This is a genomic window from Microbacterium murale (assembly GCF_030815955.1).
Classification (GTDB): domain Bacteria; phylum Actinomycetota; class Actinomycetes; order Actinomycetales; family Microbacteriaceae; genus Microbacterium; species Microbacterium murale_A.
The window spans coordinates 2,944,038-3,174,723 of record NZ_JAUSXK010000001.1 but is presented as its reverse complement, the minus strand read 5'-3'; the positions used below and the strand labels follow the sequence as shown (position 1 = coordinate 3,174,723).

The 230,686-nt window shown below is 66.7% G+C and carries 202 protein-coding genes, 1 tRNA gene, 5 pseudogenes and 2 riboswitches (2 of these 210 only partly in view); of the genes and pseudogenes, 119 read left to right on the top strand and 89 right to left on the bottom strand.

Annotation, left to right across the window (positions count from 1 at the left end; translation table 11 throughout):
* The 5 genes from QFZ46_RS15310 to QFZ46_RS15290 all read left to right on the top strand — a co-directional run.
* Positions 1–30 carry the 3' end of an exodeoxyribonuclease VII small subunit gene (locus QFZ46_RS15310; protein WP_307363068.1) on the top strand. Its footprint begins 240 nt before the window's first position, so the window shows 30 of its 270 coding nt (coding positions 241–270); its start codon lies off the left edge, out of view; it ends in the stop codon at positions 28–30.
* Entirely contained in the window at positions 27–668 is a 642-nt protein-coding gene (locus QFZ46_RS15305) for a DUF4245 family protein (RefSeq protein WP_307363067.1), read from the top strand. The genes QFZ46_RS15310 and QFZ46_RS15305 overlap by 4 nt, the downstream gene beginning before the upstream one ends.
* The gene (locus QFZ46_RS15300; RefSeq protein WP_307363066.1) at positions 665–1,342 is read left to right on the top strand and encodes a carbonic anhydrase; all 678 of its coding nucleotides are present in this window, start codon (positions 665–667) and stop codon (positions 1,340–1,342) included. Before QFZ46_RS15305 ends, QFZ46_RS15300 begins: the two co-directional genes overlap by 4 nt.
* Positions 1,339–2,760: a class II fumarate hydratase gene (locus tag QFZ46_RS15295; protein ID WP_307363065.1), complete on the top strand. Its 1,422-nt coding sequence runs from the start codon at positions 1,339–1,341 to the stop codon at positions 2,758–2,760. Before QFZ46_RS15300 ends, QFZ46_RS15295 begins: the two co-directional genes overlap by 4 nt.
* Positions 2,761–2,959: 199 nt before the next feature.
* Positions 2,960–3,796, top strand: a complete 837-nt coding sequence (locus tag QFZ46_RS15290) for a type IV toxin-antitoxin system AbiEi family antitoxin domain-containing protein (RefSeq protein ID WP_307363064.1) — start codon at positions 2,960–2,962, stop codon at positions 3,794–3,796.
* A 135-nt stretch (positions 3,797–3,931) separates the two neighbouring features.
* Here QFZ46_RS15290 and QFZ46_RS15285 read toward each other — a convergent pair whose 3' ends face one another.
* From QFZ46_RS15285 to QFZ46_RS15275, 3 genes are all read right to left on the bottom strand, one after another.
* Entirely contained in the window at positions 3,932–5,206 is a 1,275-nt protein-coding gene (locus QFZ46_RS15285) for a PhoH family protein (RefSeq protein WP_307364627.1), read from the bottom strand.
* A 277-nt stretch (positions 5,207–5,483) separates the two neighbouring features.
* Positions 5,484–6,593 (bottom strand): aminotransferase class V-fold PLP-dependent enzyme, encoded by a 1,110-nt coding sequence (locus QFZ46_RS15280; protein WP_307363063.1) that lies wholly within the window; start codon positions 6,591–6,593, stop codon positions 5,484–5,486.
* Between the two features lie 42 nt (positions 6,594–6,635).
* Positions 6,636–7,418, bottom strand: a complete 783-nt coding sequence (locus QFZ46_RS15275) for an isoprenyl transferase (protein ID WP_307363062.1) — start codon at positions 7,416–7,418, stop codon at positions 6,636–6,638.
* A 98-nt stretch (positions 7,419–7,516) separates the two neighbouring features.
* On the opposite strand from QFZ46_RS15275, the gene trhA reads away from it, so the two are divergent.
* From trhA to QFZ46_RS15260, 3 genes are all read left to right on the top strand, one after another.
* Entirely contained in the window at positions 7,517–8,251 is a 735-nt protein-coding gene (gene trhA / locus QFZ46_RS15270) for a PAQR family membrane homeostasis protein TrhA (RefSeq protein ID WP_307363061.1), read from the top strand.
* A 106-nt stretch (positions 8,252–8,357) separates the two neighbouring features.
* Positions 8,358–8,831: an S-ribosylhomocysteine lyase gene (locus QFZ46_RS15265; protein WP_307363060.1), complete on the top strand. Its 474-nt coding sequence runs from the start codon at positions 8,358–8,360 to the stop codon at positions 8,829–8,831.
* A complete protein-coding gene (locus tag QFZ46_RS15260; RefSeq protein ID WP_307363059.1) occupies positions 8,831–9,598 on the top strand; it encodes an SDR family NAD(P)-dependent oxidoreductase in 768 nt (255 codons plus the stop codon). The genes QFZ46_RS15265 and QFZ46_RS15260 overlap by 1 nt, the downstream gene beginning before the upstream one ends.
* 7 nt (positions 9,599–9,605) lie before the next feature.
* Here QFZ46_RS15260 and QFZ46_RS15255 read toward each other — a convergent pair whose 3' ends face one another.
* Positions 9,606–9,929: a hypothetical protein gene (locus tag QFZ46_RS15255; RefSeq protein ID WP_307363058.1), complete on the bottom strand. Its 324-nt coding sequence runs from the start codon at positions 9,927–9,929 to the stop codon at positions 9,606–9,608.
* 68 nt (positions 9,930–9,997) lie between these two features.
* Between QFZ46_RS15255 and QFZ46_RS15250 the strand changes: the two genes are divergently transcribed.
* Positions 9,998–10,384, top strand: a complete 387-nt coding sequence (locus QFZ46_RS15250; RefSeq protein WP_307363057.1) for a DUF4307 domain-containing protein — start codon at positions 9,998–10,000, stop codon at positions 10,382–10,384.
* Positions 10,385–10,475: 91 nt separating this feature from the next.
* On the top strand, positions 10,476–10,967 hold the full coding sequence (gene greA / locus QFZ46_RS15245; protein ID WP_307363054.1) for a transcription elongation factor GreA: 492 nt from the start codon (positions 10,476–10,478) through the stop codon (positions 10,965–10,967).
* Here greA and ilvA read toward each other — a convergent pair.
* Together ilvA and QFZ46_RS15235 are read right to left on the bottom strand one after the other, a co-directional pair.
* Complete coding sequence (ilvA, locus tag QFZ46_RS15240; protein WP_307363052.1) at positions 10,964–12,193, bottom strand: threonine ammonia-lyase; 1,230 nt, start codon at positions 12,191–12,193, stop codon at positions 10,964–10,966. The two genes, greA and ilvA, sit on opposite strands and share 4 nt — an antisense overlap.
* Positions 12,190–13,383 carry an AI-2E family transporter gene (locus QFZ46_RS15235; protein WP_307363051.1) on the bottom strand — a complete coding sequence of 398 codons (1,194 nt, stop codon included), beginning with the start codon at positions 13,381–13,383 and terminating at the stop codon, positions 12,190–12,192. Before QFZ46_RS15235 ends, ilvA begins: the two co-directional genes overlap by 4 nt.
* An 80-nt stretch (positions 13,384–13,463) precedes the next feature.
* On the opposite strand from QFZ46_RS15235, the gene QFZ46_RS15230 reads away from it, so the two are divergent.
* Positions 13,464–14,726 carry a winged helix-turn-helix domain-containing protein gene (locus QFZ46_RS15230; RefSeq protein ID WP_307363050.1) on the top strand — a complete coding sequence of 421 codons (1,263 nt, stop codon included), beginning with the start codon at positions 13,464–13,466 and terminating at the stop codon, positions 14,724–14,726.
* A 13-nt stretch (positions 14,727–14,739) separates the two neighbouring features.
* Positions 14,740–15,642 (top strand): hypothetical protein, encoded by a 903-nt coding sequence (locus QFZ46_RS15225; RefSeq protein ID WP_307363049.1) that lies wholly within the window; start codon positions 14,740–14,742, stop codon positions 15,640–15,642.
* 77 nt (positions 15,643–15,719) lie between these two features.
* On the opposite strand, the gene QFZ46_RS15220 is transcribed toward QFZ46_RS15225, so the two are convergent.
* From QFZ46_RS15220 to QFZ46_RS15210, 3 genes are all read right to left on the bottom strand, one after another.
* Positions 15,720–16,286 carry a LemA family protein gene (locus QFZ46_RS15220; RefSeq protein WP_206476778.1) on the bottom strand — a complete coding sequence of 189 codons (567 nt, stop codon included), beginning with the start codon at positions 16,284–16,286 and terminating at the stop codon, positions 15,720–15,722.
* Between the two features lie 69 nt (positions 16,287–16,355).
* On the bottom strand, positions 16,356–17,669 hold the full coding sequence (locus tag QFZ46_RS15215; protein WP_307363048.1) for a D-arabinono-1,4-lactone oxidase: 1,314 nt from the start codon (positions 17,667–17,669) through the stop codon (positions 16,356–16,358).
* Complete coding sequence (locus tag QFZ46_RS15210) at positions 17,666–18,904, bottom strand: alanine racemase (protein ID WP_307363046.1); 1,239 nt, start codon at positions 18,902–18,904, stop codon at positions 17,666–17,668. The genes QFZ46_RS15215 and QFZ46_RS15210 overlap by 4 nt, the downstream gene beginning before the upstream one ends.
* A 57-nt stretch (positions 18,905–18,961) precedes the next feature.
* Here QFZ46_RS15210 and QFZ46_RS15205 point away from each other — a divergent pair.
* From QFZ46_RS15205 to QFZ46_RS15190, 4 genes are all read left to right on the top strand, one after another.
* A tRNA-Leu gene (locus QFZ46_RS15205) sits at positions 18,962–19,034 on the top strand.
* A gap of 93 nt (positions 19,035–19,127) precedes the next feature.
* Positions 19,128–19,490 (top strand): ArsR/SmtB family transcription factor, encoded by a 363-nt coding sequence (locus QFZ46_RS15200; protein ID WP_307363044.1) that lies wholly within the window; start codon positions 19,128–19,130, stop codon positions 19,488–19,490.
* Positions 19,487–19,957 carry an SRPBCC family protein gene (locus tag QFZ46_RS15195; RefSeq protein ID WP_307363043.1) on the top strand — a complete coding sequence of 157 codons (471 nt, stop codon included), beginning with the start codon at positions 19,487–19,489 and terminating at the stop codon, positions 19,955–19,957. Before QFZ46_RS15200 ends, QFZ46_RS15195 begins: the two co-directional genes overlap by 4 nt.
* A 4-nt stretch (positions 19,958–19,961) precedes the next feature.
* Positions 19,962–20,402, top strand: coding sequence for a VOC family protein (locus QFZ46_RS15190; RefSeq protein ID WP_307363042.1), 441 nt, complete (start codon positions 19,962–19,964; stop codon positions 20,400–20,402).
* A 65-nt stretch (positions 20,403–20,467) separates the two neighbouring features.
* Here QFZ46_RS15190 and QFZ46_RS15185 read toward each other — a convergent pair whose 3' ends face one another.
* The 6 genes from QFZ46_RS15185 to QFZ46_RS15160 all read right to left on the bottom strand — a co-directional run bounded on the left by QFZ46_RS15185 (position 20,468) and on the right by QFZ46_RS15160 (position 26,776).
* Positions 20,468–21,970, bottom strand: coding sequence for an NAD(P)/FAD-dependent oxidoreductase (locus QFZ46_RS15185; RefSeq protein ID WP_307363040.1), 1,503 nt, complete (start codon positions 21,968–21,970; stop codon positions 20,468–20,470).
* 36 nt (positions 21,971–22,006) lie between these two features.
* Positions 22,007–23,299 (bottom strand): S8 family serine peptidase, encoded by a 1,293-nt coding sequence (locus QFZ46_RS15180; RefSeq protein WP_307363039.1) that lies wholly within the window; start codon positions 23,297–23,299, stop codon positions 22,007–22,009.
* 11 nt (positions 23,300–23,310) lie between these two features.
* The gene (locus QFZ46_RS15175; RefSeq protein WP_307363038.1) at positions 23,311–23,832 is read right to left on the bottom strand and encodes a DUF501 domain-containing protein; all 522 of its coding nucleotides are present in this window, start codon (positions 23,830–23,832) and stop codon (positions 23,311–23,313) included.
* Positions 23,833–23,895: 63 nt separating this feature from the next.
* Entirely contained in the window at positions 23,896–24,423 is a 528-nt protein-coding gene (locus QFZ46_RS15170) for an FtsB family cell division protein (protein WP_307363036.1), read from the bottom strand.
* A gap of 50 nt (positions 24,424–24,473) precedes the next feature.
* On the bottom strand, positions 24,474–25,754 hold the full coding sequence (gene eno, locus QFZ46_RS15165) for a phosphopyruvate hydratase (RefSeq protein WP_307363035.1): 1,281 nt from the start codon (positions 25,752–25,754) through the stop codon (positions 24,474–24,476).
* Between the two features lie 92 nt (positions 25,755–25,846).
* Positions 25,847–26,776, bottom strand: a complete 930-nt coding sequence (locus QFZ46_RS15160) for a sugar-binding transcriptional regulator (protein WP_307363034.1) — start codon at positions 26,774–26,776, stop codon at positions 25,847–25,849.
* A gap of 91 nt (positions 26,777–26,867) precedes the next feature.
* On the opposite strand from QFZ46_RS15160, the gene QFZ46_RS15155 reads away from it, so the two are divergent.
* Positions 26,868–27,560: an HAD-IA family hydrolase gene (locus QFZ46_RS15155; protein WP_307363033.1), complete on the top strand. Its 693-nt coding sequence runs from the start codon at positions 26,868–26,870 to the stop codon at positions 27,558–27,560.
* Between the two features lie 11 nt (positions 27,561–27,571).
* Complete coding sequence (locus QFZ46_RS15150; RefSeq protein WP_307363031.1) at positions 27,572–28,270, top strand: MgtC/SapB family protein; 699 nt, start codon at positions 27,572–27,574, stop codon at positions 28,268–28,270.
* Positions 28,271–28,320: 50 nt separating this feature from the next.
* Here the strand turns inward: QFZ46_RS15150 and QFZ46_RS15145 are convergent, their stop codons facing one another.
* The 9 genes from QFZ46_RS15145 to QFZ46_RS15105 all read right to left on the bottom strand — a co-directional run bounded on the left by QFZ46_RS15145 (position 28,321) and on the right by QFZ46_RS15105 (position 36,649).
* Complete coding sequence (locus QFZ46_RS15145) at positions 28,321–29,070, bottom strand: glycerophosphodiester phosphodiesterase (RefSeq protein WP_307363030.1); 750 nt, start codon at positions 29,068–29,070, stop codon at positions 28,321–28,323.
* The gene (locus QFZ46_RS15140; RefSeq protein ID WP_307363028.1) at positions 29,067–30,455 is read right to left on the bottom strand and encodes an ABC transporter substrate-binding protein; all 1,389 of its coding nucleotides are present in this window, start codon (positions 30,453–30,455) and stop codon (positions 29,067–29,069) included. The genes QFZ46_RS15145 and QFZ46_RS15140 overlap by 4 nt, the downstream gene beginning before the upstream one ends.
* 44 nt (positions 30,456–30,499) lie before the next feature.
* Complete coding sequence (locus tag QFZ46_RS15135) at positions 30,500–31,429, bottom strand: carbohydrate ABC transporter permease (protein ID WP_307363025.1); 930 nt, start codon at positions 31,427–31,429, stop codon at positions 30,500–30,502.
* Positions 31,429–32,271 (bottom strand): carbohydrate ABC transporter permease, encoded by an 843-nt coding sequence (locus tag QFZ46_RS15130; RefSeq protein ID WP_307363023.1) that lies wholly within the window; start codon positions 32,269–32,271, stop codon positions 31,429–31,431. The genes QFZ46_RS15135 and QFZ46_RS15130 overlap by 1 nt, the downstream gene beginning before the upstream one ends.
* Positions 32,272–32,375: 104 nt before the next feature.
* Positions 32,376–33,404, bottom strand: a complete 1,029-nt coding sequence (locus QFZ46_RS15125; RefSeq protein ID WP_307363022.1) for an NAD(P)-dependent alcohol dehydrogenase — start codon at positions 33,402–33,404, stop codon at positions 32,376–32,378.
* A 158-nt stretch (positions 33,405–33,562) separates the two neighbouring features.
* Positions 33,563–34,231: an O-methyltransferase gene (locus QFZ46_RS15120; protein WP_307363020.1), complete on the bottom strand. Its 669-nt coding sequence runs from the start codon at positions 34,229–34,231 to the stop codon at positions 33,563–33,565.
* A 113-nt stretch (positions 34,232–34,344) separates the two neighbouring features.
* Positions 34,345–35,295, bottom strand: coding sequence for a CPBP family intramembrane glutamic endopeptidase (locus QFZ46_RS15115; RefSeq protein WP_307363019.1), 951 nt, complete (start codon positions 35,293–35,295; stop codon positions 34,345–34,347).
* The gene (locus QFZ46_RS15110; RefSeq protein ID WP_307363018.1) at positions 35,292–36,302 is read right to left on the bottom strand and encodes a DUF1648 domain-containing protein; all 1,011 of its coding nucleotides are present in this window, start codon (positions 36,300–36,302) and stop codon (positions 35,292–35,294) included. The genes QFZ46_RS15115 and QFZ46_RS15110 overlap by 4 nt, the downstream gene beginning before the upstream one ends.
* Positions 36,299–36,649, bottom strand: coding sequence for a GntR family transcriptional regulator (locus tag QFZ46_RS15105; protein WP_307363016.1), 351 nt, complete (start codon positions 36,647–36,649; stop codon positions 36,299–36,301). The genes QFZ46_RS15110 and QFZ46_RS15105 overlap by 4 nt, the downstream gene beginning before the upstream one ends.
* Before the next feature lie 104 nt (positions 36,650–36,753).
* Here QFZ46_RS15105 and QFZ46_RS15100 point away from each other — a divergent pair, with 104 nt between their 5' ends.
* Both QFZ46_RS15100 and QFZ46_RS15095 read left to right on the top strand, forming a co-directional pair.
* Entirely contained in the window at positions 36,754–37,227 is a 474-nt protein-coding gene (locus QFZ46_RS15100) for a DUF4442 domain-containing protein (RefSeq protein WP_307363015.1), read from the top strand.
* A 94-nt stretch (positions 37,228–37,321) separates the two neighbouring features.
* Positions 37,322–38,495: pseudogene (locus tag QFZ46_RS15095) on the top strand (APC family permease).
* A gap of 148 nt (positions 38,496–38,643) precedes the next feature.
* Here the strand turns inward: QFZ46_RS15095 and QFZ46_RS15090 are convergent.
* Positions 38,644–39,417, bottom strand: coding sequence for an AraC family transcriptional regulator (locus QFZ46_RS15090; protein WP_307363014.1), 774 nt, complete (start codon positions 39,415–39,417; stop codon positions 38,644–38,646).
* Positions 39,418–39,498: 81 nt separating this feature from the next.
* Between QFZ46_RS15090 and QFZ46_RS15085 the strand changes: the two genes are divergently transcribed.
* Entirely contained in the window at positions 39,499–40,011 is a 513-nt protein-coding gene (locus tag QFZ46_RS15085; RefSeq protein WP_307363013.1) for a VOC family protein, read from the top strand.
* Here the strand turns inward: QFZ46_RS15085 and QFZ46_RS15080 are convergent.
* The 4 genes from QFZ46_RS15080 to nhaA all read right to left on the bottom strand — a co-directional run bounded on the left by QFZ46_RS15080 (position 39,986) and on the right by nhaA (position 44,270).
* Positions 39,986–40,795, bottom strand: coding sequence for an SGNH/GDSL hydrolase family protein (locus QFZ46_RS15080; protein WP_307363012.1), 810 nt, complete (start codon positions 40,793–40,795; stop codon positions 39,986–39,988). The genes QFZ46_RS15085 and QFZ46_RS15080 overlap by 26 nt on opposite strands.
* 161 nt (positions 40,796–40,956) lie before the next feature.
* Positions 40,957–42,216, bottom strand: coding sequence for a histidine--tRNA ligase (locus QFZ46_RS15075; RefSeq protein ID WP_307364625.1), 1,260 nt, complete (start codon positions 42,214–42,216; stop codon positions 40,957–40,959).
* 197 nt (positions 42,217–42,413) lie between these two features.
* Positions 42,414–43,079: a MazG family protein gene (locus QFZ46_RS15070; RefSeq protein WP_307363011.1), complete on the bottom strand. Its 666-nt coding sequence runs from the start codon at positions 43,077–43,079 to the stop codon at positions 42,414–42,416.
* Positions 43,080–43,103: 24 nt separating this feature from the next.
* Complete coding sequence (nhaA, locus tag QFZ46_RS15065) at positions 43,104–44,270, bottom strand: Na+/H+ antiporter NhaA (RefSeq protein WP_307363010.1); 1,167 nt, start codon at positions 44,268–44,270, stop codon at positions 43,104–43,106.
* Between the two features lie 163 nt (positions 44,271–44,433).
* Here nhaA and QFZ46_RS15060 point away from each other — a divergent pair, with 163 nt between their 5' ends.
* On the top strand, positions 44,434–47,022 hold the full coding sequence (locus tag QFZ46_RS15060) for a phosphoenolpyruvate carboxylase (protein WP_307364622.1): 2,589 nt from the start codon (positions 44,434–44,436) through the stop codon (positions 47,020–47,022).
* Positions 47,023–47,164: 142 nt separating this feature from the next.
* Positions 47,165–48,532 carry an NADP-specific glutamate dehydrogenase gene (gdhA, locus tag QFZ46_RS15055; RefSeq protein WP_307363009.1) on the top strand — a complete coding sequence of 456 codons (1,368 nt, stop codon included), beginning with the start codon at positions 47,165–47,167 and terminating at the stop codon, positions 48,530–48,532.
* Between the two features lie 117 nt (positions 48,533–48,649).
* Here gdhA and QFZ46_RS15050 read toward each other — a convergent pair whose 3' ends face one another.
* The 3 genes and pseudogenes from QFZ46_RS15050 to mfd form a co-directional block, all read right to left on the bottom strand.
* Positions 48,650–49,246, bottom strand: coding sequence for a gamma carbonic anhydrase family protein (locus QFZ46_RS15050; RefSeq protein WP_307363007.1), 597 nt, complete (start codon positions 49,244–49,246; stop codon positions 48,650–48,652).
* A gap of 43 nt (positions 49,247–49,289) precedes the next feature.
* The gene (locus tag QFZ46_RS15045) at positions 49,290–50,045 is read right to left on the bottom strand and encodes a methyltransferase domain-containing protein (RefSeq protein WP_307363006.1); all 756 of its coding nucleotides are present in this window, start codon (positions 50,043–50,045) and stop codon (positions 49,290–49,292) included.
* 143 nt (positions 50,046–50,188) lie between these two features.
* Positions 50,189–53,753: pseudogene (gene mfd, locus QFZ46_RS15040) on the bottom strand (transcription-repair coupling factor).
* 75 nt (positions 53,754–53,828) lie between these two features.
* On the opposite strand from mfd, the gene QFZ46_RS15035 reads away from it, so the two are divergent.
* The 7 genes from QFZ46_RS15035 (at position 53,829) to QFZ46_RS15005 (ending at position 59,466) form a co-directional block, all read left to right on the top strand.
* On the top strand, positions 53,829–54,395 hold the full coding sequence (locus QFZ46_RS15035) for a GNAT family N-acetyltransferase (protein WP_307363004.1): 567 nt from the start codon (positions 53,829–53,831) through the stop codon (positions 54,393–54,395).
* A 116-nt stretch (positions 54,396–54,511) separates the two neighbouring features.
* Positions 54,512–55,375 carry an Fpg/Nei family DNA glycosylase gene (locus QFZ46_RS15030; protein ID WP_307363003.1) on the top strand — a complete coding sequence of 288 codons (864 nt, stop codon included), beginning with the start codon at positions 54,512–54,514 and terminating at the stop codon, positions 55,373–55,375.
* A gap of 54 nt (positions 55,376–55,429) precedes the next feature.
* Positions 55,430–55,574, top strand: a riboswitch (FMN riboswitch).
* 52 nt (positions 55,575–55,626) lie between these two features.
* Positions 55,627–56,685, top strand: a complete 1,059-nt coding sequence (gene ribD, locus QFZ46_RS15025) for a bifunctional diaminohydroxyphosphoribosylaminopyrimidine deaminase/5-amino-6-(5-phosphoribosylamino)uracil reductase RibD (protein WP_307363002.1) — start codon at positions 55,627–55,629, stop codon at positions 56,683–56,685.
* Positions 56,685–57,314 (top strand): riboflavin synthase, encoded by a 630-nt coding sequence (locus QFZ46_RS15020; RefSeq protein ID WP_307363001.1) that lies wholly within the window; start codon positions 56,685–56,687, stop codon positions 57,312–57,314. Before ribD ends, QFZ46_RS15020 begins: the two co-directional genes overlap by 1 nt.
* The gene (gene ribA / locus QFZ46_RS15015) at positions 57,311–58,585 is read left to right on the top strand and encodes a GTP cyclohydrolase II (protein ID WP_307363000.1); all 1,275 of its coding nucleotides are present in this window, start codon (positions 57,311–57,313) and stop codon (positions 58,583–58,585) included. The genes QFZ46_RS15020 and ribA overlap by 4 nt, the downstream gene beginning before the upstream one ends.
* Entirely contained in the window at positions 58,582–59,058 is a 477-nt protein-coding gene (gene ribH / locus QFZ46_RS15010; RefSeq protein WP_307362998.1) for a 6,7-dimethyl-8-ribityllumazine synthase, read from the top strand. Before ribA ends, ribH begins: the two co-directional genes overlap by 4 nt.
* A 48-nt stretch (positions 59,059–59,106) precedes the next feature.
* Complete coding sequence (locus tag QFZ46_RS15005; RefSeq protein WP_307362996.1) at positions 59,107–59,466, top strand: Fe-S protein; 360 nt, start codon at positions 59,107–59,109, stop codon at positions 59,464–59,466.
* Positions 59,467–59,474: 8 nt separating this feature from the next.
* Here the strand turns inward: QFZ46_RS15005 and QFZ46_RS15000 are convergent, their stop codons facing one another.
* Positions 59,475–60,464 carry a LacI family DNA-binding transcriptional regulator gene (locus QFZ46_RS15000; RefSeq protein ID WP_307362994.1) on the bottom strand — a complete coding sequence of 330 codons (990 nt, stop codon included), beginning with the start codon at positions 60,462–60,464 and terminating at the stop codon, positions 59,475–59,477.
* Positions 60,465–60,619: 155 nt separating this feature from the next.
* Between QFZ46_RS15000 and QFZ46_RS14995 the strand changes: the two genes are divergently transcribed.
* From QFZ46_RS14995 to QFZ46_RS14975, 5 genes are all read left to right on the top strand, one after another.
* Positions 60,620–61,537 (top strand): carbohydrate ABC transporter permease, encoded by a 918-nt coding sequence (locus QFZ46_RS14995; RefSeq protein ID WP_307362992.1) that lies wholly within the window; start codon positions 60,620–60,622, stop codon positions 61,535–61,537.
* A 46-nt stretch (positions 61,538–61,583) separates the two neighbouring features.
* Positions 61,584–62,429: a carbohydrate ABC transporter permease gene (locus QFZ46_RS14990; protein ID WP_307364621.1), complete on the top strand. Its 846-nt coding sequence runs from the start codon at positions 61,584–61,586 to the stop codon at positions 62,427–62,429.
* 57 nt (positions 62,430–62,486) lie between these two features.
* Positions 62,487–63,845 carry an ABC transporter substrate-binding protein gene (locus QFZ46_RS14985; protein WP_307362990.1) on the top strand — a complete coding sequence of 453 codons (1,359 nt, stop codon included), beginning with the start codon at positions 62,487–62,489 and terminating at the stop codon, positions 63,843–63,845.
* A gap of 60 nt (positions 63,846–63,905) precedes the next feature.
* Positions 63,906–65,660, top strand: coding sequence for a glycoside hydrolase family 35 protein (locus QFZ46_RS14980; protein ID WP_307362988.1), 1,755 nt, complete (start codon positions 63,906–63,908; stop codon positions 65,658–65,660).
* 78 nt (positions 65,661–65,738) lie between these two features.
* Positions 65,739–67,121, top strand: coding sequence for an MFS transporter (locus QFZ46_RS14975; protein ID WP_307362986.1), 1,383 nt, complete (start codon positions 65,739–65,741; stop codon positions 67,119–67,121).
* Here QFZ46_RS14975 and QFZ46_RS14970 read toward each other — a convergent pair.
* The gene (locus tag QFZ46_RS14970; protein WP_307362984.1) at positions 67,079–68,140 is read right to left on the bottom strand and encodes a S66 family peptidase; all 1,062 of its coding nucleotides are present in this window, start codon (positions 68,138–68,140) and stop codon (positions 67,079–67,081) included. The genes QFZ46_RS14975 and QFZ46_RS14970 overlap by 43 nt on opposite strands.
* A gap of 85 nt (positions 68,141–68,225) precedes the next feature.
* Here QFZ46_RS14970 and QFZ46_RS14965 point away from each other — a divergent pair, with 85 nt between their 5' ends.
* From QFZ46_RS14965 to QFZ46_RS14950, 4 genes are all read left to right on the top strand, one after another.
* Positions 68,226–68,432 (top strand): AsnC family protein, encoded by a 207-nt coding sequence (locus tag QFZ46_RS14965; RefSeq protein ID WP_307362982.1) that lies wholly within the window; start codon positions 68,226–68,228, stop codon positions 68,430–68,432.
* Positions 68,433–68,458: 26 nt separating this feature from the next.
* Positions 68,459–70,357: an ABC transporter ATP-binding protein gene (locus QFZ46_RS14960; protein WP_307362980.1), complete on the top strand. Its 1,899-nt coding sequence runs from the start codon at positions 68,459–68,461 to the stop codon at positions 70,355–70,357.
* 55 nt (positions 70,358–70,412) lie between these two features.
* Positions 70,413–71,306, top strand: coding sequence for a formylglycine-generating enzyme family protein (locus QFZ46_RS14955; protein WP_307364620.1), 894 nt, complete (start codon positions 70,413–70,415; stop codon positions 71,304–71,306).
* A gap of 84 nt (positions 71,307–71,390) precedes the next feature.
* On the top strand, positions 71,391–72,890 hold the full coding sequence (locus QFZ46_RS14950; RefSeq protein WP_307362978.1) for an arylsulfatase: 1,500 nt from the start codon (positions 71,391–71,393) through the stop codon (positions 72,888–72,890).
* A gap of 120 nt (positions 72,891–73,010) precedes the next feature.
* Here the strand turns inward: QFZ46_RS14950 and QFZ46_RS14945 are convergent, their stop codons facing one another.
* Positions 73,011–74,819: a phosphoenolpyruvate carboxykinase (GTP) gene (locus QFZ46_RS14945; protein ID WP_307364618.1), complete on the bottom strand. Its 1,809-nt coding sequence runs from the start codon at positions 74,817–74,819 to the stop codon at positions 73,011–73,013.
* Between the two features lie 166 nt (positions 74,820–74,985).
* Between QFZ46_RS14945 and QFZ46_RS14940 the strand changes: the two genes are divergently transcribed.
* Positions 74,986–76,428, top strand: a complete 1,443-nt coding sequence (locus QFZ46_RS14940; RefSeq protein WP_307362975.1) for a helix-turn-helix domain-containing protein — start codon at positions 74,986–74,988, stop codon at positions 76,426–76,428.
* Between the two features lie 25 nt (positions 76,429–76,453).
* Here the strand turns inward: QFZ46_RS14940 and QFZ46_RS14935 are convergent, their stop codons facing one another.
* From QFZ46_RS14935 to QFZ46_RS14900, 8 genes are all read right to left on the bottom strand, one after another.
* On the bottom strand, positions 76,454–78,430 hold the full coding sequence (locus QFZ46_RS14935) for a hypothetical protein (protein WP_307362974.1): 1,977 nt from the start codon (positions 78,428–78,430) through the stop codon (positions 76,454–76,456).
* Between the two features lie 52 nt (positions 78,431–78,482).
* Positions 78,483–79,361, bottom strand: coding sequence for a carbohydrate ABC transporter permease (locus tag QFZ46_RS14930; protein WP_307362972.1), 879 nt, complete (start codon positions 79,359–79,361; stop codon positions 78,483–78,485).
* Positions 79,358–80,311, bottom strand: a complete 954-nt coding sequence (locus tag QFZ46_RS14925; RefSeq protein ID WP_307362971.1) for a carbohydrate ABC transporter permease — start codon at positions 80,309–80,311, stop codon at positions 79,358–79,360. The genes QFZ46_RS14930 and QFZ46_RS14925 overlap by 4 nt, the downstream gene beginning before the upstream one ends.
* Positions 80,308–81,612: an ABC transporter substrate-binding protein gene (locus tag QFZ46_RS14920; protein WP_307362969.1), complete on the bottom strand. Its 1,305-nt coding sequence runs from the start codon at positions 81,610–81,612 to the stop codon at positions 80,308–80,310. The genes QFZ46_RS14925 and QFZ46_RS14920 overlap by 4 nt, the downstream gene beginning before the upstream one ends.
* Before the next feature lie 37 nt (positions 81,613–81,649).
* Positions 81,650–82,981 (bottom strand): FAD-dependent oxidoreductase, encoded by a 1,332-nt coding sequence (locus QFZ46_RS14915; RefSeq protein WP_307362968.1) that lies wholly within the window; start codon positions 82,979–82,981, stop codon positions 81,650–81,652.
* Entirely contained in the window at positions 82,974–83,792 is an 819-nt protein-coding gene (locus QFZ46_RS14910) for an IclR family transcriptional regulator (protein WP_307362966.1), read from the bottom strand. Before QFZ46_RS14910 ends, QFZ46_RS14915 begins: the two co-directional genes overlap by 8 nt.
* A 197-nt stretch (positions 83,793–83,989) precedes the next feature.
* Complete coding sequence (locus QFZ46_RS14905; protein WP_307362963.1) at positions 83,990–85,063, bottom strand: winged helix DNA-binding domain-containing protein; 1,074 nt, start codon at positions 85,061–85,063, stop codon at positions 83,990–83,992.
* Positions 85,064–85,098: 35 nt separating this feature from the next.
* Positions 85,099–85,506: a VOC family protein gene (locus QFZ46_RS14900; protein ID WP_307362961.1), complete on the bottom strand. Its 408-nt coding sequence runs from the start codon at positions 85,504–85,506 to the stop codon at positions 85,099–85,101.
* A gap of 82 nt (positions 85,507–85,588) precedes the next feature.
* On the opposite strand from QFZ46_RS14900, the gene QFZ46_RS14895 reads away from it, so the two are divergent.
* Positions 85,589–86,551, top strand: a complete 963-nt coding sequence (locus QFZ46_RS14895; RefSeq protein WP_307362959.1) for a helix-turn-helix transcriptional regulator — start codon at positions 85,589–85,591, stop codon at positions 86,549–86,551.
* 4 nt (positions 86,552–86,555) lie between these two features.
* Positions 86,556–87,206, top strand: a complete 651-nt coding sequence (locus QFZ46_RS14890; protein ID WP_307362958.1) for an HAD-IA family hydrolase — start codon at positions 86,556–86,558, stop codon at positions 87,204–87,206.
* Here the strand turns inward: QFZ46_RS14890 and murQ are convergent.
* Both murQ and QFZ46_RS14880 read right to left on the bottom strand, forming a co-directional pair.
* Positions 87,199–88,149 carry an N-acetylmuramic acid 6-phosphate etherase gene (gene murQ / locus QFZ46_RS14885; protein WP_307362956.1) on the bottom strand — a complete coding sequence of 317 codons (951 nt, stop codon included), beginning with the start codon at positions 88,147–88,149 and terminating at the stop codon, positions 87,199–87,201. The two genes, QFZ46_RS14890 and murQ, sit on opposite strands and share 8 nt — an antisense overlap.
* Complete coding sequence (locus QFZ46_RS14880; RefSeq protein WP_307362955.1) at positions 88,139–89,038, bottom strand: N-acetylglucosamine kinase; 900 nt, start codon at positions 89,036–89,038, stop codon at positions 88,139–88,141. Before QFZ46_RS14880 ends, murQ begins: the two co-directional genes overlap by 11 nt.
* 159 nt (positions 89,039–89,197) lie before the next feature.
* On the opposite strand from QFZ46_RS14880, the gene QFZ46_RS14875 reads away from it, so the two are divergent.
* The 6 genes from QFZ46_RS14875 to QFZ46_RS14850 all read left to right on the top strand — a co-directional run bounded on the left by QFZ46_RS14875 (position 89,198) and on the right by QFZ46_RS14850 (position 95,072).
* The gene (locus QFZ46_RS14875; protein WP_307362954.1) at positions 89,198–90,055 is read left to right on the top strand and encodes a MurR/RpiR family transcriptional regulator; all 858 of its coding nucleotides are present in this window, start codon (positions 89,198–89,200) and stop codon (positions 90,053–90,055) included.
* A 127-nt stretch (positions 90,056–90,182) separates the two neighbouring features.
* Positions 90,183–91,169 (top strand): GNAT family N-acetyltransferase, encoded by a 987-nt coding sequence (locus QFZ46_RS14870; protein WP_307362952.1) that lies wholly within the window; start codon positions 90,183–90,185, stop codon positions 91,167–91,169.
* A complete protein-coding gene (locus QFZ46_RS14865; protein ID WP_307362950.1) occupies positions 91,166–91,858 on the top strand; it encodes a PIG-L deacetylase family protein in 693 nt (230 codons plus the stop codon). Before QFZ46_RS14870 ends, QFZ46_RS14865 begins: the two co-directional genes overlap by 4 nt.
* Positions 91,859–91,905: 47 nt before the next feature.
* A complete protein-coding gene (locus QFZ46_RS14860) occupies positions 91,906–93,222 on the top strand; it encodes an extracellular solute-binding protein (RefSeq protein WP_307362948.1) in 1,317 nt (438 codons plus the stop codon).
* A 66-nt stretch (positions 93,223–93,288) separates the two neighbouring features.
* A complete protein-coding gene (locus QFZ46_RS14855) occupies positions 93,289–94,224 on the top strand; it encodes a carbohydrate ABC transporter permease (RefSeq protein WP_307362944.1) in 936 nt (311 codons plus the stop codon).
* Positions 94,221–95,072 carry a carbohydrate ABC transporter permease gene (locus tag QFZ46_RS14850; RefSeq protein ID WP_307362941.1) on the top strand — a complete coding sequence of 284 codons (852 nt, stop codon included), beginning with the start codon at positions 94,221–94,223 and terminating at the stop codon, positions 95,070–95,072. Before QFZ46_RS14855 ends, QFZ46_RS14850 begins: the two co-directional genes overlap by 4 nt.
* On the opposite strand, the gene QFZ46_RS14845 is transcribed toward QFZ46_RS14850, so the two are convergent.
* Both QFZ46_RS14845 and QFZ46_RS14840 read right to left on the bottom strand, forming a co-directional pair.
* A complete protein-coding gene (locus QFZ46_RS14845; protein WP_307362939.1) occupies positions 95,062–96,156 on the bottom strand; it encodes a DUF998 domain-containing protein in 1,095 nt (364 codons plus the stop codon). The genes QFZ46_RS14850 and QFZ46_RS14845 overlap by 11 nt on opposite strands.
* Before the next feature lie 23 nt (positions 96,157–96,179).
* The gene (locus QFZ46_RS14840; RefSeq protein ID WP_307362936.1) at positions 96,180–96,689 is read right to left on the bottom strand and encodes a phosphoribosyltransferase; all 510 of its coding nucleotides are present in this window, start codon (positions 96,687–96,689) and stop codon (positions 96,180–96,182) included.
* A gap of 148 nt (positions 96,690–96,837) precedes the next feature.
* Here QFZ46_RS14840 and QFZ46_RS14835 point away from each other — a divergent pair, with 148 nt between their 5' ends.
* A complete protein-coding gene (locus QFZ46_RS14835; RefSeq protein WP_307362933.1) occupies positions 96,838–98,574 on the top strand; it encodes a thiamine pyrophosphate-binding protein in 1,737 nt (578 codons plus the stop codon).
* A gap of 21 nt (positions 98,575–98,595) precedes the next feature.
* Here QFZ46_RS14835 and QFZ46_RS14830 read toward each other — a convergent pair whose 3' ends face one another.
* Together QFZ46_RS14830 and phnF are read right to left on the bottom strand one after the other, a co-directional pair.
* Positions 98,596–100,362, bottom strand: a complete 1,767-nt coding sequence (locus QFZ46_RS14830) for a Na+/H+ antiporter (protein WP_307362928.1) — start codon at positions 100,360–100,362, stop codon at positions 98,596–98,598.
* 153 nt (positions 100,363–100,515) lie between these two features.
* Positions 100,516–101,268: a phosphonate metabolism transcriptional regulator PhnF gene (gene phnF, locus QFZ46_RS14825; RefSeq protein WP_307362926.1), complete on the bottom strand. Its 753-nt coding sequence runs from the start codon at positions 101,266–101,268 to the stop codon at positions 100,516–100,518.
* A 179-nt stretch (positions 101,269–101,447) separates the two neighbouring features.
* On the opposite strand from phnF, the gene phnG reads away from it, so the two are divergent.
* The 10 genes and pseudogenes from phnG (at position 101,448) to phnN (ending at position 108,542) form a co-directional block, all read left to right on the top strand.
* Positions 101,448–101,933: a phosphonate C-P lyase system protein PhnG gene (phnG, locus tag QFZ46_RS14820; RefSeq protein ID WP_307362923.1), complete on the top strand. Its 486-nt coding sequence runs from the start codon at positions 101,448–101,450 to the stop codon at positions 101,931–101,933.
* Positions 101,930–102,568: a phosphonate C-P lyase system protein PhnH gene (gene phnH, locus QFZ46_RS14815; RefSeq protein ID WP_307362920.1), complete on the top strand. Its 639-nt coding sequence runs from the start codon at positions 101,930–101,932 to the stop codon at positions 102,566–102,568. The genes phnG and phnH overlap by 4 nt, the downstream gene beginning before the upstream one ends.
* Positions 102,568–102,669 (top strand): annotated as a pseudogene (locus QFZ46_RS20015) (hypothetical protein); the annotation flags it as partial. The gene phnH and the pseudogene QFZ46_RS20015, both read left to right, overlap by 1 nt.
* Before the next feature lie 110 nt (positions 102,670–102,779).
* The gene (locus QFZ46_RS14810) at positions 102,780–103,688 is read left to right on the top strand and encodes a carbon-phosphorus lyase complex subunit PhnI (RefSeq protein ID WP_307362917.1); all 909 of its coding nucleotides are present in this window, start codon (positions 102,780–102,782) and stop codon (positions 103,686–103,688) included.
* Complete coding sequence (locus QFZ46_RS14805) at positions 103,685–104,575, top strand: alpha-D-ribose 1-methylphosphonate 5-phosphate C-P-lyase PhnJ (RefSeq protein WP_307362915.1); 891 nt, start codon at positions 103,685–103,687, stop codon at positions 104,573–104,575. The genes QFZ46_RS14810 and QFZ46_RS14805 overlap by 4 nt, the downstream gene beginning before the upstream one ends.
* Entirely contained in the window at positions 104,572–105,384 is an 813-nt protein-coding gene (gene phnK, locus QFZ46_RS14800; RefSeq protein WP_307362912.1) for a phosphonate C-P lyase system protein PhnK, read from the top strand. The genes QFZ46_RS14805 and phnK overlap by 4 nt, the downstream gene beginning before the upstream one ends.
* A 5-nt stretch (positions 105,385–105,389) precedes the next feature.
* Positions 105,390–106,133: a phosphonate C-P lyase system protein PhnL gene (gene phnL / locus QFZ46_RS14795; RefSeq protein WP_307362909.1), complete on the top strand. Its 744-nt coding sequence runs from the start codon at positions 105,390–105,392 to the stop codon at positions 106,131–106,133.
* Complete coding sequence (locus QFZ46_RS14790) at positions 106,130–106,810, top strand: DUF1045 domain-containing protein (RefSeq protein WP_307362906.1); 681 nt, start codon at positions 106,130–106,132, stop codon at positions 106,808–106,810. Before phnL ends, QFZ46_RS14790 begins: the two co-directional genes overlap by 4 nt.
* Positions 106,810–107,988, top strand: a complete 1,179-nt coding sequence (locus QFZ46_RS14785) for an alpha-D-ribose 1-methylphosphonate 5-triphosphate diphosphatase (RefSeq protein WP_307362902.1) — start codon at positions 106,810–106,812, stop codon at positions 107,986–107,988. Before QFZ46_RS14790 ends, QFZ46_RS14785 begins: the two co-directional genes overlap by 1 nt.
* The gene (gene phnN / locus QFZ46_RS14780; RefSeq protein ID WP_307362901.1) at positions 107,985–108,542 is read left to right on the top strand and encodes a phosphonate metabolism protein/1,5-bisphosphokinase (PRPP-forming) PhnN; all 558 of its coding nucleotides are present in this window, start codon (positions 107,985–107,987) and stop codon (positions 108,540–108,542) included. The genes QFZ46_RS14785 and phnN overlap by 4 nt, the downstream gene beginning before the upstream one ends.
* A gap of 34 nt (positions 108,543–108,576) precedes the next feature.
* On the opposite strand, the gene QFZ46_RS14775 is transcribed toward phnN, so the two are convergent.
* Positions 108,577–108,948: a VOC family protein gene (locus QFZ46_RS14775; protein ID WP_307362898.1), complete on the bottom strand. Its 372-nt coding sequence runs from the start codon at positions 108,946–108,948 to the stop codon at positions 108,577–108,579.
* Between the two features lie 165 nt (positions 108,949–109,113).
* Between QFZ46_RS14775 and QFZ46_RS14770 the strand changes: the two genes are divergently transcribed.
* Positions 109,114–110,328, top strand: coding sequence for a hypothetical protein (locus QFZ46_RS14770; RefSeq protein ID WP_307362895.1), 1,215 nt, complete (start codon positions 109,114–109,116; stop codon positions 110,326–110,328).
* Between the two features lie 25 nt (positions 110,329–110,353).
* On the opposite strand, the pseudogene QFZ46_RS14765 reads toward QFZ46_RS14770, so the two are convergent.
* From QFZ46_RS14765 to QFZ46_RS14740, 6 genes and pseudogenes are all read right to left on the bottom strand, one after another.
* Positions 110,354–110,927 (bottom strand): annotated as a pseudogene (locus QFZ46_RS14765) (response regulator transcription factor).
* 44 nt (positions 110,928–110,971) lie between these two features.
* Positions 110,972–112,144, bottom strand: a complete 1,173-nt coding sequence (locus tag QFZ46_RS14760) for a sensor histidine kinase (RefSeq protein ID WP_307362892.1) — start codon at positions 112,142–112,144, stop codon at positions 110,972–110,974.
* Between the two features lie 10 nt (positions 112,145–112,154).
* A complete protein-coding gene (locus QFZ46_RS14755; RefSeq protein WP_307362889.1) occupies positions 112,155–112,916 on the bottom strand; it encodes an ABC transporter permease in 762 nt (253 codons plus the stop codon).
* A 2-nt stretch (positions 112,917–112,918) separates the two neighbouring features.
* Complete coding sequence (locus QFZ46_RS14750; RefSeq protein WP_307362887.1) at positions 112,919–113,872, bottom strand: ABC transporter ATP-binding protein; 954 nt, start codon at positions 113,870–113,872, stop codon at positions 112,919–112,921.
* Between the two features lie 93 nt (positions 113,873–113,965).
* Positions 113,966–115,831, bottom strand: coding sequence for an FAD-dependent monooxygenase (locus QFZ46_RS14745; RefSeq protein ID WP_307362885.1), 1,866 nt, complete (start codon positions 115,829–115,831; stop codon positions 113,966–113,968).
* A 65-nt stretch (positions 115,832–115,896) separates the two neighbouring features.
* Positions 115,897–117,270, bottom strand: a complete 1,374-nt coding sequence (locus tag QFZ46_RS14740) for an MFS transporter (RefSeq protein ID WP_307362882.1) — start codon at positions 117,268–117,270, stop codon at positions 115,897–115,899.
* Positions 117,271–117,397: 127 nt separating this feature from the next.
* Between QFZ46_RS14740 and QFZ46_RS14735 the strand changes: the two genes are divergently transcribed.
* The 8 genes from QFZ46_RS14735 to QFZ46_RS14700 all read left to right on the top strand — a co-directional run bounded on the left by QFZ46_RS14735 (position 117,398) and on the right by QFZ46_RS14700 (position 125,989).
* On the top strand, positions 117,398–118,870 hold the full coding sequence (locus tag QFZ46_RS14735) for a fumarylacetoacetate hydrolase family protein (protein ID WP_307362879.1): 1,473 nt from the start codon (positions 117,398–117,400) through the stop codon (positions 118,868–118,870).
* Positions 118,867–119,544 (top strand): GntR family transcriptional regulator, encoded by a 678-nt coding sequence (locus QFZ46_RS14730; RefSeq protein ID WP_307362878.1) that lies wholly within the window; start codon positions 118,867–118,869, stop codon positions 119,542–119,544. Before QFZ46_RS14735 ends, QFZ46_RS14730 begins: the two co-directional genes overlap by 4 nt.
* A gap of 13 nt (positions 119,545–119,557) precedes the next feature.
* Entirely contained in the window at positions 119,558–121,054 is a 1,497-nt protein-coding gene (gene hpaE / locus QFZ46_RS14725) for a 5-carboxymethyl-2-hydroxymuconate semialdehyde dehydrogenase (protein ID WP_307362875.1), read from the top strand.
* Between the two features lie 34 nt (positions 121,055–121,088).
* Complete coding sequence (gene hpaD / locus QFZ46_RS14720) at positions 121,089–122,252, top strand: 3,4-dihydroxyphenylacetate 2,3-dioxygenase (protein ID WP_307362873.1); 1,164 nt, start codon at positions 121,089–121,091, stop codon at positions 122,250–122,252.
* 8 nt (positions 122,253–122,260) lie between these two features.
* Positions 122,261–123,046, top strand: coding sequence for a 2-keto-4-pentenoate hydratase (locus QFZ46_RS14715; protein ID WP_307362871.1), 786 nt, complete (start codon positions 122,261–122,263; stop codon positions 123,044–123,046).
* Positions 123,031–123,840 carry an HpcH/HpaI aldolase family protein gene (locus tag QFZ46_RS14710; RefSeq protein ID WP_307362868.1) on the top strand — a complete coding sequence of 270 codons (810 nt, stop codon included), beginning with the start codon at positions 123,031–123,033 and terminating at the stop codon, positions 123,838–123,840. Before QFZ46_RS14715 ends, QFZ46_RS14710 begins: the two co-directional genes overlap by 16 nt.
* 137 nt (positions 123,841–123,977) lie before the next feature.
* The gene (locus tag QFZ46_RS14705; protein ID WP_307362865.1) at positions 123,978–125,063 is read left to right on the top strand and encodes a M24 family metallopeptidase; all 1,086 of its coding nucleotides are present in this window, start codon (positions 123,978–123,980) and stop codon (positions 125,061–125,063) included.
* A gap of 50 nt (positions 125,064–125,113) precedes the next feature.
* The gene (locus tag QFZ46_RS14700; RefSeq protein ID WP_307362863.1) at positions 125,114–125,989 is read left to right on the top strand and encodes a glycoside hydrolase family 43 protein; all 876 of its coding nucleotides are present in this window, start codon (positions 125,114–125,116) and stop codon (positions 125,987–125,989) included.
* Between the two features lie 24 nt (positions 125,990–126,013).
* On the opposite strand, the gene QFZ46_RS14695 is transcribed toward QFZ46_RS14700, so the two are convergent.
* From QFZ46_RS14695 to QFZ46_RS14685, 3 genes are all read right to left on the bottom strand, one after another.
* Positions 126,014–127,657, bottom strand: a complete 1,644-nt coding sequence (locus QFZ46_RS14695) for an MGH1-like glycoside hydrolase domain-containing protein (RefSeq protein WP_307362860.1) — start codon at positions 127,655–127,657, stop codon at positions 126,014–126,016.
* 78 nt (positions 127,658–127,735) lie between these two features.
* Positions 127,736–129,052, bottom strand: a complete 1,317-nt coding sequence (locus QFZ46_RS14690; RefSeq protein WP_307362858.1) for an ABC transporter substrate-binding protein — start codon at positions 129,050–129,052, stop codon at positions 127,736–127,738.
* A 176-nt stretch (positions 129,053–129,228) separates the two neighbouring features.
* Positions 129,229–130,245 carry a LacI family DNA-binding transcriptional regulator gene (locus tag QFZ46_RS14685; RefSeq protein ID WP_307362855.1) on the bottom strand — a complete coding sequence of 339 codons (1,017 nt, stop codon included), beginning with the start codon at positions 130,243–130,245 and terminating at the stop codon, positions 129,229–129,231.
* 161 nt (positions 130,246–130,406) lie between these two features.
* Here QFZ46_RS14685 and QFZ46_RS14680 point away from each other — a divergent pair, with 161 nt between their 5' ends.
* The 7 genes and pseudogenes from QFZ46_RS14680 to QFZ46_RS14650 all read left to right on the top strand — a co-directional run bounded on the left by QFZ46_RS14680 (position 130,407) and on the right by QFZ46_RS14650 (position 138,038).
* Positions 130,407–131,348, top strand: coding sequence for a carbohydrate ABC transporter permease (locus QFZ46_RS14680; protein WP_307362852.1), 942 nt, complete (start codon positions 130,407–130,409; stop codon positions 131,346–131,348).
* Positions 131,338–132,250: pseudogene (locus tag QFZ46_RS14675) on the top strand (carbohydrate ABC transporter permease). Before QFZ46_RS14680 ends, QFZ46_RS14675 begins: the two are co-directional and overlap by 11 nt.
* Before the next feature lie 16 nt (positions 132,251–132,266).
* Positions 132,267–133,616, top strand: coding sequence for a Gfo/Idh/MocA family protein (locus QFZ46_RS14670; RefSeq protein WP_307362850.1), 1,350 nt, complete (start codon positions 132,267–132,269; stop codon positions 133,614–133,616).
* Positions 133,613–134,560 carry an NAD-dependent epimerase/dehydratase family protein gene (locus QFZ46_RS14665; protein WP_307362847.1) on the top strand — a complete coding sequence of 316 codons (948 nt, stop codon included), beginning with the start codon at positions 133,613–133,615 and terminating at the stop codon, positions 134,558–134,560. Before QFZ46_RS14670 ends, QFZ46_RS14665 begins: the two co-directional genes overlap by 4 nt.
* The gene (locus QFZ46_RS14660) at positions 134,553–135,464 is read left to right on the top strand and encodes a 5-dehydro-4-deoxyglucarate dehydratase (protein ID WP_307362844.1); all 912 of its coding nucleotides are present in this window, start codon (positions 134,553–134,555) and stop codon (positions 135,462–135,464) included. Before QFZ46_RS14665 ends, QFZ46_RS14660 begins: the two co-directional genes overlap by 8 nt.
* Positions 135,464–136,534: a mandelate racemase/muconate lactonizing enzyme family protein gene (locus tag QFZ46_RS14655; protein ID WP_307362842.1), complete on the top strand. Its 1,071-nt coding sequence runs from the start codon at positions 135,464–135,466 to the stop codon at positions 136,532–136,534. The genes QFZ46_RS14660 and QFZ46_RS14655 overlap by 1 nt, the downstream gene beginning before the upstream one ends.
* Positions 136,535–136,595: 61 nt before the next feature.
* Positions 136,596–138,038, top strand: a complete 1,443-nt coding sequence (locus QFZ46_RS14650) for an aldehyde dehydrogenase (NADP(+)) (protein ID WP_307362840.1) — start codon at positions 136,596–136,598, stop codon at positions 138,036–138,038.
* Here QFZ46_RS14650 and QFZ46_RS14645 read toward each other — a convergent pair.
* From QFZ46_RS14645 to QFZ46_RS14625, 5 genes are all read right to left on the bottom strand, one after another.
* On the bottom strand, positions 138,028–139,245 hold the full coding sequence (locus tag QFZ46_RS14645) for an ROK family transcriptional regulator (RefSeq protein WP_307362837.1): 1,218 nt from the start codon (positions 139,243–139,245) through the stop codon (positions 138,028–138,030). The two genes, QFZ46_RS14650 and QFZ46_RS14645, sit on opposite strands and share 11 nt — an antisense overlap.
* A 79-nt stretch (positions 139,246–139,324) precedes the next feature.
* Positions 139,325–141,751 carry a beta-xylosidase/alpha-l-arabinosidase gene (locus QFZ46_RS14640; protein WP_307362834.1) on the bottom strand — a complete coding sequence of 809 codons (2,427 nt, stop codon included), beginning with the start codon at positions 141,749–141,751 and terminating at the stop codon, positions 139,325–139,327.
* A gap of 6 nt (positions 141,752–141,757) precedes the next feature.
* Positions 141,758–142,648 (bottom strand): carbohydrate ABC transporter permease, encoded by an 891-nt coding sequence (locus tag QFZ46_RS14635; protein ID WP_307362829.1) that lies wholly within the window; start codon positions 142,646–142,648, stop codon positions 141,758–141,760.
* Positions 142,645–143,661, bottom strand: a complete 1,017-nt coding sequence (locus QFZ46_RS14630) for a carbohydrate ABC transporter permease (protein WP_307362826.1) — start codon at positions 143,659–143,661, stop codon at positions 142,645–142,647. Before QFZ46_RS14630 ends, QFZ46_RS14635 begins: the two co-directional genes overlap by 4 nt.
* 8 nt (positions 143,662–143,669) lie before the next feature.
* Positions 143,670–144,968, bottom strand: a complete 1,299-nt coding sequence (locus QFZ46_RS14625) for an extracellular solute-binding protein (protein WP_307362824.1) — start codon at positions 144,966–144,968, stop codon at positions 143,670–143,672.
* Positions 144,969–145,121: 153 nt separating this feature from the next.
* Between QFZ46_RS14625 and QFZ46_RS14620 the strand changes: the two genes are divergently transcribed.
* From QFZ46_RS14620 to QFZ46_RS14595, 6 genes are all read left to right on the top strand, one after another.
* Positions 145,122–146,120: a LacI family DNA-binding transcriptional regulator gene (locus QFZ46_RS14620; protein WP_307362821.1), complete on the top strand. Its 999-nt coding sequence runs from the start codon at positions 145,122–145,124 to the stop codon at positions 146,118–146,120.
* Between the two features lie 92 nt (positions 146,121–146,212).
* Positions 146,213–147,403, top strand: coding sequence for a xylose isomerase (xylA, locus tag QFZ46_RS14615; protein WP_307362819.1), 1,191 nt, complete (start codon positions 146,213–146,215; stop codon positions 147,401–147,403).
* Between the two features lie 21 nt (positions 147,404–147,424).
* Positions 147,425–148,840 (top strand): xylulokinase, encoded by a 1,416-nt coding sequence (gene xylB / locus QFZ46_RS14610; RefSeq protein WP_307362816.1) that lies wholly within the window; start codon positions 147,425–147,427, stop codon positions 148,838–148,840.
* Positions 148,841–148,953: 113 nt separating this feature from the next.
* Positions 148,954–150,186 (top strand): MFS transporter, encoded by a 1,233-nt coding sequence (locus tag QFZ46_RS14605; protein ID WP_307362814.1) that lies wholly within the window; start codon positions 148,954–148,956, stop codon positions 150,184–150,186.
* A gap of 63 nt (positions 150,187–150,249) precedes the next feature.
* Positions 150,250–150,972, top strand: coding sequence for a DUF6882 domain-containing protein (locus QFZ46_RS14600; RefSeq protein WP_307362812.1), 723 nt, complete (start codon positions 150,250–150,252; stop codon positions 150,970–150,972).
* Positions 150,973–151,016: 44 nt separating this feature from the next.
* A complete protein-coding gene (locus QFZ46_RS14595; protein ID WP_307362809.1) occupies positions 151,017–151,583 on the top strand; it encodes a hypothetical protein in 567 nt (188 codons plus the stop codon).
* A gap of 1 nt (position 151,584) precedes the next feature.
* Here QFZ46_RS14595 and QFZ46_RS14590 read toward each other — a convergent pair whose 3' ends face one another.
* Complete coding sequence (locus QFZ46_RS14590) at positions 151,585–152,472, bottom strand: bifunctional methylenetetrahydrofolate dehydrogenase/methenyltetrahydrofolate cyclohydrolase (RefSeq protein WP_307362806.1); 888 nt, start codon at positions 152,470–152,472, stop codon at positions 151,585–151,587.
* The gene (gene glyA / locus QFZ46_RS14585; protein WP_307362803.1) at positions 152,469–153,743 is read right to left on the bottom strand and encodes a serine hydroxymethyltransferase; all 1,275 of its coding nucleotides are present in this window, start codon (positions 153,741–153,743) and stop codon (positions 152,469–152,471) included. The genes QFZ46_RS14590 and glyA overlap by 4 nt, the downstream gene beginning before the upstream one ends.
* A gap of 44 nt (positions 153,744–153,787) precedes the next feature.
* A riboswitch (ZMP/ZTP riboswitch) is annotated at positions 153,788–153,871 on the bottom strand.
* 74 nt (positions 153,872–153,945) lie between these two features.
* On the opposite strand from glyA, the gene QFZ46_RS14580 reads away from it, so the two are divergent.
* From QFZ46_RS14580 to QFZ46_RS14555, 6 genes are all read left to right on the top strand, one after another.
* Entirely contained in the window at positions 153,946–155,445 is a 1,500-nt protein-coding gene (locus tag QFZ46_RS14580; protein ID WP_307362801.1) for a family 20 glycosylhydrolase, read from the top strand.
* The gene (locus tag QFZ46_RS14575; protein ID WP_307362798.1) at positions 155,442–156,590 is read left to right on the top strand and encodes an N-acetylglucosamine-6-phosphate deacetylase; all 1,149 of its coding nucleotides are present in this window, start codon (positions 155,442–155,444) and stop codon (positions 156,588–156,590) included. The genes QFZ46_RS14580 and QFZ46_RS14575 overlap by 4 nt, the downstream gene beginning before the upstream one ends.
* A gap of 363 nt (positions 156,591–156,953) precedes the next feature.
* The gene (locus QFZ46_RS14570) at positions 156,954–158,975 is read left to right on the top strand and encodes a sigma-70 family RNA polymerase sigma factor (RefSeq protein ID WP_307362795.1); all 2,022 of its coding nucleotides are present in this window, start codon (positions 156,954–156,956) and stop codon (positions 158,973–158,975) included.
* Positions 158,976–158,984: 9 nt separating this feature from the next.
* Positions 158,985–159,356 carry a YrdB family protein gene (locus tag QFZ46_RS14565; RefSeq protein ID WP_307362792.1) on the top strand — a complete coding sequence of 124 codons (372 nt, stop codon included), beginning with the start codon at positions 158,985–158,987 and terminating at the stop codon, positions 159,354–159,356.
* Positions 159,353–160,714, top strand: coding sequence for an FAD-binding oxidoreductase (locus tag QFZ46_RS14560; RefSeq protein ID WP_307362789.1), 1,362 nt, complete (start codon positions 159,353–159,355; stop codon positions 160,712–160,714). Before QFZ46_RS14565 ends, QFZ46_RS14560 begins: the two co-directional genes overlap by 4 nt.
* Positions 160,707–161,111 (top strand): NUDIX hydrolase, encoded by a 405-nt coding sequence (locus QFZ46_RS14555; protein ID WP_307362785.1) that lies wholly within the window; start codon positions 160,707–160,709, stop codon positions 161,109–161,111. Before QFZ46_RS14560 ends, QFZ46_RS14555 begins: the two co-directional genes overlap by 8 nt.
* Positions 161,112–161,134: 23 nt before the next feature.
* Here the strand turns inward: QFZ46_RS14555 and nagB are convergent, their stop codons facing one another.
* The 4 genes from nagB to QFZ46_RS14535 all read right to left on the bottom strand — a co-directional run bounded on the left by nagB (position 161,135) and on the right by QFZ46_RS14535 (position 167,494).
* Entirely contained in the window at positions 161,135–161,914 is a 780-nt protein-coding gene (nagB, locus tag QFZ46_RS14550; protein ID WP_307362782.1) for a glucosamine-6-phosphate deaminase, read from the bottom strand.
* Positions 161,907–162,872: an ROK family protein gene (locus QFZ46_RS14545; protein ID WP_307362780.1), complete on the bottom strand. Its 966-nt coding sequence runs from the start codon at positions 162,870–162,872 to the stop codon at positions 161,907–161,909. Before QFZ46_RS14545 ends, nagB begins: the two co-directional genes overlap by 8 nt.
* On the bottom strand, positions 162,872–164,059 hold the full coding sequence (locus QFZ46_RS14540) for an ROK family transcriptional regulator (RefSeq protein ID WP_307362777.1): 1,188 nt from the start codon (positions 164,057–164,059) through the stop codon (positions 162,872–162,874). Before QFZ46_RS14540 ends, QFZ46_RS14545 begins: the two co-directional genes overlap by 1 nt.
* Positions 164,060–164,134: 75 nt before the next feature.
* The gene (locus tag QFZ46_RS14535; RefSeq protein WP_307362775.1) at positions 164,135–167,494 is read right to left on the bottom strand and encodes a family 20 glycosylhydrolase; all 3,360 of its coding nucleotides are present in this window, start codon (positions 167,492–167,494) and stop codon (positions 164,135–164,137) included.
* Positions 167,495–167,519: 25 nt separating this feature from the next.
* Between QFZ46_RS14535 and QFZ46_RS14530 the strand changes: the two genes are divergently transcribed.
* From QFZ46_RS14530 to QFZ46_RS14520, 3 genes are all read left to right on the top strand, one after another.
* A complete protein-coding gene (locus QFZ46_RS14530; RefSeq protein ID WP_307362773.1) occupies positions 167,520–167,927 on the top strand; it encodes a RidA family protein in 408 nt (135 codons plus the stop codon).
* 114 nt (positions 167,928–168,041) lie between these two features.
* Entirely contained in the window at positions 168,042–168,515 is a 474-nt protein-coding gene (locus QFZ46_RS14525; protein ID WP_307362770.1) for a hypothetical protein, read from the top strand.
* Between the two features lie 140 nt (positions 168,516–168,655).
* Entirely contained in the window at positions 168,656–170,116 is a 1,461-nt protein-coding gene (locus QFZ46_RS14520; RefSeq protein ID WP_307362768.1) for a L,D-transpeptidase family protein, read from the top strand.
* An 80-nt stretch (positions 170,117–170,196) separates the two neighbouring features.
* Here the strand turns inward: QFZ46_RS14520 and QFZ46_RS14515 are convergent, their stop codons facing one another.
* The gene (locus QFZ46_RS14515) at positions 170,197–172,413 is read right to left on the bottom strand and encodes an NADP-dependent isocitrate dehydrogenase (protein WP_307362765.1); all 2,217 of its coding nucleotides are present in this window, start codon (positions 172,411–172,413) and stop codon (positions 170,197–170,199) included.
* A gap of 119 nt (positions 172,414–172,532) precedes the next feature.
* Here QFZ46_RS14515 and QFZ46_RS14510 point away from each other — a divergent pair, with 119 nt between their 5' ends.
* The 6 genes from QFZ46_RS14510 to QFZ46_RS14485 all read left to right on the top strand — a co-directional run bounded on the left by QFZ46_RS14510 (position 172,533) and on the right by QFZ46_RS14485 (position 180,426).
* Positions 172,533–172,991 carry a GNAT family N-acetyltransferase gene (locus QFZ46_RS14510; protein ID WP_307362762.1) on the top strand — a complete coding sequence of 153 codons (459 nt, stop codon included), beginning with the start codon at positions 172,533–172,535 and terminating at the stop codon, positions 172,989–172,991.
* A 378-nt stretch (positions 172,992–173,369) separates the two neighbouring features.
* The gene (locus QFZ46_RS14505) at positions 173,370–174,674 is read left to right on the top strand and encodes an ABC transporter substrate-binding protein (protein ID WP_307362759.1); all 1,305 of its coding nucleotides are present in this window, start codon (positions 173,370–173,372) and stop codon (positions 174,672–174,674) included.
* Positions 174,675–174,729: 55 nt separating this feature from the next.
* Positions 174,730–175,692 (top strand): carbohydrate ABC transporter permease, encoded by a 963-nt coding sequence (locus QFZ46_RS14500; RefSeq protein ID WP_307362757.1) that lies wholly within the window; start codon positions 174,730–174,732, stop codon positions 175,690–175,692.
* Positions 175,692–176,579 (top strand): carbohydrate ABC transporter permease, encoded by an 888-nt coding sequence (locus QFZ46_RS14495; protein WP_307362755.1) that lies wholly within the window; start codon positions 175,692–175,694, stop codon positions 176,577–176,579. The genes QFZ46_RS14500 and QFZ46_RS14495 overlap by 1 nt, the downstream gene beginning before the upstream one ends.
* Positions 176,579–178,816, top strand: coding sequence for an alpha-xylosidase (yicI, locus tag QFZ46_RS14490; RefSeq protein WP_307362752.1), 2,238 nt, complete (start codon positions 176,579–176,581; stop codon positions 178,814–178,816). The genes QFZ46_RS14495 and yicI overlap by 1 nt, the downstream gene beginning before the upstream one ends.
* On the top strand, positions 178,813–180,426 hold the full coding sequence (locus QFZ46_RS14485; RefSeq protein WP_307362750.1) for a GH1 family beta-glucosidase: 1,614 nt from the start codon (positions 178,813–178,815) through the stop codon (positions 180,424–180,426). The genes yicI and QFZ46_RS14485 overlap by 4 nt, the downstream gene beginning before the upstream one ends.
* Positions 180,427–181,209: 783 nt before the next feature.
* Here the strand turns inward: QFZ46_RS14485 and QFZ46_RS14480 are convergent.
* The 4 genes from QFZ46_RS14480 to QFZ46_RS14465 all read right to left on the bottom strand — a co-directional run bounded on the left by QFZ46_RS14480 (position 181,210) and on the right by QFZ46_RS14465 (position 187,179).
* On the bottom strand, positions 181,210–183,024 hold the full coding sequence (locus QFZ46_RS14480) for an ABC transporter ATP-binding protein (protein ID WP_307362748.1): 1,815 nt from the start codon (positions 183,022–183,024) through the stop codon (positions 181,210–181,212).
* Entirely contained in the window at positions 183,021–184,922 is a 1,902-nt protein-coding gene (locus QFZ46_RS14475; RefSeq protein WP_307362746.1) for an ABC transporter ATP-binding protein, read from the bottom strand. Before QFZ46_RS14475 ends, QFZ46_RS14480 begins: the two co-directional genes overlap by 4 nt.
* A 272-nt stretch (positions 184,923–185,194) precedes the next feature.
* Positions 185,195–185,689, bottom strand: coding sequence for a methylated-DNA--[protein]-cysteine S-methyltransferase (locus QFZ46_RS14470; RefSeq protein WP_307362743.1), 495 nt, complete (start codon positions 185,687–185,689; stop codon positions 185,195–185,197).
* On the bottom strand, positions 185,686–187,179 hold the full coding sequence (locus QFZ46_RS14465; protein ID WP_307362741.1) for a DNA-3-methyladenine glycosylase 2 family protein: 1,494 nt from the start codon (positions 187,177–187,179) through the stop codon (positions 185,686–185,688). Before QFZ46_RS14465 ends, QFZ46_RS14470 begins: the two co-directional genes overlap by 4 nt.
* 126 nt (positions 187,180–187,305) lie before the next feature.
* Here QFZ46_RS14465 and QFZ46_RS14460 point away from each other — a divergent pair, with 126 nt between their 5' ends.
* From QFZ46_RS14460 to QFZ46_RS14440, 5 genes are read left to right on the top strand one after another with little or no spacing between them, the layout of a single operon-like run.
* Positions 187,306–188,430, top strand: coding sequence for a FecCD family ABC transporter permease (locus tag QFZ46_RS14460; RefSeq protein WP_307362740.1), 1,125 nt, complete (start codon positions 187,306–187,308; stop codon positions 188,428–188,430).
* Positions 188,427–189,242 (top strand): ABC transporter ATP-binding protein, encoded by an 816-nt coding sequence (locus QFZ46_RS14455; RefSeq protein WP_307362737.1) that lies wholly within the window; start codon positions 188,427–188,429, stop codon positions 189,240–189,242. Before QFZ46_RS14460 ends, QFZ46_RS14455 begins: the two co-directional genes overlap by 4 nt.
* Positions 189,239–190,255: an ABC transporter substrate-binding protein gene (locus tag QFZ46_RS14450; RefSeq protein WP_307362734.1), complete on the top strand. Its 1,017-nt coding sequence runs from the start codon at positions 189,239–189,241 to the stop codon at positions 190,253–190,255. Before QFZ46_RS14455 ends, QFZ46_RS14450 begins: the two co-directional genes overlap by 4 nt.
* Before the next feature lie 3 nt (positions 190,256–190,258).
* On the top strand, positions 190,259–191,953 hold the full coding sequence (locus QFZ46_RS14445) for an ABC transporter ATP-binding protein/permease (RefSeq protein WP_307362733.1): 1,695 nt from the start codon (positions 190,259–190,261) through the stop codon (positions 191,951–191,953).
* Positions 191,950–193,629: an ABC transporter ATP-binding protein gene (locus QFZ46_RS14440; RefSeq protein WP_307362730.1), complete on the top strand. Its 1,680-nt coding sequence runs from the start codon at positions 191,950–191,952 to the stop codon at positions 193,627–193,629. Before QFZ46_RS14445 ends, QFZ46_RS14440 begins: the two co-directional genes overlap by 4 nt.
* Here the strand turns inward: QFZ46_RS14440 and QFZ46_RS14435 are convergent.
* The 3 genes from QFZ46_RS14435 to QFZ46_RS14425 are packed head-to-tail and all read right to left on the bottom strand — an operon-like array spanning position 193,595 to position 197,546.
* Positions 193,595–195,043 (bottom strand): aldehyde dehydrogenase family protein, encoded by a 1,449-nt coding sequence (locus tag QFZ46_RS14435; protein WP_307362727.1) that lies wholly within the window; start codon positions 195,041–195,043, stop codon positions 193,595–193,597. The two genes, QFZ46_RS14440 and QFZ46_RS14435, sit on opposite strands and share 35 nt — an antisense overlap.
* Positions 195,040–196,224, bottom strand: coding sequence for an acyl-CoA dehydrogenase family protein (locus QFZ46_RS14430; protein ID WP_307362725.1), 1,185 nt, complete (start codon positions 196,222–196,224; stop codon positions 195,040–195,042). Before QFZ46_RS14430 ends, QFZ46_RS14435 begins: the two co-directional genes overlap by 4 nt.
* A complete protein-coding gene (locus tag QFZ46_RS14425) occupies positions 196,221–197,546 on the bottom strand; it encodes an aminotransferase class III-fold pyridoxal phosphate-dependent enzyme (protein ID WP_307362723.1) in 1,326 nt (441 codons plus the stop codon). Before QFZ46_RS14425 ends, QFZ46_RS14430 begins: the two co-directional genes overlap by 4 nt.
* An 88-nt stretch (positions 197,547–197,634) precedes the next feature.
* Here QFZ46_RS14425 and QFZ46_RS14420 point away from each other — a divergent pair, with 88 nt between their 5' ends.
* Entirely contained in the window at positions 197,635–198,987 is a 1,353-nt protein-coding gene (locus tag QFZ46_RS14420; protein ID WP_307362722.1) for a PucR family transcriptional regulator, read from the top strand.
* Here QFZ46_RS14420 and QFZ46_RS14415 read toward each other — a convergent pair.
* Together QFZ46_RS14415 and QFZ46_RS14410 are read right to left on the bottom strand one after the other, a co-directional pair.
* Positions 198,984–200,135 carry a CaiB/BaiF CoA transferase family protein gene (locus QFZ46_RS14415; RefSeq protein WP_307362719.1) on the bottom strand — a complete coding sequence of 384 codons (1,152 nt, stop codon included), beginning with the start codon at positions 200,133–200,135 and terminating at the stop codon, positions 198,984–198,986. The two genes, QFZ46_RS14420 and QFZ46_RS14415, sit on opposite strands and share 4 nt — an antisense overlap.
* Positions 200,132–201,154, bottom strand: a complete 1,023-nt coding sequence (locus QFZ46_RS14410; protein WP_307362716.1) for a LacI family DNA-binding transcriptional regulator — start codon at positions 201,152–201,154, stop codon at positions 200,132–200,134. Before QFZ46_RS14410 ends, QFZ46_RS14415 begins: the two co-directional genes overlap by 4 nt.
* A gap of 140 nt (positions 201,155–201,294) precedes the next feature.
* On the opposite strand from QFZ46_RS14410, the gene QFZ46_RS14405 reads away from it, so the two are divergent.
* Genes QFZ46_RS14405 through QFZ46_RS14360 form a run of 10 tightly spaced genes read left to right on the top strand, consistent with a single transcriptional unit; the run spans position 201,295 to position 211,835 of the window.
* Positions 201,295–203,322 carry a primary-amine oxidase gene (locus QFZ46_RS14405; RefSeq protein ID WP_307362715.1) on the top strand — a complete coding sequence of 676 codons (2,028 nt, stop codon included), beginning with the start codon at positions 201,295–201,297 and terminating at the stop codon, positions 203,320–203,322.
* A gap of 38 nt (positions 203,323–203,360) precedes the next feature.
* Positions 203,361–204,971 (top strand): ABC transporter substrate-binding protein, encoded by a 1,611-nt coding sequence (locus QFZ46_RS14400; protein WP_307362713.1) that lies wholly within the window; start codon positions 203,361–203,363, stop codon positions 204,969–204,971.
* A gap of 1 nt (position 204,972) precedes the next feature.
* Positions 204,973–205,938 (top strand): ABC transporter permease, encoded by a 966-nt coding sequence (locus tag QFZ46_RS14395; protein ID WP_307362712.1) that lies wholly within the window; start codon positions 204,973–204,975, stop codon positions 205,936–205,938.
* Positions 205,935–206,819 (top strand): ABC transporter permease, encoded by an 885-nt coding sequence (locus QFZ46_RS14390; protein WP_307362710.1) that lies wholly within the window; start codon positions 205,935–205,937, stop codon positions 206,817–206,819. The genes QFZ46_RS14395 and QFZ46_RS14390 overlap by 4 nt, the downstream gene beginning before the upstream one ends.
* Positions 206,816–207,793 (top strand): ABC transporter ATP-binding protein, encoded by a 978-nt coding sequence (locus tag QFZ46_RS14385; protein WP_307362708.1) that lies wholly within the window; start codon positions 206,816–206,818, stop codon positions 207,791–207,793. The genes QFZ46_RS14390 and QFZ46_RS14385 overlap by 4 nt, the downstream gene beginning before the upstream one ends.
* Complete coding sequence (locus QFZ46_RS14380) at positions 207,790–208,560, top strand: ABC transporter ATP-binding protein (protein ID WP_307362706.1); 771 nt, start codon at positions 207,790–207,792, stop codon at positions 208,558–208,560. Before QFZ46_RS14385 ends, QFZ46_RS14380 begins: the two co-directional genes overlap by 4 nt.
* Entirely contained in the window at positions 208,557–209,576 is a 1,020-nt protein-coding gene (locus tag QFZ46_RS14375) for a P1 family peptidase (protein ID WP_307362704.1), read from the top strand. Before QFZ46_RS14380 ends, QFZ46_RS14375 begins: the two co-directional genes overlap by 4 nt.
* Before the next feature lie 2 nt (positions 209,577–209,578).
* Complete coding sequence (locus tag QFZ46_RS14370; protein WP_307362702.1) at positions 209,579–210,223, top strand: FMN-binding negative transcriptional regulator; 645 nt, start codon at positions 209,579–209,581, stop codon at positions 210,221–210,223.
* Positions 210,220–211,305, top strand: a complete 1,086-nt coding sequence (locus tag QFZ46_RS14365; RefSeq protein WP_307362699.1) for a C45 family autoproteolytic acyltransferase/hydolase — start codon at positions 210,220–210,222, stop codon at positions 211,303–211,305. Before QFZ46_RS14370 ends, QFZ46_RS14365 begins: the two co-directional genes overlap by 4 nt.
* Positions 211,302–211,835, top strand: a complete 534-nt coding sequence (locus QFZ46_RS14360) for a hypothetical protein (RefSeq protein WP_307362697.1) — start codon at positions 211,302–211,304, stop codon at positions 211,833–211,835. Before QFZ46_RS14365 ends, QFZ46_RS14360 begins: the two co-directional genes overlap by 4 nt.
* A 34-nt stretch (positions 211,836–211,869) precedes the next feature.
* Here QFZ46_RS14360 and purH read toward each other — a convergent pair whose 3' ends face one another.
* From purH to QFZ46_RS14345, 3 genes are read right to left on the bottom strand one after another with little or no spacing between them, the layout of a single operon-like run.
* The gene (gene purH, locus QFZ46_RS14355; RefSeq protein WP_307362695.1) at positions 211,870–213,477 is read right to left on the bottom strand and encodes a bifunctional phosphoribosylaminoimidazolecarboxamide formyltransferase/IMP cyclohydrolase; all 1,608 of its coding nucleotides are present in this window, start codon (positions 213,475–213,477) and stop codon (positions 211,870–211,872) included.
* Between the two features lie 48 nt (positions 213,478–213,525).
* Positions 213,526–214,107: a phosphoribosylglycinamide formyltransferase gene (gene purN / locus QFZ46_RS14350; protein WP_307362693.1), complete on the bottom strand. Its 582-nt coding sequence runs from the start codon at positions 214,105–214,107 to the stop codon at positions 213,526–213,528.
* A gap of 9 nt (positions 214,108–214,116) precedes the next feature.
* On the bottom strand, positions 214,117–215,508 hold the full coding sequence (locus tag QFZ46_RS14345; protein WP_307362690.1) for a cell division protein PerM: 1,392 nt from the start codon (positions 215,506–215,508) through the stop codon (positions 214,117–214,119).
* A 90-nt stretch (positions 215,509–215,598) separates the two neighbouring features.
* On the opposite strand from QFZ46_RS14345, the gene QFZ46_RS14340 reads away from it, so the two are divergent.
* Positions 215,599–217,023: an NCS2 family permease gene (locus QFZ46_RS14340; RefSeq protein WP_307362688.1), complete on the top strand. Its 1,425-nt coding sequence runs from the start codon at positions 215,599–215,601 to the stop codon at positions 217,021–217,023.
* Between the two features lie 186 nt (positions 217,024–217,209).
* On the opposite strand, the gene sucD is transcribed toward QFZ46_RS14340, so the two are convergent.
* Positions 217,210–218,112, bottom strand: a complete 903-nt coding sequence (gene sucD, locus QFZ46_RS14335) for a succinate--CoA ligase subunit alpha (protein ID WP_307362686.1) — start codon at positions 218,110–218,112, stop codon at positions 217,210–217,212.
* A gap of 27 nt (positions 218,113–218,139) precedes the next feature.
* On the bottom strand, positions 218,140–219,306 hold the full coding sequence (sucC, locus tag QFZ46_RS14330) for an ADP-forming succinate--CoA ligase subunit beta (RefSeq protein WP_307362684.1): 1,167 nt from the start codon (positions 219,304–219,306) through the stop codon (positions 218,140–218,142).
* 217 nt (positions 219,307–219,523) lie between these two features.
* On the opposite strand from sucC, the gene QFZ46_RS14325 reads away from it, so the two are divergent.
* Positions 219,524–220,804: an HNH endonuclease signature motif containing protein gene (locus tag QFZ46_RS14325; RefSeq protein WP_307362683.1), complete on the top strand. Its 1,281-nt coding sequence runs from the start codon at positions 219,524–219,526 to the stop codon at positions 220,802–220,804.
* A gap of 63 nt (positions 220,805–220,867) precedes the next feature.
* Positions 220,868–221,530 (top strand): TetR/AcrR family transcriptional regulator, encoded by a 663-nt coding sequence (locus QFZ46_RS14320; RefSeq protein ID WP_307362681.1) that lies wholly within the window; start codon positions 220,868–220,870, stop codon positions 221,528–221,530.
* A gap of 53 nt (positions 221,531–221,583) precedes the next feature.
* On the opposite strand, the gene QFZ46_RS14315 is transcribed toward QFZ46_RS14320, so the two are convergent.
* Entirely contained in the window at positions 221,584–222,072 is a 489-nt protein-coding gene (locus QFZ46_RS14315; protein WP_307362678.1) for a hypothetical protein, read from the bottom strand.
* Positions 222,073–222,200: 128 nt separating this feature from the next.
* Between QFZ46_RS14315 and QFZ46_RS14310 the strand changes: the two genes are divergently transcribed.
* Positions 222,201–223,244, top strand: coding sequence for an ATP-dependent DNA ligase (locus tag QFZ46_RS14310; RefSeq protein WP_307362676.1), 1,044 nt, complete (start codon positions 222,201–222,203; stop codon positions 223,242–223,244).
* 28 nt (positions 223,245–223,272) lie between these two features.
* On the opposite strand, the gene ligD is transcribed toward QFZ46_RS14310, so the two are convergent.
* The 3 genes from ligD to QFZ46_RS14295 all read right to left on the bottom strand — a co-directional run bounded on the left by ligD (position 223,273) and on the right by QFZ46_RS14295 (position 228,034).
* A complete protein-coding gene (gene ligD, locus QFZ46_RS14305; protein ID WP_307362674.1) occupies positions 223,273–224,325 on the bottom strand; it encodes a non-homologous end-joining DNA ligase in 1,053 nt (350 codons plus the stop codon).
* Positions 224,326–224,363: 38 nt separating this feature from the next.
* A complete protein-coding gene (locus QFZ46_RS14300) occupies positions 224,364–225,512 on the bottom strand; it encodes an SseB family protein (protein WP_307362671.1) in 1,149 nt (382 codons plus the stop codon).
* 80 nt (positions 225,513–225,592) lie between these two features.
* Entirely contained in the window at positions 225,593–228,034 is a 2,442-nt protein-coding gene (locus QFZ46_RS14295) for an ATP-dependent helicase (RefSeq protein WP_307362669.1), read from the bottom strand.
* A gap of 115 nt (positions 228,035–228,149) precedes the next feature.
* On the opposite strand from QFZ46_RS14295, the gene QFZ46_RS14290 reads away from it, so the two are divergent.
* The 3 genes from QFZ46_RS14290 to QFZ46_RS14280 all read left to right on the top strand — a co-directional run.
* Complete coding sequence (locus tag QFZ46_RS14290) at positions 228,150–228,524, top strand: DUF6507 family protein (RefSeq protein ID WP_307362666.1); 375 nt, start codon at positions 228,150–228,152, stop codon at positions 228,522–228,524.
* Positions 228,521–230,473, top strand: coding sequence for an alpha/beta hydrolase (locus QFZ46_RS14285; RefSeq protein ID WP_307362664.1), 1,953 nt, complete (start codon positions 228,521–228,523; stop codon positions 230,471–230,473). Before QFZ46_RS14290 ends, QFZ46_RS14285 begins: the two co-directional genes overlap by 4 nt.
* Before the next feature lie 74 nt (positions 230,474–230,547).
* Positions 230,548–230,686, top strand: partial view of a hypothetical protein gene (locus QFZ46_RS14280; protein ID WP_307362663.1) — the 5' portion only. It continues 428 nt past the right edge of the window; 139 of the gene's 567 nt are visible here — the first part of the coding sequence; the start codon lies at positions 230,548–230,550; its stop codon lies off the right edge, out of view.

The following is a 230,686-nucleotide window of genomic DNA, read 5'->3' as shown; positions in this document are numbered from 1 at the left end:
GGCACGTCCGCAGACGGGGCCGAGTCGTGAGCAAGAGCGCTCCGATCGTCGCCGAGCTCGGCCGCCCCGAGACGCCTGAGGAGACCGCAGCGCGCAAGGCGGAGTTCAGCAAGAGATATCGCGCGAGTCAGAATTTCCGCAACCTCATCGCTGCGCTTCTCGTCACCCTGGCAGTGGTCGCCGTCGTCATCTTCGCCGTCCCGCGGGGAGAGCGTGCTTCTGAGACAACGGTCGACGTCGCCGCAATCGCGCAGGATGTCGAATCGACCATGGACAGGCCCGCGATCGTCCCCGAGTTGGATGACTTCTGGCGTGTGAACGCCGCAGAACTGCAGAGTGGCGCGACCGTCGTCTGGAACATCACGCTGGCACCGGCCGCCGAAGACGAGCGCGGCTTCATCCGCATCGCGCAGGCGTTCGACGACGACGCGTCCTGGGCGCCGCAGATGCTGGGCGGCACGGCCGCCACAGACACCACCCGCATCGGCGGACTCGAATGGGACGTCTATGAGCTGGGCGGCGACACGGACGACAACGTGTCGTACGCCATCGGCACGCAGGCGGGCGACGATTACGTCCTGCTCTACGGATCACGCTCTGCCGAGTCGACGGCCGAACTGGCCGAATTGCTCGTTCCCCAGATCAACGACATCGCGGAGGCCTCATGACGACGCTCACGCCCACAGAAGCATGGCAGCAGATGCTCGACGGCAACCGTCGATTCGTGAACGGGGACCCCCGGCATCCGAACCAGGACGTTGAGCGGCGGCACGACCTCGCCCACCAGCAGAACCCGGTCGCGACGCTGTTCGGATGCTCGGACTCCCGCCTGGCGGCCGAGATCATCTTCGACCTCGGGCTCGGTGACCTCTTCGTGGTTCGCAACGCCGGGCAGGTGATCGGCGAGTCGATCGTCGGGAGCCTGGAGTACGCCGTCGAGATCCTCAAGGTCCCGTTGATCGTCGTCCTCGCCCACGACGAATGCGGTGCTGTGCGCGCGGCGATCGACGGCACGGCAATCGATGCCGCCCCGCTTCCGCCGCACATCTGGAAGCTCATCGCCCCGATCATCCCTGCTGCCCGCAAGGTGCTGGCGGAGAACGGCGGATCATCGCCCGCAGACATCGACGCCGAGCAGGTCGGGCGCGAGCACCTGCGCAACACGGTCGCGAACCTGCTGCAGTCGTCAGAGCTGATCAGCGACGCCGTCGCCGAAGGCCGACTGGGCATCGTCGGCGCCAACTACCGACTTGCCGAAGGAACGGCCGTGCCGGCCATCGCAGTGGGAATCGACACCAAGGGGATCGAAGAGGTCCCCGCAACCGAGGAGGGATCGCAGTGACCGATACACACCAGCGCAGCGGCGAAGAGTCGCAGGGCTACCGCATCGAGCACGACACCATGGGCGAGGTCCGCGTGCCCGTGAACGCACTGTACGGTGCGCAGACGCAGCGCGCAGTGGAGAACTTCCCGATCTCGGGCAAGGGGCTGGAATCGGCGCAGATCGCCGCCCTCGCGCGCATCAAGAAGGCCGCAGCGCTGGCGAACAAGGAACTCGGCACGCTCGACGGTGCCATCGCGGATGCGATCGCCGCCGCCGCCGATCGCGTGGCATCCGGTGCACACGATGGCGAATTCCCAGTGGACACGTACCAGACAGGGTCCGGTACTTCCTCGAACATGAACATGAACGAGGTGCTGGCGTCCATCGCCTCCAGCATCCTCGGCTCCGCCGTGCACCCGAACGACCATGTGAACGCATCGCAGTCGTCGAACGACGTGTTCCCGACCTCGGTGCACATCGCTGTCACCCAGGCGCTCATCGACACGCTCATCCCCTCGCTCGATCACCTCGCCGTCGCCCTCGAGGCGAAGGCGGTGCTGTGGAAGGATGCCGTCAAGTCCGGCCGCACGCACCTCATGGATGCGACGCCCGTCACCCTCGGCCAGGAGTTCGGCGGCTACGCCCGCCAGATCCGCCTCGGTATCGAGCGTGTGCAGTCCGCGCTCCCCCGCGTCGCCGAGGTGCCGCTCGGCGGCACGGCCGTCGGCACCGGCATCAACACTCCACTCGGCTTCCCGCAGAAGGTCATCGCCCTGCTCGCGGAAGAGACCGAGCTGCCGATCACCGAGGCGAAGGACCACTTCGAGGCTCAGGCGAATCGTGATGGCCTGGTCGAGGCATCCGGCGCTCTGCGCACCATCGCCGTGTCGCTGACGAAGATCAACAACGACCTGCGCTGGATGGGTTCCGGCCCGAACACGGGTCTCGGCGAGCTGCACATCCCCGACCTGCAGCCCGGATCGTCGATCATGCCGGGCAAGGTCAACCCTGTCGTGCCGGAGGCCGTGCTGATGGTCTGCGCCCGCGTGATCGGCAACGACGCGACCGTGGCATGGGCGGGAGCATCCGGTGCCTTCGAACTGAACGTCGCCATCCCTGTCATGGGAACGGCGCTGCTCGAGTCGATCCGCCTGCTCGCGAACGCCTCGCGCGTCCTCGCGGACAAGACCATCGACGGGCTCGTCGCCAACACGGAGCGTGCCGCTGCGTTCGCGGGCATGAGCCCGTCGATCGTGACGCCGCTGAACAAGCTCATCGGCTACGAGGCCGCGGCGAAGATCGCCAAGCACGCCGTCGCTGCCGGAATCACCGTGCGCGACGCTGTGATCGACCTCGGCTACGTCGAGCGCGGCGAGCTGACACTGGATCAGCTGGACGAGAAGCTCGACCTGCTGAGCATGACCCACCCGGGCTGAGGCCCGGGCCGGCCGCCGACACTTCGGGGGCTGAATACACGAATGTCGGACGGTTCTCGGGAATCGATCCGACATTCGTGCATTCGGCCCCCGTTCCGTGGGATCGACCCGGCCTGCACAGGATGCCGCGCACCCGGAGTTGTCCACGAACATGGGTTTCCGACACCGGATGACGCAGCCGATCCGTCACGGTGGGGTGATGTTCGATCCAGCCTCACTCATCTCGCACCTCGGCGGAATCGCCCGTGGAGTGCAGCTCCAGCAGTTCGGCGTCACCAGACACCGTCTGGCGGCCGCCGTCTCTTCCGGTGAGATCCAACGCCTGCGTCCTGGTACCTTCGCCTCATTCGATGCGAACGCTGCAGATCTGGCCGCGGTCCGTCACGGCGGCGCGCTCACCTGTTCGGCGGCACTGCGCAGACACGGGGTATGGGTACTCTCCGCAGAGGGTCCGCCGCATGTGTGGGTCGGTCGGCGTGGACGCGTGCATCAGCATCCCGGCTGCGCATGCGTGAGTCACTTCTTCCGCGGCATCCCGCCCCTCAGTCTCGCTGAGGTCGAGCACGCACTTCTCCACCTGCACAGATGCGAGGGCGCCGAATCGTTCTTCGCCTCCTTCGAATCCGCCTGGCGCCTCGGCCTCCTGTCACGCCCTGCTCGGAATCGCATCAGAGCTGCGCTTCCCGCTTCCGATCGTTGGCTCGTCGATTTCGCTCGTCACGACGCCGACAGCGGACTCGAATCGCTGCTCCGCCTCCGACTGCATCTGCTCGGCATCGCTGTGGAGTGCCAGGTCACCATTCCGACGGTCGGGAGGGTGGATTTCGTCGTGGGTGGCCGACTGATCATTGAGGCGGACGGCAAGGAGAATCACGATGGGCCGTCGATGCGTCATAAGGACCTGACACGGGATGCCGCGGCATCCGCTCTCGGCTACGAGACGCTCCACTTCGACTACGCACAGGTCATCTACGACTGGCCGACCGTCCAGCAGGCGATCCTCGGGGCTCTCACCCGACTGCGCGACCACGCGTGAGCGACGGTCTGGGGGCCGGGGCGACGGATGTCGGACCAACTTCCCCGATCGGTCCGACATCCGTGCTCCGGTCCCCCAAAGTGTCGCGTCGCAGCCCGCCAAGCCGGCAGCAACCCGGCCCAACCCGGCTCCGACCTAGTTGAGTTCCCCGCCCTCCAGCAGCTCCGTGACCAGCGCGGCGATCGCCGAACGCTCCGAACGCATCAGGGTCACGTGGGCGAACAGATCGTGCCCCTTCAGCGTCTCGATCACCGAGGCGATGCCGTCGTGACGTCCGACGCGCAGGTTGTCGCGCTGTCCGACGTCGTGGGTGAGCACGACGCGGGAGTTCTGGCCCATCCGGCTCAGCACCGTCAGCAGCACGTTGCGCTCCAGCGACTGAGCCTCATCCACGATCACGAACGCGTCGTGCAGCGAGCGTCCGCGGATGTGCGTCAGCGGAAGCACCTCGAGGATGCCGCGCTCGACGACCTCCTCCATCACGTTGCCCGAGACCACCGATCCGAGAGTGTCGAAGACCGCCTGACCCCAGGGCCCCATCTTCTCGCCCTGATCTCCGGGAAGGTATCCGAGCTCCTGCCCGCCGACGGCGAACAGCGGCCGGAACACGATGATCTTCTTCTGCTGCTGCCGCTCGAGCACTGCCTCCAGCCCTGCGCAGAGCGCGAGCGCCGACTTGCCGGTGCCGGCACGACCGCCGAGTGAGACGATCCCGACGTCCGGGTCGGTGAGCAGGTCGATCGCGATGCGCTGTTCCGCCGACCGACCGTGCATTCCGAACACCTCGCGGTCCCCGCGCACCAGCCGGTATTCGCCGTCGCCGGAGATCCTGCCGAGCGCCGATCCACGCTCGGAGTGGATGATGAGACCCGTGTTGACCGGAAGTCCGCGGGCCTCCTCACTGATGCCGACCTCGCTCTCGTACAGGTCGCTGATCTCATCGCCGGAGAGGTCGAGATTCGCGATGCCGGTCCAGCCGGAGTCGACGGCCTGCTCTGCGAGGTATTCCTCGGCGGAGATGCCGAGGGATGCCGCCTTGACCCGCATCGGCAGGTCCTTGGAGACGATCGTGACGTCCTGTCCGTCCTCCGCCAGGTGCATCGCGACCGCGAGGATACGGCTGTCGTTGTCACCGAGACGGATGCCGCTGGGCAGCACCGATCCGTCGGTGTTGTTCAGCTCGACACGGAGGGTGCCTCCCTCGCCGATGGGCACCGGAAAGTCGAGTCGCCCGTGCTCGATACGCAGCTCGTCCAGGTGCCGCAGCGTCTGCCGTGCGAAGTAGCCGATCTCCGGATCGTGCCGTTTGCCCTCCAGTTCCGTGATCACGACGACCGGAAGCACGATCGAGTGCTCGGCGAAGCGGAAGAACGCCTGCGGATCCGACAGCAGCACCGAGGTGTCGAGCACGTAGGTGCGAAGGTCCTGATCCGGCTTCCCTGAGGATGCCCGACGCGAGGACTGACGGGTGGACTGCTGTGCTGTACGTGTGGTCACGACCCACTCCCGACCCGGGATGTATCCCGGCTATGCCACGAGTCGACCAGGGGGCCACGAGTCGCGATCCGGAAGGCCGACTCGAACGGGCACCGTGCCCGATGCCTAGAACGTACGACCGGGCCGACGGCTCGCGCACGCGACACGCCCTGCGGGCATGTTAAGCGCAGGTGAACTCTCTGCGGATGCTCTAAACGCCGAGCGTGCCGATTGCGTCGTCGAGCATACGCAGCGTCTCGTCGCTCGTGCCGGCGTGCGCCGCGAGACGCACGGTCGTGCCGCGCGTCGTGGCCACGATTCCCGCGTTCGTGAGGGCTGCGGACAGCGCGGCCGGCTCCTCCGGCGCGAGCGTGACGATGCCGGCGCGCCTGTTCCTCTCGCGCGGAGTCAGCACCGCGATGCCATGACGATCTGCGATCTCGAGAATGCGATCGACGTGGTCACCGATGGCCGCGTCGATCGCCGGCACTCCGGCGTCGTGCACGTCGCGCAGGCCGACAGCCAGGCGCGCGACCGCGAGCTGGTCGGGGTTGCCCACGGCATAGGCGCGAGCGGATGCTGCGGGTCCGGGCAACTCGTCGACGGGAAGCCCACCCTCCACACCTGCGAAGCCCGACAGTACGGGCGCGATGCGTTCCCTGGCCTTCGCGGAGAACGAGGTGAAGCCGGTACCTCGCGCGGCGCGCAGCCACTTGTAGCCGTGCCCCGTCACGACATCCGCCACGGAATAGTCGTCGTCCACGACGCCGAACGACTGCACGGCATCGACGATGAGCAGGCGGTCCGGACCCAGCACTTCGCGAAGCGCGGCGAGATCCACCCGGTAACCGGTGCGGAAATCGACGTGGCTGACGGCGAGCGCGGTCACGTCATCGTCCAGAGCCTCGGCGACCGCATCCGGAGTCACGAAGGTGTGCTGCGGTTCGATCCAGCGCGGGGCGAGTTCGCCCGCCGACGCCTGCGAGGCCCGCTCGAGCGTCATGGCGATGCTGGGGAACTCCGCCGAGGATGCGATGACCGTTCCCTTGAGCCCGTAGAAGGCGTGCATGAGGCCGTACGTCGCCGAGGGCTGCAGGGTCACCGTGTCGGCATCGACGTCGAGCAGCTCGGCGGCGAGCTCACGTGCTTCGCCGTACCGCTCGCTGACCAGTGCCAGCGACGATGGGCGGCCGCTGCCCAGCAGGTCCGCATCGGCGAAGACCTCGGCGCGGACCGTCGGCGAGATCGGGCCGAATGCCGCCCAGTTCAAATAGCCGGGGTCGCCGTCGAACGTCGCGACATAGTCATCGAAAGTGCTCACCCGAGAATTCTCCCATGCGACTGCATGAAGTGCCGCGTCGGGTCAGCGGCCGAAACGCCGATCCCGGTCGACGAAGTCGCGGATCGCGCGCAGGAAGTCGACCTGACGAAGGTCGGGGCCGAGCGCCTCGACGAAGTAGAACTCGCTGTGCGCACTCTGCCAGAGGAGGAAGTCACTGAGTCGCTGCTCTCCGCTCGTGCGGATGACGAGATCCGGGTCGGGCTGGCCGCCGGTGTAGAGGTGCTCGCCGATCATCTCAGGGGTGAGGTGGGCCGCTAGATCCTCCATCGTGCCACCCGACGCGTCGTGTTCGGCGATGATCGAGCGCACGGCGTCGACGATCTCATTGCGTCCGCCGTAGCCGACCGCGAGGTTCACGTGCAGCCCCGAATGGCCGGTGGTGCGCTCCTCCGCGTCTCGCAGCACACGCGCCAACTCATCGGGCAGGATGTCGGAGCGGCCGACGTGCTTGACCCGCCAGTCGCCGTTCTGCGCGAGAGACTCCGCGAGTTCGGCGATGATCTCGATGAGGTCGGCGATCTCCTGCGAGTCCCGCTTTCGCAGATTGTCACTGGAGAGCAGATACAACGAGACGACACGAACCCCGATGTCATCGCACCAACCGAGGAACTCCCGCATCTTGGCCGCGCCCGCCCGATGCCCGTCGGCAGGGGAATCAAGACCCAGCTGACGCGCCCAGCGCCGATTCCCATCGATCATCATGGCGACGTGATGCGGGACGGATGCCGGATCCAGCTGTCGGCGGAGCCGCTTGCCGTACAGCCGGTACAGCGGCCCCCGACCTTCGCTCGAACGTGCATTCACCTGCCTACGTTATCGCGCCGACGAGTGTCTGCCCTGTGAGCACGCGGGTTCGTCCGCATGTACATCTAATGGCATGGAGCGCGGCCTAGAGTGAGCACGTGAGCACTTCAGATGCCGACGCCGACTCCGTTCCCGAGCTCCCGTTGCTGGAGGACGCACGGGCAGACGCCGAAGTCGAGATCAAGCCGACCTGGCGCGGCTGGCTGCATGCCGGCACCTTCCCGGTGGCGATCGTGGCGGGCATCGTGCTCATCGTGCTCGCCGACGGTGCCGCCGCGAAATGGGCCGCCGCCGTCTTCATGGCGAGCTCGCTGCTGCTGTTCGGCAACTCCGCGCTGTATCACCGCATCAATTGGAGCCCGAAGACGAAACTGGTGCTCAAACGGATCGATCATGCGAACATCCTGCTGCTGATATCCGGCACCTACACTCCCCTCGCAGTCAACGCCCTGGTGCCGGAGAAAGGCACCCTCCTGCTCATCCTGGTCTGGAGCGGCGCTCTCCTCGGCATCCTGTTCCGGGTGTTCTGGATCAATGCGCCGCGCTGGCTGTACGTCGCCCTCTACCTCGTGCTGGGTTGGGCAGCGGTGATGTACATGGTCGACCTGCTGAACGCGAACGTCGCGATGATGGTGCTGGTCTGCGTAGGCGGTGTGCTCTACACCGGCGGCGCCGTCGTGTACGCGATGAAGAAGCCGAACCCGTGGCCTGGCCACTTCGGATTCCACGAGATCTTCCATCTCTGCACGGTGCTCGCTTTCCTGTGCCACTGGACTGCATGCCTGCTGATCTCAATGGCGCCGTACTCCCCGTCGCTTGGGCTGCCGGGCTGATCGCGGGCAACAGTTCGCAACAGGATGTGATCTCGGCGGCATCCGCAGATAGGTTCGCTGTGCACCCTCGAGCACTGTGCACCCCAGAACGACGAAGGAGAACACCATGGCTGATGTCGAGAGCTTCACCCTCGATCACACCGCTGTCCACGCGCCCTATGTCCGTCTCATCCAGACCGAGCACGGACCCAAGGGCGACGCGATCTCGAACTTCGACGTGCGCTTCGTGCAGCCGAACGAGGGCGAGATCCCGACGGCCGGGCTGCACACGATCGAACATGTGCTCGCCGGCCTGCTCCGCGACCACCTCGAGGGCGTCATCGACATCTCTCCGTTCGGCTGCCGTACCGGCTTCCACCTGATCACCTGGGGAGAGCCGGGTGTCGCGGAGGTCGTCGCGGCCGTCCGCGTGGGCCTCACCGCGATCGCGGAGGACATCACCTGGGACGACGTGCCGGGGGTCGACGCGATCAGCTGCGGGAACTACCGTGATCACAGCCTTCACAGCGCACGGGAATGGTCGAAGCGCATCCTCGAACAGGGCATCAGTCTCGACGCGTTCGAGCGCGTCGGAGTGTGATGTTCGACGAGCTCGCATCCCGGGTCGTCCTCGTCACCGGTGGTGGCAGCGGCATCGGCGCCGGCGTGGTGGACGCGTTCCTCGCCGAGGGCGCAACAGTCGTCAGCGCCGATCTGAGCGCGCCTGAGGGCCTGAATCAGACCGGCGACCGTGCGTGGTCCGTGCGACTCGACGTCAGCGACGAGTCTGCGGTGGAGCACGTCCTGGATGCCGTCACCGACGCCGTCGGCACTGTCGATGTCGTCGTGACAGCGGCAGGCACATCGACCATGGTCTACGCGACAGAGACGACGAGCGCCGAGTGGGACCTCAACCTCGACGTCAACGCGAAGGGGTCCTTCCTCGTCGCACGCGGCGTCGCACGCAGGCTCGTCGCCGCGGAGCGCACCGGACGCATCATCTTCATCTCATCGCAGGCCGGCAAGAACGGCTACCGAGGAATGACCGCGTACGTCGCCTCCAAGCACGCTGTACTCGGCGTCACGAAGACTATGGCCGTCGAACTCGCCCAGCGCGGCATCACGGTGAACGCGATCTGCCCCGGCATCATCGAGACCCCCATGAAGCACCGGGAGCGCATCGAGGGCGGCGCGATCCGCGGAATGACGGCCGACGAGGTCGCCGCCGAAGACCGCTCACAGGTGCCGTTGGGCCGAACCGGCACGACTCAGGACGTCGCCGGTGTCGCGCTCTTCCTCGCCAGCGACCTGGCGAGCTACATGACCGGACAGGGGCTCAACGTCACCGGCGGCATGACCATGCACTGAGCCGGACTCAGCGCCCTGGATCGTCTTTCTCGGATGCTGCGTCGCCGTTCGTTCCCGGCGCCGCGCCGTCCTGGCCAGAATCCTCGGCGGAGCCGGCATCCGGGGCCTGCGTATCCCTGCCCGCTGCTTCCTCGGCGTCGAGCTCTTCACGCACCTCTTCGCGGTATCGCACGCGGCGGATACGACGATTCATGTCCCAGATCAGCAGCACGACGGCGATCACGACGACCACGATCACGATGAATCCGGCGGGGCCGGGTGTGACGGACTCCGGCTCGACGGTCATCGTCGGCGTCGGAATCGGGGTCTCAGTTCCGAACAGCACGAGCATGTGTCCGCCTTTCCTGCGCAGGTCGCATAACCTGGAACCACAAGCCTAACGACCGAAAGCCCCGCCCCGTGACGACAGCACTCGAGCTCGATGAACGATACGGTCGCGGACGCCGCAAGCGCACGTCGTGGATCGTCGGCGGCGCGATCGCTCTGGTCGTGATCGTCATCGCTTCCTGGATGACCGTCTCCCAGTCGATCAACGCGGTCGATGCCGATGATCTGAGCTACGAACTCGTCGACGAGCACACTGTCACGGTGCGTTTCCAGGTCATCGCGCCCCAGGGAAAAGACCTCGCCTGCGCGATCGAAGCACTCGATGAGGAGTTCGGCGTCGTGGGCTGGAAGATCGTCGAGATCCCCGCCGGGGACAGCCACATGCAGCAGTTGACGGCGACTGTGCCGACCGTCGCAGAAGCCACGACAGGTTTGGTGAACTCCTGCTGGGTCGCATAGACTCCCCTGAGAAACCGACGCCCTGGCCACTTGCCGGGGCGTCTTGGCATATCCCCACCGCCCTGAAGGGCGTTCGACAAAGGAGCACGCTGTGTCCACAGACGCTCAGGTACCGTTCCTCACTCAAGACGCCTACGATCGGCTGGTCGCTGAGCTCGAGAACCTCTCCACCACGGGTCGCGACGAGATCGCGAAGCGCATCGAGGCCGCCCGCGAAGAGGGCGACCTCAAGGAGAACGGCGGATACCACGCCGCGAAGGACGAGCAGGGCAAGCAGGAGGCGCGCATCCGCACGCTCGAGCAGCTCCTGAAGACCGCGAAGGTCGGCGAGGCTCCGGCCAGCCGCGGAATCGTCGAGCCCGGCACCGTCGTCACGGCGCTCGTCGCCGGTGGCGAAGAGATCTTCCTCCTCGGCAGTCGCGAGATCGCGGCATCCGGAAGCGACGTGGACGTCTACAGCGAGGCCAGCCCGCTCGGGCAGGCGATCCTCGGCCTGAAGGTCGGCGAGAAGACCAGCTACGAGGCGCCGAACGGCAAGTCGATCTCCGTCGAGGTCACGAACGTCGAGACCTACGCCGGCTAGTCCGGAACGACGACCGGGTCGTAGCCTGCCTGGCGGAGCGTGTCGAGCGTCAGTTCGGTGTGCTCCGCCCCTCTGGTCTCGATGCTCATCTGCAGGATGACCTCGCTGATCTGCAAGCCCTGGCCGTGGCGGGTGTGCATGACTTCCATGACGTTCGCGCCTGCCTGGGAGACGAGCTCGGAGACCCTGGCGAGCTGGCCAGGACGGTCGGGCAACGGAATGCGGATGGTCAGGTAGCGACCGGATGCCGCGAGCCCGTGCGACACGACGCGCTGCAGCAGCAGCGGGTCGATGTTGCCGCCCGACAGCACGGCCATGGTCTTTCCGGTGCCGGAGATCTTGCCTGCGAGGATCGCGGCCACGCCGACGGCACCTGCGGGCTCGACGACGACCTTCGCCTGTTCCAGCAGTATGAGGATCGCGCGGGCGATGTCATCGTCAGTCACAGTGACGACATCGTCGACGAGATCCTTGATGATCTCGAATGGCACCGCTCCCGGCTTCGCGACCAGGATGCCGTCTGCGATGGTCGGCAGCGTCACGATCTCGACCGGATGACCGTCCGCCAGCGAGGGCAGCATCGCGGCGGCGTTCTCCGCTTGCACGCCGATCACGCGCACCGTCCGACCTGCTTGCGCCGCCGCCGCCTTCGCCGCCGCCGCCACGCCGGCGATGAGTCCCCCGCCGCCGATCCCCACCAGTATCGTGTCGACGTCCGGAGCATCCGCGATCAACTCCAGACCCAGCGTCCCCTGACCGATCACCACGTCGCGGTGGTCGAAGGGGTGGATCATCACCGCACCGGTGCGCTCTGCGAACTCGGCGGCGAGCCGCAACGACGTGGCGACGGTCTCACCTTCCAACACGACCTCGGCGCCGTACCCACGAGTTGCGAGGAGTTTGGGCACAGGCACCCCGAGCGGCATGAAGATGGTTGCCGGAATCCCGAGCGCCTGGGCTGCCAGGGCGACCCCCTGCGCATGGTTGCCGGCGGATGCCGCCACCACTCCTCGCCCGCGTTCCTCGGCCGTGAGACGGGACAACCGGTACGCGGCGCCGCGGATCTTGAACGATCCGGTGCGCTGGAGATTCTCCATCTTCAGCACGACGGGTTCGCCGAGGATGTCTGAGAGCGCCCTGGACGGCAGCGTCGGCGTGTGCGAGATCACTCGCTCCAGCCCCCGTGCGGCTTCCTCGAACTCGGCCAGGCTGGGGACTTCACTCATGTATTCCTCCGACGCCGCTCGCGCGGCACTGTACTCCAGATCAGATCACCGGCTGGTTGTCTGCCGGTCCGCCACGAACCGCTGCTGAGCGTCACGGCGACGACGTTCGCGAACGCCGCCAGCGGCACCGCGAACAGCGCACCGGGAATACCGGCGATCATCGATCCTCCGGCGACCACCAGAACGACGGCGAGCGGATGCACCTTGACAGCGGACCCCATCAGGATCGGCTGCAGAATGTGACCCTCCAGCTGCTGGACGCCGATCACGACGACCAGCATCCAGAACGCGTTCCACGGATCGTTGTAGACGAGCGCGAGGAACACGGCCACCGCTCCTGTTGCGACAGCACCGACGATCGGGATGAACGCACCGAGGAACACGAGCACGGCGACCGGAATCGCCAGCGGGACGCCGAGCAGGAAGGCTCCGAGGCCGATGCCGATCGAGTCGATCGTCGCGACCAGCAACTGGGTCTTCGCGTAACTGACGACCGTTCGCCAGCCGTTGCGAGCCGCCGCATCGACGGCAGGACGAGCGGCGCGCGGGAAGAGCTTCGTCGTCCAGCGCCAGATGCCGGCACCATCAGCGAGCAGGCAGATCAGCACGAACAACGTCAGCAGTGTGCCGACGAGGACATGACCGGCGGTCGAGCCGATGGCGAGCGCACCGGACCAGAGCAGTTGCGCCTGCTCCTGGATGAGCTCGAAACCCTGGTTCAGGTAATCCTGGATCTCCTTCTCGGAGAGATGCAACGGCCCGTCGATGAGGTACTGGCGGAACTGCTCGACCGCCGCCATCGACTTGGCCTGCACGTCGTCCCATTGCTGAGAGACCTGCCAGCTGACGAGCCAGACCAGCCCGGCCACGATCGCGAGTGTGCCCAGCAGAGCGATAAGGATCGCGAGCCATCGTGGGAAGCGACTTCGCAGCATCAGCTCGAAGGCCGGCCAGAGCAGCGCAGTGATGAGGATCCCGATCAGCAGCGGGATCACGAGCAGTTTCAGCTGGATCACCAGCCAGATGATGACACCGGCGGCTGCGGCGATCAGCAGCAGTCGCCAGGCGTATCCCGCCGCGACGCGCAGCGACAGAGGCACCGCGTTGTCGGCTTCGGTCGTGACCGTGCGATCAGTCGGCATGCGACCCCACAGGAGATCGCGCTTGCGAGGGCGCTGCTCATCCGTCATGTCGTCAGTCTAGTTGCGGGGCTGGGGGATGCTGCGACGTGCGCGGTGTCCATGTCCGGAGCTGGCGATACGCTGACGACGTGACCGAGACTCTCAGCGCCGCGCAGGCTCGACGTATCGCCCTGGCTGCTCAGGGGTTCACCCGGCGCCGCCCGACAGCAGCCGTCTCTGCGCGTCATGTGCATCGCGCCATGGAGCGTCTCGGCGTGCTGCAGATCGACTCAGTGAACGTATTCGCACGCAGTCATTACCTGCCATTGTTCTCGCGGTTGGGCTCCTACGATCCCGCGCTTCTCGATCGGGTCTTCCTGTCGCGTACCACGCACTACGTCGAGTACCTCGCGCACGAGGCGACGTTCGTGCCGGTCGCCGACTGGTCGCTGTGGCGATTCCGCATGGAGGCGTTCCGCAAGAGGTGGGAGTCCGATCCCGAATCGTGGTTGAGTCAGAACACGCGCACGGTCTCCTGGGTGAAAGACGAACTGCGCACTCGAGGGCCGTTGAGGCCGGCGCAGTTGCGGGCGGACGCGCCACGTGAGCGCGGAACCTGGTGGGACTGGGACGACGTGAAGCTCGCCCTCGAGCATCTCTGGCGCACCGGCGACGTGGCGATCAGCGGTCGTCGCGGGTTCGAGCGGCACTATGCGCTGGAGGAGCAGGTGATCCCCGCCCAGGTGCGCGAACGCGTGGTGCCCAGAGAAGAGGCGATACGCGAGCTCGTGCACCGTGCAGCGCGTTCTTCCGGTGTGGCGACGGAGTCCGATCTGGCCGACTACTACCGCATCAAGGATCGCAAGGCCGTGCGCGCGGCCATCGACGACCTCGTCGACAACGGTGATCTTCAGCCTGTCCGAGTACGCGGGTGGGAACGCGGCGGTCGTCAGGTGCCCGCATGGCTGCATCGCGATTCCGTGCTCCCCCGGCGGGTGGACGCGGCGGCGATCCTCACGCCGTTCGACCCTGTCGTCTGGTTCAGGGAGCGAGCGCTGCGGGCATTCGACCTGGACTACCGCATCGAGATCTATGTTCCGGCCCACAAACGGCGCTACGGCTACTACTCGTTGCCCGTGCTCGTGGGAGACAGGATCGTGGCGCGTGTCGATCTGAAGGCCGATCGGGCATCGTCGACTCTGCAGGTGCAATCAGCCTGGTGGGAGCCCCAGGCTCGTACGGCAGACGCCGAGCCGATCGCCCGCGAGCTCGCACTGGCGGCGACCTGGCAGGGGTTGGAGCATGTGTCGGTTTCAGGTTGGGGCGACGCCGCGGACGCCGTTGCCGGCGCACTGCACGTCGAACGCGGCGGCGTACGACGACACGTGCACACCCGTCAGGAGTCGGCGTGAGGCGGCACAGCTCGTGAACGCGCAGGCGGCGAAGCGACGTGCGCCGTGGATCATCGGCGGCGCGATCGCGGCCGCGCTGCTGATCGCGGCCGCGATCGTCTGGTTCCTCATCCCGCGCGGCAGTCCTGAAGACCAGGCGCTGGCCTATCTGCAGGCGCTGGCCGACGGCGACGTCGCCGCGGTGGAGGCCACGGGTGTCGACATCCCGGCGGCGACGGCATCGGCGTTCGCGGCCGCGAGCGATCACCTCACACAGGGCACCGTCGAGTCTTCGACGGCCGATGACGACGCTGCGGCTGTCGTGGTGTCGTTCGAACTCGCGGGTGCACGGCACGAGAGCACGCTGAGCCTGTCGCGCCTCGAGGGACGCTGGGTGCCGGAGGCCGCCGCCGCGCTCGGTTCGGTTCAGTTCTCCGTTCCGGTCAGCGTCGACGACACGATGCTTCCATCAGACGAGAAGGCTCTGCTGCTTCCCGCGGTGTACGACGTGAACGCCGTGCCGACGTCGTTCCTCGACGGGAGCGCAACCGTCGAGGTGATTCCCGGCGGGTCCCAGGAGGTCGACGTCGACGCGATCCTTCGTCCCGAGGCGACCGTCACCGCGCAGACGCAGCTCGACGAGTACCTCGCGACGTGCACAGCACCTGCACCAGCGCCCCCGTCGTCCTGCGGAATCGTGATCCCCTGGGCGGCGGACTTCACCGCAGTGAGCGAGATTCGCTACCGCATCGACCAGACGCCGACCGTCGCTCTGACGCCGACCGCGTTCCGGGCAGACGGTGGCGCGCTCACCGCGACGGTGACCGGCACCGCGCCCGACGGAGCAGCCAAGACTCTCACCTATCGCACGGCGAGCTGGAGCGTGCGCGGCGAGGTGACGTTCACCGACGACGACGTCGTTCTGAGCGTCTGGTGAGGTCGCGAACCCCTCGCTCGCTCAGACATGACATGCAGAAGGCTCGACGCGCCTGCGGCGCATCGAGCCTTCGCTTGTCAGAACTGCACGCGTGGAGGCTCTGAGATCGCGGCATTGTCCGCGACCTCGAAGAACTCCCGCTCGGTGAACCCGAGCCCGCGGGCGAACAGGTTGTTCGGGAACACCTTGATCTTGGTGTTCAGCTCACGCACGCCGCCGTTGTAGAAGCGACGGGCCGCTTGGATCTTGTCCTCGGTGTCGACGAGCGCATGCTGAACCTGAAGGAAGTTCTGACTCGCCTGCAGCTGCGGATACGCCTCAGCGACCGCGAACAAGCTCTTCAACGCCTGCTGCAGGTGGCCTTCCGCGATTCCCGCCTCACCGGGGCTCGTCGCCGAGAGCGTCTCCGCACGGGCGCGTGTGACGTTCTCGAACACGGCCTTCTCATGCGAGGCGTAGCCCTTGACCGTCTCGATGAGATTGGGGATCAGGTCGGCTCGCCTCTTGAGCTGCACAGTGATGCCGCTCCAGGCCTCGTCGACACGGACGTTCAGTTGCACGAGGGAGTTGTAGGTCGCCCAGAAGTAGATGCCGATGAGCACCAGCACGGCGACGACAATCAGAACTGGAATGAGCCATTCCATGGCACATGACCCCCTTCATGAGTTTTATTCATACTAACCACGGTGCCTGCGCGTGAACTGGGCGACGCGTCATTCTCCGAGCACTCGATCAAGATACCGATTCGCGAATCGCCGTTCGGGGTCAAGCCGGTCGCGCAGTGCCACGAAGTCGCCGAACCGCGGGTAGCTTTCCCGCAACTGCTCGGCGTTCAGCGTGTGGATCTTGCCCCAGTGCGGGCGCCCGCCGTGTTCGAGGCAGATGCGTTCGACGGCCTCGAAGTATGCCGTGGGGTCGGCGCGCCAGTAGCGGTGCACCGCGATGTAACCGCTCTCACGGCCGTGCGCGGTGGAGAGCCAGCGATCGTCCGCCGCAGCGAAGCGCACCTCGACCGGGAACTCGATCCGCCATCCGCGTTCTGCGATGAGGTTCCGGATCGCCTGAAAGGCAGGGATCACTTTCTCGGACGGCAGGGCGTACTCCATCTCGCGGAACCGCACGTTCCGGCTCTGCGTGAGCACTCGATGCGACAGGTCGGTGTACTCGCGGTCTCCGGTGAGCTTCACGGCGAGTCGGCTGAACGGTGGTGTGACGGCAGGAACGATCTGCCCCGCGGCGCACACCATCCGGTACACGCCGTTGGAGAGCAGCGTCTCATCGATCCACTTCCCCGCCGCGGGCAGCGGTCGCCGTGGTGTCGACTCCGGCAAACGCGCCTGTCGCTTCGTCAGCGCCACGTCAGTGTGCGGGAACCAGTAGAACTCGAAATGGTCAGACGCTGCGACGCGCTCCCCCAACGTCTCCAGCACCTCGTCGAGCGGCACCGGCTCGTCTATCGCGTGCATCACGTACGCGGGTACGCACTGCAGCGTCACATCGACGAGGATGCCCAACGCCCCCAGCCCCAGCGCGATGGCCGGCAGCAGGTCTGCGTTCTCGGTGTCACTCACCCGGAGGAATTCTCCGTCCGCCGCAATGAGTGTCGCTCCGACGACCTGCGTCGCCAGCCCGCCGAACCGTACCCCTGTTCCGTGAGTGCCGGAGGAGATCGCACCGGCGATCGATTGGCGATCGATGTCGCCGAGATTCTCCATCGCGAGCCCGTACGGGGCGAGCAGACGGGGGATGCGGTGCAGCCTGGTGCCCGCGAGGAGTGTCACGCGTGCGCGGTCGATATCGACGGACACCAGCCCCTGCATGTCATCGAGTTCGAGCAGCACACCGGGAGCGACGGCGATGCCGGTGAAGCTGTGGCCAGCGCCGACGGCCTTGATCTGCAGATTGTGAGCGATGGCCGCGTGCACGGATCGCTGCACGCCCTCAGGTGTACGGGGCCGTTCCACGCTGGCGGGCCTGATCGAGGCCGTTCGTGCCCAGTTCTGCCACGTGCCTCCGGGTCGAGTCACAGGAACGCCCTTCCCTCGCCCCGATACGTGGGCACCTCGTCGATCACCTCAGTGCCGGACACCAGGTGATACGCGTCGATCCGCTCGGCGGGCTCCCCGCTCTTCGCATGACGGAACCAGACGCGGTCGCCGATCTGCAGCGCTCGCGCTGTCGCACCCTGCAAGGGCGTCTGCACCTCGCCCGCCGCCTCGCGCGGCATCGTTCTCAGCCCCTGAGGCCAGACTGGGAGAGGCTGACGCGAGCCGACGGCGGGTCCTGAGGCGATCCAGCCGCCACCGAGCACGGTGGCGATGTCATGGGCAGGACGACGTACGACATCGAACGCGAAGGCGGTGGCGGGCGCCGGCCGGAAGGAGCGGTAGCCGTCGAACAGGTGCCCGCCGAACAGTCCGCTGCCCGCCGATGCCTCGGTGACAGATTCGTCGCTCCCAGTGAACTCCAACGAGCCCGTACCACCGCCATTGAGAAACTCCAGCGGCGCGATATCCGTGAGTGCGTCAGCGATCGCAGCCCGACGGCCGCGAAGTTCGGCTCGCGATCGCGCCTGCATCATGCGGCGGATCACCGGCGCATCCGCGCCGTTGTCTCCCTGACCCGCGATCTGCGCCTCATACATCTGCAGGCCGACCAGTCGGAACCCGGGTCTCCGCACGATCGCACGAGCGAACCTGACAGCATCCGCGGCGGTGAAAAGCGGAGAGCGGCGCACGCCGATGTGCCCAAGGGCCGCAGACCGCCATGAGGCGTCGACGTCGATCGCGACCCGTATTTTCTCGCGTCGATCAGGCGCCGCGATGGCGTCGATGAGGTCGAGGTGCGCGAGGTCGTCGACCATGAGTGTGATCCGGGATGCCGCGACCTCGTCGTGCACCAGCCTCTCGATGCCCGCTCTGTCGACGGTCGGATACCCGAGCACGATGTCTCCATGCGTCTCGGCGAGCCAGAGCGCTTCGGAGAGCGAGTAGGAGAGGATGCCGCGATAACCGGGAATGCGCAACACGGCGTCGAGCACAGCGCGCACGCGTACAGATTTCGTCGCGACGCGGATCGGGATCCCGCCGGCACGTACCAGCAGATCCATCGCGTTATGTCGCAGTGCATCGACGTCGATCACGGCGACGGGCGCCGGAAGATGAGCGGTGGCATCCGACAGCCTCGGCCACCAGAGCGCAGGGTTCTCCCATTCTCGCGGGCGGGCGGCAGTACGGCTCAGGTCAGCGGTGAGGTCGAGCACTCCCCCACCCTACGACGTCGGCTCGCCGACGACCGCGAAGCTAGGCTGAGAGGGCACGCCCCCATAGCCCAATGGCAGAGGCAGGCGACTTAAAATCGCTTCAGTCTGGGTTCGAGTCCCAGTGGGGGCACTCCCTTTGCGCTGCTCTTCGCGCGACACCCGTTGACAGCCGGATCATCCGGTGCACATAATGAGTCATCTCATTAATTAAGGGTGTGATTAAATGGCTGCGAGCGATCCTCTGAGTCTTGTGTTCGGGGCCCTCGCAGACCCGACGCGACGCGATATCCTCACGACGCTCTCCCGCGGTCCCGCGACCGTCGGCGAGGTCGCCGCACCGTTCGCTGTGAGCGCCCCGGCCATCTCGCAACACCTGAAGGTGCTCGAGCGCGCCGGACTCGTCACCCGCACCACCCAGGCGCAATGGCGCACTCTGTCGATACAGGCCGAGCCCCTCGACGAGGCTTCCGCCTGGGTGGAGAAGCACCGGCGCGAGTGGAACCTCAACCTCGACGCTCTCGCGACTCACCTCGAAACCATGAAGACCAGGACAAGAACCCCAGACGAGCAGGAGAAGGACACATGAACACGACCGCTGCATCAGACTCAGATGCCCCTGAATTCTCGATCACCCGTGTGTTCCCGGCGCCACGAGAGCTCGTGTGGCGGGCCTGGACAGAAGCGGAAGAGCTGGCGCAGTGGTTGCATCCGTTCGGAGTCTCCGCCGACAGCGTCTCGTTCGACGTCCAGGTCGGAGGTCGGTACCGCTACACGATGACGAACGACGAGACCGGCGAGAAGTTCCCCACCGGAGGCGAGTACATCGAGGTGGAACCGTTCGACCGCCTCGTCTTCACCTGGGGCGAGCCCGACGCGCCCGCTGATGCCGCGCCCGTCATCACGCTCACGTTCGCGGAGCATGATGAGCGCACGGAGCTCGTGTTCCACCTCCGAGGACTTGAGGGCAAGCCGGGCGACGGATTCGTCTACGACGGCTGGGACGAGGCTCTCACCAACTTCGGTCGGCACCTCGCCGGCGAGACGCTGGGCTGAGCACATGACCATTCGAATAGATAACATCGGCATCGTCGTCGAGGACCTCGGCCCCGTGATCGAGTTCTTCACCGAGCTCGGTCTCGAACTCGAGGGACGCGCGATGGCAGAGGGCGAGTGGGCCGGACGTGTCACCGGTCTCGGCGATCAACAGGTCGAAGTCGCGATGATGCGCACGCCCGACGGCCACGGACGCGTGGAACTCTCGCGATTCCTCAAGCCGGAAGTGATCGCGGACAACCGCAGGGCTCCCGTGAACGCGCTGGGCTACCTCCGTGTGATGTTCGAGGTCGACGACCTCGACGACGCTCTCACCCGACTCGCTCGGCGTGGCGCGGAACTCGTCAGCGACGAAGTGGTGCAGTACGAGAACATTTACCGGCTCTGCTACATCCGCGGCCCGGAGGGAATCCTCATCGGGCTTGCTCAGAGCGTCCGCCAGTAGCACCATGAACGCAGAAACCGTCCAGCCCCATCATCGGGCCGGACGGCTTCTGCGTTTTTGTGCGGTTACTTCGCCGCCGGAGCCTTCTTCGCCGCCGGCTTGCGCACCGGGGCAGCCTTCTCGGCCGTGTCAGCCGCGGCGTTGTCAGCCGCAGCCTTCTTCGCTGGAGCCTTCTTCACCGGGGCCTTCTTCTCTTCGGCCTTGACCTCAGCGGGCTTTGCAGCGGCAGCCGGCGCAGCATCCGCCGCCGGACGCGGACGCGCAGCGAACTCCTCGAAGACGTAACGGGGGTTCTGGACGGTCTGCAGGTTCACGAGGTCGCGACCGAGCCACAGGTTGTTCCACCAGTCCCACAGAACACGCCACTTGCGCTCCCACGTCGGCATCGCGAGCCCGTGGTAGCCACGGTGCGCGATCCAGGCGACGAAGCCCTTGAGGGCGAGGTTGCCGGACTGGAAGACGCCGTTGTAGAGGCCGAGACCGGCGACCGCACCGAGGTTCTTGTGGAAGTAGTCCTTGGTTCCCTCGCCGCGGATCACGGCGACCAGGTTCTTCGCGAGAAGCTTCGCCTGGCGCACGGCGTGCTGGGCGTTCGGCACGCAATTGCCGCCGACGCCACCGCCCGAGAGGTCAGGGACAGCCGAGACGTCGCCTGCCGCCCATGCGCCTTCGATGAACTCCTCAGCCGTACCGACGCGCAGGTCGGCACGAGTCTGGATGCGCCCGCGCTCTTCCACGGGAAGGTCGCCGCCGCGCACGACGGTCGGGTTCGCCATGACACCGGCGGTCCAGACGATCAGGTCGGTCGGGATGATCTCGCCGGTGGAGAGTGCGACGTTGCCGTCGATGGCGCCCTGCACCTGAGTGTCGAGGTGCACGCTGGCGCCGCGCTTGGCGAGGTCCTTCAGAACCCACTCGCTGGTCTTCTGCGAGACCTCGGGCATGATGCGGCCCATTGCCTCGATGAGGTGGAAGTGCGTGTCTTCGAAACGCAGCTGCGGGTACTTCGACAGCAGCGAGGATGCGAGTGAACGCAGTTCTGCGAAGACCTCGATGCCCGCGAAGCCACCGCCGACGACGACGGTGGTGAGCAGACGGTCTCGAGCGGGGCCGGCAGGCAGCGAGGCCGCCTTGTCGAAGTTCGACATCAGCTTGTCGCGCACGGCGACCGCCTCTTCGATGGTCTTCAGCCCGATCGCATTGTCTGCGATCCCGGGGATCGGGAACGTGCGGGACACGGCGCCGGCAGTGACGACGATCTGGTCGTACTCGAGCTCGTACGGGTCCCCCACCGGAGGCGTGATGGTCGCGACCTTGTTCGCGTGGTTGATGCCGGTGACCTTCGCGGTGACGACGTGCGTCCGCTTCAGGTGACGGCGATGCGCGACCACTGCGTGTCGCGCCTCGATCGAGCCGGCCGCGACCTCCGGGAGGAACGGCTGGTAGGTCATGTACGGCAGCGGGTCGACCATGGTCACGTCGGCTTCGTGCTTTCGGAGGTGCTTCTCGAGCTTCCAAGCCGTGTAGAAGCCCGCGTAGCCGCCACCGACGATCAGAATCTTGGGCACAGTGCTGTTCTCAGGCACAGAAGGGACAACTCCTCGTCAGGGTGCTGGCGTGCTTTGCTTGCGCGCCGATCGGATGCGCCGGGCAGCAGCGGTGACGCCTAGCGCGATAAGAATACCAGGCGCAGTGAGTGCGATGAGCGGAAGCGTGCCGTAGCGCAGCGAATCCGCGCTCGGAAGCAACGGAGAACCGGGCTCGGTGGGCGGATCGGCCGCAGGCAGAGGCTCGATCTCCACGGGTGTGACCTCGGGATCGGGCGCCGGCTGCGCTTGGGCCCGACGATACAGCCGCACCCATTCCTCGAGATCACCCATGGGGTTCTCGTCGACGAGCGGAACGGATGCCGTCACCGCCGCTGACGCGTCGAGGAGACCGTACCCGTACAGCGGATCTGGCACCTCGGTCACCCCCGGCACCGGCAGTGCCGTCTTCACGATGCGATTGATGACATTCGCCGCATCCAGGTCGGGATGGGCCGATCGGATCAGCGCCGCGACACCGGCGACGATCGGCGACGCTCCACTGGTGCCGCGCCACATGCTCAGCTCTCCGTCTGCCGAGACGCCGAGCAGTCCTTCGCTCGGCGCCGAGATGCCGATCGTGATGCCCTGCGTCGAAGCCTCGACGCTGGCGGTGCCGGTCTGGTCGACGCCGCCGACCGTGAGCACGCCGGGGATCGTGGCCGGCGCGCCGATGACGTCGGTGCCGCTGCCTCGGTTTCCCGCCGCGACGACGACCACCACATCGTGCTCGTAGGCGTAGAGGAACGCATCGTCCCAGCTCTCGTCCCAATCCAGCGTGTTGGTCGTGAACGACATGTTGATGATGTCAGCGCCGTGATCGACCGCCCAGCGGATGCCGGTGGCCACCTGCTCGACGAAAGGCACAGCGGCGGCGGCGCCGAATCCGACCGAGACCGAGAGCAGCTTCGCCTCCGGCGCCACACCGATCATTCCGGTGCCATCGGCTTTACCCCGACCGGCAGCGAGCGAGGCGACCCACGAGCCATGATCGCCGTCGACCGCGCCGACCGGAGTGCGTCCGTCCGATGATCCGTTGCCGGACACGTCGGTTCCGTCGACGACGGCGTTGCCGAACACCGACGGCACTTTGCCGATGCCGGTATCGATGATCGCGATCGTCACGCCCTCACCGCGCGTGGTCTTCCATGCCTCACGGATACCGGCTCCGTCGAGCCAGTATTCCGACGCTCGGACCGGATCGGTCGGGTTGTCGGGAACGGGGCCAGGAGTCGGCGTCGGCGTGGCAGTGGCGCCGGTGAGCAGAACGGATGCCGCCACCGCCGCCGCTGCGACGGTGCTGCGCAGCATCGCCTTCAGCTTCATTCGGTCGCCGCTCCCGGCTCTTCGCACTGGCAGCGCTGGGGGGACCAGGAAGATCGCGCCAACGCGGCATCGCCGATGGGGTTGACGCCTGGCCCGGCGGCGAGGGCGTGTCCGGCGAGGGCGTGCAGGCACTTCACACGCGTCGGCATGCCACCGGCGGAGATCCCATCGATCTCCGGCACGTCGCCGAACTGCGCGCGATCGGCGATGTACGAATCATGCGCCGCCCGATACGCCTCGGCGACGGCCTCGTCCTCTTCCAGCATCGCCGCGAGTTCGGGCATCACCAGAGTCGCCTCGAGAGTCGACATCGCGGCGGTCGCCGCCGGATGCGTCAAGTAGTAGAACGTCGGAAACGGTGAGCCATCGGGCAGACGAGGGCTGGTCGCCACCACGGTCGGGTTGCCGCAGACGCAGCGCGCCGCGATGCCGATGACACCGCGCGCCGAACGACCCAGCTGCGCGGAGACGACGTCGATCTCGGCGGACGTGGGCGGGGCGAAAGGCGGGGTCGTCACGCGTTCAGCCTACGGGAGTGAACCCTGAGGAATCCCTCAGTGACTGCGTCTGCGGTCGTGCGCCTACTCCCCCGCGCTGGCGTTCTGGGCGAGTCCGGCTCCGGCGATGGTGCGCAGCAGCTGCGGCATCCAGTCCGCCGGTGTCTTCGTGAGCTCATCACTCACCGGTACCTGCTCCTGCGGGAGCGACGCCGGGTCGAGGTCGTTGTCGATCAGATAGACGACTTCACCCGGTTTCACGTAATAGAGCCGTTCACGCGCCTGGGTGGTGATGTAGGCCGGATCCTCCCAGCGATCCTGCTCCTGCTCGAGCGATTCGATCTCATCGGCGCTCACCTGCACCGATGCTTCGAGAGCGGCGATCTTCTGCCGCTGGTCGATGTACGTGCCCAGCGTCGGCACCAGAACCCACGCCCCCAGTACGACGAGCGAGAGCATGATGACCATGAATCCCGAGAGCCGGATGCCGGAGGCCCATTCGCGTACGTCGACCTCTCGTGCGACCGCGCGGGATGAGCGCGGCTTCGCCGCGCGCGAGGTCGGCTGAGTGCTCGAACGGGATGCGGAAGGGGGAGTCGGACGTCTCGCCATGACTCCCCCTTCCGTGGTTCTCTCTCAGGTGCGCTCGACCCGATGAATGCTCAGCCCTGGAGGCGGGGGAACGCCGAGCGACCCGCGAACACCGCGGCGTCGCCGAGCTCCTCTTCGATGCGCAGAAGCTGATTGTACTTCGCGACGCGCTCGCTGCGAGCAGGCGCACCAGCCTTGATCTGACCGGAGTTCGTCGCGACCACGAGGTCGGCGATCGTCGTGTCCTCGGTCTCACCCGAGCGGTGCGAGAGCATCGCCGTGTAACCCGAGCGATGGGCGAGGCTGACCGCGTCGAACGTCTCCGTCAGCGTGCCGATCTGGTTGACCTTGACGAGCAGCGAGTTCGCGACGCCGCGCTTGATGCCCTCAGCGAGGCGAGCCGGGTTGGTGACGAACAGGTCGTCGCCGACGAGCTGCACCTTCGAGCCGAGCGCATCGGTGAGCGCCTTCCAGCCGTCCCAGTCGTCCTCGGCGAGGCCGTCCTCGATCGTGATGATCGGGAAGTCGTTCACGAGGCCCACGTAGTACTCGGTGAGCGCGGCTGCGTCCCAGTCCTTGTTGTCGAGGCGGTAGACGCCATCGTTGTAGAACTCGGTGGCGGCGGCATCCAGGCCGAGGGCGATGTCGGTGCCCGGGGTGAATCCGGCCTTCTCGATCGCCTTGATCAGGAACTCGAGGCCGTCGCGGTTGCTGGGCAGGTCGGGGGCGAAGCCGCCCTCGTCGCCGAGGCCGGTGGCGAAGCCGGCGGCCTTGAGCTCGCCCTTGAGGACGTGGTAGGTCTCGACGCCCCAGCGAAGCGCCTCGCTGTACGTCTCCGCACCGATCGGCGCGAGGAAGAACTCCTGCATGTCGATGCCGTTGTCGGCGTGCGAGCCACCATTGATGACGTTGAACAGCGGGACGGGCAGCACGTGCGCGTTCGCGCCGCCGAGGTAGCGGAACAGCGGCAGGTCTGCACTGTCGGCAGCTGCCTTCGCGACGGCCAGGCTGACGCCGAGGATGGCGTTCGCGCCGGTGCGCTGCTTGTTCTCGGTGCCGTCGGTCTCGTTGAGGATCTCGTCGACGATGCGCTGCTCGCTCGCCTCGACTCCTTCGAGTGCCGGGCCGAGTTCGTCGATGATGGCGTCGACGGCCTTGAGGACGCCCTTGCCGCCATAACGGCTCTTGTCGCCGTCACGCAGCTCGTACGCTTCGAATGCGCCGGTGGATGCGCCAGAGGGGACGGCTGCACGCTGGACGATCCCGTCGTCGAGGAGCACCTCCACCTCGACGGTCGGGTTGCCGCGTGAATCCAGAATCTCGCGTGCGCCTACAGCCTCGATGAGTGCCACGTATGTGCTCCTTGCTCAGGGAAAGGGTTGTGGTGGAGCGTCGTCGATCCATGGCCAGTCTAGTGCGCGGCATCCGCCGTCCACATGCCGAGTCAGTCCTGAAGAGCGAGCTGCGCGGAGCGCACATCCGTGATGATCACATCCGCCATACCGGAGCGCAGTACCGCACTGACCGCCCGCTCCTTGCCCTCGCCTCCGCCGATCGCGATCCGCAGGTCGATGCGTCGCAGTTGCTCTTCCGAGATGCCGACGAAGCGATCTCCCAAGCCGGGCACGGTGCGGCCGTTCGCATCGAGCAGCGACGTGCCGTACTCGGCGATGACGCCCTGCTCGGCGAAGCCTTCCAGCTCACCGGTCTCGATCAAGTGATCTGCAAGCAGTGACGCACCGGGCCAGCCGCCGATCGTGAGAAAAGCCTTGGTCACGTGATCGAAGCGTGTGAGCGTGTGCTGGATCGCAGGGTGCTTCAGGATCACCCGCGCCTCTGGTTCGATCACCAGGGGCGCGTACAACGGGTACGTCGCCCCTCCGGCTGCACGCCCGATGTTGGAGATCACTTCGATGCCGTCCTCGAGTCGCGGCCAACCGATGCCGGTGAGCTGCACGACGTCCGCACTCGGCAGCTGAGTGATGGCACGGGATGCCAGCACCAGGGTCCGTCCAGGTGTGAATCCGACGACGTCGTCCTCCTCGATCGTCTCGACGATCACTCGAGCCGTGACCGAGGCGATCGCCTCGCGCACCTTCAGCTCGTCGGTGCCATAGGTCGCGACGACGAGTGCCGACTGCAGGCCGAAACGCTGCGCCAGGCGGGCCGACAGCTCCACGTCGACCGGATCGGCGACTGTGGCCCTCACCTCGACGAGCCCGAGCTCGCGCGCCCTGCGAACCATGCGGGCGGTCGCGAATCGGGAACGACCGATCTCCTCGGCTATGTCGTTCACAGCACGTCCGTGCGCAAGGTTCTGCAACGCGACGTAGACGTGAAGAACCTGTTGGTCCAGCGGCAACGTTTTGCTCATACGAGCACTATATGGGGACTTATGAGCGGTTCGCCATAGCCTTGGAGGGATCGCCGGCACGTCTGTCGGAAGCCACAGGAACGGATGCCGGATGAATAGCCTCGCCACTCTCGCTGCCGCACTGCGACGGGGACAGTCGATCACCATCGCCGGCGCGCTCTTCGACATGGACGGCACCATCGTCGACTCGATCCCCGCCGTTGAGGACGCATGGCGGATCTGGGCCAGCGAGCACGGCATCCCCGCACCACCGGCGACCATGCACGGCAAGACCGCCAGGGCCGTCGTGACAGCGTCCGGACTGGCCGTCGGCGATCACGAGCGGGCAGAGAGCCGGCTCGCGGAGATCGAGGCACGACCGGGCCAGCAGCTCAATTCCCTGCCCGGCGCGCGACAACTGCTGGAAGCGTTGCCGCACGATCAATGGGGTGTCGTGACCTCCGCCGCACGGCCCGTGGCCGTCGCACGATTCAGCGCGACCGATCTCCCGGAGCCGGCCTTCCGGATCACCGGAGGTGACGTCGTCCACGGCAAGCCTGCGGCCGAGCCCTTCCTTGCCGGCGTCCAGCACCTCGCCGATCGCGGTCACGTCGGCGTGGTCATCGCATTCGAAGACACCGTGGCCGGGGCGACATCGGCGACATCGGCGGGATGCCTGGTCGTCGGCGTGCTCGGTACGGATTCACGCCGACTGCTGGAGAGCCGCGCCCACATCGTTCTCGACTCACTCGAGTCGGTCCGCGTCGAACGCAGCGACGGCCGGCTGCTGATTCGCCTCACCTGAAAGAAGTTCCCGTGTTCATCGAGCTGTACTCAGAGACGACCCTCACCGAGATAGCCCTGCTCGCGATTGCGTTCGTGCTCTCGGCGATCATCGGCGTCGAACGGCAGCGCAAGCTCAAGAGCGCGGGCCTGCGCACGCACACCCTGGTCGGACTCGGCTCGGCCGTGTTCACGCTGGTGTCGGCCTATGGATTCAGCAACGTCGTCGGCACGGATGTGGTCCTCGATCCCTCGCGCATCGCCGCACAGATCGTGTCGGGCATCGGCTTCCTGGGCGCCGGCGTCATCTTCGTGCGCAAGGGCGCCGTCAGCGGTCTCACGACCGCAGCGTCCATCTGGGTGACCGCGGCGATCGGCATGGCGTGCGGCGCGGGCATGCCGATCATCGCGGTGGCCGCGACCGTGCTGCACCTGGTGACGGTCGGCGTGCTCACGTTCGTGGGGCGACTCATCAGTCCAGAAGTTCCCGATCCTGTGCTCACCATCCGCTACCGCCGAGGCAACAACGTACTGCGGCAGGTGCTGGAGATGTCGGCGCAGCAGGGCTACCACTCCGCCTTGGAGGAGGCGACGAGCGATGATGATTCGAAGCTGCGCGAGCTGACACTGCGCTTCACCGGCGACTTCACCGAGTTCCCCGCACTGGTGGGCCAGCTCTCGGAGATCGACGGCGTGGAGTCGGTGGTCTCAGCCGGGGACGACGACGACTGAATCACAGGGGGAAGGCGGGGACCGCTCGCGGCCCCCGCCTTCCCCATCACTCAACGGACGGTCACGCCGTTCTCCGCGAGGATCTGGTCCCGCCACTGGATGGCCTGCGCCGGATCGTCCGAGGTCGCACCGTCGACGCCGAGGCGGAGCGCCTCGCGCGTCTGCTCCATCGTGCGCAACGGCCACACGTGCACCTCGATGTCGCGAGCATGAAGCTGATCGACCAACTCGGCAGTGAGGCCCGAGAATCCGCTGGCGAAGCGCGTCACCTTGGCGTGATCCATGAGCGCCCAGAGGCCGCCCTCGAAATCCTCGGCCTTGCTGATCTCGGTGACGATGACCTGTCGCCCGATCTGCGGCATCATCTCAGCGGCATGCCGTACGGCATCCGCATCGAATCCCGTGAGCACGGTGCGCGCGGCATCATCCGGGCGCTCTTCGAAGAAGCGAGCGAGATGCGGGACGACGGCCGGGTCCTTGATCTCGAGCTGGATGAACGTATGCGTCGCGTCGTACATCTCCGCGAGCGTGACCACTCCCCTGCCCGAGTCCAGCGTCGCCGCCTGCAGCTGGGCGAGCGTGAGCTCTGCTGCCGGTCCGAGGTCGCGTGCCGAATCATCACCGGCGGTGCGGTCCAGCGTCGCGTCATGAAGCAGGAACAGCTGCTCGTCCTTGCTGAGGCGCACGTCGAGTTCGATCTCATCGACGCCGACCTCCTCGGCGAGCGCGTACGAGGCCAGACTGTTCTCGGGCAAATGGGCCATGGCACCGCGATGCCCCACGATGAGCAGACTCATCATGCACCCACCTTCGCGTCGTACTTCGCACGGACCTTCTCGAGCGCCGGCTCGAGGTTGGCCTGCACCGTCTTGAGCGTCTTCTCCGCATCCGCGTTGCCCGAATAGACCGCCTGGATGGCGCCCTTCATCTCCGGCACGGCCTCCGGAACGAACTTGCGCACGACATCCGGCCCCTGCGCGATCTCGAGCTGGTCGATCGCGACCTGGTAGTTGGGATTCTCGCTGGCCTTCGCCTTGACCTTGTCCGACTCCAACGCCGCCTTCGTGGTCGGCATGTAACCGGTGCCGAGGGTCCACTCGATCGCCGCATCCCCGGACGAGAGGAACTTCAGCACCTCCCACGCCGCCTTCTTGCGGTCATCCGAGGCATAGCCCAGGATCGACAGTCCGCCGCCACCGGTGGGAACGCCAGTGCCGTCCTCCTTTGGGAGGAAACCGCAGCCGAACTCGAACTCTGCAGACGCGGCGATGCCCGTCAGCGCCCCGGTCGACTCGGTGATCGACGCAGTGGCGCCGGCGATGAAGTCACCACCGGGATCGGCCGAGAGATAGCCGGATTTGTCATCGTGGATGAACGCCCGATCGAACTCCAGCGCCTTGATCGTCCCTTCAGACGTGAATCTCATGTCCAGGCCGTCCGAGTAGCCGCCGCCGAATGCCCACGACGACCCCTGGAAGTACCAGTCGTCGTTGCCGGTGTAGCCCCGCATCGCGACCTTCGTGCCGTTGCGCGAGTACCCCGCCAGCGCTTTGCCCCACTCGCGATATTCGGAGTACGTCTTCGGAGAACGGTCGGGCAGACCGACCTCGGCGAAGATGTCGCGGTTGTAGTAGAACAGTGGCGTCGAGCGACCGAACGGCACCCACCAGATCTTGTCCTTGAGAGTGCCCTCCTTGAGGAACTGCTCGTGGAACGAATCCGTGCCGAACGAATCGTCGAAGTAGCCCGAGAGCGGCTCGAGGGCGTCGTTCAGATAGAAGCGGTTCCAGACGATGTCGCTCATCACCGACAGATCAGGGACCTGCTTGGCCTGAAGGCTCGCCGCGAGCTTCGACTCGACCTTGTCGTAGCCCTCGAAGATCTGGACCTCGCAGAAGATCGCATCCTGCGACTCGTTGAACGCATCGATGTTCGCCTGCAGGATCTCGGCGTTGTGCGCGGTGAAGGGACTCCACATCACGACGCGCTGGCGGTCCTTGTACTGCTTGGGCGTGTCACCGCTGGGCTGTCCGTAGACCGTTCCCGAGCTGCCACCGCCGCCGAAGCAACCGGCCAGCAGAGGCGCGCTGGCAAGGAGCAGGCCTCCGGCGAGCGCCTGGCGGCGAGTGATGTTGAGGGAGGCGAGTCTGCTCTGCGGCGAAGACGGCCGATCGAACAAGTGCATGATTCTCCTTTAGATGGGGGTGGAGGGTGGGGACGGAGGAAGTTTCAGCGCCCGCTGCCGGCAGCGGCGCCGGTGAGACCGGTGACGATGAAGCGCTGGGCGAACAGGAAGACGATGAGCATCGGCAGCACGACGACGAGCGTGCCCGACATCAGCACGCCCCAGGACGTGAGTCCGTCGTTCGCCTTCAGATACATCAGGCCGATCGGAAGTGTGCGCATGTTCACGGAGTTCGTGATGATCAGCGGCCACACGAAGTTGTTCCACTCGTCGATCACCGCGATCAGGCCGACCGTGGCGACGGCCGGGATCGACATCGGCAGCGCGAATGAGAACAGCTTTCGCAGATGCCCCGCACCGTCGACCTCTGCCGCTTCGAACACCTCTTTCGGCAGCGACAGGAAGTGCTGTCGCAGTAGAAAGGTGCCGAACGCCGAGGCGACTCCCGGCAGGATGAGGCCGGCATAGGTGTTGATCAGCCCCATGTTCCCGATCGTGATGTAGTTCACCAGAAGCGTCACGTGACCGGGCACCATCAGCGCACCCAGCATGACGAGGAACAGCACGTTCTTGCCGGGGAACGGCAGGTATGCGAACGCATACGCAGTGAAGACGGCGAGCACGATCTTCGCTGTCGCGCCGATCACCGTGACGATCACGGAGTTCGTGATGAAGGCATCGAACGGCGCGAGCTCCCACGCGGCGACGAGATTGTCCCAGGTGAATTCCGACGGCAGCCACTTCATGGGCCAGGTGTAGATCTCACCATTGGTCTTGAACGCGGTCGTGACGAGGATGTAGAGCGGCAGCACGAATGCCAGACCTGCAGCGATCAGCAGCAGGTATCCCCACCAGTTCCGCGCCAGGTTCGCCTTGCGGCGATGCCGTTTGCGGTCGCCGGTCGTGACGCCTCTGGTGCTCGCGGTGTCGTCGGTGGCCGGCTCAACCTGAAGCGCAGTCATGATCGCGGCCATCAGTAGTGCACCTTCTTCTCGATGAACTTGAACTGCAGCGCGGTGATCACCATGAGGATGACGAACATGACCGTTCCGGCCGCCGCGGAGTACCCGACGTTCGAGCGTTGGAACGCCTGGTCGTAGATGAACCAGCTCAGTGTGGTCGTGGCGGATGCCGGGCCACCGCCGGTCATCACCGCGATGATGTCGAACGCCTGGAACGCGCTGATCGTCTGCGTGATCAACAGGAAGAATGTCGTCGGCGACAGCAGCGGCAGTGTGATCCGGGAGAACGTCTGCCACCTGTTCGCACCGTCGATCCGTGCGGCTTCCAGAACTTCAGACGGAAGCCCCTGCATCGCGGCCAGGTAGACGATCGCGACGAAGCCGACGCCTTTCCAGATCGAGACGATCAGCAGCGCGGCGAGCGCCCAGTTCGCATCGGTCGTCCACGCCGGCGAATCCAGCCCGAACATGTTGAACGCGACTCTGGCGAGGCCGTAGTTCTGATCGAAGATGAACAGCCACACCGCAGCGATGGCGGCACCGGAGATCACGTGCGGCGCGAAGACGACGCCGGTGACCGCTGTCGTTCCTGGCAGCTTCATCGAGAACAGCGCGGCCAGGGCGAGGCCGAGCACCAGGCTCACGCCGACGACGACCACCACCCACACGACGGTGATCCACAGCACGTTCTGAAAGGACTCCGAGGCGAACAGCGCCGTGTAGTTCGAGAAGCCGACGAAGAACGGCTCCGGTGAGATGAAGTCCCAACTGGTGAGGCTCAGATAGAGGTTCTCGATGATCGGCCAGTACGCGAAGACCGCGATGAGGGCGAGATTGGGGAACGCGAACAGCACGAAGAGGGCGTATCCGCGTCGGCGACGGCGACGAAAGGCAGGAGAACTCCGCTTCGAGGAAACGCGGGGCGAAGTCTCTGGGGAGGCGATGGTTGCGGAGGACATCAGCGAGTGGGGATGCCGTTCGGGTAGACGACCGCTTTCAGCGAGTCGGGTACGTCTGCGGCAAGGGTGAGGGCTGATTCCGTGTCGGCGAGCTCGAAACGGTGGGTGACGAGGGACTCGACGTCGACCCGTCCACTCGAGACGAACGCGATGGCGGTCGGCCAGGTGTGCGCATAGCGGTTCACGAGCGAGATCGAGATCTCCTTGACGTTGAGCCTCGACAGCGCGAGGGTGACGTCCTGCTTGGGCAGGCCGACCATTGCGGCCCTGCCCGCATTGCGCAGACGCCAGAGCCCCTGAGCGAGCGCGCCGGGCGCACCGGAGCATTCCAGAAGCACGTCGGCGTCCTCATGACCGGGCCCCTCGGGGACCTCTCCTGCTTTCTCGGTGCGGAAGCCGAGCTTCGCGGCGACGCCGAGGCGGAAATCGGAGATATCGGAGACGACGACGTCTGCGGCGCCCTCCGCGCGGGCGACCTGCGCGGCGAGAATGCCGACGGGGCCCGCGCCGGTCACGCGCACTCGGTCGCCGGGGAGGAGGCCGGCACGACGGCACGCCCACAGGCCGACGGAGAGGGGCTCGCACAGCGCCGCCGCCTCGAACGACATCGAGTCGGGGATCGCGAACAGGTTGCGTGCGTCGATCGCGAGGTTCTGCACCAGCGCACCGTCGTACGGCGGGGTTGCGAGGAAGATGAAATCCGGACACAGGTGGTAGCGCCCGGCCAGGCACTCCTCGCAGTTCCGACACGGTGTTCCTGGTTCGATCGCGACTCGATCGCCGACCGACACGTTCGTGACGCCGTCACCGGTCGCGACGACCGTGCCGGATGCCTCATGCCCAAGGATGATCGGCCCATCGACCTTCCAGTCGCCGATGTATCCCACCCGGTAGTACGCGGTGTCCGACCCGCAGATCCCGACGGCTTCGACCCGAACGACCGCCTGACCGGGGAGCGGATCCGGGAGCGGCACCTCCTGCACTTCGATCGCTCCGAGAGCGGGCATGACCGCTGCGAGATTCGCCATCGTTGGTGTCCTTCCGTGCGGCGCCGGGGCGCCCGTTCGTGATCAGAAGTCACGCTAACGGGGGAACACGCACGGGAACCAAGCTCGCTCATAGGAGCACTGCCTGATCACATAGGAGCAAGATTTCACGCGAAATCAAGCATCAGGACATCTGTCGTTCAGACAATCACTGCAAGAGCCACGCCATCCCAGCCCTTGATTCCGACGGTCTGCAGCGCAGTGGCGTCGAAGCGAGGGTCCTCGCCGAGCATGCGGAGCGCATCACGCGTTCCGATCACGCGCGGGTCGGTCGTGTCGTCGCGCACGATCTCGCCTTCTCGACCGATGTTGTCGAGAATGATCACCGTGCCACTGCGGCCGAGTCGCGCGGCCCAGTCGAGGTAGACAGTGTTCGACTCCTTGTCGGCGTCGATGAACACGAGGTCGAACGGCTCTGAACCCTCGAGCGTCGGCAGCACGTCGGCGCCGCGACCGATACGGATCGCGACCCGCTCCCCCACCCCCGCAGCGTCGATGCTTGCGCGGGCGATCGCGGCATTGGCCGGTTCGGCCTCGATGGTCGTGACCGTTCCGTCTTCGCCGACCGCGCGTGCCAGCCAGATCGTGGAATAGCCGCCGAGCGTGCCGATCTCGAGCACGCGGCGCGCACCGCTGATCCGGGCGATGAGGCTCAGGAGTTTTCCGCTGACCGGGGCCACTTCGATGTCGGGCAGGCCCGCAGCGCGCTGAGCGGCGAGCGCCGCCTCCAGTGCGGAGTCATGCCCGACGAGGGTCTCGGCGAGGTACTCGTCGGCACGGCGCCAGTTCTCAGCGGTCGATTCAGCCATGGCTCCAGACAACTCCCCCGGCACGGCGGCGTCAATAGCCGGACGTTCCCGGTACGCGTCATTGCTGGCCGATGACGAGAGCCGCCTCCTGGCCAGCCGGCGATCGCTACGCGTCAGTCACGGGCCTGACGAGGCGCGGACAGCATCCTCCCCACAGCACCATCCAGTTCGGGCTGCCGACGGAACTGCCTGGTCAGCACCAGCATGACCACGACGACCGCACATGTGATCCATCCGGCCGCGCCCAGCATTCCCGCGAGTGCCAGATCGACCTTCGTCCCGGCGGCGTAGAACCAGAGGACCATCCCGCCTCCGGCATTCATCGCTCCGTGCGCGAACACCGCCGGCCACAGCGACGCGGAGCGCAGCCGCAGCCAGCCGAGCAGCACACCCCATGCCACGCATCCTGCCGTCATCAGCAGCACCCCGGTGATGTCGGTGATGCCGAAGTTGTAACCGAGCAGGATGAGCGGCGAGTGCCAGAGGCCCCAGACCACGCCGCTGATGAGCAGGGCGGGCCAGGTGCCGTACTGGCGCAGCGCCGGTACGAGGAAACCTCGCCAGCCGAGTTCCTCGCCGAACGCGAGCACCGCGTTGATCGTCACAGCCGCGAACGGGATCAGCGCCAGTTGGGAGAGGATCACGACTATCGCGGGCGGCGCCGGCACGCCGGCCGGCATCGAGGATTCGAGCTGGTCCGCGAAGCCCGAGAAGTGGACGAGGTCCAACGTCACCCAACCGCACAGCGCAGCCACGCCGATCGACAGCGCGATGAGCACGATCGGGCCGAAGAGCCCGAGCACCGTCATCCAGATCACGCGCTTCGCCGGCCGCAGCGGCCAGATTCCGAGGAAACGGAGCCGCTCCCCCTTCGGCACCGGGCGCAGGACGAGCATGACGACCAGAACCGCAACGGCCGGTGTGAACATCATCACCGGGATGAGAGTGCCGGTGAGCGGATTGCCGAGTCCGCTGCTCAACCAGAGAGGCAGGGCCACGATCCAGGCCAGGCCGCAGGCGAGCAGGACGAAAGCGACCGTGGTGGTAGGGCGGATGCGGATCATGAGCTGCTCTCCTTCGCTGCGGTGATCAGAACTGAAGCTGCTGTACGAGCATCATCGATGGTCACGACGAACACGCGCCCGGTGTTGCGCGTCACCTGCAGCGCTTCACCGGTGCGAAGAACGATGCCAGTGCGCCCGTCGACGGCGAACCGCAGGCCGCATCCGCCGAACTCGGCCATGGGGACGACCTGCACGACCTTCACATCCGCGATCTCCGATGCGGCGATGTTCCAGCGGGGCCAGCCGATAGCGGATCGCACGCGCAAGCCCACCGAACTGACTCGGACGCGGAAGACCAGAGTCGTCGCGATGAGCGCGACCACCAGCAGTGTGACGAGTGCGAGGATCCACCAGGAACCGTCGCCGATCATGAACACCCACACCGTGGTGGCGCACAGGATGAGCACGGACACGGCGAGACTGATGATCCCGGGGCGTCCCATCGCCGCTGTCCCGAACCAGGCGACCTTCTCGCCAGGCGCCAGCCTGAGGTGCGGCGACGCCTCGTCCGAGATCCGCGCGGTCGACGTCGTCACGTTCGGCTGCACGAACCAGCCGATGAGCCCGAGCAGAATGAGCGCTCCGAAGCCGAGCGCGAGCACTGGGCCGATGCCCCACGCTGCGCTGACCGACTCGCGCTGCATCGCCACGGAGCCGACGAATGCGACGCACAGCAGCGCCGATGTACCCAACGAGACGGCGGCGAGCAACCGGCATGTGACACCCCATGAGTTCTTCATCAGAACGAGGATCGGCAACGTCAGGAGCAGCGGGATCGCCAACCCCAATACGGCCTGGACCCAGACGAAGACCGTGGGGCTCGAGTATCCGTTAGGACCCTCTGGACCCCAGTGAGTGGTGATCTGATCCGGCAGATCCGGTAGCCACGCGGCGATCAACGCGGTGGCGACCGCCGTGATCACAATGGGCACGACCAGTCCGACGACCAGGAACGCCCGCCGAGCGCGACGCACATCGGGGGTGGAGGCGCTGACGGTTGCATTCATGATTCGATCTCCGTGACGAGGGCGGCAAGGGTGGCGGATGAGATGCCGAGCGAGGCGGCGCGGTGCACGAGGGCGGTGACATCGCTGGCCAGTTCGGCGAGGGGTGCGGCCGACGCCGATACCATCGCTCCCCGCCCTCGACGCAGGTCGATGAGTGCCTCTTCGCGCAACTGCTGGTAGGCACGCAGCACGGTGTGCAGGTTGATGTCAAGCGCCTCCGCGACCTCGCGGGCCGATGGCAGCCGGTCGCCAGGGACGAGGCGCCCCGCGAGGATGTCTCCGCGTACGGAAGACGCGACCTGCTCGAACAGCGGTCGCGCACTCTCCGCATCGATTCTGATCAGCACTTCGCACCATTTTCGTATTTAAGGTAATTCTAGTTAAACTAGAACAGTTGTCGCAACTCTCCAGTCGGCTTTGTGGGCATGAAGGGCTGGACGAAACTGGCGTCATGCGCATCACGCCCCGTCGCCTCGCCATCGGTATGAGCCTGTGGGCTCCGAATCTGTTCAGCGGCATCCGCATCCGTCGATTCAGCGAGGACTGGACGCACGCGACCGTCGAGCTGCACGTGAACTTCATCACCCGCAATTACGTGAAGACCGCGTTCGGCGGCTCGATGTCGGCTATGACCGACCCGTACTTCTTCATGCTCGTGATGCATCAGCTCGGCCGCGACTACGTCGTGTGGGACACCCGTGGCGAGATCGAATTCATCAAACCCGGTCGCGGGGTGCTCACCGCGGAGTTCCGCGTCTCACCCGAGAAGGCGGTCGAGCTCCGCGAGCGCGCGAAAGGCGGGGCCAAAGTACTCGAGTGGTTCGAGACCGTGATCACAGACCGCGACGGCGACATCGTCGCGAAGGTGCGACGCGAGGTGTACATCCGCGAGAAGAAGCGCGTCACCACGGCGCGCCAGGCGTGAGCACCATCCGTTCACCGTTGCGTGTCACGATGACCGAGTGGAACTCGTACGCCGACTGACCCTCACGGATGCCGTCGCGATCGGCCTGGGATCGATGATCGGCGCCGGCGTCTTCTCGGTGTGGGGCCCGGCCACCGAGGTGGCGGGCTCCGGGCTGCTGATAGCACTCGCCATCGCCGCGGTCGTGGCGTTCTGCAACGCCACCTCATCCGCACAGCTCGCCGCAGTGCATCCGGTCTCCGGCGGCACCTACGCGTATGCGCGCGCCGAGATCGGGCCATGGTGGGGGTTCATCGCCGGGTGGTGCTTCGTGATCGGCAAGATCGCCAGTTGCGCCGCGATGGCACTGACGTTCGCCGCCTACGCCGCACCGGAGGGCTGGCAGGTGCCGGTCGCGATCATCGCCGTCGCCGCCCTCGCCACGGTGAACTGCTTCGGTGTGACGCGGACGGCGCTTCTCACCCGCATCCTCGTGGTCGTCTCGCTGATCGGACTGGCCGTGGGTGGTGGCCGGAGGTTTCACTGCGTCCTCGGCCGCCACTCCTGCTCCCCTCCCCGATCTCACCGCATACGGCGTGCTGCAGGGCGCAGGGCTCCTGTTCTTCGCGTTCGCCGGCTACGCGCGCATCGCGACGATGGGCGAGGAGGTCGTCGACCCCGCACGCACGATCCCCAGGGCCATCGCGCTTGCACTCAGCGGCGCGGTCGTCGTCTACGCGCTGGTCGCCGTCATCGTGCTGCTCACACTGGGAGGGGATGCCGCGTCCACGACCGCGCCGCTCGCCGCCGTGGTCGATGTCGCCGGGTGGTCGGCGCTCGCGCCTGTCGTGCGGGTGGCGGCGGCTGCAGCATCCCTCGGAGCACTACTGGCCCTTCTCACCGGAATCGGCCGCACGACGCTCGCGATGGCGCGGGAGTCCGACCTGCCGACGTTCCTCGCCGCCGTTCATCCCCGCTGGAAGGTGCCGCATCGAGCCGAGATCGCGATCGCGCTGATCGTCATCGTCATCGTGCTGTTCGCGGATCTGCGCAACGCGATCGGGTTCTCGTCGTTCGGAGTGCTGCTGTACTACCTGATCGCGAACGCCGCGGCGTTCCGGCAGTCCGGCGACGCTCGGCGCTACCCGCGCGCCCTGCAGGTGCTCGGCGCGCTCGGCTGTCTGGTGCTGGTGAACACGTTGCCCATCCTCGCCACGCTGATCGGCACCGGCGTCGTGCTCATCGGAGTGGCGTACCGGATGCTGCGGCTGCGCGCGCTTCGTCGCTGAGATGACGCTGCACACCTGCAGGGTCGGAACACGGATGCAGGGCGACACGCCGTCGGATGGACCTGCATCCGTACGATCGCCCTGCATGTGTGCGGGCAAAGAAGGTCGACGTGCGGGCCCACCGGTCGACGGGTCAGGACGGCAGGCGTCAGGACGCCCGATAGGTGCTCGGCGCGATGCCCAATACCGTGCGGAAGTCGTTCGTGAGATGGGAGTGGTCGGCGTAGCCGAGGTCGGCGGCAAGCGTCGACAGGTCGACATCGGGCTGCTCCCGAACTCGCTGGGCCGCCTCCTGCAGCCGTCGACGCCTGATCATCGCGGCAGGCGGCAGGCCCACGTGCCGATGTGCCAGACGCTGCAGCGTGCGCACTGACATGGACAGGCGCACCGCCGCATCCTCCGCGCGCGTGATCGCGGCATCCGCCATCAGCAGTGTCGCCATCTCGTTGGCCTGCCGCGCTGCCGGCCCCACCAGTCCGACCTTCTCGATGAGCCACTCTGAGAACACCAGCGCCGCACGTTCGCGACGCGAGTCGTCACCGGATTCCATCGCCTGTCTCACAGCGGCGAGCAGATCAGGAGCGTCGAACGGCGTCGAGTCGTCGCGGAGCACCGAAGGATCATCGACGAGCACCGCCACGGATGCGGGCTTCAGCAGCGCGCCGACCGCCCACCCTCGACCGACCAGATCTCGATGCGTCGCCGTGGTGGAAGCGCCGACGAGCTCGACGCCTCCAGGATCGACGACGAGGTTGAGCGCGGGATAGGCGACGACATGCTGACGTGATGTGCGACCGGGTTCGATGCTCCACTCCGGGACCCAGAACCATTCGACGAGCTCCCCGGCCTGAGTCGGCGGTGGCAATCGGTGAAAATCCGGCATCCGGGCCGGGTACAGGATCCCCCGCTGAGCGTCGATCATGCTCTGACGATAGTCACGGCATCCGACATCTTGTCGTGAATCTCCAAGCACCACCCTGCGCGCGCTTCGTAGCGTGAAGGCATGAACACGACATCAGCCCTCACCGGCATCCACACCACGAACGGCCGCCCGAACAACGCGACCTCTCTCACCCCGTTCCTCGCGATCGTCGGGGCGGCCGACGCGATCGGGTTCTACCGAGACGTCTTCGGCGCGACGGTCATCGACGTCACGGAGATGGGCGGAGTCGTCGTGCATGCGGATCTCGACTTCGGATTCGGACTGCTCCAGCTCGGTGAGCCCAGCCCGGACTACCACCTGGTTCCCCCACCAGCCGGCGAGAGCGACTGCTACTCACTGGGCCTTTACGTGCCCGACGTCGACGCGGTCTGTGCGCGCGCAGAGGCTGCCGGAGCGACCGTGCGCGAAGCGCCGTCCGACTTCGTCTCGGGAGATCGCTTCGCAAGCATCCGCGATCCCTTCGGCGTGCGCTGGTCGCTGATGAGCCGCGTCGAGGACCTGTCTCCGGCTGAGAGCGCCGAGCGCGTGGAGGCGTGGGCGGCCTCGTTCAGCGGGAATCAGCCAGAGGGGTGAGTGCGGCGCGCGACTCGAGTGCTGTGAGCACCGCCGGCAGCAGGGCGTCGGCTGTGGCGCGATAGCCGGCAGCGCTGGGGTGGAACCGGTCGAGGCTGAACATGTCTTCGGGTTGATCGTGAAATGTCGGGCCGAGAACCTGTCGCAGGTCGACAGGAACGGCCCCTGTGCGCCACGCGACCTTCGTCTGCTCCAGGGCGAGCCGCCGCGACATCCGCGACAGCAGGGCCCGCAGCGGCTGCGGCACCGGCTGCAGCGTGCCGAGGTCCGGGCAGGTGCCGATGACGACCGCGGCGCCCGTGGCGCGGAGCCGGATGATCGCCTGTTCCAATCGTTCGGCCGCCGCGGACGGCGAGATCGTATGGGTCACGTCATTCCCACCGACCACGATCACTGCAACGTCGGCCCGATAGTCATCAGGGAGCGCGTCGAGCTGACCGGCGAGCGCGGACGACTCAGAACCGACGACCGCCGCGGTCCGCAGCCGCACAGGAGACTGCATCCGTTTCGCCAAGCCCTTGGCAACCCGCCCGCCGAGCGTCTCTTTGCGGTGCTCTGCGCCGAGGCCCGCCGCGAGGGAGTCCCCCATCAGCAGCAATTCGATCGGCCGCCCCTCGAGTGAGCGCTTCCACACGCGGTCGGCGACCAGAGATTGTTCTCCGAGCGGTTTTCCGATGCGCCGCCGCGCGATCGCGGCCTGATGGGCGAGCAGCGAACGCCCTCCCAGCACGATCGCCGATGCGACCGCCGTCGCCACGGCGATCGAGGTGCGCACCCGGGCCATGAGCACCATTCCACCGCGCGAGCATGAACGCGGCGTGAACGCCACCCGCCGGCTCGGAAACGCGGACAGATGGCTGGAGGAAAGCACGGATGCATGGCGAAACGCCGTAGTTTCGCCATGCATCCGTGCTTCTGACGTGCAGGTGTGCCGAGAGGACCAGCTCAGGTGAGCGGCTTGATCTCCAACGACCCGAGTTCGGCCCCGGCGGAGACCGTCGCGAACGCGGTGTACCCGTCGGCGGCAGAGCGCTCGAGCAGCGCCTTGAAGTTCTTCACCCTGCGCTCCAGTCGCACGCGTGAGCCCGAACGGATCAGCCCAGCCTTGTGCGCGACGAGCTCTGACACCGGCACATCGGCGTCATGCACGAGCACGACGGCCTGAGCATCAGCATCCGCTCCGAGGTCGACGAGGTCGACGAGGCGTTCGAACCCGAGCGAGAAGCCGACTGCAGGCACCTGCTGGCCGAGGAACCGACCGATCATGCCGTCGTATCGCCCGCCGCCGCCCAGTGAATACGGCACTGACGGATGCGCGAGTTCGAAGATCGTGCCGGTGTAGTAGCCCATCCCCCGCACCAGGAACGGGTCGAAGACGAGGGGGATGTCCCCCTCGATGCCGCGTCCGGCCGCCACCGCCTCGCCGATCCCGACGAGGTGTCCGACGATCTCATCCGGAGCGTTCTCCGGCAGCGCCTTGCGGATCTGGCGTTCGCCGAACGGATTGAGTTCCATGGTCTGCGGGCGGCGCAGGAACGTCTCGAAGGCGTCGACCGCGGATGCTGTGGCACCGCGATCTCGCAGTTCCTGGACGATCCCGTCCGGGCCGATCTTGTCGAGCTTGTCGATCGTGATCAGCACGCCGGGTCGCTCGTCGGCGGTGAACCCGAAGGCATCCAGCATCCAATCGAGCACGCGACGGTCGTTGATGCGCACATTCGCGCCCTCGAGACCGAGCGCGTCGACGGCGTCGAGCGAGGCGACCATCAGCTCGGCTTCGGCGCGCGAGGAATCGTCGCCCATGATGTCGATGTCGCACTGCACGAACTGGCGGTATCGACCCTTCTGCGGACGCTCAGCCCGCCACACAGGGCCGATCTGGATGGAGCGGAAGACACCGGGAAGCTGTCCGCGGTTGCTCACGAAGAACCGGGCGAGCGGCACCGTGAGGTCATAACGCAGGCCGAGGTCGCTGAGCGCGGCTGCGTCTTCTGCGCCCTCGCGGATCGCGTCGGCATCCAGTCCTCTGCGCAGCACGTTGTAGGCGAGCTTCTCGTTGTCGCCCCCCATGCCGGAATGCAGACGCGAGTACTCCTCGAGCGCCGGGGTCTCGATCTCGTCGAACCCATGAGCGAGGTAGCGCTCGCGGATGCCGGAGAGCACACGTTCACGGCGCGCCTTGTCGGCGGGGAGGATGTCGCGCATACCGCGCGGCGCATTCACAGTAGCCACGCGTCTATCTTTCCAGGTCTTGCAGGCTTTCCAGATCGGCAACGTCGCCGATGCGCCTCATGACGCACCAGTGGGGAAAACCCAGACCGTGTGGCGTGTCGGTGGCGTGTCAGCGCGCGACGCGCCACCGACACGCCGGATCATCCCGGTTTCCCGATGGATAGGCGTGTTCAGCCGCCCTCAGCCGTGCGGACGTCGTCCTCGAGCAGGCGCAGGCGCTCACGCAGTGCGCGTTCGGCATCCCAGCCGTTCTCCCGGGCCGTGGCTGCGAGCATCAGCAGCAGGTCACCGAGCTCCTCCTCGGATTCCGGTGCTGCCCCGACCTCGGCGGCATCGTGAGCGGCGAGCGCGACGTCGTCGCCGGCCCCGACCCGCGCCGCCCGACCAAGCACTTTCTGTGCGAGCGCGAGCGCCGGCATCCCCCGGGGCACGCCGTCGAGCACGCTGGTGCGAGTGCGCTTCTCTGCGGCCTTCGCGGCATTCCAGTGCACGAGCACCTCTTCGGGAGTGTTCGCCACCTCGTCGCCGAAGACATGCGGATGCCGACGCACCATCTTCTCCGTCAGCGTCTCGGCGACATCGTCGATGTCGAAGGGGTCATCCGGGTCCTGGGCCGCGATCGCCGCATGGAACAGCACCTGCCAGAGCAGGTCTCCCAGCTCCTCGCGAAGATCCGCGCGGGAGCCGTCCTCGACGGCGTCGATCACCTCATGCGACTCCTCGATCAGGTACGGCACGAGATCACGATGAGTGATCTGCTGCGACCACACGCATCTCTCCCGAACGGCGCGCATCGTCTCGACCGCCGCCCTCAGCGGATCAGGATGCTCTGTCATGGTGCTCCCTCGTCGATTCAGAGATCAGGTGCCGACGGCCGCCGCGCGGCGGTGCCACGCGGCCCGCCACGAGACGACGATTCCGGACAGGACAACGGCGATCAACGACCCCACGAGCACACCGAGAATGGCCTGATCTCGGATGCCGGCATCGTCAGTGAAGGCGAGGTTGGCCAGGAGCAGCGACACCGTGAACCCGATACCACCCAGCGTCCCGGCCGCGAGGAGGTCGACGATGGTCAACGCCGGCTTCTTCCCCCGTGACCCGAGCCGGATAGCGAGCCAACCGAACGTCATGATCCCGATGATCTTCCCGACGGGCAGCGCGATCGCGATGCCGAAGAACGCCGGCGACAGCTCCGAAGCTGAGACAGCGGGAATGACGACGAATGCGGCCGTGAAGGCGAAGATCGGCAGGATCGCGCCGTTCACCCACGGCTCCAGCGCATACCGCGTCTGCATCGCGGGCGACTGCGTCATGGCCAGGCCCAGCATCACGCCGGCGATGGTGGCGTGGATCCCCGACAGAAGGACCAGACCCCACACGAGCGCGCCCACGACGATCATCGCGGTGACGATCGGCCAGGAGCGCTCGGTCGGCAGCTGGCGCGCCAGCGCGCCGAACACGACCACGCCGACCAGCGCGATCACCAGGTAGAGCCAGTTCAGGTCGTGCGCGAAGAGCACCGCTATGAAGATGATGCCGATAATGTCGTCGAGGATCGCCAGCGCGAGGAGGAAGACCCGCACGGCGGCCGGCAGGCCCTTGCCGAACACCGCGAGCACTCCGAGCGCGAAGGCGATGTCGGTCGCGGTCGGGATCGGCCAGCCCGATGCGGTCTGCTCTCCCCCGGCGATCATCAGGTAGATGACGATCGGGACGATCACCCCGCCGGCGGCGGCGATCGCGGGCTGCACCGCCTTGCGGAAGGAATTCAGTTCCCCCCTGGTCAGTTCGTACTGCAGTTCCATCGCGACCACGAAGAAGAAGATCGCGAGGAGGCCGTCCGAGATCCAGTGCGCGACAGACAAGTCGATTCCGACGCCGGGTACCGCGATGTGGAATCCGAGCGCCGCGTCGATCGGTCCGTACGTCGGCAGATTCGCCAGCAGCAGGCCCAGCGCCGCCGCCAGGAGCAGGAGCACTGCGGGGAACTGCTGGCTGCGCAGAAGGTTCTTGGAATCAGACATCGCTCCCATGCTATGCCTGCGATCCGCGTCGTCTCGGGCCGTCACGTGGTCAGGAGCGCCCCTCGCCCGCGGCTAACCTCGAATGGTGACTCCTGAGCCCACCAACACAGAGGCCATCCGCGTCATCGGTCGTTTCGAAGCCGGACGCGGGATCCCAGACGAGATGCGTGCCGATGTCCGCATGCTCGGCGCCCTGCTCGGTCAGGTGCTGCGCGAATGCGGCAGCGCCGGACTGTTCGAAGACGTCGAGCGGCTGCGGCTGGCCACCATCCAGGCGTACGAACACGAGAGCGTCTACGCATTCGAGCGCGCCAGCGAGATCGCTGATTCGTTCACCGTCGAGCGGGCCGACGAGGTCGCGCGCGCCTTCACGTGCTATTTCCATCTGGTGAATCTCGCCGAGGAGCACCAGCGCGTGCGCATCCTGCGCGAGCGCGCAGGCCACCCTGGACGCGAGGATGCGGTGGACACGGTCGCCACCGCATACGCGCAGCTGCGCCGGGAGATCGGCGATGAAGAGGCCACCCGGCGCCTGAAGGACCTGCGTTTCCATCCGGTGTTCACGGCTCACCCCACCGAGGCTCGACGTCGCGCGGTCTCCGCCAGCATCCGTCGGCTCTCCGAGCTCCTCACGCAGCACGACGGCGCGAGCGACGGCGGCGCAGAACAGCACCGCGCGCACCGGCGCATGCTCGAGGAGGTCGATACGCTCTGGCGCACCGCGCCGCTGCGCGCGCAGAAGCCTTCGCCCACCGACGAAGTGCGCACGGTCATGTCGGTGTTCGACGAGACCCTGTTCACCACGGTTCCGCACGTCTACCGCCGCATCGATGATGCTCTGCGCGGCGAGGACTCCGGGGCGAGCGCCCCTGTCGTTCCCGCGTTCGTGAGGGTCGGTTCGTGGGTCGGTGGCGACCGCGACGGCAACCCCTTCGTCACGGCATCCGTCACACGCGAAGCGGCGCAGATCGCGTCCGACCATGTGCTTCGCGGCCTCGAACGTGCGATCGAGCGCATCGGCCGCGGTCTCACGCTCGATGCCGAGGGCACTCCGCCCAGCACCGCTGTCGTGGCTCTGTGGGAGGCGTTCGTCGACACGGATGAGGCCACTGCGGCGGATATCGCGGCCCGGTCGCCGGAAGAACCGCACCGCCGCGTTCTGCTGGCTTTCGCGAACAGAGTCGCGCAGACGAGACTGGGCGGCCCCGGCGCCTACAACGACCCGGAGCACCTGCTCGCCGACCTGCGTGCCGTGCAGGACTCGCTGGCCGCGTCCGGCGCGAACCGGCACGCGTTCGGCGGCATCCAGCATCTGATCTGGCAGGTCGAGACCTACGGCTTCCATCTCACCGAACTCGAGGTGCGTCAGCACTCGCAGGTGCACCGCGAGGCATTGGCCGAGCTCGATGCCGGTGCAGAGCTCAGCGAGAAGACGCTCGAGGTGCTCGAGGTCTTCCGTGCGATCGCCGACATCCAGCGCACCTACGGACCCCGCGCGGCCGGCCGCTACGTCGTGTCGTTCACGCAGTCTGCCGAAGATCTCGCGAACGTGCACCGCCTCGCGCGCCATGCACTGGGCGATGACGTGCCGGTGCTCGACGTCGTGCCGCTGTTCGAGACCTTCGCCGATCTGCAGGCCGCGCCGGAGATCCTCGCGGAAGTCGTCGATTACCCGGAGTTCCGGGCACGCATGGCTGCCACCGGCAATCGGCTCGAGGTCATGCTCGGATACTCCGATTCGTCGAAGGACGTCGGCCCTGTCGCCGCGAACCTCGCGCTGTACGAAGCGCAGGCCAAGATCGCCCTCTGGGCGAAGGATGCCGGTATCGCGCTGACGCTCTTCCACGGTCGGGGCGGCGCGCTCGGACGAGGCGGAGGCCCGGCGAACTCCGCGATCCTCGCGCAGCCGCCGCATTCCGTCGACGGACGTTTCAAGCTCACAGAGCAGGGCGAGACGATCTTCGCGCGGTACGGGGAGCCGGCCATCGCGATGCGACACATCGATCAGGTCGCCGCCGCTACTCTGCTGGCGTCTTCGCCGGGTGTCGAACAGCGGACCAGCAGTGCAGCGACGCGCTTCGCAGAGGTCGCACGGGTGATGGACGCGACCTCACGCGAGAAGTTCTTCACCCTCGTCAAGGCCGAGGGCTTCGCACCATGGTTCGCCACCGTCACGCCTCTCGAAGAGATCGGACTGCTCGCGCTGGGCTCGCGCCCCGCACGCCGCGGCCTCTCGGTGGAATCGCTGGAAGACCTCCGCGCCATCCCCTGGGTCTTCGCCTGGACGCAGGCGCGCATCAACCTCGCCGGCTGGTTCGGACTCGGAACGGCTCTCGAGAGCGTCGGAGACGAAGCACTCCTCAAGGACGCCTATCGCGACTGGCCGCTGCTCCAGACGATGGTCGACAACGTCGCGATGAGCCTGGCCAAGACCGACGAGCGCATCGCACGTCGATACCTCGCTCTCGGCGACCGCGACGATCTCGCGCAACTGGTGCTCGACGAGCTCACCCTGACGAAGGAATGGGTCATCCGTCTCACCGGCGGCAGCGGACTGCTCGAGAACAAGCCGATCCTGCAGCGAGCCGTCGCATTGCGTAGCCCGTATGTGGACGCGCTGTCGTTGCTGCAACTGCGTGCCCTGCGCGAGCTTCGCTCGACGGCATCCGGCTCAGGGGCAGACGACGAACAGCGTCGACTGCTGCTGCTTTCGGTCAGCGGGGTCGCCGCCGGCCTGCAGAACACCGGGTGACCCCGGGCGAATTCGCATGACGTCGCTCGTGTCAGGCCTCACAAACGCTGCGAGGTAAAGTGAGAACTCGTGCCCGACCCGGCACGCCCTCTCACGCGACACGATCGCCGCCTCAGCCACACTCTTCAGAAAGCCGTCCCGCGTGACCGCAACTCACACTGATTTCCACCCGCTCACCGCGTCGGTACAGCCCGTGTTCGACACGGTACTGGCCCGCAGCCCGCACGAACCTGAATTCCAGCAGGCAGTGCACGAGGTGCTCGGCACGATCTCCCCCGTTCTCGAGCAGCACCCGGAGTACGTCGAGGCCGGCATCCTGGATCGCATCGTCGAGCCGGAACGCCAGATCATGTTCCGTGTTCCGTGGGTGGACGACGCAGGGAAGATGCAGGTCAACCGCGGCTACCGCATCCAGTTCTCGTCGGTGCTCGGCCCCTACAAGGGTGGACTGCGTTTCCACCCTTCGGTGAACCTGTCGATCATCAAGTTCCTCGGCTTCGAGCAGATCTTCAAGAACGCGCTCACCGGCCAGGGCATCGGCGGCGCCAAGGGCGGGTCGGACTTCGATCCGCATGGCCGCTCGGATGCAGAGGTCATGCGCTTCTGCCAGTCGTTCATGAGCGAGCTGTACCGGCACCTCGGTGAGCACACCGACGTGCCTGCGGGCGACATCGGCGTCGGCGGCCGCGAGATCGGGTATCTGTTCGGCTCGTACCGCAAGATCACCAACCGCCACGAGTCCGGCATGTTCACCGGCAAGGGCACCGGCTGGGGTGGCGCAGAGGTGCGCACCGAGGCCACCGGGTACGGTGCGGTGTTCTTCGCGCAGGAGATGCTCGCCGTGCACAACGAGTCGCTCGACGGAAAGCGGGTCGGCATCTCCGGCTCCGGCAACGTCGCGATCTACGCCATCCAGAAGGCCACCCAGCTCGGTGCGACGGCGGTCACGGCATCCGATTCCTCCGGGTACGTCGTCGACGACGCCGGTATCGACCTCGATCTGCTGCGACAGATCAAGGAGGTCGAGCGCGGCCGCATCGTCGAATACGCGAACCGACGCGCGAGTGCGCGCTTCGTCGAGAGCGGAAGCGTGTGGGAGGTTCCGGTCGACATCGCGGTTCCCTCCGCCACCCAGAACGAAGTCAGCCTCGCCGACGCCGAGGCCCTCATCGCGAACGGCGTGCGCGCCGTCTCCGAAGGCGCCAACATGCCCTGCGTGCCGGACGCGGTCGCCGCGTTCCAGCAGGCGGGCGTGCTGTTCGCGCCGGGTAAGGCGGCAAACGCCGGCGGCGTCGCCACGTCTGCGCTCGAGATGAGCCAGAACGCGTCGCGCCAGCGTTGGAGCTTCGGCGACAGCGAGAACAAGCTGCGCGAGATCATGGCCGACATCCACGACGCCGCGTTCCAGGCCGCCGAGAAGTATGAGGTGCCGGGCGACTATGTCACCGGCGCCAACATCGCCGGCTTCCAGCGGGTCGCGACGGCGATGCTCGCTCAGGGCGTCATCTGAGCTTCGTCCCCGTGCGTTCAACCGCAGTTGTGCGCTTCGTTCGCAGGTTTTCGACGAATTCCTGCGAATGACGCGCACAACTGCGAATGTGCGAGCGGCTGCGGCTGGGGGCAGTTCTCAAGCAGGCCGATCGTCAGCGTGCCGTGCCAGTGAACGACCGTAGCGCTCCGTGAGCTGCACCATGACGTCAGGGGTATCGCGATCCACCCCGAACACGTAGCCGGGGAAGTCGAGCTCCCGCTGCGCGGCGGCGATCTCCTCATGCCTGTCGGGTGGGAGGACGAGCAACGGATCACCGACGGCGACCCACCCGATCGGCACGATGGCGTCCTCCGGCAGAGTGGTACGCAAATGCACGACGGCGTTGATCCGCACCTCGGCGCGATCGCCGATGTGCGCACCGTTGAATACGCGCGTTCCTGTGGCGAGAAACACCTCGTTCCCGATCACGGCGCCGGAGATGGATGCCCCTGGGCCGATCAGCACGTGGTCGCCGACGTGCACGGGGTTCGCAGAACTGGCGCGCACGATCGCATTCTCCATCACGATGACGTTCTCACCCAGTGTGATCGGACCGCCCTCCGCAGTGATCACGGCGCCGTGAAGCACTTGGCAGTCCGCACCGATCTCCACGTCGCCGGAGACGACGGCAGTGGGAGCGATGACAGCGGTCTCATGGATCCGGGGCCGGGCCCCGAGGTGCTCGTACAGCATGCGGCCAGCGTAGCCCCACGCCCGGCTGCGCTGCTCGGCAATCTCACCCGGATCGGCGCGCCTCGATCAGGTGCCTCGTGGAGTGCGTGACGAACGCCCCGTCCGCGACGATCAGCTCATGCAGCTCCGCGAGCCGTTCGCGGTACCGCTCGACCGTGAAACCCGGCACCCACCAGACCAGCTTCCGCAGCAGGTAGACCACGGCGGCGATGTCGAAGATCTCGATCCGCAGCGTTGCCTCGCGCAGATCGACGACTTCGAGTCCCGCCGCCTCCGCGGCGGCGACCTCATCGTCAGGGTGACGCCCTCGCCGCGCCTCCGGCTGTGGGCCGAGGAAGAACTCGATGAGCTCGAACCCGCTCGCAGGTCCGACGTGCTGGGCGAAGTACGATCCCCCTGTCTGCAGTACCCGCGCGATCTCCGCCCAGCGCGGAGCGACCGGATGCCGACTCGTCACGAGGTCGAACGCCCCGTCGGCGAACGGCAGCGGACCATCCTGCTCGGCGCGCACGACGACGACCCCGCGGGGATACAGCAGCGCAGTCGCCCGCGCAGCGTTCGGCGCCCAGGACTCGGTGGCGACAGCCACCGGCGGGAACGTGTCCGCCTCCGCCAGCACCTCGCCGCCGCCGGTGTCGAGGTCGAGTGCGGCCGACGCGGTCCTCAGCCGTTCGGCGAGCAGCCTGGCGTATCCCCACGGCGGACGCTCCTCGGTCGCACGATCCGCGACCCAGTCGAAACCCCATCCCGTGACGTCGGCAGCGGAACCCAGCTCGATGAGTTCTTCGAATTCAGCCATACCGCACAGTCTCTCAGTCCGCTCCGCAACACATCAGCCGACGCGGTGACCGTGCACGACTTCGGACGCGCGAGCCGACGCGCCGCAGCACCCGTCCGCATCCCGGCGTGTCGGATGCGAGATCCGAGGCTGTGCTCAGGCGATCAGGAGGCGGCGGGCGCCGATCCGGCCTTGACCGGTTCGGGAAACAGCGCGGTGAACAGCTGCGCGACCCACTCCAGCAGACCCGCATCCGTCGGCGCTTCGCCGCTCGGGCGGGGCAGCGGCACGACCAGCGCCTCTCCCCCGCCGACGAGCTTCGCCGCGGGGTACAGGCGCTGCAGACGCACCTTCATCGAATCCTCGAGGCGGGCCGGCGCCACCCGGAGATTCGAACCCATCGCCACGACATCCTTGAGTCCCGCCTTCGCGGCACGTCGACGCAGGCGCGCGATCGCGAACAGACCGTCGACCTCCTCAGGCGGCGTTCCGTAACGGTCGGTGAGCTCCTCGATCACGAGGTCGATCGCGTCGTCCTTCGCCGTCGCGGCGGCCGCGGCCGACAGTTTCTGGTAGGCCTCGAGGCGCAGCCTTTCGCTGTCGATGTAGGTTTCAGGGATGCGCGCGTCGACCGGCAGTTCCATCCGGAGCTCGTCGCCTGTCTCGACGTCCTCGCCGCGGAAAGTCGCCACGGCTTCGCCGACCATGCGCAGATAGAGGTCGAAGCCGACACCGGCGATGTGTCCGGCCTGCTCACCGCCGAGCATGTTGCCGGCGCCACGCAGTTCGAGGTCCTTCAACGCCACCTGCATGCCGCTGCCCAGGTCATTGTTCACTGCGATCGTCTGCAGCCGATCGGCCGCAGTCTCCGAAAGCGGCTTCGAGTCGTCGTAGAGGAAGTAGGCGTAGGCGCGTTCGCGCCCACGACCGACCCGCCCGCGCAGCTGGTGCAGCTGGCTGAGGCCGTACTTGTCCGCCTTGTCGATGATGATGGTGTTGGCGTTGGAGATGTCGAGCCCCGTCTCGACGATCGTCGTCGACACCAGCACATCGAACTTGCGCTCCCAGAAGGCGTCGACGACCTGCTCGAGCTGGTGCTCGCCCATCTGTCCGTGGGCGACCGCGATGCGTGCCTCCGGCACCAGCTCGGCCAGCTCCGAAGCGACCCGCTGGATCGACTGCACCCGGTTGTGGACGAAGAAGATCTGTCCCTCGCGCAGGATCTCGCGCCTGATGGCCGCCGCCATCTGCTTGTCGCTGCGCGGACCGACGAACGAGAGGATCGGATGCCGGTCTTCCGGCGGCGTGGCGAGTGTGGACATCTCGCGGATGCCGGTGACGGCCATCTCGAGCGTGCGCGGGATCGGTGTGGCGCTCATCGCGAGGATGTCGACGTTCGTCTTCAGCTTCTTCAGCTTGTCCTTGTGCTCGACGCCGAAGCGCTGCTCCTCGTCGATGATGAGAAGCCCGAGATCCTTGAACATGATCTGGTCGGTGAGGATGCGGTGGGTGCCGATCACCATGTCGACCGAGCCGTCGAGGAGCCCCTCGAGAGTGAGGCGAGCGTCCTTGTCGGTCTGGAAGCGCGACAGGGCCCGCACCTTCACCGGGAATCCGGCGAAGCGCTCGGCGAAAGTCTCGAAGTGCTGCTTCACCAGCAGTGTCGTCGGCACGAGCATCGCGACCTGCTTGCCGTCCTGGATCGCCTTGAACGCGGCCCGCACCGCGACTTCGGTCTTTCCGAAGCCGACATCACCGCTCAGGAGCCGATCCATCGGGATCGGTCGCTCCATGTCGGCCTTGATCTCATCGATCGTCTGCAGCTGGTCCGGCGTCTCGGCGAATGGGAACGCCTCTTCCAGTTCTCTCTGCCAGGGCGTGTCGGGGCCGAACGCATAGCCCTTCGCCGACATCCGTGCCGAATACAGCTTCACGAGTTCGACGGCGATGTCCCGCACGGCGCGGCGCGCCTTGCCCTTCGCCGCCGACCAGTCGCTGCCGCCCATCTTCGAGAGCGTGGGCGCTTCACCGCCGACGTACTTCGAGAGCAGATCGAGCTGGTCCGTCGGCACGTACAACTTGTCGCCCGGATAGCCGCGCTTGGACGGCGCGTACTCCAGAACCAGATAGTCGCGGATGGTCTTGGTGGCGTTGCGTCCGCCCGACGAGACCTCGCGCTGCGTCATCTCGATGAACTTCGCGATGCGCGTGCGTGGAGTGCACGACGAAATCACCGTTCTTGAGCTGAAGGGGGTCGACGACGTTCTTCCGACGCGACGCGAGTTTCTTCACCACCCGCTGGTCACCGCCGATCGTGCGCCCGTAGAACTCGTTGTCCGTGAGGACCGCGAGCTTCGCCTCCGGCACCTGGAACCCCGACTCGAGCGCGCCGAGCACGAGCGTCGCGACACCGGCCTCCGGAGCGTCGACGAGCGCATCGACGACACGAGCGGCGAGGCCGCGGTCGGACAGCACGTCTCTCGCGCGGTCGACGAGGCCTGCACCGGATGCCGCGATGACGAGGCGCCATCCGTCTGCGAGCTTCCCCTCGACGAAATCGATCGCGCCGTCGACGTTGCCGTGGAATGACGGGATGATCGAGGCGTCGATGTTGGCCGCGTCGTCATCGTCGGTCGCGAACGGGCTGAACCGCCACCAGACACCGTCTCGTTCACGCACGATCTCGCGCAGTCTGGCGACGCTGAGGAAGTCGCCGGCGCCGAGGTCGATGGGCGCGGAAGCACCAGAGGTGGCCGCGCTCCATGCGGCGTCGAGGAACTCCCGGTTCGTCTCACCGAGGCTCTGCGCCCTGGCGCTCGAGCGCTCAGGATCGACGAGCGCGACGGCGGTGCCTTCAGGGAAGTACTCGGCGAGCGCCTTCAGCGGACCGGACACCGCAGGCAGCAGCGATTCCATCCCCTCTACCGGAATACCCTCGGCCATCTTCTCCAGCATCCCGGCGATCGCGGGGAAACCGGAGATCAGCGAGCGCGCACGATCCCGCACGTCGGCGGTGAGCAGGAGCTCACGGGTCGCCGGCAGCTCGACACGGTCGACGTCGCCCGGAAGGGAGCGCTGGTCGGCCACGGAGAACGCACGGATCTGGTCGATCTCATCGCCGAAGAACTCGACGCGATACGGATGCTCGGACGTCGGCGGGAAGACATCGAGGATGCCGCCGCGCACTGCGAACTCACCGCGGCGCGAGACCATGTCGACACGCGAGTACGCGCGCTCGACGAGCTGCTCGACCGCACCGTCGAGTTCGAGTCCTCGGCCGCCGAGCACGAGCGCGAGTGGGGCGGTGTCGCCCAGGTTCGCGGCGATCGGCTGCAGCGCCGCACGCACGGAGGCGACGATGATGAGCGGTCGCTCGCCGGCCCAGGTGGTGATGCGACGGAGTGTCTCGAGGCGCCGCCCGACCGTGTCAGGACTCGGGCTCAGACGCTCATGCGGCAGTGTCTCCCATGCGGGAAACGTCAGGATCTCGGCATTCGGCGCATAAGAGCCGAGTGCCCCTGCAAGCGATTCCGCGCGGCGCCCGGTGGGCGCGATGACGAGAAGGGACGCCGGATGGCCGGAGCTCGCACGCTTGTCGAGCAATCCAGCGATCGTCGGGGCATCGAGGCCGTCGACAAGGCCGAGATCGGCATCGGTCTGCGCCCAGGTGAGGGCGTCGTGGTAAAGAGTCGCCTCTTCCAAGGCGCGCAGAATCCCCGGAACAGTCACCTGATGAGCTTAGTCCGGCCCACCGACACTGAGGGTTGTTCTTCACAGGCGTGGGCTCGGCCATAGGATCTCGGAATGGAACGCGTCATCCTTCGTACCGACCGCCTTGTTCTCCGTGCCCCGACGGCGGCGGATCTCGATGCGATCACGGCCGCGTGCCAGGATCCGGAGATCCCGCGCTGGACGACGGTCCCCAGCCCGTACACGCGGGAGGACGGCGAAGACTTCGTGAGGCGGGTCGCCGAGTGGTGGGAATCCGGCGAAGAGACCGTGTGGGGCGTTTTCCAGGATGACGTTCTCATCGGAATGATCGGCCTGCATCAGATCGCGCCGCACGCCACCGGTGGATCGGCTGAGATCGGCTTCTGGGCGACGAGTGGCGCGCGTGGGCAGGGCTTCATGGTCGAGGCCGCTCGCGCGGTGATCGACTGGGGGTTCGCCGATCTCGATCTCGCACGCATCGCCTGGCGCGCTGTTGCGGGGAACATTCCTTCCGCCCGCACCGCGCGTGCGCTCGGATTCCGATACGAGGGCCTGCAGCGGCAAGCCCTCACCAGCCCCCGCGGCCGCGACGACGGCTGGTTCGCCGGGCTCCTGCCCACCGACGATCGCGTCCCTGTCGAGTGGTCCGTTCTGGAGTGAGGCGGCTCGAGAAGGTGTCTGCAGCACGAGACGGGCGCTACTGAACCAAGTCTCGTGCTGCAGATCGATTCTCGCAGGCACCACCGCGTGTCGGATGCGGGTGGCAGGATGGGCACATGCCGGAGATGCCTGAGGTGCAGGGGCTGGTCGCGTTCCTCGGCGAGCGCGCTGTCGGGCGCTCGATCACGCGCACGAACGTCGGCGCGATCGCCGCGCTGAAGACCTACGATCCGCCTGAGACCGCCCTGCACGGGGCAGAGATCACGGCGTCCACGCGCCGAGGCAAATTCATTCTGCTCTCCTGCGGCGATGACCTGCACTTGGTGTTCCACCTCGCGAAGGCGGGCTGGCTGCGCTGGTACGAGATGCTGCCGACGACGCTCATCAAGCCGGGCAAGTCACCTATCGCTCTGCGCGTCGCGCTCAACGACGACAGCGGATTCGATCTCACGGAGGCCGGCACGAAGAAATCGCTCGCGGTCTACGTGGTGCGTGATCCGAACGATGTGCCCGGCATCGCACGGCTCGGCCCCGATCCGCTGGAGAAGTCGTTCGACCGCTCCGCGTTCTCCGCGTTGCTGGAGGGCCGCCGCACGCAGATCAAAGGGCTGCTGCGGGATCAGTCGGTCATCGCAGGCATCGGCAACGCGTACTCGGACGAGATCCTGCACGCAGCACGCATGTCTCCGTATGCGATCGCAGCGACGCTCAGCGACGACGAGGTCGATCGGTTGTTCGACGCGATGAGGACGACGCTGACGGATGCGGTGACCGAAGCGTCGGGCAAACCACCTGCCGATCTGAAGGATGCCAAGCGCGGTGGAATGCAGGTGCACGCGCGCCGCGGCGAGGCCTGCCCTGTGTGCGGCGACACCGTACGCAGCGTGTTCTTCGCGGACAGGTCGCTCGAGTACTGCCCCACGTGCCAGACCGGCGGCAAACCGCTCGCCGACCGACGGCTGTCGCGACTGCTCAAGTAGTCGCGCAGGTCACGGAATGAAATGCTCGTGCGTGCGTTGACTACACTGAGCATCAACGTGCTCCGGGGTCGGTGTGAATCCGAACCGGCGGTGACAGTCCGCGAGCGTCGAGGGAAACCGAGATGCCGATCCGGTGGAATTCCGGTACCGACGGTGATGTGAGAGAGATCTCACTAGTCCGGAAGGGAGGCAGCACGATGCGCGAAAGCGCGCCGTCTGGCATCCCCGGAGCGAAAGCAGAAGGACGACGGATGGCAGTGCACGAGGCGGAACGCCGCGCGATGGCGCGTGCGCTCGAACTCGCAGCGCACGGACCGCGAGGAATCAATCCGCAGGTCGGTGCCGTCATCCTCTCCCCCGCAGGCGAGATCATCGCCGAGGGCTGGCACCACGGGGCGGGCACACCGCACGCCGAAGTCGATGCCCTGTCGAAGCTCCACGACGGCGACGCACGCGGCGCGACCGCCGTCGTCACTCTGGAGCCCTGCAACCACACCGGTCGCACGGGCCCGTGCGCGGTCGCACTGATCGAGGCCGGGATCTCGCGCGTCATCTACGCCCTTGACGACCCGGGTGCCATGTCCGGTGGCGGCGCTCAGCGACTGCGCGGCGCCGGTGTCGAGGTCGAAGCCGGTGAACAGGCTGACGGCGCTCGAGCATTGATCGCCGATTGGCTGACCGCGCTGCGCCTGGGGCGCCCCCACATCACGGTGAAGTGGGCGCAGAGCCTGGATGGCCGCGCCGCCGCCGACGACGGCACGAGCCAGTGGATCACCGGACCCGCTGCGCGCGCCGATGTGCACCGTCGCCGTGCCGAGGCGGACGCGATCCTCGTGGGCACCGGTACCGTGCTCGCAGACGACCCCGCGCTCACCGCACGTGACGGCGACATGCTCTACGAGCATCAGCCGATCCCCGTGGTGATCGGCTCGCGTGCGACGCCGGCGGATGCCGCGGTGCGCCGCCACCCGCACGAGGCGCTGTTCTACGACACCGACGACCTGCATTCGGTGGTCGCGGATCTGCACGAGCGCGGCATCCAGAACGCCTTCATCGAGGGCGGGCCCACGCTCGCCAGCGCGTTCATCACCGCCGGCCTCGCCGACCGCGTGCTCGCGTATGTGGCCCCCGTGCTGCTGGGCGGCGGCCGCCTCGCGCTCACCGATATCGGCGTGCCGACGATCGCTGCCGCACGTCGCCTCACGATCGAGGAATGGGTGCCGCTCGGCGCCGACATGCTGGCCATCGCCCGTTTCGAAGACGACGAGTCCGACGACGACGAATCCGACGACAACGAAGGAGTCCGCTGATGTTCACTGGGATCATCGAGGAGATCGGCGAGATCGCCGCCATCGCGCCCGCCGGCGACGGGTGGCGACTGACCGTCCGTGCGCCGAAGGCCGCGCTCGATGCGGTGCACGGCGAGTCGATCGCCGTCTCCGGCGTCTGCCTCACCGTTGTCGGGTCGACGGTAGATGCATTCGATGCCGATGTGATGAAGCAGACGCTCGATGTGTCGGCGCTGGCGACCGCATCCGTCGGCACCGCCGTCAACATCGAGAAGGCCATGCCGGTCGGCGCACGTCTGGGCGGGCACATCGTGCAGGGCCACGTCGACGGCACCGGCGAGGTCATCGACGTACGGCCCGGCGCCGAGTGGAGCGTGCTTCGCGTCTCACTGCCCGCGGATCTCGCTCCCCTGGTCGTGGACAAGGGCTCGATCGCGGTCGATGGGACGTCCCTCACCGTCAGTGCGGTCAGCGATGCCGCCGCCGAGTCCGCATGGTTCGAGATCTCGCTCATCCCTGAGACGCTCGTCGCCACCACGCTCGGATCCCGCACCATCGGCGATCGCGTCAATCTTGAAACCGACATCCTCGCCCGTCACGTCGAGCGCCTGCTCGCGTTCCGGGCTGTCTCGGAAGGAGGCTCACGATGAGCCTTGCCACCATCGAAGAAGCTCTCGAGTCGCTGCGAGCCGGCCGTCCGGTCATCGTGGCCGACGATGAGAACCGCGAGAACGAAGGCGATGTCATCCTCTCGGCCGAACTCGCCACCCCCGAGTGGGTCGCGTGGACGGTGCGCTGGTCCTCAGGCTTCATCTGCGCGCCGATGCCCGCTGATCTCGCCGACAGTCTGAACCTGCCGCCGATGGTCGAGGCGAATGAGGATGCTCGATCGACCGCGTACACGGTCAGCGTCGACGCGGCCGAGGGGGTCACGACGGGTATCAGCGCATCTGACCGCGCGCACACGCTCAACGTGCTCGCGAATCCTGCATCCACCTCGACGAGCGTGATCCGTCCTGGCCACGTGCTGCCGCTCCGGGCCGTCGACGGCGGCGTGCGTGAGCGCAGTGGACACACCGAGGCCGCTGTGGATCTGATGAAGCTGGCGGGCCTGCAGCCTGTCGGCGCGATCGCAGAGGTCGTCGCCGAGGACGGCAGCATGATGCGTCTGCCGGGACTCAAGGATCTCGGTGCCCGTGACGGTGTGCCCGTGATCACGATCGAGCAGCTCATCGCGCACCTCAACAAGATCGACCCGCAGGACGGACCGGTCGTTTCTTCACGCGCAGGCAAGCGTCGCGTGAGCCTGCGAGCGGATGCCACCGTGCCCACCGACCACGGCACGTTCCGCTTCCTCGCGTACAAGGATCGAGTGACCGGCACTGATCACATCGCGGTCGTCTCCGGCGAGCTCGAAGAGACCGCCCTGGTGCGCGTGCACTCCGAGTGCCTGACCGGTGAGGCGTTCGGATCACTCAAATGCGAATGCGGACCGCAGCTCGATGCTGCGCTCGACGCGATCGCGAAGGAGGGCGGCGTCGTCATCTACATGCGTGGTCACGAGGGTCGCGGTATCGGCCTCATCAACAAACTGCGCGCGTACAGCCTGCAGGAGGATGGCCTCGACACCGTCGACGCGAACCTCGCCCTCGGCCTTCCGGCAGACGCCCGTGAATACGCGGCGGCAGCCGGCATCCTCAGCGATCTCGGCATCTCGAAGGTGCGTCTGCTGACGAACAACACCGACAAGGTGAAGCAGCTGCGCGAGCTCGGACTCGACGTCGCGGAGCAGGTGCCGCTGATCGTCGGCGTCGGACCGAACAACCACCAGTACCTCGAGACCAAGCGCGACCGCATGGGCCACATCATCGGCGAAGCCGAACTGGCCGAGGCGCTCGCCCACGGAAAGGACAACGCATGAGCGGCGCAGGAGCCCCCGCACCCGGCGAACCGATCGACGCGACCGGATTGAACGTCGTCATCATCGCCGGCACCTGGCACGAAGTGATCACGAACGGCATGATCGCGGGTGCGGAGCGCGTGCTCAACGCCGCGCACGCGACTCATCGACTTGTACGCGTGCCTGGATCGTTCGAACTGGCGGTCGCGTCGCAGGCGGCGTTCGCCGGTGGTGCGGATGCTGTGGTCGCCCTTGGCGTCATCATCCGCGGTGGGACTCCGCACTTCGAGTACGTGGCGGCCGCGACGACCGACGGTCTCACCCGAGTTGCGCTGGACGCGGGCAAGCCGGTCGGCTTCGGCGTCCTGACCGTCGACGACGAGCAGCAAGGCCTGGATCGCGCCGGCATCGAGGGCTCGAAAGAAGACAAGGGCGCAGAGGCGGCGGATGCCGCGCTGCGGACGGCGCTTGTCATCCGGGACCTGCGGGGCTGAGGCTCACCTACCTAGCGGCGGGACGACGACGGAGCTACCGTAAGCCGCATGGAGACTCTGCGTCACGTCGTCTTACTCGTCCATCTCATCGGCTTCGCCGTGCTGTTCGGTTCCTGGGCTGTCCAGGCATTCGGCGGCCAGAAGCAGTTCGGCAAGATCATGGAGTACGGGCTGCTTATCGCCGGAGTCGCCGGACTCGCCCTCGCTGCGCCTTGGGGTCTGCCGGAAGGCGCCGAGCCGAACTACATGAAAATCGGCACCAAGCTCGTCATCCTGGTGGCGATCGGCGCCCTGGTCGGCTCCGGGTTGAGTCGGCAGAAGCGCGGAGCGTCGGTTGCGCCGGCGGTGTTCTGGCTCGTCGGCATCCTCACCGTTACGAACGCCGCAATCGCTCTGCTCTGGCGCTGACGCGCGACCTAGCGTGACGTGCGCGGCGGCGCCGTGCTCTCTCGGATGATGAGTTCGGTGCCGACCAGCGGCGTCTGCGTGCGCTCTCCGCTGCCGAGCTCGGCGAGCAGGGCGTCCACTGCGAGCGCACCGACCTTCTCCGGATGCTGCTGCACAGTCGTCAACGGCGGCCAAAGCTGTGCGGCATCCGGCAAGCCGTCGAAACCGACGACGCTGACGTCGCCCGGAATGTCCCGTCCGCTCTCACGGAACGCACGAACGACCCCGATCGCCATCTGGTCGTTCGCGGCGAAGACCGCCGTGACCTCGTCGATGTCTCGCAGCCGAGTGCCCGCCTCATACCCGGACGCGGCAGACCAGTCCCCCTGGATCGGCTCCGGCACCGCCCGCTCCCTCGATTCGAGCGTCTTCTGCCACGACTCGCGGCGACGTTCCGCTGAATACGACTTCGCCGGCCCTGCGACATGCCAGACCGTCTCGTGGCCCATGTCGAGCAGGTGCTCCGTCGCCAGCTTCGCGCCCTGCGCTTGATCCGTGTCGACGAACGGATGGCTCGTTCCCCGGTTCGAGTCGACGAAGACCACAGGCAGTCCGTGTGGCATCTCGACCTCGGCCTCGTCGAGCTGATGAGCCTCGATCACGATGATGATGCCGTCGACCGCGTGCTCCTCGATCCTTCGGAATGCGCCGGCAACGGTCTCGCGCGCACTCGATTCCACCGGGATGAGGGTCAACGCGTAGCCCATCTCGGCCGCCCTGACGGCGATCGCGTCGAGCGTGCGCTGGTTACCGTAGGAGCTGAACGAGAACATGATCACACCGATGGCGCGGAACCGCCCGGAACGTAGTGCTCTGGCCGCGCTGTTCGGCCGATATCCGAGGTGCTGCATCGCCTGCTCGACGCGCGTCCTTGTCGTGGCGCCGACGTATCCGCGTGCATTTACCACTCGGGAGACCGTCTGACCGGACACACCGGCCTCACGCGCGACGTCCTCCATGGACGGCTCTCTCCGCCGCTGCGGGACTGCCGGTGACTCAGAGGACACGATCATCGATCCATTCATGTGTTGACGTTGACACACTAGCAGTCGGTCGCATATGTTGACGTTGACACATTGCGCGGCATGCGCACAATCTAGAGAAGGTCTCGTCGATGACGACTGATTTCACTGCGACGCCCGGCCGCTCCGGCATCCGGCGCCGCGAGAAGCGCGACTGGAAGGGATGGGCCTTCGTCGGCCCGTTCATGGTCGTGTTCGCGCTTGTTTTCCTCACGCCTCTCGCCTACGCGATGTACCTGAGCTTCTTCCAGGAGAAGCTCATCGGCGGGACCGCGTTCGTCGGAGTGGACAACTATGTGCGCGCACTCACCGATCCGCAGTTCTGGGAGGCATTCGGGCGCGTCCTGATCTTCCTCCTGATCCAGGTGCCGATCATGCTCGTGCTTGCACTGGGCGCGGCGCTCGCACTGGACAGCGCACGTCTGCGCGGTGCCTCGTTCTTCCGCATCCTGATCTTCCTGCCTTATGCGGTTCCCGCCGTCGTCGCAGTGCTGATGTGGGGATACATCTACGGCGATCAGTTCGGGCTCACCGCGAACGTCAACGACTTCCTCGGATTCGAGGCGCTGACGCCGTTCGCCAAGGAGTGGATGCTGGTCTCGATCGGCAACATCGTCACCTGGGAGTTCGTCGGCTACAACATGCTGATCTTCTACTCGTCATTGAAGACGATCCCCACCGATATGTATGAGGCCGCATCGCTCGACGGTGCAGGCGCGTGGCGCACGATCTTCTCGATCAAGATCCCCTCCGTCCGCGGTGCACTCGTGATCGCCAGCATCTTCTCGATCATCGGCAGCTTCCAGCTCTTCAACGAACCCAACATCCTGCGCCCTCTCGCGCCGAACGTGATCACCACGTACTTCACCCCCAACATGTACGCGTACAACCTGTCGTTCGCCGGCCAGCAGTTCAACTACGCAGCAACGATCGCGATCATCATGGGCGTCATCACCGCCGTGATCGCCTATGTCGTGCAGCTGCGCGGCTCGAAGACGGAGGTGCGCTGAGATGGCGCTCGCATTCACCCGCCAGGCGACGAAGCGCCATGACCCGATGAACCCGCGCAGGTCGAACACGCTGCTGATCGTGATGATCGTCTACGCGCTGTACACACTGGTTCCGCTGGTCTGGCTGCTGTTCAGCTCCACCAAGACCCAGGCAGGACTGTTCTCCTCCTTCGGCCTGTGGTTCTCCGACGACTTCGCGTTCTTCGACAATCTCGTGGCGACGTTCTCGTACCGTGACGGCATCTTCCTGCGTTGGCTCGGCAACACGCTGCTCTACGTCGTGGTCGGGGCCGGTGGCGCGACGCTGCTCGCGACGATGGCCGGATACGGACTCGCGAAGTACCGCTTCCCCGGCCGACGCGCGGTCTTCGCCGTCGTCCTCGGAGCGGTGGCCGTGCCCGGCACCGCGCTCGCGGTGCCGACGTTCCTGCTGTTCAGCGAGTTGGGCCTGACGAACACACCGTGGGCGGTGATCATCCCCTCGCTCATCAGCCCCTTCGGCCTCTACCTGATCTGGGTGTTCGCATCCGAATCCGTGCCGACCGAGCTCTTGGAAGCGGCTCGCATCGACGGCGCGGGTGAGTTCCGCACGTTCTTCACGATCTCGATGCGCCTGCTCGCACCCGGCATCGTCACCGTCGCGCTCTTCACCGTCGTCGCGACGTGGAACAACTACTTCCTTCCCCTGATCATGCTCTCCGATCCTGCCTGGTACCCGCTGACCGTCGGGCTGAACCAGTGGAGCAACCAGGCCATCGGCGCCGGGTCACAGCCGATCTACAACCTCGTGATCATGGGCTCGCTGCTCACGATCATCCCGATCGTCATCGCGTTCCTGCTCCTGCAGCGGTTCTGGCAATCCGGTCTCACCGCCGGAAGCGTAAAGCAGTAGCACCAGCCGACGAGCACCACCCGAACACTCACAGCATCACCCGAAAGGAACACAGCAATGAAGCACATTCCCTCACCCGCGAAGCGCAGGGCACTCACGGCGCTCGCGGCCGGAACCGTGGCGGCCATCGCCCTTGCCGGCTGCAGCGCCGGAGCCGGCGACACAGGCGGCACCGGAGCCGGCGACGGCTCGTTCGACTCCGTCGAAGCTGCCCTCGAGACCGGCGGCGAGATCACGTACTGGTCGTGGACTCCGTCGGCCGAAGCGCAGGTCGCCGCGTTCGAGAAGGCTTATCCGAACGTGAAGGTCAACCTCGTCAACGCCGGCACGAACAACGAGGAGTACACCAAGCTCCAGAACGCCATCAAGGCGGGCTCCGGCGCTCCGGATGTCGTGCAGGTCGAGTACTACGCTTTCCCGCAGTTCGCGCTCACAGAGGCGTTCGTCGATCTCTCCCAGTACGGCTTCGCCGACTTCGAGGACGACTACACGGCATCCACCTGGAACTCCGTCACCGACGGCGACGCGATCTACGGGCTCCCTCAGGACTCGGGCCCCATGGCGCTGTTCTACAACAAGACCGTCTTCGATGCAGCCGGCGTGGCCGTGCCGACCACGTGGGACGAGTACTACGAGGCCGCCAAGACGATCCACGCCGCGAACCCGAACGCGTACATCACCAATGACACCGGCGATGCGGGCTTCGCAACGAGCATGATCTGGCAGGCCGGCGGACAGCCGTTCACGACGGACGGCACCGACGTCACGATCGACCTGCAGGATGCCGGGTCGAAGAAGTGGGCGGACAATTGGAACCGCCTCGTCGAGGAGGACCTGGTCGCCCCCTACGGCAGCTGGAGCGACGAGTGGTTCCGCGGTCTCGGCGACGGCAGCCTCGCCTCACTGGTCATCGGCGCCTGGATGCCGGGAAACCTGATCTCCGGCGCCCCCGACGGCTCAGGCGACTGGCGTGTCGCGCCGATGCCGACCTACGACGGCACCCCGGCGACCGCAGAGAACGGTGGCGGCGGCCAGGCAGTCACGACGCAGAGCGAGAATCCCGAGCTCGCAGCCGGATTCCTGTGGTGGCTGAACAACAGCGAGGAGAGCATCTCGACGTTCCTCGAGAGCGGCGGCTTCCCGTCGACCACCGCCGAGCTGTCCAGCGAGGAGTTCCTCAGCGACGCGCCGGAGTACTTCGGCGGGCAGAAGATCAACGAGGTGCTCGCTGCTGCGGCCGACGACGTGGTCGAGGGCTGGAACTACCTGCCCTACCAGGTGTACTCGAACAGCATCTTCGGCGACACCGTAGGACAGTCGTACCAGAACGGCACCGATATCAACGAAGGTCTCACCGCCTGGCAGGACGCGCTGGTCGAGTACGGCAACAGCCAGGGCTTCAGCGTCAACAAGTAAGAGAGTCAGGGGCGGGCGGGATCGATTTCCCGCCCGCCCCTCCCAGCGAAAGCGCAGTTCGTGAGCACCTTCTCCATCGGCGACACCGAGTTCCTCCGTGACGGCCGGCCGCATCAGATCATCTCCGGAGCCATCCACTACTTCCGGGTGCACCCCGACCAGTGGCAGGACCGCATCCGCAAAGCCCGCCTGATGGGATTGAACACGGTCGAAACGTATGTCGCATGGAACGCGCACGAGCCGCGCCGAGGTGAATGGGACGCCACCGGCTGGAATGACCTCGGGCGCTTCCTCGATCTCGTGCGCGAGGAGGGGATGGATGCGATCGTCCGTCCGGGTCCATACATATGCGCCGAATGGCATAACGGCGGCCTGCCCACTTGGCTGGCAGCGGACGAGAACACGCTGCGCACTTCCGACCCCGCGTACCTCGCCGATGTGGCCGACTACCTCCGCCGCGTCTACGAGATCGTGGCCCCGCGGCAGATCCAGCATGGCGGCCCTGTCGTCCTCGTGCAGATCGAGAACGAGTACGGCGCGTACGGCTCCGACCGGGAGTACCTCGAAGAACTCGTGCGCATCACGAAGGACTCTGGCATCAGCGTGCCGCTGACGACCGTCGACCAGCCAGTCGACCGGATGCTCGCGGACGGCAGCCTCGCGGGGCTCCATCGCACCGGGTCCTTCGGATCGCGCATCCCCGAACGTCTCGCCACGCTCCGCGAGCATCAGGCGACCGGTCCGCTCATGTGCTCGGAGTTCTGGGACGGCTGGTTCGACTGGTGGGGCGGTGTCCACCACACCACCGAAGTCGCGACCGTCGCGGAAGACCTCGATGCTCTCCTGGCGGCCGGCGCATCCGTGAACATCTACATGTTCCACGGCGGCACGAACTTCGGCCTGACCAACGGCGCGAACCACAAGGGGCGCTATCTCCCACTGGTGACCTCGTACGACTACGACGCACCGCTGGACGAGGCCGGCAACCCGACCGAGAAGTACTACGCGCTGCGTGATGTGATCGCGAAGCACGCTCCAGTGCCGGATGAGTTGCCGGAACCGGCCGTACCGGCGCCGTCGTTCACGGTGCCGCTGCGGAACATCGGAACGTGGACGGATGCCGGAACCGCCGCCCCCGCGTCCGCGGAGCACCCCGCGACGTTCGACGCGCTCGAGCACTTGAGTGCACTCGTGCGGTATGACGTCGAGCTGCCCGAACTCTCCGCGCCCGCGACGCTGACCGTCGAAGATGCCCGCGACCTCGCGTGGGTGCGCGTCGACGGTCAGAGCATCGGCATCCTGGCCCGCACTCGCCACGATCACACCATCACTGTCCCACCGGGCAAGATCCTCAGCATCCTCGTCGAAGATCAGGGTCGGGTGAACTACGGACCTCGTCTCGGCGAGGAGAAGGGTCTGATCGGCACGCCGCTCCTCAACGGCGACCCGCTGCGCGGTTGGCGCTCGACGCCACTGGATGTCGCGGCGACAGCCGCGGTGATCACCGCCCGCGACACCGAGGCCTCCGCGGAATCGGAGGCGGGCGCCGCACCATCCGCCTGGATCGGCGAGTTCGAGCTGCCGGACGCGTCCGATCTCTTCCTCGACACGGCGGGTTGGGGAAAGGGCTACGCGTTCATGAACGGCTTCTTCCTCGGCCGCTACTGGCGAAACGGTCCGCAGCGCACGCTGTACATCCCAGCACCCGCGGCGCGGCGGGAAACGAACCGGCTCGTCGTGCTGGAGCTCGAACATCTTCTGAAGCCGCGAGCGCAGTTCCTTCCTGGCCTCGAGCTCGGCGACCGCGAGGAATGACACACAGGCAATGCTCAGGAAGGCGTAAACTCCCGTGGGTGCTCACTCAGTCATGAGCACGCCGAACGCTAGGAGATCATGAGTACCGCTGTGAAACCCGCCAATCCGCGCTCGCGCGTCATTCTCGCCAGCCTGGTCGGCACGACGATCGAGTTCTACGACTTCTACGCGTACGCCACTGCCGCGGTCCTCGTGTTCCCCGTGCTGTTCTTCCCCAGCGACAACGCCACCGCGTCGCTGCTGGCGTCCTTCGCCGTCTTCGGCGCGGCCATGGTCGCCCGCCCCATCGGTGCGATGGTGTTCGGGCACTTCGGCGACAAGTACGGGCGCAAGGCGACGCTCGTCGCCTCCCTCCTCACGATGGGCATCGCGACGTTCATCATCGGCCTGCTGCCGACGTTCCAGCAGATCGGGTGGGTGGCGCCGCTGCTGCTGCTCATCCTGCGTCTCGCTCAGGGATTCGCCCTCGGTGGCGAATGGTCCGGCGCCGCACTCGTCGCGACCGAGAACGCGCCGAAGGGCAAGCGTGCCTGGTACGGATCGTTCCCGCAACTGGGCGCTCCCCTCGGCTTCATCATCGCGAACTTCATCTTCCTCGGCATCAACTGGGCACTCCCGCACGGAGAGAACCCCTCGCTGCAGTCGGAGGCCTTCCTCGCCTGGGGCTGGCGCATCCCGTTCCTGTTCTCCGCCGTCATGGTCATCATCGGTCTCTGGGTCCGGCTCAAGCTGGTCGAGTCCGACACCTTCAAGCGGGCGGAGCAGAAGGGCGTCATCCGCAAGATGCCGCTTGCCACCGTGTTCCGCCACCACTGGAAGCACCTCATCCTCGGCACGTTCATCATGCTGGCCACGTACGTGCTGTTCTACCTGATGACGAACTTCACGCTCGCATACGGCACGGCCGCGACCGACGCCGATGTGCCAGGAGCGGGCTTCGGTTACACCGACTTCGTGCTCATGCAGATCGTCGGCGTGGTCTTCTTCGGTATCTTCACGCTGCTCTCCGGCCCCGTCGCCGACGCGATCGGGCGTCGCAAGCTCCTGCTCTGGGTCACCGGAGCGATCATCGTCTTCGGGCTCACCTTCAACGTCTTCCTGATGCCGCAGATCGACCCGCAGTTTACCGGTGCGCTCACACAGGCATTCCTCGTGTTCGGCTTCATGCTGATGGGGATCACATTCGGCCCGATGGGTGCGATGCTGCCAGAGCTGTTCCCGACGAATGTGCGCTATTCCGGTTCCGCCATCGCCTACAACGTCTCCTCGATCCTCGGCGCCGCGATCGCCCCTCTCATCGCCCTGAAGCTGTGGGAGTTCGCGGGGGGCGAGCCGTGGCTCGTCGGACTGTACCTGTCGGCGATGGGCGTGCTCACCTTCGTCGCGTTGATCCTGACGAAGGAGACGAAGGACAACGACTACGAAGACGACCTCGGACTCGCTGCGGCCGTCGAGCTGTAGTCGGCTGTGACCGTGCGGCGGACGCCGTCCAAGATGATGCGTCCGCCGTACGGCACGATCCACTGCGGCCGCGTGTGCCCGAATGGCACCCCGACACACACCACGGCATCCGGGTTGTAGCGCGCGACCGTCTCGATCACGACATCGCGCTGGGCGTCGCGGAGCGCCTGCGCCTCGCTCTCGGACGGGTGGAACTCGAAGTCGCTCACCGGCGGCCGAGCGAAGATCACGCCCGCTGCGGCCTGGAGTATTCCGCGCTCCCCCAGACCACGCAGCCAGCGGGCGACCCACCCCGCGGGCGGACGCTCCTCGCTCGTCTCGAGCATCAGGATCGCACCGTCGAGGTCGGATGCCGTGGGGAGGCGATCCGCGAACGCCAAACCGTCGATGGTTTCGAGACAACCACCCCACGTGCGACCCTCGACGCGGCGCTCGGGCCCGCCCCATGTCCACGGCGTCGTCTGCGCGCGATCGCCGTACTCGGTGAGGGCGCGGTGGTCCTCCCACCGGCGGCCGACGTCTTCGGATTCGCCCGGTTCGGTGAGTTCCAGCTCGCCGCCGTCCAGCAGCGCCGCCCGCAGCGAGCGCAGGTGGATGTCATCGACGGCGGGACCAGGGCCGAGGTGCACGGCGGTCGAGCCGCCGTAGAAGCCGGGGACGCCGTGCTGCCACAGCCAGTTGAGGATGTTCGTGTTGTCGCTGTGCCCGAGGAACGGCTTGGGATCGGCCTGCGCGAGCGCAGCATCCAGGTGCGGGACGACGAGAATCTGATCGTCGCCGCCGATCGTCGCCAGGATCGCCCGGATGCTCGGATCGGCGAACGCTGCGTTGACATCGGCTGCGCGCGCCTCTGGACTCGCCCCGAGCTCACGTGTCGTCGGGTACTCCACGGGGACGAGTCCGGTGAGCTCGGTCAGTCGCCGCAGCGCCTGCTCGTGCAGCGCCGGTGCGACGGCGGGGGCGGCGAAGGACGGGGACAGGACAGCGATACGGTCACCTGGGTCGAGCTTCGAGAGCATCCCGCCATTCTGCCCGATGGGTGCAGGCCTCCGGATTCGTCAACTTGAGTTGACATCCCATCGGCGTCAAGTTATGTTGACGATCATGAGCATTCCCACCGCACAGGCGCTCGACCCGCAGGGCGAGCCGCTCGCCGAGCTGCACCGCCTGACCGAACTCCGTCGCGAGATCTCGCGCATCGAGGAGGCGCAGGTGCGCCGCGCGCGCAACACCGGCTACTCCTGGCAGGCGATCGCCAGCGCCCTCGGCGTGACCAAGCAGGCCGTCCACAGGAAGTACGGTCGTAGGTAACCCTTTTCTTCAGATCGAGGTCATAGATGTCTCGCATGGCGCCCACTCGCCGCCGCGGACGCGGTGCACCGCAGGATGGTCCGCGCGCCACGTTCCGCCAGTTGCTTCCTTTCCTCTTCGAACACAAGAAGACACTGATAGTCGTGGCGATCCTCAGCATCTTCGGTGCCGCGACATCGCTCGTTCAGCCGCTGCTGGTCGGACAGGTGATCGCGGCCGTGCAGTCCGGCGGCACTTTGGGGATGCTGGTGTGGCTGCTGGTCGGCTTCGTGCTCATCTCCTCCGTCATCTCCGGCTATCAGCACTATCTGCTCCAGCGCACCGGCACCGCGGTCGTGCACTCCAGCCGCCGCCAGCTGATCGCACGCATCCTGCATCTGCCGATCCGCGAGTTCGATGCCCGCCGCACCGGTGACCTGGTCTCGCGAGTCGGCACCGACACGACGCTCCTCTACGCCGTACTCACTCAGGGCCTTGCGGATGCGGTCGGAAGCGCCATCCTGTTTCTCGGAGCCCTGATCGCGATGCTGATCATCGATCCGATCCTGCTACTGCTCATCGTCGTGGTCGTCGGAGTCTCCCTCACCGTCGTCGTGATGCTGAGCGGGCGCATCCGCACCGCCTCGAGCGCACAGCAGGTCAAAGTCGGCGAGCTGGCCTCGGCGGTCGAGCGCGCGGTCGGATCGATCCGCACCGTGCGCGCCTCAGGCGCCACGGAGCGTGAGACGGCAGCGGTATCGACGCTCGCCGGTGAGGCGTACGGCCTCGGCGTGCGCATCGCCAAGGTCTCCGCACTGGTCGTGCCGATCTCCGGCATCGCCATGCAGCTGTCCCTGCTGGCTGTGCTCGGTGTCGGCGGGTTCCGCGTCGCGGCCGGAGCGATCACGGTGGCTTCGCTCATCACCTTCGTGATGTTCCTCTTCATGCTGATCATGCCGCTCGCGACGACGTTCGGAGCGATCACCTCGGTGAACCAGGCGCTCGGCGCGCTGGGACGCATTCAGGAGGTGCTCGACCTTCCGACCGAGGACCAGGAGGATGCCGTCATCGCCGCGTCTGTGCCGGTCGACGCCACGGGCACGGCATCCGATATCCCCGCGCTCTCTTTCCAAGACGTCCGCTTCCGCTATCCCGACGCCGTCGTCGCCGCGCGCGAAGCGGCGGCGGCCGAGGCTCGCACCGTGCTCGTCGACGCGCACCTCGAGCGCCGCACGAGCGACCCGGATGCTGATACCCATGCCGACCGGGACGTGCTCCGTGGCGTCTCCTTCGCCGTTCCACGGGGATCGCGCGTCGCGCTCGTCGGTCCCAGCGGCGCCGGCAAGAGCACGATCCTCTCGTTGATCGAGCGGTTCTACGACCCCACGGGCGGCTCGATCCGCCTCGACGGTCACGACATCCGCACCTATCCGCGCGCCGAACTGCGTGCGCAGTTCGGGTACGTCGAGCAGGACGCCCCGACCCTCGCAGGCACGCTCGCCGACAACCTGCGCCTCGCCTCGCCTGATGCGACGGATGCGGATTGCGAGCGCGTGCTGCGCGCCGTGAATCTGGGGGATGTGCTCGATCGCGGCACGCTGGGGCTTCAGACTCCGGTCGGCGAGGACGGCGTGATGCTCTCCGGCGGTGAACGCCAGCGTCTCGCGATCGCCAGGGCGCTGCTCACCGAGGCCCCGATCCTGCTGCTCGACGAATCGACCTCGTCACTCGACGGCGTGAACGAACAACGCATGCGCGAGGCGATCGATGCCGTCTCCGCCGACCGCACGCTCGTGGTGATCGCGCATCGTCTGTCGACGGTCGTCGACAGCGATCTGATCGTCGTGCTGCAGAACGGTGAAGTGGTCGGCCAGGGCACGCACGGCGAGCTCGTCGAGCAGGTGCCGCTGTACCGGGACCTGGCGCGGCACCAACTTCTCGTCTGATTCCTCAGAATGCCTCACACGTCACTACGCTGAAGCCGTGACGAGCATCCGCGATATGGTCCCCATCCCCGGCGGCACGTTCCGAATGGGTTCGGACGAGTTCTACCCGGATGAGAAGCCTGTTCATGAACGGGAAGTCGCGTCATTCTTCATCGATCGCTACGAGGTGACGAACAGGCAGTACGCGGAGTTCGTCGAGGCGACCGGCTACGTGACGGTCGCGGAGCGGGAACTCGATCCGGCTGCATTTCCCGGCGCGGACCCCGCCGAACTCGTCCCCGGGTCAATGGTGTTCACGCCGACGACGGGACCGACGGATCTGCACAACTGGCGCAACTGGTGGCGTTGGCAGCCCGGTGCGTGCTGGCGACGCCCGTTCGGACCCGACTCCTCAGTCGACGATCGAATGCAGCATCCCGTCGTGCACATCGCATTCGAGGATGCCGTCGCCTACGCCGATTGGGTCGGCCTGCGACTGCCCACCGAGGCCGAGCACGAGTACGCGGCTCGTGGCGGAGTGGACAGTGCCCGCTTCGCGTGGGGCGAGGAGGCATATCCGGACGGCATCGCCCAGGCGAACTCCTGGCTGGGGCACTTCCCCTACGACAATCAGGGCGTCGGCGATGCGGCCCCCGTCGGCTCGTACCCGGCCAACGGCTATGGGCTCTACGACATGATCGCCAACGTGTGGGAGTGGACCTCCGACTTCTATACCCCTCGGCACCTGCGGCTGTCGGACAAGCCGGTCGATGCGGGCAAACGCACGAACCTTCTTGCCGCAGCGAGCGCCCAGGAAGCATTCCCGGACATCCCGCGGCGGGTGCTCAAGGGCGGATCGCATCTGTGCTCGCCGGATTACTGTCTACGGTTCCGGCCGGCCGCTCGATCGCCGCAGGCCGAGGACACCGGGATGTCGCACATCGGATTCCGTCTCGCCCGAGATGAATGACCCCTCCTGGTTTTCCGGTTCCAGGCCTGCTTGAATCCGGCCGGGGCATCCGCCCGATCCGACCGGCCGAACCAAGGAGCGTCCATGTCCGAGAAGCCCAACATCCTCATCATCTGGGGTGATGACATCGGCATCACCAACCTGAGCACATACTCCGACGGCGTGATGGGGTATCGAACGCCGAACATCGACCGGATCGCCGCGGATGGCGTGAAGTTCACCGACTATTACGGCGAGCAGAGCTGCACCGCAGGTCGAGCGGCGTTCATCACCGGGCAGAATCCGTACCGCACAGGACTGACCAAGGTCGGGATGCCAGGGGCGAAGCTCGGCCTCCAGCCGGAGGACCCGACGATCGCCGATGCACTCAAACACCACGGCTACGCCACAGGGCAGTTCGGCAAGAACCACCTCGGTGATCGTGACGAGCACCTTCCGACGGCGCACGGCTTCGACGAGTTCTTCGGGAACCTCTACCACCTCAATGCAGAGGAGGAGCCCGAGCATCCCGACTACCCCACCGACGAGGAGTTCCCCGGGTTCAGCGAGAAGTTCCGCCCGCGTGGCGTCATCCACTCCTGGGCCGAGGAGGATGGCGCGCAGCGGATCGAGGACACCGGTCCACTGACGAAGAAGCGCATGGAGTCGGTCGACGAGGAGTTCCGCGATGCCGCATCGGACTTCATCCGCCGCCAGGCCGACGACGACACACCGTTCTTCGTCTGGTTCAATTCGACGCACATGCACTTCCGCACGCACACCAAGGAAGAGAGCAAGGGACGCGCCGGACGGTGGCAATCCGAGTACCACGACACGATGCTCGATCATGATGATGTCGTGGGGAGCCTGCTGGATCTGCTCGACGAACTGGGGTTGGCCGAGAACACGATCGTGATGTACTCCACCGACAACGGACCGCACATGAACAGCTGGCCTGACGCCGGGATGACCCCGTTCCGCAATGAGAAGAATTCCAACTGGGAGGGCGCCTACCGGGTACCGGCCATGGTCCGCTGGCCGGGCCACATCCCGGCGGGCACGACGCTGAACGGCATCGTGAGCCACAACGACTGGTTCGTGACGCTGCTGGCCGCGGTGGGCGACAGCGACATCGCCGAGCGTCTGAAGACCGGCACCGAATTGCACGGCAGCCAGTTCAAGGTGCATCTGGACGGTCACAACCAGCTCGAATACATCACGGGGGCCACCGAGCAGAGTCCTCGCCGTCACTTCTTCTACGTCTCCGACGACGGCGATCTCACGGCCCTGCGCTTCGACAACTGGAAACTCGTCTTCCTCGAGCAGCGTGCGGTCGGCACCCTGAGCGTATGGCAGGAGCCTTACATCGAGCTGCGGTTCCCCAAGCTGTTCAACCTGCGTACCGACCCGTACGAGCGTGCGGACATCACGTCGAACACCTATTGGGATTGGGTGCTCGATCACGTGTTCTTGTTCGTGCCCGCGCAGACGTACGTCGCTCGGATGCTGCAGTCCCTTGTGGAATACCCGGCACGGCAGGAGTCCGCGTCGTTCACGATCAACCAGGTGATGGCGAAGCTGGAGTCCACGAGCGGCAGCTCCTGACACCCCGAGTCCCTGTACTTCGCGGCGCTGGACGCGCGCAGAACGCGACGGCAGGATGACGGGACCACTCAGCCACGGGTCTGTCCCAGTCATCCCGCCGTCGCGGGTCTCATTGAGCGGCTACTTCGCCTGCGCGAGGCGGTACCGCAGCGAGGCGAGCTCAGCGCGGAGCGCCGCTGGCATCGTGTCGCCGAACGTGTCGAAGAAGTCCTCGGTCGAATCGGCTTCCTTCGACCAGGCATCCGCGTCCACGGCGAAGAGCTCGTCGAGGTCCTGCTGCGAGATGTCGAGCCCATCGACGTTGAGGTCTTCAATGAGCGGGAGCCGTCCGATCGGGCTGTCGCTCGCGGCGACCTCCCCGCTGACCCTGCGGATGATCCAGTCGACGACGCGCGAGTTGTCGCCGAAGCCGGGCCACAGGAATCGGCCGTCCTCGCCACGACGGAACCAGTTGACCTGGAAGATCCGCGGTGCGCGGTCGAATCGCAGTTGGCGGCCCACCTTGAGCCAGTGCGCGAAGTAGTCGCCCATGTTGTAGCCGCAGAACGGGAGCATCGCGAACGGGTCGCGGCGGAGTTCGCCCACTGTTCCCTCGGCCGCCGCGGTGCGCTCGGAGGAGATCGTCGAGCCGAGGAAGACACCGTGCGTCCAGTCGGTCGCTTCGACCACGAGCGGCACGTTCGTGGCCCGGCGACCGCCGAACAGGATGACGTCGAGCGGAACCGCCTCTTCCCAGTCGTCCGAGATCTGCGGGCACTGCGCGGCCGAGACGGTGAACCGTGAATTGGGGTGCGCCGCCGGACGACCTGAGTCCGGCGTCCAGTCGTTGCCCTCCCAGTCGGTCAGGTGCGCCGGAGGCGTGTCGGTCAGGCCCTCCCACCACACGTCGCCGTCCGGACGGAGCGCGACGTTCGTGAAGATCGTGTTGCCCCACAGCGTCTCGACGGCGGTGACGTTCGTGGACTCCCCGGTTCCAGGGGCGACGCCGAAGAATCCGGCCTCGGGATTGATGGCCCACATCCGGCCGTCCTCCCCCGGTCGGATCCACGCGATGTCATCGCCGAGGGTCTCGACCTTCCAGCCGGGGATGGTCGGGCGCAGCATCGCGAGGTTCGTCTTCCCGCACGCCGAGGGGAACGCCGCGGCGACGTGGTAGGCCTTGCCTTTCGGATCGATGACACGGATGAGCAGCATGTGCTCTGCGAGCCATCCCTCGTCACGGGCGATCACCGAGGCGATCCGCAATGCGAAGCACTTCTTGGCGAGGATGGCATTGCCGCCGTAGCCCGAGCCGTACGAGTAGACCTCGAGCGTGTCAGGGAAGTGCACGATGTACTTCTCGTCATTGCAGGGCCACTCGACATCGTTCTCGCCGGGGGCGAGTGGGGCGCCGACCGAGTGCACGGTCTTCACCCACGGAGCACCCTCGGCGATCTGACGGGTGACAGCATCGCCGACGCGCGTCATGATGCCGATGGATGCCACCGCGTAGGCGCTGTCGGTGATCTGCACGCCGATGTGCGAGAGAGGACCGCCGATCGCCCCCATCGAGAACGGCACGACATACATCGTGCGTCCGCGCATCGAGCCCTCGAAGATCTCGTTCATCGTCTGGTGCATCTCGGCTGGCGGCGCCCAGTTGTTCGTGGGTCCCGCATCCTTCTCGAGTTCCGAGGCGATGAACGTGCGCGCCTCGGTGCGAGCGACATCGCTCGGGTGCGAGCGGGCGAGGTACGAGCCCGGTCGCCACTCCGGGTTCAGCTTGATGAGCTTGCCCTCCGACACGAGTCCGCGCAGCAGTGTGTCGTTCTCGGCCTGCGATCCACTCACCCAATGAACGGACGCCGGCTGCGTCAGTGCACGGATCTCGTCGACCCACGCGACCAGCTCCGCCATCGCGGGGGTGTCATACGTCGGGACAGCGCCCATGCTGCGCGCCGCGGAGACGGCGGGAACGCGGGGTGTGAAGGTCTCGGCCATAACCATGTCTACTCCCTCGAAGAGTCGGTGTGTATGTCCATTCTCTGCAACATCAACCATGGATTCACGGCATTCTCGGCTATAAGAAACATGATTCTTTCGATATGCTCAAGGAATGAGCGGCTCCGGCATCCATCTCACGACTCTTGGTCATCGCATTCGCCACCATCGCGTGGCGAACGGCTTCACTCTCGACGAGCTCGGCGCGCAGGTCGGCGTCGCGGGTTCCCAGCTGAGCCTGATCGAGAACGGCAAGCGCGAGCCCAAGCTCTCGCTGCTGCAGGCGATCGCCCAGGCCACCGCGACAGATGTCTCCGATCTGATCTCCGGCGAGCCGCCCAATCGTCGGGCTGCGCTGGAGATCGAACTGGAGCACGCACAGGCGAGTCCGGTCTTCCGACAGCTCGGCGTCTCGCCGGTGCGGGTCTCGAAGGGCATGCCGGACGAGACGATCGAATCGATACTCGGCCTTCACCGCGAGCTGCAACGCCGTGCGCGCGAGGCCATCGCGACGCCCGAGGAGGCGCGCCGCGCGAACACCGAGTTGCGGTTGCGCATGCGCGCCCAGAACAACTACATCGGCGATATCGAGAAACTCGCCGAGAAGCAGCTGAAGGCCGCCGGGCACGTCAGCGGCGCCCTCACTCACCGCACTGTGAGCATCATGGCCCAGAAGCTCGGCTTCGAACTGCTCTACGTCAACGACCTGCCGCACTCGACGCGCTCGGTGACCGATCTGGAGAACAGCCGCATCTATCTGCCGCCGGCATCCATTCCCGGCGGTCACGGCCTGCGGTCGATGGCTCTTCAGGCGATGGCGCATCGGCTCCTGGGGCACACGCCGCCGACCGACTATGCCGACTTTCTGCAGCAGCGCCTGGAGATCAACTACTTCGCGGCGAGTTGCCTGGTGCCGGAGACCGCCGGTGTCGCCTTCCTGCAGCAGGCGAAGAAGGATCGGAACCTCGCGGTCGAGGACTTCCGTGACGCGTTCGGTGTCACGCATGAGGCGGCCGGGATGCGGATGACGAACCTGATGACCGAGCATCTCGGGATGAAGCTGCACTTCCTCCGCGTCGACGAGACCGGTGCGATCACCAGAGTCTATGAGAACGACGACCTACCCCTGCCCATGGACGTCACCGGCGCCGTCGAAGGCCAGCCGGTGTGCCGGAAGTTCCAAGCGCGGGCCGCGTTCACCCAGCAGAATCGCACGACAGAGCACCACCAGTACACGGACACTTCGTCCGGGACCTTCTGGTGCGCGACGCAGACAGGCGCGGCCAGCGATGGTGAGTTCTCCGTCACGGTCGGCGTCCCATTCGACGACGCACGCTGGTGGCGGGGACGTGAGACCACTGACCGCGCGGTGTCGACCTGCCCTGACGAGGCGTGCTGCCGTCGCCCGGCGCCCGATCTCACCGCTCGATGGAGCGCGAACGCTTGGCCGAGCGCCCGGGTGCACACGCACATGTTCTCACCGCTCCCCCGTGGCGCATTCCCCGGGGTCGACGAGAACGAGGTCTACACCTTCCTCTCCCGGCACGCGGCGGAGTGAGGGACCACGGGCGAGGAGTCCGGGTTCACCCGATCGAGTACCGGATTGTCGCCTGGGGCGGGTGTGCGATGCGCAGCATGTGCACCTGTCTGCTCCGATCCGCGAAGTAGTGACGATCGACCGGCGCGATCGCTGCGGAGAGCCTTTCGCTCCAATTGATCTCGAGCGAGATCCGCCCCCTGCGCACCTTCAGCCCCTTCGCCTGCGTCGTCACGCCGGCCTCCGCAGATTCCAAGTTCCCGCCTATCCAGGTGAGCCGGTCGGTCGTGCGCAGCAGCAGTGGAACCTGTTCGCTCGCATCGCTTGTCACGACCAGACGCTTCGTGATCGCATCGTCCTCGAGCACGGCAGCACCGGTCACATTGCCGAGCGTGGTGCGCCACGTGAGGCCGAGGTCGTGCACGCCTGCGACCTGCTCCGGCTCGACAGCGTGCCCATCGGCCGGATCGCCTTCGAAGTACGCCACCGCAAGGCTGGCACCCGCGTCGGTACCTCCGTTCGGAAGCACGGTACCCCAGCATTCGGTGTTGCTGTTGTGAGAGCCGTGCACGAACGTCCCGGACTCCGGATGCCAGATCAGGGACAGTCCGGAACGCACGAGGCTCGTGGAGGGTGGCCCGAAGTGCGCCATCGTGTAGATGCCGGGCCGACGTGCGAAGAGGAAATGCTGACCTTGCGGATCGCGCCGGAGCTCGGTGAACCGGTTCTGCGCGAGCACCGGCATCGCGGCGATCGCCGCATCTTTGTCCGCGCGGCTCGGATACGCCTCGCCGTACGGGATGTTCACCACTATTCGAGGATTCGTCTGCCCGCGCGCCTGAGGAAGGACGGGTTCCGCGGACTCTGCCCACGCCTCCCGCTGCACGGTGCGGTCTTCGATCGTCGTGTAGAACGCCCTCATCGCCGCGACATCCGGCGCGAATCGTGATCCGAGATCGCGCTGCTGCGGCTCGGTCGTGGTCGCGTCGAGGAACCACATCGGCGTGCGGGCGGAGCCGGCGGTGTTCGCGATGAAGCCCGCTCCGTCCGGTTCCCAGACGAGGTTGTAGCCCAACCAATCGGCCAGACGCTCGACCATTCCGACGAGCCCCGGCGCGTCCACCTGCTCGAGTATCTCGATCATCTCCGACAGTGTCACATTCAGGTTGTAGGCGATGTCCATTCCGAGAGGCTCGTAGAAGTACCCCGCAGGGCTCTGCCCGTTGGCGACGATCACGTCGATCCGGTCCAGCAGCAGGACCTGCAACCCCGGATCGGGGTCCAATCGCAGAGCGAGCGCTGAACCGGCCAGGCCCGCCATCGGCTGGTTCACGAACTCGATGCGCTCGGTCTGCCAGACACCGGTGTTACCCGGATCGAGGAACCATGACATCGCGCGGTGCAGCGCTCCCGAGATCTCGGTGCGAGTCTGCGGCAGCGCGTCGACGTCACGCAGATCCTCCAGCGTCTTGGACAGGTAGCCGAGAGCGAAAGCCGTGGCCGCGCGGGAGTGTTCGTCCGGCTCGTACTCGGGCCAGGAGCCGTCAGCGTGCTGAAGCCGCAGATAGTGATGGATCGCGGCATCCAGACGCGCGAGAAGCGCAGCGTCACCCGAGTAGGGATTCCACGGCCGCTCGTGCGCGTAGAACCACGCCAGCGTGCGCACATGCTCCTGGATGCGCGCGTTGAAGGGTTCGGCAGGCGTGCGCCACCAGCCGCCGCTCATCCATCCGAGAGCCGCCCCGTCATCGTCGACGATCTCGTTCACCATGGGTGCGAGCGTCGCCAGGTACGGAGCGAGTCTTTGCTCTTCGAGGGTGAATGCCCGCCGATCGGGCGCACCGGCCGGCAGCGGTGCGATCGGCGGCAGGCCACTCGATCCGACGCTCGACTGCGCGGCGAACGCGCTTCCGGTGCGCCAGTCCGGCACGACGGCCGCCAGCAGCACGCCCGCCCCTGCACCAGCCAGAAGTGCTCGCCTCGACACCTGCGCATCGCGCCAGCGCGTCACGTTCCCGGTCATCTTCGACCTCCCTTTCGTATGGGTGCGCCGACTGCCGGTCGCACCGGTTCGATCAACCCTTCAGCCCGCTCGCGAACCCCTTGATGATCGACTTCTGGAGCAGGAAGTAGACGATGAGGATCGGAACGATCGCCATGGCCATCCCTGCGAAGATCACGCCCCACTGGGTGGCGAACTCGCCTCGGAAGGCGAAGATCGCGACGGGGAGCGTCTGCTGCGAACTCCCTCCCACGTAGAGGAGCGGAGTGAGGAATTCGTTCCAGACGTTGATCGCCGAGAGGATCACCACGGTTCCCGTGATCGGCCGGAGCATCGGGAACACGATGGCGAGGAACGTCCGCACCACTCCGGCTCCGTCGACGTAGGCGGCTTCCTCGTACTCCTTCGGCATCGCCCGGAGGAATCCGGCGTAGAGGAAGACGGTAAGCGGCAACTGGCTTCCGATGCTGAAGATGATCACCGAGGTGTACGTCTGCAGCAGGTTCGCGTCGCGCATGAACTGATACAGCGGCACCATGCCCAGTTGCATAGGGATCATCAGACCGAGCAGGAACAGGACGTATGCGGCGTAGCTGAGCCTCGTGCCTCGCCGCGCGATCGTGTAAGCCGCGAAGGATCCGAGCACGATCAGAGCGGCGACGCTGATGACGGCGATGACCGTGGAGTTCAGGAGCGCCTGGTCCAGCGACGCCGATTCCCACGCGGTGGCGTAGTTGTCGAAGTACAGCCCGCGAGGAAGACCCAGCGGATCGTCCGCGACCTCGGCGGGCTGCTTCAGCGAGATGCTCAGGAAGACGTAGAACGGGAACGCGAAGGCGAGACCGATCAGGATCATGCCCATCTCCCCGAGGAGGCGGGGCCAGCGACCGGGGCGGTACCGATGGGAGGAGCGGCGGCTCGTCGCGGGCGATGCGGTGACCGTCGGGCTCATGAGTCCACCTCGAAACGGCGCAGGGCTTTCAACTGGATCATGGCGAAGGCGAACACGATCATCGTCAGCACGAGGGCGATCGCGGCGCTGTAGCCGAATCGACCCGAGACGAACGCCTCCTTGTACATGATCACCGAGAGGGTCTCCGTTGCGTAGCCAGGGCCGCCGCCCGTCATCGCGAACACCTGATCGAAGAGCTTGAGACTGCCGATGAGCGTGAGCGAGAGGGCGATCGTCGTGGCCGGCATGAGAAGCGGCAGGGTCACCGAGCGGAATCGCTGCCATGCACCGGCGCCGTCGATCGAGGCCGCCTCGTACAGTTCGGGAGGGATACCCTGAAGCCCGGCGAGATAGATCACCATCGTGAGCCCCGCGTTCTGCCAGATGATGACGGCGATGACGGATCCGAGCGCGATCGAGGAGTCACCGAGCCAATTCCGGGTCAAGAAGCCAAGACCGATCGACTCCAGCGCCGAGTTGAGCGGCCCCGTGGGGGTGAGGATGTACTGCCAGAGGAATCCGATGATCACCGGGGGCAGCAGGGCCGGCGCGAAGAAGAGGGTGCGGAGCGCATTCCTGCTGCGCAGCCGTGTATTCAACGCCGCCGCGAGCGCCAGCCCGACGACGGTCTGCACGAGTGTGCATGCGGCGGCGATAGTCAGCGTATTGAATAGAGCCGCCCGAGAAGACGCTGTCGTGAAGAGCGTGACGAAGTTCTCGAATCCCACGAAGGTGGGTGCCGCCCGCTGTCCGCTCCAGTCCGTGAACGCGAAGACGCCTCCGGCCACGGTCGGGTACAGCACCACGAGCCCATAGACCAGGAGCGCGGGCACGATGAAGAGATAGGGCACCTTCCCGCGGCGGCGTCCATGCGGCCGCACGATCCTGCCGGGAGCAGGCGGCGACTCCGTATCGCCTGCGCCCGCCTCACGCACGGGTGCGGTCGTCATCCCTCCCCCTTCTGATACTGGTCGTCGAGCAGACCGAGCAGGGTGGGTACGTCGATCTCGCCCGAGAGGAGCTGCTGCCCGGACTGGAGCAGGGTCTGCTGGGTGTCGCCGTTGGGCCAGAGATAGTTCGCATAGGGAGCCGTCCGGCCTTCATCCACGAGCGGGAGCACCGGATCCAGTGGGGAGGATTCGACCTCTGCACCCTCGCTGATCCCCGGCAGCACGCCGAGTGCGGACGCGTACGCTTCGACGTTCTCCGGCTGCGCCAGGAACTCGAGCAGTTCCTTCGCCTTGTCGATCCGAGGGGATGACGCGTTCACGGCCACGAAGTCCGGCGCTGTCGGGAGCAGAGTGGACGACGCATCGTCATTCGCGGGCATCGCGAAGACCCCGAACGCGTCCTGACCCTCACCGGCGTAGTCGTAGAGCTGCGGAAGCCCGGCGGAGACCAGCATCGTCATCCCGGCGTCACCTCGAGCGAGCGCCTGCTGCGCCTGGTCGGCGGGCACGCCGAGTGAGTCGGGTGTGAAGTACCCCGATAGCGCCAGCAGTTTGTCGAACACCTCCTGCCACGCCGGCTCGTCGGCAAAGCCGGTCTCCCCCGCCCGCATCTGGGCGTCGATATCGGACTCCGGCCCGTAGACCAGCGTCCCGGCGAGCGCATAGACGAAGAACTGGAGGTAGACGCCGCCCGTCAGACCGGCCGCTATCGGGGTCTTCCCCGCCGCCTGAAGCGCATCGCAAGCGGCGATGAGTTCTGTCCAGGTCGTGGGAGGCTCGAGCCCGAGCTCTTCGAACACCTCGATGTTGTACGCCATCACGATCGAGTTGCGGCCCACCGGATAGGCGACGAGTGTTCCGTCGGCCTCGGCGAGCACGCGCGTCCCGTCGTCGATGCGCTCGGCCCACTCGGTGTCGCTGAGATCGGCGAGCTCGCCCTCCGTGCCGAGCACGCCGGCGGATACCGGGCTCGAGAACCCCGGCGAGACGCGGATCAGATCCGCTGCCGTTCCCGAGGTCAGCTGCACTCGAAGCTGCTGGTTAAGCTCTTCGGCCGCGGCGAACGACGGGTCGACGGCGGTCCCGCTCTCCTCTTCGAACGCCTCGTAGAGCGCCTCCAGCCCGGTGTTCTGCTCCGGGCTGGTGTACGTCGTGATGGCGCCTCCCTCACCACCATCGCCCTCGCCGGTGTTGACGAAACCGCAGCCGCTGAGCACGACGACGGTCGCGAGCGCGAGGGCTCCGGCGGCGAGCGGACGAACACGGCGGCCACGCAATCGGCGGATGATCCTTGTGTTCATGGTGTCTCCTTCGTTGGGTACACGCACTGCGTAGTGCTTATCGGGGCAGAGGGACCGCGTTCGCCTGCGCGGCGGAGAGCGGCTCGACGTCGACGTCACCGGGGATGATCGCCCCGAAGCGCCGCAGCTGGGTGTGCAGCGAGGTGATGGGCACGTCTTCGATCGGGGTGTCCTGCTGCACGGAGAGCGCGGCGAGGGCACCGGCGGCCTGCCCCATCGCCATGCAGGACGCCTGTACGCGGTACGCCGAGTTCGCTTCCTGGTCTCCTGCGACCGACCGTCCGGCGACGATGAGCGAACCGGGCGCACCCTGGGGAAGCATGGCCGACCGCGGGATGGAGGGGATGACTCCGTAATCGAGGCGCCGGATGTCGATCCCGTCTCCGTCCGAGCGGTGGACGTCGATCGGGTAGAAGCTGTACGACACCGCGTCGCTCCATTCCCGTCCTGACCGGTAGTCATCGACGGTGATGGTCCGGACGCCCTCGATGGTGAAGGTCTCCCGCACTCCCGTCTCCGTCGCCCAGGACTCCACGAAGAGGTCTTCGAGACCCGGCTGACGCTTGAGGAAGCGGTAGATGCGCAGCAGCGCCTTGCGACCGGCCAACTCCGCCTCGGTCCGGTCCACGCTCGTTCCGCCGTGGATTCCGGTCACGTGGATCGCGTTCTCCCCCCGATGACCGAGGAACTTGCGCAGCGGACGCTCTGCGGACTGGAAGTCGGCCGCATGCAGTTCGCCCGTCTCGATCGCGCGTTGGTACGCACCATCGAGTGCATCGAGGTCGATCCCGTGCAGCGTCGAAGGGTCGTACCCACCAAGACGCACCATGATCGTTCCCGGCTGCTTCTCCGCCGTGCTGAGGCGCTTCAGGCCGGCATGCGCGACGACATCGGCGTCGCCGGTGCTGTCTACGAGGCGCAGAGCGCGCACCTCGTGCAGGCCCTCTTTGCTGCACAGGACGACCCGCCAATCCGACCCTGTCCACTCGACGGCCGCGATCATCGTGTGCAGCAGCAGATCGACACCGGCGTCGATGACCGCCTGATCCGCGAGCGCGGCGTATATCGCGGCGTTCACGCGGACCTGGAGCCGGTAGTGCGGCAGATCCCATCTGGTGAAGTCGGGCAGGTCTCCCCCGCCGACCTCCACGGCCTGCCGGACGAGTTCCCAGCCGAAACCGCTGATGATCTGATGCCCCCATGCGTGGAACAGACCGGGCAGCGAGACTCCGGCCACCGTCGTGGTTCCTCCGAGCGCGCCGTTCTTCTCCACGAGGCCCGTACGCAGACCGAGTCGCGCGGCCTGGATCGAGGCCGAGATTCCCGCCGGTCCGCCGCCGACGACGAGGACGTCGAGGGTGTCACGCATCTGCACTCTCGCCCGTCTCCGAATCGGCCGGAGCACCGAGCATGCGCGACAGCTCCGCCGCGGCCGCGACCGTGGCCTCACGCAGGCGCTCCTCGTAGTCATCGCTCTGACGTGCTGTCGGGTAGCCGACGCACATCGCCGCGACGGTCCGGCCGCTGTGATCGAGTACGGGCGCGGCGATGCCGCACACGCCGGCGACCTCTTCCTCGTGGTTGGTGGCGAAGCCGGCACCGAGCACCGTGGCGAGCTCCCGATCGATCACGGTGCGATCGGCATCTGCTGATGCGCTGTCGAGTACGCGGTCGCGCTCATCCTCTGCCATCCCGGCCAGAAGCACCTTGCCTGCCGCAGTGTGCAGCAGCGGATGGATGGGAGACGCGGACGCAGGCATGGCGCTCGGATTGATGTTCAGCAGTTGGGGGCTGACCAGCACCGCGATGTCGACGCGTCGCCCGTGCTGGAGGGTCGCCAGATGCACCGTCTCGTTGCTGTGCTCCCACAGTCCTCGAAGAATCGGAGCGGCGACGGCTCCGAGGTCGTGCTGCAGGGTGTACGTGCGATTCAGCTCGAAGAACCGGGGGCCGAGGACATAACGCCGGGTGGAGTCGATCTGCGCCACAAGACCGTGCACCATGAGCGCGGTCAGCAGGGTGCGCCCGGTCGAGGCGTGCAGCCCGGCAGTCGCCGTCACGCTGGAGAGCGGCGCGCCGGCGGGACCGGCGGCCGCGATCGCCTCGAGCAGCGCCACCGTCCGGTCGATGGACTGGATCGGACTCTTCGCGACGCTTGTGTCTGCGGACTCGTCGCGCATGGCATCCATCATTTGTTCCTCACGCCTTTGTTCGAGAATGTAGAACTAGATTGCATAATGTAGTGAGAAGTTATCAAGAGGCGCAGCACGATGCAACCCCCGCCGACATGATTCACGACGCAACGGCGCGCCGGAGCGACACTCACAGAGCTCGCGATAGGTGACCTGCCGGGTGAGGCGACAGACGCCGGGCGGGATCAGCCTGCGATGAATGCGGCGTAGCGGTGAAGTGCCGCGTAGACGTCGATCCCACGGGCCGCACCGTCGGCGAGCATCTCCGGCACAGGGCCGTCGGTGTGCCGTCCCACTGCTGTGGAGTGCCGCCACGTTCCGACCACGACGCCATCGGCGATGATGATCGGCCGCACCATCCCGTTCTTGCCGGGCCCGATCGCGGCCAGGAGCTCTGGCGGACAGGCGATCGTGCGGTCGGAGTACGAGATGTAGTACTCCTCGAATGATCCGAGGGCGACGACGGATGCCGCAGACGCATTTCGTCGGGGCATCGAACTCGCGACGAACATCCCGTCGTCGATCTGCCGGATGCGCTCGTCGTCGACGGATGCCGCGGCCGCGGCCCGTGCAGCACCGAGAGTCACGCCCGCCCACCACGCGAAGTCTTCGGCAGTGGCCGGGCCATGTCCGACGATGTAGCGTACGAAGAACTCCGAAGCCGGGTCGCTCGGCGCGGCTGATTCGGCGATGTGCTCCTCGGTGAGCACGAACTGCTGATCGCGCGAGACGCCGCCCGGTCTCGGAACGACCGGTCCCTGACAGATGAGGCCGCGCAGAGCGAGGTTCTGCACGGCGAACAGGCCTCGCTGTCCGCTCGGCTCGATGCCGGCCTTTTCCAGCACATCGAATAGTTCGAGACGGGTGAGTCCGTTGCCGCCGCTCAGTGCACGCCTGATGACGCGCTCGGCGGTCGCGAGTTGGTCGTGGCCGAGGCCGAGCTCCCGGTAGCGCGGCGCCGCCTTCTGCAACTGTCGCTCCCCGGTGACGCTCAACATCCAGGCGAGATCTTCGGCCGCGATGATGTGCAGCGTGCCGCGCTGCGTCCACGCGCGCACGAGCGTTCCGCGATTGAAGAGCCGGTCGACAGCGCTCAGCTCGGGCGCGCCCGCCGCCCGAGCGGCGAGCGCCCAACGCCCCGCCCCGAAATCCTGCGCCTGAACCGCGAGCATGTGGCGCGCAGCATCCGCCACCGAACGTGCCGGAGCCGTGAGCCGGTGGGAGCGCAGGCGTGCGGTGCGGAGCGTATCCGGATCCATGACCCCATACTGCCGCGTGCCGCAGACGTTCGGCATCAATCCGCGACGTCGAACATCTCCTCGTAGTGCTCGTTTTTCATGACGCCGAGAACGTTGCCGAACGGATCAACGACGGAGGCGGTGATGAACCCCGGTCCACGTTCGATGGGCGACTGGTACGACGTCGCGCCACGGCCGAGCAACTCGGCATATGCGGCCTCGACATCGTCAACCGCCCAGTGAGCAATCGCTCCGCCGGCCGCATCGGGCGTTGATGGTGCGAACCGAGCGTCGATCAGCCCGAACTCGGTCTCCTTGTCGCCGAGTCGCCATTCGAGGTAGGCGGGAGATCCTTCCAGGTCTCTGCGGAAGTACGGCGCGGTCTGAAACAGTTCGCTGTACCAATTCTCGGCGGCGACCATGTCGACGGCGTAGAAGTTGAGAGTTGCGATTCCTCGGAACATGTTGCGTCCTTTCGTGTTGTTGAGACCACTCTTCTCTTCAAAGTGCTCACCTTTTGACTACTTTGTTTGCGAGTATCGAGATATGCGTGCAGACCGCTTGATCTCAGCCCTTCTCTACCTGCAGGGACAGCCGCGAGTGACCGCGCGCGAACTTGCCGAAGAACTGGAAGTGTCAGTGGCCACGGCTCGTCGTGACCTCGAGGCGCTGTCGACAGCCGGCATCCCGGTCTATCCCCAGCCCGGACGCCACGGAGGTTGGGCGTTGCTGGGTGGCGCGCGCACCGATCTGACCGGTCTGAAGTCCGGAGAAGTCCAGGCCCTCTTCCTGCTGCTCGGACCGGTCGTCGCCGCGGACCCTGAGGCGACTTCAGCGCTGCGCAAGCTCACAGCTGCGCTGCCTTCCACTTTTCGAGCCGATGCCGAAGCCGCTGCAGCGGCGACCGTGAACGATCGTGGCCGATGGGGCGCTGACAGCCCAGCATCTGTCGCGCACTTGACGCTGCTCCGTGAGGCGATCGTCGCGCGCCGTCGCATCCGCCTCGCCTACAGCGGGAGGAACGGTCAGTCCGATCGTGTGGTCGAGCCGTGTGGTGTGGTGGAGAAGGGCGAGAACTGGTACCTCGTCGCCGATACTCCGCGTGGCCGGCGGACATTTCGCGTCGACCGCATCATGTCGCTCGAATCCATCGACGAGCACTTCGAACGTCCATCGGATCTGAACCTCGACGAGATATGGCGCAGCATCTCCGACGAGGTCGAGGACCACCGCAGCGGCGAGCACGCGATAGTGCGGGTCGCCGCCGAGCATGTCGACGTCCTGCGCGCTCAGTTCGGTCGGCATTGTCATCTCGTCAGCGAGGAGGACGGGCACGCATTGGTCGACGTCGCGGCGTCGACTCCCCTCGACATCGCTCGATGGTTGGCCGGCTGGGGCTCACAGGCGGACGTCGTGGAAGGTGACGCCGTCCGATCGGAACTGGTCAGGCTCGGTGAGGAGCTCGTGCGCAGCCACGGACGAACGGGACTCGGCGCCGGGATAGCCTGAGTGCATGACGACGACCCTCTCCGCACGCGCCGTTCTCCTCGACATGGACGGCACGCTCGTCGACTCCACCGCGGTGGTCGAACGGCTCTGGCTGGAGTGGGCGGCACTACACGGACTGGAACGCGATACGGTGCTCACGACCGTTCACGGACGCCAGGGCTGGCAGAGCATGGCCATCCTTCTCCCCGAGCGCGACCATGAGATCAACCGTGAAGAGAATCAGCGGATGCTGGCACGCGAGAGCGCCGAGACAGCTGGAGTCGTCGCCATCCCAGGTGCCGCCGAGCTGCTCACGGCGTTGCAGGGCATGCCGCACGCGATCGTCACCTCGGCGGACGTCGCACTGATGACGGCACGGATGGGCGCGGCGCAGCTGCCGATCACCGAACTCGCGATCACCGCCGAGCGGGTCTCACGCAGCAAGCCCGATCCGGAGGGCTTCCTGCTCGCAGCATCCGCCCTGGGCATCGATCCCGCCGACTGCGTCGTCTTCGAGGACTCCGGTGCCGGAATCAAGGCCGGAATCGACGCCGGGATGACGGTGATCGGCGTCGGTCCGCACGCGCCGTCGTTCTCACCGGCGCATCACGTCGACGACCTCACCCGGATCTCTATCGTGCCCGCAGGCGACGGATTCGAGATCCGGATCAGCTGAGCGCGGAGATCGCCTCGCGCAGGATGCCGTCCGCCTCCGCCAGCGCGACTGTCGCGCGTTCCGCATTCGCACCGGTTGCGAGGATCAGCAGCGCGAGTTTCACTGAGCCGTCCGCGGTGCGCAGCGCCGTCGCAGCCTCGTCGACACCGACTCCGGCAAGCTGCGAGACCGTGCGCACCGACCGTGCGTGCAGCTTCTCGTTCGTGGCGAGCAGGTCGACCATGACGCCTCGGTAGGTCTTGCCGAGCTTGATCATCGACAGCGTCGTGAGCATGTTCACGACGAGCTTCTGCGCGGTCCCCGCCTTGAGTCGAGTGGAGCCGGAGATGAATTCCGGCCCGGTCGCGACCTCGATCGCGATCTCAGCGGCGGCGCCGATGCCGGAGTTCGGATTCGACGCGATCGCCGCCGTCAGCGCGCCGATGCCACGAGCGTATTCGAGGCCGCCGATGACGTACGGCGTGCGTCCGGATGCCGAGATGCCGACTACTGTGTCGAGCTCGGTCAGTTCCAGTTCACGCAGTGATGCCTCGGCGGCATCGGCGTCGTCCTCGGCGTTCTCGACGGCCGAGCGGATCGCGGTCTCGCCTCCTGCGATGAGGCCGACGACCATGGAGGGATCTGTACCGAACGTGGGCGGGCACTCGCTGGCATCGAGCACGCCGATGCGTCCTGCCGTACCGGCGCCGATGTAGATGAGTCGTCCGCCACGGCGGAAGCGCGCGGTGATGCCGTCGATCGCGCGCGCGATCTCGTCCGCACGCTCGGCGACAGCGAGCGGCACGCGCTGATCCTCGGCATTCATCCGGCGCACCAGCTCTGCCGTCTCGAGCAGGTCGAGATCGCCGCGTTCGGTCGTCGATGCCTCGGTGGAGAGCGCGGACAGCGCTTCGAGGAGCTCGTTGAGGCGGGTGGTGTCATTCGGCGGAGTGTCATTCGGCACGGTGTACGAACCTTTCATGGGGCATGTCGGTACGGCGCGCAAGGAGCGCAGCGCCGTCAAGGGCGTCGCCGACGGCGGGCACGATCGTGCGGCCGGCGGCCGTGAGTGCGCGTTCGAGCTCGGCGCGGAACCAGGAGTGATCGGTGAGACCGCCATGGACGGCGACTTCGAGAGCGCGATCGGATGCCGCGACGGCGGATGCTGTGAGCAGCCGCACCGCCTCGGCGACGACGTTCGCGGCGACTGCGTCACCAACGGCGGCCGCATCGAGCACGAGTGGAGCGGCAGTGGCCAATTGACGAGCGGTCGGGATGTCGCCGACGAGCCAGGTGATGGGATCCAGGGCCGGTGCGATGTGAGCGCGGAGAGCTTCACTGAGTGCGGTTGGGGGGCCGAGCCCATCGCGCGCACGCAGCATCGCGCGGACGCCTTCGCGTCCGATCCAGGAGCCGCTGCCGAGGTCGCCGAGGTCGGGCCCCCAGCCGTCGACGAGCCGTACACCGTCAGCGTCGACTCCGAGAGCTGCGGCGCCTGTGCCGGCGATCAGCAGCGTGCCAGGCGCGCCCTGCAACGCCCCGGCATGCGCGCTGACGACGTCAGAGGTGACCGCGACGTGCGCGCCGATCGCGTCGGCGAGGGTGCGAGCGAGGGCAGCCGCGGCATCCGGCGCCGTCCAGGCCCCTGCCGCGCCGACGCCGATACTGTCGATGCGCTCCGTCTTCTCGAGCAGGGGCAGGATCGCGGCGACCGCAGCGGCGATGCCATCGGCGGCGACGAGACCGGGTGTACCGGCATCCGTGCGCACCGTACGTCCGTCGGCGCTGATCATGGCAACCCGGCAACGGGTCTTACCGAGATCGACAGCGGCTGTCATGGGCTCGATCGGCATCTCTCAACTCTCGCATCGGCTGCTCTGCGTGAAGGCTCAACGGCTCTGCGTGACATCACGGAAAGAGTCTACAGCCAGCGTAGACTTGTTGAAAAGAATTTACCTGCGAGCGAAGCTGCTCCCAGGACATACTGTAATCCCCTACCCCGAGGAGCACGGATGAGCATCCAATCGACCATCGAAGCAGCTGCCTCGACGCTTCCGCCCTCGCTTGCCCGCATCGCCGCGGTCGTCCGGGAGAACCCATCGATCGTCATCGACATGACGATCAATGAGCTCGCGCAGGAGTGCAGCACGTCTGTGGCTTCCGTCGTGCGATTCTGCCGCGCCATCGGCCTCAGCGGCTACGCCCCGTTGCGCATGGCACTCGCGACCGAACTCGGCAAGGAGGCTGCGCAGTTCTCGCCAAGAGGGGCGTTCGGATCCGAGATCTCAGACGAGGATTCTCTGCGCGAAGCAGTGTCAAAACTGGCGGCCCTCGAGCTTCTCGCCATCGAGGAGACCGTCGCCCAGCTCGACTTCGAGGTGCTCGACGCCGCGATCTCCGACATCGACGGTGCCGAGCGAATCCTGCTCTACGGCATCGGTGCCAGCCAGTTCGTCGCCGAGGACCTCGCCCACAAACTGCTGCGCGTCGGCCGCAACGCCCACGTGCTCACCGATCCGCATGAGGCGATCGCCGCGACTGTGCTGAACGCGGGTCCGACCGTCGCGATCGGCTTCTCGCATTCCGGCACCACCAGCGAGACGGTGCGCTTCCTCCGCACCGCTGGAGGCAATGGCGCCTCGACGATCGCCGTGACATCGGCGAAGGGCTCACCGCTCGCTCACGCCGCCGACCATGCCCTGTTCACGGAAGTGCGGGAGTCGACGTTCCGCGCCGGCGCCATGGTCAGCCGCATAGCGCAGCTCACCCTCGTCGACTGCTTGTTCGTCGGCGTTGCGAAGCGTCGCTTCGCCGAGACCGTGGATGCCCTGCAGCGCACCCGCGAGGCGACTCGCGCTCTGCGCGATTGACCACCCCGCAACCCGCCGACTGAGAGTCCGCAGATCGTCATGTTTCTGTGATGTAAATCATCTCCACCGGTATCGACAGCACTGAACATTCTTGCCATACTGAGTTCACTCACCCGGCGAGAGGACGATGACGTTGATGCAGTTCCCCGGCACCATCACGGTGCGAAGCTTCCGGACAGGCGACGGCGTCGCGATCGCCGAAGCATGGACCAGGTCGGCTCCCCAGGACGGGATCACGGCGCGACGGCTGCGCGACCTGATCCTGATGGATCGCAACTTCGACGCCGACGGGCTGTTCATCGCCGAAGATCAAGGTGCAGTCGTGGGTGCCGCCTATGCGGTGCGCCGACGCGTCGCGCACGACGGCGACGACCTCGAGCCGTCCACCGGCTGGATCCCGTTCTTCTTCGTCGTGCCGAACCATCGCAGACACGGCCTGGGCCGCACTCTCATCATGCAGGCATTCGACTGGTTGCGCGGCAACGGAATCCGGGAGGTCATCTTCTCGGCATACACGCCGAACTACGTGCTTCCGGGTCTGGACGCCGAGCGCTACCCCGAGGCATCCGCTCTGCTTGCATCAATGGGCTTCAGCCGCGTCGAGCGCCCCAGCGCCATGGATCGATCACTGATCGGCTACGAGATGCCGGCAGAGATCCGCGAGCGCGTCGATATGCTCCGCAACGAGGGCTGGCATCTCGGCACCCCGGACGACGACGACCTCGTCCCGTTGATCAAGATCGCAGGCGACTCGTTCAATTCCGACTGGGCCAGGGCGATCCGCGAGGGAATTGTCGGCGGCATGCCCACCGAGCGCATCATCATCGCCAAGAACCCGGAGGGCACGGTACTCGGCTGGGCCATGCACGGCACCTACGAATCAGTGATCGAACGCTTCGGCCCGTTCGGCGTGCTGCCGGAGAGCCGTGGCACCGGCCTCGGCAAAGTGCTGCTGCACCTCACTCTCGAGCGCATGACCGCGCTCGGCGCACACAGCGCCTGGTTCCTCTGGGCCGACGAAGGCTCCACCGCCTCTGCACTGTATGCGAAGACCGGCTTCGCAGCGACCCGTACATTCGACATCCTGCGCGCAGAGATCGGAGACTCAGAATGACCAAGACAGTCATCGCCGTCGGCGGCCACATCGGCGACATGGAGCTGACCGCCGGACCCACCCTCGCGAAGGTCGTGCTCGAAGGTGGCCGCGCCATCATCATCGACTGCACCTACGGAGAACGAGGACACCCGACGATCGCGCCGAGTGTCTACCGCGAGCAGAAGGTTCGCGAGGCGCAGTTCTTCGCGGACACGATCGGCGCCGAGCTGATCACGCTCGACTACTCCGACGGCTTCCTCCCGGATGACGAAGCTGTGGCCGAGCAGATCGCAGCCGTGATCCGCGAGGCGAAGCCTGACATCCTCATCACGCACTGGCTGCGTTCCATGCACCGCGACCATGAACGCGCCGCGCTGGCCGCTGAGCGCGGCGCATTCCTGGCTTCCATCCCGATCGAGGAGATCGACGTGGAGCGGCACTCGGTCCCGACAATCCTGCACGCCGAGAACTGGGAGGACATGGAGGGCTTCGAGGCCGACACGTTCTTCGAGATCCCCGATGAGGCGTTCGAGCTGTGGCGCACCGGCATCCAGGAGCACGCCTTCGCCCGCGGCGAGACATACGGCTTCCGCTTCATCGACTACTACTCCGCGCTGATGCAGGTGAAGGGATGCCTCGTTGGCGCGCAACGCGCCGCCGCATTCAAGAGCGCCGGCACAGAGAAGTTCGCCCTCGCAGGGCCATGAGATCGACCCGATACCCGATTCGCACCATCCGACAACGAAGGAAAGCCATGAAGAAATCAGTTCTCGCGGCGACAGGCCTCGGCATCGTCGCCGCCATGACCCTGTCCGGCTGCGCCGGCCCTGCAGAATCCGGGTCCGGAAGCGGAGCCCAGGAGATCACGTTCCTCACGCACTGGGGTCCTGACCAGGTCGCGATGCTCGAAGCCGCAGGTGACGCATTCACCGCGGAGCACCCCGACATCAAGCTCACCGTGCAGTCAGTGCCGTTCGGCAATCTGCTCTCGACGCTGCGCACCCAAGGCACCTCCGCCAACGGCCCGACGATCGTCGGCGCATACGACGCCTGGCTTCCCGAGCTCGTCCGCGACGGGCTCGCGGCCAGGGCACCGGGTGACGTCGCTGACGACGTCACCGCCAACTGGCCCAGCGGTGTGGTCACAGCCGCCAGCAACGGCGGCGACCTGTACGGCGTTCCCAACGAGATCGACCTGTATGCACTGAACTACAACACCGCGCTGTTCGATGCCGCAGGCATCAGCGAGGCTCCAGCCGATTGGGACGCGCTGGTGGACGATGCAGCGAAGCTCACGACCGGCGATCAGCAGGGAATCGGCTTCATCACCGGCTGGAACAGCGGCGTGGTGCATCCGTTCCTCTCCCTGCTCGCCTCCAACGGCGGCACGTTCCTCAATGAGGAGGGCACCGCTTCGAATCTCACCAGCGATGAGGCGATCGAAACCGCCGAACTGTACGAGACGCTGGTGAAGGCCGGCTCGACCGACACTTCGAAGTCGACGGCGAACGCGAACACGACGGGTCCTTACCTCGACAACTTCGTCAACGACAAGACCGGCATGCTCATCATGGCGAACTGGTGGGAGAGCTCCCTCAAGGACGCCATGAGCGATCGGTTTTCCGAGATCGCGACCGCACCGATCCCGGTCGGTCCCAGCGGCACAGAGTCGAGTTCGATCTCGTACTCGTGGATGACGATCGTCAACAGCAAGGCCGACGATGCGAAGCAGGATGCCGCATGGCAGTTCCTCAGCTACCTGAACGGGCCGGACTCCGGTGAGAACGGCTCTTCAGCGATGGGCGACATCCTCATCTCGATGGGCATCATGCCGACGCGCAGCTCCGACATCGAAGCGCACGCCGACACGCTCGAGACGCCTTTCCTCTCGACGTACGTCGACGCACTGGATGCCGCGACACCGTTCCCGACCGTGCTCGGCGGCCCTGCGGCCACCGACGCCCTGCAGGTTCAGCTCGAGGCCCTGCTGAACGGCCAGGTCGACGCGAAGACGGCGATGGAGAACGCGGCGCGCGACGTCGACGCCGCCCTCGCAGCCGCCCAGCAGTAACTCCCCTGACAGCGATGTGGGGCTCCGTCGCGGAGCCCCACATCCCGTCCGAAAGGCATCCTCCCCGTGACGACCGCCACGACCGCGAGCCCTCGCCGCAACACCGTTTCCCCGCCGATGCGTCGGCGACGCAGCAAGACCGCGAAATGGTCGGCGCTCTTCCTCAGCCCTGCGATGATCGTGATCGGCGTCTTCACCGTCATCCCCATGTTGATGACGATCTGGATCAGCCTCAACAAGTGGTCGATGTTCACCTCGATCACCGACATGACTTTCGTGGGCCTCGACAACTACACGCGGCTGCTCGGCGATGCCTCGCGTATGCAGGCGATCGCGAACACCGGAGTGTATGTGGGCCTCTCGGTCCTGATCACCATTCCGCTTGCGCTGCTGATCGCGCTGCTGCTCTACTTCCCGAAGTTGAAGGGGAAGGGCGTCGTGCGGACGCTGCTCTTCGCGACCTACGTCATCCCGACCATCGCGATCGTGATCATCTGGGGCAACATCTACTCCCCCGGTTACGGCCCTCTCAGCGCGATGGTCTCCGCCATCGGCCTGACGCCTCCCGGCTGGCTGAGCGATCCGCAGTGGGCGCTCCTGTCGCTGGTGATCTTCAATGTGTGGCAGATGCTCGGCTATTACGTCATCCTTCTCATCGCCGGTCTCACGCAGATCAACGAAGAGCTGTACGAGGCGGCCCGCATCGACGGTGCGGGCCTTGTCAGACAGACCTGGTCGATCACGATCCCGCTGTTGCGTCCATCACTCGTCTTCGTCATCCTGATGACTTTCGTCAATTCGATCCAGGTGTTCGACCCGATCTACCTGCTCACGCAAGGCGGACCTGCCAATTCGACCAACGTCGTGGGATTCGAGATCCAGCGTTCGGCCTTCCAATACGGCATGGCCGGTGAGTCCTCTGCCCTTGCCGTCTCACTCTTCCTGATGATCGTCGCCATCGGCGGCGTTCTCGGGATCATCATGAAGGGACGCAAGCGATGAGCGCCGCTTCCTCCACCGCAGTCCGCCGTCGACTCGGGAGGAGCGTCCAATACGTTCTTCTCGCGGTCGTCGCTCTGATCCCGCTCTTCCCGCTTTACTGGCTTCTCATTTCGGCCATGAAGACACCCGCTGAGTTCTCGCAGATCCCGCCGACCTGGTTCCCCTCGATGCCGGCGCTCGAGCCGACCATCACCGCGTTGACGGCGGTACCGTTCGTCCAGTCGATGCTCAACAGCATCATCATCGCGGGCGGGGCGACGATCTCCGTGCTGGTGACCAGCATCCTTGCCGGATATGTCTTCGCGAAGCATCAGTTCCGCGGGCGCGACGCACTTTTCTGGGGCATCATCGCGACGATGTTCCTGCCCCCGATCGTGACGATCGTCCCGCTGTACTACCTGGTCTCCAGCATGGGCCTGTCCGACACGTATCTTGGCGTCCTGCTGCCATGGCTCGCGAACGCCTTCGGCATCTTCCTGATGCGCCAGTTCATCCAGGACATCCCGGACGAACTGATCGAAGCAGCACGTATGGACGGCGCCGGTGAATTCCGCATCGTCTGGCAATTCGTGGTGCCGCTGCTGAAACCGGCGATCGTGACCCTCGCCGTGTTCATGTTCGTCTACGCCTGGAACAACTTCCTCTGGCCGCTGTCGATCCTGAAGTCCGAAGCGCTGTATCCGGTGGTTCTGACGCTCAACCGGCTCATGTCCTACACGATGAGCTTCGAGTACCAGAACGTCGTTCTCGCCGGAGCCGTCATCGCCTCATTGCCGACGCTGCTGGTGTTCCTCGTGACGCAACGCGTATTCGTCGCGGGCATCGCCGCAAGCGGAGTCAAGGGGTGATCTGTGCGCCGGCGGGCACCGAGGACACATCCTCGGCAGCTCGGAGGAACACGATGATCCAGCTGAAGATCAGAACCGCGGCGATCAGCTCGACCGCCGTCAGGTTGTAGTAGCCGGTGGCGAAGAAGACGGCCAGCAGCGCGATGACGGCGACGTAGGCGTATCCGAGTGCGACGAACACCTTCGAGATCGCCGGCAGTATCCAGGGCAATGCGATCACGAGGCCGGCGAAAGCGACCGTCATCCCTGTCGCGACGGTGTTGTGCACGATGAAGAACGCATCGACGGGGAAGATCCCCACGCAGGTGAGGAAGATGCCGATGAGGATCATCCCGATGCGCACGAGGCGTCGACCACGCGCCTCCTTCGGCGCTTCGATGGACAGTCCGGCTGTCGCGTAGCGTGCGATCGTCGTGACGATGACGCCGGCGACGATCAAGGTGCCGTTGAAGATCCATGACGAGTCATTGCTCGCCATCCCGAGGGCCGAGAGATTGTCCTGCCACCAGTGAGCATCCGTCGCCGTGAGCATGCTTGCGAACGCACCGACCACGAGGAAGACCGCGAGCACCAGCGACAGCGACATCGGAGTGAGCGACACCACGCTGAGGAAGCAGATGTACGCCGTCAATGCGAAGGCCACGGCGACGAGTATCGCCCCGGGGAAGGCGAAGACCGGAGCGTCGGTGAAACTGCGAGCCAGGAGCGCCGCGATCCCCTCCCAGCCGAGCAGCGCCGTGGCCGCGTAGGCCAGTGCGATCGCGGCCACGTCGTACCAGCGCAACCGGTCGTCCCGCAGCGCCAATCCGTCACTGTGGATGACGCGCCGCCCCGGCCGCACACCGAGCCGCCCCAGCAGCGCCGAGAGCACCGCGACTATCGCCCCGCCGATCGAGGCGTAGGTCCCGATCGAACCTGGCCCGACGATCTCCAGCTGGCGTCCCCAGAACACGAAGATCGAAACGAGGAATCCGACGACGAAGAATGCCGTGCCCACGAGGAGGGCGACCGTCTCGATCGAGATCGCCGCCCCCTGCGGAAGACGCAGCAGATCTCGCCATGAGAACGGCCGATTCACGTTCACGGAAGCACCGGTCTCCCGACGAGTCACGCTGTGGGCGGGAGGCCGAGGTCTTCTTCGCGCACTGTGCCCTGGAACGACCACGGGAAGTTGATCCAGAGGTCGGTGTCCTTCCACGCATAGTCGGGCTGGATGATCGTCGACGGCTTGGTGTAGATCGTCACCGAGCGCACCTCGGCGCCCTTGTCCTGCAGCAACTGCACAGCCAGTGCCAGTGTGCGACCCGAGTCGGCGACGTCGTCGACGAGCAGCACCCGGCGCCCGTCGAGGTACGCCATGTCGAGCTCGGGCGGCAGCACCTCGGGCGCCTCCAGCACAGTGCCGATGCCGGTGTAGAACTCCACGTTGATCGCGCCGCAGTTCTTCGATCCGAGACCGTAGGCGATCGCACCGGCCGGCAGCAGTCCGCCACGCGCGATCGCGACGACGACCTCCGGCTCGAATCCGCTGGCGACGATGCTGCGCGCGAGATCTCGTGTCGCCGCCCCGAAGCCGTCCCAGGTGAGTGTCTCGCGTTCGATCGCAGCATCCGTCATGCGTCTATTCTGCCGGTAGAATCGCACTTGTCCGGACTCGCCCCCCAGTGGGCGCCGGTGCCCGAAAAAGGGGCACGAAGCATTCGTCGCGAGGCCGCGCGAAGCGAGACACACACGGAATCGATCCGTCGTCTCGAAAGGCATCGTCATGCCCACTGTCTCCGCTCACGTCGCCCTCACCCTCGCTCAGCACATCGATGCCGTCTTCGGCGTGATGGGCAATGGCAACGCCTACTTCCTCGATGCTCTCGAACGCCAGACTTCTGCTGAGTTCACGGCGGTACGCCATGAGCAGGGGGCTGTGGTCGCCGCGGACGCGCATCATCGCGCATCCGGCCGGATCGCCGCGGCCACGACGACATACGGTGCCGGATTCACGAACACGCTGACGGCGCTGGCGGAGTCGGTGCAGGCGCACATTCCGCTCGTGCTGGTCGTCGGCGACGAGCCCACCTCTGGCCCGCGTCCCTGGGATGTCGACCAGATCGCGCTCGCCTCCGCCGTCGGCGCGCGAACCTATACGGTCGGAAGAGCGGATGCGAGCTCGACGACGATCATCGCGATCGAGCACGCGCTCACCTATCGTGTGCCCGTCGTGCTGGCGATCCCCTACGACGTCGCCGCGCTCGAAGCGGGACCTGTGCCATCCGCCACCTCACCGCGCATTCCCGAACCGCTGCGGACGAAGGGCGAGTTCGCCAAGGGAATGCTGGATGACATCGCCACCGCGCTGCGCGATGCGGAAAGGCCGCTCCTGCTCGCAGGCAGAGGCGCCTGGCTGGCCGGCGCCAGCACCGCTCTGGGCGCCCTCGCCGAGGCGACAGGATCACTCACGGCGTCCACTGCTCTGGGCCGTGGAGTCTTCCCCGCCGCACAGTACGACCTCGGTGTCGCCGGCGGTTTCGGCGCCGAAGGCGCCATGGAGCTCGTACGGCAGGCGGATGTCGCCGTCGTCTTCGGCGCCTCGCTGAACCAGTTCACGATGCGCTTCGGCGAGCTGTTCGCTCCCGGAACGCGGGTGTTCCAGATCGACGTGGCACCGGCGGCGACGCACGCGCACGTGGGCGGGTTCATCCGTGGCGATGCGAAAGTCGTGGCAGAGGAACTGGTGGCTCGGCTTCGGGACGGGAATCTCGGCGCACGCGTTCTTCGGAGAAGTGCACGTACTTCGGAGGAATCCGGCGAAAAGATCCGAGCGAAGAGCACTTCTCCGAACGAAGCGCCCGGACCGTGGCGGGAGTCGTTCGATGTCGAGGCCGCCCGAAGCTACGACGCCGGCGACGAACTCGCTCCGGACGGCCGGCTCGACCCTCGCTCGGCTGCACGGCGCATCGCGGAGCTCCTGCCGGAGGACCGCGTCGTCGTCTCCGACGGCGGACACTTCATCGGCTGGGCGAACATGTACTGGCCGGTGTCCGCACCGGACCGCATGATGATGATCGGCACGGCGTTCCAGGCCATCGGCCAGGGCTGGCCGAGCGTCGTCGGAGCGACCAGAGCACGGCCGGATTCGACGATCGTGCTCACCTCCGGCGACGGCGGCGGACTCATGGCCATCGCCGATCTCGAGTCGGCAGTGCGCGCTGCCGGCGGTCATGGCTGCGCGGTGATCTGGAATGACGCCGCCTACGGCGCCGAGGTACACCTGTACGGGCTGAAGGGGCTCGCGGAAGAGCCGATGCTCATCCCCGAAGTAGATTTCGCCGCGTTCGTCACGGCGGTGGGCGGCGAGGGAGTGGTCGTCCGCACACTCGACGATCTGGACAGGCTAGGGACCTGGGCCGCCGAGGACCCGGCGCTCCGCCGGTTCCTGCTGCTCGATCTGCGTGTCTCCGCAGACGTCATCGCGCCATATCAGCAGGAGATCATCCGCGTGAACTCCTGACCGATCGCGGACGACGGCGGCTCAGTCGATCTGCTCGATCCCCTGCACCCGCACCTGCTCGAGATCGAGCCGCGCTGAGATGCTGCGCACGACGAGATCGTCGACCGTTCCCGCGCGGCGCAGTCCGTGCAGCACCTCGCGTTTGTGCTCGAGGACCGCGAGCTTGAGGCGGGCATACTCCTCGTGACGGATGATGGGCGAACGCTGCATCATGTCCACATCTGAGGAGGTCGCGACCATCTGCAGCGTCGCGCCGTCGGAGATCTCGTCGACGGAACCACCGCCACCGATCGGATCAAGATCCTGTTCAGCGACCGGCCCCGCCGCGAGCGGATCCGGCGCGTCGAGCAGATCCTCCATCGCCCCGACCTCCGCGTCGATCAATGCGCGTTCCCTCGCCATCGCGCGCGCGTTGGCGAGCTCGAGCATCTCGTACCCGTCGCGACGCACACGATCACGGACCTCATCGCTGATCCCGTGCTCGGATGCGAGGTCATCCAGTGCAGCCATCGCCGCTCCTGAGATCGCGCGCTCGGCAAGGTCGTATTCCTCGTCGGCCGCATGATCGACGGGGAATCCAGCCCAGCGCACGACCGCGGGCAGCAATGGCCCCTGCACCAGCAAGCTGAGCATGATCACACCGGCGGTGACGAAGATGATCTCGTCGCGCCCCGCCAACGGCGACCCGTCGGACGCGGCCAGCGGCACCGACAGAGCGATCGCGAGCGAGACCGCGCCGCGCATACCGGCGACGGTGCTGACGATCTGAGCGCGGGTACGCAATCCTCGCGGATGCGCGGCAGCACCACCGCCGCCGAGCCGCTGGAAGGGCACGGACAGCAGCTGGAAGCCGAAGCGCACGACCAGCAGCGTCACCCAGACGGCGATCGTCGTCAACACCAACCATCCGATGGTGCGCAGCGAGGTCTGGTGCACCACCCACTGCACCTCGAGACCGATCAGCACGAAGAGCGCGCCATTGAGCAGGAAGACCCCGAAGGGCCAGACCGCCTCGGACTGACGACGCGAAGCGGCCGTCGTGATCCGGGGGCCGAGGTAGGCCGCGATGAGGCCGGCGACGACCACGGCGAGCACACCGGAGGCGTGGATCATCTCAGCGAGCAGGAAGGCGACGAAGGGAACGAGCAGCATCGTCACGTTGATCGTGTTCGTCCTGCTGACCCGCCGCAGCAGCAGCCAGCCCACCGCGGCGACGAGAGCCCCAACGGCAATTCCGCCGAGATAGGAGACCACGACTGTCCAGGTGACCGAGAGCGGTGTGACGTTGCCGCCCACGGCCAGCGACACGGCGATCGCGTAGAGCACGAGCGCAGTGCCGTCATTGGTGAGGCTCTCGGCCTTCAGTTTCATGAAGGCGCGCTGCGGCAGCAACCGCCCGAGGGCGGCGACAGCAGTGGCATCGGGCGGCGCGACGGCCGCACCGAGTATGAGTGCGATCTCCCACGGCATCCCGAACAGCACGGCCACCGCGGCCACCGCGAACGCCGAGGCGACGACGAGCAGCGTGCTCATGGGGAGGATGTAGCGGAAGTCCCGGCGGATCGAGCGCAACGACGTCGTCAGACTCTCCCAGAACAGCATCACCGGCAGGAAGAGCAGCAGAACCGTCTCCGGCGGCAGCTGCACCTCACGCAGCGCAGGCACGAAGCCGAGCAGCAGACCGAAGACGACCAGCACCAGGGGCAGCGCGAGCCGCAACCGCGGCGCCAGCATCGTGCCGATCAGGATCGTCAGCCCGAGCAGGACCGTGATCTCGAGACCTTCCATGCGACCACCCATCTGCCTCGCGAGCCGAGCCGCGAACGTGCTCAGGACACAGCATCCATTGTGCCCCCGGTATTCCCGCGACAACAGGCGGATTCGAGGACGAACCCGCCTGCGCATCGGTCATGCCGCCGATGCGATGCGCGGATGCCCGAGTCAGTCAGCGTGCGGGGGTTCGATGTCCAGACGCACGCGCTGCGCGGCGAAGCGCGTCACCAGATACTGCAGCGGCGTGCCGTCCGGAAGCGTATCGAGCGCTTCGGCGACCAGCACGATCGCGCCAGGCCGGATCGCGAGCAGCTCCGCTTCCGTTGCAGTGGCATGGCGTGCGCCGACGACGGTCGACGCGCGAAGGTAGTCGTCGATGCCGTGAGCTCGGAGCGCCGCCGTGATCGATCCGGTGCGCCGGAGTGAGTCTGCGATGTCGGGCAGTCGATCAGCGGCGAACCAGTGCGTACCGACGGAGATCGGCTGGTCGCCCGCCGAGCGCGTGCTTTCGATCCTGACGACTTCCCCGTCCGTCAAACCGAGTCTGCGCGCGACTTCCTCCGGCGCGGCTTCGATCGCGCTGTCCAGCACACGCCCGCTCGAACGGGCGCTCTCCTCATCACCGAGACTGCGCACCATCCGAGTGCGCAAGCCGATCCGGTGCACGAGCACGGATTCGCCGGTGATGAAGGTGCCGCTCCCCCGCCGGGACTCGATGAGTCCGTCTTCCGCCAACGCCGCGATGGCCTGGCGCGCGGTGTGACGGTTGACGCCGTAGCGCTCTGCGATCGAGCGCTCGGTGGGCAGCCGGTCACCGGGGCGCAGGCGGCTGTCGGAGATCTCGCCACGCAGCTCTTCTGTGATGAGGCGCCACGCCGAGTATCCGCTGCTCGAGCGGGTGGCCGGATCAGGGATCGTCATCGCACTCCTTCGAATGATCGGGCATCGGATCGGCCGACCCTGATTCACCGAATGTTCATCGATTCGTGCGCCGGCGTTGCCCCTGCACGCTTTCCTTCTCGACTCTATCGACCTACGATTTAGTTGTCTAGATAAGTAGATAACTTGAAGAGGGAGCCAGACGTGAAGGACATCGAATCGTGACCGCGCAAGAGAGCGCGGATCGCGAAGTCACGGTCGACGAGCGTCGACGCGCCGCCCGTGTGCTCTCCAGCGCATCGCTCGACGAACTCGCCGCACTATGGGCGAAGTGGGAGGAGCGGCCGGATGTCACCTATCTGCGCGGCCCTGAGGCCGGACTCGTGATGGTGCAGGGGCGGATCGGCGGCACTGGCGACCGGTTCAACCTGGGCGAGGCCACCGTGGCCAGAGCGACCGTGATGCTTCACGGCAATGGAGTCGACGGCGCGAGTGGCACGTCCTACGTGCTGGGCAGCCACCCCGAGCATGCCGGGCTCGCCGCAGTCTTCGACGCGCTGCTGTGCACCCCGGAGCAGCGCACCCGAGTCCTCACCGACGTCATCGAACCCCTCGAACGCAGCCAGCACCTGCGGGATGCCTCGGCCCAGGCTGACGCGCGCAGCACGGTCGTCGACTTCTTCACGGTCGCGAGGGAGCACGAATGAGTACGCTCACTGCACAGAACCACGTGCCCGGCTTCCCGCATCCGGTGCACGATGCGCAACGCGTCTTCCGCGCGGTGCTCGACGCACTCGCACGACCCACTGCGCCTCAGCTCGTCGATGCCGTCCTCGCTCCACCGCAACCGTTGGGAGCGACCGTCGGAGCGGTCATCCTGACGTTGTGCGACGAGCAGACCCCCGTCTGGCTCGATGCCGCACTGCGCGACGCACCGGAGGTCGGCGCCTGGATCGCCTTCCACACGGGTGCGCGCATCGTGCAGACTGCGGCGGAGGCGCTGTTCGTGATCGCCTCCTCACCCGAGTCCGCGCCCGCGCTCGCCGAGTTGACGCGGGGAACGGACGAAGAGCCGCACGCGTCCGCGACGCTCATCATCGACACTCGCGGGAGCACAGCCTCAGGCACCCTCACCGCCACCGGGCCAGGTATCCGCGAAGCCGCCGAATGGGACGGCGCGGGACTGCCCGTGGGCTTCCTCCCCCAGTGGCAGGAGAACCGGGCGCTGTATCCGCGCGGCGTCGACGTCATCCTCGCTGACGAGACCACGGTGCGAGGACTGCCGAGAACGACCGTGCTCACCGGCGCGCACCAGCAATATCCCGATCGAAGGAGAATCTGATGTACGTCGCTGTCAAGGGAGGCGAGAAGGCGATCGCCAACGCGCACGCGCTGCTCGCCAAGCGCGGTCGCGGCGAGTCGGATGCGGCGCGCATCGACCACACGCAGATGCGCGATCAGATGGGAGTGCTCGTCGCCCGCGTCATGACCGAGGGCTCGCTCTCTACGACCCCGACCTGGCCGCGAAAGCACTGCTGCAGGCTCAGGGCGATGTGCTCGAGGCCGTCACGCTGCTGCGTTCCTATCGCACCACGCTGCCCCGATTCGGCCACACGGTCGCGATCGACACGGCGGGGCTGCCGTCGGAGCGACGAGTGTCGGCGACATTCAAGGATCTACCCGGTGGTCAGCAGCTCGGGGCGACGTTCGATTACACGCACCGGCTGCTCGCCGACGAACTGGAGACCCCGGACATCCCATCCCCGGATGCTGACGTCAATGAGTCGATGCCCCGCGTCACCGATCTGCTCGGCGTCGATGCGTTGATCGAGCCGGACCGCCCCGCCGAGGGCTGGACCGACCCCGACCCAGGGGATCTAACCCGGGAGCCAACCGTCTACCCCATGAGCAGGGCCGTGCGGCTTCAGGCCCTCAGCCGCGGAGACGAGGGCTTCCTGCTCTCACTCGGATACTCGACCCAGCGCGGCTTCGGCAACAACCATCCCTTCGTCGGCGAGGTGCGAGTCGGCGAAGTCGAGATCGAACTCGAAGTGCCAGAGATCGGTCATGCCGTGCCGATCGGGCGGATCGAGGTGACCGAGTGCCAGATGGTGAACCAGTTCGTGGGCAGCGCCGAGCAGGCGCCGCAGTTCACACGAGGTTATGGCCTCGCGTTCGGCCGTGCTGAGCGCAAGGCCATGTCGATGTCGCTCGTGGATCGCGCGCTGCGCCGCGAGGAGTTCGATGAGCGCGTCGTCTCGCCCGCGCAGGATGAGGAGTTCGTGATCTCGCATGCCGACAACGTGCAGGCCACGGGATTCGTAGAGCACCTGAAACTGCCGCACTACGTGGACTTCCAGGCGGAGCTGGGGCTGATCCGCCGCCTCCGCGCCGAGTTCGACGCCCGTCATGCCGACTCGCCGTCCAGAGCCGGCGGTACCGAAGAGGGAGCACGCTCATGAGCACGAGCCCACGCATCGTCTACAACGAGGGATATCTCGACGAGCAGACAAAGCGGGTCGTCCGCAGGGCGCTGCTGAAAGGCATCGCGACCCCCGGATTCCAGGTGCCTTTCGCATCACGGGAGGTGCCGATGCCACGGGGGTGGGGAACCGGCGGCGTACAGGTCACCGCATCGGTCATCGGCGCCGACGACACCCTGAAGGTGATAGACCAGGGTGCCGACGACACCACCAACGCCGTGTCGATCCGCCAGTTCTTCGAGCGCGTCGCCGGCGCTGCCAGCACGACGCGCACGGATGAGGCCACCATCATCCAGACGCGCCACCGGATCCCCGAAGCACCCCTGGCCGAGCAGCAGATCATCGTGTATCAGGTGCCGATCCCTGAACCGCTGCGCTTCCTTGAGCCCCGCGAGACGGAGACACGACGGATGCACGCGCTCGAGGAGTACGGCCTCATGTACGTCAAGCTCTACGAGGACATCGCCCGGTACGGGCACATCGCGAAGACCTACGACTATCCGGTGCTGGTGCACGGACGCTACGTGATGGCTCCGTCACCGATTCCGAGTTTCGACAACCCGAAGATGCACCAGAGCCCTGCGCTGCAACTGTTCGGTGCGGGGCGCGAGAAGCGCATCTACGCGATCCCGCCCTACACCGACGTCGTGAGTCTCGGCTTCGAGGACTTCCCGTTCGAACCTCAGCGTTTCGAGCAGCCCTGCGAGATCTGCGGCTCACGCGGTGTGTACCTCGACGAGGTCATCATGGACGACAGCGGCGGGGTGATGTTCGTGTGCTCGGACACCGATCATTGCGAGCGCACCGCCGCCTCACAGTCACAGGACGCGAACACACGGAACCACGACACGGAGATGAACGCATGATCGACGAGACTCCGCTGTTGAGCGTGGACGCGGCCGGGCATCGCTACGGCGACCGCTTCGGGTGCCGCGACGTGAGCTTCGACCTGTGGCCGGGCGAAGTGCTCGCGGTCGTCGGCGAGTCGGGATCCGGCAAGTCGACTCTGCTCGGGATGCTGTCGCAGAGGCTCACTGCGGATGAGGGCCGGATCAGCTATCTGACCGCCGCAGAGAGCAATGCAGGTGGCGCCAGTACCGGAGAGCACGAGCTGCTCGATCTTGCGACGCTCAGCGAGCGAGAGGTGCGGCGACTGTGGCGCACCGAATGGGGATTCGTGCACCAGAATGCCGCCGACGGGCTGCGGATGCATGTCAGCGCCGGTGGCAACGTCGGTGAACCGCTGATGGCGAACGGCTGGCGGCACTACGGGCGGATCCGCGCCGAGGCCGAGGCCTGGCTCGGGCGGGTGGAGATCGCGGCGGAGCGCATCGACGACTCCCCCGCGACATTCTCCGGCGGGATGCGCCAGAGGGTGCAGATCGCACGAAACCTGGTGTTCGGTCCCCGCCTCGTCTTCATGGACGAGCCGACCAGCGGCCTGGACGTGTCCGTCCAGGCGCGTCTGCTCGACCTGATCCGCTCGCTCGTCGCCGAACTCGGGCTGGCCGTCGTGATCGTCACGCACGACCTCGCCGTCGCGCGACTCATCTCGCACCGCACACTGGTCATGAAGGACGGCGCGGTCGTCGAATCCGGCCTCACCGATCGGGTGCTCGACGACCCGCAGGCCGCGTACACCCAGCTGCTCGTCTCCTCGATCCTCCAGGGATGAATCACATGACAGAGAACAGATCACACGATATGCCTCGGGGAGCCGTGCTCTCGGTCGTGGACGTCGCGAAGACGTTCACGCTGCATCTGCAGGAATCTCAACGGCTGCCGGTTCTCAGCGGGCTGACCTTCGATGTGCCTCGGGGCGCCTGTGTGGTGCTCGGCGGCGAGTCCGGCGCGGGCAAGAGCACGGTCATGAAGATGATCTACGGCAGCTACGGTGCAGACTCCGGACGCATCCTGCTCAGCCACCAGGGCACGGTCATGGACCTTGCCGTTGCCCTGCCGCGAGAGGTGCTCGCAGCGCGCCGCGAGACCGTTGGGTACGTCAGTCAATTCCTCCGAGCGGTGCCTCGTGTACCCGCCATCGATGTCGTCGCCGAGCCGCTCCTCGAGCGCGGCGTCGACCGCACGACGGCGCTCGATCGCGCCGGCGCGCTCCTGGCACGGTTGAGCATCCCCGAGCGGCTGTGGAAGCTGCCGCCGGCGACGTTCTCCGGTGGCGAGCAGCAGCGCGTCAACGTCGCGCGCGGCTTCATCATCGATCGTCCGCTCCTGCTGCTCGACGAGCCGACCGCTTCGCTGGACGCCCGCAATCGCGCGGTCGTGATCGAGCTGATCCAAGAGAGCCTCGGCAGGGGGTCGGGGATGCTCGCGATCTTCCATGACGCCGATGTGCGCGAAGCCGTCGCCGATGCCATGGTCGACGTGCAGTCCTTCACACCGGCCCGCGAGGGCGTGACCGCGTGAAGCGGTACGCGGTCTACGCGGTGCCGGGGGCGCATGATGCCGACGCGAGCGAGGCCGTCCGGCTGCGCGCCGTCGCCGAGGCGTGGTTCGCCCGCGCGGAGGTGCAGGATCTCACTCGGGATGCCCGTCGCTACGGGTTCCATGCCACCCTCAAGGCACCGATGCGCTTGGCACCCGGCCGCACAGAAACGGAGCTGTGCGCGGCGGCCGACGCATTCGCCACTCGGCGCGGGGCGCTGATGATCACCGCACCGCGCATCGCCACGATCGGCTCCTTCCGTGCTGTCGTGCCGAGCGAGGGTCAGGAGACGGAGCTCACGACGCTCGCCTCCGACGCACTGCGTGCGTTCGACGAGTTCCGCGCGCCACTCGATGACGCCGATCGCAGACGTCGCCGCCCAGAGCGCCTCACGCCCCGAGAGCGGGAACTTTTCGAGCGCTGGGGTTATCCCTATGTACTCGATGAATTCCGGTTCCATATGACGCTGACGGATGCTGTGCCCGCTGAACGCAGCGCGCAGATCGACGACGCACTCGAGGCGCATTTCCAGCCGGTGAGCGGCGTCGACGTCCCCCTCACCGCGATCGCCATCTGCATCGAACCGTCGCCTGGCGCCGCGTTCGAGCTGCTCTCCGTCCACCCCTTCGCCCTCCGATCCCCACGGGAGAACGCCTGATGACCCACATGCTGACCAACGCCCGCATCGTGCTCGAGAACGAGATCGTGCACGGATCCGTGCGCATCGAGAACGGGAAGATCGCCGAGGTCTCGACGGATCCGCATCCCGCCGTCGGCACCGCATCCGGCGAGGATCTCTCGGAGGACTATCTGCTGCCAGGGCTCGTGGAACTGCACACGGACCAGGTCGAGGGGCACTATCAGCCGCGCCCGAAGCGATTCTGGGATCCGATCCCCGCCGTGATCGCGCACGATGCCCAGATGGCGGCGTCAGGCATGACGACGGTGCTCGACGCGCTGCGGATCGGAAGCAGCCCGGGCGAGAACCGCCTCGCCGGCAGGGCCCGCACACTCATGGACGCCGTGGTGCATGCCGCCGAAGCAGGGCTGCTGCGCGCAGATCACTATGTGCACCTGCGCTGCGAGGTCTCCACTCCCGATGTGGTCGACGTCTTCGACGACATCGGCGGGCATGAGCGCGTGCGCTTGGTGTCGCTCATGGACCACACTCCCGGCGAGCGCCAGTACGCCGACGTCGAGGCGTTCCGCACGTACATGGTCGGCAAGCACAGCATGACGAACGAGCAGTTCGACCAGCATGTCGCCGCACTGCACGAGTACTCGGCGCAGTTCTCCGAGAAGAACCGTCGGCTGATGGTGGCTCGGGCCATGGATCGAAGCATCACGATCGCCGCGCACGACGATGCGACGCAAGCGCATATCGACGAATCGGCGGCTGCAGGCGTGCGCATCTCGGAGTTCCCCACGACGATCGAGGCGGCGCGCGCTGCGCGTGCCGCCGGCCAGCTCGTCGTCATGGGCGCCCCGAACATCATCCGCGGCGGGTCGCACTCGGGCAATGTCGCGGCCGCTGATCTGCTCCGACTCGGGCTGCTCGACGTCCTCTCCAGCGACTACGTGCCGTCGAGCCTGTTGCACGCAGTCTTCCACCTGTTCCACGGCGGCGATGTGACGCTGCCGCAGGGCGTCGCGCTCGTGAGCGCCAACCCTGCGCGGGCGGCGGGCTTCGACGATCGCGGCCTCATCGCCGCCGGCATGCGCGCCGATGTCGTTCGCGTGCATGCATACGCGGGGGCCTCGGCGGAGCATCATCCCCTCGGCTCGGTTCTGCCGATCGTGCGCGGCGTCTGGCGCGAAGGGACGCGAGTCGCGTGACCGGCGTGTTCGTCGCGATCGTCGGACCGAGCGGGGCGGGGAAGGACACGATCATCGAGCGCGCCAAGGCCGCGTTGGCCGATTGCGATGACATCGTCTTCCCCCGCCGGATCATCACCCGGCCGACGGGCGAGGGAGAAGAGTGCATCTCAGTCACCGCCGACGACTTCGCGGTTGCCGAAGATCACGGTGAACTGGCGGTGTCGTGGCGTGCGCATGGCCTCGCTTACGGCATCCCCGTCTCGGCCCGCACTACGGTCGCCGCGGGCGGCGTGGTCGTGGCCAACGTCTCACGCGGCGTGATCGCTCAGCTCCCCGATCTGTTCGGCGAATCGCGAGTCGTGCGCGTCACGGTATCGGACGAGATCAGGCTGGCCCGCATCATCGCGCGGGGCCGCGAAACCCGCGACGCGGCCGCGACGCGCGTCGCCCGGGCTGATCCCGCACCCGAGCACCCCGTCGATCTCGAGATCGTCAACGACGGCACACTCGACGAGGCCTGCGCACAGCTCGTCGAGTTCCTCCACCATGTGCGGGCGGTCGTTCCTCGCTGACCGACGGGGCCGGCGCCGCGTCGACGTGCCGGGGTCAGCTCCTGTCGGGAAGCTGCTGCAGCGTCCAGGTGTTCCCGTCGGGGTCATCGAACGTCACGAACCTCCCCCAGGCCTGCTCATCGACGCCGTTCGCCTCGACACCGACCTCGCGCAGGTGCGCCAGCGCTTCATCGGCGTCGGGCACGACGACCTGGATCGTGTTCTGCTTGCCCGGTTCGAGCTCGAGTCCGAGCCCCTCGCCGAATGCGATCGAGCAGGCCGATCCGGGCGGAGTCATCTGCACGAATCTAAGTCCCTCGAACGGCACTTGATCATGATCGGCGTTGAAGCCGATCTTCACGTAGAAGTCCTTCGCACGGTCGACATCGGTCACCGGCACGAAGATGAGTTCGATCTTCCAGTCCATGACGTACTCCTCCTGGTGGGCATCAGCGCCCGTCGGCGTCCACGGTACGCGGGGCCACCGACATACCGCCAGAGCACCGGGCGTATCGCCGTCCGATCTCCGTGATGCGCGTCCGGCTCGGCGCCGAACGCGGTCGGTCCTACGCGGGTGACGGATACTGGTCCGATGACAAGACATCCGGAGGACGGTCGACTGCACACGATCCTCGATGCGCTCTGTCTGGGGCCGGACGATGCGGCCGTGCGCTATCTCATAGATGCGTTCGGTGGTGAGCCGGTCGAGATTCATGAACGTCATGTCGGCGAGCCAGCAGTGCTCTCGCGGCATCTTCTCTTCGAGTCGGGCGGCGAGATCGTGCTTCATGATGATGCGGTGAGCGCCGTGATCCTGCATCTCACGCCGACGCCGATCGCCCCACGTGGGCTCGACGTGTCGGATTGGATTCGGGGCATCCGCAAGAATGCGACCTTCGATGATGTCAAGAAGGTCTTCGACGTGCCGTGGCGTTTTGCAGCCGGTGACCGCTATTTCGTTCTGGAAGCGGGGTATGCGCGCCCGGAGTTCGTGAAGTACCGGGACCAACGACCCGGCAACCTGCAACGCGTGGTCTTCACCGCGGATGATCCGAAGGACGCGTGCCGCCCGGCGGACGAGGACTGCCGTGCGTGCCGCGATCTGATCGTGCGCGAAGGCGACGGATCCTTCGACGTGGACGGCACGGTCGGCGCTCTCATCGCGGGGGTCGAGGCAGGATTCCTCAAGGAGAAGAGCGGATCCGTCGCCCTCACCGATCTCAGGCTCCTGCATGCCTCAGCCCTCATGGAACGAGTGGAGAGCCAAGTCTCCTGCAGCACGTGCGACCGCGTCGCGTGCATCACCCTGTATCGCGATTCCTCTCCGACGTTCGGGTACTACCCCTACGATGCCGCGATGAGACGTCCGCTCCAGGCGATTCCGCCCATCGAGGCGTGGGGTGATGCCGCTCGGATCGCTGCAGCGCGCGACGCGATGCGATATGTCGACCATGAGCCGGGTTCATGGTTCCTCGTCGCACAGCACGACGACCTTTACCTCAAGTCCAGGTACACGATCAACTCGATGGCCGATGACTCGTCCCTGATCCGCTTGGACGAGTCCGAACGCCGGCGATACCGCGAAGACGGCCACGACTACCTCACCGACCTCGCCCGACGCATCAGCAGCAGCAGTCCTCACCGCGAGAGCTCTCCCTTCCACCTGAGGAATCTCCTCCGTCACCCGGACGACGGAAGAGACTACTCGGAGGAAGTCAGTGCCGCGATCGCCAACCACACCTGGCTCGCACGTCAGAAACAGGCCGCCGCACAGCGGATGCAGACCGAAGAGGCAGCGGACGCCTGAGCGGCAGATCCGCAGTCCCGTCGAGTCAGATCCATCCCTTGTCCTGGGCGATCCGCACGGCCTGAGCGCGGTTCGCTGCGCCGACCTTCCCGATCGCCGCCGAGAGATTGTTGCGCACGGTCCCCGCCGACAGGAACACCTCGGATGCGATCGCCGCGGCGCTGCGTCCGTCTGCGGCGAGTCTGAGCACCTGCTGCTCGCGCTCGCTGAGCGGGTTCGCGCCCTCGAAGACGCTGGCTTCGGCGAGCGCGGGATCCACGACCCGCAATCCTGCGTGCACACGGCGCACGGCATCGGCGAGCTGTTCGGCCGGCGCATCCTTCACGACGAAGCCGCTCGCGCCGGCATCCAGTGCGCCGCGCAGGTAACCGGGCCTCGCGAACGTCGTCACGATGAGCACCCCTGGTGGCCGCGCTCGCTGCCCGCACCGCCCGTGTCGCGGCGATACCGTCCATTCCCGGCATCTGGATGTCCATGAGGCACACATCCGGCGCTGTCTCGGCGACCACCCGGACTGCTTCCTCGCCGTCTGCGGCGACTCCGACGACTGTCAGATCGTCTTCGAGCTCCAGCAGCGCCGTGAGAGCACCGCGCAACATCGCCTGGTCGTCGACGATCACCAGGCGGATCGGCCCGTCATCGGTCACCAGGTCACCTCCACGTGCGTGCCGCCGTTCCTGTCGGCTCGCACGGCGAAAGCCGCGCCGCTCATCGTGGCGCGCTCGCGCATCCCTCTCACTCCGTTGCCCTCGCCTCCGCCGTAGCCCGCACCATCGTCGATCACCGCGAGCTTCCCGGGTGCGAAACGCACCGTCACGGTGCGCGCCTCTGCGTGCCTGAGCACATTGGTCGTCGCCTCTCTGAGTATCCAGCTCGCCGTAAGCGACTGCGCCGGCGAGAGTGCGCCGGTGTCCCCCTCCACCCGCATCGCCACATCCGCCGACTCCAGCGCGTCACGACACGACACCAGCTGCTCGGCGAGGGCGGCGCTACGCACACCCGCGACCGTTGCCCGCACACCCGCAATGGCTTCGGCTGTCAATGATTCGATGTCGGCGAGCTCGGCCTTGGCACGCTCTGGATCGCTGTCAATGAGCCGGCGCACCAACTGCGCTTTCAGGCTCACCACCGTCAGCGAATGTCCCACCAGGTCGTGCACGTCGCGCGCGACGGCTTCGCGCCCTTCGCTGGTGGCGAGTTCGAGTCCCACTCGCTCAGCGTCGGCCGAGCGGATGATCAGAGTCGTCGAGACCGTGTTGACGACCCCGAGCAAAGCGATGATCGCCAGGATCGGCAGGTACGACACACCGTTCGGCACGAAGAACACGACGGCGGCGATGATCGCGGTGCACGCCGACAACGTGATCCAATGCGCCACCCTGGTGAGCCCGTATGACGCGAACGACATGATGAACGGCAGGAAACTCAGCGCAGATCCGCCGACAGCGGGAATCGTCAGCGCGGCGCACACGAGCATCGAGCCGAACGCCACCCATTGGATCGGCTTCGGCGGCGATGTGAGTCCGCCACCGCCGAAGCTCATCCCGTTCATGAAGCCGGCGACGTAGACGACGACGAACGCACCGAGCGCGATCCACCCGGTGACGATCCAGGGCTGAGGAGCGTTCGAGCGCAGCAGCGCCATCAGCGGATAGATGAGGAACACGAGCCATACGGCGGCCATCACCCAGCCGAACCGCTCCCAGGGCGAGCCTGAGTCGACGCTGCGGGGTCGGCTGCCTCGACTGGCCCAGGCCGCGGGAGCGACGCCGGCCTTCGAGGCCGCCGCAGCGTCCCTGGTCACGTCATCCGCCATGCTGACGACCCTATCGGCGCGAGCGCGAGCGCTTCACACCGATAGCGACGAGCACCGCGAACACGGCGAACCACACCACGATGTTCAGCATCACCATCCACAGCGGGTCGGTCTGCCCCGTCGTGAGCGCGCCGTCGGTGAGCGGCCAGCGACTCAGCGCCACGAAGCCGTACAGCGGCGTGAATCTGGCGATATCCAGCATCACCCCGTCGAGCGGCATGAAGACGTTCCCGAAGAAGGCGAAGAAGGTCATCGAGATGGATGCCAGCGCCGCTGCCGTGTCCGAGTTGAAGAACAGTCCGACCCCGAGGCCGTAGAGGCCGTAGATCAGGCCGACTGCGAGGATGATCCCCGCCGAAGCCCACCAGCGCCACGCATCGGTCACTTCGGCGCCGGTGAGCATACCGGCGGCGAAGACGGCGATCATCGCGAGAGCAGCGAAGGACACCGCAGTGAGGAGCTTCATCATCGCGTACCCGGCGGTACCCAGCGGCGTCATCGCGAGCTGTCGGCCCCACCCCTGCTTCGCCTCAGTGGCGGCGAGCGAGGTGATCGAGCTCATCGCGACCGCGGTGCCGTAGGCGGCCATCGAGACCATGACGTAGAAGGCCACGTTCCCGTTTCCTGCGGAGGACGACGCGTATGCGGCGGTGCCCCCGAACAACAGGTACATCGCCACCGGCATCCCGAGCGTGAACGCGAGGGTGTAGGGGTTGCGGATCTGGCGCATCGCCTCGACGCGCATCATCGTGGGCGAGATCGACATGGTCATGATCAGTCCTCCGTCAGAGCGGTGAAGGCGGTTTCGAGGGTCGGCGCGGCGATCTCCAGATCCCTCGCGCCGGCGTTAAGAAGAGCGGATGCCGTGGCATCCGAATTCAGCGCGCGCAGACTCACGCGCTCCGCGTCCACGCGCACGTCGGTGATGCCGTCCGTCGCCGTCAACGTCCGGACGAGATCTTCGGCGCCCGAGGTCGGCAGCGTCGCAGCGAGGGTGCGCCCGCCCAGATTTGCTCGCAGCTGTGCAGTGGGCGCATCCGCGACGATCCGCCCACGGTGCATCACGACCGTGCGGCGTGCGAACTGCTCGGCCTCCTCGAGATAGTGCGTGGCGAAAATAATGGTGCGTCCGGCATCCGCATCCGCGCGCATGACGTCCCAGAAGTGCCGTCGGGCGGTGACATCCATGCCGGCGGTCGGCTCGTCGAGCACGAGGATGTCGGGGTCGGCGACCAGAGCGAGAGCGAACTTCACACGCTGCTGCTCACCGCCGGAGCACTTGGCGATCCGGCGACGAGCGATCCGCTCGAGATCGGTGCGGGCGAGCACGTCCGGCACGCGGGAAAGCGCCGCACCGCCATGAAGGGACGCGATCACCTCCACCGTCTCGCGGACGGTGAGATCGGACAGCAGGCCTCCGGTCTGCAGCACTGCCGCGATCACGCCGGCCTTGGCGGCTTTGGCGGGCTTGTCGCCGAAGACGGCGACGCTTCCCTCGCTCGGATCGATGAGCCCCAGCAGCATGTCAAGTGTGGTCGTCTTCCCGGCGCCGTTCGGCCCGAGAAGGGCGACGACCTCGCCGCGGCGGATGCTCAGATCGAGACCGTCGACGGCCTTCACCGTGCGATCGCCGAGTCCGTAATACCTGCGCAGGCCTGTGATGGATACGGCCGCGTCGGATGCCGTGCCGGTCCGAGTCGGAGTCAGAGTGTCCGTTGCTGTGCTCATGCCTCCAGCCTGGCCTGGACGCGCAGCGGGATCCGGAGTCCGCTGTCACCTCATTCGCATGACACGTGTCATGCGAGGCTCGAGCGACAGCGGTCACGCGGGCAGGAAGACTCCGGAGAGGAATTCATCGAACTCGGCTACGGCATCCAGTGGCAGCACCGCAGCCACGTACTGATCCGGGCGAACGACGACGACCAGGCCGTCGCGCGAGAGCTCGCGCTCGTCGAAGATGTCGGTCTTCGACCAGGCGTTGGGGGCGGCGGTGTACACCTTCTCCCAATCGAGCAGCCCCAGCGGCCCAGTCTTGGGCAGGAACAGCGGCGGAGCGGACAGGACGTCGATGTCTTCGAAGGCCTGCTGATGAATCGCCTTCACATCGATCACGGCATCCACGTCAGCATCCGCCGGCGTGAACCGCGCGATGACCGGCGCTGCGGCGGATGCCCACTCCGCAAGGCGCGCGCCGGAGGCGTCAGCGAATGCGTACACCCGCCAGCGCCCGTCGGCCTTGGCGTGGTGACCGAGATGCATGACGTTGCCGTCGCACACGCGTACGACTTCAGCGGATTTGAAACGTTTGCCGAGTGGGAACCCGACGGCCAGCTCCTGATGCGAATCAGAACCGGTGATCGCCGAAGGCGTGTACTGCGTCATGAATCCGGATGGGAACTCGGCCGTCGCCAGGTAGTAATTCGACAGCTCCTGCGGGTCGGAGATCTCTTCCGGCTTGCGAGCCATCAGCGACGACCATTCCCGGTCGAAGTCGATCAACTGCTGTGCGACCGGCTGCCGCTCGGCGGAGTACGTCGACAGCAGTGATTCGGGGCTTCGTGCCATGAGCACTGAGCCGAGCTTCCAGCCCAGGTTGAACCCGTCCTGCATCGAGACGTTCATACCCTGCCCCGCCTTGGCGCTGTGCGTGTGGCAGGCGTCTCCGGCGAGGAAGACACGAGGCGAACCGGAGCCTTCGGCGACGTCGTCGAACCCGTCCGTCACGCGGTGACCGACTTCGTACACGCTCGACCACGCGACCTCCTTCACGTCCAGCGAATACGGATGCAGGATCTCGTTCGCCTTCGCGATGATCGTCTCGATCGGCGTCGCCCGCACCTGATGATTGTCGTCCTCGGCCACCTCGCCGAGGTCGACGTAGACACGGCTGAGATAGCCGCCCTCACGCGGGATGTGGAGGATGTTCCCTGCTTTGGCGTTGATGGCGCACTTGGTGCGCCAGTCCGGGAAGTCGGTGTTGACGAGCACATCCATGACGCCCCAGGCGTGCGCGGAGAACTCACCGACGTGCGTGCGGCCGATCGACTCGCGCACGCCGCTGCGCGCGCCGTCGCAGCCGACGACGTACTTCGCGCGGATGGTGCGCTCCTCGCCCGCCCGCGGCCCCGCACCGTACCGAATCTGAACCTCGACGGGGTACTCGCCCTCGACGTGCACGCTGAGTCCGGCGAACTCCACGCCGTAGTCGGGAACGATGCGCGCAGGTCCGTCGGCAGCTGCCTCGGCGAAGTAGTCGAGGACTCGGGCCTGGTTCACGATGAGGTGGGGGAACTCGCTGATCTTGAGTCCGTAGTCCTCGGTGCGGGTGGTGCGGATGATGTCGTCGGGCTTCTCCGGATCCGGGCTCCAGAAGTTCATGTAGCCGATGTTGTACGCTTCGGCGGTGATGCGCTCGGCGAACCCGAAAGCCTGGAACGTCTCGACGCTGCGCGGCTGGATGCCGTCGGCCTGCCCGAGCACGAGCCTTCCATCGCGCTTCTCGATGATCCGGGTCGTGACGCCGGGGAACTGCGACATCTGCGCGGCGAGGAGCATACCGGCCGGCCCGGATCCGACGATGAGCACGTCAGTCTCATCCGGCAGATCGGTGGGCCGATCGATGCCGGTGCCGACCGCTGCGACGATGCGCGGGTCCTGCGAGACGTAGCCGTGGTGGTGGAACTGCATCGGAACTCCTTCAGGTCTTCAGGGGCGGAGGGCGGATGCCGCGGCATCCGCCCTCCGCAGGACGATCAGGCCTTGGCGAGGCCGTGGATCGGGCTCACCGACTGCTCATCCTCATGATCGGGGCCCAGCGGGATGCCGCTGCGATCGCGGAGCATGAGAGTGGCGATCAGACCGATCACCGTCATGCCGGCGAGGTACCAGGTGACCATCTCGGTCGAACCTGTCGCGTCGACGATCGCGGCGGCGATGGTCGGGGCGAATGCGCCGCCGAGGATCGCGCCGATCGCGTACGAGATCGAGACGCCGGAGAATCGGATGGATGCCGGGAACAGCTCGGTGTACAGCGCCGCCTGAGGACCGTATGTGAAGCCGAGGCCGATCGTGAGGATCGCGAGCGCCGCGAAGATCGACCCGATGCTGCCGGTGTTGACGAGCGGGAACAGCAGGACGACGCCGCCGAGCTGCATGATCCATCCGACGATGTAGGTGTTGCGTCGACCGATCCGGTCAGACACCCATCCGGCCAGAAGCGTGCTGAGCAGCCAGGTGACGGCGGAGCCGGCGACAGCCCAGAGCACCGGGCCGCGCTCGAGGCCGATCGGACCTTCGGGGTCGGTCGTGTAGGCCTGGATGTAGCCACCGGTTGTCATGTACCCGATCGCGTTGTTGCCCGCGAACACCAGCGCGGCGATGAGGACGAGCAGCGCATGCTTGCGGAACAGCTGCACGATGGGCATCTTCGCCTTCTCCTTGCGCGCGGCCAGCTCGGCGAACACCGGGCTCTCCTCGACGTTGCGTCGCACGTAGTAGCCGATCAGGATCAGCACGACACTGAGGAGGAAGGGAATGCGCCAGCCCCAGGCGAGGAACTGGTCACCCGGTGCGATCGCGGTCATGATCGCCATGACGCCCGATGCCAGCAGCAGACCGAGCGGCACACCGATCTGAGGAGATGCGCCGAAGATGCCGCGCTTCTTCTTGGGTGCGTGCTCGACAGCCATCAACACGGCACCGCCCCACTCGCCACCGGCCGAGATGCCCTGCAGAATGCGCAGCAGCACGAGCAGGATGGGAGCGCCGACGCCGATGACCTCTGCGGTGGGCAGCACGCCGATCAGCGCCGTGGCAGCGCCCATCAGGATCAGGGTCCACATCAGCACGCGCTTGCGGCCGAGCTTGTCGCCGAAGTGGCCGGCGAGGAAGGCGCCGAGCGGGCGGAACAGGAAGCTGATGCCGACGGTGGCGAACCCGAGGATCACGGTGTTCGTGCCGAGTGCAGAGAAGAACAGCTGCCCGAAGACGAGGCCGACGGCCGTGGCGTAGATGAAGAAGTCGTACCACTCAACGGTGGTGCCGACCACTGTCGCGAAGACGACGCGCCGGCGATCTGCGGCGCTGGCGATGGTGCCTGTCGGCGTGAAGCCGGGCTGCTCAGTCATTGAAGCTCCTTGTGTGACGACGTTGTCCCGGGTGCAGATCTGATCCTTGCGACCCGATGTCAGGATGATATACGATTTCAAATACATCGCACAAGAGCGATGCTTCAGACGCAAGGAGGCGCCTCACGTGACGGACTCGATCGCCCGCCCAGGCAAGATCATCGCGATCCACCTCAGTTATGCCTCCCGCGCCGACCAGCGCGGACGCCGCCCAGCGCATCCGTCCTACTTCTTCAAGGTCGCAAGCTCCGTCGCCGCGTCAGGCAGTACTGTCGAACGCCCGGCCGGCACCGAACTGCTCGCCTTCGAGGGCGAGATCGCCCTCGTGATCGGTACTCCCGCCCGCCATGTCGGCATCGCCGACGCCTGGTCGCATGTGGCTTCCGTCACGGCCGCGAACGATCTCGGCCTCTACGACCTGCGCGCGAACGACAAGGGCTCGAACGTGCGCTCCAAGGGCGGCGACGGCTACACGCCACTCGGGCCGGATCTGATCGATGCGAACACGGTCGACCCGAACGACATCCGAGTCAGGACCTGGGTCAACGGCGAGCTGCGTCAGGACGACAACTCATCGGGACTCATCTTCCCGCTCCCCCAGTTCGTCGCCGATCTCTCCCAGCACTTCACACTCGAGACCGGCGATGTCATCCTCACCGGCACACCGGCAGGATCATCCGTCATCGTTCCTGGGGACGTCGTCGAGGTCGAGGTGGATGCCCCGAATGCGCCGGGTGCGCCGACATCCGGCCGCCTGGTGACCACCGTCACGCAGGGCGAGGTGCCGTTCGACGAGACGCTCGGATCGCTGCCGGCCGTCGATGACACCCAGCGCACCGAGGCATGGGGATCGGCCGAGGCTGCAGGTCTCACCCCCACCACGTCGACCGCCCTCTCCCCCGAACTCCGAGCCAAGCTCGAGAAGGCACCGACTGCCGGTCTGTCGTCCCAGCTGCGCAAGCGCGGGCTCCACTCGTGCTTCATCGACGGCGTCGCCGCCAACCTGCCCGGCACGAAGATCGTCGGCACCGCGCGCACACTGCGCTTCATCCCGGCCCGCGAAGACCTCTTCAAGAGCCACGGCGGCGGTTACAACGCGCAGAAGCGCCTGTTCGACGCCGTCGACGAAGGCGAGATCATCGTGATCGAGGCCCGAGGCGATGCCACGACCGGCACACTCGGCGACATCCTGGCCCTGCGTGCGAAGACCCGAGGCGCGGCCGGTGTCGTCACCGACGGCGGCGTGCGCGACTTCGACGAGGTCGCACGAATCGGCCTGCCGGTCTTCTCGCAGGGCGCGCACCCTTCGGTGCTCGGCCGCAAGCACGTGCCGTGGGAGCTGGACGTCACGATCGGCTGCGGTGGCGCGGCCGTGCAGCCCGGTGACGTCATCGTCGGCGACAGCGACGGCGTGATCGTGATCCCGCCATCCATCGCCGCAGAGATCGCGGATGCGGCCCTCGCCCAGGAGGACGAGGACTCCTGGATCGCCGCGCAGGTGGAGTCGGGGCATCCGGTAGACGGCCTGTTCCCGATGAACGCCGGATGGCGCGCGAAGTACGAGGCCTCACGTGCCCAGGAGGAAGGCGATCGCCCATGACGAAGATCCTCAGCAAGTCGCAGCAGGCGTACCTCTGGATCAAAGACCGCATCGCCGGCCAGACGTACACGCCCGGGTACCGGCTGGTGCTCGGGACCATCGCCGGCGAACTCGACATGAGCGTCGTGCCGGTGCGGGAGGCCATCCGCCAGCTCGAGGCTGAGGGCCTCGTGCACTTCGAGCACAACGTGGGTGCCAGGGTCGCGATGGTCGATGACACCCAGTATCGGCACAGCATGGAGGCGCTCAGCATCCTCGAGGGCAGCGCGACCGCGATGTCGGCACGCCATCTGACCGCCGACGACCTGCGACAGGCTCGCGCGATCAACGCGCGGATGATCGAGACCCTCGACCATTTCGATCCGCCGGCTTTCACCCAGCTCAACCAGCAGTTCCATGCCGCGCTGATCGCGCCGTGTCCGAACCCTCGTCTGCACGAGCTGGTGACGGTCGAGATGGCTCGGCTGAATCGACTTCGCGACTCGACGTTCAGCTTCGTGCCGGGACGCGCCCACGAGTCGGTGCGCGAGCACGAGCAGATCGTCGCCCTGATCGAGAACGGTGCCCCCGTGGTCGAGATCGAGCGCGCTGCCCGCGACCATCACTCGGCAACACTCGACGCCTATCTCACGAAGAAGCACCCCGACGAGGCCGTCGGCATGCACGTCCACTGACACCGGAGGAACCATGACTGATTCACGCATCCCCGCCGATCTTCCCGATCACATCCAGCACTACATCGACGGCGCGTTCGTCGACTCCGTCGACGGCGACACGTTCGACGTGCTCGATCCGGTGACCAACGAGAACTACACCACGGCATCCGCCGGCAAGAAGGCCGACATAGACCTTGCGGTCGCCTCCGCCAAGCGCGCATTCGACGAGGGTCCGTGGCCGAAGATGCTCCCCCGCGAGCGCTCACGCGTACTGCACAGGATCGCAGACATCGTCGAATCACGCGATCATCGCCTCGCCGAGCTGGAGAGCTACGACTCCGGCTTGCCGATCACGCAGGCTCTTGGCCAGGCTCGTCGCGCGGCCGAGAACTTCCGCTTCTTCGCCGACCTGATCGTCGCGCAGGCCGATGACACGTTCAAGGTTCCGGGCCGCCAGATCAATTACGTCAACCGCAAGCCGATAGGCGTCGCGGGCCTCATCACGCCATGGAACACGCCGTTCATGCTCGAGTCGTGGAAGCTCGGCCCCGCACTCGCGACGGGTAACACCGTCGTGCTGAAGCCCGCGGAGTTCACCCCGCTGTCGGCGTCGCTGTGGGCCGGGATCTTCGAGGAGGCGGGGCTGCCGAAGGGCGTCTTCAACCTCGTGAACGGCCTCGGTGAGGATGCCGGCGACGCGCTCGTGAAGCATCCTGACGTGCCACTCATCTCCTTCACCGGCGAGAGCTCGACGGGGCAGCTGATCTTCGCCAATGCCGCGCCGTACCTCAAGGGCCTCTCGATGGAGCTCGGTGGAAAGTCGCCGGCCGTCGTCTTCGCCGACGCCGATCTGGATGCAGCGGTCAACGCCACGATCTTCGGGGTGTTCTCCCTCAACGGCGAGCGCTGCACTGCCGGCAGCCGCATCCTCGTCGAGCAGTCGATCTACGACGAGTTCGTCGAGAAGTACGCAGCTCAGGCGAAGCGCGTGAAGGTCGGACTGCCGAACGACCCTGCCACCGAAGTTGGCGCTCTCGTGCACCCCGAGCACTACGAGAAGGTCATGAGCTACGTCGAGATCGGCAAGACCGAGGGGCGCCTCGTCGCCGGCGGTGGACGCCCTGAAGGTTTCGAGACCGGAAACTACGTCTCACCGACCGTGTTCGCCGATGTCTACCCCGACGCACGGATCTTCCAAGTGGAGATCTTCGGCCCCGTGGTCGCGATCACCCCGTTCACGAACGATGCCGAGGCGCTCGCTCTGGCGAACAACACGAAGTACGGTCTCGCGGCGTACATCTGGACGAACGATCTCAAGCGCGCCCACAACTTCGCCGGCGATCTCGAAGCGGGCATGGTGTGGCTGAACAGCAACAACGTGCGCGATCTCCGCACCCCGTTCGGCGGCGTGAAGGCCTCGGGTCTCGGTCACGAGGGCGGCTACCGCTCGATCGACTTCTACACCGACCAGCAGGCGGTGCACATCAATCTCGGCGAGGTCCACAACCCCGTCTTCGGAAAGAACTGATCCCCGAACCGGGCGCAGAAGCAAGGACGCTGACATGACCAACCGTGAAGACATGACTCTGACCTCCTCTGGCTACTACGTGAGCCAGGAGGCGCCGATCCACTCCGACAACCCCGTCGCGACGCCGACGAGCACGCCACCTGACATCCTCCGCTGCGCGTACATGGAGCTCGTGGTCACGGACCTCGCAGCATCCCGCCAGTTCTACGTCGACATCCTCGGCCTGTACGTCACCTCCGAAGACGATGAGGCGATCCACCTCCGCTCCACCGAGGAGTTCATCCACCACAACCTCGTGCTGCGCAAGGGCCCGATCGCTGCCGTGGCCGCCTTCAGCTACCGCGTGCGCAGCGCGGAGGACCTCGACCGCGCCGTCGAGTTCTACACCGAGCTCGGATGCCGTGTCGAGCGCCGTCCTGACGGATTCGTCACAGGCATCGGTGACTCGGTGCGCGTGGAGGACCCGCTCGGATTCCCGTACGAGTTCTTCTTCCAGGCCGATCACGTCGAGCGCATGTCGTGGCGCTACGACCTGCACACGCCGGGCGAGCTGGTGCGACTGGATCATTTCAACCAGGTCACCCCTGACGTGCCCCGCGCCGTGAAGTTCATGCAGGATCTCGGCTTCCGCGTGACCGAGGACATCCAGGACGAGGACGGCACGGTGTACGCGGCATGGATGCGCCGCAAGCCCACCGTGCACGACACAGCGATGACGGGTGGCGACGGGCCGCGGATGCATCACGTGTGCTTCGCCACGCACGAGAAGCACAACATCCTCGCCATCTGCGACAAACTCGGAGCCCTCCGCCGTTCCGATGCCATCGAGCGCGGGCCCGGACGCCACGGCGTCTCCAACGCGTTCTACCTCTACCTGCGCGATCCGGATGGCCACCGTGTCGAGATCTATACGCAGGACTACTACACGGGCGACCCGGACAACCCGGTCATCACCTGGGACGTGCACGACAACCAGCGCCGCGACTGGTGGGGCAATCCCGTCGTGCCCTCCTGGTACACCGACGCGTCGCTCGTGCTCGACCTCGACGGCAACCCGCAGCCCGTCGTCGCCCGCACCGACGACAGCGAGATGGCCGTCACGATCGGCGCCGACGGATTCTCGTACACTCGTCCAGAAGACGAGTCTGCGATTCCCGAGTACAAACAGGGCGAATACAAGCTCGGCCACCAGCTCTAGGAGGACGGATGCTGTCACCCGATGCGATCGAGCAGATCGCAGACGAGCTCGCCACCGCCGAGCAGAGCAGAACGGTGATCCCGAGGATCACGTCGCGGTTTCCGGATGCCACGATCGAGGACTCCTATGCCATCCAAGGCATATGGCGGGATAAGAACCTCGCCGCGGGGCGAAGGCTGGTCGGGCGGAAGATCGGACTGACCTCGAAAGCCATGCAGCAGGCGACCGGCATCACCGAGCCCGACTACGGGGTGATGTTCGACGACACCGTGTACGCGTCGGGCTCGGACATCCCGTTCGATGACTTCTCGAACGTGCGCATCGAGGTCGAGCTCGCGTTCGTGCTGAAGGCGCCGCTGGAAGGACCGGACTGCACCCTCGACGATGCACTCGCGGCGATCGACTACGCCGTCCCAGCGCTCGAAGTGCTCAACTCGCACATCGAACTAGAGGGCCGCACGATCGTCGACACGATCAGCGACAACGCCGCATACGGTGCGATGGTGCTGGGTGACGTGCGCAAGCGCCCCGACGAGATCGACTTGCGCTGGGTGCCAGGCGTCCTCTCCCGCAACGGCGAGATCGAGGAGACCGGCGTCGCAGCCGGAGTGCTCGGCCACCCCGCCACCGGGGTGGCGTGGCTCGCCAACAAGTTCCACCAGCACGACGCACGGCTCGAGGCCGGGGAGATCATCCTGGCCGGCTCCTTCACTCGCCCGATGTGGGTGCACCGTGGCGACACCGTGCTGTGCGACTACCGAGAGATGGGAACCATCGAATGCCGCTTCCTCTGAACCCCGCGCCGTCGTTCCGCGACCGGCTCACGGCGTCGGGACGACCATTGGTCGGCGCGTGGATCTGCTCGGGAAGCCCGATCGCCGCAGAGATCGTCGCGGGCTCCGGTCTCGACTGGACGCTGATCGACGGCGAGCACAGTCCTATCGGACTGGAGTCCACCCTCTCGCTGCTGCAGGCCGTCGCACCGTACCCGATCACCCCGGTGGTGCGGATGCCTTCGGCGGACGCGACGCTGATCAAGCAGTTCCTCGACCTCGGGGCGCAGAATCTGCTCGTGCCGATGGTGAATTCCGCAGAGGAGGCGGCAGCCGCTGTCGCCGCCACGCGCTATCCGCCGCTCGGTACCAGAGGGGTCGGCAGCGCGCTGGCGCGTGCTGCACGATTCAACCGCATCGAGAACTACCTGCAGCGTGCACACGAGATCACCTCGCTCACCGTGCAGGTGGAGACGGAAGCTGCGGTCCGCAACGCCGGCGCGATCGCCGCAGTCGAAGGAGTCGACGCGGTGTTCATCGGCCCGAGCGACCTCGCTGCATCCATGGGACTGCTCGGCCAACAGGAGCATCCGGACGTCATCGCCGCCGTCGAGCGGACGATCACCGCTGTGCGCGAAGCCGGGAAGCCGGTTGGCGTCAACGCGTTCGCACCGGCGACCGCGCGCCGCTACCTCGACGCCGGCGCTTCCTTCGTTCTCGTCGCCGCCGACGTGTCGATCCTGGCCCGTGCCACCGAGAAGCTCGCAGCCGACTGGATCCCCGAGGAGGGTGTCTCCGCGCGGCAGAGCTACTGACGCCACTCCCCCTGACGCGCCGACGAGATCTGTCCCATCTGCGATGCGAGAAGGGAATGACTGAGCGTCGAGATGTGTGAAAGCGGTTTCTCCACTAGTGTGGCGACGTCCGATTCTTTCCATGCAGAGGAGTAGCGGTGCTGAGCCACACAGGTACGTACGCCGGAACCTGTTCGGTGACCCCCACCGCAGATCGTGCGGCGAAGCACGATCGCCTCGTCAGGATCCTCGACGAGCACGGGGCCGATTCGATGACCCTGTCCCGCCCGGAGAACCTCTCCTGGTACTTCGACGGCGCGCGCACCGCGGTACCCCTCGGGGGCGCGCCGGTGTTCTCCGCAGTGATCCACCGCGACGGTGCTGCCGTGGTCACGGCGCTCGAGAACGAGGCGGAGCGACTCGCCACGGAGGAGATCGGCGGTGCCGAGGTCCGTGCCGTCCCGTGGTTCACCGACCTCACCACGATCGCACCGGAAAGCCTCCGAGACACGGATGCCGTGGCAGCACTGCGTCAGGCCCGCGCCGCGCTCCTGCCGGTCGAGCGCGAGCGGTACCGCGTGCTCGGACGCGACGCCGCGGCGGCGATGACGCACGTGCTGCAGCAGTGCCACCCCCGGATGCCCGAGTACGAAGTGGCTGCTGAGCTCGCGCACGCCGTCCTCTCCACGGGCGCGGAGCCGTCGGTGATCCTCATCGCCGGGGCGGCGCGCTGCGGCATCCAGCATCCGCTGCCGACATCGGCCGCGATCGGCGACCGCGTCATGGTCGTCCTCACCGCGAAGCGCTTCGGCCTGCATATGAGCCTGACGCGGTGGGCACGATTCACCGGCGCGGAGACCGCAGCCGAGATCGCCATCCGCGAGGTCGAGGCCGATGTCTTCGCCGCGACGCGACCAGGACGCGAGCTGCGCGAGGTTCTCGACGACATCGCGACCGCGTACGCCACTCATGGCCTCGGAACAGCCGATCGGCCCGCGTGGCGCGAGCATCATCAGGGTGGCCCCACCGGCTACCTCGGCAGGGATCCCAAGGCCGATCCCACCACGACGACGCTCGTCGCCGCAGGCGGGGCCTTCGCGTGGAATCCCTGGACCCCGCACGCGAAGGTCGAGGACACGGTCATCGTCGACGCGGACGGTGTCGACATCCTCTCCGTCGATCCGGTGTGGCCGACCGTCGACGTCCGGGGGCTCCGCCGCCCCGCAGCCCTCGACCTCTCCTGACAACAGACCACCTCCCGGCGTGCCATCGCCGGCGACCCCAGGAGCATCACATGCGCCTCGACGACATCCAGATCCGCGATCCCTTCGTCCTCACCGTCCCCGGCGAAGAGCGATCATGGCTGTTCGGCAGCACCGATGCGAACATCTGGAGCGGTGCCGCGACCGGATTCGACACCTACTGGACGACCGACTTCGACGAATGGCACGGGCCGCTGCCGGCGTTTCGCCCGGCGGAGGACTTCTGGTCGCATACGCAGTACTGGGCTCCGGAGGTGCACGCCTACCGCGGCGCGTATTACATGTTCGCGACGTTCACCGCCGAAGGCCGACGTCGCGGTACGCAGGTCCTGCGATCGTCGAGGCCCGAGGGCCCGTACGAGCCGTGGTCGGATGGCCCGCTGACGCCGCACGATTGGGAGTGCCTGGACGGCACGCTGTACGTCGAGGACGGCGCTGCCCACCTCGTCTTCTGCCACGAGTGGAAGGACGTCGGAGACGGCGAGATCCACGCCGTGAGGCTGAGCGACGACCTGCGCATCACCGTCGGCGAACCGGTGCTGCTGTTCCGTGCCTCCGACGCCCCTTGGGCGCGCTCGATACCGAGACCCGAGTTCGATGAGGTGTTCGTCACGGACGGCCCGTCGATGCATCGCACGACCAACGGGCGCCTCCTGATGCTGTGGTCGAGCTTCGGCGATTCCGGGTACGCGATGGGCGTCGCGACGTCGGCATCGGGTGGTGTCCTCGGACCGTGGACGCAGAGCGCGGACGCGATCTGGCCTGCCGACGGCGGACACGGCATGATCTTCGCGGCTCCCGACGGACAGCTGTTCCTCACGTTGCACACGCCGAACCGCACACCGGACGAGCGTGCGCGATTCTTCCCCCTCGAAGAGACGGCAGAAGGGCTGCGGCTGCAGCGCTGAACGGCGCGAGCGCGAGCCGGTACCTCAGGCGAAGACGGGACCGACGAACTCGACCTCGACGCGCTCCGATGGGACTCCCCCGGCGAAAGCGACGCGCTCGTTCGGTGCGACGCTCAGAGCGATCGTCCCGCTCGGCAGGCTCAGCTCGCCCGCCACGGGTTGCGCCGTGAGCCCGATGACCGCGCGCACGTCTCCCCCTTCGTCGGTCACCACGCGCCACCCGCGGGGGAACGAAAACGCGGGCGCACCGTCGCGGAACACCTCGACGAGATCGTCGTCGGCCACCAGCTCCCACTCGACGCCGTGCACGGTCCTCGCGTATCCCACCGCTTCGGCAGCCGCGCCGTGGTCGAGCCTCGTCGGCGCCAAACCGGAGAACCAGATCTCTCCGTCCGGTCGTACGAGCACTCCGCTGTGGCGTTCCACCGCGTCGAGGAACCACAGGATCGACGGGGAGTACACCTCGGTGTAGCCCGCAGCGCCGGACCACGGATCGAGGCACTGGGGAAAGCGATCGGCCACGGCGAGAGCGGCGAGCACCGGCGATGACGTCAGAGCGAGCTCGGCGACGTGACCATGGCGTTCGAAGGCGTCCGGGGCGCGCAGCTGTGCGAGGAAGTTCACCGGGCCGCCCCAGGAATTGCGCGAGGAGTCATGGTCGAACCTCGGGTCGTCCATCGCCACGGTCGTGAAGCCGTAGTGCGCGAGGAACTTGCCGGTGTTCATCAGGTAGCGGCGCAGGCTGGCGGCGAAGAACGACTCGTCGCCCACCTCGCACGCCAGGACCCGTGCGAGCACATCGGTCTGGATGCGCACGTGCCGACCCGAGCGGTCCCTGTCGTAGTAGAAGCCGTCATCCTCGTGGAAGCACTGCTCGTGCAGCGCCTCGAGCGACGCCTGTGCGGCGTCCCGCCATGCCTGACCGTCCTCGCCCAGCTCCTCTGCGATGAGTCCGAGATAGGTGCGCTGGCACGCGACGTTCGCCGTGAGGTCGGGCGCCGCATACGGGATACCCGATGCGGCGGGATCGTACTCGCGGGCGTCTGCGCGGAATGCGCGATCAGGGGCGAACCAGAACCGGGGAGAGAGGTCGTGCCCGGTGTCGAAGGTGCAGAACGCCTCCACGGCGCCCGTCCCCCTGGAGTCGCGGTAGCGCGCGAGCCATGAGTCGTAGCGGACCATCACCGGGTACATCGTCTGCAGCAGCTCACGATCGCCCGTCGACGCGAAATGACGCCACACGACCCTGGCGAGCGGCGTGACGATCTGGATCTGGCTGAAGCCGGCGCCGTCAGCGGTCACCTTGTACGGGATCATCCCGTCATCGCGCTGGTGCTCGGCGAACAGCAGCAACGTGGCCTTGGCGATCTGCGGCGCGAACCGCCCGAGCACCTCGACGTTGATCGTCCCCGTGCTCTCGAGCCACGAACCGTGGTAGACGCCGCCTTCGTTGAGCACCGGAGCGCTGCCGGCGAGCGGCCGGATGCAGCGGTCGAGCTCGGCGAGCGCAGTGTGCCAGCGCTCCTCCAGCGGACCGCCGAGTGCGACGAACCGCACGGAGGATGCCGCCAGCTCGATGCCGAGCGGCGATCCCGCGATGTCCGCGCTCGCGGCCGGCTCTGAGGCTCTCAGCCGTCGAAGGGCCCGCGCCCGTGAGTCCTCGGTCATCATTCCCCTTCGTCATCCGTGTGCACGGGTGCGGACGACGACGCGTGTCGCCGTCCGCACCCGTGCCGCTTCGGAGCCTTACTGCAGAGCCACTCCGAGCTCGTCCACCCACTGCTGCCCTGCTTGCTCGGGCGTGGCCTTGCCGAACAGCACGTCGGATTCCATCCGCTGCGACAATTCATTCATGATCGCACCGCCTGCGGGCTGCGGAGGTGCGACGACGCCCTCCTCGAGCACGACGTCGACGTAGTCGGCCGCGACCTGTCCCGGCTCGCTCAGCAGCGGCGCGACGACGGCGAGCGTGTCGGGGTTGAACGGCACACCGCGTGTGTCGAGAATGAGCTCCGCCGCAGCCGGCTCGTTCAGGAACCAGTCGACCAGCAGTGCAGCAGCCTCGGGGTGAGGTGTCGCCGCGTTGATGGCCCAGAACGCCGACGGGAGCAGCGCGACGCCCGAGGTCTCCGTCGATGTGGGCGGCAGCATCATCTGCACGTTCTCGCCCGCCGTGGCGTACGCGCCCATGAGGTTGCTGTAGCCGAACGTGACGGCGGCCTGGCCGAGCGTGAACGGCTGCTGGTCAGGCGGAAGCTGCCAGTTTGCCGTGACCACGGACGGGTCGGGCAGGCCACCGCCATCGGCGAGCTGCTGCTCGATCTCGTACCAGCCGGTGATGTCCTCCGCGGTGACATCGAGAGCACCCTCCCAGTCGTACATGCCGAGTTCGCTGACCTGGCCGGAGTACGTGCCGATGATGTCGCCGATGCGCAGATCGAGGCCGTAGATCTGCTGGCCCGCCGCATTGGTGAGCCCTGCGCTGCCGATCGCGTTGGCGGCCTCGATCAGATCGTCCCAGTCCCAGCCTTCGCTCGGCACCTCTACTCCGGCCTGCTCGAAGATGTCGACGTTCACGAACGCCGCGGTGGCGTTGCCGCCGGTCGGCAGCCCGTACAGGGTGTCGTCGACCTGGGCGTTGGTCAGCGAGAAGTCGGGGTAGTTGCTGTAGTCCACCTGTTCGCTCACTGTCGACAGGTCGAGCAGAGCACCGAGTTCGCCGTACTCCTGCGGCTTGGCTCCGCCGAGGGCGAAGACATCCGGTGCCGTGTCCCCACCGCCGGCGAAGTCCGTCGCGAGGCGGTTGAACAGGTCATCGGGGGCGCCGACGGGGGTCTCCACGACCGTGATGTTGGGATACTCGGCCTCGAACAGATCGATGACCTCGGCGAACATGGTGGCGCGGGCGTCGTCGCCCCACCAGGACATCTCGAGTTCGATCTCCTCATCGGGGTCGAATTCGCCGCCGCCGGCCTGAGAGCCGCCAGAGCAGCTGGTGAGTACGAGCGCTGTGGCGACGGCGATCGAGCCGATGGCCGCGCGGGAGCGTAGGTTACGCGTCATTGCGCCTCTTTCGGGTTGTGGCCGCCATCGTGGTGGCGACCGAGTGAGTTACGGATGTCAGTCAGCGGAGAAACCGCTTTCACGTGAAGTTAGCATCACGCGTATGACCTGTCAACGGATTCTGCGGAGACGACAACAAAACGGTATCTCGGCGCTGTAGAGGAGGCGCGGCAGGGTCAGTCTTCGTCGACGGCTGGCGCGGCACCGGTGGAATCGCGCGTCTCGACCCGTGGCTGGAACACCACGTTGTGACCCGGCTGTTCGCCGTTCATGAGCGCGCGCATCCGCTGCCACGCCAGCACGCCGAGCTCGGAATGCGACACCGATGCCGTCGTCAGCGCCGGCGCGACGTACTGCGCCAGCGGGATGTCGTCGAAACCCGTCACCGAGAGGTCGTCCGGCACGCGCACCCCCAGCGCCCGCAACCCTCCGATCAGCCCGATGGCGACGAGATCGTTGAATGCGAGCGCCGCAGTGACGCCGCTGTCGCGCACAGCCGGCGCCGCCGCCCTGCCGTCCTCCGAACCGGCACCGGCGGGGACGCGCTCTATCCGCACATCCGGGTGCTCTCGGAGGAAATCATCGAGTCCGCGCTCACGGTGGGCATTCGAGGCGCTGCGCTCCGGACCGTACACATAGGCCAGGGAACGATGCCCCAGATCGTACAGATGCTGCGCGAGCGCGGCGATCCCCGCACGATAGTCGATCGCCAGCGATGGCGCCGCGATCCCCGGCACGCTGCGATTGACGAGTACCAGGGGGTGAAGTTGCGCGGCGAGCGCGGCGAGCTCTTCCTCCGGCATGCGCGGCGCGCACAGCACGATCGCGTCCGTTCGACGACGGATCTCGACCGACAACGGCCCCTCCTCGGAGGGGGTCTCCCCCGAGTCGGCGACGAGAACGCGATAGCCGTCAAGCGCGGCTGTCTTGCTGAGTCCGGCGAGCACAGACTGGAAAGCCGGGTTCGCGAGGTCAGGCACGACGAACGCGATCGCGTGTGTGCGCCCCAGCGCCAGGCTGCGGGCCAGCGGGCTGGGCGCGTATGCGAGTTCGCGCGCCGCCTCGCGAACACGCTCGGCGACATCCGGCTCGCCGCCGAAGCGCCCGTTCATCACCCTCGACACGGTCGCGGGCGATACGCCTGCATTCCGCGCCACATCGGCGATCGTGACACTCCCGCGGTGCGCGGTCATCGTCGTCCCTCCCGGCCGGGCGGGTGCCCGATCAGTGCCACCATACCGGCGTCGGCTTGACGGATCGCCTCGGACACGTCAATAATCGGATCATTCGTGAAACCGCTTTCTCGAGAACATCCGATTCTTCTCGAGAGCGAGAGATCTGACAAGGAGGTCACGTGAGCAGTCTCGGCGAACTTCGCACCATAGCGCGTTCTCGACGCGCCGGAAGTGGGCGCGTCAAAGAGAAGTACCCCGACAACAAGGCGGCGCTGGTATTCCTGCTGCCCTGGCTCGTGGGGCTTCTGGGCCTCACGATCGGTCCGATCATCGCCTCCCTCTACCTGTCGTTCACCGACTACAACCTTCTGCAGCCCCCGGTCTGGTCGGGCCTGAGCAACTTCTTCGAGATGTTCGGCGACGCCCGGTTCTGGAACTCGGTCCGCGTCACGATGATCTACGTCTTCGTCGGTGTCCCTCTGCAGCTCGCCCTGGCACTCGGCCTGGCGATCCTGCTGGACAAGGGCATGCGCGGGCTCTCGTTCTACCGTTCGATCTTCTATCTGCCCTCGCTCCTCGGCGGATCCGTGGCGATCGCGATCCTGTGGCGTCAGGTCTTCGGCAAGGACGGCATCGTCAACGGCTTCCTCGCGTGGTTCGGCATCGACGGTCCTGGGTGGATCGGGCATCCGGACTTCGCACTCGGCACGCTCATCGTGCTGCACATCTGGACGTTCGGCTCGCCGATGGTGATCTTCCTCGCCGGCCTTCGCCAGATCCCGGAGATGTACTACGAAGCGGCGTCGATGGACGGCGCCGGCCGGATCCGTCAGTTCTTCGCCATCACCTTCCCGCTGCTGACCCCGGTCATCTTCTTCAACCTCGTGCTGCAGATCATCTTCGCGTTCCAGTCGTTCACGCAGGCCTACGTGGTCTCGGGAGGGACCGGCGGGCCGAGCGATTCGACGATGTTCTTCACGCTTCTGCTCTACAAGGAGGCCTTCACCGAACTCGACATGGGGTACGCATCCGCGATGTCCTGGTTCCTGCTCGTCGTGATCGCCGCCTTCACCGCGTTCAACTTCTGGCTTTCGAAGTATTGGGTGTTCTATGACGACTGAGACCGAGACCCTCCTGCGGCCGAATCGCCCCGACCGGCCGGCGCGCCGGTTCGTCGGCCCCCGGTCCCGCCTCCCTCAGCGGATGCGTTCGATCGGCAAGCATGTGATGCTCACCGGCGTCTCACTGCTGATGATCTACCCGCTCATCTGGCTCGTGGTGTCCAGCCTGAAGCCCAACGATCAGATCTTCCGCGACCTGAGCGTCTTCACCACCGACCTCACTCTGGAGAACTACAGCAACGGATGGAATGACCTCCAAGCACCGTTCGGCGTCTTCCTGGTGAACTCGTCGATCATCGCGCTCGGCGCGATCGTGGGGAACCTGGTGTCCTGCTCGATGGCCGCGTACGCGTTCGCGCGGTTGAAGTTCCGCGGTCGCACCCCTCGCGTTCACGCTGATGCTCGGATCGATCATGCTGCCCTTCCAGGTGCTCATGGTGCCGCAGTTCCTGATCTTCAAGGAGCTGGGCTGGCTCAACACCTTCCTGCCGCTGGTCGCACCGAAGTTCCTGGCCACCGAGGCGTTCTTCGTGTTCCTGATGGTGCAGTTCATCCGCGGGTTGCCCAAGGAGCTGTTCGAAGCGGCCCGCATGGACGGTGCAGGACACTTCCGCAGCTACTTCCAGATCACGTTGCCGCTGATCGTCCCGTCGCTCGCGACCACGGCGATCTTCACCTTCATCTGGACCTGGGGCGACTTCTTCGGACCGCTCATCTACGTGCGGCTGCCGGAGCTGTTCCCGGCATCCCTCGCGTTGAAGGGATTCCTCGACGCGCAATCCAGCTCCGACTACGGCTCGATGTTCGCGATGAGCGTCGTCTCGCTCCTGCCCCTGTTCCTCGTCTTCCTGTTCGGTCAGCGCTTCCTCATCAAGGGCGCAGCGACCTCAGGCATCAAGTGATCGGAAGAACCCTCGAATGACCCGCCGCCGCTACGCCCTCATCGGAACAGGCTCCCGCGCCCAGATGTACCTCGAGGCGATCGCATCCACGCACGCCGACGTGGCTCAGCTCGTCGCCTGGTCCGACACCAACCCCGGCCGAGCGCAGTGGTCATTGGACCGCCACCCCGCTCTCGGCTCGCCGGCGTGGTTCGCGCCCGATGACCTCGCCGACGCCGTGCGCACGCACCGCATCGACAGGGTAATCATCACCTCCCCTGACTTCACGCACGCCGACCACATCGTCACGGCTCTGGATGCCGGAGCGGATGTCGTCGTCGAGAAGCCGTTGACGACCGACGAAGAGGGCGTGCGACGCATCGCAGAGGCGGTGGAGCGCACCGGACGCGATGTCACCATCACCTTCAACTACCGATACTCGCCGCGCAACACAGAGCTCAAGCGCGTCATCGCCGCCGGCGAGATCGGTGAGGTCACCGGCATCCACTTCGAATGGGTGCTCGACACCGCGCATGGAGCCGATTACTTCCGTCGCTGGCACCGCATCAAGGAGAAGTCGGGCGGACTGCTCATCCACAAGTCGAGCCATCACTTCGACCTCGTCAACTGGTGGACGGCCGATGTGCCCGCCCGCGTGTTCGCGTCGGGAGGACTGCGCTTCTACGGCGCGCAGAACGCCGCGAAGCGCGGACTCGCCGCCCGGCCCGAACGCGGCACGACGGATTCTCCCCTCCGGGACGCGTTCAGTCTCGATCTGCGCACGGATGCGACCTGGAAGGGCCTCTACCTCGACCAGGAGCAGCACGACGGGTACCTGCGCGATCGTGACGTGTTCGATGAGGGCATCACGATCGAGGACAACCTGTCGCTCGTGGTGGACTACGCCGGAGGCGCCTCCATGTCGTACTCGCTCAACGCGCACTCCCCGTGGGAGGGCTACACCGTCGCGATCAACGGTACGCTCGGCCGGGCCGAGCTGACGGTCGTCGAACGCGGAACAGTGCTCGTGGACGAAGACGGCCGCACGGTGGTCGATCCCAGCGCACGGCCCGATCTCGTCGCGGACGACGCCACCCGCCCGGTCTCGGAGCGTCTCGTCGTGCAGCGGCACTTCCAACCTGCGCGTGAAGTTCCGATCCCTGAGGGGATCGGCGGACACGGTGGTGGCGACGCCGTGCTGCTGCGCGACGTCTTCGTCGGCGCGCAGCCCGATCCGCTCGGGCGCACGGCGGACTGGGGCGACGGGGTACGCAGCATGGTGGTCGGACTCGCCGGCAACCGCTCGCTCGCCGACGATCGCGCGGTGCGCATCGATGAACTCGATCTCGGTCCGGCCGGCGCCGCTCTCGCCGGCTTCGCGCAGTGAAGGCCGGCGATCGCGTCATCGTCACCGGCGGCGCCGGACGGCTCGGACGCAGCGTCGTACGCGCACTGGCGGACGCCGGATACGAGGTAGTCTCCATCGACAGGGCGACGGCGCCCGACCTTCCCGCCGAGCAGCGAGAGGTAGACCTCCTCGATCCAGCCGCCACGCGATCCGCGTTCGCGCAGCTCGCGCCCGTCGCCGTCGTCCATCTCGCGGCCATCGCGGTACCGGGCGCGTTGCCAGACCCAGAGGTGTTCGACGTCAACACGCGCCTGGCTTGGAACGTGCTGGAGGCGACCGTGGCTGCCGGCGCAGGCGCGCTGCTCGTCGCTTCCAGTCCGACCGTGATCGGCTACGGTTCGCCATCGGGCTGGAGTCCGTCGTATCTGCCGCTGGACGAGCAGCATCCGCTCGCCCCCTGGAACGGCTACGCAGTCTCCAAGGTGGCGATCGAGCAGATCGTCCGGATGGCCGTGCGCCGCAACGGCGACACCATGCGCTTCGGCACCTTCCGCCCCTGTTACGTCATAGCTCCTGAGGAATGGGAAGGCGCGCAGACGCAGCAGGGCCACACCGTCGCCGAGCGTCTCGCCGATCCGACGCTCTCCGCAGTAGCGCTGTTCAACTACATTGATGCCCGCGACGCCGGCGACTTCGTGCGCAGCTGGCTCGAGCACGCATCGGACATCCCGAACGGGGAGGTGTTCTTCGTCGGCGCTCCGGACTCGCTGCTGGATTCACCCACAGGTCCCGCTCTGGCGGCCCTCGTGCCCGGCACGTCCGAGCAGGCGGCGAGTCTGCCGAGCGACGCCGCGGTCTTCTCATCGGCGCGCGCGGAGCGGCTGCTCGGCTGGCGTGCGCGGCACACCTGGCGCAGCGAACTCCGCGACGCCGCGACATCCATCACCCCGATCGATCATCCGCAGGAGTCCTCCCGTGCCTGAGCTCACCATCCCCGACCGCGTGCTCTACTTCCCGGTCACCGCCTTCGACGAAAAGGATCGCGTCGACGTCGATCTCGTCGAGCAGCACATCGCCGAGCGCGTCGAGCACGCGCCGGGCGCGGTGTTCGCCGCGTGCGGCACGGGGGAATTCCACACGCTCTCCGCCAGTGAGAACGCCGCAGTCGTGGGCGCCGCTGTGAGAGCGTCGAAAGGCAGAGTTCCTGTGCTCGCCGGCGCCGGCGGCCCGCTCGGTCACGCGATCGAGTGTGCGCAGGAAGCGCAGGAGCAGGGTGCTGAGGGCCTTCTCGTGCTTCCGCCCTATCTGGTCGGCGCTCCCCAACAGGGCCTCATCACTTACGTGGAGCGCATCGCCGCCGCCACCGAACTGCCGCTCATCGTCTATCACCGTGCGAACGCGCAGTTCCACCCTGATTCGATCGGCGCACTGCTGCGCCTGCCGCAGGTCGTCGGCATCAAGGACGGCGTCGGCGATCTCGCCGTCGCACAGCAGTTCGTCCGCCGGGCACAGGCATCCGGTCGCGACATCCTGTTCTTCAACGGCCTCCTCACAGCAGAGATGACCCAGGCCGCCTACGCCGCGATCGGCGTGCCGATGTACTCATCGGCCGTCTTCGCAATGGCACCCGAGATCGCTGTCGCGTTCTTCACCGCGCTGCGCGCGGGCGATGTCGACGCGCAGCACCGGCTGCTCGACGGCTTCTACTCACCGCTGATCGCGCTGCGCGATGAGGTGCCAGGCTTCGCCGTGTCCCTCATCAAAGCCGGGGTCCGACTGGGCGGGCTGCCTGTGGGATCGGTGCGCGCACCGCTCATCGATCCGACGGGCGCGCAGGTCGAACGTCTCGCACAACTGCTCGCCGACGGCAGGGAGCTCGTGGCGTGATGACGGATGCAGTCCCGGCGATCGCGGACGTCCGAACCCGACTCATCCGTATTCCGCTGAGTCGTCCGTGGGGCAAGGATGTCACCGACATCCGTGTCGTCGAAGTGACCGTCGTCTGCGACGACGGCAGCGATGGGCACGGCTTCTCGTGGACGCCGTCGATCGGGGGCACCGCCGTACAGGCGATGCTCGACGATGACCTCGCGCCGTTCCTGCGCGGTCGGCCGGCGGTCCCCGAACTATGGAGTGACGCGTGGGCGCATCTGCACGAGGCGGGCGGCGGCGGCGTGACGACGATCGCACTCGCCGGTGTCGATCTCGCTCTCTGGGACAGACGGGCGCGAGTCGCAGGCACGAGCGTGACAGGAGTGCTCGGCCGGAACCATAGCCGGCTGCCCGTGTACGGGAGCGGCGTGAACCTGCACTACACGCTCGATGAGCTGGTCGCACAGACCGAGCGCTGGGTGAGTGCAGGAAATGAGGCTGTGAAGATCAAGGTCGGCCGGCCCGACCCTGCGGAGGATCTCGACCGCGTCGCGGCGGTGCGATCGGTGATCGGACCCGATCGCCGTCTGCTCGTCGACGCCAATCAGCGCTGGGATCTGGACACCGCGACCCGACGGATCCAGTCGCTGTCCGTCCATGGCCTCGGCTGGGTGGAAGAGCCGCTGCGCGCTGATGATCTCGCCGGCCATGCCGAGCTGCGCCGACGCATCGATGTGCCGGTCGCGCTGGGCGAGAACCTGCACACCGTCCACCGCTTCCGGGATTTCCTGGACGCGGGCGCCGTGGACGTCGTCCAGCCCAACGTCATCCGGGTGGGCGGGATCACCCCGTTCCTGCGGATCGCCGAGCTCGCCAGGGAGAGACGCGTGGAACTCGCACCCCATCTGCTCCCCGAGCTCTCGGCACAGGTGGCCTTCGCACTACCGGAGCAGAATTGGATAGAGGATGTCGAGGATGCCGGATTCGCCGCACTCGGAGCGTTGAGCGAGCCCACCGGGCTCGACATCGCGAACGGCTGGATCACGGGCCGACCGGGACTCGGACTCGGACTCCGGTTCCACTGAACATCGCCGCGAACGCACGCACACACACGCGCGAACGCACGCACGCACCAGGAGGATCACCATGAACGAGAGCATTCCCCGCGAGGTCGACGACATAGTGCGCTCCGCTGCCGCTGCATCCGCACTGCTCGCCCGTACGGAGGACATCACACGAGCGATGTGGCTGCGGGCGATCGCCGGTTCGCTCGACGCGCGGTCGGGCGAACTCGTCCGGATCGCCGACGAGGAGACGGCCCTCCGCATACCGCGCCTCACCGGCGAACTCGCCCGCACCACAGCGCAACTGCGTCAGTTCGCAGACGTCATCGAGGAGGGTTCGTACCTCGAGGCGACGATCGACCACCCGAATCCTGCAGCCACTCCGCCGGTCCCCGACCTGCGTCGGGTGCTGCGCCCCATCGGCCCGGTCGCGGTGTTCGCGGCATCCAACTTCCCGTTCGCCTTCTCGATCGCCGGCGGTGACACGGCATCAGCGCTGGCGGTGGGCTGCCCCGTCGTCGTGAAGGCGCACCCCGGGCACCCTCGGACGTCCGACGTGACCGCGCAGATCGTCACCGAATCGCTGCGCGAATCCGGCGCACCCGAAGGGACTTTCGCCATGGTCTCCGGGTTCGACGCGGGTCTGTCTCTCGTGGATCACGCCGGGATCCGCGCCGTCGCGTTCACCGGTTCGGTGCGGGGCGGCCGTGCGCTCATCGACCGTATCGCGGCGCGGCCGGAACCGATCCCGTTCTACGGTGAGTTGGGCTCGCTGAATCCGGTGGTCGTGACCGCAGCGGCCGATGCGGAGCAGGGTGCCGACCTGGCAGCGGGACTCGCTGCCTCTTTCCAGCTCGGCGTCGGCCAGTTCTGCACCAAACCCGGCGTCGTGCTCGTCCCGCATGATTCAGCACTGGAACGGGAACTGCCCCGCCACCTCGCCGCGCAGCAGCGCATGCTCACGTCTGGGATCGCTGACGGGTTCACGACCGGTAGTGAGCGCGTACGTGGCGTCAGCGGGGTCGAGATGATGTCATCAGCGACCAGCGGCGATTCCGACGGCACCTCATCGATGGTCGCTATGACCGACGTCGCCACTCTACGGGTCAACACCGATTCCCTGTTGGAAGAGGTGTTCGGTCCGTTCACGCTCCTCGTTCGCTATCGCGATGAGGCGGAACTTGACGTTGCGCTGAGCCTTCTCCCTGGAAGCCTCACGGCGACCCTGCACAGTTCACCCGGCGAGGATGTCGCAGCCCTCGTACACCGGCTGGAGCCCCTCGCCGGACGTCTGCTCTTCGGCGGGTGGCCGACCGGTGTCGCTGTCAGCTGGGCGCAGCAGCACGGCGGACCCTGGCCATCGACGAACACCCAGTTCACTTCCGTCGGAGCCACGGCTGTGCGACGCTTCCAGCGGCCCGTCGCCTTTCAGGATGCGCCCGACGCGGTGCTGCCGGCCGCACTGCGCGAAGAGAATCCGCTGCGCATCCCTCGCCGTGTGGACGGCGTGCCGATCACACCGTGAGCGCGTCGAGCGTACGGGCGGGGTCGTTCAGGAGCGGCGCGAACGCCGCTTCTGCCGCGCCGATCAGGAGGCGATCGGCCCCCAGCGCGGCGGGGCGGATCTCCACCTGCTCGCCGGGTGCCGCAAGCGAGTTCGCCCGCACATCGGCAGTGAAGCCCTCCGGGTCGCTCTCACTCAGCATGCCGAGGAATCCGCCGAGCACGATCATGGACGGATTGAGCACGTTCACGGCGTTGGCGAGCGTCGCGGCCAGGATCCGCCGCTGACGAACGACCTCCTCGGCGACCTGCGGACGATCCATGTCGGTGAGCGCGGCGGCGAGCGCAGGGTCTTCAACCGATCCCAGGCCGGCCACCTGCAGCAGCCTTGCCCTGTTGACCTCGTCTTCGAGGACCCCGCCCCGGGTACGCCTGTCGGCCTCGACGGGGATGCTCGGACGGGTCTGCCCCCACTCGCCGGCGTATCCGCCTGCGCCGGAGATCAGCGCGCCCTGGAGAATGAGACCGCCGCCGATACCGCTGGCACCGCCGTTGAGGTAGACGACGTTCCTGTGCTCGCGCGCCGCCCCGAAGAGCCGTTCTGCGCGCGCACCGAGCGATGCATCGTTGTCTATCGCTGCCGGAAGCCCGACCCTCTCAGAGAGCGGAGATCGGAGGTCGCCGTCGTGCCAGTCCAGATGCGGAGCGAGCCTGACCAGACCGTCTTCGACACGGACGAGGCCGGGAACGGCGACGCCGATCCCGACGAACCGGCTCTCCGCCAGCGTGCCCGCTCTCCAGCCCTCGACGACGCCCTCGACGACACGGACCACTTCCTCGATGCTCGGCGCCTCCGCACATTCGACACGAGCCCGTTCACGTACCCGTCCTGACAGGGCGACAGCGCCGACCTCGATCGCGTCGACCTCCGGGTTCACGGCGATGGCGATCACATCGTCGCCTGCCGCGACGATCGGCGACGGCCTGCCGACTCGGCGGGTGGGATCGGGTTCCTGCTCGACGACGAGCCCGCGCGATGCGAGTTCCGCGACGAGATCCGCGACAGTGGAGCGGTTCAGTCCGGTCTCCGCTGTGATGACCGCACGCGAACGCGGGCCGAGCTGATGCACGAGCCGCAGCACCTCGCCGAGATTTGCCGCTCGCACGCGTTCGACGCTCGATGCCCGCTCCGCCATCGTGTCCCCCACCGTCTCCATTAAGTTGCTCATGACACGATATCCGGTAGACGCCGGTCGATAAGCGCGGCGCGGCCGTATCGCAGGTGAGCGACACCTCTCCGAGCCGGTGTCATAGCATGCCGGCTCCGCTCGACGAGATCATCTCCGCTGTCGCCGAATCGGATGCCGATGCTTCGGACACCATCACTTCGGCGGTCGCCAGACGAGGGTCGGCGGTCGTGAGCACATGCACCGCGCCGGTGACGGTGAGCGTCGAGCGCGCAGTGGCGTTTCCTGCGCCTTCGGTCGCTGCCGCATCTGCACCGACCCACACCTGGACATCACCCGGTTCCACCACACGCGTCATCGTCCGATCGCTGAACGCGAACCGTTGAGTGGGCACCGTGAAGGTCACCGTCGCGGACTGCCCCGGCTCGAGCGTCACGCGCTGGAAGGCGAGCAGCTGCGCGAGCGGGCGCGTCACCGAGGCGACGACATCACGACCGTAGAGCTGCACCACGTCGTCCACCGTGCGCGATCCGGTGTTGGTGACCTCGATGGCTGCGGCGAAAGCCTCGCCGGCCGTGACTTCCGAATCCACCACGAGATCGCCGTATGCGACGCGCGAGTACGAGAGCCCGAAGCCGAACGGACGCACGGGCGTGGGATCGGTGGCCGTGACATCCGATGCCCCACCGAGCCGCGGATGCAGGTAGGTGTACGGCTGTGCGCCGGCCGCACGCGGGAGCGAAACCGGCAGCCTCCCCGAGGGGTTGACCCGCCCGGAGAGAACTCCGGAGAGCGCCGCAGCCCCCTCTTCACCGGGGAAGAATGTCTGCAGCACCGCTGCCGGTCGGTGTTCGCCGTCCAGTGCCCAGCCGATCGCGTACGGACGGCCGGTCAGCGCGATCATCACGACCGGCGTACCGGTGGCGACGATCGACTCGACGAGTTCGCGCTGCACGCCGGGCAGTTCCAGTGTCTCGGAGTCATTGCCCTCGCCGACGGTGCCTCGGCCGAACAGCCCGGCCTGATCGCCCACGACGACGATCGCGACGTCCGCGTCGGTCGCCGCTGCGACGGCCTCCTCGAATCCTGCACGGTCGTCGCCCTCGACATCCGCCCCCTTGGCGTACACGACATCCGTGCCCTCGCCGGCCTCGGCCTCGAACGCCTCCAGGAACGTCGGGATCTCGAACCCGATCTCGAACTCAGGGTGATGCGCGAGCACGTGGTTGACGAAGGAATAGCATCCCATCAGCGCTTCGGCACGATGCGCGTTCGGGCCGATCACGGCGATCCGTGATGGAGTGACGGTCGACTCGGCGAGCGGCAGGATGCCGTCGTTCGACAGCAGTACGACCGACTGTTCAGCGAGACGCCGTGCGATGTCGCGATGACGGGGCGAATCCAGGTCGATGTGCGTCGGCGGCTCGTCCTCGAAAGCACCGGGCTCGAGAAGCCCGAGCTCCTCCTTCTGCGCGAGCGCACGTAGAACGGCCCGATCGACGTAGACCTCGTCGAACTCGCCGGCGCGGATCCGTTCGGCGAGCGGTGCGAGGTATGCATCGCCCGTCGGCAGCTCGACATCGATCCCCGCGGTCAGCGCGGCAGCAGCAGCACCGCCGCGGTCAGCGGCGATCGCATGCATCACCTCGAGGAACGCGACGGCGAAGTAGTCGGCGACGACCACGCCGTCGAAGCCCCAGCGTCCACGCAGCAGGTCCGTCAGATACTCCTCGCTGGATCCGAGCGGCACGCCATCGATCTCGGCGTACGAGTTCATGACCGAACGCGCCCCGCCGTCGAACAGCGCCATCTCGAACGGGGGAAGGAACACGTCCGCGATCTCTCGCGGTCCGGCGGAGACCGGCGCATGGTTGCGCCCGGCCCGGGACCCCGAGTACCCGACGAAGTGCTTCAGAGTGGCGTGCACCCCGGCTGACTGCAGACCGGTGACATACGAGGTGCCGAGCACGCCGACGACGTATGGGTCCTCCGCGATGCACTCGTCCACCCGTCCCCAGCGAGGATCGCGGATGACATCCAGCACCGGCGCAAGGCCCTGATGGATGCCCAGCTCGCGCATGGACTCGCCGATCGACGCGGCCATCTCGTGCACGAGATCCGGATTGAAGCTCGCCCCCCAGGCCAACGGGGTGGGAAATGCAGCAGCCTTCCATGCCGCCAGCCCGGTGAGGCATTCCTCGTGCACGAGCGCAGGAATTCCCAGTCGCGTCTCCCTCTTGAGCCGCCGCTGCTCTGCCCAGAGCCACGCGGCGCGCTCGGTCGGATCGACGGGCCGAGTACCGTACACGCGGGTGTACTGGCCCAGCCCGTTCCTGGTCACGTCCTCCAGGTGTCCGGCATCCGGCTGACCTGCCGCCATCTCCGACTGCATCGGGGCGACCACGCCGTTCTGGTCGAGCCAGTATCCGACGATCTGCGCGAGCTTCTCGTCAAGCGTCATCTGCGCGTGCAGCGCACGAACGCGATCTGACACCTCGGGCATGGCGGGAACTCCCGCTCCGGCATCCGTCACGGATCTCTCTTCCATGTCTGCTCAGCCCTTGACCGCGCCGGTGAGTCCACCGACGATTCGACGCTCGAACATGCTGAAGAAGATCAGCGCCGGCAGCATCGACAACGAGGTGTAGGCGAGGACCTTCGCGGTGTCGACCGAATACTGCGATGAGAAGTTCTGCACCCCGAGCGGAAGGGTGAACAGACTGGAGTCATTGAGGATGAACAGCGGCAGCATGTACCCGTTCCATGATCCGATGAACGCGAGGATGCCGACGGTGATGACTCCGGGCAGGCTCAGCGGGATCACCATCCTCCAGAAGAAACCGAGTCGCGAGGCGCCGTCGATCGATGCCGCCTCCTCGAGTTCTTTCGGGATCGCTCGCAGGAACGGCACCAGGATGATGATCGTGGTCGGCAGGGCGAACGCGATCTGAGGCAGGATGATGCCCCCGAGGCTGTTCACCAGGCCGAGGTTGCGGATCAGCAGGTAGAGCGGTGTGATCGCGACGGTGATCGGGAACATCAGTCCTGCGGCGAAGAACGAGTACATGATGCCCTTGCCACCGAAGTCGTAGCGGGCGATCACATAGCTGGCCATCACTCCGAGGATGACCGCACCGAGAGTGGTGCCGGCGGCGGAGATCGTCGAGTTGACCATCGCCGTCCAGAACTCGCTGCTGCCGAGGACGTTGGTGTAGTTCCCGATCTCCCACGGTGCGGGCCACCCCGACGGGTCGTTGGTGATCTGCGAGTTGGTGCGGAACCCGCCGATGATGATGTAGAGGATCGGCGTGATGCAGATCGTGATCAGGATCACCGCGAGCAGGTAGACGCCTGGGCTCCCCCAGCGCACGCCTGATGGTGCGCGTCGGCGCCCTCGGGCTCCGATCGCCTGGATGGCCACCGAGGTCTTCAGAGTGTCGGTCATCGCCGGCGCCCCTTTCTGCCGTCCCCCGTCAACGCGCCTTCGGTGTCACGGCGGAGAATGAACCGCTGGTAGACGAGGGCGACGACGAGTGAGATGAGGAAGAGCATCACGGCGACCGCGTTGCCGTAGCCGTAGCTGCCGGCAAGATGCCCGTTCTGGTACATGTAGGTGGCCATCGTCGAGGTGCCGGCGGTTGCCGCGATGTACTGACCCCAGATGATGTTGACGAGGTCGAACAGCTGCAGCGAGCCGATGATCGACAGGAAGGCCCAGATGCGGATGGTCGGTCCGAGCAGCGGGAGCGTGATGCTCCACTGCGACTTCCAGAACCCGGCGCCGTCGATGGCTGCGGCCTCGTAGAGCTCTTCGGGAATCGACTGCATTCCGGCGAGCATGAGGATCACGGCGAAGCCGATGTACTTCCAGGTGATGATGATCATCAACGACCACATCGCGATCGCCGGATCAGCGATCCACGAGTTCTGCAGTGCTCCGAGGCCGACCTTCTCGAGCAGAGAGTTCAACGCCCCCGCGTCCTGCAGCATGAGGCTCCAGCCCGTGCCGACGACCACTTCGGCGATGACGTACGGCGCGAAGATCAGCACACGGATCACCGATCGACCGCGGATCTTCTGATTCAGAAGCAGAGCGAACAGGATCGCGATCGGCCCCTGCATCAGGAGCGAGAGGACGACGATCGTGAAGTTGTGCCCCACGGCCGCGCGGAACGTGTCGTCCTGCAGCATGAGTGCGTAGTTGTCGAGCCCCACGAACTCGGTGGGCCAGCCGTAACCGTTCCATTTGAAGAAGCCGTAGAACGCGGCCATCATCACCGGGAGGATGACGAAGCCGACGAAGATCAGCAGTGCGGGTCCTGCCAGGAGCGTGATCTCGCCGCGCTTGCGCCAGTCGGGCCGCCGCGGCGCCCGGGTCGGGACCGATGCACGATCGGCCCCGACCCGGTTGCTCCTCGCAGACGCAGTGGGTGTCATCAGCGCCTGAGATTCGGACATGTCGTCGTTCAGCCCCTCGCCGCGGCGTTCGCGATGCTGTCGACGAGCTTCTGCGGATCGCCCTGACCTGCGAGCATCTCGACGACACCGGTGTTCAGCGCGTTTCCGACGTTCTGTCCGAGCGCCGTGTCCAGCCAGAGCGACACGTACGGCGCCTTGCTGTACGCCTCCATCAGCGGAACCAGCGACGGATCGGTGACTGCTCCTGTGGCGTCCTGGTTGGCCGGGATCGTCTGGAAGGCGTCCGCGTACTTCTCCTGCCATTCCTTCGACGCGACGAAGTTGAGGAACTCCTCGCAGGTGGCCGGCGAGTCGATCGAGCACGAGTAGCCATCGACGCCGCCCATCATCGCGCCTGGTTCACCGTCGCCGCCGTCGACCTCGGGGAACGGGAACCAGCCGAGGTCTGCGAGCGGCTCTCCGTCGGGAGTGAGACCGGCGATGACGCCGACGTCCCACGCGCCCATGAGTTCCATGGCCGCCTGGTGGTTGGCAAGGAGTCCGGCGGACGAGTTGGCGCCCTGCTGGGCCGTCGTCGTCAGGAAGCCGTCATTGAAGGGCTCGGTCGCCGTGAAGTCGTTCAGGTTCTCAGCAGCGTCCAGCCAGCACTGATCGGTGAAGTCGGGACTGGTGGACAGGTTCTCGATGATGTCCTGCCCGCAGGCGCGCACCGCGAAGAAGTAGTACCAGTGCGCGGCCGGCCAGGCGTCCTTCGCACCGAGCGCGATGGGAGCGATCCCTGCGGCCTTGAGCTTGTCCACGGCGTCCTCGAGCTCTTCGACTGACGTCGGCTCTGATTCGATGCCGGCCTGAGCGAAGAGGTCCTTGCTGTAGAAGATGCCGCCGGGAAGCACAGCGCTCGGCACACCGTAGATCTTGCCGTCGACGGTGAATGCGCTGAACGGAGCCTCACCGAAGGCGGTCTTCACGTCGTCGTCTATGAGGTCCGTCAGGTCTTTGACCTTGCCGGCCTCGACGATGTCGGCGAGCTTCCCGCCGCCGCGCGCCATGAAGATGTCCGGCATGTCGCCCGAGTTGACGGCGGTCTGCAGCTTGCCGTCCATGTCTTCGTTCTGGATCGAGGTCACCTTGACCGTGACCTCAGGGTTCGCCTCGTTGAAAGCGGCGGCTGCGTCTTCCCAGTACTGCTTGCCGTCGCCGGTCGTCGAGTTGTGCCACATCGTGAGCGTGGTCTCGCCGCCTTCGCCCTCGCCACCGCCACCGCTGGTGCCGCTGCAGCCGGACAGGACGAGCGATCCCAGTGCGACGACCGCAGCACCTGCCGCCAATGCCTTTCGCATCTTCATGCTGTGTTCTCCTCTTCTTCGAGTTGTCGTGCAGCGCGACACGTCATATTTGTTGCCAGCCGCACCAATGTGTTCGTGGGCCCACTCTGACACCGCGCCCACGGGGATGTCAAACGATATCGATAACGTTTTCTATTCGGCTAGGCTGACTGCATGAATGCTCGGCCAACCATCACCGATGTCGCCCGCACAGCCGGGGTCTCGGTGGCCACCGTCTCCAAGGCGATCAACGGCCGCGACGGAGTGTCTGCGGCCACACACGCCCACGTGCTGCGCGTGGTGGCCGAACTCGGCTACGAGAGCTCTCTGGTCGCGACCTCCATGCGACGAGGCCGGACCAACGTCATCGGCGTCCTGGTAGCGGAGTTCGAGCCCTTCGCGCTGCAGCTGCTGCGCGGAGTCTCCACCGCTCTGCAGGACACGCCATACGATGTCCTCGCCTACGCCGGCACCGTATCCTCGGGCGACCACCTCGGGTGGGAACGGCGCTCCCTCTCCCGACTGGGCGGCACGCTCATCGACGGCGCGATCCTCGTCACGCCGACCAGCACACCCGCACAATCCAGCGTGCCGATCGTCGCCGTCGACCCGCACACCGGAGCAGATGGACCGGCGACGGTCGCCGTGCACAATTTCGACGGCGCCCGTGCCGCGACCGAGCACCTGATCTCCCTCGGGCATCGACGCATCGGACACCTGCGTGGTCGCACCGACCTGGAATCCGCCCACCAGCGCGAACGCGGATACCGCGCGGCATTGGACGCGGCCGGCATCCCGTTCGATCAGGCACTCGTCGTGGAAGGCGGATATCGCGCGGCGAGCGCGACCGCCGGTTCTCATGCACTTCTCGATCTCGACGACCGTCCGACCGCGGTCTTCGCGGCGAACGATCTCTCCGCGATCGAGATGATCGGGGTCGGGACAGAACGCGGGCTGCGCGTACCGCAGGACCTCTCGGTGGTCGGCTTCGATGACATCCCAGAAGCAGCGTCGAATGTTCCGCAGCTGACCACCGTGCGACAACCCCTCGCCACGATGGGCGCCGTCGCCGTGCGCATTCTGCTCAGCATGCTCGACGGAGGTGAGCCGGAGCACATTCGGCTGCCGGCCGAGCTGATCACCCGCAGTTCGACGATGCCCCCCACGCGCTGAGGCACCGCTCGCTCGCAGGATTGCATCGGGCGCTGGGCGCTGATATGTTTTTACCCACAACAATTCACCATCGATGTTGAAAGCGACCCCTCATGTCTCTCACCCCCACCCGCGACGACAAGTTCTCCTTCGGTCTCTGGACCATCGACTACAACGGAACCGACCCGTTCGGCGGTCCGACCCGCCCGCGTCTCGACGTCGTACATGCCGTGGAGAAGCTGTCCGAGCTCGGCGCATACGGCCTGACCTTCCACGACGACGACCTCTTCGCGTTCGGCTCCACCGACGCTGAGCGCCAGAAGCAGATCGATCGCCTGAAGGGCGCACTGGCCGACACCGGCCTCATCGTGCCGATGGTCACCACCAACCTCTTCAGCGCCCCGGTCTTCAAGGACGGCGGCTTCACCTCCAACGACCGCGACGTGCGTCGCTACGCCCTGCGCAAGGTGTTCCGTCAGCTCGACCTCGGGGCCGAGCTCGGTGCGAAGACGTTCGTGATGTGGGGTGGCCGCGAGGGCGCCGAGTACGACTCCGCCAAGGACGTTCGCCAAGCTCTCGAGCGCTACCGCGAGTCCGTGAACCTCCTCGCCGACTACGTCACCGACAAGGGCTACGACATCCGCTTCGCGATCGAGCCGAAGCCGAACGAGCCCCGCGGCGACATCCTGCTGCCGACCCTCGGCCACGCCATCGCGTTCATCGGCTCTCTCGCGCGTCCTGAGCTGTTCGGTGTGAACCCCGAAGTCGGCCACGAGCAGATGGCAGGACTCAACTTCGCGGCCGGCATCGCCCAGGCGCTCTTCCACGAGAAGCTGTTCCACATCGACCTCAATGGTCAGCGCGGAATCAAGTACGACCAGGACCTCGTTTTCGGTCACGGTGACCTGCACAACGCCTTCGCCCTGGTCGACCTGCTCGAGAACGGCGGCCCCGGCGGCGTTCCCGCCTATGACGGTCCTCGTCACTTCGACTACAAGCCGAGCCGCACCGAAGACGAGACCGGTGTCTGGGACTCTGCAGCCGCGAACATGCGCACCTATCTGCTCCTCAAGGAGCGTGCTGCTGCCTTCCGCGCAGACCCCGAGGTGCAGGAGGCGCTGGCCGCGTCCAAGGTCGACGAACTCGCGACGCCGACACTGAACCCCGGCGAGAGCTACGACGACTTCCTCGCCGACCGCAGTGCCTTCGAGGACTTCGACGCCGACGCCTATCTCGGCGGCAAGGGCTTCGGATTCGTCCGCCTGCAGCAGCTCGCCACCGAGCACCTGCTCGGCGCTCGCTGAGCTGTGGCGACCGACACCGCGGTGACCAGCACGCAGACGCTGGTCGCCGGCGTCGATTCGTCGACGCAGAGTTGCAAGGTCGTCATCCGCGATCTCTCGTCCGGAGCGGTCATCCGCTCCGGACGAGCCGCGCACCCCGACGGTACCGAGGTCGATCCCGCCGCATGGTGGGAGGCACTGCAGAGTGCGATCTCGGATGCAGGCGGGCTGGATGGTGTCGCGGCCGTCGGCGTAGGCGGCCAGCAGCACGGTCTTGTCGCACTCGATTCCGACGGCCACGTGATCCGCCCTGCCCTGCTCTGGAACGACACCAGGTCGGCGGATGCTGCGGCTGCACTGATCTCCGAGATCGGCGCAGAGGAGTACGCCCGTCGGACGGGCGTCGTCCCGGTGGCGTCGTTCACGGCGAGCAAGGTGCGCTGGGTAGCGGACGCGGAGCCCGAGAACGCGGCCCGGATCGCGGCGATCGCGCTCCCCCACGACTGGCTCAGTTGGCGTCTGCGCGGCTACGGTCCCGCAGACGAATCACCACTCGGGCCGGTGCTCGACGAGCTCATCACCGATCGATCGGACGCGAGCGGCACCGCCTATTTCGACTCGACACGAGGCGAATACGACCGCGAACTGCTCGGCGTGGCCCTGCGTCGTGACGCGAGCGATGTCGTGCTCCCGCGCGTGCTGGGCCCAGCGGAACATGTGCCGGGCCAGAACGGCATCCTCGTCACCGCCGGTGCTGGAGACAACGCTGCGGCCGCCCTGGGCATGGGGGCGGGCAGCGGCGACATCGGCGTCTCGATCGGAACGAGCGGCACAGTCTTCGCCGTCACCGATGTCGCTGTCGCGGACCCGAGCGGCACAGTGGCAGGCTTCGCCGACGCGGCCGGAGGATTCCTGCCGTTGGTCGCGACCCTGAATGCTGCGCGAGTGCTGGATGCCACGGCATCCCTCCTCGGCGTCGACCACGGGGAGTTCTCCCGCCTCGCATTGGCTGCTGAGCCCGGCGCCGGCGGACTCGTGCTGCAACCATGGTTCGAGGGCGAGCGCACGCCCAACCTGCCGGATGCCACGGCATCGCTGTTCGGCATGACGCTGCTCTCCACGAGCCGTGAGAATCTCGCACGTGCCGCGATCGAAGGCGTGCTCTGCGGCCTCGCCGACGGTCTCGATCGCATCCGCGCGCACGGAGTGCGGGCCGAGCGCATTCTGCTCGTCGGCGGCGCCGCGCAGAGTGAAGCGGTGGCGCGCATCGCGGCCCAGGTGTTCGACGCTCCGGTGGTCGTGCCTGCGCCCGGAGAATATGTCGCCCTCGGAGCCGCAGTGCAAGCAGCCTGGGGGCTCCGTGGCACTGCACCCGACTGGCCGGTGGAGATCACGGCGCGCCTCGAGCGCGACACGCGCCCGATCATCCGAGAGCAGTACGCCACCCGCCTGCCCTGAGCACTCGCCCGTCCGCCGCTGACACGAGCATTCCCCGTTTCGTACCGGGTCAGCGGCGGGTGGGCGAGCCCGACGTGAGAAGATCGGCGGATGCTTTCGTTGAAATCCCGCCCGTGATCCGCGGCCTCGAGGCCATGCAGGACCCGGGCTTCCGCTGGTTCTTCCTCGCCCGTGCGATCACACTGGTCACCGGATCGATGTCGTCGATCGCCCTCGCCTTCGCGGTGCTGCAGGTCGACAACGACGCACTTTCGCTCTCGTACGTCCTCACCGCCTTCACCGTCGCGAACATCGTGTTCGTGCTGTTCGGCGGCGTCGTCGCGGATCGGCTGCCCCGTGCCCTGATCATCCAGAGCTGCTACGTCATCGACATCCTCTCGATGGGCGCCATGGCGGCCCTGCTGTTCAGCGGCACGGCAACGATCCCGCTCATGATCGTGCTCGCGGCCGTCAACGGTGCCTCGACGGCGTTCGTGCTGCCGGCCATGCAGGGCATCATCCCCCAACTGACGACACCTGCCCACTTGCAGCAGGCGAACGCGATGCTCTCGTTCGTGCGATCGGCGGTCACGATCGGCGGGCCGGTGATCGCCGGCATCCTGGTCGCGACGGCGGGACCCGCATGGGCGATGCTGGTCCAGGTCGCGGGGTGGCTCTGCGCCATCCCGGTGCTCGCACTGGTGAAGCTGCCGCCGCCGGCAGGTTCCGGCGAGTCGACGCTGTTGCGCGATCTGCGCACCGGGTGGGATGAGTTCCGCAGCCGCACCTGGTTGTGGGTCGTCGTACTCGCGTTCATGATCATGAACGCGATACACGTCGGTGCCTGGGGCGTCGTCGGCCCCTACATCGCGAAGAACAACGAACTCCTCGGGATCACGGGATGGGGGTGGGTGATCAGTGCCGAGGGCGTCGGAGTACTGGTCATGACCCTGTTGCTGATGTGGTTCCCGCTGAAGCGTCCGCTCAGACTCGGCATGATCGGCATGGCGTTCTTCGCCATCCCTTTGACGATGCTGGGGCTGCACCCCGCGGTGGTCTTCCTGGCGATCGCGGCGCTGATCGCCGGTGCGGGACTCGAGGTCTTCAGCACGGGGTGGAACGTCGCGATGATGGAGAACATCCCCGGCGACAAGCTCTCTCGCGTCTCCAGCTACGACATGCTGGGGAGTTTCGTGGTGATGCCGATCGGCACGCTGATCTACGGCTGGATGATCACGCATGCCGACGTCGGCATCGTGCTCCTGGTCTCCGCCGCGCTGTACGCCGGCTGCGCTCTGGCCACTCTCGCCGTGCCGAGCGTCTGGCGGATGGGTCGGGCATCAGTGGTCGATGCGGCCGACGTCTGAAGGATGCGGATCCGACGGGACGGGAGCTGGCGCAATCATAGGATCTCAGGCCAGACTGGAGCCATGACCTTCGCAGCCCTGCAGCCCCTTGCCGATCGCGCAGCACTCTTCGCCACACTCCGCCAGGACGCGCTCACCACTGCCGTCGATGCGCTGGGCGAGCACCGCTGGGACGCCGACATGGCCGCGGGGACGCTTACCTTCACCGCGAACGCGAACCCCGCGCACCAAATGGTGACACGCCCCCACCTGGTCGCGACGATCGCACCCGGGCCGCGGTCCCTGCTGTGGGCGTGGGCTCACCCCCAGGGCGACCCGCAGGGGGTGGCCGCACAGTTGCGCGACTACGGCGCCCAGTACGGCATCGCGGAGCTCAGCCAGGCCGAGCTCGCGTTCCCCGAAGAAGCCGGCGCAGACCTCGACGCGTGGATCGCGCAGCTCGCGCACCAGATCGGCACGGTGGCGGTCGAGATCACAGGCCGTTCCCCGTACTACTCGGCTCCGATCGGCGGCGGTACTCGCGCCGTGTTCCTGCTGGACGCGCCGCTCGCGCCGCTGACGGTGCAGGATGCCGTGATCAGCGCTCCCCGCATCCTTTCGGGCCTCACGCTGAGCGATATGCGTTCGCCGGTGTGGGACGCCGCGCGTCTGGCCGGTTGGAACCTGCAGTGGACCGACGAGGCCTTCAGCGGCGCCATCGTCACCGACGCATCCGGCTCTGCCACGTTCCGCTTCGACGAGCACGCTCGGATCGTCGGCATCGAGGCACCTGGCCTCACCGGCTGATCGTGGTCGTTCCCCACGGGGAATCATCGCCCTAGGCTGATGGCATGAAGAAGTGGACCGTCCGCGCCGTCTCCCTGTACGTGTTCAACGTCGTCGTACTGCTGCTGATCGGGCTGCTCATGTCAAGCGTGAGCGTCGGTTGGAACGCGCTGTGGGCAGCCGTGATCCTCACTGTGGCGACGCTTGCACTCAAACCGACGCTGCTCAAGGTGTTCCGCGGAGCGGCAGCGAAGTCCGCCCAGACACGCACGAACGTCGGTGAGAAGGTCGTCCAGTACGGGCTGGTCTTCATCGTCGAGCTCGTCGTGTGGGTGCTGACCGTGTGGCTCAGCGGCGTCGACGTGCGCGGCTGGTTCTGGGGATACGTGCTGCCGCCGCTGTACCTGCTGATCGCCTGGGTCATCTACGACCTGGTGGATGACCGGATCGAGACGAAGGCGGGCGCGGTGTTCGACACCGTGCAGTCGAAGGTGAAGGGCGGGCGCACCTCGACCACTGCTGCTTCGGATGCCGGAGCATCCGCTGGACAAGGCGCGGCGACCGCCGCTGGCCGGGAGGAGCTCGATGACGGGCTCACCCCCGAACAGCGACGGATGCTGAACGAGCTGTAACTCAGCCTTCGCTTGCGAATCGCTCCGCGGCTTCGACGACATTCGTCATCAGCAGTGCGACGGTCATCGGACCGACACCACCGGGGTTGGGCGATACGAAGCCGGCGACGGATGCGACGTCTGGGTGCACGTCTCCGTACACCTTCGACTTGCCGGTCTCAGGGTCGTCCTCACGCGTGACTCCCACGTCGAGCACAGCGGCGCCAGGCTTGACGTCTTCCGCGCGGACGAGGTGCTTGACGCCTGCCGCCGCGACGACGACGTCAGCCTCGCGCAGGTACCTCGGCAGGTCGACCGTGCCGGTGTGCGTGAGCGTCACCGTGGCGTTGAGATCGCGGCGGGTGAGCAGCAGTCCGATCGAGCGACCGATCGTGACACCGCGCCCGACGACGACGACATGCTTGCCCTTCAGGTCGTAGCCGTTGCGCAGCAGCAGTTCGATGACACCGCGAGGCGTGCACGGCAGCGGCGTGTGGATCGGCGCGTTGACGTTCAGCACGAGCCGGCCGAGGTTGGTCGGGTGCAGACCGTCGGCATCCTTGTCGGGATCGATGCGCTCGAGGATCGCATCGGTGTCGATGTGCTTCGGCAACGGCAGCTGCACGATGTAGCCGTGGCACGTCGGGTCGGCGTTGAGTTCATCGATCAGCGCCTCGACCTGCTCCTGCGTGGCATCAGCCGGCAGTTCGCGCTGGATCGAGTTCATCCCGATCGCCTCGGACTGCCGGTGCTTCATCCCCACATACAGCTGGGACGCGGGGTCGGCCCCCACGAGCACCGTGGCGATTCCAGGAATGATCCCACGGTCACGCAGAGCAGCGACGCGTTCGGTCAGCTCGGCCTTGATCTCGGCTGCTGCGGCCTTGCCGTCGAGGACGACAGCGGTCACTGCTGCAGCTCCGGGTAGAGCGGGAACGCACCGGCGAGCGCATCGACACGGGCCTTGAGCGCCGCGACATCAGCTCCAGGCTGCAGAGCCAGGGCGATGATGTCGGCGACCTCGGTGAACTCCGCATCGCCGAAGCCGCGTGTGGCGAGCGCGGAGGTACCGATCCGCAGACCCGACGTGACCATCGGAGGGCGGGGGTCGTTCGGGACGGCGTTGCGGTTCACCGTGATGTGGATGTCATGCAGCAGGTCTTCGGCCTGCTTGCCGTCGATCGCCGCGTCGCGCAGGTCGACGAGGACGAGGTGCACATCGGTGCCGCCGGAACGGACCTTGATCTGTGCATCCGCCACGTCCTGCTGCGTGAGGCGTTCGGCGAGGATCTGTGCGCCGCTGAGGGTGCGCACCTGGCGGTCCTTGAACTCCGGCGTCGCTGCGAGCTTGAACGCGGTCGCCTTGGCGGCGATCACGTGCATGAGCGGGCCGCCCTGCTGGCCGGGGAAGACCGCCGTGTTGATCTTCTTGGCGAGGTCGGCGTCGTTGGTGAGGATGAAGCCAGAGCGGGGGCCGCCGATCGTCTTGTGCACGGTCGAGGAGATGACGTGCGCGTGCGGCACGGGGCTCGGATGCACGCCTGCGGCGACGAGTCCGGCGAAGTGCGCCATGTCGACCCAGAGCAGTGCTCCGACCTCGTCGGCGATCTCGCGGAACTTGGCGAAGTCGAGGTGGCGTGGGTATGCCGACCAGCCGGCGACGATGACCTTCGGCTTGTGCTCGATCGCGAGGCGACGCACCTCGTCCATGTCGACGAGCGAGGTCTCGGGGTTCACGCCGTAGGCGACGATGTTGTACAGGCGCCCGGAGAAGTTGATCTTCATCCCGTGGGTGAGGTGACCGCCGTGGTCGAGCGACAGCCCGAGCAGCGTGTCGCCGGGACGGGCGATGGCGTGCAGCACGGCGGCGTTGGCGGTGGCGCCGGAGTGCGGCTGCACGTTCGCGAACTCGGCGCCGAACAGCGACTTCACGCGCTCGATCGCCAGCGACTCTGCGACGTCAACTTCTTCGCAGCCACCGTAGTAGCGGCGTCCGGGGTAGCCCTCGGCGTACTTGTTCGTGAGCACAGAGCCCTGCGACTGCAGAACCGAGACGGGCACGAAGTTCTCGGAGGCGATCATCTCGAGGAACGTGCGCTGACGGTTCAGCTCGCGGTCGAGGACCTCGGCGATCTCGGGATCGACCTCTGAGAGCGGGGCGTTGAAGTACGGATCGGTCATGTCGTCCTCTTTCGTTGCGGAATGAAATGTCATCGGTGGTAGATGTCATCGGCCCAGGCGCGCGGTCGAATTCCGTAACGGTCGCTCCCCGGTGGTGACCCACCCAGACGCCAGTCGCGACCGTTCGAGCATAGCGGAATCCCGAAGACCCAGAGTAGCCCGAGGCCTGGCCGGGCCGGCCTTCGCGCGATAGGTTTTGTTCATGGTCCTACCACTTGTTCCGCTGCCCTCATCCGTCACGGAGTCGACCGGAGCGCTGTCACTGACGACGGCGACCCGCATCATCGTCGAGAACGATGCGGATGCCGCGGCATCCGTCCTCGCCGACATGCTCGCCGAACGCACCGGGCTGCGCCCTGCGGTCACGGTCGACACGGTTCAGCCCGGTGACATCGTCGTGCGCCGCACGACCCGCCAGGGCGAAAAGTACAGTCTGCGCATCGGTGAGGAGGTGCAGCTCGAGGGGTCGGATGCCGGCCTCTTCTACGGCATCCAGACACTGGGGCAGTTGCTGGCGACCGACGGCGAGGGCGGGCGACTCCCCCACGTCGAGATCGACGACGCTCCGCGCTTCTCCTATCGCGGCGTCATGCTCGACGTCGCCCGCACGTTCTTCGACGTCGATACCGTCAAGGCGTTCATCGATCGGGCGTCATCGCTCAAGTTCAATCACCTTCACCTGCATCTCTCGGACGACCAGGGCTGGCGGCTGCAGATCGACAGCCGGCCGCTGCTCGCCGAGCGCAGCTCGACGACGGCGGTACTGGGACGCCCAGGCGGTTTCTACACGAAGGACGACTTCCGTGAGATCGTGCGGTACGCGTCCACGCACCACATGGTCGTGGTGCCGGAGATCGATCTGCCCGGCCACACGCACGCGATCGGCCTCGCGTATCCCGAGATCGTCGAGGCGCCGGTCATGAACGACGGCCTCCTCGCGCAGTCGAGCGCGCTCGAGCAGCCGCTTCCCGTGGCAGGCGAGCCGTACCTCGGCTGGGGCGTCGGGCACTCCTCCGTGAAGATTCATGGGGGTGCGACGTGGGAATTCCTGCGCGATGTCCTCACCGAACTCGCAGAGCTCACCCCCGGTCCGTATCTTCACGTCGGCGGCGACGAATGCCTCGGCACGGCACAGGCGGACTTCGACTCGTTCATCGAGCGGGTCACCGCGCTGACCACCGAGCTCGGCAAGACGCCGATCGCCTGGCACGAGGCGGGCTCCGCCCAGGTCGCCGAAGGCACGATCGGCCAGTACTGGGGCAGCACGACCCCGGCGGGCACACACGCGGATGACGCCCGCCGCTTCGCGGAGCGCGGCGGATCGGTCATCATGTCGCCGTCGAACACCGCCTACCTCGACCAGAAGTACGATGCGGACTTCCCGCTCGGACTCGATTGGGCCGCGCTGATCGACCTGCAGACCGCCTACGAGTGGGAGCCGACCACGATCGTCGATGGTCTGCCGTCCGAGGCGATCCTCGGCGTCGAAGGGCCGTTGTGGTCGGAGACCATCGAGACGCTCGACGACATCGACCAGCTGATCTTCCCGCGCGTCGCGGCGATCGCCGAGGTGGCCTGGTCGCCGGCCGAGACACGCGAGTGGGTGTCGTTCCGCGACCGCGTCGGCGCCCTCGGCGCCGTGTGGGATGCCGCAGGATGGGAAGGCCACCGCCCTACCGAGATCGCTTGGAGCGCCCGATGACCACGACTCTGATCCACTCTGCCCGACTCATCACCGACGGCGTCGAGACAGCGGATGCCTGGGTGCGTTTCGAGGCCGGCCACGTGGCCGCGACCGGCACGGGCGCCGACTGGGCAGACGCAGAAACGGTGATCGACGCGACCGATCTCGCGGGCGAAGGGGCGATCCTCACGCCCGGATTCATAGACATCCACGGCCACGGCGGCGCCGGCGCATCCTTCGATGACGGGATCGACGCCATCCGCACCGCACGCGATCTGCACCGCGCACACGGTACGACGCGCGCGGTGGTCTCGCTCGTCACCGCTCCGCTCGACGATCTCGCGCGCCGAGTCAGCGAGATCGCCGACCTCATGACGACGGATGCCGACATCCTCGGCTCGCACTTGGAAGGCCCATTCCTCGACCCCGCCCACCACGGCGCGCATGAACCCTCGCTGCTGCGCGAACCGGCCGCCACCGATGTGCAGCGCCTGCTCGACGCAGGCCGCGGTACCGTGCGCCAGGTCACGATCGCTCCGGAGCTTCCCGGAGGTCTCGAAGCGATCCGGCTGGTCGTCGCCGCGGGCGCGGCCGCGGCCGTCGGCCACACGAGCGCTGATGCCGCGACAGCCGTTGAGGCTTTCGAGGCGGGTGCGACGATCCTCACGCATGCATTCAACGCGATGCCGGGCATCCATCACCGCGCGCCGGGGCCTGTGCTCGCCGCTGCAGCCGACGATCGCGTCGTGCTCGAAGCCATCGCCGATGACGTGCACCTCGATCCGCACGTGGTCAAGCTGATCTTCGACACGGCTCCCGGCCGGGTCGCGTTGGTGACGGATGCGATGGCCGCAGCCGGCAGTGCCGACGGCGAGTACGATCTGGGCGCAGTCAAGGTCACAGTGACCGACGGCATCGCGCGCGCCGACGACACCGGATCCATCGCCGGTTCGACGCTGACGCAGGACGTCGCGTTGCAACGTGCCGTGGGGGCCGGCGCGACACTGGTCGAGGCTGTGCGCGCACTCACGCAGACGCCGGCGGCGGCGATCGGCCTCGGTGCACGGCTCGGCCGGCTCTCGCCCGGGTACCTCGGCGACGCCGTGCTGCTGGACGCGCAGCTTCGGGTCGTGCATGTGCAGACCGGCGCACCGCTCTCTTGAACGGCGGGTGAGAGGTCGCCGCTCCCCAGTGCGGCGACCTCGTCTCTCCCCGTGATGAGAGCGGGTGACCCGGAACTCCTCCCCCGAGGTACCGAGTCACCCGACCGGTGCAAAGCCCCCGCACCGATGCCGAACTCCGCCCCCCGGTGGAGTTCTGTTGGCTGTCTCTCATTGATGAGACGGCATCTCTCCTGATTCATCACGCGAATCCGGGAAAAACTTTTGAGAGTTGGCTCCGAGTTGTCCACAGGGCTGGCCTCGCCGGGAATTTCGAGGGAGAATGGTCCGGGCGCGTGAGGATTTACCTGATCACGCGTCTCTTCATGTGAGGGCTCACTCGACGCTCACGACAGATGGAAGCCAGTGCACAACCACGACGACACCGCAACCGGGGCATCAGCTGATGCCGACCTGATCCTGCGCACCCGTTCGGGTGACGCAGATGCGTTCGGCGAACTCTGGCGACGTCACTATCCCTCCGGGATCTCTGTCGCCCGTTCGATCACGTCGAGCATCGACCCCGACGACCTTGTACAAGAGGCGTACACCCGCATCTACCAGGCGATCATCAAGGGCGGCGGCCCGAACGGCTCGTTCCGCGCATATCTGTTCACCAGCATCCGCAACACCGCGGCGGCGTGGGGCCGTTCGCGGCGTGAGACCGCGATGGACGAACTCGAGACCGTCGTCGATCCGGACAGCACGGAGCAGGCGACTGACGAGGCGCTCGACCGCAGCCTGACCGCGCAGGCGTTCCGTTCCCTCCCCACCCGGTGGCAGGAAGTGCTCTGGTACACCGAGATCGAGCAGATGAAGCCGGCAGCGGTCGCTCCGCTGCTCGGTATGAAGGCCGGAGCAGTCTCGCAGCTCGCATTCCGTGCGCGCGAGGGATTGCGCGAGGCATGGATCCAGGCCCATCTGCGCAGCGCCGAGCCCGGGTCGGAATGCCAATGGACCATCGAGCACCTCGGCGCCTATTCACGCGGAAACCTCAGCGCACGAGATCAGAAGCGCCTCGACGAGCACATCGAGGAATGCGCTCGGTGCATGATCGTCGTCGCCGAGGCGAAGGATGTCTCCAACCGCCTCGCTCTCGTTCTGCTCCCGCTCGTCCTCGGCATATCAGGTGCGGCCGGATACACCGCCATGCTGCAATCGGGCAGCGCCCCGATCGTGGCGCTGGCAGCGATGCCCTCGAGCGTCGTCGAAGGCGGAGTCGTCGTCAGTGGTGCTGGCGCGAATGGAGCCGTCGGCGTACTCGCTGACAAGGGCAGCGGCTCGGCTGGCGGTGCTGCCGGGGGCTCCACGTCCTCAACTGGAGCGGTGACGGGCATCGGCGCTCTGGTAGGCGCCGGTTCCGCGGCGCTCGTGGTCGCCGGCGTCGTGGCCGCCGCGACGATCGTTCCCGGGCTGCTCGAGGCGAGCCCGGTGACCTCGTTGCCGAGCGCGAGCGAAGCCGGCGATTCGTCGATCTCCTCGGAGCTCACGCCCGGAACCGAGATGAATGACGAGAAGTTCATCCTCGAGATCCCCGAAGAGAACCCGAAGGCTCCCGACGACGTCGATAAGACGCCTGAGGCCAAGACACCGCTGAACGACAATGTGCCTACTACTGCCCAACCGGCACCACCGTTGATGACGATGCCGCCTGCGGCCCCGGCGGCTCCCGGTGACGGCAGCGGTGGAGACGGTGATCAAGGCTCGACCGACCCGACCGACCCCACGGATCCCACCGATCCCACCGATCCCACGGATCCCACCGACCCGACGGACCCGACCGACCCCACCGATCCCGGCACTCCCACGGAACCTACCGAAGCCGCGACGCTTGGCATCATCCAATGGGTCGATGGCGTCCACATCGTCATCGCTGTGTCCGGCGCCCCGGGAGCGACCTTCGAAGCAGCGATCAACGGCGACGAAGCCGGATCTGCCCGCACAGTGCTCGACAGCACAGGAAGCGGCACCATCACGCTGATTCCGACCAATTGGGAGAGCAACCGACCCGTCGTATTCCAGTACGTGACGGATGCCGGGCCGAAGTTCTCGTTCATCAGGCATCTGCAACATCTTCGCGACGACGACGCGAATGACGATGCGAATGACGCTGAGACTCCTGCGGGCTCTGCCCCGACCACAGGGGACGAGCCGGCAACGGATGCGCCCGCCGTTGACGAGCCGGCCACGCAGGAGCAGCCGCCCGCGGAGGCACCTGTCGTCGAAACGCCGATCGAGAGCCCGGCCACGAACACCGTCGTCGAAGAGGTCGTGTCGGAAGCCGTTCCGACTCCGGCCGGTGAAGCCGGCTCCCCCGCTGAAAGCACCGTGCTCGGAGATGGCTCCCGCTTCACGGTCCCGGCCGAGGACAACGCACCCGCCGAATAGACTGGGAGCATGCCCGAAGCTCCCGATGCCGTCCCCGGCGTCAACCGTCCGAACATCGCTCCGCTCGACATCATCCGGGCTGTCATCCTCGTCGCCGCGATCGCATCGCTGGCGCTCTGGGGCTTTGCGACCTGGCCTTTCCCGTGGAACATCGTTCTCGGGATCGGCGCTCCACTGCTCGTCCTTCTGGTGTGGGCACTCTTCCTCTCACCGAGGCCGGTGCTGAATCTGCATCCGTTCGTGCGGGCGGCCGTCGAACTGCTGATCTACGCGGGCGTGACGCTCGCCTGGTGGTCGATGGATCAGGCCTGGGTCGGCCTCGGCTTCGCCATAGTCGCCGTCACCTCCGGACTCTTCGCCGGCAGGCGAGACTTGCGATGACGATCGCCGCGGCTCTGCGGAATGCGCTCGGTGACGTCGTCGACGTCACCGAGAACGCCCTGGAGGCAGCGCGCGCAGACCGCTCAGGGCATTCCTCTGTCGGCCGCCCGCTCGCCGTCGTGCACGCGGAGTCCGTCGAACATGTCCAGCAGACCATGCGGATCGCGACCGACACCCGTACTCCAGTCGTGGTCCGCGGCGCCGGCACAGGGCTCGCCGGAGGGGCCAACGCCGGCCCAGGCGAGATCGTCCTGTCGATGATGCGCATGAATCGTGTGATCGAAGTGCGGCCGGACGACCTGTTCGCGGTGGTCGAGCCCGGCATCCTGAACGCGGAGCTGAACACCCTGCTCGCCGCACACGGCCTGTGGTGGCCACCGGACCCTGCCAGTCGTGACATCTCGAGCGTCGGCGGCAACATAGCCACCGGCGCCGGTGGGCTGTTGTGCGCGAAGTACGGCGTCGTGCGCGATGCTGTGCTCGGCGTCGACGTCGTGCTCGCTGACGGGCGCCTCCTGCACCTCGGCCATCGCAGCGTGAAGGGCGTCACCGGGCTCGATCTCACCTCTCTCATGATCGGGTCAGAGGGCACTCTCGGCGTGGTGGTCGGGGCCACCCTGAAGCTGCGGCGCCTTGTCGTCGGCGATATCTGCACCCTCACGGCACTGTTCCCGAACGTGCGTACTGCGGCCGCTGGGTCCACGGCGGTCACGGCATCCGGCGTTCAGCCCGCGATCATGGAGCTGATGGATGCGAAGGCGCTCACAGCCGTGCACGCCCTCCTGTCTCTGCCTGCTCCCTCTGCCGGGACCTCGCAGCTCACGATCCAGACCGACGGTCCCGCGGCGCGGGCCGAGGCCGACCGCATCGCAGCGATCCTGCAGGAATGCGGCGGCGAGGTCACGCTGACATACGATCGCGACGAAGGTGAGCGGCTGCTCGCCATCCGGCGTTCGATGCATGGCGCAATGGCCGCTCTCGGCACCACGCTCATCGAAGACGTCTCCGTGCCGCGCAGCGCACTGCCGGCGATGTACGACGAGATCGCGCGCATCGAGGTGGCCTACAACCTCGCCATCCCCACCGTTGCGCACGCCGGCGACGGCAATCTGCATCCGAACTTCATCTTCGACGGCGATGTCGTGCCGGAGAACATCTGGGCGGCTGCAGACGATCTGTTCCGATCCGCGATCCGGCTCGGCGGCACGCTCACCGGGGAGCACGGCATCGGCATGCTCAAGAGCCGCTGGCTCGCAGAAGAGCTCGGCGACGACCAGTGGCAGCTGCAGCGTCAGATCAAGGCCGTGTTCGACCCGCTCGGCATCCTCAACCCCGGAAAGGTCTTCACCCGTGCCTGATATCCATGTGAGCGCCGCGATCATCCACGACGAGGACGGCCGCGTGCTGGTGGTGCGCAAGCACGGTACGACGAAGTTCATGCAGCCGGGCGGTAAACCCGAGGCCGGGGAGAACGCCGCGCAGACCCTGGCGCGCGAGCTGGATGAGGAGCTCGGCCTCAAGGTCGACGAGGCGGGACTGCGCCCGCTCGGTCGCTTCATCTCCGCCGCCGCGAACGAACCTGGTCACCGCGTCGTCGCCGACGCCTTCGCCCTCACGATCGAGGCCGACACCGTCACTGTGCAGGCCGAGCTCGCAGAGTTGCGCTGGATCACGCCGGCCGACCTGGACACCCTGCCGTTGGCGCCGCTCAGCGTGGAGCATCTGCTCCCCCTGGCCTGGCCAGGCGCTGTCTAGGAGCGACGCGCGTCAGAGAGTGCTCAGAGCCCCTGCCACGCGGGCTTGTTCTCGAACGTGTAGCGATAGTAGTCGGCGAGCTTGAGCTTCGACGCGGCCGCCTCATCGACGACGACCGTCGCGTGCGGGTGCAGCTGTATCGCCGATCCGGGCAGCATCGCGGTCAAAGGTCCCTCGACCGCGTCGGCGACAGCCTGAGCCTTGCCTTCGCCGAAGGCGAGCAGCACCAGATGACGAGCCTGCAGGATCGTGCCGAGACCCTGCGTCATGCAGTGCATGGGAACCTGATCGATCGAGTCGAAGAAACGGGCGTTGTCCTCGCGGGTCTGCGAGGTGAGAGTCTTCACACGGGTACGCGAAGCGAATGACGACCCTGGTTCGTTGAAACCGATATGCCCGTCGGTGCCGATTCCGAGGATCTGCAGGTCGACACCGCCGGCGGCTTCGATCGCGGCCTCATAGTCGGGGCCGGCATGCTCGATGCCTTCGATCGCGCCGTTCGGTACGTGGATCTGGTCGGGGTTCAGGCCGAGCGGCTCGACGACCTCGCGTGCGATGACGGAGCGGTAGCTCTCGGGATGCTTCGGATCGATGCCCACATACTCGTCCAACGCGAAACCTCGAACCTGCGAGACGTCGGTACCGGCGAGTCGGCCGTGCAGCGCTTCGTAGACGGGCAAGGGCGTCGAGCCCGTCGCCAGTCCCAGCACCGCATCAGGACGTCCGACGATGAGCCGCACGATCTCGTCTGCAACCAGTGCCCCCGCAGCGGCGGCGTTCTCGACGATGACGACTTCAGCCATGGGTGGCGATCTCCTTTTGGGGTGTGTGCACTCCGACCAGCGCGGCACCTAGAGCGGCCGCAGGGGAACCGGGGGGAAGCAGTTCGATTCTCTCATCCAGGTGCAGCGATCGCAGGAACGGCGACCCTGCCGCATCGGCGATGAGCGCAGCGCGGATGCTGTCGCCGAGACGATCGCCGAGAGCCGTGAGACCGCCGCCGATGACGACGGTCTCGACGTCGACGCTGAGCACGAGCACGCGCACCGCCGCCGCCGCCCCACGCGCGAGGTCACCGCGGAGCAGGAGCGCGTCGGTGTCGCCCTGGTCCGCGGCGTCGAAGATGTCACGGACAGGCAGCGCCCCGGGGCGCCCCCACGCACGGGCGAGCGCACCGCCGCCGCAGAGCGTCTCGATGCACCCGCGCTGCCCGCAGCCGCAGACGCGGCCGTTCGGGTCGACGGAGATGTGCCCGACCTCACCGGCGGTGCCACGTGATCCACGCCAGATCCCGCCGTCGATCACGATACCGGCGGCGACGCCGGTGCCGAGGTTCAGATAGGCCATCGACAGGGCGTCACCGCGCAACGCGGCGGCACCGAGGGCAGCGGCTTTCACATCGTTCTCGACGATGACCGGCACTCCGATGCGCTCCGACGCCCGCGCCGCGAGGTCGAGGGATTCGACGCCCAGATTCACCGCGTGCAGCACTCGGCCGTTCGCCGTGTCGACGAGACCGGGAATTCCGACGCCGACACTCATCACATCGGACGCTGAGATGTCGAACTCCGCGCGCAGCTCTCGCACGCTCTCCACGACGTCGGCGACCACGGCCTCGTCACCGTAGCCGGTGGGTCGGCGGATGCGTCCGATGATCTCGCCGCCGTCCGTCACTGCGACGGCATCCGTCTTCGTCCCGCCGATGTCGAGGCCCACGCGAACGGACCGGCCGACACGACCGGCCTGTACTGCCGATACCACTATGAGACTCCCAGCTGCGCGGAGAGAACCATGACCGCAGCGCCGCGCAGCACGATGTCGCCTTGACCCGTGAGCCTGATCACGACGTCGTCGAAGACGCCCTCGAGCGTGCGCTCCCGCAGGGTGGAAGTGGCCGCGTCGATGAGTACGCCGTCAAGAAGATCTGCGGGCCCGGAGAGCACGACCTCCGAAAGATCCAGTGCTGTCACGATCGGCGCGATCGCGATTGCCATGCGGGTGCCGGCATCGCGCAGGATCTCATCGCGCGCTGCGGGCTGCGCGTCGACCGCATCCCGAAGGCGCGTGACGCTCAGCCAGGCCTCCAGACAGCCGTCGCGGCCGCAGACGCAGCGCGGGCCGCCGTCGGTGCCGACGACGACGTGACCGATCTCCCCCGCGGCGAAGCGGCTGCCCACCAGCGGTTGGCTTCCGGCGATGAGCCCGGCGCCGACTCCCACACCGATCTTGATGAGCATGAAGTCTGCCCTTGCATCACCGAAGGTGTACTCGGCGAGTACGGCGGCATTGGCATCGTTGCGGGCGAGCACGGGGAGATCGAGGTCACGACCGAGCTGCGCTTCGAGCCGGAAGTCGGTCCAGCCGAGGTTCGGTGAACTCAGCACCACACCGTCAGGGCGCACCACGCCCGGCGTTCCGACGCCGACGCCGAGCAGCGGCGCGGTCGCGGAGGCGATCAGACTGCGGGCGAGCTCGAGCAGGGCGGCGTATGCCGCGTCGCCGTCAGGCTGCTCGGGCCGGGTGAGCTCACGCCGCTCCAGCACTTCGCCGTCGAGGTTCAGCACGGCTCCTCTGAAAGACTCGGCGTCCGAGAGGTCCAGACCGATGATCTGGTGGCCGAGGCGGTTGATGTCGATGAGGATCGGAGGCTTGCCGGGGCCCGCAGTCTCACGTACGCCCAGTTCGACGACGATCCCGTCGGCGATGAACTCCGCCACGAGGTCGGAGATCGTCACTCTGGTCAATCCGGTCTCGCGTGACAGGTCGGCGCGACTCATCGCACCGGAGTGGTAGAGCGTCTGCAGCACGAGGGCGCGATTGTGTCCGCGGGCGTGCTCGGGCAGCACTTTTGAGCGCGACCGCAGGTGGCGGGACGGTCCGAAGGCGTGCGAACTGGCACCCGCGTAGTCGGCCGGTGCCGGTTGACTCAACTCATCCGATTCGGACATATTTGTTAGTAGACCTTACGAACAAAAATTCCGCAACCTGCGACCCACCGCCAGGGTGGGAGGGTTACCGAAACGTTACTTTTCATTCTCGCCTCGCTCCGACGAGTCCGGCGAGGGTGCCCGCAGCCCGTGAACAAGATCGGCGACGATCTGCTCCCGCGCGGCGACCGTCATCGGCTTTCCGGGGATGCCCGGTCGCCGCTGATCGAGTGTAGGCCCGTCGAGAGGACGATATCGCACCCCCGCCTCGGTCAAGCGACGCAGATGCGTGGCAAGGCGACGCAGGAACTCCGTGCCGTCTCCCGGGTCGCCACCCGCCCAGAGCCGCTCGGCGATCGCGCTGAGTCGCGGGAACATGGCGAAGTCGACGCGGTCACGGGTCGGCAGATGCTCGGTCCAGACGTTGGTCTGGCCACCGACCACGCCGGGAGGAAGGCGCAGGGTGTAGGCGTGCTCAAGGGTCAGCGGCGGCCCCACCGGCACCGGCTCGTCGCCTGACTCGGACTGCCGATAATCGAGATAGGTCTCAAGATCCGGGCAGCCGACGACCGGGATGCCGCGGCGGATGGCCTCTTCAAGGGCGACCGGACCGCGCCATGCGAGTATCCGCACTCCGTCAGGGACATCCCCCTCGAGTACCTCGTCCCAGGCCAGCGCTGTGCGTCCGTGCGTGCGCACGTGATCGACGAACTGAGCGGTGAACCAGGGCTGCACGTCTCGAGGCGACGCGAGTCCGAGCTCGCGCATGCGCAGTGCCGCCGCGGGGCTCTCCGCCCACTCGGTGACCGGCACCTCGTCCCCGCCGATGCCGATCCATGGAGAGTCGAAGATGTCGCACAGCGCGTCGATCGCCGCGCGTCCGAAGGCCAACGACTCATCCGTGGGTGCGAGTGTTCGGGGGTTGACTCCGAAGCGCTCCCAGGGAGACGTGACCGCTCCTGCGCCGTCGGAACCGGAGATGTCGGTGTTCCCGAGAGCGGGGTAGGCGGCGAGCGCTGCCTGCACGTGCCCCGGCAATTCGACCTCAGGCACGATCGTGATGAAGCGCGCAGCCGCGTACTCGACGAGTTCGCGGAGTTCCGCGGTCGAGTAGAACCCCTCGTGCACGCCGGCTTCGACGGTGGCGAGTGGACCGTGACCCCGCTGCGTCGCCTCTCTGCGCGAGCCGATCTCGGCGAGCCGCGGGAAGCCGGGCACCTCGAACCGCCAGCCCTGATCGTCGGTGAGGTGCAGGTGCAGGATGTTCAGCTGGTGTAGCGCCAGCAGATCTATCAGGCGACGGATGTCGGCGGCGGGTCGGAAGTGCCTGGCGACGTCGAGCATCGCGCCTCGCCAGCCGTACGCAGGCGAACCCTGCCACCCTCCGGCAGGGATGCGAGCGACCTCGTCTCCTGGTGGACGCAGCTGTTGCAGCGCCGTGATGCCTCGGAAGACACCCTGCGCCGATGCCCCGCGCACCTCGATTCCGCCGGACGCCGCAGTGATGCGGAACGCCTCGGCACCGATGCGCCCGGCAGCGGTCGCGCTCTCCCCCACCGCTGCATCCAGGACCAATGTGATCGCCGGCGCACCGGCCTCGCCACCGCCTGCGATGTCGCTGCCAGGAACGCCCGGCTTCAGCAACGCGGCGACCGCTACCAGCTCATCCGGAGCATGCACAGGAGTGTCCGGTGTCCAGACGAATGACGCGGCCGCAGGATCGATATGCGCCTCGAGCAACGGCACCGTGGCGCGGTGGGGTGCTGGCGGCATCCGCAGAGCGCGCCCTGGAGTCTCTCCCGTGACGACGCCGTCCGCGACGACGAGCACGCCTGCGACCGCCACCTCGACGACCCCGACCGGTGCTGTGCGCGGCGCGTCGAACGTCGCACCGGCCGCGACGGCGTCGGGATCGAACAGCACGAGATCTGCGGTCGCGCCCTCGCGGATCACTCCGCGCGGCGCGTCACCGCGGTGCAGGCCGAGACGAGCTGCTGGTGTGCCGGAGAGATGCCGGACCGCCTCCTCGAGCGTCAGCACTCCGAGGTCGCGCACGTAGTGACCGAGATAGCGGGTGAATGCGCCGAACCCACGCGGATGCGGCTTCGCGCCGATCAGGATACCGTCGCTGCCACCGGTGTGACGATCGTGCTGCATGATCGCCCGCACGTTGTCCTCGTCGCCGATGTGCATCAGGATGCCGGTGGCTCCGGCATCCGCGATGATCGTGTCGAGCACGACATCGACCGCGCGCTTTCCGTCCTCCTCCGCGATCTGTGCGATCGTCCTGCCGACGAGAGGCTCGAGAGCCGAGTTCGCGGTACCGACGATCTCGATGCTCGACCAATCCGCGCGCTCGCCGTGGAATCCGTCGGAGCCGATCTCCTCGAGTTCGACCCGAACCCCCTCTCGGCCGTCAGCGTCCAGCTCCCTGATCGCGGCGATGAGGTCGCCACCCTCGGCGAGCCTGCTCGGCAGCAGCGCCGTCAGAGTGGTCGCGCCCGGCAGATACGGATAGGTGTCGAGCGTGACATCGACGCCGTCGGCGATGGCCTCATCTATCAGCGCGAGCAGTTCATCGGCTCTACCGCGGTTCGGTACGAAGTTCATGGTGGCGTGCGTGAGGTGGATGGGGCATCCGGTGCGGCGACCGATGTCGAGCGCTTCGCGATAGGCGTCCAGTGCTGTGGCGCCGTAGCTTCGGGTGTGCGGCGCCCAGTAGCCGCCGCGTTCGGCGACAACGCGGCACAGCGTCTCGAGCTCTGAGGTTGAGGCGTACATCCCGGGCGTGTAGGTGAGGCCGCTCGACATCCCGAACGCGCCTGCATCGAGTGCAGCGCCGAGCAGATCGGTCATCTGCCGCAGCTCTGCGCGTGTCGCCGGGCGGTTCTCGTGACCGACCGTCATCATGCGCAGATTGCCCTGCGGCACGAGCACGGCGACGTTCGCGACCGTCGCCGCGTCGATCGCGTCGAGCAGATCGCCCATCGTGCGCCAGGGAGCGACTGCGGGCAGGCCGTTCCAGCCTGCGATCTGCGCGGGAATGACGGATGCCACCGCATCGTCGAGCGGCGCATAGCCGAGGCCGTCCTGCCCGATCACCTCGGTCGTGACCCCCTGCAGGATCTTGGCCCGATGCGCCGGCCCCTCCAATACGGCCAGATCGCTGTGCGCGTGCATGTCGATGAAGCCGGGCGCGAGGATGAGTCCGTGCGCGTCGACCTCGACAGCTTCGAGGTCGACGGCTCCGCGCTCGATCTCGATCGTCCTGGTGTCGCCCTCGCGAACGATCGCGACGATCCGTGCACCTTCGACCACGACATCCGCCACGTAACGAGACGTTCCGGTGCCATCGACCACGGTCGCGTCCCGGTATACGCGTACGCGCCCGGCTGCGGCCTGTTCTGCGCTCAGTGATACGTGAGCGAGCGTCGGCTCCGACATTTGTTGAGGCATCTAACAAGGCTACTAGGCTGGTCGTATGAGCACGAAGACACGAGTCACGACCAATTCCGCTCCTGCGCCGGCGCACACTTTCTCGCAGGGTGTCCGCAAAGGAGGGTTCGTCCAGGTCTCCGGTCAGGGTCCTGTCGACCCCACGACCAACGAGTATCTCTTCCCCGGTGATGTCGCCGCGCAGACCACCCGCACGCTCGAGAACGTCAAGGCCATCGTCGAGGCATCGGGTGCGACGTTCGACGACGTCGTGATGCTGCGCGTCTACCTCACCAAGCGCGAGGACTTCGCGACCATGAACGACGCATACGGCGAATTCGTCACCGCCCACACGCCCAGCGGCGTTCTGCCGTCGCGCACCACCGTGTTCACGGGCCTGCCCCGTGAGGAGATGCTCGTGGAGATCGACGGCATCGCCATCGTCGAGCAGTGATCGCACCTCATGGGTCCTTCTCCCCATCGTGGAGCGTCGCCAGAATATGTTTGACTGGTCGCACGACCGGAGAATCGCACCGCAGTTCGCGGTGCCGTGATTGAGGGGAAACCTATGAACCGCCGTATCGCCGCTTGGACCATCGCCGCCGTCGCCGTGCTCGGCCTGACTGCGTGCTCCGGCGCGCCAGCCGCTGAGGACGACAAGTCCACCGACTCCGGCGATTCCGCGCCCGTCGAGGAGACGAACACCGACCAGTCCGTCGAGGAGGCCTGTGGGATCGTCCTGCCGAAGCTGCAGGAGGCCAGCAGCGCTGCCGGTGAGATCGACACGACCGGTGCCACCGACCCCCAGACCACCGTTGACCAGTTCAACACGGTCGTCGATGCGTTCGGCGAAGCCGCGGACAGCGTCTCCAACGTCGAGGTGCAGGAAGCAACCGCTGCCGTTCACGAGGACTTCGTCGCCCTCAGCGACGTGCTCTCCAAGGTGCTGATCGATCAGGACCTGTCCGCCGCCGAGAACATGGGCACCATCACCACCGACATGACCGAGTCGGCCACGGCGCTCCAGGAGCTCTGCAGCTGACCTCTGAACTCCGAAAGCCCCGCGACCATGCTCGGTCGCGGGGCTTTTCCGTTTCTGATGCGACAACCGTTGCCTTGTCGTTATCTGACGCCCGGTATGATAAAGGAGTTGGTCACACTGAAATCACGGGGGGTGAGTAGGTGACTGGTCTTATCGAAGCACCTGACGCGAACACTGCGCAGACCGCTGTCGTCACTGAAGCACTGCCGCCGAACGGCGGCGATCGCTCACTCGAATGGGCTCCGCGCGAGCCCGCTCCCAAGAAGCGTCGCATCGGACTCTGGGTCGGCGTCGCCGTCGGCGTGCTCGCTCTGGGGGCAGCCGCAGCGTCGACGATCCTCATCGCCCCCGGTACCACGATCGCCGGCGTCCCTGTCGGCGGCCTCACGCCGGGCGCCGCGGCAGACGTCGTCACCGCCCACCTCGCGAACACAGAGATCACGTTGACCGATGCCGGTGGAGATCAGGTGGTGACCGGCTCTGACCTCGGCGCGTCGATCGACGCACGCGGGCTCGCAGACGAGGCGTTCGCGTCGCACCCGATGTGGAACATCGGCGCGTGGATGCCAGAACCCATCGTCGGCACCATCACCCTCGACACCGACCTCGCACACGACACGCTGCGCGAGATGGTCCCGTCCAGTTATGAAGACGCCGTCGACGCCACCGTCGGGTTCGACGCGGCCAGCGCGACGTATGTCACGACTCCTGCGGTGCCGGGCACCGGTGTCGATCTGGATGGTCTGACCGGTGCATTGACCTCCGCGCTCGCCGACGGCGGCGACGCTCTGACGTACTCGGGTGACCCGGCCGAGGCTCCCGCACCGGTGAGCGATGAAGACGCCGCCGGCGTTGCAGAGAAGCTCAACACGATGCTCACCACGATCGGCTTCTACGTCGGTGATGAGCGCACGGTGCCGATCGCCCCCGCGGTCGCCGCGACCTGGCTCGAGGTCGTCGATCAGGACGGCGAGCTGAACATCGTGGCCGACGAAGCCGCCATCCAGGCGACCGTCGATGCCCTGCCCGCCGCTGTCAACCGCGCACCGGTGAATGCCGAGAGCATCGTCAATGCAGGCGGAGACGTGCTGGAAGAACTGACCGTGGGCGTCAGCGGCCGCACGCTCGGCGACACCAGCACGGTCGCATCCGACTTCGCCGAGCAGCTGGAGGCCGGCAACTCCGTCCAGCCGATCGAGGTCAGCGAAACGCCGTTCGCGAGTACGACCCTCACGCGCGAGATCGACATCAATCTCGCGAACCAGACCGTCTCCGCGATCGAGAACGGCGTCGTCGTCGACTCCTGGAGCGTCTCCTCCGGTGCCGGTGAGTTCGCCACCCACACCGGCTCATTCCAGATCGGCTGGAAGACTTCCAGCCAGAACATGGGCAACAGGGATCTGAGCCAGGCGCCCAACTACTTCCAGCCGGACGTCAAGTGGGTCATGTACTTCAACGGTGACGAGGCCCTTCACGGTGTCTACTGGCACAGCAACTGGGGAACTCCGATGAGCCACGGATGCGTGGGCATGCCCGAGTACGCCGCGCAGTGGCTCTACAACTGGGCTCCTGAAGGCGTCAACGTCTACGTCCACTACTGAGCACCCTTACTCGTCGCTTCGACAGGGCGGGACGCGAAAAGGCCGGATGCACACAGCATCCGGCCTTTTCCGTGTCATCGTCAGATCGCGTCGATGATCCCGTTCAACGTCGTCGACGGGCGCATGATCTTCTCGACCTTCGCGACGTCAGGACGGTAGTAGCCGCCGATGTCGGCAGCTGAGCCCTGTGCGCCGTTGAGCTCGGAGACGATCTCCTGCTCTTTTGCGGCAAGTTCCGCAGCCACGGGCGCGAAGGCCGCGGCGAGCTCGGCGTCCTTCGTCTGCGCGGCGAGTTCCTGCGCCCAGTACAGCCCCAGGTAGAAGTGGCTGCCGCGGTTGTCGATCGTGCCGAGCTTGCGTCCGGGCGAGCGGTCCTCTTCCAGGAATGTACCTGTCGCGGCATCCAGCGTCTCGGCGAGCACACGAGCCTTGTCGTTGCCCTTGCGATCAGCGAAGTGCTCGAGCGAGGCGGCCAGCGCGAAGAACTCGCCCAGCGAGTCCCACCGCAGGTAGTTCTCTTCGACGAGCTGCTGCACGTGCTTCGGGGCGGATCCGCCCGCACCGGTCTCGAACAGCCCACCACCGGCGAGCAGCGGGACGATCGAGAGCATCTTGGCGCTCGTGCCCACTTCGAGGATGGGGAACAGATCGGTCAGGTAGTCGCGCAGCACGTTGCCCGTGACGGAGATGGTGTCCTCGCCACGACGCAGACGCTCCAGCGAGTAGCGTGTGGCGTCTTCCGGCGTGAGGATCTCGATCGTCAGACCATCGGTGTCGTGGTCCTTCAGATACTCGTTCACCTTCGCGATGAGCGCGGCATCGTGCGCACGCGCCGCGTTGAGCCAGAACACGGCGGGCGTGGCGCTCGCACGGGCACGGGTGACGGCGAGCTTCACCCAGTCACGCACGGCGATGTCCTTGGTCTGCGTGGCACGCCAGATGTCGCCCGGCTGCACGGTGTGCTCGAGCACGACGTCACCGGCCGAGTTCACGACCTGGATCCGGCCGGCAGAAGCCACCTCGAAGGTCTTGTCGTGGCTGCCGTACTCCTCGGCCGCCTGTGCCATCAGGCCCACGTTCGGAACGGTGCCGATGGTCGCCGGGTCCAGCGGACCGTTCGCGATGACATCCTCGATCGTTGCTTCGTAGACACCCGCGTAGGAGGAATCGGGGATGACGGCGAGGGTGTCATCCTCTCCACCGTCCACGCCCCAGAGCTTTCCGCCGTTGCGGACGAGCGCCGGCATCGACGCATCCACGATGACGTCGCTGGGGACGTGCAGGTTCGTGAGGCCCTTGTCAGAGTTGGTGTACGAGAGGCGAGGGCCGCTCTCGATCGCACGGAAGAAGTCTTCGGCGATCGCTTCGCCGCCTTCGAGGTCGGCGAGACCGGAGAGGATCGACCCCAGTCCGTCGTTGGCGCTGAGACCGGCGGCGGCAAGCGTGTCACCGTGCTGCGCGAACACGTCCGCGAAGTAGGCCTTCACGACGTGACCGAAGATGATCGGGTCGGAGACCTTCATCATCGTGGCCTTGAGGTGCACCGAGTACAGCACGTCATCGGCCTTGGCCGTGGCGAGGGTCTCAGCGAGGAAGGCATCGAGGGCCGCGGCCGAGAGGAACGTGGCATCCACGATCTCGCCAGGGAGCACCTTCAGGTTCTCCTTGAGCGCGGTGGTGGTGCCGTCCTCTGCGATGTGCTGGATCGTGAGCACGTCGTCACCCGGGGACAGCCAGCTCTTCTCATTGGCCTTGAAGTCGTCGTGGCCCATCGTGGCGACGCGGGTCCTAGACCCCTCGGCGAACGCCTTGTTGCGGTGCGGGTGCTTCTTCGCGTAGTTCTTCACGGCGAGCGGAGCCCGGCGGTCGCTGTTGCCCTCGCGCAGAACGGGGTTCACCGCAGACCCCTTGATGCGGTCGTAACGGGCGCGGATGTCCTTCTCCTCGAGCGAGGACGGCTCGTCCGGGAAACTCGGGATGTCGTATCCCTGGCCCTGCAGTTCGGCGATGGCTGCCTTGAGCTGCGGAATGGATGCCGAGATGTTCGGCAGTTTGATGATGTTGGCCTCGGGAAGCGTCGCGAGGCCGCCGAGCTCGGCGAGCGCGTCGGACACTTCCTGCTCGGCGGTGAGCCTCTGAGGGAACGCGGCGAGGATCCGTCCTCCCAGCGAGATGTCGCGGGTCTCGATCTGGACCCCGGCCTTGCCTGCATAGGCTTGGACGATCGGGAGGAGCGATGCGGTGGCGAGAGCCGGTGCCTCGTCCGTGTAGGTGTAGATGATGGCGTCGTCGGTCACCGGGAGATTCTCCGTTCACGAGTCAAATCTGTCTCGATACCAAGATACCTGAGTGGGTGGTGCGGCGTTCGCCGTCATCTTTCGGCGCACGCAGCGCGCGGAGAGGTTACCCTGGGCGTATGACGGAACTGCGCGTGGTCGAACTCTCCGCTGCGACGATCGTCGCCGTGAACAACCTGTCGCTCAAGCCGGGACAGGAGCAGTACCTCGCTCCGGTCTCGTATGGGATCGCGGCGACCGTGATCAACCCCCAGACCTCATGGCAGCGTGTGATCCTCGATCGCAACGAAGTCGTCGGGTTCGTGAGCGCCAGCTTCGATCCCGAGGCCCCGGAGGAGCATTTCCGTTCCGTGCTGTGGCGCATCAACGTCGACGCCGACGATCAAGGTCGCGGTGTCGGTCGTTTCGCGGTCGAGCATCTTCTCGACGAGGCGCGCAAACGCGACATGGATCACGTCAACGTGATCTACGAGGCCGGCGACAACGGCCCTGAAGCCTTCTTCCACCGCGTCGGCTTCACGCCGGTGGGTGAGACCGAGTACGCCGAGGTGATCGCGGAGATCCGCCTCGCACCGTGAGACCGGCGGCGGGGCCTCGGATCCCCTCCCCCACCGAGGCCTCGTCGCCTTGAAGTCGCCTCACTGACGCGGCACGGTCATGCGCGGCTTCCAGCCGCTCGGTCCAGTTTGTTGGACGAAACCACAAAAAGGTTGCGCACGCCGACGCGATTGTCTACCATCGCTGGAGAGCCGCTATCGAAACGCTTCGATGACACTTCTACGAGCTGCATCGATGGAATGATCCCTCACGGATCCATCGCACCGCCTCGGGATGAGAACACGGGACCACCCTGTCCGCCCGCCGGTCATCGAAGCGCTTCGAGGCTCCGCATTGCACACGGGAGAACGACCCATTGAAGTGTCTGGCCAATGGCCACCAAGAAAGGAGTGCCGACGATGGCACGCATCACCCGAGGAAAGAAGTCACTCGCCCTGTTGGCGGCATTGACCGTTACCGGGGTCGCCCTGAGCGGATGCACATCCGGCTCCACGAGCGGCGGCGACGGCGACACGCTCAAGCTGTGGCATTACGAGGGTGCCGACAGCGCAATGGGAATCGCTTGGGCGCAAGCGATCGAGACCTTCGAGGAGGAGACCGGCGCGACGGTCGAGTTCGAGGAGAAGTCGTTCGAGCAGATCCAGAAGACCGCCAGCCAGGTTCTCGACACCGATGCCGCGCCCGACCTGATGGAGTTCAACAAGGGCAATGCCACGGCTGGCTTCCTGGCATCGACCGGTCTGATCACCGACATCTCCGATGCCGTGTCCGAGTACGGCTGGGATGAGAAGCTGGCGCCCTCGCTGCAGACGACGGCCAAGTACAGCGAAGACGGTGTCATGGGCGGAGACGCGTGGTACGGCATCCCGAACTACGGCGAATTCGTCGGTGTCTACTACAACACGGACGCCTTCGCCGCGGCGGGCCTGGCGATTCCCACCACGTACGAGGAGTTCGTCGACGTGCTGGATGCCTTCGTCGCCAAGGGCATCACACCGCTGGCTGAAGCGGGAGCAGAGTATCCGCTCGGTCAGCTCTGGTACCAGCTCGCTCTGCTCGAGGGTGATCGTGGGTTCGTCGACGACTATCAGCTGTACGAGAACCCTGTCGATTGGGAAGGGCCTGAAGTCACCTCCGCGACCGAGACGCTCAAGGAGTACGTCGACAAGGGCTACATCGCCTCTGACGTCTCATCCGTCAAGGCCGAGGATGCCGGAGTCTCGTTCATCAACGGCACCGCCCCGATCTTCGTCTCGGGTTCGTGGTGGTTCGGCCGCTTCGTCGCTGAGGCGACCGGATTCGACTGGACCCTCGCCGCGTTCCCCGGCTCCGACCTGTCGCTCGGCTCCTCCGGCAACCTATGGGTCGTACCGGAGAACGCCGCGAACAAGGAACTCGCGTACGAGTTCATCGACATCACCATGCGCCCCGAGATCCAGGCGCTCATCGGCAACAACGGTGGTCTTCCGGTCGCAGTCGATGCCGCCGACATCACGGACGCGAAGAGCGCAGAGCTGATCGAGACGTTCAACGGCATCCTCGATGCCGACGGGCTCTCGTTCTACCCTGACTGGCCCGCCCCCGGCTTCTACGACGTCCTCGTGCAGGAACTCCAGGGTCTGATCACCGGGGTTCAGGACGTCCAGACGACCAACGCCAACCTCGGCGAGCAGTACGACGAAGGTACTGCAGAATTCCGTTGATCGTCCGCGGTGGCGGCCGCATGTCGGCCGTCACCGCACCCCTCTGGAGTTGAACATGTCAATTGACACACGACGGGGCCGCACGAAGCTGCCACCTGAACAACCGTCGATCCCGCAGCGCAGCGGCGGAACCGGTGCGTATTGGATGTACCTGCTTCCCGGCTTCGCGCTGCTGCTCGTCATCGTCATCGTCCCACTCGTCTGGAATGTGTATCTGACCTTCACGAAGTGGAAGGGCGTACGCGCGCCGGAGTTCATCGGACTCGAGAACTGGCAGAAGATCCTCACCGACGGCGACTTCTGGACATCCTTCACCAACTCGGTGTGGATGATCCTGGCAATGGTCGTCGTGCCGACGATCGTCGGCCTGATCGTTGCGGCGCTTCTCTTCGACGTCGTCGGACGCAAGTTCGGCGGCAAGGTCGGCAGCTTCCTGCGTGCCACCTACTATCTGCCGCAGATCCTGCCCATCGCCGTCGCCGGCATCGTGATCGGATGGATCGTGCGACCGGGCGGGGACGGTGCGCTCAACCAGATCCTCGGAGCGTTCGGCATTCCCGCCTACGACTGGCTCGGACAGATGCCCTCCGCGCTCATCGTGCTGATGGTCGTCATGGTCTGGGTACAGCTCGGCTACCCCGTCGTCGTCTTCATGGCCGCACTGCAGCGCGTCGACCCGGAGCTGTACGAGGCGGCAGAGCTCGATGGGGCGAATTGGCTGCAGCGCTTCTCTGCCATCACGATGAGCATCATCCGGCCAGAGATCTTCGTCGTGACGCTGACGTGCACGATCGCAGCCCTCAAGGTCTTCGGTCCGGTCTACATCATCACGCGTGGTGGCCCCGCAGGCTCGACTCTCGTGCCCGCCTACTACGCGTACCAGGAATTCTTCACGAAGCGGAACGTCGGCTACGGCGCCACGATCGCGACTGTGCTCACGATCGTCGTGGTCATCGTGTCGATCATCTTCATCCGCGTCCAGAACTCCCTCGAGCGCAAGGAAAGGGCAGGACTGTGATGCATGCCACCACTGCCATCGTCACCGGAAAGCCGGCCAAGAGCCGCCCGCGCGGCGGCATGACCAAGAAGCGGCCGGTCGACTGGCTTCTGCTCGCGCTCGTCGTCATCGGCGCTCTGCTGATCGTGGCGCCGTTCTACCTTGTGCTCGTGAACTCGTTCAAGTCGCCGGTCGACTACGCCACATCCGGGCCGCTCGCTCTCCCCGAAACACTCGACTTCGGCGGCATCATCAAGTTCTGGGAGCGGGTGAACTTCCCGGAGAAGGTCTGGAACTCGATCTTCATCTCCGGTGTCGTCGCCGTGGCCGCCGTCGTGATCTCCATGTTGAACGCGTTCGCGATCGGCATCGGGCGCGTTCGCGGTCGCAGCTGGATCGTGCTGCTCTTCCTGCTGGCGAACCTCCTGCCGCAGGAGGCGCTGCTGTACCCGCTCTACTACATGTTCAAATCGGTGGGCCTCTACGACAACGTCTGGTCGGTGATCATCGTGTTCACCGTCATCCAAGCCGCGTTCGGTACGTACCTGCTGTCATCGGTCTACGGCACGTTCCCCAAGGAGATCCTCGAGGCGGCGTCGCTCGACGGTGCGGGGCGCTGGCAGATCCTGTGGCGAGTCGTCTTCCCGATCAGCCGACCGACGCTGTCGGTGCTGCTGATCTTCTTCTTCATCTGGACATGGAACGAATTCCTCATCCCGTTGACCTTCCTGGCGTCGAACGCGAACCAGACCGTGCCGGTGGCCATCAGCGTGCTGCAGGGCGACCGGCTGATGGACGTCACCACTACGAGCGCATCGGCCCTCCTCGGCATCATTCCCACGCTCATCTTCTTCCTCATCTTCCAGCGCACGCTGACACGCGGCATCACGGCAGGAGCAGTCAAGTAATGAAGTTCACCGACGGGTTCTGGCAGTTGCGTCCAGGAGTCACCGCCCTGTACGCGCAGGAAGCGTACGACATCGCCGAGGTCACTGACACCCCCGATGGATCCGGGATCATGATCACCGCGCCGACTACCGTGATCGCCAAGCGCGGCGATGTGCTCAATCGGCCGGTCCTCACCACCACGCTGTCCTCCCCGGCTGAGGGTGTGATCCGCGTGCGGATCGCGCATCACACGGGGAGGAACTGGCACGGCGGCTTCCCCCTGGCAGGAGCGGCGGCGCCTTCCACCGCATCCACAAAGGTGTCGGCGACCGGCGGCGAACTGAATGCGGGATCGCTCGTCGCAAGGATCGCTCCCGGCGCGCCCTGGGACCTCGCATTCGAGGTCGAAGGGCGCCGTGTCACCGGTAGCGGCAACAAGGCGCAGGGCTACCTGAAACTCGCACCGGATGCGTCGGTCGATCCCGGCATCGTGCGCAACGCCCGTGACGGCGGGGCGGTCCCCACCTCCACCACGTTCGTACACGAGCAGCTCGACCTCGGAGTCGGCGAACTCATCTACGGCCTCGGCGAGCGCTTCGGTCCGCTGGTGAAGAACGGTCAGACGGTGGATATCTGGAACGCCGACGGCGGCACCTCCAGCGAGCAGGCGTACAAGAACATCCCGTTCCATCTGTCGAACCGCGGCTACGGCATCCTGGTCAACGACCCTGGTCATGTCTCGTATGAGATCGGCTCCGAGTCCGTCGAGCGAGTGCAGTTCTCCGTGCCCGGCGAGGTACTGGAGTACTTCGTCATCGCCGGCCCCACTCCGAAAGACGTGCTCGGCAGGTACACCGCGTTGACCGGTCGTCCGCCGGTCGTGCCGGCGTGGTCATACGGCCTCTGGCTGTCGACGAGCTTCACGACCGATTACGACGAGCAGACGGTCAACTCGTTCATCGACGAGATGTCGGCGCGCGAACTGCCCGTGTCCGTGTTCCACTTCGACTGCTTCTGGATGCGCGAGTTCAACTGGTGCGATTTCGAATGGGATCCTCGTGTCTTCCCCGATCCGACGGGAATGCTCGGGCGCCTGCACGACAAGGATCTGCGCGTGTCGGTATGGATCAACCCGTACATCGCACAGCGTTCGCCGTTGTTCCGCGAAGCGGGCGACGCCGGCTATCTCGTCAAGCGCGCGGACGGATCGATCTGGCAGTGGGATCTCTGGCAAGCCGGAATGGGACTCGTCGACTTCACGAATCCCGCCGCGACCGCCTGGTACCAGGCGAAGCTGCGTGCTCTCATCGATCAGGGAGTCGACTGCTTCAAGACCGATTTCGGTGAGCGGATTCCGACCGACGTCGTCTGGGCGGACGGCTCCGACCCGGAGCGCATGCACAACCTCTACACCGATCTCTACAACCGCGCGGTGTTCGACGTTCTGAACGACGCAAGAGGCGCGGGCGAGGCGGTGCTGTTCGCCCGGTCCGCGACTGCCGGCGGTCAGAGCATGCCAGTGCATTGGGGCGGCGACTCGACGTCGACGTTCGCCTCGATGGCTGAGACCCTGCGCGGCGGACTCTCACTCGCATTCAGCGGCTTCGCGTTCTGGAGCCACGACATCGGCGGCTTCGAGGGCATGCCGGATGCCGGTGTGTTCAAGCGCTGGACGGCGTTCGGCCTGCTCGGTTCGCATTCGCGCTTCCACGGCTCGTCGTCTTACCGGGTGCCGTGGGCGTTCGACGACGAGGCCGTCGAGGTGACACGGCACTTCACGCACCTCAAGATGCGTCTGATGCCGTACCTGTTTCAGCTGGGCGTGGAAGCGACTCGCACAGGTGCGCCGGTCATGCGACCGATGCAGTTGGAGTTCCCCGACGATCCGGCTGTCGCGCACCTCGACCGGCAGTACATGCTCGGCCCGGACCTGCTGGTGGCACCGGTCCTCTCCGACTCGGGTGAGGTGGAGTTCTATCTGCCTGAGGGCGAGTGGACCTCGCTCTTGACCGGCCAAGCCGTTGAGGGAGGACGCTGGCTGCGCGAGACGCACGACTACATGTCCCTGCCGCTGTATGTGCGTCCGGGCACGGTACTCCCCTGGGGCGCTCGCGAGGACCGTCCCGACTACGACTACCATGACGGACTGACGCTACGGGTGTTCCGCGGCGGATCGGGCAGTCACTCGATCACCGTCACCGCGCCGGACAGTACCAGCCGCGATTACACCGCAGACCTCGAGGAGATCACCGGATGACCCCCACGACAGGCTCCGCCGACTACCGCGACTCCGGTCTCGTCTTCCCGCCGTCTTTCACCTTCGGTTCCGCGACCGCCTCGTATCAGATCGAGGGCGCCGCATCAGAAGACGGCCGCACACCATCGATCTGGGACTCGTTCAGCAAGACGCCGGGGAAGGTCTGGAATGGCGACACCGGCGACGTCGCGTGCGATCACTACCATCGCGTCGACGAGGATCTCGATCTGATGAAGGAGCTCGGGCTGGAGGCGTACCGCTTCTCGATCGCGTGGCCGCGAATCCAGCCGACCGCCGACGGTGGGGTCAACCAGGCCGGCATCGACTTCTACTCACATCTGGTCGACGGGCTGCTCGAACGCGGCATCCGCCCTGTGGCGACGCTGTACCACTGGGACCTGCCGCAGTATCTGGAAGACGCCGGCGGCTGGACCTCGCGTGCGACGGCCGATGCCTTCGAACGCTACGCCGAGATCATGGGCACGGCGCTCGGTGACCGGGTGCACACCTGGACGACGCTGAACGAGCCCTGGTGCTCGGCATACCTCGGGTATGGCCAGGGCGGGCATGCTCCCGGCCGTACGGAACCCGCATCGGCACTGTCGGCGGTGCATCATCTGAACCTCGCGCATGGCCGCGCCGTGCAGGCGCTGCGGACGGCGTCGACCGGAGACCCTGACTACTCCGTCACTCTGAACTTCCACGTGCTGCGCGGCCAGGGCGACGGGGCGGCGGAGGCGATGCGTCGCATCGACGGCCTCGCGAACCGTGCGTTCACTCATCCGATGCTGCTCGGTGAGTACCCCGCAGATCTGCTGGCCGATACGGCCGAAGTGACCGACTGGTCGTTCGTGCAGGACGGCGACCTTCAGACCATCAACCAGCCGATCGATGTGCTCGGAGTCAACTACTACTCGACCGCGACCGTCCGACTGTGGGACGGTGTGTCCGAGAGGCAGCAGAACGACGGGCACAAAGGCACGTCGGCAGGCACCGCATGGCCGGGAAGCGACCAGGCCGTCGAGTTCGTGCAGCAGCCGGGACCGTACACGGCCATGGGCTGGAACATCGCGCCGGAGGGGCTCGAGGAGCTGCTCGTCTCGCTGTCGGAGCAGTTCCCCGACCAGCCGCTGATGGTGACGGAGAACGGCGCCGCGTTCGAGGACGAGGTCGCCGAGGACGGTTCGGTACCGGATCCTGAGCGCACCGACTACCTGCGTCGTCACTTCACCGCCGCGCATCGGGCGATCGAGCGCGGCGTCGACCTGCGCGGCTACTTCGTCTGGTCGCTGCTGGACAACTTCGAATGGGGCTACGGCTACGCCAAGCGCTTCGGGATCGTCCGTGTCGACTTCGACACGATGGAGCGCACGGTCAAGGACTCGGGGCGCTGGTATCAGGAGCTGGTGCGCACCCCGCGCGATTCCGGCGTAGCGGTCAGGAGTCGCGCCGGGGCACGGGCCAGATCTTCGAGGGTTTGGGCTTCGGCTCCTCGGTGCCAGGTGCGTCGGTCTCGGGATCTGCATTCGGCCGGTTGCGCGCGTTCCAGGCGGCGAATGCGGATGCTGCCACGCCTGCCGCCTTGTCGAGCGCATCGGCGGACCGGGTGAACACCTGCTGCGCAGTGTCCTGCCAGACCGGTGCGGCGTTCGGGTCTCTGCCGGCCGCGCGCGCCTTGGTGGCGTATTCGGCGACGTCGAACGTGCGCTCGAGCTGGGCGACGGCATCCCGATACGCCGCGAACTCCTCAGTGGTCGTTCGCGTCCCGACCGCTGGTCGCAGGTCTTGTGCGTGCCTCGAGGCGCTGAGGAACGCCGCAGTCGCTGGATCCTTGGCGTCGCTCATGGTCGGGTAGGCGATGAGCTTCGCCGGATCGGTCTCGTACTCCATCCAGCGTGCGGTGATCGCATCGTGTGCCCGGTGCAGACGTGCCAGCGGATAACGCTCGCGCTTGGATGCCAGGGGAATCTCCGCCCGCGCCACGTTCAGCTGCACGCGACGTGCACGCACGTCGGCGGCAGCGGCCCTGGCATCCTGTTCCGCCTGCTTGAGCACGCGTCTGGCGCTCGAGACCTCCGCTGTCGACGCGCGCGAGGCCATGCGCTCGGCGACCAGGCGCGCATGCTCCGCCTGGGCGAGCTTGACCGCCCGTCGACGCTCCGCCGCCTTGTACTGCGCCTCTTTCAGGTCGTCCCTGGCGGCATCGAATGCCAGCCGACGTCCGCTCGCGCTCCCGCGTCTGCGCGCTCCGACAGCTGTCACAGCGCCCGCTCCGACCACGGCCGGAGCGATCCACCACCACTCGACTGCCAGTAAGAGGGGATCCACTCCTTCATGGTAACCAGCTTGACACCGCAGCGACCCCTTCGCATCAACTTCCGCGACCCGCGAGGCTAGACCAGCGTCTCCTGCCACGCCGCGTGCAGCTGTGCGAACTTGCCGGTGCCGCTGATCAGCGTCTCAGGCGTGCCGTCCTCGATGATCTTGCCGTGCTCCATCACGAGCACGCGGTCGGCGATGGCAACGGTCGACAGCCGGTGAGCGATGATGATCGCGGTCCGGTCGGCGAGCAGAGTCTGCAGCGCATCCTGGATGAGCCGCTCCGAAGGGATGTCGAGCGAAGCCGTCGCCTCGTCGAGGATCAGCACCGCAGGGTCGGCAAGGAACGCACGCGCGAACGAGATCAACTGCCGCTGGCCCGCCGAGACGCGGCCGCCGCGCTTGTTCACGTCCGAGCTGTATCCGTCGGGCAGCGCCGAGATGAACTCGTCCGCACCGACGGCCTTCGCCGCTGCGCGGATCTCGTCCAACGTGGCATCCGGCTTTCCGAGCGCGATGTTGTCCGCAACCGTCCCGCTGAACAGATACGCCTCCTGCGTGACCATGACGATCGCGCGTCGAAGATCCTTCGGATGCAGCGAACGCAGGTCCACACCATCCAGGGTGACATTGCCGAGCGACGGGTCGTAGAAGCGCGAGATCAGCTTCGCGAGCGTCGATTTGCCGGCACCGGTCGTTCCGACCAACGCGATCGTCTGCCCCGCAGGAATGTCGAGCGAGAAGTTCGGCAGGATCGTCTTCTCCCCCGAGTATCCGAACGTCACCTCGTCGAACTTCACGTGCCCGCGCGACTCCCAGAGGTCGACCGGCTTCTCGGGGTCCGGAACCGTCGGCACCTCGTCGAGCACGCCCGAGACCTTCTCCAGCGCCGCAGTGGCGGACTGGTAGGAGTTCAGGAACATCGCGATCTCCTGCATCGGTGCGAAGAAGTTGCGCACGTACAGCACGGCAGACAGCAGCACACCGACTGTCAGCGCCCCGGTCGATACACGGATGCCACCCCAGAGCACGACGAGGCCGAGCGTGAACGCGGCCACGGTCATGAGCCCTGGCTCGAACGTGCCGAACAGCAGCATCGAGCGTCGGTTGACGTCGCGGTAGTCTCCGGCGACCTTCTGGAAGGTCACATCGTTGCGGGGCTCCTTGCGGAACGCCTTGACGGCGCGGATGCCCGTCATCGTCTCCACGAACTGGACGATCACTCTGGCGCTGACGACGCGCGACTCGCGGAAGATGACCTGCGAACGCGAGTAGAACCAGCGCATGAGCAGGAAGAGCGGGACGAGCGCGATCAACAGGATCACACCGGACTGCCAGTCCCACACGAGCAGCGTGATGAAGGTGAACGCGCCGAACAGCACACCGGAGACGAGGTTGTTGAGGCCGCCGTCGAGGAGCTCCCGGATCGAGTCCAAATCGCTCGTCTGGCGGGAGATGATGCGTCCGGAGGTGTAAGACTCGTGGAACTCGAGGCTCAGCCGCTGCGTGTGCAGGAAGATCCGCTTGCGCAGGTCGATCAGCACCGCCTGCGTGATGCGCGCAGCGATCACGACGTACCAGCCGATCAGTGCCGCAGCGGCACCACCGGCGACGAGGTAGATGAGACCGATACCGAACGTCGGCATCCAGTCGGCATTCTCGATCACCGCAGGCAGCGCCCAGTCGAGGCCGATGCTGATGAGGATCGGGCCGGCCACCTGCAGCGCCGTCGAGATCACGAGCACGATCGCCGCGAGGACGATCTGCGCCCGCAGCGGTGTCACGAGAGAGCCGAGCAGTCTCAGCGAGCGCTGGCGGATCGCCTTGCTCTCCTCGCGGGTGTAGTTGGAGCGGTCTTCGCCCTCGGTTCCGGTCAGTGCCGCGCTCATGCCTGCACCTCCTTCTCGGTGGTTCGGTGTTCGTCTGCGGTGACCTCGACTCTCGCTTCGAGGTCTTCATCGGTGATGATCGGGATGGCTCCGGTGCGCGCGGCCTCCTCTGCCTCGAGGCTGGAGATCACGTGCCGATAGTGCGCACTGGTGCGCAGCAGCTCGGAGTGCGTGCCGACAGCGGTGATGCGGCCTCGCTCCAGCAGTGCGACCCGGTCGGCGAGCGCGACCGTCGACGGGCGATGCGCGACGATCATCGCCGTGGTGTCGGCGAGCACGCGACGCAGGGCCTCCTCCACGAGGGCCTCCGTGTCGACATCCAGTGCCGAGAGCGGGTCGTCCAGCACCAGCACCCTCGGATTGGCGGCGACGGCGCGTGCGAGCGCGAGTCGCTGTCGCTGTCCGCCCGAGAGGCTGAGCCCCTCCTCGCCGATCACCGTCTCCACGCCCTCAGGCAGCGCGTCGACGAAGTTCGCCTGCGCGACGTCGAGTGCTTCGCGCAGCACGCGCTCACCCTCCTCACTGTGGATGTCGAGTTCAGCGCGGCCGAGAAGAACGTTCTCCCTGACGGACGCTGAGAACAGCGTGGCGTCCTCGAACGCCATCGCGATGTGACGACGCAGCTCCACGAGCGTCATGTCGCGCACGTCGACGCCGTCGAGCGTGACGCGTCCTCCCGTCACGTCATACAGACGCGTGGGCAGCGTCGTGAGCGTGGTCTTGCCGCTGCCGGTGAGGCCGACGAGTGCCATGGTCTCACCCGGGCGCAGCACCAGGTCGATGCCGTCGAGCAGATCGCGCTCTGCAGCACCGGCATCCTGATACCGGAAGTGGGCGTTCTCGAAGACGAGTTCGCCGCGGGGTGCTTCGAGGCGCACGGGCTGCTCCGGGTCGGTGATGCTGTTCGTCTCGGAGAAGATGTCGAACACGCGGTCAGAGGCGGTGCGCGCGTCGAGCATGAACGAGAACAGGAACCCGATCGACTCGATCGGCCAGCGCAGCACCGTCGCCATGGCGAAGAATGCGAACAGTTCGGGCAGCTCGATCGCGCCCTGCGAGATCAGCCAGATGCCGGACATCAGGCTGAGGCCGAACGCGACCTGCGGCATGAGGTCGAGCCAGAACCAGATGGATCCGACGGCGCGCGCCTTGCTGAGCTCGGTCGTGCGCAGCGACTCGGCCTGCGTGCTGAAGCGGGTGAGGGCGTGCTTTCCACGCCCGAAGGCCTTCAGCACGCGGATGCCGTGCACGCTCTCCTCGACGCTGGTGGCGAGGTCGCCCGCCTGATCCTGGCTCTGTCGTGCGAGGCGTCCGTACCGCTTCTCGAAGCGGTAGCCGGTGATCCACAGCGGAATCGCCGTGACGATGAAGATCGTGCCCAGCAGCCAGTGCCAGCGGAACAGCAGCACCGCTCCGATGATGATCGTGAGCAGGTTGACGACGAGAAGGATCAGGCCGAAGGCCAGCCAGCGACGGATCAGGCCGATGTCCTGCATCATGCGGCTGAGCAGCTGGCCGGACTGCCAGCGGTCGTGGAAGGCGACCGGAAGGGTCTGCAGGCGCGCGTAGAGCTGCGTGCGCATGCGGTACTCGACCTCGGTGGACGGCTTCAGGATGAACCAGCGGCGCAACCACACCATGAGCGCTTCGCCGAACCCCAGCAAGAGCACGGCGACGGCGCCGAGGATGATCAGGCCGACCGAGCCCGTGCGGATCGGTCCCTGCACGATCTGCTCGAGGACGAGCGGGATCATCAAGGCGATGACGGCCGCGGCGAGCGCGCTCGCGGCGCCGCCCACGAACCGCCAGACCACGGGTCGGACGAAGGGTGCGAGGCGCCAGAGCGCGGCGGGAGTGGACAGCGAAGAGGACTGTTTCTGCGATGACGAGGAAGACATGACTCTCAGACGAGTTTCGATGCGGAAGAGGAGTGAGACGGGCTCGGCCATGCGGCCGGGAGCCTGGAAGCTGTGGTGCGGGGCGGAACGCTATCCGCGGTACACCGGGTTCGAGCCAGGAACGGTGATCTGCGCAGCGGCGATCGAAATCATGGTGTCCTCCTCAGGCTCGGCATCGTCGCCCGGTCGGTGCGACAGCCCTCCAGCCTATTGCTGTGAACCAGCTGGACGCAAGAGTCATTCCCCCGACGTGTCGAGGTCGTGCGACGAGATCAGGCCGCAGCCTCCCTGGCGAGCAGTGACTCCTTCACCGGCAGACCCCAGGCGAAGCCGCCGAGTGAACCGTCGGAGCGCAGCACGCGGTGGCACGGCACGAACAGCGCCGGCGCGTTGCGCGCGCAGATGGATGCCGCGGCGCGCACCGCCCGCGGATTGCCGAGCCCTGCGGCGAAGGTTGTGTAGGTCAGCGGCTCCCCCGGGGTGATGCTGCGCAGCGCGCTCCATCCCGTCTGCTGCATCTCGGTGCCGAACTGGCTCACCGGCACGGTGTCGATGGCCGCGAGATCTCCGTCGTAATAGGCGTGGACGGCGGCCGCGGCATCGGTCTCGCCCTCTCGGATGTCGGCCGGGCGCATGCGCTCGGCCAGCCTGGTGAGGATCGAGTCGTGATCGGCGGTCCAGCCGGAGGCGAGCACGCGCTGTGCGCTGTCCACGAGGAGGGTGAAGGCACCGTCGGGGGTGTCGATGGTCTGGATGAGAGCGGTCATGAGAGCTCCTTGATGGTCGTCTTCATTTTCTTGGGAGTGCGAACGGGCGCCGCGCGCCACAGGTGCGCGGTGAGATAGCTGCGCCAGGGCGCGATGCGCTCGGACCAGGCGGTGAGAGGTTTCGGATCTGACGGGAGTCCGGATGCCGCGGCCCCGGCGCGTACGGCGACGTCGCCCGGGAGGAAGACATCCGGGTCGCCGATCACGCGCATCCGCACGTAGTCCGCTGTCCACGGGCCGATCCCCGGCATGGCGAGGAGCGCCGCACGCTGCGCCGAACGGTCGTCTCCGACCGTGAGCGTCAGCGAGCCGTCGGCGAGAGCCGCAGCGGCACCGGTGATGGCTCTGATGCGCGCGGCCGGACCGCGCAGTACTTCCGCTCCGCGCTCGGCGATCGCAGACATCGTCGGGAAGAGGTGCCCGTCCTCGACCTTCTCCCCCAGCGCCACGGCCAGCGCCGTGAGCGCCGTGCGCGCCGCGACGACCGTGATCTGCTGACCGACCATCGCCCGGATGAGCATCTCATGCGGGTCGGCCGCGCCGGGCACGCGGATGCCGGGCACGCGCTCGACGAGCGGAGCGAGCAGCGGGTGCGAAGACAGCGCAGCGTCGACGGCGATCGGGTCGGCATCCAGATCGAAAATTCGACGAGCGGTCGCGACGAGCGGGGCGAGGTCGCCGAGGTGGGCTACTCGAGCGCGCAGGCGCAGCGTGGAAGCACCATCCTGGCGCACCTCGAACCACGCGGGGCCGCCTGGCATGCGCAGGTGCCTGGAGAACGAAGTCGCGGTCGCGTTCTCCACCCCGGGCAGGGCCCGTGCAGCCATCCACGCGAAGATGCCGGCAGCATCCATCGGCTCGCGATGCGGGAGGAGCAGGTCGATCGTCCCCGGCATCGCGACCGGCGAGATCTTTCGCCGTGCACGCAATTCGGTGGGGGTCAGCGAGAACACTTCTCGGATCGTGTCGTTGCACTGGCGGATGCTGGCGAATCCGGCAGAGAAGGCGATGTCAGAGATCGGCAGGTCAGTGCCGACGAGCAGCATCCGCGCGTTGTGGGCACGATGCGCACGAGCGAGGGCGAGTGGTCCGGCTCCGAGTTCAGCGGTCAGCAGTCGGGTGAGGTGACGAGAGGAGTAGCCGAGCCGCGCGGCGAGCCCGGAGACCCCTTCCCGCTCGACGACGCCGTCGGCGATGAGCCTCATGGCGCGCGCGGCCGCGTCGCCGCGAAGGTCCCACGCAGGCGATCCGGGTGCCGCCTCAGGCAGGCAGCGCTTGCAGGCGCGGAAACCGGCTTCATGCGCTGCGGCGCTCGTCGGATAGAAGCTGACGTTCTCCCGCTTCGGCGTGCGCGCCGGGCACGACGGGCGGCAGTAGATGCCGGTCGAGTGCACGGCCGTGACGAACTGGCCGTCGAAGCGGATGTCGCGCGCATCGATCGCCCGGTATCGCTCATCGAAGCTCATCGTGCTCAGCGAGGGGAAGGTCATGCCTCCACTCTGACACGTCCGAATGCCGCTGGCTCGCGGAAATCGGACACGGCAGTGCTGACGTTCGCAGGACTCCCGAATCCGTCGTATTGAATTCGATAATCATTATCAGTAGGGTGAGCGCTTGTGTCCCACCTCACCGAACCGCCATCACTGCACGTCGGTCCTCCGCACCGCGAGAGCACCCCGCGCCCCGGGCGCCGGCTAGCTCGCCGCTCCTCGTGGATCAGCGTCGCGCTGGGTTTGGTGATCGTGCTGCTCGTGATCGTCTCCGGCGCGGTCGGGGCGGTTCATGTCGATGCCGTGCAGGCCGCACAGATCGTCCTGGGGCATCTGCTTCCCGGCATGACGTGGATGTCGGACGGCTCACTGACCCCGCTGCAGGACCAGGCCGTCTGGCAGTTCCGCCTCCCCCGCGCCCTTCTGGCGGGCCTCGCCGGCGCCGGACTCGCTCTCGCCGGGGCACTCATGCAGGTCACCGTGCGCAACCCGCTCGCCGAGCCGTACATCCTCGGCGTCTCCTCCGGCGCGAGCGTGGGCGCGGTACTCGTCATCGTGCTGGGATCGGCGACGCTGGGCGGCCTCTCGCTCAACATCGCCGCCTTCATCGGGGCTGTCATCGCGTGCGCCTGCGTCGCCGTGATGGCGAGGAAGGACGGCGCGCTGTCCCCGACGCGCATGATCCTCGCCGGTGTCGCCCTCGGAACGCTCTTCAGCGCGATCACGAGCTACCTCACGATCTCGACCGACGCGCAGAACGTCGTGAGCGTCCTGTTCTTCCTCCTCGGCAGTGTCTCGGCCGCGACTATGCCGAGCCTCCTCGGGCCGGCGATCGCTCTCGGTGTCGCGATCGTCGTGGCGATGTTCCTCTCGCGCTCGCTCAACGCCCTCATGACCGGAGATGAATCCGCGATATCGCTCGGCGTGAATCCTTCGCGGCTGCGGGCGCTGATGCTCGTCATGGCGTCGCTCCTCACCGGAGCTGTCGTCGCCGTGGCAGGCGGCATCGGCTTCGTCGGCCTCGTCATCCCGCACATCGCGCGCATAGTGGTGGGGGCTGATCACCGACGGATGCTGCCGGTGACCGTACTCGGCGGGGCGGTCTTCCTGATGATCGCCGACCTTCTCGCTCGCACCGTCGCCATGCCGACCGAGATTCCGCTGGGGATCCTCACCGCATTCGTCGGCGCCCCCTTCTTCCTCTGGCTGATGCGTCGAAGCGGCGCCGAGCAGGCCGGGTTCGGCCGATGAAGGTCGAGTTCGATGGTGTCACCGTCGCCCTGGGCGGCCGTGACATCGTGCGCGAAGCATCATTGACCGCTGACTCCGGAAGCGTCGTGGGCCTGATCGGCCCGAACGGCAGCGGAAAGTCCACCCTGCTGCGGACCCTGTACCGTGCCGTGCGTCCACGAGAGGGCCAGATACGCGTCGACGGTACGGATGTGCACCGCCTCAGTGGACGGGAATCTGCCCGTGCCGTCGCCGTCATGCTTCAGGATCCGCACACTGATTTCGATCTCACCGTCCACGAGCTCGTGCTGCTCGGGCGTGCGCCGCACCGGGCCTCATTCGGACGCGACAGTGCCGAGGACCTGCGGATCGTCGACGAGGCGATGCGCAGCGTCGACGTGAGCGATCTTGCGGAGCGGATGGCAGCCACGCTGTCGGGCGGCCAGCGGCAGCGCGTCATGCTGGCCAGGGCGCTCGCCCAGCAGACACCGGTTCTCGTGCTCGATGAGCCGAGCAATCATCTGGACATCCGACACCAGCTCGAGCTGATGAGCATCGTCCGCGGACTGGGGCGCACGGTGATCGCCGCCCTGCACGATCTGAATCTCGCACTTCAGTACTGCGACCGCGTCGTGGTACTCGCCGATGGCGGTGTCGTTGCTCAAGGCCCACCGTCAGAGATCCTGACTCCCGACCTCATCCGCGCGACATTCGGCGTCGATGCACGCCTCATAGGCGACCCCGCCGGCCAGGTGCTCGCCTTCCACCGCCAGAACGAAGAACGGCCCGACCTCGTGCCATTGACCACCCGAACAGAAAGTGTCCGACCATGACTTCCTCTTCCTCCATCGCGCTTCGCGTCGCCGGGGCATCCACCCTCGCCGTCGCGGCGCTGCTCGCCACCGGCTGCGGCTCCTCCGTCGCGTCGACGCCCGCCGCCGACGCCGCCGACGCGCAGCGGACGAGCCTGCAGAACTGCGGTCGTGAGATCGTCGTCGACGGTGCACCGGAGGCCGTCGTCGGGATGCATCCCTCGCAGACGGAACTCCTGCTGCGCCTCGGCCTCGCGGATCGGCTCGTAGGACAGGCGCAGGCCACCGCCCTGGCGTTGCCGGACGATGTCGCCTCCCTCGCCGCAGACGTTCCGGTGCTCGCCGGGCTCACACCTCCGAGTCGTGAGGATCTGCTGGCAGTCGCGCCCGACTTCGTGTACTCGCCCACGACCTACGAGTTCACCGCCGAGCAGGGCTTCGCCAGCATCGAGCAGCTCGAGGGAGCGGGGGCAGCGGTGTACGTCGCCACCGGCGGATGCTTCGACCGTCGCATGAGCGGCGAAGTGGCGGACCTGTTCATCGACCTGGAGAACCTCGGCGAGATCTTCGCGGTGCAGGACGCGGCGGCAGAGCTCATCGATGACGCGCGGTCGGATCTCGCCGAGGTCGCCGCCGCGATCGAGGGCGTCGACCGGCTTCGGGTCGCCGAGGTCTATGTCGAGGGCACGACGCTGTCCGCTATCGGCGCCGGCGTGGAGCATGACATCCTGACCCTCGCAGGTTCGGACGCCGTGTACTCGCCCGACCAACCCGCCTTCGCCGATTTCTTCGCCGCGACCATCACACCGGAGTCGCTGGCCGCGGAGCGGCCGGACGCAGTCGTGTTCTCCGTGCACGATGCGGAGCACGAAGCCGCGGTGCGCGCGTACCTCACGACCACCTTCCCCGATATGCCCGCTGTGAAGGAAGACCGACTGATCGCCGTCGCCAGCGCCGACATGTTCCCCGGGACGCTCGGCAACATCAGCGTCGTGCGCCAGATCGCGGAGCACCTCTACCCCGAGAGGTTCTGACAGGTGATCCACCGACGCCTCCTCCAGCTCGCCGGCGCGGTGCCGGGCGCGATCGCGGCGCTCGCCGCCGTGGGAGTGCTGATCTCCGCGCTGCATGTGACGTTCGCTTTCGTCACGGCGGCAGTGATCGCTGCACTGGTTCGTGGAGAAGGAGACGTCGGTTTCGCGCTGATCGTCCTCGTGGTCGTGGCGCTCGCCAGAGCAGGTGTGATCTGGCTGCGCGAACCGCTTGCGGCACGGATCGGCGCGTCAGTGCGCATCGCGCTGCGCAGGCGTCTGCTGGCGAGGACAGCCGACATCGCCGCAGCGGAGCGCCGCTCCGGAGACACGGCGGCGACGGTCATCGACGGCGTGGACGGCCTCGATGCCTACTACACGCGCTACCTGCCGCAGCTCGTCGTGGTGCTCCTGGTGCCCGCGACGATCATCGCGCTGGTGTCTGCTCAGGATGTCGGCGCAGGGGCCGTGCTCGCGGTCGCCGGTGCCACGGCGGTGATCGTCCCACGGTTCTGGGACGCCCGCCTGCTGCGCAACGGACGATCCCGCTGGGCTGCGTTCGCTCGACTGTCCGGCGACTACGTCGAATCGCTGCAGTCGATCCCGCTGCTGCGGGCGTTCGGAGCCGCCGAGAGATTCGGAACCGGACTCGAGCAGCGGGCCGAAGCACTGCGCCTGTCGACCATGGCGCAGATGCGCGTCTCTCTGATTGAGAGCGGACTGAGCGCGCTGGCGATGCATCTGGGGACCGTCCTCGCCGTCCTCGCCGCGGCATCCGCTGTACTCACCGGAAGCCCCGCGACGACAGCGATCGTCGTGCTGCTGCTGTCGCGAGAGTGCTTCCGCCCGCTCTCCGAACTGAGCACGCATTGGCATGCGGGCTACCTCGGACTCACTGCCGTCGATGGGCTCGACCGGCTGCTCTCGCTGCACGCGACGGTGCCCGATGACGGCACCGTCACCACACCCGCGGCGGAGGGCGCAGCGATCGCCATCCGCGATCTGACGTACAGATACCCGGGTACCGACAGCGGAATCCGCGGGATCACGCTTGAGATCGAATCGGGCGAGACCGTCGCGATCCTCGGCGCATCCGGATCAGGCAAGAGCACGCTCGGACGCCTGCTCGAGCGGGAGGTCGACCCGGATGAAGGCGACATCCTGCTCGACGGCATCCCGTTGCCGCAGCGCACGAGATCGGCCCTCGCGCGGAGCGTGGTGACGGTCCCCCAGGATCCGGTGCTGTTCGCGTGGTCAGTGCAGGAGAATCTTCGGCTGTACCGGCAGGATGCGAGCGATGCCGAGATGCAGCAGGCGGCGGTCGCGGCCGACATCGACCAGGTCATCCGCGACCTCCCCGAGGGATATGACACCGTCCTCGGCGAGAACGGCGATCAACTGTCCGGCGGTCAGCGGCAGCGCCTGGCGATCGCGCGCGCCCTGGTCGCCCGCGCACCCGTCCTCATCCTCGACGAGGTGACGTCTGCGCTCGACGCCGAGACCGAGCGGCGCGTCATGGACGGCGTCGACGCTCACGATCCGCGACGCACGACGATCCTCATCGCCCACCGCGAGAGCGCATGCATTCACGCCGATCGCTGGATCGCCCTCGACCAGGGCGGCATCTCCTCGTCGGGAGACGGACCTCCTCCTGCGCGTGGTCGACCGCATGCCCGGATCCACATCGGGAGCGCTCGATGAAAGCGATCCGCCGTCTGCTCCCGGTGATCGCCACGCACCGCGGCCGCTTCATCGAAACCGTGCTCTGGAGCATCGTCGTGCAGGGCGCCATACTGGCGATCACGCTCGGCCTCGCCGTCGTCGTCGGACGCGTCATCACCGGCGCAGGCGACGATCTGCCATCGTTCGCCGTCGTCCTCTCATTGCTCTGCGTGGTCGTGGCCGCATCCACCTGGCGCGAATCCTGGGTTTCGCACGACCTCGCCTACCGTCTCATCGGCGTGCTCAGAGGTCGCGTCTTCACGTCGCTGCGCCGTGCGCTGCCCTCACGGCGCAGGCAGCGACGCACCGGGGATCTGGTATCCACGCTGGTGACGGACATAGAGACCTTGGAGTGGCTCTACGCCCACACCGTGGCGCAGACCCTCTCCGCGGTACTGGTGCTCTCCGCGAGCGCCGCCGTCTCTTCAGCGATCAATCCGGCGTTGCTGGCGGTGTGGCTTCCGCTGCTGGTCGTCGGTGTCGCCGTCCCGTTGTGCACAGCGCGCATCGCCGCGCGCAATGGTGCAGCGCTCGCTTCGGGAGCCGGTCGCGTCCGCTCCGAGCTCCTCGACACGATGCGCGGACTGCGGGAACTGCGCGGCGCCGATGCGCTCGAGGCGCGGATGGATCACATCAGCGATGAGGTACGCGCGCTGGCGCGCATTCAGATACGGGAAGCCTCTCGCGTGGGGATGGAGCGCGGCATCGCCGACCTGACACTCGCCGCTGCCGCCATCGGCGCGGTCGGCATCGCCCTCTTCGCGGGCGCGCACCTCGCCCCGGCCGACATCCCGTTGGCTGTCGCGGTGTCCGTGGCCGGATTGGGGCCGGCTGCACAGATCATCGATCTGCTCCGCGGCGCCGGAATGCTCCGCGCTTCGGCAGAGAGGATCGTGGAGGCCTTCGACGAACCGGCTTCGACAGCTGTACTTTCACCGACGGCAGAACCCCGCGAGGAGAAGGGCCTGGTGTTCGACGGCGTCGGCTTCAGCTATGACGGGACCACGGCTGTGCTCGACCGTCTCGATATGCACGTTCGCCCCGGCGAGACCGTAGCGCTGATCGGACCGTCCGGTGCAGGAAAGACCACTGCGGCGCGGCTGGTGCTGCGCCTGTGGGATCCGGATGCCGGTGCGGTCCGCGTCGATGGAATCGACATCCGATCACTGGCGGATCGCGATCTGCGCCGTCTCGTCGCCGTCGTGCCGCAGTCGTCACCGCTGCTGCGAGGGACGATCCGTTCCAACATCGCTTTGGGCCAACCGGATGCCACGCAGCAGTCGATACGACGTGCGGCTGCGGCCGCCGGGCTGCTCGCCGTGGAATCGACGCTGCCTCTCGGGCTGGAGACGCCGATCGGCGAGCACGGCACAGGGCTCTCGGGCGGTCAGCGGGCACGCGTCGCGATCGCTCGTGCGCTGCTCCGAGACCCTCGGGTGCTCGTGCTCGACGAGGCCACGGCTTCCCTCGATCCGGAGGCCGACGAAGCGATCCTCGAACTCCTGCGTCACGACGAGGACAGGGCGATCCTGCTCATCGCGCACCGAGCCGCAACCATCGCGGCAGCGGATCGCCAGGTGCGTCTCGGTTCCCGGCGAATTGACCTCGCAGATCCTGAAGTCACCCCTGCAGGTAGACCGTCGCCGTCTCCGTGAAGAAATCTCTGGCCGCAGCACCCTGTTCCTTCGGTCCGAGCGCACTCGCCCCGCTGCCCCCGAAAGGCACGTGAAGGTCTGCGCCGGCAGATGCCGAGTTGATGTGCACGACGCCCACTCGGATGTCTTCGATGGCCGCCAACGCGTGCGCGAGGTTCGTCGTGAAGACGGCGGTCGAGAGACCGTACTCGCTGTCGTTCACGAGGGCGATGCCCTCCGCAGCGGACGCCACTCGACGAACACCGACCACGGGGCCGAACAGTTCTTCACTCCACAGCTCGCCGGGAGCGTCATCCGAGAGCTCGAAGATCGACGGCGGCACGAAGAAGCCATCGGCAAGCGCGCCATCCTGGTAGGGCTCCGGCGCGTAGACGGGCGTGGCGTATGCCTTCGCACGTCCGAGAGCAGCAACGACGCGGTCACGGGCCACGGCGTCCACGACCGGCCCGACCTCGACCCCATCGGCGAGCGCGTCGCCGACGTCCATGCGCTGCGTGCGCTCGGCGAGGCGGCGGAGGAACTCTTCCGCCACGTCATGATGCACGATCACGCGGGATGTGGCCGTGCATTTCTGTCCTGCCGCGCGGAAGGCGCCGATGGCGACCTGTTCCACTGCGACATCGAGGTCAGCATCCGCCAGCACGAGCGAGGCGTTCTTCCCGCCCATCTCTCCCTGGAACGGAACTCCTCGTGCAGCGAGCTCGGCCGCGATGAGCCGCCCGACCTTGGTCGAGCCGGTGAAGGTCACAGCATCCACGTCAGGGTGGGAGACGATGGCTTCGCCGACCGCAGCGGCACCGTTCACGAGATTGAGCACACCCTTCGGGAGGCCGGCTTCCTTCAGAGCCTGGGCGAAACGCATGGCGAGGAGAGGCACGAAGGTCGCGGCCTTCCAGACGATCGTGTTCCCCCACACGAGCGCCGGGGCGAGCTTCCACGCCGGGATCGAGATCGGGAAGTTGAACGGTGTGATAGCACCGATCACGCCGACCGGCCGCCGTACGACGAGTATGCGCTCGCCCGGTGTCGGGGATTCGAACACGCTCCCGCTCGCCCGGTCCGCCTCCTGGGCGTGGAAGCGCAGGATGTTCGCGGAGTGTCCCGTCTCTGCGATGGCTTCGGCGAGAGTCTTGCCCTCCTCTCGAGCCAGCTCCCGCCCCCACTCGTCCCGATGCGCATCGATGATGTCGGCGGCGCGGAGCAGGATCGCCGCCCTGGAGCGGGCGGGAGTCCGCCGCCAGCCGTCGAACGCGGCACGGGCCGCGTCGAAGGCCCGAGCCACGTCCTCGTTCGAGGCACCGGCCCCCTCGGCGACGATGTCATCCGGTCGGCTGGGGTTCACATCGATGAGCGGTTCTCCTGAGCCCTCGGTCCAGGCACCGTCGATGAAGTGGCGAAGTGCGGTGATGGTCATGATGCTCCTTCTGTCGCAGCGCCTCGGAAGGCGGAGATGCCGGTGATGTGCGCGCCGAGCACAAGAGTGTGGACTTCATCCGTGCCCTCATAGGTGCGGACCGACTCGAGGTTCGCGGCGTGACGCAGCGGTGAGTAGTCGCCGGATACGCCGTTGCCACCGAGGATCGTCCGCGCCTCGCGGGCGATCGCGATCGCCGCTCTGGTGTTGCTGAGCTTCGCCACCGAGATCTGGTGAGGCAGGAGCTTCCCCGCGTCCTTCAGCCGCCCCAGCCGCAACGCGAGCAATTGTGCCTTCTCGATCTCGACGGCCATGTCGACGAGCTTCTGCTGGGTGAGTTGGAATCCAGCGATCGGCTGGTTGAACTGCACGCGCGTCTTCGCGTACGACAAGGCAGTCGCGTAGCTGTCGCGTGCGGCCCCGATCACACCCCAGCCGATGCCGTACCTGGCCTCGTTCAGGCAGGAGAACGGTGCCCGCAGGCCGCGAGCTTCAGGGAGGAGCGCGTCGGCGGGGAGGCGTACATCGGTGAGCGCGATGTCGCACTGGATCGACGCTCTCATCGACAGCTTCGGAGCGATCGGGGTGGCGACGAACCCCTCGGTCTCGGTGGGGACGATGAATCCGCGCACGCCCTCGTCGGTCTGCGCCCAGATGATCGCGATCTGCGCGATCGAGGCGAGGCCGATCCATCGCTTGGCGCCGTTGAGCACCCAGCCGTCGCCATCGCGACGCGCGAAAGTCGTCATGCTCGAGGGGTCGGAGCCGGAGTTGGGCTCGGTGAGGCCGAAGCATCCGATGATCTCGCCGCGGGCCATCTGCGGCAGCCAGCGCTGCTTCTGCTCCTCGCTGCCGTGCTTGTGGATGGCGCTCATTGCAAGGGAACCCTGCACAGAGACGAAAGTGCGCAGACCGGAGTCGCCGGCTTCGAGTTCAAGGGCTGCCAGGCCGTACTCCACGGCGCTCCTGCCCGGGCAGCCGTATCCCGACAGATGCATTCCCAGAACCCCGAGCTCCGCGAGCTCAGGCACGAGTTCGGTCGGGAACACAGCGCGGTCGTACCAGTCGGCTATGTTCGGCCGGATGCGCTCGTCGACGAAGGCACGAACGCGGTCACGGGTCGAGCGTTCCTCGTCGCTCAGGAGTTCGTCGAAATCAAGCAGATCGGGAACGATGGTCATGCTGCTGCCTCCTCGGCTGCGACGGAGCGGACGGCTGCGGCGAGGATCTCGAGCCCGGTCTCCAGGACGTCGAGATCGATCACGAGCGGCGGAAGCAGACGGATGACGTTGCCGTGGGTGCCGCACGTGAGCGTGAGGACCCCGGCGGCGTGGCACTCCGCGGAGATGCGCTGCGCGAGATCGGCGCGGGGTTCGAGCGTGCCAGGCTCGGCGAACTCGATCGCCATCATCGCGCCGCGGCCGCGCACTTCGGCGATCGTGGCGATCTCCGAAGCCAGCGGTTCCAGGTGGCGTCGGATCGTGTCTTCGATCGTCGCCACACGGGGCAGGGTATCCGGGTCATCGAGGATGTCGAAGACGGCGAGCGCCGCTGCGCACGCCAGCGGATTCCCCGCATACGTGCCGCCGAGCCCTCCGACGTGCGCGGCATCCATGATCTCCGCCCGCCCGGTCACCGCGCTGAGTGGGAGTCCGCCACCGAGTGCCTTGGCGGTGAGCGTGATGTCTCCTGCGACGCCGTCGTACTCACTCGCGAAGAGGCGGCCGGTACGGCCGAGACCGGCCTGGATCTCGTCGATCACGAGGACGATGCCGTGCTCGTCGGCGATGCGACGGAGCCCGGCGAGGAAACCGGGAGCGGGGACGATGAATCCGCCCTCACCCTGGATGGGTTCGACCACGATGGCAGCGAAGAATTCGCCGCCGTGCTCGGCGATGAGCCGGTCGATCTCGCCGAGAGCCTCGTCGGCCCCTGCACCGCGCAACGGGTTGGCGTTCGGACCGCGGACGACATCGGAGGAGAACGGCCCGAACGAGGTCTTGTACGGGTGCTCCTTCGCCGTCATGGCCATCGTGAGCATCGAGCGACCGTGATACGCCTCGTCGATGACGAGCACTCCGGGGCGACCGGTGTGCGCGCGAGAGATCTTGACGGCGTTCTCGACGGCTTCGGCTCCGGTGCTGAACAGGCCGGTGCGCTTCTCGAAGTCGCCGGGGGTGTGTGCGTTCAACCATTCCGCAACGCGTACGAAGCCCTCGTACTCGGTGACCATGAAGCACGTGTGCGTGAACTTCTCGAGCTGCTCGCCGACATTCTCGCGGATACGCGGATTGGCCGCTCCGAAGCTCGTCACGGCGATCCCGGAAGCGAAGTCGATCAGCGTGTTCCCATCGACATCCCGGAGCGTCGAGTCATCTGCGCCGGCGACGAAGACCGGCAGGGCGACGCCGAAGCCGGAAGCGACAGCTCGGGCGCGCTGGGCGTGCAGCTCTCGGGATCGGGGGCCGGGTATCTCGGTGACGAGGTGCGGTACTGAAGTCATGGGCACGAGACTAGATCCCTCGCATCTGCCGCCTCGGGCAGCATGCATGAGTGTTTGATCCTGACTGTGCATGTTGCATGCTGTAGACATGACATCGTTAGGGGATCTCGTACGGACAGCCGGTTCCTCGCTGCATCCGCTCATGCCGTTCGACGCCGCGCGCGAGATCAGCGGGGTGCATGTCTCCGAACTGGGCGACCCCGGCAGATATCTCGACGGCGGTGAGCTGCTCCTGACGACGGGGATCCCTCTCACCGGACGTGCCGAGGATGCCGATTACGTGGCGCGCATCGCAGACCAGGGCGTCGGCGCTCTGGGCGTCGGCCTCGGAGAAGGGTGGGACGCAGCGCCACCGGGGCTGCTCGAACACTGTCGGAACGCGGCAGTTCCGCTGTTCATCGTCCCCGACGGTGCCCCGTTCCTCGATATCTCCCGCGCGTTCTGGGGCATCAACGGCCGCGACCAGCAGGACGAGGCTCTGCGGTCTGCGCATGCGCACACACGTCTGGCTCAGGCGGCGACAGGCGCTGATCCCCTGCGCGCCGTCGTGCGACTGATGGCCCAGGCGATCGGCGGCTGGGTGGCGTGGATACCTCTCGACCCGCGGGCGCCGAAGGCGTTGTTTCATCCACCGGCGCTCGAGGGTCTGCTTCCGGCTGTCCAGACAGACGTGGAGCGATCCCTGCTGAGGCCGGGCGTCGCCGCGGCGTCATTCCTGTCTCATGGTTCGGCCGTCGTCGCGCACTCCGTCTCTGAGGGCGAGCGTACGCTCGGCGCGGTGGCGATTGGAGCGGGCCGCCCACTGGCGCGATCGGATCGGCAGCTGGCGCTGACTGCCGTCGCCCTCCTTCGGCTGCTCACGACCAGGGCGCAGGACACGCACGGCGACGACACGGCACGCTGGGTCGCCGAACTCGCCTTCGCTGGGGATGCTGCGGCCTCCAGTGCACTTGCACGTCTGGCGGGCATCCCCCTCCCCGACGTGGTCAGAGTGCTTGCAGACCCGGATGACGCCGCGCGTGAGGAACCCGCCCTCAGAGTGGTGCGCGACGGTGTACCGCTGCGATTGCTTGCGAGTGACAAGAAAGTGGCGATCCATCGGGGCTTTCTCGGCCCGACCGTCGCGCTGCAGGACGCCCCGGCCGCGGCCGCTCATGTGCTCATGCGGTGGCGCACGCGGCAGGACCAAGGATTCGTGATCGAGAGCGCGGAGCGCAGTGCGGCGTGGGCCGATGCCCTCGCCGATGCGGGCGCGGATGTGCTGGAGACTGTTCGCGCCTATCTTCGCCATCACCAGCATGCCGAGCACACCGCGCGGGAACTGGGTGTGCACCGCAATACGGTGCGTCCACGGATCACCGGCGCGGAGCGGCTCCTCGGCGTCTCGTTGTCCGATCCGGACGTCGCCGCTGAGCTGTGGCTCGCCCTGCGTCAGCGTTAGTCGGTGCCGTCCAGCCAGTCGCGCACCCGCGAGTCGTGTTCGCCAAGGCGAGGCGGAGCGGCCACGCTCACGGGCAGTCGCGGCGTCCATGACAGTGGTGAGCGGATCTGACGCGATCGTCGCCCGTCTGCTCCCAGCGTCTCCAGCAAGGGATCGAGCCCGAGACGCTCGGCCAGCGCGATGCCGTCACCGATGGAGTTGACCTCGCCTGCGGCGACGCCGACCAGGTTCAGACGATCTGCCCATGCAGCCGCCGTGCCCGTGGCGAGCGCTCTCTCCAACTCGGCGACAAGATCCTCACGGCGTGCGACACGATCAGGGTTGTGCAGGAACCGCGGGTCCGCGGCGAGCTCTGGCCGGCCGAGCTCGTCGGCGAGCCTGGCGAACTGCGCGTCGTTGCCGCATGCGACTGCCACCGGCCCATCAGCGCAGCGCAGAACCTCGTACGGTGCGATCGAGGGGTGGCGGTTTCCGAGCCGTACCGGTTCCGCCCCTGCACCGAGATGCGCGGAGACCTGATTGACCAGCGCAGCCTGCAGGCTCGAGAGCAGGTTCACGTCGATGCGAGATCCTCTTCCCGTCGCCTCGCGACGACGGAGTGCCGCGAGGATGCCGATCACAGCATCCTTGCCGGTGAGTACGTCGACGAGTGCCACCCCCGCTTTCATGGCCTCTCCGTCCGCCTCGCCAGTGATGTGCATCAGGCCGCCGACGGCTTGCGCGACGAAGTCGTAGCCGGGCAGCGAGGCGCCCTCGTCGAGGCCGAATCCGCTGACCGAGACGTACACGAGCCGAGGATGAAGGTCGCTGAGGCTGTCCCATCCGAACCCCAGACGCTCGAAGAGTCCTGGACGGAAGTTCTCGATCACGATGTCGCTGCGAGCGATGATCGCGTGCGCGCGCTCCCGGTCGGCGTCCGCTGTGAGATCCAGCGCGATGGACTCCTTCCCGCGGTTCGCGGACTCGAAATACGTCGTCATCCCCGATTCGGCGTACGGCGGCCCCCAGGCACGGGTGTCGTCGCCGGAACCAGGACGCTCGATCTTGATGACCCGCGCACCGAGATCGGCGAGCGTCATCGTGGCCAGCGGGCCCGCCAGAACGCGAGAGAAGTCTGCGACGACGACGCCGTCCAGCGGAGCGCTCACGCGGCACGAGCCGTCAACGGGTGCGCAGTGGACTCGCGTGCGACGACGGTGATCGGGAACTCGACGTCCGTTCCTGGTTCGGCGCGCCCCTCGAGCAGGTCGATGAGCAGTTCGGCGCATGCGACGCCGGATTCCCTCGGGCGGAGATCGATCGAGGTGATCGCCGGCGCCAGGAACGGCAGAGATGGATGATCGACGCAGGAGACGACGGTGATGTCCTCGCCGATGGTCCGGCCGAGCCTGCCGAGCACGGCGACGACCTCGATGGCGCTCGAGTCCGGTGCGCAGATGATCGCATCGGTCTCAGGGTGTTCGGAGAGCAGCCGCTCGATCGCCTCACGGACTGCGAGCCACGGCGCCTCGAAGCTGACGGGAGCGAGCAGCGGCGTCAGGCCTCGTGCGGCGCAACCCGCCCTGTACCCGCTGACCAGCTGTCGAGACCAGTCGGTGACGTCTGGTGCGACCAACAGCGCCGGATGCTGTGCGCCGGTGATGTCGATCTCGTCGAACAGGCGCAGCATTCCGGTCTCGTGGGATGACCAGACGACGCCGTCAGCGGTGCCGGCGATGTCGTCAGGCAGGTGCTCTTGCGTGACGACCGGCATACCAGAGGCGAGGAGCGCCGGAAGGCCGGTATCACCCGAGAGCGGATCCCCGATGATGAGGCCGTCGGCGCGGATCGGCCGCGACCGCCCGGATGACGTCGACGGGCTGACGATGGTCACGTCGATATCGTGGGCCGCGGCGCTGGTGACGATGCCGAATGTGAACGCCATGTAATACGACGACCGCGAGACGACCTCGGGGAGGACGATCCCGATGGTGCCGACGGTTCCGCCGCGCAGGTGCCGCGCGGCTGTGTTCGCGGAATAGCCGAGCTCCGCCGCAGCCGCCAGCACCGCGTCGCGGGTCTCGGATGACACTCGACCGCTCCCGCTGAGCGCGTCCGAAGCGGTGGTCTTTCCGACACCGGCTCGCCGAGCGACATCGATCAATCGGGCGCGCCTTGTCTCATGCATGCGGCCGATTCTAACCACACACAGCGAGATGTAATCACCTGGAAACAGAATGCCCCTTGCGCTGAAACATGGTTTTCGCATACTTTTGCCGGAACGTTCCGGCACGTAGGCGTTCCGATCAGACTTCCAACGGAGAATTCATGAACTGCAGCTGTTCCTCGTCACAGCACGTCCAACGCTCTCGCTCGCTCGGCGACGGATCCGGTGCTCCCTACGCGACGCTGTCTGGGACGGAACTGGAACTGGCCGCCGAGATCCTCCGTCAACACGGCGCGCTCACCGCAACGCACCGGATCGCCTACATCGGCCTGGACGAGCCCGATCGTCGAGAGGTCACGGCGGGACGCGCCGTCGCCCGTCGAGCCAGAATCCAACTCCTCGATATCGAGAGCGGCCTCGCTCGAGCGATCTCCGTCGATCTCGGCACTTCGACGATCGCTCGCGATGACGAGATCGACGCAGAATTCGATGGACAGGTTCCGCTGCTCCAGGAGGAGCATGCGATCATCCGTGAGCTCGTCGGGGCGGATGCGCGCTGGGCCGACGCGCTCCTCGCTCGCGGAATCGACGACCCGAGCACGGTCGCTCTCGCAGGGCTCTCTGCCGGTCGCTACCCGATCGAAGGGGAACGCGGTCGTCGCATGGCGCGTGTGCTCGGCCATCACCAGCCCACGCCCCTGACGATGCCGTGGGCGCATCCGATCGACGGCCTCGTCGCGTTCGTCGACCTCGCCAGCCGCAGCGTGGTGGATGTCATCGACACGGGTGCCATGCCGATCCCCCAGGAGACCGCGGATTACCACGTGCCCGGTACGTTCGGCCCGGAACGGACGACGCAGAAGCCGATCGTGATCAGCCAGCCAGAGGGCCCGAGCTTCTCCTTCGACGGCGACGTGATCTCCTGGGAGAAATGGTCGCTGCGCGTCGGCTACGACATGCGTGAGGGTCTGATCCTGCACGGCATCGGTTTCGAAGACGATGGCCGCGTCCGCCCGATCGTGCACCGCGCATCCATCGCGGAGATGCTCGTGCCCTACGGCGATCCAGGGCCCGTGCGGTTCTGGCAGAACTATTTCGACACCGGCGAGTACCTGCTCGGCCGGCTCGTCAACTCGCTCGAACTCGGCTGCGACTGCGTGGGCGACATCACATACCTCGATGTGCCGATCGCCGACGCCCTCGGGAACGTGAAGATCCTGCCGAACGCCATCTGCATCCATGAGGAGGATGCCGGCGTGCTGTGGAAGCACACCGAGCAGTTCACCGGAACGAGCGATGTGCGTCGCCAACGACGTCTGGTGATCTCGTTCTTCGTCACGGTCGGCAACTACGACTACGGGTTCTACTGGTACCTGTACCTCGACGGGAAGATCGAGTTCGAGGCCAAGGCGACCGGCCTCGTGTTCACCGCGGCGTACGACGAGCGCACGAGTCGCTTCGCCAGTGAGCTGGCACCCGGCCTCGCCGCCCCTTACCACCAGCACCTCTTCTGCGCTCGGCTCGATATGGCGGTCGACGAAGGTACCGCAGTGATCGACGAGATCGACGTCGGAGCGCTCCCTATCGACGACGACAATCTGCACGGCAGCGCCATCGGCTTCACCGCCACGCGGCTGCGGAGCGAACACGAGGGTCGACGCCGGGCGAACAGCTCCGTCGATCGCACCTGGCGGGTGAGCAGCACGAATGCCAAGAACCGCCTCGGGCGCCCCGTCTCGTATGTGCTGGCCACCGAGGGCAAGCCTGTGCTGCTCGCACAGCCGGAGTCGGTGATCGCATCCCGCGCGCGATTCGCCACCGCAGACCTCTGGGTCACGGAGTATGACGTGAACGAACGCTACCCCGCGGGCGACGTCGTCAATCAGAGCGCGCCGGAGCAGGGCCTGCCTGCATTCATCGCCGACGACGCCTCACTGGAGAACACGGATCTGGTCCTGTGGCACACGTTCGGGCTGACCCACTTCCCCCGCACGGAAGACTGGCCGATCATGCCGGTCGACATCTGCGGCTTCGCCCTCAAGCCTCACGACTTCTTCGATCGGAACCCGACCCTCGACGTTCCGGCATCCACGAGTGCCTGCGCCTGCGCTCACGAGGACAAAGGCTCTGCGTCATCCGAGCACCACCTGCATCACCTCTCTGTCCGCCCGCCGTCGGCCGACGCATGATCCACGCGTCGGCCGACATCCCGAAGGGAAACACCGAAATGCACAAAGCAGCTCGAGCGGGGATGGCGATCGCCGCCATCGCAACCCTCACTCTCACCGGATGCGCCGCCGGCGCCTCCCCGGATGCCACGCCGACTCAGGAGGAGGCCGCGCCCGGCTTTCTCTCGGTCGCTGACGACGCCTTCGATGCCGGCGGCGACCTCGTCGTCCAGCTCGACTACGACACCGCAGAAGCCAGTGGTCTGGATCCCCAGGGCGCCGCGACTGCCCGATCGTGGATGCTCGAAGGTCTCTCTTACGAGACCCTCACCACGATCGACGAGAACCTCGAAGTCGCCCCGAAGCTCGCGACGAGCTGGGAGTCACCGAGCGACACCGAGTACGTCTTCACCCTCGCCAGTGACGCGGTCTTCTCGAACGGCCGGGCGATGACCGCTGACGACGTGGTGGGGAGCCTTCAGCGCCTTCTCGACACACCGACGACATGGACTGGCCAACTCGGCCCGGTGTCCTCGATCGAAGCGACCGGCGACCTCGAAGTCACAGTCACGCTCTCCGAGCCGTACGCGCCGTTCCTCTCAGCGCTCGCGAACACTCCCGCAGCGATCCTCCCGATCGCGGAGATCGACGCCGGCGAGGTCGACATCACGACCGAGATGCTCGGGACCGGCCCTCTCGTCGCGACAGCACATCGTCAGGACGAGGAGTGGACGTTCGAGCCGAACCAGCACCACCCTGATGCGGACGCGTTGGGCTTCGCCACGCTCACCATCGACATCGTCGGCGACGAGGCCACTCGCGCTGCCGCCCTCCGCGACGGCTCGGCGGACTTCGCCGTGCTCAACTCGATCGACTCCGCTGAGCTGCTCTCGAATGCCGCCGATGTGACGGTCGTCGGACAGAAGAACACCGACTTCCACTATCTGATGATCAACTCCCTCACCGGTGACGAGGCGCTGCAGGACGAGGACGTGCGCTTCGCGATCAACAGCGCCATCGACCGCGCGGCGATCAACGAACTCGCATTCGGCGGCTCCACCGAAGCATCAGGTGTCACCCCTGCCGGCCTCCCGGACGCGTGCGTGGCGGCGGACCTCCCCTCCGCGGCTCACGATGTCACCGCGGCGAAAGCAGTGATCGACAAGATCGGCGGGCTCGAACTCGACCTCGTGGTCTACACGGACGAGCCGGTGCTGGCGCAGATCGCCCAGGTGATGCAGCAGAATCTCGCGGAGATCGGTGTCACGGTCTCGATCGAGCAGGTCGACTACGCCACCTACTCGGCCCGCGTGTACGAAAGTCCGGCGGACTTCGATCTCGCGCTCAGTTGGTTCGCCGGATATGCCGACCCCGCCATGGTCACGACCTGGTGGAACCCCGAAGTCGCCGGATTCTCCGCCGTGTTCATGAAGGGTTCCGACGAGCTCGACGCACTCATCGCCGACGGCTACACGACTGAGCCAGGTGCGGACAGGGCGGCGGTCTTCGAGGACCTGTGCGCCCTCGCGGACGAGCAGAGCGAGATGGTGCCGTTGGTGCTGCGTCCGTCGACGATCGGATGGAACACTCAGTCGCTCTCCCCCACGCTGACCAGCGCTGAGGGATACGGCGACTTCCTGCGCTACGTCACCGAGTTCCGCGCCAACTGACATGTCCGTGGTTCTGTGGTCGATCCGGCGCATCGCCGCCGCACTGGTGACGCTCATCGCGGTCTCCGTGCTGATCTTCGCATCAGTGCGGCTCATGCCGGGTGACTACATCGACCTCGTCCTGGGTCCGCTCGCCACCGAGGCGCAGCGGGCCCAGGCCGTGGCCGATTCGGGTCTGGATGCGCCGGTGATGGAGCAGTACTTCCGCTGGGTCTTCGGCGTGGTCACCGGCGATCTGGGCTACTCGTTCGTCTCGAACGTCTCCGTCTCGGAGGAGTTCGCCGCACGTCTGCCGGTCACAGCGACCATCGCCCTGTTGACGATCATCGTCACGTTGCTGATCGGCATTCCACTCGGCTTCCTCGCGGCGCTGCGCAGCGAAGGCTCCGCGGGGGCCGCCGGACGACTGGTCAGCGCCCTGGGCATCAGCCTGCCGGAGTTCCTGCTCGCCGGACTTGTGGTGTTCGTGGTCTCCACTCTGGGACTCGGCCTCTCAGTAGGGCAGTTCGCTGCGTTCTCCACCGATCCAGGACGATTCTTCGGGTCGCTCGTCCTCCCCGTCGTCGTCTTGTCGATCGGCTGCGTCGCCGTAGTCGCCCGCAATACCAGGGATGCGGTGATGAACGTGCTCGTAGAACCTCACGTGCAGGCGGCCGTCGCCCGCGGCGAGACGCCGGGATTCATCGTGCGACATCATGTTCTGCGCAACGCCGCAGCGCCGATCCTCACGATCGTCGGTGCGCTCGTCGCGGTGCTGCTCGGAGGAACGGTGATCGTCGAGTTCGTGTTCAACATCCCCGGGATGGGGTCGTACCTTCAGACGGCGCTCGGCCGCCGGGACTATTCGATCGTTCAGAGCGCCGTACTGCTGGCCGCGATGGTCTTCATCGTCGCCAGCCTCATCGTCGATCTCGTCGCCAACGCGCTGGATCCGCGCTTGCGCCTGACCGGAGGGAGCAGCCGATGACCGTCGCACCCACTGCCGTCCATGGTGTCCGCGCTGCCGGCCAGACGGCGACGAGCGCCTGGCGACACAGTGACGCTCTGCTGCGCACAGCGATCATCGTGCTCGGCGCGATCGTCGTCCTGACCGTCATCGCGGTGCTCACCGGAGTGACCGGGTCCACGAGCGCGACGATCGGCGGTCGGTTGGAGGGCGCCTCAGCGCTCGCGCCGCTGGGCACGGACAACCTCGGCCGCTCTCTCCTGCCCCGCCTCTTCGAGGGCATCGCGACGACATTGGTCGTCTCGATCGTGGCAGTCGTCTGCTCCGCTGCGGTCAGCACCCTGCTGGGCATGCTGTCCGGCTACTACGGCGGCGGCGTGAACGAGGTGGTCATGCGGGTGGCGGATGTGCTGTACGCCTTTCCTGCTCTCGTCCTCGCGATCCTCGTCTCCGCCCCGCTCGGCCCAGGACGCCCAGCAGCGATCATCAGCATCGTCGTCATCACCATCCCTCTCATGACGCGCGTGGTGAGACTCGCCACCCGCTCCGTCGCCGAGCGCGACTTCATCGTGTCGGCACGGATCAGCGGCGTGCGCACCCCCGTGATCTTCGTGCGGCGACTGCTGCCCAACATCGCCGGCACGATCGCCGTTCAGGCGAGTTATGCGCTCTCTGTCGCCATCCTCGTCGAGGGCGGTCTGAGCTTCCTCGGATTCGGCGTACAGGTCCCGGAGGCCTCGCTCGGACTGCTCATCCAGCAGGGGATGCTGTACATGACCCAGGCGCCGCAGCTGCTCATCGTTCCCGGTGCCGTCCTGGTGGTCTCGATCCTGTGCATCAACATCATCGGCGACGGATTGCGCGACCGCTTCGAACCGCGAGAGACGAGGTCTCTGAAATGACCGCCATCCGAATCAGAGACCTCGCACTGGAGTTCACCGGTGCGACGACGGTGCGCGCACTCGATGGAGTGGACCTGGAGGTCGCCGCCGGCAGTTCAGTGGCTGTCGTCGGCGAATCAGGATCGGGCAAATCGACGCTCGCGTCGGTCATCGGTCGGCTCCACCCTCGTTCTGCACGGATCGTGCGCGGCGAGCTGGAGGTCGACGGCACCGACGTCCTGAGCCTGGACGACACCGCCCTCCGGCACTACCGGAGGGACGCCCTGGCTTACATCGCCCAGGATCCGATCGGCTCGCTCGATCCGACGATGCGCATCGGCAGGCAACTTCAGCTCGTGCTGCGTTCCGTCGGTGACGACAGCACACAAGCCAGACAGCTCGAGATGCTCGATGCGATGCTCATCGCGAACCCCGAGCGTGTCGCACGCCTCTTCCCGCATCAGATCTCCGGAGGAATGGCGCAGCGCGTCGCCGTGGCTCTGGCCATGTGCCGACGTCCCAAGGTGCTGATCGCGGACGAGCCGACAGCCGCACTGGACAGTCAGGTGCGCGAAGAGGTCATCCGGCTCATGTTCGAGCAGGCGCGCTCCGCGGGCACCACGATCCTGTGGCTCAGCCATGACCTGCCGGCTGTCGCCCGCTGGTGCGACGAAGTCGCAGTGATGTACGCCGGGCGGGTCGTGGAACGCGGACCCGCGGGAGCGGTGCTCGGCAGCCCCGTCCATCCCTATGCTCGCGCGCTCGCGGCAACCGATCCGTCCAGGGCGAAACGTGGTGAGCGCTTGAGCAGCATTCCAGGCTCTCCCCCGGTGCTGTACGGCGAATCCGAGGGGTGCGCCTTCGCCGCACGCTGCGCGTTCCGGATCGACGCCTGCGAAAGCACCCGTCCACAGCCGATGACAGCACGGCACAGCCTGTGTCTGCGCGCTGAAGAACTCGCTGCGCCGACCAGTGCGAAAGAGGTGTCCGCATGACCGAGTCGACCTCGCCCGTCCTCGATCTCGATGATGTCAGCGTCACGTTCACCTCCGGCCTCGGCGCGAGCAGAAGAGAGGTCACGGCGATGTCACACGTCTCCCTCTCCGTCACAGCGGGCGAGACGCTCGGACTGGTCGGCGAATCCGGATCGGGGAAGACGACGACAGGCTCCGTCGTGCTGGGCCTTCAGAGACCGGACACCGGCACAGTGAGATTCCAGGATGCTCCGTTGTCGCGGAGCCTGCGTTCTCGCGCCGGCCGGATGCAGGCGGTGCTGCAGCACCCGCGCTGGGCGCTGGATCCGCGCTCGACCATCCTCTCCTCAGTGCTCGAGCCGCTCCTCGTGCATGAACGCCGAACGCCCGACACCGAAGCCCGCGCGCTCTCGATGCTCGATCAGGTCGGACTCCCCGCTTCCTTCGCCGCACGAAGACCCCACCAGCTCTCCGGTGGCCAGCTGCAGCGCGTCAGCATCGCCCGCGCCCTCGTCACGCACCCGGCGTTCATCGTCTTCGACGAAGCGGTCAGCGCGCTCGATGTCTCCGTTCAGGCGCAGATCCTGAATCTCATCCAGGACCTGCAGGCCGAGCACCGCTTCGCCGCTCTCTTCATCTCGCACGACCTCGCCGCGGTCCGCTACATCTCCCATCAGGTGGCTGTCATGCGCGCCGGTGAGATCGTCGAGCATGCCCCGACCGAGGTCTTCTACGACCTTCCCCAGCATCCGTATTCCCGCCAACTCTTCCAGGAGCTCTCATCGTGACCGACCCCCACCGCCTCGCCCCCGTCCTGCCTGCCGGTCCGCGGCGCTCCAACGGCGACTTCGCTCTCACTCCTGTGCACGGCACTGACCGCGGCCAGGTCTCGTACGACTTCCCCGGAGTGCTGCTCGGAACCGCCGAGTACGCCGAAGGGCCCACCGGAGCGACTGTGCTGTCGATCCCTGGCGGTGCCAGGACGTTCACCGATCGGCGAGGCGGTGCTGTCGGCGCCAGCGGCCTCTACGGCTACAACCACGCGATCTGCCTCGCCGGCGGATCCGTGTACGGGCTCTCGGCCGTCGCCGGAGTCTCGGAAGCCCTCTTCGAGCGGGGTGAATATCGGTCGGGCTTCGATCAGTTGCAACTGGTGTCCGGCGCGATCATCTACGACTACTCCGTGCGCGACAACTCGGTGTTCCCCGACACCGCACTCGGAAAGGCGGCCCTGAACGCGGCGAGAGACGGCGTCGTCGAAGTGGGGCGTGTCGGCGGCGGCGCCGCCGCGTCATCGGGAAAGGTCGACCCCGCCCGGATCGAGTTCACCGGTCAGGGCGTCGCCTTCCGCCAGGTGGGCGATGTGAAAGTGCTCGTCGTGACGGTCCTCAACCCTTATGGCGTCATCATCGACCGTGAGGGACGGATCGTGCGCGGCAACTTCGACGAGACCACCGGAGCGCGCCGGCATCCCGCCCTCGACTATGAGGAAGCGATCGCGGAGTCGCGCCTCGTCGAGTCGATGGCGGGCAACACGACCATCACGGCCGTCGTGACGAACGTCCAGCTGAGCGACGTCGAGCTGAAGCAGTTCGGATTGCAGGTGCACAGTTCGATGCACCGCGGCATCCAGCCGTTCCACACATCGCTCGACGGAGACACCCTCTTCGCGCTCACGACCGACGAGATCGCCCTCCCGATCGACCCCGGCACCTCACGGGGTCGGCTGTCGTTGAACTCCACCGCAGTGGCCACCCTCGCCGGCGAGACCGCCTGGGATGCCATCCTCTGCGCGGCCGGCTGATCGTGTACGAGTTCGAGAAATATCTCGCTCCTTCGCAGGAGGAGGTGAACGAATTGGTGCGTCGGCATCCTTTCGCACTCATCGTCTCCAACGGCGGAGGCGCCCAGGGTGCCCCGACCGTCACTCACACTCCCGTGATCATCGAGCGGCTGGCGGACGACGGCGGATTCGTCGGTGGCGAGATGCTCGGGCACGTCGCCCGCAAGAATCCGCAATGGCAGCAGCTCGTCGATGGGGAGTCGGTGCTGATCGTCTTCTCGGGACCGCACGGCTACGTCTCGCCGACCACCTACGCGGATGATCCGAACGTCCCGACTTGGGACTACGCGGCTGTGCACCTCACAGCTCGGGTCACCGTGCTCAAGAGCGCGGAGGACGGATTGCACGTGGTCGCCCGCACCGTACATGAGCTCGAGAGTCTGGAACCGACGGCGTGGGACATGACGAGTTCGCTGCCGACGTTCGAGCGGATCGTCGGTGGAATCGTGGCCTTCAGGTTCGACGTCATAGAACAGCGAGCGGTGTTCAAGGTCAGCCAGGACAAGCCCCGCGACGTGCGCCAGAGGGTTGCGGAAGCCTCCCGCGCGCGCGGATGCCCGTACGGCGATGTCGCTTCCCTCGTCGAGCGCATCGGAGGAGATGAATGATCGTCCACGAGTGGACAGCTCTGACCGACGACGAGCACGAGGAGGGAAGGCGATTCGGCCGGCATTGGGCGCCGCAGCTCGCAGCGGCGCGAGATTCCTACCTGCGCTTGTTCGCACAGTCGGGTGTGCCGGACAGCATGGCCCGCGATGTCGCGGATGCCTGTCGCACTCAGACCGAGGTGCATGCGCCCGAGGTCGCGGCGGAGTTCCAGGGCATGGCAGAGGGAAGTGGGCTCTCGCTTTCGGACGTCTATCTCCTCACTGCACGGACCGAGATCCTCGCCCGGATGACACCGTCGATGGAATGCTCGACTGTCGTGCACGTGCCCTCGGACGGCACCGCGCCGCGCACGCTGCAGACCTGGGACTGGCACGAGACGCTCTCGAACGAAACCGTGGTGCGCCGGTTCCGCTCGCGAAGGGGAACCGGAATCGTCACCTTCAGCGAATTCGGACAGCCGGCCAAGATCGGCGTCAACGACCGGGGCCTCGGCCTGCACTTCAACATCCTGCACCACCGTTCGGACGGCTCGCGGGCCGGCGTTCCCGTGCATGTGCTCGCTCGGATGATCCTCGACCGGGCTCGGAGCATCGAGGACGCCGCCGACATCGCCAGGAGCACGCCCCTTGGAGCATCCAGCGTGCTGACCGTCGCGACATTCGACGGTCGCACGCCGGCGGCCGCCGCAATCGAGGTCGCACCTGCGGGCGTCGCGGTGATCGAGACGTCCCCTGGTCACACGCTGGCGCACACCAATCACTTCCTCGATGAAGCGCTGGCCGCTCGCGAGTACTCGCCCTACGAGACGACCAGCGTGCCGCGCTATCAGTGCCTGGTCGACGCCGTGGACCAGGCACGGATCATCGACGACCGCGAGCGGGCGCTGGCATTCGGGGCGATCCCCGACGCACCCATCTCGGTTCGAGCACGGCCGGAGCAGCCCGAGCATCTGCGCTGGGAGACCAAACTCACAGTCGCATTGGACGTGGTCGGCGCTGCGCTGGCCTTCGCCTCCGCTGCTCCTGCCGATGTGGGATCTGTGGAATGGCGTCGGATCAGTGTCGACTCGGCCGCGGTGTGAACGAACTCCTGCACATCGGCGCGCTCGGAGCAGCCGCGGTCGGTGCGGGCGCGCTGTGCACCACACGTCGTGCGACAGGCAGGCTTGAGAAGGCCGCCGCGCTGCTGATGCTGGTCGGGATGGCAGACGCGATGACGGTGTCGCTTCTTGCTCCAGTGGCCTGGTTCGCGCTGATGGTCACAGCCGGGATCGCGCTTGCCGTCGCACGTCGCCGCATGCCACTCACCGCCGCTGCACAGGCAACGTCAGGACCGGTGCCCCTCTCTGCGCACCTCGCGCTCGGGCTGGTCGTCACCGCGACCCTGATCCTGCTGATGCCGACGACGACTTCCGCCGAACTGCTCGTCGCGGCAACGCACTCGCACGGCAGCGCAGGCTCGATGTCCGTCTTCGTATGCGTCGCTGTAGGACTGGGGTCAGTGGCCTTCGCCGCGACCGCCTTCCACTCTCATCGGTCGTGGCGTCATCGTCTGCATCACGTCGCTATGGCGACTTCCACCGTCGCGATGAGCGCCGTGATCCTGTCGTGAGCGCGGTCTCGACGAGCTTCCCTGAGTTCCGGACTCAGTGGAAGAAGTGGCGCTCGCCCGTGAAGAACATCGTCACGCCCGCGGCTTCGGCCGCTGCGATGACCTCGTCGTCGCGCACGGACCCGCCCGGCTGGATGATCGTCTTCACGCCCGCGTCGATGAGGATCTGAGGTCCGTCGGCGAACGGGAAGAAGGCGTCGGATGCTGCGACCGAACCCTTGACGCGATCGCCGGCGCGCTCCACCGCGAGCCGGCACGAGTCGACGCGGTTGACCTGGCCCATGCCGATGCCGACCGTGGCCTTGCCCTGCGCCAGCACGATCGCATTCGACTTCACGGCGCGGCACGCCTTCCACGCGAAGATGAGGTCCGACATCTCCTCGTCGGCCGGGCGCTCACCGGTGATGAGCTGCCAGTTCTGCGCCACTGCGCCGATCTCGTCGGGGAAGCGGTCGGCGTCCTGCAGCAGCAGGCCGCCGGAGACCAGACGCACGTCCATCTGCTCCTGCTGCCAGTCGTCGGGCAACTGGAGCACGCGCAGGTTCTTCTTCGCCTTGAACACCGCCAGTGCCTCCGGCTCGAACGACGGTGCCACGATGACCTCGGTGAAGATGTCCTTGAGATTCTCCGCCATCTTCAGCGTGACGGTTCCGTTCGTGGCGATGACGCCGCCGTATGCCGAAACAGGGTCGCACTCATGAGCGCGCAGGTGCGCACTGGCGATCGGGTCGAGGGCGTTCGGCGCGGTCGTCGCGATGCCGCACGGGTTCGCGTGCTTCACGATGGCGACCGCGGGCAGCACCATGTCGAAGGCGGCGCGCAGCGCGGCATCCGCGTCGACGTAGTTGTTGTACGACATCTCCTTGCCCTGCAACTGCACTGCCTGTGCGATGCCGTGACCGCCGACTCTGGTGTAGATGGCGCCGCGCTGGTGCGCGTTCTCGCCATAACGCAGCGTGGACAGGCGCTCGGCCTTGATCGTGAGGTGCTCCGGCAGCTCGCCGCCGTTGTTGAGCGTGCCCTCGGCGAACCAGGCAGCGACTGCAGTGTCGTAAGTGGATGTGTGCGCGAACGCGCGCGCCGCGAGTTCACGACGCTGCGACAGCGTGGTGCCGCCGGCCTCTATCGCCTCGATGATCGCAGGGTACGACTCCGGCGATACGACGACCGCGACATTGGCGTGGTTCTTCGCCGCCGCGCGCACCATGGCGGGGCCGCCGATGTCGATCTGCTCGACGGCGTCGTCACCGGATGCACCGGATGCGACAGCCTCGACGAACGGGTACAGGTTCACGACGACGAGCTCGAACGGGTCGATGTCGAGGTCGTCGAGCTGCCGGGCGTGGTCCTCGAGGCGCAGGTCCGCCAGGAGACCGCCGTGGATCCGAGGATGCAGGGTCTTGACCCGTCCGTCGAGCATCTCGTCGACACCGGTGACCGCGGCGACATCGGTCACGTCGTGGCCTGCCTCGCGGATGGTCGCGGCCGTCGATCCGGTCGAGACGATCTCGATGCCGGCCTCGGCGAGCGCCGCTGCGAGCACCAGGAGATCGGTCTTGTCGCTCACCGAGACGAGGGCGCGCCGGATCGGCACGGTGTCGCGTTCGCTGTACAGGGACGAGTCGTGGCGCGGGCCGGCCATGGAGGGCTCCTTCGTGCGAGGTTCGGGGCGGATCAGGATGTCAACAGGTCAATGGGTCAGTGCGAGGTCGCCGGTGGCGATGCGCCGAACGACGTCGATGAGCAGACGGCGTTCGACGGGCTTGATGCGCTCATGCAGGGTGTTCTCGGTGTCATCGGGCAGCACCGGAACGCGTTCTTGAGCGAGGATCGGTCCGCTGTCGATGCCGTCATCGACGACGATGACGCTGGCTCCGGTCTGCGTGACGCCGGCTGCGAGCGCGTCTCGGACGCCGTGGGCACCTGGGAACTCCGGAAGGTACGCCGGATGCGTGTTGATGATCTGCGGCGTGTAGCGCGCGACCAGCGACGCCGGCAGCAGCCGCATGAGGCCGCTGAGCACGATGAGGTCGGGGCTCCAGGCGTCGAGCCGATGTCCGAGCTCCGCACCCCATGACTCGCGATCGGCGAATGCGCGGAACGGGACGGTGAAACTCGGGATGCCGAATTCCTCAGCGTGAGCGAGGCCTTCGGCGTCGCGATCGGCACCGACGACGACGATCCGCGCGGGGAAGTCGGGGTGGCGTGCGGCTTCGAGAAGAGCGCGGAGATTCGAGCCGGTGCCCGAGATGAGAACGGCGACCGTGAGCACCCGGCCAGTCTAGCGGTGCGTAGGAGTGCTGCTGTCCCCGAAGAATCCGTGGTCGTCCAGCGGCGCCGTGTCGTTCGCATCCTGGTCATCGGAGTTCCAGTCGACTGCGGGTCTCGAGCCCGCAACGACGGCACCGGCATCCGCCGTCGGCGAGGCGCCCATCTCCGCCACCCAGCGATCGGTGCGCTCTTCGGCGAGTTCGTCGCGGTGCCGCGGGGCGAGCAGCAGGATGGCGGCACCGACCAGCACCTCTGCCCCGATCGCGAGCGACAGCCATCCGACGTGCGGGCCGGTCTCTGCCAGTCGCCCTGGCCCGATGGACCCGGATGCGAGCACCGCAGCGATCGCGGTGATCCCGGCGCTGCACAGTGCGATGCCAGCGGTGATGGCGACGCGGGGGGCGAACGGGCGGGCCACGTCCTCCCAGACGAGCCGGGAGCGGACGACCCAGCCGGCGAAAGCGCCGGCGCCGATCGGCAGCAGCACGACGATGAGCATCCAGATCGAACCGTTCTCCGGCAGCAGGCCGAGCATGGGGATGCCGGGCACGACGCCGAGCTGCGTGCCCGCGGGCGAGACCGCGGTGCCGACGCCGACCGATATCCCAGGTCCTGCCAGCCAGGCCACAGCCCACACCAGCAGTGTCGGCAGGTAGGCGAGGTGGCCGAGGGTGAGGATCGTGACGCCCGTCGCATCGACGCGCGCCGATTCGAAGAGCGCCACCACCTCTCCCCCGCGCAGCAGCACGGCGACGGCTACAGCGACGCCGGCGATGCCGGTGAGGCTGACGATGACCACGGCAGTGCCGCGCACGATCTCTGCGGGGAGCACTCCCCACTCGCCCCACCCGTCCACGACATCGTGCAGTCGGTCGATGAGGCCGCCGTCACCCTCGCGCCAGGCGTAGCGGACGGCACCGCAGAGCGCGCCTACGAGGTACACGGCAGACGGCAGCAGGATGGCGAGGGCGAACGGAGCCCGTGCAGCGTCGGTGCGTGCGGTGTACGCCACGCCGACGGCGATCAGCGCGAAGGTCACGGACCCGGCGAAGGCACCGAGCAGCCAGGCTCCGGAGCGGGCGGCTCTGGTACCGGATCGTGCGGCGAACAGCAGAGTGAAGATCAGGAACGCCAGCGGAGTGAGCGAGAGGGTGAAGTGCGCTGCGGCCGGCGAGATGCCGACGGCGATCACGATCTCGTCGGGGATGACGATCTCCAGGGGCACACCGTGGCCCAGCTGCCAGAGGGTCCCCGCTGCGGGCCAGAGAGCACCCCAATCGGCCGATGCTCCGAAGGCGAGCGTCCACAGCAGGGTGAGCGGCGCGAGCAGCACGACGAGGCCGACGGCGGCCGCGATGGCGGCATCGACAGCGGCGAGGATCGCGACGAGGAGGCGTTGCATGACTCAACGAGACTACGACGAGAACCTGACTGCCCCGCGGGGGCGCGCGCTGCACCGCGGACACGATATCGTCTCCACGGAGGTTCCCCGATGACAACTGTCCCCTCGCCCACCCCGCAGCACACCGCTGAACCGAAGAACGCGCTCGATCGCTTCTTCGAAGTCAGCCGACGCGGCTCCACGATCGGCACCGAGGTGCGCGGCGGCGTTGTGACTTTCGTCACGATGGCGTACATCGTGATCCTCAATCCGATCATCCTCTCGACGCCCGATGTCGACGGCACAGTCCTCGACGGCAGCGCGGTCGCAGCGGCCACGGCGCTGACCGCCGGCATCATGACTCTGCTCTTCGGCATCATCACCCGTCTGCCGTTCGCGTTCGCGGCAGGGCTCGGGATCAACGCGTTCCTCGCATTCACCGTCGTCGGATCGGTGACATGGCCCGAAGCCATGGCGCTCGTCATGATCAACGGCATCGTGATCGTGCTGCTGGCCGCCACCGGCCTTCGCAAGATGATCTTCGACGCCGTGCCCGTGCAGCTCAAGCTCGCCATCACTGTCGGCATCGGCCTGTTCATCGCTTTCATCGGCTTCGTGAATGCCGGCTTCGTCACCGCGACGGGCAATGACTCTCCTCCGGTCGATCTGGGTGTCGGCGGGTCTGTGGCGAGCCTGCCGACGCTGCTCTTCGTGATCACGCTTCTGCTCGGCGGCGTGCTGATCGCCGTGCGCCTCAAGGGCGCCATCCTCATCGCCCTCGTCGGCGGAACCGTGCTCGCGGCGATCGTCAACCTGATCTGGCCGTTCGGTCTCGACTTCGGTTTCGCCGGCGGCATCATGAGCCTGCCCGACCTCAGCCTGATCGGCGCCGTCGACTTCGGATTCGATTTCACCAAGGTCAGTTTCGTCGCACTCGTCATGTTCGTGTTCACTCTCGTGTTCTCGAACTTCTTCGACGCCATGGGCACCATGACCGGTCTCGCCAAGGAAGCCGATCTCGCTGATGCGAAGGGCGACTTCCCACGCATCAAGTCGGCGCTGGTCGTCGAGGGCGTCGGCGCGATCGTGGGCGGCGCCACCTCATCGTCGTCCGCGACGGTGTTCGTCGAGTCTGGCTCCGGCATCGGCGAGGGCGCACGTACTGGTCTTGCGACATCCGTCACCGGTGTGCTGTTCCTGCTCGCGATGTTCTTCACACCGCTCACTTCGCTCGTGCCCGGCGCCGTCGCTGCGGCCGCTCTGGTGCTGGTCGGCGCGATGATGCTGTCTCAGATCCGGCACATCGACTTCGGCGACTTCCGTGTGCTGCTGCCGGTGTTCCTCACGGCGACCGTCATGCCCATGACCTACTCGATCGCCAACGGCATCGGCGCAGGCTTCGTCAGCTGGGTCGTCGTCAACGCTCTCTCCGGCAAGGCGAAGACGATCCATCCGCTGCTGTGGATCGTCGCCTTCGGTTTCGTGCTGTTCTTCGCTCGCGGTCCGATCGAAGCGCTGTTCGGCGTCGGGATCTGACGTCGGCCACCCTCACTCGCCGCCCACGGGAGGACGGTTTCCGGGCTTTTCCCGCCTTGGAAGCCCGGAAAGCCTTCTTCCATCGGCGTGGGCACTGAGCCACGGGTGCGGACGGCGCCACAGACGAACGTAGAAACGCGTGAAGGCCCCGGAGCGGACTCCGGGGCCTTCATCGCAGGTGAGGTGTTACAGCGCCTCGATGATCGCGCGCATCAGGTCAGCGGTCTCGGACGGCGTCTTGCCGACCTTGACGCCGGCGGCCTCGAGGGCCTCCTTCTTCGCCTGAGCGGTGCCTGCAGAGCCGGAGACGATGGCGCCGGCGTGGCCCATGGTCTTGCCCTCAGGAGCGGTGAAGCCCGCAACGTAGCCGACGACCGGCTTCGTGACGTTCGCCTTGATGTAGTCGGCAGCGCGCTCTTCCGCGTCGCCACCGATCTCGCCGATCATGACGATGGCCTTGGTCTCGGGGTCTGCCTCGAACGCGGCGAGCGCGTCGATGTGCGTTGTACCGATGACCGGGTCGCCGCCGATGCCGATGGCGGTCGAGAAGCCGAGGTCGCGCAGCTCGAACATCATCTGGTAGGTCAAGGTTCCCGACTTCGAGACGAGGCCGATCGGGCCCTTGCCGGTGATGTTCGCCGGGGTGATGCCGACGAGCGCTTCGCCGGGCGTGATGATGCCGGGGCAGTTCGGGCCGATGATGCGGGTCTTGTTGCCCTTGCTCTGCGCGTAGGCCCACGCCTCAGCACTGTCGCCGACGGGAACGCCCTCGGTGATGACGACGAGCAGCGGGATCTCGGCGTCGATGGCCTCGATCATGGCGTCCTTCGTGAAGGCGCCGGGAACGAAGGCGATCGACACGTCAGCGCCGGTCTCTTTGATCGCCTCGGCGACCGAGCCGAAGACGGGGAGCTCGACGGCTGCGCCGTCCTTGTCGGTGTGCGCGACTGTCGTGCCGGCCTTGCGGGCGTTGACGCCGCCGACGACCTGGGTGCCGGCCTTCAGCATGAGAGCCGTGTGCTTGGTGCCTTCGCCGCCGGTGATGCCCTGGACGATGACCTTGGAGTCCTTGTTGAGGTAAATCGACATTTCTTCAGTCCTTATGTCTCTTTGGCGTCAGGCGTTGGCGAGCTCGGCGGCCTTGTCGGCGCCCTCGTCCATGGTGGCGGCGAGGGTGACAAGCGGGTGGTTCGCCTCTGCGAGGATGGCGCGACCCTCCTCGACCTGGTTGCCGTCCAGGCGGACGACCAGAGGCTTGGTGGCGGCGTCGCCCAGGATCTCCAGCGCCTTCACGATGCCCTCCGCGACGGCGACGCACGAGGTGATCCCGCCGAACACGTTCACGAACACGCTCTTGACCTGCGCGTCTCCGAGGATGACGTCGAGGCCGGCAGCCATGATCTGCGCATTGGCGCCGCCGCCGATGTCGAGGAAGTTCGCGGGCTTGACGCCGTTGTGGTTCTCACCGGCGTAGGCGACGACGTCGAGCGTCGACATGACGAGTCCTGCACCGTTGCCGATGATGCCGACCTGACCGTCGAGCTTGACGTAGTTGAGGCCGGATTCCTTGGCCTTGGCCTCGAGCGGGTCAGCGGCGTCCTTGTCCTCGAGCGCCTCGTGCTCCGGGTGGCGGATCTCTGAAGCGTTCTCGTCGAGCGTGACCTTGCCGTCGAGGGCGACGATGTCGCCGGCTTCGGTGAGCACCAGCGGGTTGACCTCGACGAGCGTGGCATCCTCGCCCTTGTAGACCTCGTACAGCTTGACGAAGACGTCGGAGACCTTCTCGACGAGGTCTTCGGGGAACTTCGCTGCACGAGCGATCTCGACGGCCTTGTCCTTGTCGATACCGGTCAGCGGGTTGACCTCGATGCGAGCGAGCGCCTCCGGCTTCTCAACAGCGAGGATCTCGATCTCCATGCCGCCTTCGACTGAGCACAGCGAGAGGTAGGAGCGGTTGGCGCGGTCGAGCAGCACCGAGAAATAGAACTCCTCGGCGATAGCCGCACCCTGGGCGACCATGACGCGCTTGACGATGTGACCTTTGATGTCCAGACCCAGGATCGCCTTGGCCGCCTCGTACGCCTCATCGGGGGTCTTGGCGACCTTGACGCCACCGGCCTTGCCTCGACCGCCGGTCTTGACCTGCGCCTTGACGACGACGACACCGCCGATCTTCTCTGCGGCCGCTTTCACCTCCTCGGGGGTGTCCGCGACGATGCCGGCGAGGACCGGCACTCCGTACTTCTCGAAAACGTCTCGTGCCTGGTACTCGTACAGATCCACTGTGCTTCCTTCACTGGGTCTCGGTCCGGAAAGTCTCTCGATGTCGAGACATCGACCAGTCCTAAAGCCTACTACCTCCGACTGAACGCTCCGGGTCACGCGAGCGCGCCCTGGCTGCCGTCATTCTCGCTCTCGGATTCGAGATCAATAGAACATATCTACTTGTTTTCTGCACTGCTCCGTTGTTTTCATCGAAACTTTACGCTAATCTGAGTTCATGGAACCCTGGTTCGACGATGTAGACGACCGGCCATCTGACGCCGCGTCCATCGTCGAGTCAGCGATCGATGATCTGCAGTGTGCGGATATCGATCTGAATCGCTACGCCGCGAGCCGTTCGGCGCGGATTGCGGATGCTGTCGCTCTGGCTCGCCGCAATCCCGAGGTCTACGTCCACCGCACAACAGATAAGGATGCTGTGGCGCAGGCCGAGCGTGCCGCGATCTTCGACATCGCGCTGCGACTGAGGTGTTCGGAAGAGTACGTGCGAGGTGCACTGTTCGTCGCAGAGGAGGCGATGGCTCACCTGCCCAACCTGTGGCGCCATGCCCGCGATGGTTTCGTATCGATGTATCTGGTCGGTCGCACCGTCGGTGAACTGGCGAGAGTGCGCGCTGCGGTGGATGCGTCGGATGAAGAGCGTGATCTGGAGCGACGTGCGATGCGGTTGATCGATGACGCGACGTCGGAGTGGGCGTTCTCGTGTCCACCGGCGGCGTTCCTGCGTCGGTTGCGTACCCTGGTTGATCGCCTCGATCCGGTCGGGGCCACGGAGCGGCATGCTCGCAAGGTTCGTGGCCGCCGCGTGGTGGTTCACGAGGACGAAGACGGCATGAGCTGGTTCATGGCATACATCCCGACCATCGAGGCGATCGCGGCGAAGCGCCGGTTGACGTCGGCGGCGAAGAATCTGCAGAAGAACCCGAACGAGTGCCGCAGCCGTGACCAGATCCGCGCCGATCTGTGCTCCGACTGGTTGCGCGGTATCGGCACGGACACCGCGGTCAAGACGAAGATCTTCGTCACCATCCCCGTTCAACTCTTGGACGGGGAGACCGTGCCCGCCCAGGAGGCCGAGCTCGTCGGGCATGGTCCGATCGACCCCCTCACCGCGAAGCAACTGTTCCTCGACACGACAGCCTTCCGCCGCGTGATCATCGACCCGATCCGCAGCATCGTCATCGACATGGACCGCCGCAGCCGCCGCGCCACCCCGGCACAACGCGAATGGCTCATCCTGCAACACGGCACCTGCGCCAGAGACGGCTGCAACCGCCTCGCCCAAGACGCCGACATCGACCACACCACCCCCTGGGCCCACGGCGGCACCACCGACATCAACGAACTCAGACCCCTCTGCCCCCGCGACCACACGCACCGACACCACACCCGCGCGATCTACCGCAACCGCCCGGACAATTCGGTCCAAGTCATCACACCCACCGGCCACGAAAGCAAACCCCCACCACGCACCGTGGCATCCGCACCCCCGTTCTGAACCGTCCCCTGCCCGGGGTCACACGCGCACGCGTCATTCACAGATCGGTCTAGGCTTCTCGCTATGCATCAGTCCGCAGACCCGCGCACCGGCGTCGTCGCCGCAGCGCTCGACTTGTTCCGCCTCCAGGGTTTCGACCAGACCTCGGTGGAGCAGATCGCGAAAGCGGCAGGCGTTTCGCGATCCACCTTCTTCCGCCAGTTCGGCGGTAAAGAGGATGTCGTCTTCACCGACCACGAGGTACTGCTGGAAGAGGTGAGAGCATTTCTCGCCGAGGGCCATCGCGATCCGTGGGATGCCGTCTGCCAAGCATCCCAGCACGTCTTCTCGCACTTCGCTCACGATCCCGAGATCGCGCGCCTGCGCTATCAGGTCGTGCGCCAGGTTCCGGCGCTGCGCGAGCGCGAGATCGTGACAGTGTTCCGCTACGAACGGCTTTTCGACGAGTATCTCCGCGGTGCCCTACCGGGGATCGACCCGCTGGATGCGGTCGGTTTCGCGGCCCTCGTCACTGCTGTGCACAACCACGTGCTGCGCCAGTTGCTCCGCGGCACGAAGCGCGTTGCTCCGTCGGTGCTGCAGAGCGCTCTGGACGATGTGCGGCGCAGATACGGTGTGCTTCCGGATGCCGCAGATGAAGCCCACGACGACATGGTCGTCGCGGTCTTCCCCCGGGCCATGCCGATCGCCGAGGTCACCCGCCGCCTGCAGTCCGACCTCGGCTGAGACGCACCGCTCTGCGGATCGACGCCTGAGTCAATCCGTCCCGCGCAGGCCGCTCAGCTGTCGCAGCTGCACTTACCCGACGCGGTGCGCACCATGAAGCACACGTCGCATGTGCCGTAGTCACGCTCGTTCGTCTTGGTGGGCCGAGCCGCGCTGACGGACGATGCGACCTTGCGCGGGGCGCGTGCCGTAGCGGTCTTCTCGGCGACGGGACGCAACTCGCTCGGATGCGTGACGTAGAAGTACGGCTCACGGCCTTCGCTCGGCCGCAGCCGCAGCGCGGTCGCACCCACGACGACCTGCTCGTCCTCGGCGAATCCGTTGGTGTACGTCTTGCCGATGTGCAGCGGTGTGCCGCCGCTGAGGCGGATCGCCTCGATGTATCGACCGCGATCGATGAATGAGGAGATGCCGACGGCATCCGTGATCGACACGATGAACTCGTGATTCTGCGTGTCGATTCGGTGCGCGCGCAGCGCCTCGGAGAGATTGCGGTATGGACGGGAGGTGCCTGCGGGGGTCGGCCCCTGAATTTCATTCATCGTTATCTCAGGATCGCACGTCTGGCGGGGCGAAAGTTACCGAATGAGCCGGTGCCCGTGTGCGGTCGCGCGTTCCCGGCGACGATGCAGGGGTTTTCACCCTCGTCGTGACCGAGCAAGATGGACGCATGCGCTACGAGATCCCCGCACCGATGCTCGCAAAAGCCGCAGCGTCGATTCCCGACCCGGCGAAGGCTCCCGGAGGGCTGCTGTTCGAGCCGAAGTGGGATGGGTTTCGCGGCCTGATCGCCTGGGACGGCGAGACGTTCGAGATCGGTTCCCGTGGGGCGAAGCCGCTCACGCGCTACTTCCCCGAACTCGTCGAGGCGCTGTCGAAGATCCTTCCCGGTCCGTGCCTGCTCGACGGCGAGATCGTTGTCGCCACGGGCGAGCCGGGTGCCCAGCGGCTCGACTGGGAGGCGCTCAGCCAGCGCATCCACCCAGCCGCTTCCCGGGTCGAACGCCTCGCCGCAGAGACCCCGGCGATGTTCATCGCGTTCGACCTGCTCGCGGAAGGAGAGGACGACCTGCAGCAGACGCCGTTCCGCGAGCGCCGTGCGCGACTTGAACAGCTGCTCGCCGAGACGCAGCATCCACTGCACCTCACCCGCACGACCGAGGATCCTGCGACGGCAAGGAAATGGCTCGACGAGTTCGAGGGTGCGGGCCTCGACGGCGTCGTCGCGAAGCCCCTCGACCAGCCGTATGCACCTGGCAAGCGCACGCTCATCAAGATCAAGCACGCCCGTACGGCGGACGTCGTGGCGCTCGGCTACCGCATCCACAAGTCCGGGTCAGGTGTCGGATCTCTGCTCGTCGGGCTCCACGACGACGACGGCGTGCTCCGCCAGGTCGGCGGAGTCGCGGCCTGGAGTGACAAGATGCGCCAGGAGCTCGTGCAAGAACTGGCCCCCCTCGTCCAGCGCGACGAGGCAGGCGAAACGGTGAAGGGAGAGGGCGAGCGCAGTCGCTTCTCCGGTTCGAAAGACGTCTCGTTCGTCCGGCTCCGCCCTGAACGCGTGTTGGAGGTCCGCTACGACCAGTTGGAGGGTGCACGATTCCGGCACACCGTGCAGTTCGAGCGCTGGCGTCCGGATCGCGATGCCCACTCGTGCACCTACGACCAGCTCGACACCGTTGCCGGCTACGACCTCGCACACGTCCTGGTGTGATCCCGACCTGAGATCGGTTCAGCCGACGTCAGTCCTCCACCCGATTGCCCTCTGCGTCCCAGTTCTCCGCAACCCGCTTGCTGGGCTGCACACGCGGCGGCTCACCCGGCATCTTCGGGAACTCCGGAGGGAACGACAGCTCGCCGAGGCCGTTCTCGACATCGCGTTCCCACCAGCCGAGCAGCGTGTCGATCCGTCCGGGTGACTTCTGCATGTCGGCCCACGGATCACCGACATCGGCGAGTCGCTTCGGGATGCTGCGCACCGTGAACGCTGTGGGATCGAGGCCGTCGAGCTCGTCCCATTCCACCGGCGTCGACACCGTCGCGGCCGGGAGCGCGCGGGGGCTGTAAGCACCCGCCATCGTGCGGTCGCGGTTCGCCTGATTGAAGTCGATGAAGATGCGCTCTCCGCGCTCTTCCTTCCACCAGTTCATGGTGACCTGCTCCGGCATCCTCCGCTCCAGCTCTCGCCCGGCGGCGATCACGGCGTGGCGCACCTCGAGGAACTCGTGCGTCGGCTCGATCGGGCAGAACACGTGCAGGCCGCGATTGCCGCTGGTCTTGATGAAGGGCTCCAGCTCTGCCTCGCGCAGCACCTCACGCAGACCGTGGGCGGCGGTGACAGCATCCGCGAAGTCCGTCCCGGGTTGCGGATCGAGGTCGATGCGCAGTTCGACGGGGTTGTCGGTCTCCGACGCGAGCGACGCCCACGGGTGGAAGACGATCGTGTTCATCTGCACCGCCCAGACGATCGCGCTGGGCCGGTTGAGGACGATCTGCGGATGCTGGCGCCCACTGTTGTACGTCACCATCACGGCATCCACGAAGTCTGGGGTGCCCTTGGGCGGGTTCTTCGAGAAGAAGCTCTCGCCGCCGATACCGGCACGGAAGCGCTCCAGTGAGACCGGCCGGTCACCGTTCGCGTTGAGGAACGGCTCCGACACGACCTGGAAGTACTCGGCGAGTTCAGCCTTGGTGACACCGGGCTCCGGCCAGATCACCTTGTTCGGACTCGATAGGTCGATCTCCCTCTCCCCATCGGGATCGGTGACGGTCAACGTCCTGCGCTCAGAAGCCATGCTCCGAGACTAGGGCGGGCGATCCGGGCGCGAAAGTGTCAGTCGCCGATATCGACCGCGAGCACGCTCACCGCGGCCAGCGCGTCGCGCTCGACGATCAGCGACGGTCCGGCAGAGTCGACCAGCACGCCGGCGATCGTCGCGTGGCTGGTGAGCACCTTGGCGAGCTGCTGTGGCGTGAACGGCAGCGGCTTGTCGCCACGTCCGAGCGCGACGACCTCCAGCGGATGCGAGAACACCTGCAGGAAGCGACGACCGTCAGCGGTCTGCGCCTCGGCGATCCCGACCTTTCCGCCGCCGGTGCCGTCATTGACCGCGACCCAGACCTTCGTCTTGGCGAGGGCGTCGCCGACTTTCTGCGCCGTGTTCTGCTCGCGTGGAGCCGCAAGCAGTGACTTGATCGTCATATCCGGGTCGGCCTGCTCGAGAGCCTTCGTCAGGATCTCGATCGGGAACACCGCGCGGTGCGCCCCAGAGGCGTTGTCGATGATGAGTCCGCTGAACTTGCCTGACACAACCTGCTGCAACACGGCCGTGACCGGCTGCGCCACTGCGGATGTCGCGGTCGGGTCCGTCTCACGCTGAACGGAATCGCGCACTGCGATCGCCGAGCTGAACGCGAGCATGAACGCGCGCTCACCGTCACGCACGACGGCGACCGACAGCGGCTTGCCCTCGCTGATCTGTGCGCGGGCGTCACCGTTCACGCGCAGGAAGAGGTGGCCCTGAAGCATCTGACGCAGTACGCCGATCAACTGTTCGTTGGTTGCGCCTTCCTCGATCTCAGCGAGTGCCGTGCGCAGCAGCACGTTGTCCTTCATGCCGGGAACCGATTCGGTCTGCTCCGGCGGCAGTGCCGGCGCGAGAGGAAGCGTGCGTTTCTGGGGTGCCGTGGGAGCGGACGCCGTCGGCCGAGGAGCCGCGACGGGACTGCTCGGTTTCGGCTCATCCGGATCGGGCAGCTTCACCTCTGGGCCGGCGGCCGCGCCGACACCGCGGAACGCCTGCACCGAGATGCCGATCTGCGGCACCGACTCGGCGGGTGTCTCTGCGGCACTCTCGACGGGCGAGACTGCTGCCGCGTCAATAGCCCCGGCCTCGGCTGCCGTGGCACCCGCCTCCTCCGTGATCGCCTGAGCCTCGGAGACGGCGTCGTCGGTCTTCTTGCGGCGGGAGAACAGAGCCATGCTTGTCAGCCTAACCTGGCGCGGCGAGCGCACGAGCACGGCACCACGGCATCGAGCGGTTGATGCTGTGGCGACCCGAACTACAGCTTCTCGATCGGAGCGATCTTGATGAGGAGCTTCTTCAGCCCGGCCGTCTCGAACCGCACGTGGGCGATGCGCTTCGCGCCTTCGCCTGTGACGGCATCCACGCGTCCCTCGCCGAAATCGGAGTGACGGATGCGGTCCCCCGCGGTGAGTTCGAGGTCACCGTTGTCACGCACCTTGCCCGTGACCTTGTTGGGGAACTTGTCCATCGAGGTGGACAGGGGCTTGAGCGCGTCACGGGGTGCCAAGGGCTTCACACCGAAGCGGTCGCCGCCCGAGCCGAAGCCGCCGGATCCGCCGCCGCGACGCGCATTGAGCGCACGCGACTGCGTGCCGCCGCGGGAGTTCACGTCGCCGGGCGACTGCCGCCAGTCGACCAGGTCGCCCGGGATCTCCTGCAGGAACCGGCTCGGCATCGCCACCGTCACCTCGCCGAACTGGGCGCGCGTCATCGCGAGCGAAAGGTGCAGACGCTTGCGCGCACGCGTGATGCCGACGTAGAACAGCCGGCGCTCCTCTTGCGGGCCGCCCGGTTCCCCTGCCGAGATGCGGTGCGGTATGAGGTCTTCCTCGACGCCGGTGACGAACACCGCGTCGTACTCCAGTCCCTTGGCCGTGTGCATCGTCATCATCGACACCGAGCCCGACTCGTCGTCCAGATCGTCGGCATCGGCGACCAGCGCCACCTCGGTCAGGAAGTCGACGATCGTGCCGTCGGGGTTGTTGCGGGCGAAATCACGGGTGACGGCGACCAACTCATCGAGGTTCTCGACGCGGGCTTCGTCCTGAGGATCGCGGCTGGCGCGCAGGGCGTCGAGGTAGCCGCTCTTCGCGATCAGCAGGGTGAGCCCTTCGGCGACGGAGGTCGACGGCGGCACTTCGCCCGAGGACGGCAGCAGGATCTCCGTCGCCTCTTTCAGCACGGCATCCAGATGGCCGATTCCGGCCTGGATCTTCGGCCCAACACCGAGCTGACCCGGAACCGACAACGCCTCACGGAACGAGATGCCGTGGTCTTCGGCGAAGCGGGCGATCGCGGTCTCGGTGACATCGCCGATGCCCCGGCGGGGCTTGTTCAGGATGCGACGCACGGACATCTCGTCTGCGGGGTTGGCCACCGCGATGAGGTAGGCCATGGCGTCTTTGATCTCGGCACGCTCGTAGAACTTCGTGCCGCCCATGATCTTGTACGGCACGGCCGAGCGGATGAAGATCTCCTCCAGCGCACGCGACTGCGAGTTCGTGCGGTAGAACACCGCCATCTCCGAGTACGGCATGCCGGTGCGGCGCAGGGCCTCGACCTCATCGGCGACGAATTGCGCCTCATCGTGCTGCGAGTAGCCGGTGAACCCGACGATCTTGTCGCCCGCTCCCCTGTCGCTCCAGAGCTTCTTGTCCTTGCGGTCGAAGTTGTTGCCGATCACGGCGTTCGCGGCCGAGAGGATGTTCTGCGTCGAGCGGTAGTTCTGCTCGAGCAGCACCACGCGCGCTCCGGGGAAGTCGCGTTCGAACTCGCTGATGTTGCGGATGTCGGCCCCGCGGAAGGCGTAGATCGACTGATCGGAGTCGCCGACCACGGTGAGCGACGCTCCCTCGAGTTCAGGAGTCGTTTCGGGTTCGAAGATCATCATGCCGTTCGCCGCATATGGATCCGGTGCGTCGCTCGACACGGGGCGAGTCAGCTCATGGATGAGCGAATACTGGGCGTGGTTGGTGTCCTGATACTCGTCGACCAGGATGTGCCGGAAACGCCGTCGGTAGGTGTCGGCGACCTTCGGAAACGCCCGGAACAGGAACACGGTCTGGCCGATGAGGTCGTCGAAGTCGAACGCGTTCGCCTTGCGCAGCTGCCGCTGGTAGTCGGCGAAGATCTCGACGAACTTGCGCTCCGCCGGATCGGACATGTTGGCCTGTCGCGCGAACGACTCGGCGTCGGCGAGCTCGTTCTTGAGCTTCGAGATACGCGACTGCGTCGCTGCCGGGGTCAGACCATAGGCGTCGGCCTCGTGTTCCTTCACCAGTCGTTTGATGAGCGCGCGCGAGTCGCCGGAGTCGTAGATCGTGAACGACTTGGTGAAGCCGAACTGGTCGGCCTCGCGACGCAGGATGCGCACGCATGCGGAGTGGAACGTCGAGATCCACATTCCCCGCGCGGCATCGCCGACGAGGTCGACGACGCGCTCGCGCATCTCGCCCGCGGCCTTGTTGGTGAAGGTGATCGCGAGGATCTGACTCGGCCACGCCTCCCTGCTTCGCAGCAGCGAGGCGATGCGGCGTGTGAGCACGCTGGTCTTGCCCGAGCCAGCACCGGCGACGATGAGCAGTGCAGGGCCGCGATACGTGACCGCCTCGAGCTGCTGGGGGTTGAGGCCGGCGAGAAGGTCGTCCTGGCCCTGCTGGCCCGGAACGGCGGGAACGATGAGAGGAGCTTCGGTCATGACCTTATGAGTCTAGGCCGGGGCACCGACGTCGGTCGCCGCCTCTAGCCGTGGCATCCGCATCGCCGATAAGCTGGCCGGAGTTGCGCGATCCGCGCACGATCGGGGGGTCGCGTTGGGACAGTGGCGGGTCGATCCGGATGGCGTGCTCGGCGTTCTCGCCGGGATAGACGACCTGGGTCCGCAGTTCGAGAGCGCATACACCGGCATCGACGATGCGGCAACGAGCGGCGGGGCGGCTCTGACCGCGGACGGACGCACCGTGCTCTCCTCCGCCTGGGAATCGTTCATGTCGCAGCGCCGGCTCGTTCCCGGCAAACTCATGCATTCGGTCAGCGGTTCAGCGGCGGCAGTGGGCGAGGCGACTGTCGCGATCGTCGCGGGCGATGAGCAGATGGCGGACAACATCTCGGCGGCGGAGAAGCACGCCGAGGATGCCTGGGGCATTGCGCCTCGCGCGGCCTATATCACTGCGGGGTCGTACCAGTGAGCGCGGTCTCGGCGTCGCTTCCGCACGTGCTCGATGCTGCGGCTGTTGAGGCTCTCGTGGAGCAGATCACCTCTGCCGCGACGACACTGCAGTCGGCGATGCTGGATGCCCAGGAGCGCTGGAAACGCATTCCGGAGGTGTTCGACGTGACCGGTGCCGAAGGCGCGGCGATCATGCTGGACCCGCCAACCGCGTCCATGCAGGATTTCGTCACGGCCATGTTCGAGGGCCGCCGCGTGCTGTCGGATGCCGCGACATACGTCTTCCCCTCGTTGAAGACGCGCCGTGAGGAGCTGGCCGCACGGATCATCACGGTGAACCAGGAACATGCCGACGCGCAGGCGGATGCTCAGACGGCGGAGACCGCCTACTGGGCGGCGTTCGACAGGGATCCAGACTCGTCGACGACGACGAGCGCACGTGCGGATCGTATGGACGCCCTGCACGCGGCGGATTCCGCCGACCGCGCGGTCAGCGATCTGCAGTCCGACATCGAGCGATTTCGCCGCGACATCGATGATGCCGAGGAATCGATCGCCGGCGAGCTGAAGAGGATCAGTGGCGGAGACGAGGTGCGCGGCGCTTGGGGTGAGCCGCTGCGCGTATCTCAGACGTACTGGGGCGTCGTGGAGACGTCGTATCCGATGGGACCGATCACGCACCTAGGTCTGGCGGAGCGTCTTGAGCTCTCCCTGTCCGACGCCTCTGCGGCTCGACTCGAATGGCTGAGTACTGCCGACAGATCGACGGTCGAAGCGTGGATCGCGTCGCATCCCGACTTCGCGAGCGCGGTCGGCTTCGTCGCCCCAGATCGGGCCATCCGGTTGTGGGAGGGCCTTGAAGTTCAGTCCTCTCGTGGATCCGACGGGGAGGGCGCGTGGGCGACCGGACCGCTGGCCCAGCTCTTCGCCCTCGCCCCGTTCGCCATCGGAAACCTCAACGGACTGCGCGCGGCAGACAAGACCGAGTTCAATCGCGAGACCTTGAGGCAGTTGCTCGCCGGGGAGCTGAGCGACACGCAAAGGGAGCAGCTGTCGCAACTGAGCGACATGCTTGATCGGGCGATGCAGACGAACGACCCGCCGCTGTCGCTGCTGTCCCTCTTCTTAGAGACCGACGACGGCAGCCCGCGGGCGAGTATCGGGTTCGGCGACGTCGACAGGGCCGACCAGATCACGACGCTGACACACGGTATCGCGACAGACATGGGTCAGCTCGGCGAATGGTCAGGCAGCGCGATCGCAATGCAGCAGCAGCTCGAATGGGAGCTCAGCAAGCACGGTTCCTCAGCGGGGACGGCGACCGTCCTCTTCATGGAGTGGGATTCCGGTGACGCAGGCAACGTGTGGAACATCGAGCGCCCGGACGCCGGTGCAGAGCGGATGGCGCAGCTGCTCCGTGGCTTCGAGGCGAACAATCCGAACGCGCAGCTCAATCTCGGCCTGCACTCCCTCGGCACGACATCGGGAACCCAGATGGTCGCCGATAACCCAGGACTGGTCGACAACGTCTGGCTCTATGGGTCCGCCGGCGTCACCGACGACACCGCCAGAGTGTTGAGCAGCCAGATCGACGACGGCTTCCTGACTCTGCATGCGACTCACGCGGAAGACGACTTCATCGCCCCGATCGGCCGCTGGCCGGTATCCGAGCATTCGATCGACCCTCGCGAGATCGATGGCGTCGAAGTGTTCAGCGCCGACGGAGGGTGGGTGCCCGGCTACGGCGATGGGACCGGGGAGCACGGAGAGCGCACCGAGGGTCACAACTCTCAGCGCAGTACGGAGTGGTATTACCGCTTCGACGGGTTCGAACCATCACTGACCGGCGACCCCGTCCCCGTCATGGATGACGAGGCGGTCGGGTATCTTGACCCGATGTCACAATCCTTCAAGCAGACGATCATCGACCTCGTCGACGCTGCTGCGGCCCAGGAGGCCGTGCAGTGATGCGACCTCGTCGGTGGGGGCTGATCGCCGTGTCCGTGAGTGCGTTGCTGGTGTTGAGTGGATGTGGGGAATCTGTGAGCGATGAGGATCTGTTCGAGCAGGCCAGGACGGTGAACCTCGAATACAAGGCCGCTGTCGCCGAGGTGCAACTGCAGATCCTTGACGGGGACTGGCGAATCCTGGGATACGGAGATGCCCCCTCGGCCTGCGGTG

Bases quoted from the DNA above. Each gene is read 5' to 3' on its own strand.
- QFZ46_RS15300 (WP_307363066.1), top strand. From the start codon at position 665: ATGACGACGCTCACGCCCACAGAAGCATGGCAGCAGATGCTCGACGGC.
- QFZ46_RS15290 (WP_307363064.1), top strand. From the start codon at position 2,960: ATGTTCGATCCAGCCTCACTCATCTCGCACCTCGGCGGAATCGCCCGT.
- QFZ46_RS15265 (WP_307363060.1), top strand. From the start codon at position 8,358: ATGGCTGATGTCGAGAGCTTCACCCTCGATCACACCGCTGTCCACGCG.
- QFZ46_RS15260 (WP_307363059.1), top strand. From the start codon at position 8,831: ATGTTCGACGAGCTCGCATCCCGGGTCGTCCTCGTCACCGGTGGTGGC.
- QFZ46_RS15255 (WP_307363058.1), bottom strand. From the start codon at position 9,929: ATGCTCGTGCTGTTCGGAACTGAGACCCCGATTCCGACGCCGACGATG.
- ilvA (WP_307363052.1), bottom strand. From the start codon at position 12,193: ATGAGTGAAGTCCCCAGCCTGGCCGAGTTCGAGGAAGCCGCACGGGGG.
- QFZ46_RS15235 (WP_307363051.1), bottom strand. From the start codon at position 13,383: ATGACGGATGAGCAGCGCCCTCGCAAGCGCGATCTCCTGTGGGGTCGC.
- QFZ46_RS15220 (WP_206476778.1), bottom strand. From the start codon at position 16,286: ATGGAATGGCTCATTCCAGTTCTGATTGTCGTCGCCGTGCTGGTGCTC.
- QFZ46_RS15200 (WP_307363044.1), top strand. From the start codon at position 19,128: ATGGCTGCGAGCGATCCTCTGAGTCTTGTGTTCGGGGCCCTCGCAGAC.
- QFZ46_RS15195 (WP_307363043.1), top strand. From the start codon at position 19,487: ATGAACACGACCGCTGCATCAGACTCAGATGCCCCTGAATTCTCGATC.
- QFZ46_RS15190 (WP_307363042.1), top strand. From the start codon at position 19,962: ATGACCATTCGAATAGATAACATCGGCATCGTCGTCGAGGACCTCGGC.
- QFZ46_RS15180 (WP_307363039.1), bottom strand. From the start codon at position 23,299: ATGCTGCGCAGCACCGTCGCAGCGGCGGCGGTGGCGGCATCCGTTCTG.
- QFZ46_RS15170 (WP_307363036.1), bottom strand. From the start codon at position 24,423: ATGGCGAGACGTCCGACTCCCCCTTCCGCATCCCGTTCGAGCACTCAG.
- QFZ46_RS15160 (WP_307363034.1), bottom strand. From the start codon at position 26,776: ATGAGCAAAACGTTGCCGCTGGACCAACAGGTTCTTCACGTCTACGTC.
- QFZ46_RS15155 (WP_307363033.1), top strand. From the start codon at position 26,868: ATGAATAGCCTCGCCACTCTCGCTGCCGCACTGCGACGGGGACAGTCG.
- QFZ46_RS15145 (WP_307363030.1), bottom strand. From the start codon at position 29,070: ATGATGAGTCTGCTCATCGTGGGGCATCGCGGTGCCATGGCCCATTTG.
- QFZ46_RS15140 (WP_307363028.1), bottom strand. From the start codon at position 30,455: ATGCACTTGTTCGATCGGCCGTCTTCGCCGCAGAGCAGACTCGCCTCC.
- QFZ46_RS15135 (WP_307363025.1), bottom strand. From the start codon at position 31,429: ATGGCCGCGATCATGACTGCGCTTCAGGTTGAGCCGGCCACCGACGAC.
- QFZ46_RS15125 (WP_307363022.1), bottom strand. From the start codon at position 33,404: ATGGCGAATCTCGCAGCGGTCATGCCCGCTCTCGGAGCGATCGAAGTG.
- QFZ46_RS15120 (WP_307363020.1), bottom strand. From the start codon at position 34,231: ATGGCTGAATCGACCGCTGAGAACTGGCGCCGTGCCGACGAGTACCTC.
- QFZ46_RS15115 (WP_307363019.1), bottom strand. From the start codon at position 35,295: ATGATCCGCATCCGCCCTACCACCACGGTCGCTTTCGTCCTGCTCGCC.
- QFZ46_RS15110 (WP_307363018.1), bottom strand. From the start codon at position 36,302: ATGAATGCAACCGTCAGCGCCTCCACCCCCGATGTGCGTCGCGCTCGG.
- QFZ46_RS15100 (WP_307363015.1), top strand. From the start codon at position 36,754: ATGCGCATCACGCCCCGTCGCCTCGCCATCGGTATGAGCCTGTGGGCT.
- QFZ46_RS15090 (WP_307363014.1), bottom strand. From the start codon at position 39,417: ATGATCGACGCTCAGCGGGGGATCCTGTACCCGGCCCGGATGCCGGAT.
- QFZ46_RS15085 (WP_307363013.1), top strand. From the start codon at position 39,499: ATGAACACGACATCAGCCCTCACCGGCATCCACACCACGAACGGCCGC.
- QFZ46_RS15080 (WP_307363012.1), bottom strand. From the start codon at position 40,795: ATGGCCCGGGTGCGCACCTCGATCGCCGTGGCGACGGCGGTCGCATCG.
- QFZ46_RS15075 (WP_307364625.1), bottom strand. From the start codon at position 42,216: ATGCGCGACATCCTCCCCGCCGACAAGGCGCGCCGTGAACGTGTGCTC.
- QFZ46_RS15070 (WP_307363011.1), bottom strand. From the start codon at position 43,079: ATGACAGAGCATCCTGATCCGCTGAGGGCGGCGGTCGAGACGATGCGC.
- nhaA (WP_307363010.1), bottom strand. From the start codon at position 44,270: ATGTCTGATTCCAAGAACCTTCTGCGCAGCCAGCAGTTCCCCGCAGTG.
- QFZ46_RS15060 (WP_307364622.1), top strand. From the start codon at position 44,434: ATGCGTGCCGATGTCCGCATGCTCGGCGCCCTGCTCGGTCAGGTGCTG.
- QFZ46_RS15050 (WP_307363007.1), bottom strand. From the start codon at position 49,246: ATGCTGTACGAGCACCTCGGGGCCCGGCCCCGGATCCATGAGACCGCT.
- QFZ46_RS15045 (WP_307363006.1), bottom strand. From the start codon at position 50,045: ATGGCTGAATTCGAAGAACTCATCGAGCTGGGTTCCGCTGCCGACGTC.
- QFZ46_RS15035 (WP_307363004.1), top strand. From the start codon at position 53,829: ATGGAACGCGTCATCCTTCGTACCGACCGCCTTGTTCTCCGTGCCCCG.
- QFZ46_RS15030 (WP_307363003.1), top strand. From the start codon at position 54,512: ATGCCGGAGATGCCTGAGGTGCAGGGGCTGGTCGCGTTCCTCGGCGAG.
- ribD (WP_307363002.1), top strand. From the start codon at position 55,627: ATGGCAGTGCACGAGGCGGAACGCCGCGCGATGGCGCGTGCGCTCGAA.
- QFZ46_RS15020 (WP_307363001.1), top strand. From the start codon at position 56,685: ATGTTCACTGGGATCATCGAGGAGATCGGCGAGATCGCCGCCATCGCG.
- ribA (WP_307363000.1), top strand. From the start codon at position 57,311: ATGAGCCTTGCCACCATCGAAGAAGCTCTCGAGTCGCTGCGAGCCGGC.
- ribH (WP_307362998.1), top strand. From the start codon at position 58,582: ATGAGCGGCGCAGGAGCCCCCGCACCCGGCGAACCGATCGACGCGACC.
- QFZ46_RS15005 (WP_307362996.1), top strand. From the start codon at position 59,107: ATGGAGACTCTGCGTCACGTCGTCTTACTCGTCCATCTCATCGGCTTC.
- QFZ46_RS15000 (WP_307362994.1), bottom strand. From the start codon at position 60,464: ATGGAGGACGTCGCGCGTGAGGCCGGTGTGTCCGGTCAGACGGTCTCC.
- QFZ46_RS14995 (WP_307362992.1), top strand. From the start codon at position 60,620: ATGACGACTGATTTCACTGCGACGCCCGGCCGCTCCGGCATCCGGCGC.
- QFZ46_RS14990 (WP_307364621.1), top strand. From the start codon at position 61,584: ATGAACCCGCGCAGGTCGAACACGCTGCTGATCGTGATGATCGTCTAC.
- QFZ46_RS14985 (WP_307362990.1), top strand. From the start codon at position 62,487: ATGAAGCACATTCCCTCACCCGCGAAGCGCAGGGCACTCACGGCGCTC.
- QFZ46_RS14975 (WP_307362986.1), top strand. From the start codon at position 65,739: ATGAGTACCGCTGTGAAACCCGCCAATCCGCGCTCGCGCGTCATTCTC.
- QFZ46_RS14970 (WP_307362984.1), bottom strand. From the start codon at position 68,140: ATGCTCTCGAAGCTCGACCCAGGTGACCGTATCGCTGTCCTGTCCCCG.
- QFZ46_RS14965 (WP_307362982.1), top strand. From the start codon at position 68,226: ATGAGCATTCCCACCGCACAGGCGCTCGACCCGCAGGGCGAGCCGCTC.
- QFZ46_RS14960 (WP_307362980.1), top strand. From the start codon at position 68,459: ATGTCTCGCATGGCGCCCACTCGCCGCCGCGGACGCGGTGCACCGCAG.
- QFZ46_RS14955 (WP_307364620.1), top strand. From the start codon at position 70,413: ATGGTCCCCATCCCCGGCGGCACGTTCCGAATGGGTTCGGACGAGTTC.
- QFZ46_RS14950 (WP_307362978.1), top strand. From the start codon at position 71,391: ATGTCCGAGAAGCCCAACATCCTCATCATCTGGGGTGATGACATCGGC.
- QFZ46_RS14945 (WP_307364618.1), bottom strand. From the start codon at position 74,819: ATGGGCGCTGTCCCGACGTATGACACCCCCGCGATGGCGGAGCTGGTC.
- QFZ46_RS14940 (WP_307362975.1), top strand. From the start codon at position 74,986: ATGAGCGGCTCCGGCATCCATCTCACGACTCTTGGTCATCGCATTCGC.
- QFZ46_RS14935 (WP_307362974.1), bottom strand. From the start codon at position 78,430: ATGACCGGGAACGTGACGCGCTGGCGCGATGCGCAGGTGTCGAGGCGA.
- QFZ46_RS14930 (WP_307362972.1), bottom strand. From the start codon at position 79,361: ATGAGCCCGACGGTCACCGCATCGCCCGCGACGAGCCGCCGCTCCTCC.
- QFZ46_RS14925 (WP_307362971.1), bottom strand. From the start codon at position 80,311: ATGACGACCGCACCCGTGCGTGAGGCGGGCGCAGGCGATACGGAGTCG.
- QFZ46_RS14920 (WP_307362969.1), bottom strand. From the start codon at position 81,612: ATGAACACAAGGATCATCCGCCGATTGCGTGGCCGCCGTGTTCGTCCG.
- QFZ46_RS14915 (WP_307362968.1), bottom strand. From the start codon at position 82,981: ATGCGTGACACCCTCGACGTCCTCGTCGTCGGCGGCGGACCGGCGGGA.
- QFZ46_RS14910 (WP_307362966.1), bottom strand. From the start codon at position 83,792: ATGCGCGACGAGTCCGCAGACACAAGCGTCGCGAAGAGTCCGATCCAG.
- QFZ46_RS14905 (WP_307362963.1), bottom strand. From the start codon at position 85,063: ATGGATCCGGATACGCTCCGCACCGCACGCCTGCGCTCCCACCGGCTC.
- QFZ46_RS14900 (WP_307362961.1), bottom strand. From the start codon at position 85,506: ATGTTCCGAGGAATCGCAACTCTCAACTTCTACGCCGTCGACATGGTC.
- QFZ46_RS14895 (WP_307362959.1), top strand. From the start codon at position 85,589: ATGCGTGCAGACCGCTTGATCTCAGCCCTTCTCTACCTGCAGGGACAG.
- QFZ46_RS14890 (WP_307362958.1), top strand. From the start codon at position 86,556: ATGACGACGACCCTCTCCGCACGCGCCGTTCTCCTCGACATGGACGGC.
- QFZ46_RS14880 (WP_307362955.1), bottom strand. From the start codon at position 89,038: ATGCCGATCGAGCCCATGACAGCCGCTGTCGATCTCGGTAAGACCCGT.
- QFZ46_RS14875 (WP_307362954.1), top strand. From the start codon at position 89,198: ATGAGCATCCAATCGACCATCGAAGCAGCTGCCTCGACGCTTCCGCCC.
- QFZ46_RS14870 (WP_307362952.1), top strand. From the start codon at position 90,183: ATGACGTTGATGCAGTTCCCCGGCACCATCACGGTGCGAAGCTTCCGG.
- QFZ46_RS14865 (WP_307362950.1), top strand. From the start codon at position 91,166: ATGACCAAGACAGTCATCGCCGTCGGCGGCCACATCGGCGACATGGAG.
- QFZ46_RS14860 (WP_307362948.1), top strand. From the start codon at position 91,906: ATGAAGAAATCAGTTCTCGCGGCGACAGGCCTCGGCATCGTCGCCGCC.
- QFZ46_RS14850 (WP_307362941.1), top strand. From the start codon at position 94,221: ATGAGCGCCGCTTCCTCCACCGCAGTCCGCCGTCGACTCGGGAGGAGC.
- QFZ46_RS14840 (WP_307362936.1), bottom strand. From the start codon at position 96,689: ATGACGGATGCTGCGATCGAACGCGAGACACTCACCTGGGACGGCTTC.
- QFZ46_RS14835 (WP_307362933.1), top strand. From the start codon at position 96,838: ATGCCCACTGTCTCCGCTCACGTCGCCCTCACCCTCGCTCAGCACATC.
- QFZ46_RS14830 (WP_307362928.1), bottom strand. From the start codon at position 100,362: ATGGAAGGTCTCGAGATCACGGTCCTGCTCGGGCTGACGATCCTGATC.
- phnF (WP_307362926.1), bottom strand. From the start codon at position 101,268: ATGACGATCCCTGATCCGGCCACCCGCTCGAGCAGCGGATACTCGGCG.
- phnH (WP_307362920.1), top strand. From the start codon at position 101,930: ATGAGTACGCTCACTGCACAGAACCACGTGCCCGGCTTCCCGCATCCG.
- QFZ46_RS14805 (WP_307362915.1), top strand. From the start codon at position 103,685: ATGAGCACGAGCCCACGCATCGTCTACAACGAGGGATATCTCGACGAG.
- phnK (WP_307362912.1), top strand. From the start codon at position 104,572: ATGATCGACGAGACTCCGCTGTTGAGCGTGGACGCGGCCGGGCATCGC.
- phnL (WP_307362909.1), top strand. From the start codon at position 105,390: ATGACAGAGAACAGATCACACGATATGCCTCGGGGAGCCGTGCTCTCG.
- QFZ46_RS14785 (WP_307362902.1), top strand. From the start codon at position 106,810: ATGACCCACATGCTGACCAACGCCCGCATCGTGCTCGAGAACGAGATC.
- QFZ46_RS14775 (WP_307362898.1), bottom strand. From the start codon at position 108,948: ATGGACTGGAAGATCGAACTCATCTTCGTGCCGGTGACCGATGTCGAC.
- QFZ46_RS14770 (WP_307362895.1), top strand. From the start codon at position 109,114: ATGACAAGACATCCGGAGGACGGTCGACTGCACACGATCCTCGATGCG.
- QFZ46_RS14760 (WP_307362892.1), bottom strand. From the start codon at position 112,144: ATGGCGGATGACGTGACCAGGGACGCTGCGGCGGCCTCGAAGGCCGGC.
- QFZ46_RS14755 (WP_307362889.1), bottom strand. From the start codon at position 112,916: ATGACCATGTCGATCTCGCCCACGATGATGCGCGTCGAGGCGATGCGC.
- QFZ46_RS14750 (WP_307362887.1), bottom strand. From the start codon at position 113,872: ATGAGCACAGCAACGGACACTCTGACTCCGACTCGGACCGGCACGGCA.
- QFZ46_RS14745 (WP_307362885.1), bottom strand. From the start codon at position 115,831: ATGCAGTTCCACCACCACGGCTACGTCTCGCAGGACCCGCGCATCGTC.
- QFZ46_RS14740 (WP_307362882.1), bottom strand. From the start codon at position 117,270: ATGACTGAGCAGCCCGGCTTCACGCCGACAGGCACCATCGCCAGCGCC.
- QFZ46_RS14730 (WP_307362878.1), top strand. From the start codon at position 118,867: ATGACGAAGATCCTCAGCAAGTCGCAGCAGGCGTACCTCTGGATCAAA.
- hpaE (WP_307362875.1), top strand. From the start codon at position 119,558: ATGACTGATTCACGCATCCCCGCCGATCTTCCCGATCACATCCAGCAC.
- hpaD (WP_307362873.1), top strand. From the start codon at position 121,089: ATGACCAACCGTGAAGACATGACTCTGACCTCCTCTGGCTACTACGTG.
- QFZ46_RS14715 (WP_307362871.1), top strand. From the start codon at position 122,261: ATGCTGTCACCCGATGCGATCGAGCAGATCGCAGACGAGCTCGCCACC.
- QFZ46_RS14710 (WP_307362868.1), top strand. From the start codon at position 123,031: ATGCCGCTTCCTCTGAACCCCGCGCCGTCGTTCCGCGACCGGCTCACG.
- QFZ46_RS14700 (WP_307362863.1), top strand. From the start codon at position 125,114: ATGCGCCTCGACGACATCCAGATCCGCGATCCCTTCGTCCTCACCGTC.
- QFZ46_RS14695 (WP_307362860.1), bottom strand. From the start codon at position 127,657: ATGACCGAGGACTCACGGGCGCGGGCCCTTCGACGGCTGAGAGCCTCA.
- QFZ46_RS14690 (WP_307362858.1), bottom strand. From the start codon at position 129,052: ATGACGCGTAACCTACGCTCCCGCGCGGCCATCGGCTCGATCGCCGTC.
- QFZ46_RS14685 (WP_307362855.1), bottom strand. From the start codon at position 130,245: ATGACCGCGCACCGCGGGAGTGTCACGATCGCCGATGTGGCGCGGAAT.
- QFZ46_RS14670 (WP_307362850.1), top strand. From the start codon at position 132,267: ATGACCCGCCGCCGCTACGCCCTCATCGGAACAGGCTCCCGCGCCCAG.
- QFZ46_RS14655 (WP_307362842.1), top strand. From the start codon at position 135,464: ATGACGGATGCAGTCCCGGCGATCGCGGACGTCCGAACCCGACTCATC.
- QFZ46_RS14650 (WP_307362840.1), top strand. From the start codon at position 136,596: ATGAACGAGAGCATTCCCCGCGAGGTCGACGACATAGTGCGCTCCGCT.
- QFZ46_RS14645 (WP_307362837.1), bottom strand. From the start codon at position 139,245: ATGAGCAACTTAATGGAGACGGTGGGGGACACGATGGCGGAGCGGGCA.
- QFZ46_RS14640 (WP_307362834.1), bottom strand. From the start codon at position 141,751: ATGGAAGAGAGATCCGTGACGGATGCCGGAGCGGGAGTTCCCGCCATG.
- QFZ46_RS14635 (WP_307362829.1), bottom strand. From the start codon at position 142,648: ATGACCGACACTCTGAAGACCTCGGTGGCCATCCAGGCGATCGGAGCC.
- QFZ46_RS14630 (WP_307362826.1), bottom strand. From the start codon at position 143,661: ATGTCCGAATCTCAGGCGCTGATGACACCCACTGCGTCTGCGAGGAGC.
- QFZ46_RS14625 (WP_307362824.1), bottom strand. From the start codon at position 144,968: ATGAAGATGCGAAAGGCATTGGCGGCAGGTGCTGCGGTCGTCGCACTG.
- QFZ46_RS14620 (WP_307362821.1), top strand. From the start codon at position 145,122: ATGAATGCTCGGCCAACCATCACCGATGTCGCCCGCACAGCCGGGGTC.
- xylA (WP_307362819.1), top strand. From the start codon at position 146,213: ATGTCTCTCACCCCCACCCGCGACGACAAGTTCTCCTTCGGTCTCTGG.
- QFZ46_RS14600 (WP_307362812.1), top strand. From the start codon at position 150,250: ATGACCTTCGCAGCCCTGCAGCCCCTTGCCGATCGCGCAGCACTCTTC.
- QFZ46_RS14595 (WP_307362809.1), top strand. From the start codon at position 151,017: ATGAAGAAGTGGACCGTCCGCGCCGTCTCCCTGTACGTGTTCAACGTC.
- glyA (WP_307362803.1), bottom strand. From the start codon at position 153,743: ATGACCGATCCGTACTTCAACGCCCCGCTCTCAGAGGTCGATCCCGAG.
- QFZ46_RS14580 (WP_307362801.1), top strand. From the start codon at position 153,946: ATGGTCCTACCACTTGTTCCGCTGCCCTCATCCGTCACGGAGTCGACC.
- QFZ46_RS14575 (WP_307362798.1), top strand. From the start codon at position 155,442: ATGACCACGACTCTGATCCACTCTGCCCGACTCATCACCGACGGCGTC.
- QFZ46_RS14565 (WP_307362792.1), top strand. From the start codon at position 158,985: ATGCCCGAAGCTCCCGATGCCGTCCCCGGCGTCAACCGTCCGAACATC.
- QFZ46_RS14560 (WP_307362789.1), top strand. From the start codon at position 159,353: ATGACGATCGCCGCGGCTCTGCGGAATGCGCTCGGTGACGTCGTCGAC.
- nagB (WP_307362782.1), bottom strand. From the start codon at position 161,914: ATGGCTGAAGTCGTCATCGTCGAGAACGCCGCCGCTGCGGGGGCACTG.
- QFZ46_RS14540 (WP_307362777.1), bottom strand. From the start codon at position 164,059: ATGTCCGAATCGGATGAGTTGAGTCAACCGGCACCGGCCGACTACGCG.
- QFZ46_RS14535 (WP_307362775.1), bottom strand. From the start codon at position 167,494: ATGCCTCAACAAATGTCGGAGCCGACGCTCGCTCACGTATCACTGAGC.
- QFZ46_RS14530 (WP_307362773.1), top strand. From the start codon at position 167,520: ATGAGCACGAAGACACGAGTCACGACCAATTCCGCTCCTGCGCCGGCG.
- QFZ46_RS14525 (WP_307362770.1), top strand. From the start codon at position 168,042: ATGAACCGCCGTATCGCCGCTTGGACCATCGCCGCCGTCGCCGTGCTC.
- QFZ46_RS14510 (WP_307362762.1), top strand. From the start codon at position 172,533: ATGACGGAACTGCGCGTGGTCGAACTCTCCGCTGCGACGATCGTCGCC.
- QFZ46_RS14505 (WP_307362759.1), top strand. From the start codon at position 173,370: ATGGCACGCATCACCCGAGGAAAGAAGTCACTCGCCCTGTTGGCGGCA.
- QFZ46_RS14500 (WP_307362757.1), top strand. From the start codon at position 174,730: ATGTCAATTGACACACGACGGGGCCGCACGAAGCTGCCACCTGAACAA.
- QFZ46_RS14495 (WP_307362755.1), top strand. From the start codon at position 175,692: ATGCATGCCACCACTGCCATCGTCACCGGAAAGCCGGCCAAGAGCCGC.
- yicI (WP_307362752.1), top strand. From the start codon at position 176,579: ATGAAGTTCACCGACGGGTTCTGGCAGTTGCGTCCAGGAGTCACCGCC.
- QFZ46_RS14485 (WP_307362750.1), top strand. From the start codon at position 178,813: ATGACCCCCACGACAGGCTCCGCCGACTACCGCGACTCCGGTCTCGTC.
- QFZ46_RS14480 (WP_307362748.1), bottom strand. From the start codon at position 183,024: ATGAGCGCGGCACTGACCGGAACCGAGGGCGAAGACCGCTCCAACTAC.
- QFZ46_RS14475 (WP_307362746.1), bottom strand. From the start codon at position 184,922: ATGTCTTCCTCGTCATCGCAGAAACAGTCCTCTTCGCTGTCCACTCCC.
- QFZ46_RS14470 (WP_307362743.1), bottom strand. From the start codon at position 185,689: ATGACCGCTCTCATCCAGACCATCGACACCCCCGACGGTGCCTTCACC.
- QFZ46_RS14465 (WP_307362741.1), bottom strand. From the start codon at position 187,179: ATGACCTTCCCCTCGCTGAGCACGATGAGCTTCGATGAGCGATACCGG.
- QFZ46_RS14455 (WP_307362737.1), top strand. From the start codon at position 188,427: ATGAAGGTCGAGTTCGATGGTGTCACCGTCGCCCTGGGCGGCCGTGAC.
- QFZ46_RS14450 (WP_307362734.1), top strand. From the start codon at position 189,239: ATGACTTCCTCTTCCTCCATCGCGCTTCGCGTCGCCGGGGCATCCACC.
- QFZ46_RS14440 (WP_307362730.1), top strand. From the start codon at position 191,950: ATGAAAGCGATCCGCCGTCTGCTCCCGGTGATCGCCACGCACCGCGGC.
- QFZ46_RS14435 (WP_307362727.1), bottom strand. From the start codon at position 195,043: ATGACCATCACCGCACTTCGCCACTTCATCGACGGTGCCTGGACCGAG.
- QFZ46_RS14430 (WP_307362725.1), bottom strand. From the start codon at position 196,224: ATGACCATCGTTCCCGATCTGCTTGATTTCGACGAACTCCTGAGCGAC.
- QFZ46_RS14425 (WP_307362723.1), bottom strand. From the start codon at position 197,546: ATGACTTCAGTACCGCACCTCGTCACCGAGATACCCGGCCCCCGATCC.
- QFZ46_RS14420 (WP_307362722.1), top strand. From the start codon at position 197,635: ATGACATCGTTAGGGGATCTCGTACGGACAGCCGGTTCCTCGCTGCAT.
- QFZ46_RS14410 (WP_307362716.1), bottom strand. From the start codon at position 201,154: ATGCATGAGACAAGGCGCGCCCGATTGATCGATGTCGCTCGGCGAGCC.
- QFZ46_RS14405 (WP_307362715.1), top strand. From the start codon at position 201,295: ATGAACTGCAGCTGTTCCTCGTCACAGCACGTCCAACGCTCTCGCTCG.
- QFZ46_RS14400 (WP_307362713.1), top strand. From the start codon at position 203,361: ATGCACAAAGCAGCTCGAGCGGGGATGGCGATCGCCGCCATCGCAACC.
- QFZ46_RS14395 (WP_307362712.1), top strand. From the start codon at position 204,973: ATGTCCGTGGTTCTGTGGTCGATCCGGCGCATCGCCGCCGCACTGGTG.
- QFZ46_RS14390 (WP_307362710.1), top strand. From the start codon at position 205,935: ATGACCGTCGCACCCACTGCCGTCCATGGTGTCCGCGCTGCCGGCCAG.
- QFZ46_RS14385 (WP_307362708.1), top strand. From the start codon at position 206,816: ATGACCGCCATCCGAATCAGAGACCTCGCACTGGAGTTCACCGGTGCG.
- QFZ46_RS14380 (WP_307362706.1), top strand. From the start codon at position 207,790: ATGACCGAGTCGACCTCGCCCGTCCTCGATCTCGATGATGTCAGCGTC.
- QFZ46_RS14365 (WP_307362699.1), top strand. From the start codon at position 210,220: ATGATCGTCCACGAGTGGACAGCTCTGACCGACGACGAGCACGAGGAG.
- purH (WP_307362695.1), bottom strand. From the start codon at position 213,477: ATGGCCGGCCCGCGCCACGACTCGTCCCTGTACAGCGAACGCGACACC.
- QFZ46_RS14345 (WP_307362690.1), bottom strand. From the start codon at position 215,508: ATGCAACGCCTCCTCGTCGCGATCCTCGCCGCTGTCGATGCCGCCATC.
- QFZ46_RS14340 (WP_307362688.1), top strand. From the start codon at position 215,599: ATGACAACTGTCCCCTCGCCCACCCCGCAGCACACCGCTGAACCGAAG.
- sucD (WP_307362686.1), bottom strand. From the start codon at position 218,112: ATGTCGATTTACCTCAACAAGGACTCCAAGGTCATCGTCCAGGGCATC.
- QFZ46_RS14325 (WP_307362683.1), top strand. From the start codon at position 219,524: ATGGAACCCTGGTTCGACGATGTAGACGACCGGCCATCTGACGCCGCG.
- QFZ46_RS14320 (WP_307362681.1), top strand. From the start codon at position 220,868: ATGCATCAGTCCGCAGACCCGCGCACCGGCGTCGTCGCCGCAGCGCTC.
- QFZ46_RS14315 (WP_307362678.1), bottom strand. From the start codon at position 222,072: ATGAATGAAATTCAGGGGCCGACCCCCGCAGGCACCTCCCGTCCATAC.
- QFZ46_RS14310 (WP_307362676.1), top strand. From the start codon at position 222,201: ATGCGCTACGAGATCCCCGCACCGATGCTCGCAAAAGCCGCAGCGTCG.
- ligD (WP_307362674.1), bottom strand. From the start codon at position 224,325: ATGGCTTCTGAGCGCAGGACGTTGACCGTCACCGATCCCGATGGGGAG.
- QFZ46_RS14300 (WP_307362671.1), bottom strand. From the start codon at position 225,512: ATGGCTCTGTTCTCCCGCCGCAAGAAGACCGACGACGCCGTCTCCGAG.
- QFZ46_RS14295 (WP_307362669.1), bottom strand. From the start codon at position 228,034: ATGACCGAAGCTCCTCTCATCGTTCCCGCCGTTCCGGGCCAGCAGGGC.